Raw genomic sequence first — 230,686 nt, 5'->3', positions numbered from 1 at the left:
AAAATTTTTCAGAATTTGCAGATACCATCAAAGAAGGTAAACCTGAAATGCAATTGAGGGAAATGATTAAATATATCGTTTCTCAGCTTTTCAAGTATAATTATTTTCATGGTTTCGTGACTCAGGAACTTCGTCATACAGAGAACCTGAAAGATGAACTGCTGGATTTCTATCAGCTATTTGTGAAAAAACTGGATGAAGTCATTAAGAAAGGGGTTGCATCAGGCGTTTTTACTTTTACTCCTAAACCTGAAGATATTCTTACCATGATCATTGGATCCACTTTATTTGTCATCAGAAATAAAAATTTCTATGAGCTCTATGTTCCGAGCAAAAATGAGGAAACCTATGCAAAAGAAGCGGAGAAAAAGGTGAGAATGAATCTTTTATTAAGTGTTTTTGCAATTTTGGGATACGCTGCAGACTAAAATTACGTTAAATATTCATAAAAAAAAATCTATTGGCAAAAAAGTTATATTTTTGCAAATTAGTAAATCGGCTGTATAATCCGAAAACTGTTGAATTTTATATATGAAAAAATATATTTTAGGTCTTTTTGCTGTAGCGGTGGTTACATCTTGCGTAAGCCAGCAGGAAAGAGCAATGAGAAGTGCTGATAAAGAATTTATCTTGAAAGCAGCTAATGAAAATTTTGCTAAGAAAAAGTGGAAAAATGCATTGGCTCTTTACGACAGGCTTGCCAATCTTGTGGCGGGAACAGATGATTTTCCTAACGTAGGTTTCAACACAGCTTATGCCAACTATTATGACAAAAGCTATAAGCTGGCAGGTCACCAGTTTAAAAATTTCGCAGTAAGTTTTCCTAAAGATCCTAGAGCAGAAGAAGCAGCATATATGTCTGCATTATGTTACTATGAAGGATCTATGGATTATAACCTGGATCAGTCAAGTACAGAATTGGCCATCAATGAGCTTCAGGAGTTCCTGAACAATTATCCTAACTCTGAAAGATCTAAAAATATCAGCCAGTTAATTGATGAATTGTCTTATAAGCTAGAATTTAAAGCTTATGAAAACGGAAGACAATACTACAAAATGGGCGAGTATAAAGCAGCCAATGTAGCATTTGAAAATGTTTTGGAAGATTTTCCAAGTACAAAACTTCGTTCAAAAATCTATGACTATATCATGAAATCACGTTATGAATTGGCGATGAAATCTATATATGGTCTGAAAGATGAGCGTATTGAAAGTGCCCTTACTTATACAAAACTGGTAGAAAAAGAGCTTCCTAACACAGAATACTCTAAAACGGCAACCGATCTTAGAGAAAAACTGGAAAAAGAAAAACAGAATTTCGTAGGAGTTAAAAAAATAACTGAGGCCAGAATTGCGGCTTTAACTGCGAAACAGAAAAAAGAAGCTGAAAAACTGGCAGATAAAGATAAAACAGAACAGCAAATCAAGGATCAAATTAGTAATGAAAAGAAAGCAATGCAGTTACAGAGGGACAGTGCAGCACTTAAGACACCTCCTCCTGCGGCGACTTTCAAAATTCAAAGATAATTCGTAAATTTGCCATCTTAAAATAAAAATAATTTTCTCAAAATGAGTGTAAAAGATACAAAAGCAGAAGTAAATACAATTACTTACGACAAAGATAAGATTGAAGATAAAGTAGGTTCAATCTATGAAGCTATTGTTATCATGGGAAAGAGAGCAGAGCAGATCAATGCGGAGATCCGTACGGAACTTCACAACAAATTGGATGAATTTGCCGTTCACAATTCTACATTAGAAGAGGTTTTCGAAAACAGAGAGCAAATTGAGATCTCTAAACATTACGAAAAGCTTCCAAAGCCAACTTCAATTGCTATTGAAGAATGGTTAAACGAAGATGTTTATTTCAGAAAAACAGAAGAAAGAAAGTAATCTTCTGTATTTTAATAAATCAAGGTCATAAAGGAATTCACTTCTTTTATGACCTTTGTTGTTTTAAAGCCTCATTGTGTGGGAAAAAATAAGTACTTTAGTATTTCAAAAAATTAGAACTAAATGAGTGTTTCCGGTAAAAAGATACTTATCGCTGTCTCTGGAGGAATCGCGGCTTACAAAATCCACTTTCTGATCAGAGACTTTGTGAAGAAAGGTGCCGAAGTACAGGTTGTTATGACTCCTGATGCAGAAAACTTTGTAACGAAACTAAGTCTGTCTACATTATCCAAAAAACCAGTGTATTCGGATTTTTATAGTGATAACGGAACATGGAACAGTCATGTAGAAATGGCTCTGTGGGCGGATGTTATGATCGTTGCTCCATGTACAGCCAATACACTGTCTAAAATGGTTCACGGAATGTGTGATAACCTTGTTATTGCCACTTATATGTCTGCAAAATGCCCCGTATTCATAGCTCCTGCAATGGACCTTGATATGTATGCGCACCCTTCTACAAAAAAGAATCTGGAGCTGGCAGAAAGTTTTGGACATATTATTATTCCTGCGGAAAACGGAGAGTTGGCCAGCGGACTGATCGGACAGGGGAGAATGGCAGAACCGGCAACAATTTTTAATACTGTTGAACATTATTTTAATTCAAAAATCCATTCACGAAGCCTCGAAGGAAAAACGGTTTTAATTACTGCCGGGCCTACCTATGAAGCTATAGATCCGGTAAGATTCATCGGAAATCATTCATCTGGAAAGATGGGATTCTCTCTTGCAGAAGAAGCTTCAAAAAGAGGGGCAAAAGTAATTCTGATTTCAGGACCGAGTTTTCAAACTATTAATGATCCGAATGTTGAACTTCATAAAGTGACTTCAGCCAAAGAAATGCTGGCTAAGGTATTTGAATTTTACGACAGCATAGACATAGGAATTGCCAGTGCAGCAGTAGCAGATTATGCACCAAAAGACGTTGCCAAGGAAAAAATCAAAAAAAACGATGAAAACCTGACGATTGAATTGGTTAAAAATCCGGACATCCTAAAAACAATGGGCGAAAAGAAGACCCACCAGTTTTTGGTAGGATTTGCGCTGGAAACTCAAAATGAAGAGGAAAATGCAAAAGGAAAGCTGGAAAAGAAAAATCTGGATATGATTGTTCTCAATTCTCTTCGTGATGAAGGAGCCGGTTTTAAAAATGATACCAATAAAATCAAGATATTTACCAAAACAGAGAAGAAGGAATTCAATCTGAAATCCAAGGATGATGTAGCAAAAGATATTCTCGATTTTGTTGAGTCTCAACTTTTAAAATAATTTTAATAAATTTCCGTTCTCAATTTTTAATAGACAATGAAAAAAATTATAAGTTTATTTTTTCTGTTTTTTCTATATACTCAAAGTTTTTCTCAGGAGCTGCTGTCTACGGTACAGGTAAACTCCCAACAGCTGGGAGGAAGTAATCAGCAGGCCTATAAAGCATTGGAGAAAAGTCTCAGGGACTTTATCAATAATACCAGCTGGACAGGTAAGAAACTTCAGAATTTTGAAAAAATAAAATGTGCTTTTTCTATTGTTATTGCAGAAAGAGATGTTAACAAATTCAAAGGATCTATTGTTATTCAGGCGGTAAGACCTGTGTACAATACGACCTATGAATCTCCATTAATTAATCTTCAGGATCAGAGATTTGCTTTTGAATATATTGAAAATGAGAGTCTTATTTTTAATGAAAGACAATTCTCCGGGAAGAATCTTACTGATGTAATCAGTTTTTATATTTATGTTATTTTAGGTCTGGATGCAGATAGTTTCCAGTCTATGGGAGGATCACAATGGTATGCAAAAGCACAGCAGATTGCACAGAATTCCCAAAACAGAAACTATGAGGGCTGGAATACCATCAACGAGCCGAGAAGCCGTTCTATTTTGATTAACGAAATTATGAATCCTAACTGGAGTCAGTTACGTTCTACCATTTATACTTATCATAGAGCTGGGTTAGACAATCTTTTCAACCAGGATCAGACTGCCGGGAAAAAAGTGATTTTTGATGCCCTGATGCAATTAAAAATGTACGAAAATAATTTCCAGCAGGCGTTTTTCTTTAACCAGTTCATGGATACTAAAAGCGATGAAATTTTCAATATTTTCAATTCCGGAAATAATGGAGGATTGATTCTTAATGATCTTAAACAGACAATGATCATCCTTTCACCGAAGAATATAGAGAATAAGTGGAATAAATGGAAAGTCTAAAAATTGGTGGATAAGTTGAGAGATCGCCGGCTGATTATTAAAGGGTCATCAAAAAACATTTTCTTGCTTCAATAAGAAACATTATTGTCCGATAAAAAGGATTCATACATTTGAAAATATCAATGTTTGCAACATGAATTAGCAGTTAGTTCCCACAGGAGCTGGATTTGATCCCATCGGGATCTGCTGTTAGAAAAGAAAAATGAAATCCCCGAAAAAATAAAGCTCCGTAGGAGCGATCTGTTAATTATGCTTTAATTTAATCGGACAAGAATGAAAAAAAACTTATTTTTACAGTTCAAACTCAAATTGGATTATAACACGGATTATCAATGCTTTCGAGAATTTACATTAAAAACTTTGCCCTGATTGATACCCTTGAAGTATCATTGAAAAATGGTTTACAGGTGATTACCGGTGAAACGGGGGCAGGGAAATCTATTATCCTAGGTGCTCTTCGACTTATTTTGGGCGAAAGAGCAGATGTAAAATCAATCGCCAAAGCTGAAGAGAAAAGTGTGGTGGAAACCGAGTTTTCTCTCAACAATCAGTTTAAGAAATTCTTTATTGAAAACGATCTGGACTACGAACTTCAGACGATTATCCGAAGAGAAATACTTCCCTCAGGGAAATCCCGGGCATTTATCAATGATGTACCGGTAACCTTAGATATTCTTAGAGAGCTTTCTTCACAGCTGATTGATATCCATTCCCAATTTGAAACGTCCAATCTTTTTACCTCAGAATATCAGTTTAAAATTATCGACGGGCTTTCTGAGAATAAAAAAATCATTGAAGATTATCAACAGGAGTTTTCTGAATTTCAAACGCTGAAATTGTTGTTGAAAAAACTGAAAACCCAACTTTCAGAATCCAATAAAGAAAGCGATTATAAAGAATTTTTACTCAACGAATTGGAAGAGCTGAAGCTTGACGATGTTGATTATGAGGATATTCAGAATCAGCTTTCTATCCAGGAAAATGCAGGAATGATCTCTGAAAATGTAGGCCAGATTCTGTCAAGGTTTCATCAGGAGGAAATTGGAATTCTGTCATTCTTTAATGAAGCAACCAACAAGCTTTCAAAAATTTCCGAAATTTCTACCAGTTTTGCTGAACTTGATTCAAGGCTGGAAACCTCTTTTGTAGAGCTTAAAGACATTATCTCTGAATTGGAACATGAAGCGGAAAGAGTAGAAATCAATCCTGAAAATCTGATATATCTTACCGATCTTAATAATAAAATCAACGCTTTATTCCTTAAACATAATGTTTCAGATCTTAATGAATTGATTGAGATCAGAAATCAGCTGGCTGGAGATCAGAAAGGAGCCTCAGATCTTGAATTACAGATTGAAGAAACAGAAGAAAATATCTCTCAAAAAGAAAAAACACTTCTGAGCCTTGCTTCAAAACTTTCAAAGAACAGACATAAGAATATACCTGTTTTCATCAAAAAAGCAGAAAGTCTTCTCAAGAAATTAGGACTGGAAAAAGCAAAGGTGGATATAGAATTACAGGATGCTGATGAATTTAACCAGTTTGGAAAAGAAAATATTCAGCTGTTGTTTCAGGCTAACTCAGGCTTTCCTTTAAAACCGATTCAGACTGCTATTTCCGGCGGTGAAAGATCAAGAGTAATGCTTGCTGTAAAGAAAATTATTGCAGAAAGTGATGAGTTGCCAACCCTTATTCTGGACGAAATTGACACTGGTGTTTCAGGAAAAGTAGCTGAAGAAATCGGTAACCTGATGAGAGAAATGTCCGAAGACATGCAGTTGATTGTTATTTCCCACCTTGCACAGGTTGCTGCTAAAGGAAACGACAATTATAAGGTAGTAAAACAAGATATTTCCGGCAGAACACAATCTACCATTATTCCATTAAGCAGTGAGGAAAAACTGAACGAAATTGCTCAGTTACTTTCCGGAAGTAAAATTACGGAAGCAGCCTTAGCACAGGCAAAAGAGCTTATAGGATAATTAAATAAATCCACTTTTTTCTTAAAAAGTTGTAACATATTTTACATTATATTTACTAATGTATAAAAACTAAAATATGTTTCTAAAGTTCCTTAGGCTTGAAATCAAAAGCTTTTTTCGTGGTACATCTTTAGGGATCAATCTGACCATGAAAATTCTCCGTTTTATAGGAATTCTTTACTTTATAGGATCCCTTTTAGGAGGAGCATTTATTGCCTTTTTCTACATTCAGGAGGAAATGCACCAGGATCCTTTAAAGGTGGTTTCAAAATTCATGATTGTTGCCTGGATTATTGATCTTGTTCTTAAATATCTCTGGCAGGAAATCCCTACACAGAATATTAAGCCGTTTCTCACTCTGAATATCAGGAAGAATACATTGGTCAATTATATGCTGGCTAAGACGTTTCTTTCAGCATTCAGTTGGCTGAGTTCCTTATTCTTTATTACATTTTCACTTATTGCGTTATTCAATGGATATAGTATTCCAGGAGTATTATTATGGCTTATAGGGGCGGTTTCATTACTCTACATGAATAATTTTATCAATATCTTCTTCAATGGTAAAGAAACGCTGGCAGTTATCGTAGGAGTATGCTTTCTGGGTATAGGAGCGCTGGGGTATTATAATATTGTTCCGGTTTTGTCCTATTCTGAATTGGTTTTCTTCAGCTTGTATGAAAAACCTTACTTTGCATTGATTCCTGTTCTATTGTTTGTGATATTTTGGTGGGTATGTTTCCGCTATCTTCGCAATGAATTTTATTTGGATCAGGGGCTTGAAGCCAAGAAAACAGTCGGGAAAACAGAAAATATTGCCTTCCTTAATAAATACGGTGTTATAGGAGCATTTATCAATAATGATATCAGAATGCTGAGACGCAATAAAGTTACCAAAGGAATTCTTTTTGGAAGCTTTATGTTTCTGTTCTATGGATTGCTGATGTTTAGCTCTGCACTCTACAAAACCCCTGCAATGATGATGGTTATGGGACTTTTTGTAACAGGAGGTTTTCAGTTTCTGTTTGGGCAGCGAGTACCTGCTTTTGACAGCTCATATTTTCCATTGATGATGACCCTGAACGTTCCCTACAAAGAATATCTGAAAGCAAAATGGTGGCTGATGAATATTATAACAGCTGCTTCTGTGATCATTGCTCTCTGTTATGCCTACTTTGGCTGGGAGATCTACGTTACATTCTTCGCAGCAGGATTATACAATATAGGTGTTAACTCTCAATTTACGCTTTGGTCCGGAGCTTTCAATAAAAATCAGATCGATCTAAATTCAAAAGAGAAAAGAATGGGACAAAAAGGAAGTTTTAGTTTAATGACAATGCTTCTGCTGATTCCTAAAATGCTTCTCCCAATGGGAGTATTTGCCCTGACAAAATATCTATGGGGAATTACTGGTGGAGTAATAAGTATTGCAATTATAGGAATTATCGGCTTTTTTCTGAGAGAGAAAATCTTCGATATCATTGTAAAACAATATAAAAGAGAGAAATACAGCACATTGGAGGCATTTAAAAATATAAATTAAGCCATGATCAATATACATAATCTATCAAAAACATACGGGACAGCAACGGTTCTTAATATCGAAAATCTTGACATTCCTAAAGGAGAAACATTTGGCCTTGTAGGAAATAACGGAGCAGGAAAAACAACCCTTTTCAGCCTGATGCTGGATTTGATTCAGGCAACAACAGGGTTTGTAAGCATTGATGGCATTAAAGTCAACGAATCTGAAGCCTGGAAAAATAAAGTATCAGCATTTGTAGATGATACGTTTCTCATTGGGTATCTTACTCCGGAGGAATATTTTTATTTTCTCGGGGAGTTGAGAGGTCAGAATAAAGCATCTGTAGATGAATTCCTGAAACCTTTTCATGATTTTTTCAATGGTGAAATCCTGAAATCCGGGAAGTATGTCCGTGATCTTTCAAAAGGAAATCAGAAAAAAGTAGGAATTGTAGGAGCTATTATCGGGAATCCTGAAATTATTATTCTTGATGAGCCTTTTGCCAACCTTGATCCGTCCACCCAAATCAAACTTAAAAATCTGATTAAAGAATTATCAAAACAGGATGGCGTTACTTTTCTTATTTCCAGCCATGATCTTTCCCATACCACAGAAGTCTGCAACAGAATTGTGGTGGTGAACAAAGGTCTCATGGTAAAAGATATTCAGACTAATCCGGAAACATTGAAAGATTTGGAACAATATTTTGCAGATCAGGTTTCAGTTTCGGATATTTAATACCACAAAAATAGAGGTATGAATACAACAGAATCGCAGAATGTAACAGATTATCCCAACAGCAATACTATTTTCATGGTGTGGAAACTTAATGACAGTCCACAGCTGAAAGATGTTTTTCAGGAATTATGCGCGTTGGTGTTAAATCTTAACAATTCGGTGTTTAACCGTTTTCCGGACAGCAGAGCAAGTTGTGTCATGGGAATTGGTGCAGATGCATGGAGTAAACTGGAACTACCAAAGCCTCTGCCAAAAGAATTAGTCAATTTTAAAGAAATAAAAGGAACAAAACATACTGCTGTTTCTACTCCCGGAGATCTTCATTTTCATCTGAGAGCAGACAACAAGAGCCTTATTTTCGATATGGCGGTTGAAATATCCGGATTGTTAAGTTCTGTAGCTGAAAGTATTCTGGAGATTCATGGATTCAAATATTGGGATGCACGTTCTATTCTTGGTTTTGTAGACGGAACGGAAAACCCTCACGGGGACGATCGTGATTATTTTGGGAAAATAGGCGATGAAGATTCTCAGTATAAAGGAGGAAGTTACCTTTTTGTTCAGAAATATCTTCACAATATGGATGCCTGGAAGAGTTTGTCAACAGAAGATCAGGAGAAAGTAATTGGAAGGTCAAAGGAAAATGATATTGAAATGTCTGATGATGTAAAACCTTCGAATTCACACATTGCTTTAGCCAATATAGAAGGCGAGAATGGTGAAGAATTGAAAATCGTCAGAGATAATATGCCTTTTGGGAATCCTTCTACCAATGAGTTTGGAACTTACTTTATTGCCTATTCAAGTACATTTGAAACAACAAAAAAAATGTTGACGAATATGTTTATAGGCGATCCTCCGGGAAATTATGACAGAATTTTAGATTTCAGCACAGCAGTTACCGGAACACTTTTCTTTGTTCCTACCAGAAATATGCTTGATGAATTCTCAGGATAAAATAAAAGGCTGTCTTATTCAAGGCAGCCTTTTTTATCAGTTCTTTTTAGAGGAATTATGTCAGATTATCAGGATTGTATGAATCACACATTCCGTTTTCCACCAGGCATTCCCTTTTTTTCAGTTCACAGGGATTGGTAGTAGGTACACTGCAACACGCATAATATCCGTTGTAATGTACCAGATACATGTCGCATAGTGGTGTGTTTCCTCCCTTAATTGTTTTCAGGTTCTCTCTTTTTAACTTTTTTAGTTGTTTCATGGTACTGTCTTAATTGAGCTTAGAATTAAGCTGGACCGCCAGTATCACACATACCCACAGGAGTCAGACAAAATGCAGAAGAGTTGCAAGGATCTACATCGGGTTTTGTACAGCATGCAGAATAGCCGTTAACCTCTATTAAGTAAAGGTTACCAAGGCATGTAAAGCCACCTCCTAATACTGCTTTTAGATTTTCTCTGTCTAATTTTTTTAGATTTTTCATGGATTTAGTTTTAAATTAATTATATCCCTAATATAGGAAAAAAATGAATACAGAATATCTTTAATTAAAATATTGCTATTCAGTTTTTTATTTAAAGGTTTTTCTTTTGTTTCTCGAAATAAAAAAGTGTGGGAATTTGTAACTCTGGACAAAAAAGATCAACTTATTGTAGTAAATAATAAAATATTTTTTTTCAAGTTGTAACCTTTTTTTGTTTTGATTGTCTTTAGTATAGAAACAGCATAAGCATGAAACTTTTGTTCGGAAATAAAAAGAATGATTTGTTAAGCCTCCTGAAGAAACAGGATCCGGCTGCACAGAAGATTTTCTATGAACAGAATGTAAAGAGATTCCTGAGTGTAAGCAAAAGCTATGTAAGCGATTTGTATCAGGCCGAAGATTGTCTCATTAAAGCATTCTGTAAAATTTTTAAGCACATAGAAAGCTTCAGAGGAGAGTCGAACCTGGAAAGCTGGGCAAGAAGAATTGTCGTAAATGAATGCCTGAATTTTATCAAGAGTCATAAAACTGTTTTCTATCTGGACGAGATTAATCAATCTTTTCATGAAGATATCCATGAAGCAGAGATTGATTGTGATTTTAATGCACAAGAGCTTTTGGATCAGCTTCCCGATGCCTACAGAATGGTTTTTAACCTGTATGTGCTGGAAGAATATTCTCATCAGGAAATTGCTGATAGTTTGCAGATTTCAGTGGCTGTCAGCAAAACACAGCTGTTCAGAGCAAAAGAAAAATTAAGAAAGATCTACTTTCAACAACAAAAAAAAGTGAAAAATGAAAATGTCTAAAGATAATATTGAATTTCAGATCAAAAAGCAGATTGAGGAAAGAGAAATTGCTCCATCAAGAGATCTGTGGTCCGAAATTGAGCTTCAGAATAACAATAATAACCGTTCCAAATCAAAAATGAACTGGTTTTTAGTAGCAGCATGTTTGATTTTGACATTCAGCTTGGGAAGCGTTCTTTTTTTCCTGAATCAACCTTCCGAAACTCAGCCGGAAATTGTAACGCAAACCGGAAAAAATACTACAGAAGAAATGGTAAAAGATCCGGTTCAGAATCATGTCCCGCTGGCAGTTGAAAATAACGATAAAAAGGAGGTGAAAAAAACTCTTTCTCAGGATAAGCAAGAAGCGATTTCTCCTATGGCAATGGACCAGAATAAACTTATCCCTAAAGAAACTCTTCCTTTGAAGAAGCTGGATATCACTCAGATTTCTAATCCTAAACTCATGGCAAAAGCCGATTCTATAAAAACTCCGGTTAAAAAGAAAAAATATGTAGACCCATCCACACTTCTTTTCTCAGTAGAGCATAAAGATGTTATCGAAAAAACAAAGGATGGAAGTAACGTGGCTACTATTGATTTGAATGCCAGATAATGTATCCGTAAAAATTTAAAAATTAATAATATGATCAAGAAATTAATCGTAATGGGATTGCTGTGCTCTTTTTCAGCATCATTCTATGCACAAAAGACATTCAATATTAACCTGTCTTCTAAAAAAGATACAGAGGTAAGCCCTATTGTAAAAGAAAAAGTAGAAGAATATGCTGCAAAGATCAATAACATCATTCAGGAAGAAAAAAAGCTGATGGAAGATGAACTGGTTGTTTTGCAGGCAAGAAATCTTGATAAAGCAGATTTCGACAGAGAAAAAGCTCAGATTGCAGACCGTTATTCTGAGAAAATGGATAAAAGAATTGAGGAACTTGGATTTGATCTGGATGATGTTATTCAAAAGCAGGTAAGATATTCCCTCTTGAATACCGATGTTACCTCTAAAGAAGAGCTTAAAGAAAAATTATTGAAAAAATTCCGTCCCAGCAGAAGCTTTACAGGATATTTCTCTTATGGAATCATGACACTTACAAACAGTGAACCTGATAATGTTCTGGATAAAAACATTGGATACGCCAATAACCTGGAGTTTGGTCTGAAACTGAACTATCAGCTCAGCAGAACAAGCCCGTGGGCGGTAATTTCCGGGTTAGGATTTTCCTGGAGAACGGTAAGAGCAGATAATAATATGCTGTTTACAAGAAGTGCAGATCAGGGAGTCGCTTTGGCGCAATACAACGGAAACCTAGATAAAAGCAAATTGAGAACCGGATATATCATGGTTCCCCTTGGGATGCAGTATAATTTCTCAAAACTTAAAAATGCCGGAATGGATATCCAGTACAGAAGCTATTATACTGGTTTTAAAATTGGAGCCAATGTTTATGGAGGGGTAAAAATGTCTACGAACAATATTGTAAAAGGAAATGACGGTGAAACCAGAGACCGCGGAAACTATCAGGTGAATCCTTTTGTGTATGGAGCGCAGATAACTTTCTCATACAACAGTTTCAGCGTGTTTGTGAAAAAAGATTTCAGCAACTTCTTTAAAGACAGTTATTTCAAAAATGATAAAGCACTGATATTTGGCTTGGCCATTGGATTAGATTAAATATATTTTGACAGTAAAATGAAAAACTCCGGAAATAGTTCCCGGAGTTTTTGCTTTGTATCAGTTATAGAATCATTATTTTAAACTTCCCACCATGTCTTCAGGTTTCACCCATTCGTCAAACTGTTCAGCAGTTAACAAGCCAAGATTAATGGCTTCTTCTTTTAATGTTGTCCCATTTTTATGGGCTGTTTTTGCAATCTTAGCTGCATTTTCATATCCGATATGAGTATTTAAAGCGGTTACAAGCATTAAAGATTTGTCTACCAGTTCTTTAATTCTTTCATGGTTTGGCTCAATACCTACCGCACAGTGATCATTGAAGGAAATACATGCATCAGCAATCAGTTGGGCAGACTGTAAGAAATTATAAGCCATTACCGGTTTGAAGACATTCAGCTCGTAATTCCCCTGAGTTCCGGCAAATGAAATGGTCGTATCGTTTCCTAAAACCTGTGCGCAAACCATGGTCATCGCTTCATTCTGAGTAGGATTTACTTTCCCCGGCATAATAGAAGATCCCGGTTCATTCTCAGGAATATGAATTTCCCCGATTCCGGAACGTGGACCAGAGGCCAGTAATCTCACATCCTGAGCAATTTTATATAAAGAAACAGCCAGTTGCTTTAATGCTCCGTGAGATTCCACAATCGCATCATGCGCAGCAAGGGCTTCAAATTTATTTTCTGCGGTAACGAAAGGATGATTGGTAAATTGGGCGATATATTCAGCTACTTTTACATCATAACCGTTAGGCGTATTTAATCCTGTACCTACAGCAGTTCCTCCTAATGCAAGCTCAGAAAGGTGAGGTAATGTATTTTTTAAAGCTCTCAATCCGAATTCCAACTGAGCTACATATCCTGAAAATTCCTGTCCAAGAGTAAGTGGAGTGGCATCCATCAGGTGAGTTCTACCAATCTTTACAACATCTTTGAAAGCTTTTGACTTTTCAGCCAACGTATTTTTTAATTTTTCCACGGCTGGAATAGTTACTTCCACCACTTTTGTATACGCAGCGATATGCATCGCAGTAGGATAAGTATCATTGGAAGATTGGGATTTATTCACATCATCATTCGGGTGAATTTCAGATTTTTCACCTAATGTACCTCCGTTATTCACATGAGCTCTGTTGGAAACAACTTCATTCACATTCATGTTCGACTGAGTTCCGGAACCTGTCTGCCAGATTACCAAAGGAAACTGATCGTTAAGTTTTCCTTCCAGAATTTCATCACATACCTTAGCGATCATATCTCTTTTTTCTGCAGAAAGTACTCCCAGATCAGTGTTGGTATAAGCAGCAGCCTTTTTCAGATAAGCAAAAGCTTCGATAATTTCATGTGGCATTGAACCTTCAGGTCCTATTTTAAAATTGTTTCTGGAACGTTCCGTCTGTGCACCCCAAAGTTTATCTGCAGGTACCTGCACTTCTCCCATGGTGTCTTTTTCAATTCTGTAATTCATAGTGGTTGAAATTTGTATGATCTTTTTATTTTAAGCCATAAAAATTGTAAACATTATTTATGTTTGATGAAAAAAATAATGTTTTGGCTTTGTTTATTTAGCTTCTATAAAGGTACTTATAAACTCAGAAACCTCCAATTTATAATCATTATAAATATCATTATAAATGACTGATTTTACTCATATTTTTTTAAAGGAGGCGTACTTTTGTACAAACAAAAATTGAATGGATTTTAGATATCAGGATCCGTATCCTATTCAGAAAGATGATACGGTGTACAAGAAGCTTACATCAGACTATGTAAAGGTTGAAAAACTAGGTGAGAGAGAAATTTTAACAGTAGACCCGAAAGGATTGGAACTGTTAGCTGAAGAAGCGATGGCAGATGTTTCTTTCATGCTTCGTTCTTCGCACTTAGAAAGCCTTAGAAGAATTATTGATGATCCTGAAGCTACAGATAACGACAGATTTGTTGCTTACAACCTTTTACAAAATGCTGCAGTAGCTGTAGAGGGAGCGCTTCCTTCGTGTCAGGATACGGGAACAGCTATCGTAATGGGAAAGAAAGGAGAAAATGTATACACAGGAGTGGATGATGGAGAATACCTGAGCAAGGGAATCTTCAATACGTATCAGAAAAGAAACCTAAGATATTCTCAGGTAGTTCCTTTGACGATGTTTGATGAGAAGAATTCGGGATCTAACCTTCCTGCACAGATCGATATCTATGCTAAAAAAGGAGATTATTACGAATTCTTATTCTTGACAAAAGGAGGAGGTTCTGCGAATAAGACATTCTTATATCAGAAAACGAAATCCTTATTAAACGAAAAATCTCTTGAAGCATTTGTTAAAGAAAGAATTTCAGACCTTGGAACAGCTGCATGTCCACCATATCACTTAGCATTGGTAATCGGAGGTACTTCAGCAGAAGCCAACCTTGCAGCAGTGAAAAAAGCATCTGCAAAATATTACGATAATCTTCCGACAGAAGGAAATGAGGCCGGACAGGCATTCAGAGACCTTGAATGGGAAGCTAAAGTTCAGAAAATCTGTCAGGAAAGTGCTATCGGAGCTCAGTTTGGAGGAAAATATCTTACACACGACGTAAGAGTGATCAGACTTCCAAGGCATGCTGCATCTTGTCCGGTAGGAATGGGTGTTTCCTGTTCCGCAGACAGAAATATCAAAGGAAAAATTACAAAAGAAGGAATCTTCCTTGAACAATTAGAGCAGGATCCAAAAAGATTCTTACCAGATACTCCTCCACATTTAGAAGAAGCTGTTGAGGTTAACCTGAACAAGCCAATGCCTGAAATTCTTGCTGAACTTTCCAAATATCCGATCAAAACAAGATTAAAACTGAACGGAACACTGATCGTAGCGAGAGATATTGCTCACGCAAAAATCAAAGAAATTATCGACAGCGGGAAACCAATGCCTGAATATTTCAAAAATCACCCAATCTATTACGCTGGACCTGCAAAAACTCCGGAGGGAATGGCTTCAGGAAGTTTCGGACCTACTACTGCCGGAAGGATGGACGTTTACGTAGACGAGTTCCAGAGCCATGGTGGAAGTATGATTATGCTGGCAAAAGGAAACAGAAGTAAAGATGTTACCAATGCATGTCACAAATACGGAGGTTTCTATCTTGGATCAATCGGAGGACCGGCTGCTATTCTTGCGAAAGACAATATTGTGTCTGTAGATGTAGTAGACTTCCCGGAATTAGGAATGGAAGCGGTAAGAAAAATTGAAGTAAAAGACTTCCCTGCATTCATCATTTCCGATGATAAAGGCAATGATTTCTTCGCAAATCTGGCCCACTAATTAGTTTAAAATTAAAATAAATAAGAAAATAGAGCGCTGATCTTTTGTGTAAAAAGGAAAAAAGTTCTATTTTTGCCTAAAATCTTTAAGAGAATGATAACGATATTATCAGCATTTTGGCCGTTCTACCAGTTCCTTTGGACTATATTCTTCATTACTATGTTCTTAGTAGGATTCTGGTGTATTTTTATGTTCTTCGGATTAGTAATCCCAATGTGGCTAACTGAAGGTTTGAAAGAGTATTTCGGAAAAGTAAAGCCTTTCGATCCTGAAGATATCAGAAGAAAGCTTATTTCTGAGCAGGAAGGTGTAGAAGTTATCTATAGCGAGCCTAAAGGAAACGGACCTTTCCTTCACGATCACGGACATCATCATTAATTGATTGTCATTGCTTTTTCACCTGAATTCTGAAAAAGTAATATCAAAGCAAAACAACATATATAAACCGCTTAAGCAATTAAGCGGTTTTTCTATTTATTATTCCTCAGACTTTCAGGAGATACCCCAAATTTCTTTTTGAAAGCGCGTGTAAAGTTCTGGAGGTACTCATAACCGCATTCAATAGCAATCTCTTTGATCATAATTTCTTTATTAGTGATCAGTTTCTTTGCTTTCAACATTCTGAGCTCCGAAATATAATGAGCAATCGTTGTATGGTACTGAGTTTTAAATTCCTTTCTGATGATATTCTGGTTCAGACCAAAATATTTTCCTATTTCTTCCGCTTTTATATTCCTGTGATAATTCTCATCAATGAATTTCCTGATCATTTCGGGAGTCTTTGGAGTATCCTCGAGAATGTTTTTCTCATTAAATTGCTCAAAGATCAGGATAAGAAGTTTGATAATCTTTGCTTCTATAAATAACTTCTGCATGATTCCTTTCTTATTATAATCCAGAATCTCTTTTACAATCATATGCATCTCAACCGTCATATCCGGCGGAGTTTCTTTATGAAGGAATATAAAATTATTATGGATCATGTTTTCCAGAATCTCAGCATTCTCACGATTTAGTTCCGGATTGATGAGGTTAAAAATATATTGATAATTAATCTGAATCTGGAGATACCTCAGAATTTCCTGATTTTCTGTCCATAGTTCAGCAATACTTTCTTTAGGAGAATAATGGAGGATATATTGATTTTTCTTGAATAAAAACTGGGTGCCGCAATCATGGCCTTCTAAATTAATGCCATCACTCAACAGGAAAATAAGATTAAAACTTGACTTCCCCTCCAGCATATGAGACTTGAAGGATTGATCAGGACACAGGTCTTCCTGCATGATGATTTTGATGTCCTCGGATATGAACAAATGTCCACTTTTTGATTGACTCCTCATACAACACATTTTTACAGCCATGGTACAACTTCTTAAGATAAAAGTCCTTCGCAGGATAACCAAAAGTTCGAAAATGATAACTCGGGGTTAATAATGTGAGGTACTTTTGCGCAAAATTAAATTAAATTTAGAATAATTAAAAATAATATTTCATATGTTTAAAGATTTACATTTTGCAATTCAGAAAATCAGAACGGGATTAGTGCTGCTAACCGTTGCTGGAAGCTATATGTATGCCCAGCAATGGGAAAATGTAGGAGGCATTCAGGATGTATCTGCAGGAGGAAGCAGTTTTAACAATCTTGTTATTGATAACTCAGGAAACTATTATCTGTCATATTATGATGTTTCAGTAGCTAAAGGCTCCGTTCAGAAATTTAACGGGAACTCATGGTCTTACTTAGGGGGAACACCCGGAGTTACTACAGGAACTGCCACTTACAACTCCTTGTCTATAAGTCCAAACGGAAACAGTATTTATTATACCAATCAGCTTGGTTATCCAGGCTCCGGGATGGAAGTACGTTTATTTACAGGCTCTTTATGGTCTCAGCTTCCTAATGCTACAGACAGCTCGGTAAATTATCAGGCTTCTGCAGTATCCTCAGATAATATTATATTCACTTATGGATCTTACGGTTCCGGAACAGTAAAAAAATATTCCGGAGGTGCATGGGAACAGGTAGGAAATGCAGGTTTTTCAGGAGGTGCTGAATTTGCTGAAATGGTAATAGGAACCAATAATACAGTGTATACCTGCAATGTTTCCGGAGGGATAAAAGTATATCAGAACAGTACGGATGCAAGTTCAACACAAAACTGGAGTTTGGTAGGAGGAGCGGCAGCTGATGCTTCTTCGTCAGGGGAACAGTACAATGCTGATATTGCTTTGGATGGGGCGAACAGAATCTATGTAGCGTATGTATCCAACTCTGGGGGAGGAAAAAAAGTGAATGTCAAGAAATTTGACGGAAACTCCTGGGTACAGGTTGGAAATGCCAACTTCTCAGAGGGAAGAGTACAGCATGTTGCGTTAGCCGTAACAGAATCCGGAAAACCTTATGTAGTGGCCAGCCGTTTTGAAAATGATAACTTCCTGAGAAATACGGTTTATAAACTAGATGACACTCAGAATTGGGCTCCATTTGGAGGAGATTTTGTTTCAGATGGCGAAGCAAAATACAATGATTTGGCAATAGATAAGGCACAAAATTATCTTGTTTTGGCTTATTCTGACAATACAACAAAGGTGAAAAGAATTTCTCTGAACCTTAATCCACAAACATGCAGCAATACAGATCCAGGAGCCAATGTAGGTGATATTGGTTGTGTAAGTTTTATGTATCGCGGACAGCAGGTTGCTTATACTACGGTAAGAGGAGCAGACGGAAAAATCTGGCTTCAGCAGAACCTTGGAAGTACGCAGGTGGCTTCATCAGTAGCGGATGCGAATTCTTATGGAGACCTTTTCCAATGGGGAAGATGGGATGACGGGCATCAACTTAGAAGTTCTCAGATCGTGCAGGCACCATCACCTAACACTCCGGAAGGAACAAGTACCACCGTGGGTGGCTATGTTGCAGGATCTCCGGCATGGTGGGCAAATTTTGCAAGTGGAGATACATGGAATGGGACATCACTTGCAGATGTAAATGCTTCTGCAGGTATAGATCCTTGTAAAGCAATAGGTGCAGACTGGAAAATGCCTTCTCAGGCAGACTGGACAACTTTAATAGGAGCAGAAAGTATTTCTAACCCTACAGCTGCTTATAACAGTCATCTTAAATTACCTGCAGGAGGTTATAGAAGCTCCAGTGATGGGAACTTTACTTTTGTAGGGCAAAGAGGGTATTTCTGGAGCTCTGATACATCAAGTTTAGGAGGGAAATATCTGTATATCGGATCCACGATTGCCAATCCATCTGCTGGTGCTATGAGAGGGCAGGGTGCTTCAGTAAGATGTATCAAGCCTACCTCTTCTTTGAGTACTTCAGAAACCAAACTGAATCAACCTGTAATTGGAATGTATCCTAACCCTACAAAAGGAATTCTTATGGTTAAAGCTGATTCAGGAATTGAAAAAGTAAATGTTGTCAACGCAGTAGGACAAAGAATGAATGTACAGTTCTCAGATAATCAGATCAACATGACTGAACTTCCTTCAGGATTGTATATTGTAGAATTAAAATTAAAGAATGGACAATCCATTTCTAAAAAGATTATAAAAAATTAAGCGAAATTCAATACCAAAGATTTTTGCCAAAAGGAATTAGTTCATTACAATTACTTTTATTGGAAGGCTCATGAAATTTCATGAGTCTTTTTTTATTTTGTTTTTCCCGAAAAATGGAAATATTTAACAAAAACTGGCTCAAAATAAAGGTTATGAATAAAAAATAACACTATATTCGATAAAAAATAAGACATGAGAAAATTTTATTCCGTTGTTTTTCTGCTGATTACAATGTACGTTTTTGGGCAGATTAACTATACAATTTCTCCTAATCCATTCAATGAAACAGATGCCATTACGCTTACGGTTCCTGGGGATCAGATTGATGAATCTGCATGGGGAGTTTCCAATAATGCCATTTATATGTGGACCTGGTCGTTTGATACCAATTATCAGAATAGTCAGAATTGTCCTACTAATGGCAGCTGGAATAATTCCAATGATTTGAATAAGCTGAATTATAATGCTGCAACAGACAGCTATTCACTTACTTTTACTCCAACAACATTCTTCGGAAGAACAGGAATCGGAAGATTTGGATTTTTATTAAAAGATAAAACAGGTTCCCATCAGACTTCACCTGACATTTTTGTAAACGTAGGGACTTTAAGTTTAAGCCTTACCAATCCACTGGCCAATAGCCTTACTACTGTTCCTGTTGGGAATTCTATCAATATTACAGCTACAGCCAATAACAATGCTATATTTCAGTTAAAAGCCAACGGAGCTGTTGTTAATTCTACAACAACTCCTTCACAATCTTATTCTTATAATTATACGGTCACTCAGGATGCCAGCATGGAGCTTGTAGCAACACAGGGAACCAATTCTAAAACGGCAACATTTATCTTACAGGTTCCTAGAAATGTGGTTTCTGAAGCAATACCAAACTGGATCAGACAGGGAATCAATTATCACCCCACAGATCCTACCAAAGTGGGATTAGCACTATATGCTCCGGGCAAAAGCTTTGTGCATGTCATCGGAAGTTTCAATAACTGGGCGGTGAATGATACTTATTTAATGAAAAAAGATACCACAAATCCTGATCTGTACTGGATTGAGCTCAATGGAATTACTCCTCAGCAGCTTTATACCTTCCAATACAGAACCAATGATTTGAGGAAAGTAGCAGATCCTTATTCTCCACAAATTCTATCTTCTTACGATGATCAGTGGATTTCAGCTTCTACTTATCCGAACTTACCAGCATTTCCTGCCGGACAGGGTTTTGAAGTCTCAACATTTAAAACCGGACAGACCGCTTATAACTGGCAGGTAACCAATTTTCAGAGACCTGCAAAACAAGATCTGGTAGTCTATGAATTATTATTGAGAGACTTTACACAGGAAAAGAACTGGCAGTCACTGATTGATAAAATCCTGTATTTAAAGAACTTAAAAATCAATGCTATAGAATTGCTTCCCATCATGGAATTTGATGGAAATCTTTCATGGGGATACAATACTTCTTTCCATTATGCCTTAGATAAAGCGTATGGAACTCCGGAAAAATTCAAAGAATTTGTAGATCTATGCCATCAGAACGGAATTGCAGTGATTCTGGATGTGGCTTTTAACCACGCTACAGGACGTTCTCCTTTAGTAAGACTTTGGAATGTAGATCCGGATGGTGATGGCTATGGCGATGTTGCACCGAACAATCCTTACTTTAATCAGGTTCCGAAACATTCTTACAATGTCTTCAATGATTTTAACCACACAAGCCCTTCAACGCAATATTACGTTGAAAGATGCCTTCAACAATGGCTGACAGAATACCACATAGACGGCTTCCGTTGGGATTTAACCAAAGGGTTTACGCAAAGCTGTTCTGAAAACGATGAGGCCTGTACCAATGCCTATCAGCAGGACAGAGTGGATATCATGAAAAATTATGCTGACAAACAATGGGCCATTGACCCCAATTCTTATATGATCTTCGAACATCTGGGAACAGATGCAGAAGAGCAGCAATGGGCCAACTACAGAATTGCAGAAGGAAAAGGAGTTATGCTTTGGAATAAACAGACAGACCCTTACAATCAGAATACAATGGGATATCAGGAAAATAGCAATTATGACCGCATGAATCACAGTCTTCACGGCTTCACCAATATGAGTGCTGTAGGCTATGGAGAAAGCCATGACGAAGAAAGATTGATGTTTAAAAACCTTGCCTATGGCGCAATCAATGGAAGTTATAATGTGAAAGATCTGAATACCGCTCTTGAAAGAATGAAAACTTTCGGTGCAACCTTCTTTACCATTCCTGGTCCGAAAATGATCTGGCAGTTTGGAGAATTAGGATATGAATTCAGTATCAACAGATGTGCGAATGGTACTATAGACAATGGATGTAGAACCGATGAGAAACCTGTTGCATTCACTTTAGGATATGATACCAATGCAAACAGAAAGGCAGTATATGATACATGGGCAAAAATCATCAATATCAGAAATACCCATCAGGTTTTTAAATCTAAAACCTACAGTATAGAATCCAATAACCTTACGAACGATCCTACCGGCCTGATCACAAGAATTTATGTGTATGATGCCGCTATTACAACAGGAATAAAGAATGTGGTAGTGTTGGCCAATTATACTACTTCCGCGCAGAATGTTGTGCCTTATTTTCCTTACACAGGTCAATGGCAGAATCTGATGGACAACAGTATTTCGAATATAGCTTCCACAACAACTCCGATCACTTTACAGCCAGGAGAATTCAGGATCTTTGGAAATTATGCTGGCGCTCTATCAACAGTAGATACCACTGCAACCAACAAATTATCCCTTCAGATTGCAGATAATCCGGTTCGAAACGGAATCGCTAAACTGGTTTTCAGTAAAGCAAAAAATGGTGAGATTTCAATTTTTGATATGACCGGTAAAAGAATGGATTCTTTTAAACTGGATAAAGAGAACGGAGCTTATAATATGAAAGTTAGTTATCCGGCAGGAACCTATCTGGTACAGCTGAAATCAGACACAGGAATAGCGATTCAAAAGATGATGATTCAATAAAAAAAAATTATAAAGTTGTTGATTTATAGTATATTGATCCATTAAGAGCTATTTGAGAAATAAAGTATCGTTAAGATGGATCATTCTGATTTTTAAGCTTAAAGCGAAGCTTATCTTAATACTCTTAAACTCTTATTAAATCTTAATGGTTCAAAAATAAAAGTGTAAACAAGTTCTATAAAATAATAAAAGGCAAATTTGCAGCAGAGCAGATTTGCCTTTTTTTGTACATTTAAAAAAATAGTCTACTTTTGCAGTAGATTTATCAAGAAAGGTGGAGGGATTTGGCCCGGTGAAACCTTAGCAACCTACACGTTTCCAGAAGTGTAAAGGTGCTAATTCCAACCCTTAGGGGGAGATAAGTGAAGTCAATACTCTATATGAATTCCATTTCTTGATGTCTTGTGTATCTGCGGAAAGATCCGTCAGATTCGTATTATTAATTGGCAAGAACAAAATGAAAAAATTAAGCACAGCTGTATTATTGCTTGGAGCAATTCTGGTCGCTGCTCAGGAAAGTGAGGAAAAAGGAAAAGAGATCGAAGATATTATCATCGTCGGAAACCGTAATGTCAAAAGAACAAAACTGGAGACACCAGTTCCTGTAGATGTAATCAACATCGATAAAATCCAGAGAAGTTCTCCGCAAATGACTGCTCAGGATCTTCTGAATTATGTGATTCCATCGTTTAATGCAGTGAGACAGTCTGCTTCAGATGGTACAGAACATATTGATCCCGTAACTTTAAGAGGAATGGGACCCGATCAGGTTTTGGTTTTGCTTAACGGAAAAAGAAGGCATTCTACGTCTTTGGTAAATTATCAGAATACGGTAGGAAATGGCTCTGTAGGAACAGATCTGAGCACTATTCCCGTAATTGCAATTGATAGGATAGAAGTGTTAAGAGACGGAGCTGCTGCACAATATGGTTCTGATGCCATTGCAGGAGTAATCAATATAATTCTTAAGAAAAATACGGGAGCTTCGGCAAGCCTTACCTATGGATTAACCGGAAGAAATGATGGTGATACTTACCAGGCAGGAGTTAATTATGGAGCCTCATTAGGAAAGAAAGAAGGCTATATTAATCTTTCATTACAGCTAAGTCACAGAGGAAAAACCACTAGAACGCAAAATCACGACCTGGATATTTTCGGAGATAATTTTGCCTATGAATTTGCAGGGGACGCAGAAGCCATAAAAGCTGCCAGAGCCGCAGATGATGCAGAACTTGCAAAAAGAGGATTAACGCGTGATGATTTTAATTTTCAGATCGGAGATGCCCAGATCAGACAGGGACAGCTGTTTTTCAATTCAGAATATCCTTTTAATGACAATTTTAAAGTGTATTCTTTTGGAGGATTCAGCATCAAAGAAGGAAATGGTTTTGGTTTCAGAAGACTTCCGAGCGAAAAATCTAATGTAGTTTCGTCCATTTACCCGAACGGATTTCAGGCTACTCTGGCCTCTCAGGTATACGATGTTTCTTATGCTGTAGGAGCAAAATATAATGTTAACGACTGGTTTTTTGACCTTAGTAATACCTTTGGAAGCAATACCTTCAATTATAATGTAAACAATACGAATAATGCTTCTTTGGGAGCAAAATCTCCAACCCGTTTTTATGCCGGAGCGCATAGCTTTCTTCAAAATACCATTAATCTTGATGTTTCCAAAAATATAAACCGTTTCAATATTGCATTTGGAGGAGAATTCAGATTTGAACAATACCAGATCAAGGCAGGTGATGAAGCTTCTTATACCCAATATGACATCAATGGAAACGTTGCCACTGAAGGATCAACAGTGCTTGGTGCGGGAGGATCTCAATCTTTTATCGGATTTTCTCCCAATAATGCATTGAAGAAAGACAGGCATTCCACCGCAGTATATGCAGATGTTTCCTATGATTTAGATAAAAAATTAAATATTGATGCGGCGGCAAGATTTGAAAATTATTCAGATTTTGGAAATACACTGAACGGAAAACTTGCGGTACGATATGAATTTGTAAAAAACTATGCGGTAAGAGCTGCGGTAGGAACAGGATTCAGAGCACCATCATTGCAACAGCAGTATTTTAATAACTCTTATGCTGATATTTCTACTTCAGGCGAGAAGATTGTCACAAAGGGAATCTTTAGCAATGACAGCAAAGCTGCTGAAATTCTCGGATTTGATAAACTTAAACAGGAAACCTCTGTAAACGGAAGTGCCGGATTTACTTTAAAACCTGTAAAAGGACTGTTGATAACCGTAGATGGATATATCATTAAAGTAAAAGACAGAATCGTTATTACCGGAAATATAACAGATCCAAGATTGTCAGATCCAGCGATAGTAGGACAGGGAAATGAGGTAGAGAGCGGAAGATTTTTTGCCAATGCTATCGATACCGAAACAAAAGGAGTTGATGTCGTAGTAACCTATGACTGGATTCTTGGCAATGGAAAATTAAATATCAATCTTGCTGGAAACTATACTGAAACCAAAATCACAGATTTCCATTTTCCGGAAAACTTAGGAACGCCTCAGGAACAGTTTTTTGGTCCGGATCAGATCAACATCATTGAAACCCTTTCACCCAAAATAAAAGCTTCATTAGGATTAAATTATGGAATCGGGAAGTTCAATTTTCTCGTAAGAAATACCTATTTTGGTAAAGTAATAAGAGATGGCTATCCGTTTGGAGACGTGCAGGAATTCTCACCAAAGATAGTTACTGACATTAGTGTTGGGTATGATTTCACAAAAAACATCAATTTTACGGTAGGAGCTAACAATGTATTTGATGTCTTCCCGGACCGCCAGATTTATGAAAATTCATATTATGGAGTATTCAAATATGCACCGGTCCAGATGGGAACACTGGGGAATTATTTCTTCGGAAGGCTTAATTTTAATTTTTAATCAGTAAATGAGTACTACCTCACATCAGATTGGCTGGAAAACAGCAGCAGCCATCGTCGTTTCCAATATGATCGGAACAGGGATTTTTACCACCCTGGGATTTCAGTTATCCGATATCACCAATACCTACAGCATATTCCTGCTATGGAGTATAGGAGGAGTTCTCGCTTTATTTGGAGCATTTTGCTACGCAGAATTGGGCTCCCATTTTAAAGGAAACGGAGGCGATTTTATTTATCTCACAGAAACCTATCATCCCATATTCGGATATCTGATAAGCTGGGTTTCACTCATCATCGGGTTTTCCTCTCCGGTAGCGCTGGCTGCATTGGCCATGTCGAAATACCTTTCCGTATTTGAGTATTCTTTTGGAAACGGATTTGCAATTGCAGCGATTTTCCTGGTTGCCATTGCGTTATCGTTCAGCCTGAAAACATCCAGCAGATTTCATAACTTTTTTACATTCATTAAGATAGCCTTTATTATTGTACTGGTTATTCTTGGGGTAGGAATTTCAGATTCACCACAGATAGGCAACAGTATCAATTTCAGTGACTGCTGGCAGAATGAGATCATGCTTCCCGCATTTGCTACGTCTCTGGTATTTGTAACCTATTCCTACACAGGCTGGAATTCGGCATCTTATATCGCTGGAGAAATAAAAGATGTTCAGAAAAATCTTCCCAAATCACTCATCATCGGAACTGTTTTCGTAACGGTAAGCTATATTCTGGTGAATTATATTATGCTGAAACATGCACCTGTAAGTCAACTGGCAGGAAAAGAAGATGTGATGGGAGAAGCGGCTGTCAATATGCTGGGACCGGCTTTTGGAAAGATCGTCAATATTTTTATTGCGCTGCAGCTCATTGCAACCATCAGTGGTTATCTGTGGGTAGGATCAAGATTAACACAGGCTTTTGCAAAGCATACCTCCATTTGGAGACCATTATCCGCCGGAAATGCAAAAGGAATTCCGGTAAGAGCTATTTTCGCTCATGCTGTCATTGCAGCTGTTATTATTCTAACCGGAAGTTTTAAAGAAATTTTTGTCTATACAGCCTTTATTTTGCAGCTTTTTGCAAGTCTGGCGATTTCAACTGTATTCTTCCTGAAGAAAAAAGACAGGAAAATCTTTAAGTCGAATGCATTCCATATTTTTCCGGCAGTTTTTCTATTGTTCAGTTTTTATATTCTCTATTTTACATTCATTCATAACCCTAAAGAAAGCTTGATAGGATTGGGAATTATTGCGGTAGGAATTGCTTTATATTTAATAGACAGAAGACTTTCTAAAGGATCTCAAACTTAATTTTGATGATTCAGAAAGGGGAATAAACAGATTGGCAAATCTGTCTTTTTGTGGTTTTGCATCCTTTATCCCTAATGCTCAAAAATTTATGATGATTCGGAATTTTAATTTTGAATTAATAATCCTTATCTTTGCACCCACAAAATTTCTACAATGTCTAAATCATTAATTCCAAAATTAGAAGCTATAAAACAAAGATATAATGAGGTTGCAGACCTTATTATACAGCCTGATGTCATTTCAGACCAAAAAAGATATTCTTCTTTGAACAAAGAATATAGTGATTTGGGGAAAATTGTAAGAGTTTACGATCAGTACAAAGGCGCTTTGGATAGTATCGCAGAATCTGAAGAAATCATTGCAGATGGTTCAGACAGAGACCTGGTAGATCTGGCTAAAGAAGAAAAACTGGAAGCTCAGGCTAAAATTCCTGGTTTGGAAGAAGAGCTGAAAGTATTACTGATCCCTAAAGATCCTGCAGATGACAAAAACGTTATCGTGGAATTACGTGCCGGTACAGGTGGTGATGAAGCAGCTATCTTTGTGGAAGATGTGTACAGAATGTATACCATGTATTTCAAAACAAAAGGATGGAGACATGAAGTAACAGATTCTAACGAAGCCGCAAAAGGGTACAAGGAACTGATCATGAAAGTGGAAGGAGAAGGTGTTTACGGAATTATGAAGTTCGAATCCGGAGTTCACCGTGTACAACGTGTACCTGAAACTGAATCTCAGGGAAGAGTGCATACTTCCGCTATCACTATTGCTGTTCTTCCGGAAGCTGAAGAAGTAGATTTTGAACTGAATCCTGCAGATATTGAAATGCAGACTTCCCGTTCAGGAGGTGCCGGTGGTCAGAACGTAAACAAGGTTGAAACTAAAGTTCAGCTTACCCACAAACCTTCAGGACTTGTTGTAGTTTGTCAACAGGCTCGTTCTCAGCTTGCTAACCGTGAATTGGCAATGGAAATGCTAAGAACAAAACTATATGATATTGAATTACAGAAAGTACAGGGAGATATCGCTGCACAACGTAAATCTATGGTATCTACAGGAGACCGTTCTGCAAAAATTAAAACGTACAACTATCCACAAGGTAGAGTTACAGATCACAGAATCAATAAGTCTATGTACAACCTTGATGCTTATATGAATGGTGATATTTCTGAAATGATTGACGCTGTAATCATGGCAGAAAATGCAGAGAAGATGAAAGGGGAAGAAGAGAATTATTAAAATTAAGATAAATAAAAACAAAGCCTCTGACTTTTCAGGGGCTTTGTTTTTCCCAATAACAAAACAAAATATCAACTATGAAAAACTACAAAATTATTTTCCTGCTGTTGCTTACCATGATGGGACAGCAACTGATGGCTCAGACAGAAGTAAAGAAACCTAAAGAAGCCTTTGAACTCTTTTTTGGTACGTTTGTGAGCAATGATGATGCAGCATTGAATAAACTCAATGATTATTTAAAACCTACAGTAGACGGACAGATTGCTTATCAGGTAGATTTTAAAGAAACGTCACAGGAAATGATCAATGGCAGTGTAGAGAATTTTCTTGCTGCTTTCCCTAAAGCTACGGCAGCAGCATGTAAAAAAGAAGCTGAAGATTATTTCAGAGCTATGTTTGGAAACTTTAAAACGGGAAAACTTACCGTTAAAGATGTAAAAGTAGTGCCGAATGAGCATGTGGAAGGACAAAAAATTGCTGAAATAAGCTATTCTGTAAGCTTCCTTGTTCCATCAAAACTGACTTCCGGACCAAAAGGAGATCTGAACAAAATTAAAACGGAAGACCTTAAAAAATATTTAATTCAGGCCGTTCAGGATTTTAAAAATGCCAATAAGACTGTAACAACAGATCAAAACTTTAGTTTATATGAACTTAAAGAAGGAGATAAAATATACTATTGGAATGGAAGCCCTGATGAGATTGTTTCCAATCTTACCGATTTCTATTTTGAAAGCTTCGGAGCTAATGAATAATTGAAAAATATCTTCATAAAGAATAAAAAAGTCCCAATATAACGGGACTTTTTTTATTTCATATACTTTGCGTATTTTTGAGAAAAACCGATCAGTATGAATTTTAAACCTATATTGTTAACCGCTGGAGTATTATTTTCAGCATCTTTTTACTCTCAGAAAATGATTTATCCTAAAGCATTAAAAGGAAGCCAGACAGATACCTATTTCGGAAACGCTGTTTCTGATCCTTTCAGAGATCTGGAAAACGATTCTGAACCTACAAAAAAATGGGTAGATGAAGAAGTCGCTTACAGCCAGAATTATCTTTCAAAAATTCCGTTCAGGGATAAAATCAAAAGCCAGCTGAAAGATATCTGGAATTATGAAAAAATTTCAGCACCTTTCAAAGAAGGAGATTATACCTATTATTATAAAAATGATGGTCTACAGGCGCAATCTGTTTTGTACAGAACCAACAATAAGACCAATGCTACAGAAGTATTTTTAGATCCTAATAAATTTTCAGAGAAAGGAACGACCTCTCTTTCCAATCTTTCATTCAATAAAAAAGGAAACCTTGCTGCTTACTCTATTTCTGAAGGAGGAAGCGACTGGAATAAGATCATCATCATTGATGCTGTTACCAAAAAACAGATTGATGAAACGATACTGGATGTAAAATTCAGCGGAATTTCATTGCAGGGAGATGAAGGGTTTTATTATTCAAGCTACGACAAACCTAAAGAGGGAACAGTACTTTCCGGAATGACGGATAAGCACAAAGTATATTTTCACAAGTTGGGAACAAAACAGTCTGAAGATAAATTGATTTTCGGAGGAGATAAAACCCCAAGAAGATATCTTAGTGCCGGAGTTTCTGAAGATCAGAGATACCTTATCATTTCTGCTGCTAATGCTACCAATGGTAATGAATTGTATATAAAAGACCTTAAAAAAGGAGGAGACTTTGTACAAATTATGAGCGGATTTGATATCAATGCCAACATTGTAGATACACAAGGTGATGATCTTTTCATTTTTACAGATAAAGATGCTCCCAATATGCGTCTAGTAAAAACAACAATTGCCAATCCGTCTCCATCAACATGGAAAGACGTGATTCCACAAACTGAAAACGTATTAGGGATCTCTTCAGGGGGAGGATATTTCTTTGCAACCTATATGATTGATGCCATAGATCAGGTAAAACAGTTTGATAAAACCGGAAAACTGGTGAGAGAAATTACTCTTCCTGGTAAAGGAAATATCTCAGGATTCGGAGGAAAAGAAAAAGAGAAAGATGTTTACTTCTCTTTCAGCAATTATATTACACCGGGAACGACCTATAAATTCAATGTAGACTCAGGAAAATCTGAAGTCTATCAAAAACCTAAAGTGAAGTTTAATCCGGATGATTATGTTTCGGAACAGGTATTCTATACTTCAAAAGACGGCACAAAAGTTCCTATGATGATCAACTATAAGAAAGGAACTAAACTGGACGGTAAAAATCCTACTATTCTTTACTCTTATGGAGGTTTTAATATCAGTCTGCAGCCGTCATTCTCTGTAGTAAACGCTATCTGGATGGAAAATGGTGGTATTTACGCTGTTCCAAACATCCGTGGTGGTGGAGAATATGGTAAAAAATGGCATGATGCAGGAACAAAGCAGCAGAAGAAAAATGTTTTTGAAGACTTTATTGCTGCCGGAGAATACCTTCAAAGTAAAGGCTATACTTCAAAAGAATATATGGCGCTGTCAGGAAGATCAAACGGAGGATTATTAGTAGGAGCAACAATGACAATGAGGCCGGATCTTGCGAGAGTAGCCTTCCCTGGAGTTGGAGTTTTGGACATGTTGAGGTATAATAAATTTACTGCCGGAGCAGGATGGTCTTACGACTATGGTACTGCCGAGGACAGCAAAGAAATGTTTGAATATCTGAAATCCTATTCTCCTGTACATAATGTAAAAGCAGGAACTTGCTATCCATCTACAATGATCATTACCAGTGATCATGATGACAGAGTGGTTCCGGCACACTCATTCAAATTTGGAGCAGAACTTCAGGAAAAACAGGGATGTAAAAACCCTATTCTTTTAAGAATTGAGAAGAATGCAGGCCACGGAGCAGGAAGATCTACAGATCAGGTGATTAGTGAGAATGCAGATCTTATATCATTTGCTTTATTTGAGATGGGAATAAAGAAATAATTTAAATTGATACCAATAAGAAAGGTCGGGCATTTGCCCGGCCTTTTTCTTTTGCTAAAACCTAGAAAAACAGAACGTTAACATAAGTTTCATGTTTCGCTCAAAAAAATTAACTTTACGGGGACAAAAATAATTGGAATGCGAAAGACAATTTCTGTGAAAAAACCGGATTTTAGTGTATCATCTCAGGAAAGAGAGATTTACAATTTTGAAAAAGACGGCCTTGAACTCAAATCATCCTATGAAAAAAAAGATGTAAAAGATGAATCATTAACGCAGACTTCTCCAGGAATTGCTCCCTATCTGAGAGGACCGTATTCCACCATGTATGTTCAGAAGCCATGGACAATCCGTCAGTATGCCGGATTTTCTACCGCTGAAGAATCCAATGCTTTCTACAGAAGAAACCTTGCAGCAGGTCAGAAAGGACTTTCCGTAGCATTTGACCTTGCGACGCATAGAGGATATGATTCTGACCACTCAAGAGTGGTGGGAGATGTAGGAAAAGCAGGAGTTGCCATAGACTCTGTGGAAGACATGAAAATCCTTTTCAATGAAATTCCATTAGATCAGATTTCAGTTTCCATGACCATGAACGGAGCTGTACTTCCTATTTTGTCTTTCTATATTGTAGCGGCAGAAGAGCAGGGAGTAAAGCAGGAATTGCTTTCCGGAACCATTCAGAATGATATTTTGAAAGAATTCATGGTAAGAAATACTTATATCTATCCGCCGGCACCTTCCATGAAGATCATTGCAGATATTTTTGAATACACTTCGCAAAATATTCCCAAATTCAATTCCATTTCCATTTCCGGATACCATATGCAGGAAGCTGGTGCAACGCCTGTGCTTGAAATGGCTTACACATTGGCAGATGGTCTTGAATATGTAAGAACAGGGATAAAAGCAGGAATGAACGTAGACGATTTCGCTCCAAGACTTTCTTTCTTCTGGGCAATCGGAATGAATCATTTCATGGAAATTGCGAAAATGCGTGCTGCAAGATATATCTGGGCAACCCTTTTAAAACAATTTAATCCTCAGAATCCAAAATCTCTGGCGTTAAGAACCCATTCTCAAACTTCAGGATGGTCTTTAACAGAGCAGGAACCTTTCAATAATATCACAAGAACAGCAATAGAAGCGCTGTCTTCAGCATTAGGAGGAACACAGTCTCTTCACACCAACGCACTGGATGAAGCCATTGCCCTTCCTACAGATTACTCTGCAAAAATTGCAAGAAATACACAAATCATTCTTCAGCAGGAAAGCGGAATATGCGATGTAGTAGATCCAATGGGAGGAAGTAACCTTGTAGAAAGCCTTACTCAGCAAATGATCGAGGAAGCAATGAGGTATATTGATGAGGTAGAACAGGAAGGCGGAATGACGAAGGCGATCGAAGCCGGAATTCCAAAAATGAGAATTGAAGAAGCCGCAGCAAAAAAACAGGCTAAGATCGACAGTGGTGAGGAATTCATTATTGGAGTCAATTCATTTAAATCCTCATTGAAACAGGATCAAATAGAAATCCTGGACATTGACAATACAGAAGTTCGTAGAAAACAGATTGAAAGGTTAAATACGATCAAAGCAGAAAGAAATACAGAAGCTGTCGAGCAAATCCTGAATGACATCCGCGAAAGCGCCAAAACAGGAAAAGGAAACCTTCTGGCTCTATGTATTGAAGCCGCAAGAAGAAGAGTTACCCTTGGTGAAATGAGTGATGCCATGGAAGAAACCTTTGGAAGATATAAAGCAAACATTAAAACAATCTCTGGTGTATACGCAATGAATGCCGGTAAAAACGAATACTTTGAAAAAGCCCTTAATCTGACTCAGAAATTTGAAGAAGAAGAAGGACGCCGCCCAAGACTAATGGTCGCTAAAATGGGGCAGGATGGGCACGACAGAGGTGCGAAAGTAGTAGCAACAGCATTTGCTGATATGGGATTTGACGTAGACGTTGCTCCATTGTTTCAGACACCGGAAGAAGTAGCTAAGCAAGCGGTAGAAAATGATATTCACATTTTAGGTGTTTCTTCATTGGCCGCAGGACACAAAACATTAGTTCCTCAGGTAGTGGAAGAACTGTCCAAACTGGGTGCAGACGATATTACCATCGTTGTAGGAGGAGTAATTCCACAACAGGATTATGAGTTCCTTTATGCCAATGGTGCTGACTTTATTTTCGGACCTGGGACCAACCTTCCGAAATGCGCAGTGGAAATTCTGGAAAGATTTTTAGAAAAATAAATAAAAAAGTTTTAATTTCAGGACAGAGATTAAAAATATATCCGTGAATTTTAAAAATATAAAGCCTACGAGGAAAAAACTGTTTCTTTTCGTAGGCTTATTTGTTATTACAGGAGTTTTTTTGCTAGGTTCAATAAAGAAAAACAGATCAGTACCCAGTTCCACAATAATTGCGGATACCAGTCTTGTTAAAAAACATTTGACGGCACTTACCCAAACTCCACAGTTTAGAAATCATAAAAATATTGATCAGCTAAATGCTGTTGCAGATTATATTCATCAGACGTTTGCTACTTATGGAGACAGTACCACTTTTCAGGAATATAAAGTTGACGGTAAAGTATATAAAAATGTAATTACTTCTTTTGGTCCGGAAAATGCCAAACGGATTATTATAGGTGCTCATTATGATGTTTGTGGCGATCAGCAGGGAGCAGACGACAACGCAACCGGAGTTACTGCTCTTCTGGAGCTTGCAAGAATGCTCAAAGGACAGAAGCTGAAGTACAGAGTAGATTTAGTTGCTTATACGCTGGAAGAGCCACCTTATTTCAGAACCGAAAATATGGGAAGCTATATCCATGCAAAATATTTAAAAGACAACAAAATTGATGTCTATGGAATGGCAAGCGTAGAAATGATAGGTTATTTCCGTGATGAAAAAGGTTCTCAGAGTTTTCCTATAAGTATTCTTTCCTGGATATATGGTGATCAGGGAAATTTTATTACTCTGGTTAAAAAAATAACTGGCGCAGGACCTTTTGTAAGAAACTTTATAGGAAACTTCAAAGATTCCCAACAGATCAAAACTGAAACGTTCTCAGCTCCCAAATTCGTAGCAGGAATAGACTATTCTGACCATCTGAATTATTGGAATTTCGACTTTCCTGCACTCATGATCACCGATACATCCTTCTTCAGAAACAAAAACTATCATGAACCTACCGATACTTTGGAAACGCTGGATACAAAACGAATGACGAAGGTAATTGATGCCATTTTTCTCAGCATTATTCACCTTAAGTGAAAAAAAATATTTTGATTATCAGAAAAATGTATATATTTGCACCTGAAAATCAAGTTTAACCAATAAAAAACGACGAAGCAATGTTCAGAACAAAACAGAATTCTACAGTTGGATTGCCACTTATGGTGGTAAGGCTTCGCGGTTTGGTACATTCTTAGAATAACAGTACAATGAAATATCAGAACCCGAAGTCGTAGAGATTTCGGGTTTTTTATTGCGCAATATTTCAAACTTCAAGTTTCCCCGAAATCTTTTTTAGTGTCATTAAAGGCAAAATAGGATGAGGTTCATTCCTCAGAACTATTCCGTCTATTATTAATCCATTCAACTAATATTTTAGTTGATTAAAAGTTGTGTGAGAAAAAAAGAACCTGGTTTCTACGATCTCACATCAGACTTCTGTTCACAATGGAAAATGATAACCTTCTGCATTTCCGCCTGAGAAGCGTAAGAAGCAGAAAAAGAACAATTAGAAAAGATGTAGAAAAGCAGATAAGAAAAAAATACAAACGTAGTAGAGAACTCTGGAAAATGAGAAGAAATCTTCCGTTGATACCATTGGATAAACCCTATCAAAAAGGATTTGTAAGATTCTTTGTTGTAAGAGAGGATGTAAAACAATCCAAAGACGGAGATTTTTTCGAAGGTATTTTAAAGAAGATAAATACCTATATGTATTCTGATAACCGAAGATTTCTGAAAAAGAAAAGAAAGTTCGGAAGAAAGATATATGTAGAAAGAGAGCAGAAGCTCAGGTATATTACTTCATTTTCCTGGAATTATCCAAAATTAGAGTTTACCGACAGAGAAAGACAATATTTTGAAAAGAAAGAAGATTATTGTCCTGTCAATAAGATATTCGGAATCTACTACAAATTTACTGAACCATGGAGGTTTACTTTGAGGGTAAAACCCAATATGATTACCCATTACAAACCCTTGGATTTGGAGCTGGAAAAAGAATATGCAGCGCTGGATTCCTATTTGGGACAGTATAAGGTGATAGGGATTATGCACAAGACTATTCTAGGTAAGTCGAATCCATGGAAAGAAAAGTATCAAAGAAAACTTATCAAAAGCAGGAAATATGCAACCTGCACAATGTCTGCAACAGAAATTGCAGAAAGCTTACAGGACGAATAAGTCCAACTGTTATTTAAAACAAAAACAATGGGAAATTTAAAACTAAAAGGAAAAGATATATTAAAACTGGGCTATCCCAATAACCAAAGCGTAAACGTAGCATTGGAAGTCATGAAAAGAAATTTTGCAACGAAAAATATTCACCACGTAAAATCTCTTTTAAAGGAAATTCTGCTGAATCCGGAAGAATTTGAAAAAGATCTGACTTTCGGACAAATCGCAGAAACCCTGCTTTCATCCAAAAAAACAGAAAAAAGAATGCTGAATTCACAGCGTGCTTCCTTTCAGATTTTTGGAAACAATATTTCAGAAGAGGCAAAAAATCAGTTATACACAGCTTTGAAACTGCCTATCTCTACTCAGGGAGCATTAATGCCGGATGCCCACAGTGGGTATGGGCTTCCCATAGGAGGAGTTCTTGCCGTAGAAAATGCCGTAATCCCTTATGGAGTAGGAATGGATATTGGCTGCAGAATGAGCCTCAGTATTTTGGATACACCAGTTTCATATCTTGAAGGAGCAAGAGATAAATATGAAAAAGCGCTTGCTGAACATACAAAATTTGGAATGTATGAAACGCATAAATCTCACATAGATCATGAGATTTTCGACAGAGATACATTCGATATGATCCCGATCCTAAGAAGATTAAAGGGAAAAGCCATCAAACAGATGGGATCCTCAGGTGGAGGAAATCACTTTGTAGAATTCGGGGAAGTGGAAATCACTGAAGAAGACGAACAAATTGGCCTTCCAAAAGGAAAATATCTGGGAATACTTTCTCACAGTGGCTCGAGAGGGCTGGGAGCAGAAATCGCACAGTATTATTCAAGAATGGCAACGGAACAATGTCCTTTACCGAAAGAAGCTCAAAACTTCGCATGGCTGGACCTTAGTACCCATCTTGGACTGGAATACTGGACGGCAATGAATCTTGCCGGAGATTATGCTTCAGCCTGTCATGATGATATTCACAGAAGGCTTGTAAAAGCAGTCGGTGGAAGAGTAAAAGCGAGAATTGAGAACCATCACAATTTTGCGTGGAAAGAAATTCATAACGGAAAAGAAGTGATTGTTCATCGAAAAGGAGCTACTCCTGCTAATGAAAACGAATTGGGAATGATTCCAGGATCGATGACTGCAAAAGGATTTATCGTTCGCGGAAAAGGAAATCCTGAATCTTTGAATTCAGCATCACATGGTGCAGGAAGAGCCCATTCAAGAGGAGAATGCAGAAGTCTTTTCACTCAGCATGATATCAAAAAAGAACTGAAACTGAAAAATGTCACATTGATGGGCGGAAATGCAGAAGAAGCACCAATGGCCTACAAAGACATTAATGAGGTGATGAATGCGCAGAGTGAGCTGGTAGATATTCTGGGAACATTCCAGCCGAGAATTGTGAGAATGGATAAGTAATTAGCCTTATACTTTACAACCTTATAGGTTTCAAAAACCTATAAGGTTTAACAAAGAAATATTTTAAAGTCTATAAGGTTTTGAATATTCAATCTAAAAAACAAAAAAATGGGAGCACCACATAACATAAAACGATACGGTGAAGTCTGGCCGGAATTCAGAATCCGGTTAGGGCTCGAAATTTTAAATATATTAAAAGATAAAGTCATTATATCAGGTGGCTGGGCTTGGCATTTCATGTCAGAAAAAGAACATACAGAATACAAACATGCCCATGACCACAAGGATATTGATGTTTTTGTAAAAAAAGAAAATGTTGCAGAAGTAGTGATCGTTCTTCAGCAGGAAGGATTCCAGAAAGTCTGGACCCGATATGACCATCTGCCGAGTGAAGAAAACTTTCGCAGATATGAAAAGACTGTTGAGCTGGAAAATGAAAAATTCCACAGAATTACCATAGACTTCTTTGAAAGAGATGATCTAAAGACAATTGAAGCCAATGGTTTTACCGTTGTGAGGCCTGATATTTTACTTTCTTTTTACAGAAATATCCACTCCAGTGATAAGTGCTGGGCAGTGATGGCCGCAAAAGAACTATTAGAAAAGGGAATAAATCCGGTAGGAAGCCCTTTATTAAGCAAAATGCCAATATAAAAAATGGAAAAATTAATACAGATCACTTCAGGAAGAGGTCCTTTAGAATGCCAGTGGGTAGTAGCCAAGGTTCTGAAGACCTTTCTTGAAGAGGCAAAACACAATACAATAGAATACGAAATCATTCATCGGGAAAACGGGGATGAAAATCTGACACTAAAATCAGTTACCCTTCTTTTAAAAGGAAAAGACTTGACCTCGTTTTTAAAAAGCTGGCTGGGAAGCGTTTGCTGGATAGGAAAAAGTACATTCAGGAAGCTCCATAAAAGAAGCAATTGGTTCATTGGAATTTTTGAATTGGAAAATGTAAAAATGATTGATTTCAATGAAAAAGATATCAGATTTCAGACTGCAAGAAGCCAGGGAAGCGGAGGACAAAACGTAAATAAGGTGAATACTGCTGTGCGTGCCACTTATATCCCTACCAACGAAACTGTTTTTGTACAGGATTCCCGTTCACAGCTGGAAAATAAAAAACTATCCATTATCAGGCTCAAAGAAAAGGTAATGGCAGTTTACATCCAGCAACTGGAAAGAAAATTGAAAGAAACCTGGTCTCTCCAGATGCAGGTAGAGCGTGGAAATCCGGTTCGTACATTCTCAGGGACAGATTTTAAAAAGAATTACGAAGACAAGACATTCAAAAAGCAAAGGAGTGCCTTGAAAAATGAATTAAAAAACTATAGAAATGACCTTAACTAAAAGTAAATATTATTTTGAAGCATTAGACTACTTTCCATTCAATCTTTCTGAATGTATGGATGCGCTGAATTATGCTTTATCCTACGAACCGGAAGATGCGGACAGCCTTTGTCTCATGGGAAGAGTATATTCAGAAGAATTGAAAGATTATGAAACGGCAAAAAAATACTTTGATGAAGCCATGCAGAGTAATATCGGAAATATCAATACACCCAAATATTATATTGAATGTCTTTTGAGTAATGAAGATTACAAAGAAGCAGAAAAACTGATTGAATTTGCTTTGAAACTAAAAGGAATTGATAAATCTGAAATTCTGAACTGTCTTTCTCTTCTTCAGGAGAGAAACTTTGAGTACAAACAGGCTTTGGCAACGCTTAAAGAAGCTAAAAAATTTGCTTACAACCGTGCAGCACTCGAAATTATTGAAGACAGAGAAAAACTGGTTAAAGGAAAAGTAACCAGAATAAGAACCGTAAAAAAGGCAGAATAATCTTTTTTTGACTTATAATAAAAATAGTATGACTGCCTCAAAAGTCAAATTTTTTTTGACTTCTGTCATTGACTACGTCGAATCTTCGATTTCTGACGAAGGAAGAATCTCATTGATAAACATAAGAGTGAGATTCTTCACTCCATTTATGAACTTCGTTCGCAGACTTTCAGCCTGTGTTCAGAATGACAATTTTGAGGTAGTCTTATTTTTTATTTACAGAGATCAGATAATCATACACCATTTGATGTTGGTCATCAGTAAGCTTGGCCTTTGGAGCCATTCTGCTTAAGGTATTGATCCATCCCTGGTTATCATGCTTGGTGGGTTCCGGCAGTTTGTGACATTTTGCACAGGAATTTTCAAAAATTGTTTTTCCTTGCGCCAACTGCTCAGATGAGGTATACTTTGGCCCTGTAACGGCCACACTTTTCGGCCCGCAGGATACCAGAAATGCTGATGCTGCAATACCCGTTAAAATGAATTTTTTCATATCCTATTTTTGTTTGATGATTACTTCTTCACAGAAACAATATAATCATAAACCCATTGGTGCTGTTCATCCGTCAGTTTTGCTTTTGGAGCCATAGAATTCATAATTCCTACCCATTGTACAGGATTGTGTGAAGCAGGATCTGGTAGTTTATGACATCTTCCGCAAGAGTTTTCAAAAATAGTTTTCCCTTGAGCAATCTGTTCTGCAGTAGAGGTAGAGGTTCCTGTAGTAGCAGCGGATGTAGAAGCTTTCGGCGTACAGGAAACCAGCAAAATAGCAGTAAACGAAGCCGCAGCGATGAGTTTTTTCATGTTTCTTCTTTTGATATATAACAAATGTAATAAATTCCTTAAGCCCTTGATACAGGGTGTTCTAGTTTTAATTTAGAAGAAATAAAAACTAAATTCATGAAAAATTGATAATTTCAAATAAAGCCAATTTGGGTCTTTTGTGTGATCATTATGATCCAGGTATTGACCATTCCCATTTTAATTATTAATTTTGAATTAATGAAATTTTCTACAGAAGAGCTAATAGAGGGAATACAGTCAGGAAACAAACGCCTGATTGCAAAAGCTATTACATTGGTTGAAAGTAAGAAAGCAGAGCACAGAGTACAGGCAGAAGAACTTTTGAAGAAAATTATGCCTCTTACCGGAAACTCTGTGAGGGTAGGAGTAACGGGTGTTCCCGGAGCAGGAAAGTCTACTTTTATAGAAAACTTTGGTCGCCTGGTTATTGCTCAGGGGAAAAAAGTTGCTGTTTTGGCTATTGATCCCAGTTCAGCCATTAACAAAGGAAGTATTTTGGGGGATAAAACCAGAATGGAGGAATTGGCCAAAGAAGAAAATGCATTCATTCGCCCTTCTCCCAGTTCAGGATTTCTGGGAGGAGTAGCCAATACTACTTTTGAAACCATGATGATCTGCGAAGCTGCAGGCTATGACTATATTTTAATTGAAACTGTAGGAGTAGGGCAATCAGAAGTTCTGGTAGCCGATATTACCGATGTTTTTTTGTTCCTTAAAATCATTGGAGGAGGAGATGAACTTCAGGGAATAAAACGAGGGATCATGGAAATGGTAGATCTTATATTCATCAATAAAGTAGACCAGGACAATCTTCAGAAAGCAAAAAATACAAGACTTGAATTAAAAAGAGCCCTAGACTTTATTCCGCCTAAAGAAAAAGGATGGAAGATTCCTGTTTTACTAGGTTCTGCACTTCATAATCAAGGATTACAGGAAGTCTATGATACAATATTCGAATTTATTGATCTGAAAAAGAAAAGCGGCCGTTTTGAAGAAATTCGTGTTCAGCAGGCTGAAAAACGATTTGAATATTGGGTTCAGGAATATATTTTATCCCTGATGAAAAAGAGCAATGCTATAGAAGAAGCTTATCACATGCACAAAAAAAATGCTTCAGCCATGGTTTCTAATCCAAGTACTGAAGCAAAATTATTTGTTGAAAAATTTTTATCGAACGAAAACAGGGATTAAAGTTTCTCTTTTTCCTTTTTTACCTCAGTTTTAGAAATGTATCCGTCATAAGTAATCGGCTGTCTGTCATTACTCCTCATAGAAACGAAAGCTTTTCCGTTTTTAAATACTTCAATATTAACTTCGTCTACGTTTCTTACATCTTTAGGTTTGAACTTAAAAGTCCAGGTTCCTTTTTTATTCTGAGTTTTAGTTACCGTAAAATCTTTTGAAGTAAATCGGTAGCTGTTATCACTGGCACTTCCAAAAGTTGGATTGAACATCCTTCCAAAATAAGGCAACACTACATCCAGTGTATTTTTACTGACATCAATGGTATAATCTCCATTCAGATTAAGTACCCTCGTTGCAGTAGAATTAGGCATTGAGTTTAAAACATTAATGACATCATAATTTGTAGGATTGGCTCTTTGTGCATAAAAAGTAAACTCCTGAGAATCTACCAAAGTGTCCACTGTTTTCGGATCTAATGAACCTTGTGAAGCACAGCTCTGAAAGAAGAACAGGAATCCAAACATCATCAGTAAAGAAATATACTTTTTCATAATGAGATAATTATTAAATTTAGATAGCAAAATGTATGCAAATATATTCTTTCCGAAATATTTTGGAATAAAAATTGTTAAGGTTGAATTATTAACACTCAAACTATGAAAGTTACACATCTATTTGGAATGGGAGCTATTGCTCTGTCGGCTGTTGCCTGTACTACAAACCCGATTACGGGGAGGTCTTCTTTACAGCTGGCCAACAATTCGGAAATTTTAACAATGTCTTCACAGGAATATAGAACGACATTGTCTAAAGGTAAAGTGATTACCGGTACAGCAGATGCAAAGAGAGTGGTAAATGTAGGAAACAGAATTAAAAATGCAGCAGAAAGATATTATCAGAGTATTGGAAGATCAGCAGATCTTGCAAGCTACAGCTGGGAATTTAATCTTTTGCAGAGCAACGAGCTAAACGCCTGGTGTATGCCTGGTGGAAAAGTAGCAGTCTATACCGGAATATTACCGGTAACAAAAGACGATAACGGACTTGCAGTAGTAATGGGACATGAAGTTTCTCACGCACTGGCAGGCCACGGAAATGAAAGAATTTCTCAGGCAATGGTAGCTCAGTATGGAGGGGCAATCCTGGGAGGAACAATCTCAAATTCACAATGGGCAAGTGTTTTCCAGAAGGTTTACCCTATCGGTTCACAGGTTGCTTTATTGAAATACGGAAGAGGCCAGGAATCTGAGGCAGATGAAATGGGACTTTACCTGATGTCTATGGCTGGATATGATCCAAGAGCAGCAATTCCTTTCTGGAACAGAATGGAAGCAGCATCTACAGGATCAAGACAACCTGAATTCTTATCTACCCACCCGAATCCGGAAACAAGAATTTCAGATATCAATAAAGATCTTCCGAAAGCTTTGGAATATTATAAGGCTGCGGGAGGAAAAATATAATTAGAATTTTAATCTTGAATATAGCCTTATTAAATTTTTAGTAAATTTGGTAAGGCTTTTTTTATGTAACTACCTAAACACAATATTATGAAGAGTTTATCAATTACCGGACTTATACTTTTGGCTGTTTCTGCATTACTTTTCTATTTGACAACTGATTTTGCCGTAGAGCAGATAAAAATTTCTCATATTATGGGAATCATGGCGGGAGTTGGAATAGGGCTTATCATTGGAGGAATGGTAGGCTATGTAAGTAAAGGAAGCGCTATAAAAGAAGAGCAGAAGAAAAAAGAATTCAAGCAGTTACAAAAAGACAAAGAAGATCTTGAAAAACAGGCTGCAGAAATTGCAAAACGTCAGGCTGAACTTGAAAATCAAAATAAAAACCCTCAAATTTAAATTTGAGGGTTTAAAGTTGTTATTTTCGATAATTTATTAGAATTTATATCCTAAACCTACCATAAACAGGTTAGGTCTGTTATCATATCTGATTTCTGAACCAGAAACTTTGTTGATGAAGTTTCTTTCGTCTTTACTGAAAGCACCTTCATATCTTGCATTTACAATAAGCTTTTTAATTTCAAGCTGTGCCCCAAACTGGTATCCTACTGTAAAGTCATTTTTAGCATTTTCTTTGAAATCGTTGTAAGTATTGTCTTTGTTTAAGTTAAAACTTCCTACAGGTCCTACAAAAACTCCAAGCATATTCCCTAAAAGATTATATCCTAAAAGAACCGGAACATCAATACGGTTGCTTTTTACGTCAAAAGTAGTGTTCTCTGTCGTAAACTCATTTTTGAAATGAGTATAATAGATTTCCGGCATTACAAACAATGAAGTAGGAAGACCTACTTTTAAGGAAAGCCCAACATTGAAACCTACATTATTTTTACCTGTTCCTGCAATAGCATCATTCACTGTTCCTTTAATATTGGACCATGAAGGTGAGCCTGTTGGAAAAATTAAGTTGGCTTTACCTGCCAGTGAAATCTGTGCAGAAGCCCACATTGAAAACCCTAATAACGCTATACTAAGTACCTTTTTCATTATCGTCTATTTTTGTATTTGTCGTTTCAATCGTTTTATTATTCTCAAGTAAATATTCTCTCAGCTCTTTAAACAGTTCTGAAGAATAAACGAAATCAATCAGATTTTTATTGCCTGCTGTAATCAGAATGTCTTTGTTACCTTCCCATTCTTTAATTCCCAGTCTTAGGTATACAATTTTCTCGCCAATCGTCATTACAGAGTTCATATCATGGGTATTGATGATGGTGGTAGTATTATATTCTTTTGTGATTTCGTAAAGAAGATCATCAATAATCTTAGAGGTATAGGGATCCAGCCCGGAATTGGGCTCATCACAAAACAGATACTTAGGATTGTTGACAATAGCTCTTGCAATAGCCACCCTTTTCTGCATACCTCCTGAAATTTCGGAAGGATATTTTTTTTCTGCTTTATCAAGATGTACTCTTCCTATTACTTCAAAAACTCTTTTCTTTTTTTCTCTGTAGGTAAGATTGGTAAACATGTCAAGAGGGAACATGATATTTTCTTCCACTGTTAGAGAGTCAAATAAGGCACTTCCCTGGAAAACGGTTCCGATTTCTGAACGGAGATGTTGTTTTTCATCTCTGGTCATGGTATTGATATCTTTTCCGTCAAACAGAATTTCTCCTGATGAAGGCATATAAACATTCAATAAACTTTTTAGAAAAACGGTTTTCCCGGAACCACTCTGCCCAATGATTAAGTTTACTTTTCCTTTATCAAATGAAGTTGAAATTCCCTTAAGCACTTCAACATCATCAAAACTTTTCTTAAGATCTTTTACCTCAATCATCAGCTTAATATTAATTGGGTTAAAATTAATTCAGAGATAATAATGAACACCATTGTCCATACTACGGCCTGTGTACTGGCTCTACCTACTTCCAAAGATCCTCCTTTTACATTGTATCCGAAATAAGAAGGTACGGTTGCAATGATAAAAGCAAAAACGATTGTTTTGGTAAATGCATAGTAAATGAATAAATTCGGCATATACATTTGAATACCAATAATATAATCGTTCTCTGTCCAGTTTCCTGTTAGAATCCCGGCAATATAGCCTCCACCAATACCAAATACAATACTGATGGCAATAAGGAGAGGATTAAACAGCATACAGGCAATGATTTTAGGAAATATCAGGAAATTGGGTGAGTTTACTCCCATAATATCCAAGGCATCAATCTGTTCTGAAACCCTCATTGTTCCGATACTGGAAGCAATATATGATCCTACTTTACCCGCCAGAATAAGGCTGATAATAGTAGGTGCAAATTCCAACACCAATACCGCTTTTGTAGCATATCCTACAAATGATGGCGGAATAGGAAAGGAAGAAGCATCAAAGTTATTGAACATCTGAATAGCAACTACAGCTCCCACGAAGATGGATGTGAAGATGACAAGCCCGAAAGAATTTACTCCCAAATCATTAATTTCTCTCATGAACAGCTTCCAGAACACTCTCATTTTCTGAGGTTTCTGCAGGGATTTTCCCAAGAGGATAATGTATTCCCCTATCGCTGTGAAAAACTTTTTTAACATACTGCTAAATTAGACTTTTTTATTTAATTGGACTACAGTCAAGAATAAGACCGAAGCTTGGTTTTGTGTTAAAATTATTTCAATATTTATCTTATTCCGCTCTTTATTTTGCGTTTTTATCTCCTCCAATCACCAATAAAACGGTTTTTAAAATAATAACCACATCAAGTACGAAACTCCAGTTTCTTACATAGAAAGCATCTGCCAGAACTCTTTTTTTCATTTCTACTTCCACATCTCCGAAGTCACCACGCAGTCCATTCACCTGTGCCAGTCCGGTAATACCCGGATTAACCATACTTCTCAGACTGTATCTTCCGATTTTGGGTTTGTAATAATTGTCAACAGCCAGCATATGTGGACGCGGACCTACTACAGACATTTCACCTCTCAACACATTAAGGAATTGAGGAAGTTCATCAAGACTGGTTTTTCTTAAAAATTTACCCACTCTGGTAATTCTGGAATCATTTACAGAGGTGGTTTTGGTTGTAGATTCATCATTAACAACCATTGTTCTGAATTTAATACAATTAAAAACCTCTTCATGAAAACCGTATCTCTTCTGAATGAAAAATACCGGACCTTTAGAAGTTGTTTTGATTAAAATGGCAATAATTGGAAATACCCATGAGCAAATGAAAACCAATATAATAGCAGAGAAGAAAATGTCTAATGTCCTTTTCATCAGGAAATTAGAATAATAATCTAACGGATATCTGGCCTGATTAAGTACCGGCTGGGTTTGTATATATCCAAGATCATAAAGGAAAAAATCACTTTGTGTAATGCTTGGAATCAATGAAATATGAATCTTATTATCCTCAGCCAATCTGAAAATTTCAGTTTCCATGGTTTCATCATAAGAGTTTTCCGTAGATAAAAACAAGGTATGAATTCCGTTCTTTTTCCAGAATGCAACCAGTTCATTAATCTTAACCTCAGAATAATCGTATTCAAATATTCTGTACCCATAATCTTTACGTTCTGTAAAGATATTCTTAAGAATCTCTGTAGAGTGGCTGTCTCCCAAAAACATTACGTTTCTGTAGTTGGCTCCAAGAGATCGCAGGTACTTGATTGCGAAATAGACTAATGATTTCGCCAGGAAAATGGCAATAAAAAGATAAAGTGAAAGCCAGTAAATATCCGAATTGAAAAATACATTATTACTTACCTTTCCTATAAGCAGTACTCCCAGTATAAAAAAGAGGAAATGGATTAAGAGGCGTTCAAGAAACAGGGTATAAGTAAGGTTCCTCGGAATATTGTATATTTTTGTCCTACCACTTAATAGTACCCAGAACAAAAACAACAGAACCAGAGAAAAACTATTCTGATACCAGGTTTCTTTATTGTATTTTAAACTTTCGTTTCTGCTTATAAAAAAGAATATGAAGATAGATGCAATAACCATGAGGTCAAGCAACATAATGATTGATTTCAGGTATCTAGAGTATCGAATTCTCTGCATCTATCGGTATTATAGCGGATAAGCCCGGCTAATTTACACTTTTTTACGGGATATTCAGATATTTGTGCGTCTGAACAGAAGCCTGCCATTCAGGGTTTTCCAGGATGAAATCTGTAATTTTAGGATACATATCATCTCTTTTGCTCCATTCACTCTGAAGATAAAGCTTACAGTTTTCAGAAACTTTTGCAGCCTGTTCCTGAGCAAATGTAAAATCATGCTGGTTGAAAATAATGACTTTAAGCTCATTGGCCTTTTGATAAATCTCTTCTTTAGGAAGCCCTGTTTTCTTTGGTGAAAGGGTAATCCAGTCCAGTTGACCGCTCATCGGATAAGCTCCGGAAGTTTCGATATGTACTGTACACCCTAGTTCTTTTAGTTTGGATGTCAGGATATCTAAATTCCACATTAAAGGCTCACCACCAGTCAACACAATTGTTTTACAGTGTTTAGCTGCAGTTTCTGCAATTTCTTCTGCATTCATCAGGGGATGAAGTTCCGGATCCCAGCTTTCTTTTACATCACACCAGTGACATCCTACATCGCACCCTCCCAGCCTGATAAAGTATGCGGCTTTTCCGGTGTGTGCTCCTTCTCCCTGTAAAGTGTAAAAATGCTCCATTACAGGGAGCATTTTACCTTCTTTTAATAAAATATCTTCTTCTTTATTCATTTTAAAATTAGTCGTTATAGACCGAAGTTTTATAAGCAATGATGGTGTTTTTCATCAACATCGCTCTTGTCATTGGGCCTACTCCTCCTGGTACCGGAGTAATCCAGCTTGCTTTTGCAGCACAGCTGTCAAAATCTACATCACCTGCAAGGTAATATCCTTTTGGAGAGTCATTATCTACTCTTGTAATACCCACGTCCACAATTACGGCTCCTTCCTTGATCATATCTCCTTTTAAGAAATGAGGATCTCCCAAAGCGGTAATAACGATGTCTGCTTTTCTTGTGTATTCTTCGATGTCTTTTGTGTATGAGTGTGTAAGGGTAACGGTAGAGTTTCCAGGGAAATCTTTTCTTCCCATCAAAATACTCATTGGTCTTCCTACAATTTTACTTCTTCCGATAATTACACAGTCTTTTCCTTTCGTTTCAATATTATATCTTTCCAATAATGTTAAAATTCCGAAAGGAGTTGCCGGTAAGAAAGTATCCATTTCAAGAGCCATTTTTCCGAAGTTTTCAGGGTGGAAACCATCCACATCTTTTCTAGGGTCAATAGCATTGATGATTTTTTCCTGATCAATCTGATCTGGTAAAGGCAGCTGAACTATAAATCCGTCTACTGCTTTAGACTTATTAAGCTCGTCAATTTTTTCCAATAGTTCAGATTCAGAAACAGTGCTTGGAAACTTGATTAAGCTGGATTGAAATCCTACTTCCTCACAGTCTTTCACTTTAGAGTTTACATAGGCCTTGCTAGCTCCATTATTTCCTACAAGAATAGCCACCAAATGTGGAGCTCTTCTTTTGCTTGCGAGAATCTTTTCTACTTCAACCTTGATCTCTGCTTTAATTTCCTTGGATACTTTAAGTCCGTCAAGAATTTCTGCCATTTTTACTTTTTTACTTTATAGATTTACTTTTACTTTCTTTTTACTTACTATTTGTTTTCCTTATAGTAATTGATCAATCCATTGGTAGAGCTGTCATGAGAGCTTATTGCCTCATTGTTTTCAAGCTCCGGAAGGATTTTATTGGCTAATACTTTTCCTAATTCCACTCCAAACTGGTCAAAACTGAAAATATTCCAGATTACTCCCTGAACGAAAATTTTGTGTTCATATAAAGCAATGAGCTGACCTAGTGAGAAAGGAGTTAATTCCTTGAATAATATAGAGTTAGTTGGTGTATTTCCATGGAAGACTTTGAAATTGATCAGTCTGTCTATTTCTTCATCAGATTTTCCGGAATTTCTAAGCTCTTCTTCCACTTCTTCTTCCAGTTTTCCGAAGGCAAGTGCTTCAGTCTGAGCGAAAAAGTTAGCTAATAGCTTGTCCTGATGATCAGAAACATGGTTCGGGCTTTTTGCATAGGCAATAAAATCTGCCGGAATCAATTCTGTTCCCTGGTGGATTAACTGATAAAATGCGTGCTGGCCGTTTGTTCCAGGTTCTCCCCAGATGATCGGTCCCGTTTCATATTCTACGAATTCACCGTTTCTGTCTACACATTTTCCGTTACTTTCCATATCTCCCTGCTGAAGATAGGCTGCAAATCTGTCCAGATATTGAGAGTAAGGTAAGATAGCATAAGTAGTTGCTGCATAGAAATTACGATACCAGATTCCCAAAAGTCCCATTAGTACAGGAACGTTTTCAGAGAATTCTGCTGTCTGGAAGTGCTGATCTGTATCAAAAGCACCTCTTAAAAGCTGTTCGAAGTTTTCATATCCTACAGAAAGTACAATACTTAATCCGATTGCGCTCCAAAGAGAATATCTTCCGCCTACCCAGTCCCAGAACTCAAAAATATTTTCTTCTGCGATTCCGAACTTCTTAACTTCTTCAATATTAGTAGATAAAGCAACAAAATGCTTGGCTACATCTTCCTGTTTTCCTGCTTTCAGGAACCAGTCTTTAGCTGAATTGGCATTCGTCATTGTTTCCTGAGTCGTAAATGTTTTGGAAGCAATGATGAATAAAGTAGTTTCAGGATTTAAGTCTTTCACTACTTCTGCAATATGATTTCCGTCCACATTGGAAACAAAGTGAGCGTTTAATCTTGTTTTAAAATGCTTTAAAGCTGAACAAACCATCACAGGACCTAAGTCTGATCCTCCAATCCCGATGTTGACTACATCTGTAATCTCTTTTCCGCTGAAACCTTTATGTTCTCCTGAAATAATCTTTTCAGAAAAAGATTTCATATGCTCAAGAACTCTTTTAATCTGTGGTTTGATGTTTTCTCCATCTACGATAATTTCACGGTCAGAAAAATCTCTTAAAGCTGTATGAAGAACTGCTCTTCCTTCAGTTTCATTGATTTTATCTCCCGAGAACATTCTGGAAATAGCATCTTTTAACTGGCTTTCTTCTGCCAATTGTAATAAAAGATCCTTTGTTCTTGAATCAATCAGGTTTTTAGAATAATCAAAAAGATAGTTGTCCTTTTGTAGAGAAAACTCATTAAAACGGTTCGGGTTGTACTGGAAAAGAGTTCTAAGATCAAAGTCATTTCCACCGAAGTGTTCGTCAAGTGCTTTCCAGCTGCTAGTTTGTGTTGGATTTATTTTTGATAGCATATTACAGAATTTTTATCGCTCAGAAGATCATGTATCGGATGAGAAGAGCTCATAATCCATAATGATTTATTTCTGATTTGCAAATTTACGGAAAAATAAAACCTCAGATAAATTTGAAGATAATAAATAACGATTTTTTAAAAAACAAAACCTCAGAGTTTATCTGAGGTTGTATGAAAAATGTTTTGTGACAAGAGTTTTCAAGGTTATTCTTCCATTTCGTTCAAAATTGTTTCCAGTTGTTTGGCACTCCTTCCATAGACGTATTTTGTCCATAGAACGATGCTTGTTATCAGTCCTAAAGTTCCGATAAGAACTGCAATGATTAAACCTTGTTGATGAGCAGTGGTAAGTTCTGTTAAAGATTTTCCATGTTCTTTCATCGTATTATAAATCACCATACCTATCGTTACAAGGAAATGAGGAAGTAACAGAAATCCGAAAGACTGGTATCTTTCCATATTCAGCCGAAGCTCATGGTATATTTTCCAAAGGCTGTTTTTGGTGTTTCCGGTATAAAGTTCCGTCTGTTTGTAGAATTTATAAAATCCTAGCAGATAGTACGAAGATATAACGACCATCATCGTATAGGATACATAATAAATAATATATTGTGAATGAGGAAATTTAAACTGAAGAGGGAAAAAAGCGATCAGAATGATGGCCAGAACCTGCATAGGAAATTCTTTCTTCATGTTTTTCTGGATTTTTTCTATAGGGTGTTTGCTTTCCTTTAATTGTTCTATCGTATCAGGAATATGGACGTCGCTGTCTTCCTTATTCCACTGTTCTTTTAATTGATCAAAATTCATAACCTGATTTTTTTATGATTTGCTGTATTTTTTCTTTTGTTCTGTTGAGTTTTACACGAGCATTACCTTCACTGAGGCCTAAATTATTTCCAATTTCTTTATGTGACATTCCTTCCATGAAATAAAATATGACGGCTTTTTCTAAAGAATTAAGCTCCTGAACGGCACTGTAGAAAATTTCCAGCTGCCTGTCTTTTGTGGGATTATAATCTTCCTGCTGTACTTCAAAATGCGAAGGAGCATCTGTATGATTATTGGATCTTTGCTTTTCCTTTTTTAAATATGTAATTGCAGTATTGATCGCAACCCGATACATCCACGTGGAAAACTCACTGTTTCCTTTGAAATTCTGGTAGGACTTCCAAAGCTGGATAAGAATTTCCTGCTGAAGGTCTTCCCGATCTTCTACGGAATCGGCATAGATCCGTGAGGCTTTGTATAAGATACCTTTGTGCTGGTTGACGAGCTTTAAAAAAGCAGTTTCAGTTGGATTGCTCACAATCGTTTCATGGTTTGGTTATTATTATAAGCTTGATACAGGTTTTACCGTGTAGCCTTTTGCCTGTAGAAGAGGAATAATTCCGTTTTCACCCATAAGATGAGAGCCTCCAACAGCAAAGAATGAACCTTCTTTTTTCATCATGTCTGGCATTACTTTTACCCAGTTTTGATTTCTATTGGTAAGCATAGCCTTTTCCTGTTGGGCATTCATGAATCTTTCATCCTTAAAAAGACTGTAAAGAGATTGTACATTTTCATTTTTAAAGGCTTCAATCATCTGTCTGAACAATATTTGATATTCCTTGTCCATTTTCAATTGAGCAATGGTACTCTTCAGATTATAAGCTTCATTAATCGATTTCATCTGATCTTCTACTTTTTCGAGTCCTTTGATGCTTTTTTTATCTTTCATTGCTTTCTGAAGAAGTTCCATTTCGTAAAGTTTTACTTCGGTCTGAGGACATGGGATTGCTTTGGTAGAAAGCAGTGCATACAGAGCCTGAGGGCTTGAAGAATCTATACTTTTCAGATCTGTTCCGTAATTGGCAAGAACCGTATTCAGTTCTTTAGCTTCTTCGGGAGAAAGCTGATCCGATATTTTTTTATCTGCTTTAAACATTTTCTGTAATGACATCATTTCAGCGGGATCTGTATAATTGATTTCCATAACAAAGTTGTCAGATTTCTCAAGTGCTTTTAATACCTTCGGTTTGATCTCAAAATCTTTACTGCATAAGATATGAAAAGTTCCGGTAATATAAGAAGGCTTAGACAGCCCGTTTCCGGAGACTTCCCAAAGCAGACTGTTTTCCTTGTTGTTACTTTTACTTTGTGCGTTGGTAGTTATGGAGTTCAGTGATAATAATGCTGCGAATCCAAGTTTTATTAAATTTTTCATAGTATTGATTTTTTTGATTTTCTGTTCTTTTAAACAGTAGGTAAAGCAGGCATTACAATCGTTACAGTTTTTTTTCAAAAAAAATAAAAACCTCCTGAAAACAGGAGGCTGTAAAATCTAAAATTATGATGATAACCAATTGGTTAGGATGGTTTTTTTATTCCTGATTTTTTGAATACTCAGGTTTTGTGATTTTTCTTTTTCTTAAAAAATAGATGATTGCAGCAGCAATTAATACAAGAGGCCATACATTGATAAGGCCAACGATAATTCTCTGAATCAGGTAGAATCCGTATACAAACCCGTCTTTTGCATCATAGATGAAATTGTATTTGTACTTATTATCAATATTTGTAGTGTTGGTAACAGCAATTTCAGCAATGCGCAACTGAGGCTCTTTGATGTAAATGTCAATCGTGCTGTATTTTAAATCATCTGTCATGTTCATGCTGGACAGCTTTTGAAGATTTCCTTCAGACATATTCTCATCGTCCAGCGTTACTTTATCTTTATTGGTTTTCAGCTTGCTGATATTTTCAGAAGTCTTTTGATTTCTTTTTCCTTCAAGCTCAGAATATTTGATATTGGCCGTCACATCTTCCGCATTGATAGATCTTGAATTAAGAAATAATTTATTTGTATTGATTGCGGTTAAAAGCTCACCCAGTTTTTCAGTAGGAATACGCGCCTGCATTCTATTCTCCGACTGGTATTTTTTGACCAGCATTGCTTCTTCATTGGAAGTGTTGTAAGTGCTTTCAGAAACCACATTACTTTGAAGATTGCTGTTCGTGACAAAACCTCCGAGCTCCTGAACCGATTTTTCAATAGCAATCGTTGCATTATACACATCTTTTACTTCCATATTCACATCAGCAGTCTTAATAAACTGCTTGTCTTTTACTTTCATATCTGCAACCGATGAAATACTGTCCGAAACCACCACAGCGGCTGAATCTGTAGTAGCATACGCTTCAAGATCATTAGAGGAAACTTCTCCCTTTTTACATGAATAAATTCCTAATAAAAGAACAGCTGATAGAGATAATTTAATGTAAGTCGTTTTCATAGCATTGATTTTTGTTGTTTTCCTTGAGTCAAAGTTCAGCCAGGATCTTTTGTAACGCTTGAAAATCAGAAGTAAAAAGCTTGTAAACGGAATATTCTGTTTTAATTGATTGAAATTAAGGGGTTTGTAAAACAGGGAGGATCCTGGTACTTTGCTTTCGGAGCAATTTTTGCTTATCTTTTACAAACCAACACTACAATCTATCACTATGTCAAATACCTTTTCCAAAATCAGAAACGCAATAGGACTATTCACATCCATAGATTTTGATCAGTTGAGTGCCATTTCTAAAAAAGTGGATCTGCCAAAACTGATGCAAAATTTCTCAAAACTGGATGATAAACAGCTTTCCGGGCTTATGAAAATGCTTGATCCGGAAAAGAAAAAGAAAGAACTTCCGCCCATTGACGGAGATTTTTATGATATCTACCATACTCTTACTCCGGAACAGCGCGAAATTCAGCTGAAAGTAAGAGCATTCATGGAAAAAGAAGTCAAACCTCTGGTCAATCATTACTGGCTCAGAGATGAATTTCCTTTTGAGCTGATTCCAAAATTTCAAAAACTGGATATTTGTGGTGTTACTTATGAAGGCTATGGCTGTCCGGGAATGTCTTTCCTGATGGAAGGTGTTATTGCTATGGAAATGGCAAGAGTAGATGCTTCTATTGCTACTTTTTTCGGAGTACAATCCGGACTGGCAATGGGTTCTATTTATATCTGCGGATCTGAAGAACAGAAGCAAAAATGGCTTCCGCAGATGCAGAAATTTGAAAAAATTGGTGCCTTTGGGCTTACTGAACCGGAAGTTGGATCCGGAGCAGCAGGCGGACTTACAGTAACCTGTAAAAAAACACCGGAAGGCTGGGTCCTGAATGGCCAGAAAAAATGGATTGGAAATGCTACTTTCGCTGATCTGATTATTATCTGGGCCAGAGATCTTGATAGCGGAGAAGTGAAAGGATTTATTGTAGAAAAAGACAATCCTGGATATTCCGTAGAAAAAATTAAAGGGAAAATGGCGTTAAGAATTGTCCAGAACGGATTGATTACCTTAAAAGATTGTCTCGTTACCGAAGAAAACCGTTTGCAGAATGCTAATTCCTTTAAAGATACAGGAAAAGTGCTGAGAATGACAAGAGCTGGAGTAGCATGGATGGCTACAGGCTGTGCACGCGGAGCTTATGAAAGCGCGTTAGATTATACCCGAAAAAGAGAACAATTTGGAAGACCTATCGCCTCATTCCAAATGATTCAGGGACATCTGGTGGAAATGTTGTCTAACCTTACTGCCATGCAGACGATGGTTTTCAGACTGTCTGAAATGCAGGATGAAGGAATTTTAAAAGATGAACATGCTTCTTTAGCCAAAGTTTTCTGTACCCTCAGAACAAGAGATATTGTTTCCAGAGCAAGAGAAGTAATGGGAGGAAACGGAATTCTGCTCGAGTATGATGTGGCCAGATTTGTTGCCGATGCAGAAGCCATTTATTCTTACGAAGGAACAAAAGAAATCAACTCGCTCATCGTAGGACGATCGATTACAGGTTTCAGTGCTTTTGTATAGGAAATAGGTGGCAGGTAGCAGATAATAGGTTATGGGTAGTAAAAAGCAGAACTAGACTACTGCAACCTGCAATCTATTGCCTGCTACCTTACGAAACTAAATTTTTATATTTTTCCTTGTTGTCAATAATCATCCAAAGGTTGATCAGAAACATCACGCCGGCGATACCCATTCCCATAGGAGATTTATCCATTGTGAAAACATGGGTAACAATTCCTACCATGACAGGTAAAATAACAATGGCGCCCAACGCTCTTGTTTTTGGGAAAATAAATAATAATCCGCCAATGACTTCTACAATCCCCACTAAAGGCATCAGCCAGCTGATTTCTCCAAAAGCAGCGAAAAGTTTCATTTGTTCAGGAGTAGGTTTTTCCATGGGCATATAGTTAAAAAATTTGTTTAACCCGGCATTAATAAACATAAGCCCGAAAAGTAAACATAAAATGAATTTTACTATTTTCATGATTGATGATTTTATATCAAATGTAAAATAAAAATAGGATTCGTTGATTGTGTTTTTATAAAAAATATATAATTAATGTTAATGATAGGTTAATGTTGTGTTTTGAATAATTTCATTGTTTATATTTGAAATTCAAACTAAACTAATAATATTATGTTGAAAAATCTTAAAAAATTAAACCGTACAAATTTGAGAGAAATCCAGGGAGGAATTGAAAAATGTGATATTGGACCCATAGATTGTCCATGTAAAATTCCTGCAGGTCATCCTTGTATTGGAGGTGGAGGAGGAACTCCGGAGCCGGATAAAGGATACTGTCCGGATAGCCAAACTTATATCCTGTGCACAGATACCTGTCCAAATGGAATGAGTCCTTGGTGCGCTGCGTCATAACAATAAAAAAAGACTGTCTCTAAAAAGGCAGTCTTTTTATTTAAAGTTTAATATGTAAGCATTCAAAGTTAGGATTAGGTCAATTATTACCCATTACCCATTGCTTATTACTCATTACTCATATTCTAGTCCATTTCCTTCAAAGTGATATTCTTGGAAATTTTGTAGCTTTTTTTCTTCTTATGAGGTTTGGGCTCTTCTCCCAGCAATCTTCCCCAAGGTTTGAGATCATCCACTCTTTCACAGATAATTTTTATAATCGCAATGGCCGGAATACACAGGAACATTCCTGCAATTCCCCAAAGATGTTCTCCTAAAAGGATTCCAATAAAAGAAAATAAAGCGTTGATTTTAACTTTAGAACCCACCACAAATGGTAGAACAATATTTCCATCTACAGCATGAATGGCAATATACCCTAAGGCAACATAAATACAGGTTGAAGGTGTAGAAGTAGCAAATGCTATAAAACAGGAAATGAGAAGAGAAATAAAGATTCCCAGATACGGAATAACATTTAATAATCCTGTCAGAACTCCCAGAAGAATAGCATATTTCACTCCAAGAATGGTAAGGAGAGTGGATGTTAAAACAGAAACAATAATCACCTGAAGGAAAAGCCCAAAGATGTATTTCTTAGTCATGATCCGAATCTCGTTCACAGCTTCCTGTACACTGGCTTTATGTCTTTCGTTGAAAACAGTAACGATAAAATTATTTAAAAGTCTTCTGTAATTTAAAATAAAGATAAAAAACAGGGTGAAAAATATAATGAAGCCGAATCCCGTTGAAAAAATTCCAAAAGTAAATCCTAAAATTACTCCCGAAGAAGACAGAAGTTTAGTTAATCCTTGGTTAATGTAATCCACCTGTTCATCCACTTTCACATTAAATGTTTTGGAAACCCAATGCTGAAGGCTGTTAAAAACAGTGGTAAACTGTTCCTTGAGATGCGGAAGATCCTTACTGAAATCAGATAGCTGATTGGTAAAGAAATAAATAATACCGCTTAAAATCATCAGCATAATAAATACTGAAGTCATGGTAGACATAGATCTTGGAAATCTTAGCTTTCTTTCCATAAAAGTGGCTGCAGGCAAAAACAGCATCGCCATCAGGAATGCCAGGAAAAACGGAGCTAAAATACTCTGTCCTAATGCCAGAAGGTAGCCAAGTCCAATGATGGAAACTACCACGAGGGTAAGCTTGACAAGGAAAGGAAGTCTAAGGAAATTCATAATCTAAAAATATGCAGTGTGGAATAAAAATAAGAAAACCCTTCTGAATTGAAAAATTTTTTATTCAATCCTTCAGGATTTTCTTGGATTGTATCAAATTTTATTCCACCCAGCCAGGTTGATTGTGATTTTTTTACCTAAAACAGAAACACGCCCTGAATATCAGAACGTGTTTCTTTATTGAGAAGTTAATATGTTATAAATTGTTTTATTCTTCAATGGCGATGTCAATGACTTCTTCCATTCTGTTAACGTAATGTACTCTCAGATTTTTCAGATAATCTTTTTTGATTTCCTCCACATCTTTTCTGTTAGCCTCACAAAGAATAACATCTTTGATCCCTGCTCTTGTTGCGGCAAGAAGCTTTTCTTTGATTCCCCCTACAGGTAGTACTTTTCCTCTTAATGTAATCTCTCCGGTCATTGCCAGGTGAGGTTTTATTTTCTTGTTTTTAAACGAAGAAACCATTGATGTCAGCATAGCAATACCAGCAGACGGTCCGTCTTTAGGCGTTGCTCCTTCAGGAACGTGTACGTGAATGTTTTTCTTATCCAGGTCTTCTTGTGGTATTCCCAGCTCATCATGTTTCGCTTTTATATATTCCAGCGCAATAGTAGCCGATTCTTTCATTACTGTTCCCAGGTTTCCAGTCATCGTTAATGCCCCTTTACCATTGCTTAAAATACTTTCAATATAAAGGATATCTCCTCCTACGCTTGTCCATGCAAGACCGGTTACCACACCCGGAACTCCAGTGATTTCAGATAAGCTTTTAGGTCTTGGAACTCCAAGGATTTCATCTACTTTTTCCACTGAAATTTTTGGGTCATATTCTTTTACCAAAGCTGTCTGTAGTGCTACCCATCTTCCAATGGCTGCAATTCTTTTTTCCAAAGTTCTTACACCACTTTCAGAAGTATGTGCTTCTACAATATGCTTAAGTTCTGCATTTCCAAGTTTGAATGATTTTGCATCCAGACCATTTTCTTCCTGTTGCTTTTTGATTAAATGTCTTTTGGCAATCTCAATCTTTTCCTCCAAAGTATAACCGGCAATCTGAATGATTTCCGTTCTGTCTAAAAGAGGAGTCTGTATCGTTGAAAGTGAATTGGCTGTAGCAATGAACATTACTTTTGAAAGGTCATAGCCCATCTCCAGGAAATTGTCATAAAAAGACTTATTTTGTTCAGGATCAAGAACTTCTAAAAGCGCTGAGCTTGGATCCCCATGAAGACCTTGTCCGATTTTATCAATCTCATCAAGAACAATTACCGGATTTGAAGTGCCGGATTTTTTGATAGATTGTAAAATTCTTCCCGCCATAGCACCGATATACGTTTTTCTATGTCCGCGGATTTCACTCTCGTCATGAAGTCCTCCCAATGATAATCTTACATATTTTCTCCCTAAAGCATCAGCAATAGATTTTCCTAAAGAGGTCTTACCCACACCCGGAGGCCCTACCAATAATAAGATAGGAGACTTCATGTTGTTTTTTAATTTTAAAACAGCCATGTGCTCAAGAATTCTTTTCTTGATATCTTCCAGACCGAAGTGTGCTTTGTCAAGTACTTTTTCAGCCTTAGCAATATCAAAAATATCTTTTGTATAAGTTTCCCAAGGTAGATCTGTAAAGAAATCCAGGTAGTTTCTCTGTACGTTATAGTCCGGAGAATTAGGATTCTGACGCTGAAGTCTGCTGATTTCTTTCTGGAAATGGTCTTCTACCTCCTGACTCCATTTTTTTGTTTTAGCCTTAGCAATAAGATCTTCCACATCACTTTCAGGTCCACCGCCCAGTTCTTCCTGGATTGTTCTGATTTGTTGATTCAGGAAGTATTCTCTCTGCTGTTTATCAAGATCCTTTGAGGTTTTCTGATGAATCTGATTTCTCAGCTCCAGCTTTCTGAAATCCTCATGCATCATCTCATAGCACTGATTGGCTCTGATCATCAGGCTTTTCTCTTCAAGAAGTTTTTGTTTTGCAATGGAAGAGAAATTAGCATTCGTGCAGATGAAATTCAGAAGATCATCATTATTGTTAATATTTTTGATCGCGAAATTTGCAGCATTAGGAATATTGGGATCAAGTTCAATGATCTTTAAAGCGAGATCTTTGATGTTCTCCAATAATGCTTCATACTCTTCCTGATCTTTAGGTCGGCTGTCTTTTAATTTTGATATTTCTGCTTTGAAGTAAGGTTTATTATCTATGATTTTTTTAATCTTAAATCTGTGGAAACCTTTAGTGATAGCAGTAATATTACCTTCTGGCAGTTTAATAATCTTAATGATTTTTGCCAAGGTACCGGTAGAATAAATATCTTTTTCGGAAGGTTGTTCCAGATCCGAATTTTTCTGGCTTACAATTCCAATAAAATCTCCGTTCTTCTGTGCTTCTTCAAGAAGCTGTATAGAGGTTTTTCTCCCTGCAGTAATAGGAATTACTACATTGGGGAACATAACCATATTTCTTACGGGAAGTATAGGGAATATTTTCTGTTCGGAATTTTTATCAGTCTCTGCGAAGTCGGAAAGATTGATTTCTTCAGTTACGATATCAAATCCGTCACTGATCATTTCTTCTAAACTAATATCTTCAAATTCTGTCATAGTCAATCGAATGACAAATTGTCATTTTCGTTTTTTATCGTTAAAGGGATTTTTATATAATATACTCTGAAAACGTGCGGCATATTATAATGTTTTAAAAATGCACAATACTTATGCCATTTGTTTTTTACTTAAAAATACGGTCAAAATTTCCTTTTTTAGATAATCTTTGCATTAAAAATCAAAATTAAGCAGTTCTGTTTCTGTAATTTCTTAAAAATGTGTATTTTCGCAAACTGATAAAAAACTATAATTTATAAAATGGCAATTTTAGGACAGATTAGGAGTAAGCCTTGGCTTTTAATGGGAGTAATAGCCTTAGCGCTTTTGGCGTTCCTGGTGAACCCAGATAGTATCGACAAGGTTTTTGGTAAGAATCCTGACGTTTTAGGAAAAGTAAACGGTGAGAAAATCACCCGCGAAGAGTTCAATGATCAGCTTTTCGTGTTGCAGCAGCAGGCTGAACAGCAAGGTCGTCCGAAAAACGGTCTTGAAGAGCAGGCTTGGCAGTTACTTGTACAATCTAAACTTATCAAACAACAGTTTGAGAAATTGGGCTTTGAAATGACTGATGATTATTTCTGGAATCAAATCCAGTACGATCAGATGTTTGCTCAGAATCAACAGTTCTTTGATGAGAAAGGTAACTTTAAAACTCAAGAGCTTAAAAAAGAAATTGAAACATTACAAAACACCAATCCTCAAGGATATACTCAATGGTTGAAAACGAGAAAGACTATCGAGTACAGACTGATGGCAAGACAGGTGTTTACTAATCTTTCAGCAGGTATCACTACAGGTAAGAAAGAAGCTGAAGAATTGATGAAGCAGAGAGATCAGCTTGCAGACATCGACTTTGTAAAAGTAGATTACGCAGCTTATCTTCAAAAAACGAAGATCAATGTGACAACACAGGATCTTGCTGATTACATCAAGAAGCACCCTGTAATGTTCAAAGCTGAGCCTAGCAGAAATATCGGTATTGTATTTTTCCCATCTAAACCAAGTGCAGCAGATGATGCAGCAGCCTTGAAAGAAATTACAAAATTATATTCAGGAGGTACAGATGCAAGTGGAGGAACTGAAAACTTCCAGAATACTAAAAACGATTCTATGTTTGTAGCGGCAAATTCTGATGCACCATTCAATCCTCAGTATTTGAATCCTGCTCAATTGCCTCCAACAATCAAAGATCAGATCACTGCAGCAGCAGTAGGTCAGACTTTTGGTCCTTATAAAGAACAAGATGTATATGTAGTTTCTAAATTGGTAGGTAAAAGACCTTCAGATTCTACTTTATCCAGACATATCCTAATTGCATTCAAAGGAAGCCCTGCAGGTGAAGGGGTAACAAGAACTAAAGAGCAGGCTAAGAAATTGGCAGACTCAATTGGTGCAATTGTAAAAGCAACTCCTGCTAAATTTACAGAATTCCTTAAGCTTTCAAGCGATCCAAATTCTGCAGCTCAGGGAGGTAGCCTTGGTTGGACAACACCAGAGACGCCTTTCGTTCCGGAATTCCTTGCTTATCTTGCAAGCAATCCTAAAGGAGCTACAGGAGTCGTAGAAACACAGTTCGGTTACCATATCATCAATATTGAAGATAAAAAATCAGGATCAATGGGGTATAAAGTTGCTAACCTTGTGAAAGCAATCAAACCTTCAGATGCTACTGAGGCTGAAACAGACAAAAACTCAAGGAAATTCATTCAGCAGGTTCAAGGAAAATCTTTCAACGATTTCGTGAACATTGCTAAAAAAGGAAACTATCAGTTCTCCAATCCAAAAGCAGCGAAAAGATTTGAAGGTCAGCTTCAGGGCTTAGGTACTGAAAAAGATGCTGATATCCTTACATGGGCTTTTGATAAGAAAAGAGAAAAAGGAGATACTGAATTATTTACAGTAGACGGAACTGGTGATAAAATTGTAGTGTATCTGAACGGAAAACAGGAAGCAGGTCTTGCTGATCCGGAATCAGTGAGAGATCAGATCGAAGTTATCGTTAAAAATAAATTGGCAGCAAAACAAATTTCTGATAAAATTGCAGCAGCAAAAGCTTCCAGCTTAGATCAGATTGCTAAATTGTTTGCCGCTCCAAAACAATCTGCTCAGGTGAACCTATTGAATCCTTCAGTAGCAGGTGCTATGGAACCTAAAGTTGCCGGTGCAGCATTCGGTGTTGCAAAAGGTAAACTTTCTAACCCGGTTGAAGGTGGAACAGGAGTTTATGTTTTGATCAAAAAATCAGAAACTGTAAACAAACAGCCTGGAGATCTTAAGCAGTTTACAGAATCTCTTACTCAGAGAAGTGCTGGAATGTTCGGACAGGCTTGGATGAAGAGTCTTCAGGACAACGCAGATATCGAAGATTACAGAATCGAGATCTGGAACAAGCTGGGAAATCAGCAACAATAAGAAAATCATTTCAATGATATAAAAAGCGACAAATTTTTTTGTCGCTTTTTTTGTATTTAACGCAGAACAATAAAGGAAAAGATTTATTTAAAATGTATTATATTTGCTTATTAGAAAAAAATTAGCAAGTGAAGTTCAGTAAAGAATTAAAAGCTGGTGTGATTGCACTTCTAGCTATCGTAGGCTTTGTGGTGTTGTTTCAGTTTATGAAAGGGAAAAGCCTTTTTACTACCGACAATATATTTTACGCAAAATATGACAATGTGGAAGGTCTGGCGCAGTCTGCGGCAGTCTCTATTAATGGATTGAAAGTAGGGCAGGTAGATAAAATTATTCCTATCACCTCAAAAGATGGAAAAATTAATTTCGTCGTAAAAATTACCGTTGATAACAAATTCGAATTTTCAAAAAACTCATCACTGGAGATCTTTGAACCGGGATTAATGTCCGGTAAAGAAATGAGAGTAAACCTTATGTATGGAGGACCGACTGCAAAAGACGGTGATACCTTAAAAGGAGCTTTTAAACTGGGAACATTGGGAAGTCTTTCTTCTCAGGTTGGTCCGGTAAAAGATCAGCTACAGGTGGTTTTACATAGAGTAGACTCTTTAATGGCCAATGCCAACCAGGTTTTTGATGCTCAGAACAGAGCGGAAATAAAAGCTTTATTAGCGAACCTTAATAAAACAGTTGGAGCATTACAGACTACAGCAGGAAGTGTAAATACACTGGTAGGGCACAATGATCCAAAACTGCAAAAGGTGCTGGACGATGCAAGTCTTACCATGCAGAGTGGAAAAGTTACTCTGGATAAATATGGAAATCTGGCTCAGAGCATTGATACGAAACAGTTGAATGCTACGATTGCCAATTTGGATGCTACCGTAGGAAAATTAAATCAGGTGATTGGTGGTATAGATAAAGGAGAAGGAAGTTTAGGTAAACTGATGAAGGATGAACAACTTTACAACAACCTGAATTCAGCATCTTCCAATTTGAATTCATTGATTGAAGATATGAAAGCGAATCCGAAGAGATATATCAACTTCTCGGTTTTCGGTAAAAATAACAAAGACTAATACGCCTTATGCAGTACATCGATAACATTATTTTCCTGATTTTATTAGTGGCGGGATTTGGGCTGTTTGCCAAAAGTCTCCAGAAGATCTATAGAAATATCAGGTTAGGTCACGAAATCAATAGAAACGACAGAAAAGGAGAACGCTGGGAAACGATGGCTCGTGTGGCCATGGGACAGAGTAAAATGACAGCACGTCCTGTTGCAGGAGTTTTACACCTTTTTGTATATGTAGGTTTTGTGATTATTAATATTGAATTAATAGAAATTGTTGTTGATGGAATATTTGGTACACACCGTTTTTTATCAATCATTTTCGGGCATACATTTTATAATTTCTTTACAGCAACATTAGAAGTTTTAGCACTTCTAGTAGTGGTTGGGGTTGTCATTTTCTTTATTCGTAGAAATTTTTACGGAGTGAAGAGATTGACGATGAAAGAACTTTTCGGTTGGCCAAAAAATGATGCCAACTGGATTTTGATTATTGAGTTCGCCTTAATGATGGCTTTCTTTATGATGAATGCTTCAGATTTTGTTTTACAGTCAAGAGGAGTTTTACCAGAGCATGGAAGCTTCCCGATCAGTGAGATGACATTTGTTCCGTTCTTGGAAATCTTCAGCTTTGATAGCGGATTTTTGATGTTCACAGAGAAAGCTGCTTGGTGGTTCCACTTTGTAGGGATTCTTTTCTTCATGAACTATCTTTATTACTCAAAGCATTTACATATTATCCTTGCATTTCCAAGTACATGGTATGCCAATCTTGATAAAAAAGGAAAATTCAATAACCTTGAGTCTGTAACAAAGGAAATCAAATTAATGATGGACCCTAATGCAGATCCATATGCTGCACCAGCTGAAGGAGCTGAGGCTGATGTACCGTCTAAATTTGGAGCAGAAGATATCTTCGATCTGAATCAGGTACAATTGCTGAATGCTTATTCATGTACAGAATGCGGACGCTGTACTTCTGTTTGCCCGGCTAATATTACCGGTAAAAAACTTTCTCCGAGATTGATTCTGATGAAAACCAGAGACCGATTGGAAGAAGTAGGAAGAAATATTGATCAAAACGGAAAATTCGTTGATGATGGTAAAAAACTGTTGAACGATTATATCACGAAAGAAGAACTTTGGGCTTGTACCACTTGTAATGCGTGTACAGATGCTTGTCCGGTATTGCTTGACCCGCTTTCCATTATCTTTGAAATGAGAAGATTCCTGGTGATGGAACAGTCTGCTGCTCCACAGGAACTGAACCTGATGATGACCAATGTGGAAAACAACGCAGCCCCTTGGCAGTATAATCAGGCTGACCGTCTGAACTGGGCATCGGAAAACTAGATAATTAATCAATTTGAAAATTTGAAATTGATTACAGTCTACATCACTTTCAAATTTCCAAATTCTCACATTTTCAAATTGAAAAAGAAATGGATTTCACTATAAAAACAATGGCAGAGTATGCTGCCGAAGGAAAAGCTCCGGAAGTTTTATTCTGGGTTGGATGTGCGGGAAGTTTTGATGACCGTGCCAAAAAAATTACAAAAGCATTTTGCAAGATATTAAATAAAATAGGGGTTGAATTTGCAGTTCTGGGACAGGAAGAAAGCTGTACCGGAGATCCTGCGAAAAGAGCAGGAAACGAATTTGTATTCCAGATGATGGCTCTTACCAATATTGAAGTATTGAATGCTTACGAAGTAAAGAAAATCGTAACGGCTTGTCCACACTGTTTTAATACGCTTAAAAATGAATATCCAAGCCTTGGCGGGCACTTTGATGTAGTACACCATACTCAGTTCCTTAAAACCTTAATGGAAGAAGGAAGACTGAAGATTGAAGGAGGTGCATTCAGAGGGAAAAAAATTACTTTCCATGATCCATGTTATCTGGGACGTGCCAATGACGAATATGAAGCGCCAAGAATGCTTCTTGAAAAGCTGGATGCCGAACTTGTAGAAATGAAACGTTGCAAAACCAATGGTCTTTGCTGTGGAGCAGGTGGTGCACAGATGTTTAAAGAACCAGAAAAAGGAAAGAAAGACATCAATATTGAAAGAACAGAAGAAGCTTTATCTTTTGAACCTAAGGTAATTGCTACAGGATGCCCTTTCTGTAATACCATGATGACGGATGGCGTAAAACACTTTAACAAAAATACAGAAGTTGCCGTAAAAGATATCGTTGAACTTCTTGCTGAAGCAGAAGACTTATAATTGACATCTTATACAGGTTTATGAAGCTGAAATGGAGACTCTCCTTTTTGTTTATCATTTCGATACTTGCTCTTCTTACATTCTGGAATTATCAAAACAGAGTATATGATTGGGACATGCCAGGGTATCTGGGATGTATGTATACTTCGGAATTTCCAGATTCTCCGGATAAAGTTCGAATCCTTACCTATGAGGAAATAAAAAAAGAGGCTCCTGCAGAACATTATACAGACATTATCGGAATAAAGCAGTGGGACATTCCCAGGCAGTATTTCGTAAAAAATACACAATCTTTTACAGAACAATTACCCTATTTTCAGATCAAAGTAGGGTATATTCTTGTGATCACTCTCTTTTATAAGCTTGGATTATCATCGCCAATGGCTGTACTGTTTACCAGTCTTATTTCTTACTTTTTTTCTGGAGTATTATTATTTTATATTCTGAAACTCCTGTTTCCAAAGAAATACTGGCTTGCCATACTATTAACGATTGCCGCCATGCTTTTGCCACCAATGACCTACATGTCCAGGGTTTCTACGCCGGATATGTTCATCTTTCAGTTTATGCTGATCTTTATGATTGGCTTAATTAAAAAATGGAGCAAATGGGCCATGTTTGTACTTCTGTTTGGAATTACCTTTATAAGGCCGGATTATATTACATTCACCCTGACTTATATTATCGCTGTTTTCTTTTTCCGTTATTTCCAGGAAAAGAAAATTGATGTTTCTTTTATTGCGCAGGGAACAGTTCTTCTGGTCATGTATCTGGCCATTATTAAGTTTTATCATTATCCGGGATGGAAAGATCTCTTCTATGATACTTTTATCGATAGAAGACCTATTATTTCCACACATCCGATAGACGTTAGTTTAATGGACTATCTGAGTATCATTTACATTAAGATTATTTATTTCAAAAAGGTCACTTTATCGGTAGCCATTATGATTGGAGTAATTTTCTGGCGTTCCAAAGATGTATGGGTAAGAATGATTTCCGTTCTTTTCGTGGTGAATCTTTATATCAAATTCTTTTTCTTCCCGCAGTCGGCAGCATTAAGGTTTTTCTTCCCTTTTATCTTCCCGCTTTTCATTATGATGCTCTATGTGCTGAGCAAAAAATACAATGATCTTAAACTCGAGAAAATTGCGTAATTTTGTATTCAAGATGATAAGGATATTCAATCACCGTTAAATTAATATTCTGGTCAGTGATCAGAATTTATTTTGTTTGATAAATCCTTGAAAAATAAATATTTACATTATGAAAATCGAAGAATCTAATATTGTAGAAACCAACGACTACAGAGTCATTATATACCCGGCTTCAAGACCTTTTGAAACAAAAGAAGCAAAAGCTATTACCGAGAAACTATTTGATTTCCTTGCAACATGGGCAGCTCATGGAAAACCGCTTTCTTCTTCATTTAAAATTGAGAAGAATCAGTTTATCATCGTGTGTGTAGATGAAGAAAAAGAAATGGCTTCAGGATGCAGCATTGATGCTTTAGGAAAGGTAATGAGAGAAATTGATGAAGAATATCAATTAGGCCTTTTTGATAGAATGAAGGCAAGCTTTGTTGAGAACGGTGAAGTGAAAACTTTAAAATTAATTGATTTTAAAATGAAGTTGAGAAACGGAGAACTTGCAGAAGATATCCAGGTTTTTGACTTCTCTAAAAATACGTATCTGGACTTTTTAAGCCACTTCCTTCTTCCTTTGGAGAAAAGTTGGGCGGCTTCTATAAAATAATCGCTGTTAAGCTGATACAAAAGAATAATCATAAAGTGGAAAATATATTTCCACTTTTTTGTTTTAATGTATATTTGTATAGATTCGAGCAGTGACTAATGCCTAAAGTACTTTTTTTAACGACTTCCCACAGCTATAATGATGACCGCATTTTTTATCATCAGGCGAAAGCTCTTAGAGATAATGGGTATGAAGTGAAAATATGCAGTTTATATGCAGAGTATAAAGGTTGTATTGATGGGATTGAAATAGAATCTTTTGCCGTTCTTGAAGAAAGTATAGAAATGAAAATGGAAACTTTCAGTAAAGTTTGCAATACTTTTCATCCCGAATGTATCATTTGTTCTGAACCATTGGCCGTTGTAGCAGTAAAGAAATTTGTAAAAGAGCATAAGATAAGTTGTATCTATGACGTTACAGAATGGTATCCTTCCATGTCAATGCTTCAAAAGTATAGATTTCCGGCTACCATTTTTCAGGCTATAAAGTTTTCTCTTATCCAGCTGTATACTGGATTTTTAAGTACTCATTTCATTTTTGGTGAAACCACTAAGAAGTTTCCTTTAGCTTATTTTTTTGGATTTAAAAAACAGATCGTTGTTCCTTATTATCCAGATTCTCTTTACATCAGGGAAAGTATAAAACAGCTCGATCCGAACGTTATCAAGGTATGCTATACAGGTCAGATTTCTAAAGATAAAGGAATTGAAAACTTTTTCAATGCAATAGATAGGCTTCGTCAAAAACTGCCTGCACTCCATATCAGGATTCTGATTATTGGTTCAACGGTACAGGAAAGCGATGAATTCTACTTTTCATCATTATTGAAGAAATATTCTTTTGATGATATTGAGATCAGAAAACCAACAAGTTTTGAAACATTTACAGAAGCATTTGCAGATGCAGATTTATGTTTTGATCTCAGGGAAATTAACTTTGAAAACAACCATTCTTTGCCGATAAAGCTGTTCTATTTTATGGGAGCGGGAAAACCTGTTATTTACTCAAATTTAAAAGGTATCCGAAAACATATGAAGGAACTTTCATTTGGAAGTCTGGTAGATCCTCAGAATGCTGAAGCAGTCTCGGATGTGATCATTAACTATATTAGAAATCCTGAATTGTATCGTTCTCATGCGCTCAGTGCCAGAAAAGAATTTAAAGAAAAATATAATTGGGAACTTATAAAAGATTCCTTTGTTGATTTTGTAAAAAAATCTATTGATAAATAATCACCATGCAGCTTACTATCATTAAAACATTTGTCTCACGCTTTCTTATTCTGATCCTGAGTTTCGGCCTGGTGATCTATTCTACGAATATGTGGGGAAGTGAAGGTAAGGGAACCATTTCTATTGTGGTTGCCAATGCAGCAGCAGTAAGTTTTTTCAGTAGTATCTTTTCCGGAAGCAGTGCTTCTTATTTCGCCTCGAGATTTAAAATAGAAAAGGTTTTGTTATATGCCTATCTGTGGTCTCTCTTAACAGGGCTTTTAATCCCTTTTTTATTCAGTATAGCTTCTATCCAGAGTGAATATCTATTGTATCTGATCGGGATATCTGTTTTTTCTTCACTTTTATCAACCAATATCAGCTTGTTTATTGGAACACAGAATATTAAGAAGTTTAATGTTTATACTGTTTTACAGCAGCTGGTTCATATTATCTTTATAGGAATATTGGTGTATCTGTTCAGAAAGAAAGATGTTTCAGTGTATTTTCTTGCCCAGATTGGATGTCTGGCACTTCTTTTCCTTACCAGCTTTTTTCAGATTATCAAAAAATGTAATCTTTCCGAAATATCATTCTGTAAAGAGGTGGGCAGAAATATGTTTGAATATGGCTGGAAAACTCAATTGAGTGCTTTTGTACAGTTTCTCAATTACAGGCTTTCATTTTATTTCTTAGAATATTTTGAAGGCATTGCCAGTGTAGGAATATTCTCCATCGGAGTTACTTTCTCGGAAGCTATATGGACTATTACCCGCAGCATTGCTGTTATTTTATATTCAGATGTGGTGAATAGTAAAAGCAGGGAAGAATCCATAGGGAAAACCAAAGAATCTTTAAAGCTGACTTTTTTTCTGATGATAGGTTTTGTGCTGGGAATCATTATTATACCTGCTCAGGTTTATGAGATGATCTTCGGAAAAGAGTTCAGAGATACCAAAGAAATCATGCTCCTTTTATCACCGGGAATTTTTGCCATTGCAGTAAGTGATATGGTGGGACATTACTTTTCGGGAATGAGAGATTTAAAAATTCTCAATATAAAATCTATTGTTGGATTGGTGGTCACAGTTGTATTTTCTTTTATTGCCATACCTAGATGGGGAATTTTAGGAGCTTGTATTGCCACTACATCATCCTATTTTGTTTCATCTTTCCTGTTATTCAGAAAATTTTACGCTTCTACTCCCTTTAGTTTGAAAGACTATATGGTTACAAAAGAAGAAATCCAGGTTTTCAGGCAAAAATTTTTAAAGAAATAATTGTTTCGGACACATACAGAAAACAAAGTCATTTTCCTATTTTTACAAATCTATTAAGTCTTTACTATGTGCGGAATCAGCGGTTATTATTCATTCCATAAAAGTATTTCCTCTACAAATATTCTGGAAATGAATCAGGCAATCAAACATCGCGGTCCGGATGATGAAGGGTTCTGGTTATACAATGCCGGCGAAGGAGTTTCTTTTTCAGGGGACGATTCCACCCAAAAAATTAAAGACCAGTTTCCGGTTTTAAAAGATGGAAATTCTAATATTGCTTTAGGTTTCCGCAGATTATCCATTATAGATTTGTCTGAAAAAGGGCACCAGCCTATGCTCTCAGAAAATGAACAAATTATTATCACGTTTAACGGAGAGATTTATAATTTTAAAAAATTAAGGAAAGAACTTGAATCTTTAGGGTACTCTTTCCACAGTACTTCGGATACAGAAGTTATTCTCAAAGCGTATCAGGAGTGGGGAAACTCTGCTTTTGCAAAACTGGATGGGATGTTTGCGATCTGTATTGTAGATCTTATCTCTCAAAAACTGATACTGGCAAGAGACAGAGTAGGGATGAAGCCTCTTTTCTACCATCAAAATGAAGAAGGGTTGGTTTGGGCTTCAGAAATAAAAGCATTATTGAAAAATGAACTGGTAAAACCTGAAATCAACTGGGATGGAGTGTATACCAATTTTCTTTTTCAGACAACATTAGCACCTCAAACCTGTTTTCAGCATATTTTTTCCCTAGAACCTGCTTCCTTTATGACCATTGATTTAAAAGATCAGAAAATCACCACAAAAAAATTCTGGAAACTTCCTTCACAGCCTGCAAAAAGTATTTCTGAAGAAGAAGCAGTAAAAAAAATAGATGAACTTCTTTCTGAAAGTATTTCAGAACAATTATTTGCCGATGTTCCTGTTGCTATTATGATGAGCGGTGGAATTGATTCGACGTTAATTGCTTCAAAATCAAAACTTTTTAACGCTGATATTAATGCATACACTATCTCTTATCCGTTTTCTGAAGAAGAAGTTACAAATGCCGCTATAGCCGCCAGACATTTTGATGTTTTGCATGAGATAAAAGAGGTGAGTGATGAAGAAGCACTGGAACACCTTACAGAAAATATCCAGCATTTTGAAGAACCTTACAGCAGCTTTGAAGTCTTAATCAATGCAGCAAAATACGCTCATGATAAAAACTTTAAAGTCGTATTAAGCGGAAATGGAGCTGATGAACTTTTTGCCGGCTATTCCCATACGCTGAAGCTGAATAAATGGCTTCTGATGAGGAATTTCAATTTTGTAAATCCTTTTATTTTTACCAAAGATAAATTTTCACAGCGAGTTAAAAACTACTTTTCTCAGGATCATATGTTTGATTTTTTCAGACAAAGCCAGATCAGTATGAGACCGCTGGAAGTTAAAAGTCTTATAAACCCAGATATTTACAGTAAAATTGATTCGGACCTTTCAAATTATCATCTTTCAGAAGGAAAAAATTATAGCGGGTATTTTGAATATGATATGAAATATTCACTCTCTTCCCATCACGTTTTCCGGGATGATCTGAGTGCGATGAAGTATAGTGTGGAATTTCGTTATCCTTATCTGAGTAACAGCCTGATAGATTATGTATCAGCACTTCCGCAGAATATTAGATTTAATGGAGTTCAGAATAAACCTTTATTACGTAAAACAGCTGAAAAATATCTTCCTCAGGAAGTTTTGAATATGCCCAAGAAAGGATTTTCATTTCCGGTTAATTATTTCATTAAAAATGAGCAAAAAGTAAGAGACTTTATTACTGAAAATCTTGAACGTTTGAAAAAGAGAAATTTCTTTAATCCAGCCGTAATTGATGAGTGGTGGAATCATCAGGAGTATGAGTATGATTGGGTGAAAATATGGCAGCTGGTTACCTTTGAGCTCTGGTATCAGAAATATTTTGAAAAATAAAGAAGCAGTCTAAAGATTAATATTTTACCTTTGTATTTATGATGAAATATTTTTGGGGCATTTTTGTAGCGGTTTTTGCACTCATCAGTTGTAAAAGTGATGATGATTCTTTGCAGAGAATAGATCAGGTACTTAATATCTATATGAAAAACAGTGCTGGTCAGGATCTTCTGAACAGTAAACTTACAGGATCTTATACAGGGTATTCCGTGAATGATATTTTTGGAACGAAAGATATTGCTCCGGTAAGTATTTCGTTAAAAACATCACCCGAGTCATTATACTATATGGAATATCTTGCAGGAGCAAAAAGAAGAAGACTGGATTCTATCAGCCCGGATCAACCAGGAACAGGAACTTCTTTCCATTCCAAAATGTTGATTACCTTTACAAAAAGTACCAATGTTAGTGATAATGTTACCGGGACATTGGAAGTTCAATATCGTAATACACCTACTGCATTTCAGGTTTCAAAGGTATTGTATGACGGAAATGAAGTGTTTTCAAAAGATGCTGATGCACCTACTTCAATAAATACCGTTACGATCACAAAATAATTTTTAAATTTGTACAATTGTTAGCTTATTATGAGCTAAACATCTAATATTTAACATCTAAATAAAATGTTACAAGTCAATTTTTTGCGCGACAATAAAGAACGCGTTTTAGAAGGTCTTAAGAAAAGACAATTCAAAAATCTTGAGTTGGTAGACGAGGCTATCGCTGCCGACGAAGAAAGAAAAAGAATCCAGTTTGAACTAGATTCCCAACTTTCCGAAATCAACAAAATTTCGAAAGAAATCGGACTTTTGATGAAAGAAGGGAAAAAAGAAGAAGCGGAATCAGCAAAATCTAAAACAGCACAATACAAAGAGTCGAGCTCAGAATTGAAATCCCAGCTAGAAGTTAAAGAAAATGATTTACTGAATATTCTGTATCAGCTACCCAACATTCCAAATGAATTGGTAAAGAGTGGTGCTTCTGCCGATGATAACGAAATCATTTTCCAGTCTCATCCTGTAGAAGGCCTTGGTGAAGGTGCAATCCCTCACTGGGAACTGGCAAAAAAATACAACCTGATTGATTTTGAATTAGGGGTGAAAATTGCCGGAGCAGGTTTTCCTGTTTATTTAGGAAAAGGAGCGAGATTACAGAGAGCTTTGGTTCAGTATTTCTTAGATAAAAACGTAGAAAAAGGATATACAGAAGTGAATCCTCCTCACGTTGTGAATGAGGCTTCAGGTTTTGGTACCGGGCAGCTGCCAGATAAAGAAGGACAGATGTATTATATCAACGAAGATAGATTATATCTTATTCCTACAGCAGAGGTTCCTGTAACGAACCTTTACCGTGATGTATTGCTTGAGGAAAAAGACCTTCCGATTAAAAATACAGCATTCTCTCAGTGTTACAGAAGAGAAGCGGGAAGCTACGGAGCTCACGTAAGAGGATTGAACCGTCTTCACCAGTTTGAAAAAGTAGAAATCGTAAGAATTGAAAAACCGGAAAATTCTTATGCTGTTCTGGAAGAAATGGTAGAGCACATCAAAGAAATCCTTACCGATCTTGAGCTTCCGTTCAGAGTATTAAGACTTTGTGGAGGTGATACAGGTTTTGCATCTGCAATGACGTATGACTTTGAAGTATGGAGTGCTGCTCAGGAAATGTGGTTAGAAGTAAGCTCTGTATCTAACTTTGAAACCTTCCAGGCTAACAGATTGAAATGCCGTTACAAAGGAGATGGTAAATCTCAGTTGGTTCATACCTTAAACGGATCAGCAATGGCATTACCAAGAATTATGGCTGCATTGCTGGAGAACAACCAGACAGCAGAAGGAATTAAGCTTCCTAAAAAGGTTGCAGAATATGCGAGATTTGATGTTATCAACTAAGCGAATCTTTTGATTTAATATATAAAAAAACCACCGATCTTCGGTGGTTTTTACTTTTATTCCGTAACGATGATAATCTTTTTATCTGCGTTTTTGAGTTTTGTATCCTGGTCATAAATGGCTTTCAGATCATAATCTATTCTTATGGAATGGTCGTCAATCTGTTTTACCCAATCATGTTTACCTGAAATTGATTTTATTTTATTTTCAAATTTTAAGGTTGTACCAATCTTTTTAAAAAACATTACCATCATACCAGCTACTTTCTCAGCTTCTTCCTTTGAACTTTTGGTTTTGACAGCCTCTTCAATACTTTTAAGATTAAAATTTTCTGTATCGATAGTGAGGGTTTTTCCATCCCAGCTATTGTATATATTTTGATCTAAAGGGATTTTTTCAGTCTTTGTAAAACTTTTCAAAACCAAATAATCTTCTGGAGTAAAATGGTCCATTTTAAAAGAAAATCCTGCCAGCTTGTTGTCTTCTTTTGTGGATTTCATGAAAACCTTTTTCATGATTCTGATGGAGTCCGGATTTTCAGTTTTTAATTTTCCTTCTTTTTTAGAAAGATCATACATACTTGTCCAGGTAGTCGGAAGTCTGTCCATTTCTCCAAATTCTTTCTGCTTTAAGGAATCTGGTGTCATAGCCATCATCTCAGCCATAAACTCCCTTGTATCGATATCTGTGATAGAAGAGGAGGCAGCATCTTTATGATAGACAATTTCAGAATTGATACTGCAGGATTGCAGGATAAAAAGACTTATCAGAAATAAGATGATGGTTTTATTCATAGTAGATTTAAATACAAATTAATGGCAGTTAACGGCTCCGTTCGGGTCTTTAATAATTGTCATGGCTTCTGCCTTAGGAGAAACATACGGTATTCCAAGTTCAAGACCTCTCAGAATGAATAATCCTCCTAAAATAATCATGATTACCGGAACAGCTTTTAAGACTTTTACTCTAAAGGCTTGATTCATGAGATTTCCGGCCAGAACTATGGCAAACATGAACGGAAGGGTTCCAAGACCAAATAAAGCCATATATAAAGCTCCCTGCCATATTCCTCCTCCTGCAAGGCTGGCGGTAAGTGCCATATATACCATTCCACACGGTAAAAAGCCATTTAATAGACCTGTTGTAAATCTTGAACGGTAATCTGCTTTCTGAAGTAATTTTCCTAAATTCATTTTTACGCTGTACAGAAACTTGGATAGGAAAGGAATTTTTGAAGCAAAATCTTTTCCGCCAAATGAAAATACAGCCATAATGATCAGAAGAACCCCAGCAGTAATGGTAAGATATTTTTGAAAGCCTGCCATTTCAAATCCCTGCCCGATAATTCCGAGAAGTGCACCCAATAAGGAATAGGTGAAAATTCTTCCGAATTGATAAGTAAGGTTCTGAAGATAGAAATTGGCTGCCTGTTTTTTGGTTAATCCCATCGATAAAGCAATAGGTCCGCACATTCCGATACAGTGAAAACCGGAAGCAAAGCCTAAAGCAATAGCCGATACAATAAGTCCTATTTCCATATCACATCATAATCCATTCGGTAGTCTGTTTTATCTTTTGTCCAACTTAATCTTAACGTGTAGTTTCCTACTTTTAATACCTGTGCTGGTATTGTGAAAGACTGGCTGGCATCAAGCTGTACAGATTTTTTAATGTCTAAATTCTGGTCGTCGGTTCTGTTTAAAACAAATTTTACCGTAGTATTTGAGTTATTATATTCTTTTGGAAAAGTAATTTTTATTCCTTGAGTATCCTGGCTGTATACAGGTTTTTCCTGAAGATCATCTGCTTTTTTCTTAGCATCAATCACATCCTGGTACTTCAACTCTTCTTCGTAATAATTATCGGTTACCATTTCAGAGTTCTTCTGCCCGTTCGGGAAAAGAAACATCATGGATAATATAAAAACTATGAATGCTAATAGTGCAATTACAACACCATGTCCCCAACTAAAGTTCTTCATCTTTTTCTAATTAAAATTGCAGTTTAAATGGTCCTTCAAAATAGGTCTGATATGAGTCTACCAATTTACCCTTCATATCGTAAACACCAATGGTAATATTCTGTTTAGAGAGTTTCATATCATTTTCCGGGAAGCTGATATTAATTGTCCCTTTTGAAATTTTATCTCTGTCTACCTGAATCTTACTTGATGCACTGTAAGTAATTTCACCATGTGCCGGATCTATTACTTTGATGGTAACGATTTTTTTCTCGTTCGTTTTATTAAGGAAAGTATAATTATAAGTATTGGTAATTTTACCGTCTCTTACAAAGAATGTGCTACCTGCCGGTTTGATGAATTTAGCCTCCATCTCACCACGGCTGTAAAGAAGATATCCCAGGAATCCTACAAGAAGGAACAGGAATATTGAGAAACCTTTCATTCTTCCTGTAAACTTGAATTGAGTTTCTTTTTCAATTTCGTTTTCAGAAGCATAGCGGATCAATCCTTTTGGAAGACCTACTTTTTCCATCACTTCATCACAGGCATCAATACATGCAGTACAGTTGATACATTCCAGCTGTTGTCCGTCTCTGATATCAATTCCCGTTGGGCAAACTACTACACATTGATGACAGTCGATACAATCTCCCTTGCCAGCAGCTTTTCTGTCTTCACCTTTTCTCCATTTTGATCTTCCTTCCCCTCTTTTGAAATCATAAAATACATTGATGGTATCTTTATCAATCAATACACCCTGAAGTCTTCCGTATGGACAAACCAATGTACAAACCTGTTCTCTGAACCACGCAAATACAAAGTAAAATGCTGCGGTAAGAAGAATCATCACAATAAAATTGGTAGGATGTGCAAATGGTCCTTCGCCAACGATCTTAAATACCTCTTCATATCCTACGATATACATGAACATAAAGTGGGTGATGACCAATGAAATGATAATATAAACAGTCCATTTTAAACTTCTTTTCCAGATCTTCTCACTGTTCCACTCCTGTCTGTCCAGCTTCATCTGCTTGTTTCGGTCACCTTCAATCAGATATTCGATTTTACGGAAGATAGATTCCATAAAAATTGTCTGAGGGCAAATCCACCCGCAGAAAATTCTTCCGAATGCAATCGTAAAAACAATAATAAAGATTAAAGAGGCGATAGCACCTAAAGTAAGGATAAAGAAGTCCTGTGGATAGAAAGGCTGTCCAAAGATGAAAAACTCCCTGTCTATTACATTAAACATCAACAATGGGTTGCCATTGATTTTGATGAATGGTAATGCAAAATAAATAATTAATAAAAGGTAACTTACAATGTTTCTGTAGTTGGTATATTTCCCTTTTGGTTTCCTAGGAAATACCCATCTTCTTTTTCCGGATTGCTCCATTGTCCCTATAGAATCTCTGTAAGTCTCAGGGTCCAGAACCTGTCCCTGTCCGCCGCGTACTTCTATTTCTTCTATGTCTGACATATGTAATAGGTTTTAAAAAAGAAAAAACATAATTCGTTACTATTTTAATCTAATAACAAATTATGTTTTTTTCATATGTTTTCTAATTTTTTAAATTATTCTTTTTCCCAATGTGCTTCAGTTCCTTGAGGAGCTGCTCCTCCCTGAGCCTGAGTCACTGGTGGTTGTTCCTGATTGATGTGATATACATACGCGGCAATCTTCTCAATCTCTGCACCTGAAACTTCTCCGTTTTTACCGAATGCTCTCATGGCAGGGTTAGTAGGAGAACCATTCCAGTCCATATGGAATACGTTTTTGAATAACGTTTTCTCAGGCTGGTTGATCCAGTAGTTATCAGTAAGGTTTGGTCCGATACCTCCACTACCGTCTTCTTTGTGACAAGATGCACAGTTTGTTTTGAATAATTCTTTACCTTCTGCAATGTTATCAGCTGAATATTTAGCTGTTTCAATCGTTACAGGAGGCTGAGTTTTTTGGTATTCTTCAATACTTGCTAACTGTTCTTTATATTCTTTTTCATATTCGCTTAACGGGTGAGCGAAGTCTGTGAAAGAGTATGCTGCAATATATACAATACAAAAAGCGGTCCCAAAATAGAATAAACCTACCCACCATTTCGGTAATTGGTTATCCAACTCCATGATTCCGTCGAAACCGTGGTCGATAAGGATATCCTTTTCTTCAGAAGCAGATTGCTTTTTGAATGCACTTTGGTACAATCTTTTGAAATAAGGAACTTTCTTTTCAGCTAAATAAGCTGCCTTTTCTTCAGGAGATAATTTCTTGAATTTGTTGTTCTCGATAAGGTCTCCGATTGCTCCATGAATGTAAGCAAGGATCCCAGCGATAACAACAGTTCCCCAGAAGTAAGGTGAAGAAAGGAACGCGTAGCTCTGTACAAATAAATAATAAAAAACTATTAAAAGTCCGATTATTATTAAGATGTTTATAACAACAGGTGTTCTTTGTTTCATAAAAAATAGTTTAATTTTTTAAATTAAAATCGTCATCTTCATCATCCCCAAGAGGTGCCTCTTCTTCTTCTTTGTAATATTTTTTAGGTCTGCTAAAAACATAGATTACCAAAGCGATGAAGAACAGCATAAAGAAAATCAGAGCCAGCGTCTGGTAGAAACCAGCATTTTCTGTATTGGATAATATATCTTTAAAATTCTGAGGAATCATAGTATGAACCTTTTAATGTTTTTAGTTATTACTTGCTGTTTTGATTTCAGTTGTTTTGATATCAGTTCCTAATCTCTGAAGATAAGAAATAAGAGCTACAATTTCTTTTTTCTCTAATTCTCCCTGAGGTCTCTTCGCATAAGCCTGCTTAAGGTCATTTGCTTCAGAGAAGATATCTTTCACAATTTTTGCCGATTGGTTGTTTGCCCATGTATCTGCAGAATCGATTTCAGCCTTAGTATAAGGTACATCGAATACATTCTTCATCAGCTTCATCTTGTCTACCATCTTAGTTCTGTCTAAGTCAGTAGCAATTAACCAAGGGTAACGAGGCATGATAGAACCTGCAGAAGTTGATCTTGGGTTATACATGTGTTTGTAGTGCCAAGAACTTGGGTTTTTACCACCTTCTCTATGTAAATCCGGTCCTGTTCTCTTAGAACCCCATAGGAATGGTCTGTCGTATACGAATTCTCCAGCTTTGGAGTATTGTCCGTTTTTACCGTTGAATCTTGTAATCTCATCTCTGAACGGTCTGATCATCTGAGAGTGACAAGCGTTACATCCTTCACGGATATAGATATCTCTACCTTCAAGTTCAAGTGGTGAATAAGGCTTCACTGCAGAAATTGTAGGTACACTTTTCTTAAGAGATAGTGTAGGGATAATTTCAATTGAACTACCGATAGATATTGTAAAGAAAGAAAGAATACCTAATAATACCGGAGTTCTTTCAAGCCAAAGGTGAGTACCTTCTCCTTCTTTTCTGTTTTTACTGATGTTTGCCAACGCTGGAGCTTCAGCAGGAACTTCTTTCTGGAATGATCCTTTTCTTACTGTAGCGATTACGTTTACAATCATTAGGATAGATCCTGAGATATAGAATAAACCTCCTACGAATCTCATTTTGAAGTAAGGAATAATTGCCGTTACCGTATCCAACCAGTTTTTCCATAATAATGTTCCATCCGGGTTGAATTGCTTCCACATTAATCCTTGTGTAAATCCTGAAATATACATTGGAACTGCATAGAAAATAATTCCTAAAGTACCTAACCAGAAATGCCAGTTAGCTAATTTTACAGACCAAAGTTTTGTTCTCCACATGATTGGTACCAAATAATAGATAACCCCGAATGCCATGAAACCATTCCATCCAAGAGCTCCTAAGTGTACGTGACCGATAACCCAGTCTGTAAAGTGACCAATTTTGTTGATGTTTTTAGTTGCCAAAAGCGGTCCTTCAAACGTTGCCATACCATAACAGGTAACAGCTACTACGAAGAACTTAAGGATAGGATTTTCTCTTACTTTATCCCAAGCTCCTCTTAGTGTAAGAAGACCATTTAACATACCTCCCCAAGATGGTGCAATAAGCATGATAGAGAACCCTGTTCCTACCGCCTGAGCCCAAGCTGGAAGAGCTGTATACTGAAGGTGGTGAGGACCAGCCCAGATATATACGAAAATTAATGACCAGAAGTGAATAATAGACAGCTTATAAGAGAATACCGGTCTGTCTGCAGCCTTCGGAAGGAAGTAATACATTAAACCTAGAACCGGAGTTGTCAATACGAATGCAACCGCATTGTGTCCATACCACCACTGTACAATAGCATCTTTTACCCCTGCATATGCTGAATAAGATTTCCAGCCTGTGAAAGATAAAGGTACTTCAAGGTTGTTGAAGATGTGAAGCATTGCTACTGCAATCCAAGTACCAATGTAGAACCAGATGGCTACATAAAGGTGTCTCACTCTTCTCTTAGAAATAGTCAGGAACATATTGATACCAAAAATGATCCATGAGAATGCGATCAATATGTCGATCGGCCACTCGTGTTCAGCATATTCCTTAGAGGTATTGATCCCCATAAAGAAGGTAACGAACGTAGCAACGATCATAAACTGCCAAGTCCAGAAATGTAACCAAGACAATGTGTCACTGTACATTCTTGTTTTTAATAATCTCTGTAATGAGTAATAAATACCCGTGTAAACGATGTTACAAACGAATGCAAAGATTACGGTATTGGTGTGCAACATTCTGATTCTACCAAAACCAAATGCACCATGAGTGTTTATTAACCCTTCAATATTACCAGATGCCAAACTTTTAATGGTTGTGTCATCCGTCCCGAAAAAGAATTCAGGTAATTCCGGGTAGAAAAGCATTAATGCCGCCGTAAGCCCGAACGTAAATCCAATGAGACCGAAAACTAAGGTCGCATAAAGGAACGCACGGACAATACTATTGTCATAACTAAACTTCTGTGTTTCCATATCAACTATTCACTATTTTTCTCAATTTTTATTATTTTCTCCTATTTCTTTCTCGTCTTTATTTTTGTCGCCAGTTTCATCATTTTCTTTGACCTTTTCGTCATCGAAAAGAATTCTGACAGCAGGAGATTCATCATCTTCAAACTGTCCTTTTCGGGCATACACTATAAATACGACCAAGAAAATCGCAGCTAAAGAAACACTGCAGAGGATCATTAAATATAGAATATCCATTGGACAACAAAATTAACCTATTTTCGGGGTTCAAATTTAGTGAAAAATAATGACATTCATCACGAAATGCCGATTTCAGCTAATTTAAAATCAGTCTAAATAAGGGCTTCTACGCCTGTTTTTTGAAATGTTTACGACCTAAAATCCAGGTTGAAAGTGTAGTAAAGGTAACCACCGTGATGGAACTGATTGGCATAATGATTGCAGCAAAGAGCGGATGCATATGCCCTGTAACAGCGTAACTTAAACCAACAATATTGTACAGAAAACTGATTATAAATGTCATTTTCACAATGGTAATAGAACCCTTACAAACGTTCAGGTAATTGTCCAGAGTAACTACTTTATCTCCATTCATAATCACATCAGAAGATGGGGTAAAACTGTTTGTATCGTCAGCAATAGCAATTCCTACATTACTTTGTTTTAAAGCACCTGCATCATTAAGACCGTCTCCAAGCATTGCAACTTTTAAGTGTTGATCCTGAAGGGATTTTATGTAGTTTAACTTGTCTTCCGGGCTTTGATTAAAGGCCATTCCTTTGTAATTAGGGATAAGCTCTTTAAGCTGATTTTCTTCTGAGGAATTGTCTCCGCTCAGGATAAATATTTTGTAGTGGGTAAGTTTTGTAAAAAGTTCTTTCAGCTTCGGACGGTATTCGTTTTTAAAGATGAATTTTCCTAAGTATTCTCCGTTTTTGCTGATGTGAACTGCTGTTTCAAGGTTTTTAGGCTCCTGGTTATTGTAGCGTGCAGAACCAATTTTATACAGATTTCCTCTTACACTGGCCTCATATCCTTTTCCTGAGATTTCAACAAATTTCTCTACAGGGAAATACTCATCGTTCATTTCAATGAATTCGTACAATGATTTTGAAAGCGGGTGGTTGGAATTTTTTAATAAAGTCTTAATATTCAGAGAATCAAATTCATTGATCTCGGAACCTTCGTATTTTATATTTGATTTCTTTCTGTGAGTAATGGTTCCTGTTTTATCAAAAACAATCGTGTCCAGCTTAGCAATTTTTTCAATCGTTAAAGTATCTTTTACATAAAACTTATTTCGGCCTAAAATCCTCATAATGTGACCGAAAGTAAACGGTGCAGACAAGGCAAGCGCACAAGGACATGCAATAATCAGAATGGCTGAAATAACCTGGAACATAATTTTTAAATCAATAAAATACCAATACGTTCCTGCGACTAAAGCGATACCTAAAATAATGAATGTGAAATATTTGCTGACATTATTTGTAAGAGTGTCAAGACCCGTTTCGTGTTTTTTAAATGCTTCCTTATTCCAAAGCTGAGTTAAGTAACTTTGGTCCACATTTTTAATCACTTCAAGCTCTAAAGAAGATCCTACCTGTTTCCCTCCTGCGAAAATTTTATCTCCAGGCTGTTTGCTGATACTTTCACTTTCTCCCGTGATGAAACTGTTGTCTATATTTCCTTCTCCGTTGATCAGGATAGCGTCTACCGGAATGATTTCCTGGTTTCTAACCAGAATTCTATCACCCACTTTTATTTCAGACAGTAAAATATTATCCTGTTTTCCTTCGAAATCAACTTTCGTTACGGCAATCGGGTAGAAGGATTTATAATCTCTGTCATAGGACAGAGCGCTGTATGTTCTTTTCTGGAAAATTTTCCCGAGAAGCATGAAGAATAAAAGTCCACAAAGAGTGTCGAAATATCCTGGTCCATAATCTGTTACTACTTCATAGATACTTCTTCCGTATAGAACAAAAATTCCTAAGACAATCGGAACATCAATATTGACAATCTTATTTTTTAAACCGTACCATGCAGATTTATAATAATCTGAAGCTGAATAAAATACAACAGGTGTTGCCAGAAGGAAAATCAGAGTTCTGAATAAACCTCTGTAATGTTCCATCCAATAATCTTCTCCTCCAATATATTCAGGAAAAGCAAGGAACATTCCGTTACCAAAAGCAAAGGCAGCAATAGCAAATTTAACCAATAAAGATTTGTCAAGGTGATCTTCATTTTTATCAGCAGTTTCAAGGCTGATGACCGGTTTATATCCTAGATTGGTTAAGAATTTAGCGAGTTCGCTTAATTTCAGATCGTTATGGTTGAAGGAGATCTGTAAGGTCTTTCTTGTGAAGTTAACCTGCGAATATTTAATGTGCTTATTTAATGTATGAAGGCTTTCCAATAGCCAGATACAGGAAGAACAGTGAATGACAGGGATTTTGAAAGTAACAAGACTGGTGCTTCCTTCAGAGAAATCAGTGACTTTCTCAAAGATTTCCGGTGTGTCTAAGTAATCAAACTGAGAAGAATTTTCATCATTCGGACGAATTCCGGCACCTTTATTAAGCTCATAGAAATTGCCTAAATGATTTAAATTTAGAATCTCGTAAACAGACTTACATCCATTACAACAGAAAGTCTTTTCATCAAATAAAATTCTCTCTTTTTCTATCCCTTGACCACAATGAAAACAGTTCTCGCTCACCCCATAAAATATTGAACTACAAAATTATAACAAATTTTTTTGTTTATCGTGTTAAAAAGTTCTATTTTTGTGATAAATATCATATAAAATGCCGCAGGAACAACAGATAGCAATTGAAGAGAGGTTCGCCAGAGTTTTTAATGATAAATCATTTAAAGAAAGACTTTCTAGCGCAGATTTTGAAAAATACATTAATGGCAAAAAGAAACTGAGTTTTCAGAAACATGATACCATTTTCGAGGATGGCGAAACTCCAAAAGGAGTGTTTGTTCTGGAAAAAGGTGCTGCCAAACTTTCGAAATCAGGAGCGTTCGGTAAAGATCAAATTTTAAGATTTATCAAAGAAGGAGATATCATCGGCTATCGTTCTTTGCTTTGCGGGGAAAATTTCCAGGCCAAAGCAGAAGCAATGACAGATATTGAATGTGTGTTCTTACCCGCAGATATTTTCATGTATCTTTTGGAGGTAGATCCACAGCTGTCTTTCGTAATGCTTCAGAAAATCTCATACGAATTAGGAGAATCTTCCAACACCATTACTTTCCTTGCACAGAAAACAGTAAGAGAAAGACTGGCAGAAATTCTTTTGCTGCTGGAACAGAAACTGGGAGTAGATCCTGAAGGATTTATCAAGATCTCATTAACGAGAGAAGAAATTGCCAATATTATCGGTACCGCTACAGAAAGTGCCATCCGTCTGATCTCAGAATTCAAACAGGATAGTCTGATTGAAGTCGACGGAAGAAATATCAAGATTTTAAATCACGACAAACTCATGAAACTCGGTCACGTAGTTTTATAAATCATACAAAAACTTAAGTCGGCTCAAGGCCGACTTTTTAACTTTTAAAAATAGATAAATTATGTCTGTTCACTCTGAAATTAAAAAAGTTACAACTGAAACCTTGCGTAAAATGAAATTCGACAAGGAGAAAATAACAATGCTTACAGCCTATGATTTTACCACGGCGAAAATGGTAGATGCAGGTGGAGTAGATGCTATTTTGATTGGAGACTCTGCAGCGAATGTAATGGCTGGTTTTGAAACTACATTACCCATTACGCTGGATCAAATGATCTATCATGCTCAAAGTGTGGTAAGAGGAACCGACAGAGCTTTGGTGGTAGCAGATTTACCTTTCGGAACTTATCAGAGTAATCCTGAAAAAGCATTGGAGTCTGCGGTAAGAATGATGAAGGAAGGTGGGGCACATGCTGTGAAAATTGAAGGTGGAAAAGAAATTTCCAAGTCTATCAAAAAAATCATCAATGCCGGAATTCCGGTAATGGGACATTTGGGTTTAACACCACAGTCTATCTATAAATTCGGAACGTATAAAGTAAGAGCTAAAGAAGAGGCAGAAGCTGAAAAATTAATTGCTGATGCACAACTTTTAGAAGAATTAGGGTGTTTTTCAATCGTATTGGAAAAAATTCCAGCAGAATTAGCTAAAAAAGTAACGGAAAGTATTTCTATTCCTACCATCGGAATCGGTGCTGGTGCAGATTGTGACGGACAGGTTTTGGTGTATCATGATATGGTAGGAATGAACAAAGGTTTCAGCCCAAAATTCTTAAGAAGATACCTTGATCTTTACACAGAAATTACAGGAGCTGTCGCTCAATATGTAAAAGATGTGAAAAGTGTAGAGTTTCCTAACGAAAACGAAAGCTATTAATCTATGCAGAATCAGCAATCTACTCAGGGAATATTATCTATAGCAGCATTGATCTGTCTTGCTGTAGGATGGTTTAATCTGTTCTCTCCGGAAATCAATCATTTACTTTCTAGAAAAGTATTTTATGTGCTGATAGGAGCGAGCTTCTTTATTCAGGCGCCGTTACTTACCAATAAAAACTTTGTGTATGCAATGTATGCTGCTGCTGCGATCTGTGTATTCGGAGCATTTATTCCGGAAGGTTCAAAGCTTTCAGCTGTAAAAACAGTAGGGCTTCTGGCAGGGATTATCCTGTCTTTATCCAATAGAAGAAGATAGACGGAAGAAGTATGAAGGAGCAGATTATATATGAAGACAACCATCTTCTGGTGATTAATAAAAAGGTGGGTCAACTTGTACAGGGTGACAAAACCGGAGATGAATCACTATTAGAATCCATCAAGAATTTTATAAAAATAAGAGATGCTAAGCCGGGAAATGTTTTTCTCGGCTTGGTTCATCGTATAGACCGTCCTACATCAGGGCTGGTGATCTATGCAAAAACTTCCAAAGCACTTTCCCGTTTGACGCAGATGGTGAAAAACCGTGAAGTGAAGAAAACATATTGGGCGGTTGTAGGAAAAGAAATGATCCCGCAAAGTCAAAGACTGGTTCATTATTTAAAGAAAAACGAAAAAAACAATAAAGCCATTGTCTTTCCGAAAGCTACAGAAGGAGCAAAAGAAGCCATTCTTACCTATCATGTGATTAAAACACTGGATAATTATCTTCTTCTTGAGATTGATCTCGAAACCGGAAGACATCATCAGATCAGAGCACAGTTATCCAAAACTGGAGTTCCGATTAAGGGTGACCTGAAATATGGAGCACCACGTTCCAATCCTGATGGCGGAATAAATCTTCATGCAAGGAAACTGGAATTTATTCATCCGGTAACCAAAGAAAAAATTGAAATCATAGCTCCTGTTCCGCAGAATGATGCGATCTGGAGGGCTTGTGAAGAATAAAACTAAAAACTAAATACTATGAAACTTAAATTAATTTTTGTGATGACCATGTTATTGGTCATTACGTCTTGTTCTAAAGATGATGATATCTTGGAAATTGATACTCCTCAGCAAGTTATAACAGATAGACCCGCTAAAATTTCAGCTTCTTTCCCTAAGTTGAACTCAGTTACTCTGGCGGGAATAGATAAAAATTATACCTTTGAATATGACTCAGAGGGAAGGGTGCTTAAACGAAATGGATATATTTCAATTGGAAACGAGATGTATCCTGATTCTTTTTTTAATGATCCATATACCAGAATATCCTACACAGGTAATACTGCTACAATGAAAAATTATAAAACTAGTATAATTGATGAAAGAAACTTTGAATTTGATAATCAGGGAAGAATTATTAAATTAAATATTCCTTCTGTTACTAATGCTGCGAAGGATAAGCGTATTACATACAGTTATAATACTGTTGGAAAACTTACAGAAGCTTTGACTGAATTTCCTAATGCAGCTTATAATCCAGCTAATCCCAATGATTATATTTTAACATATGTAGAAAAAATTACTTATGATAATGTGGGTAATGTTGAGAAGGCAATTACCACAGAAAAACATAATAATGTAGATATTTATATTACAAAAGTAGTTGAGTTTTCTCAGTATGATACTGCCCCGAATCCATTTCGTAAGTTAGGTGTTTTTGCAGAATATTTTTATTTTACCCTACCTACTAATAATTTTAACAGGATGGTTACTAAGATGTATAATTCAGGAAACTTAGGTACTACATACATAGGAGCATGGAATAATTCTTATAATTTAGATGGAACTGTGAAGCTTTTTCAATAAATTTTTTTTGATTTAAATATCAATAAAGCCCGTCTCAATTTCAGAGACGGGCTTTTTATTTAAAATCATTTCAGATTTTGCCCATTCTGAAAAAATGTCTAACTTCGTCCCAAACTTTAGGGGTGTCTGTTACCAACAGACTGAGACTTTACCCTTTGAACCTGATCTGGATCATACCAGCGTAGGGAAAAGTAGATGACTTTTGCTGTACATTCTATTGTACAATAATGGCCATTCCTAAAGTATATATAAAATATTAGGAATGGAACTTATAATCAACCACACCCGAAAAACATTTGATGTACTTCCTGAAAATCTGGAAGCATTACTGGCTATTGAACTGCCTGGTAAGAAAAAAGGCATTGCTGTAGCGCTCAACAATCGCATTATTCCCCTGTCAATCTGGGCGGAAACAATCCTTAACAACAACGATTCTATTTTAATCATTACTGCCACTCAAGGCGGTTAATTCTCATATTTAATACCAATACTTATGGCTCACTCCATTACATGTTCGCCATTTCCGAACTCAAAGAAAATCTATGTTGAAGGAACATTACACCCTATCAATGTAGCAATGCGTGAAATACAGCTTAGCCCGACCAAATTAACCAATGGCGGCTTTGAACATAATGCTCCGGTAACGATTTATGACACTTCAGGTCCTTATACCGATGAAAATGCAGTCATTGATATTCAGAAAGGGCTTCCAAGAATCAGAGAACAATGGATTCTGGATAGAAATGATGTGAATATCCTTGACGGAATTACTTCTGAATACGGAAAAGCCCGTTTAGCAGATCCACGTCTGGATGAACTGAGATTCTCTTATGATCATAAACCTAAAGTTGCACAGGAAGGAAAAGAAGTTACACAGCTTTACTATGCCAGACAGGGCATCATTACTCCGGAAATGGAATATGTGGCTATCAGGGAAAACCAGAGAATAGAACAGCTTGATTCTGTATCTAAAGAAATGGCTTTTCAACATCCGGGACACAGCTTTGGTGCCAATACTCCCAAAAGCAAGATCACTCCGGAATTTGTAAGAGACGAAATTGCTGCCGGAAGAGCGATCATTCCCAATAATATCAATCACCCGGAAAGTGAACCGATGATCATTGGAAGAAATTTCCTGGTGAAAATCAATGCCAATATCGGAAACAGTGCCGTTTCATCCAGTATTGAAGAAGAAGTAGAAAAAGCAGTATGGGCTTGCCGATGGGGAGGCGATACCATTATGGATCTTTCCACAGGGAAAAATATTCACGAAACAAGAGAATGGATCATCAGAAACAGCCCGGTTCCTATCGGTACTGTTCCCATCTATCAGGCATTGGAAAAAGTAAAAGGAGTTCCTGAAGATCTGACATGGGAAATTTTCAGAGATACGCTGATTGAACAGGCAGAGCAGGGAGTTTCCTATTTCACTATTCACGCAGGAGTTTTACTAAGATACATTCATTTAACAGCGAAAAGAGTAACCGGAATTGTTTCCAGAGGAGGATCCATCATGGCAAAATGGTGTTTATTCCATCATAAAGAAAGCTTTTTGTACACTCATTTTGAGGAGATCTGTGAGATCATGAAAAAATATGATGTTGCTTTCTCTCTGGGAGATGGTCTTCGTCCGGGATCTATTGCAGATGCCAATGATGCCGCTCAGTTTGCAGAACTGGAAACTTTAGGTGAACTGACTAAAATTGCCTGGAAACACAATGTACAGGTGATGATTGAAGGACCTGGACACGTTCCGATGCATATGATTAAAGAAAACATGGAAAAGCAACTGGAAGAATGCCATGAAGCTCCGTTTTACACCTTAGGTCCTTTAACTACAGATATTGCACCAGGGTATGATCACATTACTTCGGGAATCGGTGCAGCAATGATCGGATGGTTTGGTTGTGCAATGCTTTGCTATGTAACACCAAAGGAACACTTAGGACTTCCGAATAAAGATGATGTAAAAGTTGGGGTAATTACTTATAAACTGGCAGCTCACGCAGCAGACCTGGCAAAAGGACATCCGGGAGCGCAGTATAGAGATAATGCATTAAGTAAGGCAAGATTTGAATTCAGATGGGAAGACCAGTTCAATCTTTCATTAGATCCAGAGACAGCAAGAGCTTATCACGATGAAACACTTCCTGCAGAAGGAGCCAAAATTGCTCATTTCTGTTCCATGTGCGGACCGAAATTCTGTTCCATGAAAATCACACAGGAAATTCGTGAATCTGCAGAACAGGGAATGCTGGATAAATCACAGGAGTTTATCGAAAAAGGAAAAGAAATCTATATATGATTCTAGTCATAACTCCTGAATGGATTGCTCCGAATGAAACAGATACTATTCATCAGATGTTTCAGGAAGGTCTTGATCTGCTTCATATCCGTAAACCGTGGCTCAGCCGGAATGAAATGATTGAATTTATCACTCAGATTGATGAATCTTTCTATTCACAGCTGGTATTGCATACGCATTACGATCTTGGGAAGGAATTTACTATTTCAAGGTTTCATTTCAGGGAGATTGATAGAAAGGAAGAAATATATAAATCGTTTGTGAAAGAAAATACCATTTCAACTTCGGTACATGATATTAAAACATACAATACTTTGGAAAAAGAATGGGAATATGCTTTCATAGGCCCATTCTTTCCAAGTATCTCCAAAAAAGGATATGGACTGGATTCTACCATTAAGGAAGAAATAAAACATCGGGACAATCCTGATGTCAAATTGATTGCCCTTGGAGGAATTGATCAGGATAATATTCATGAAGTTTTCGAATCAGAAGCAAATGGAGCAGCTTTATTAGGTGCCATCTGGGAAAGTGAAGAACCCTTAAAAGTATTCAAAAAATGCAGGAACGTCCTTATGTCATAAGCATCGCAGGTTTCGATCCCAGTGGCGGCGCTGGCTTATTATCAGATAGTAAAACCTTTGAACAATCAAAAGTAATGGGGCTTGGAGTATGTACAGCATTAACATTGCAAACTGCTTCAAAATGTCTGAGTTTAGAATGGCGTCCTATAGACGAAGTAACTGAAGCCATTCAGGTGATGATGGAAAGTTATCCTGTTTCAGCCGTGAAAATCGGAATAGTGAAGGATGCCGAATTTATGGGTAAGATTGTGGAAACAGTTCAAAAAGGAAATCCTGATGTGAAAATCGTATGGGATCCCGTTCTGAAAAGCACTTCCGAATTCACATTTTTTGATCTTGAAACACTTCCTCAATTAAAAAATACGGTTAATAAACTTAGTTTAATAACTCCTAATGATAATGAATACAGTGTTTTAAAAGAAAATCATCTTTTGCCGGATACGAATCAATGCTCTTTACTGATTAAAGGAGGACATCGGAAAGATCATCTGGGAACGGATATTTTAGTTGAAAGTGAAAAAGAAACGCTTTTAGTTCCAGCCGAAGGTAGTACAACCTATTTTCCCAAACACGGTTCCGGCTGTGTTTTATCCTCAGCCATTACAGCAGAGCTTGCAAAAGGAGAAAATATGGAGAATGCCTGCCGAACCGGAAAACGATACATCGAAAAATTTTTAAAAAGTAATCCCTCTTTATTGGGAACACATTCATAGAAAACATGGAAAAATTACAATATATATCACAGGGAAATACCCGACAAGAACAGGAACTTTACATCCGTAAAGCACTGGATAACGGCATCAAATGGGTACAGGTTCGATGGAAAAATGCTCCTGAAAACGAATTAATCCAACTCTGTGAAATTTCAAAACAACTTTGTTCAGAATATCAGGCGGTTTGTATCATCAATGACCATGTACAAATAGCTAAAGAAGTAGATGCTGATGGCGTTCATCTGGGATTAAACGATAGCGCTATTGAAGAAGCAAGAATGATCTTAGGCGAAAATAAGATTATTGGAGGAACGGCTAATACCCTTTCAGATGTTCTTCAGAGAATCAAAGAATCTTGTGATTATATCGGTCTAGGACCATTGAGATTTACCACAACCAAAGAAAAACTAAGCCCGATTCTTGGGTTTGAAGGATATCAGTCTATCATTGATGGATTAAGAGAGAAATCAATAGACATTCCTAAAATATTTGCCATCGGAAGTGTTACGCTTGAAGATATTTTACCGTTACAGGAGATCGGGATTTACGGTGTTGCTGTATCCGGGCTTATTACAAAGCAGCCGACCCTAATTAATGAATTAAAAAAAGTAATGATATGAACAATCAGAAATTAGAAATAGCAGGAAGAACTTTTGAATCAAGATTGTTCCTAGGAACAGGAAAATTCGGAAGCATGAGTGATATGGTACAATCTGTTATCGCATCCGAAACGAATATGGTGACTATGGCTCTCAAAAGAATTGACGCCCAATCCAGTGAAGATGGTCTGCTTGATTCATTAAAAGAAACCCATGTTCATCTTCTTCCGAATACTTCCGGAGCGCGGACTGCTAAAGAAGCTGTACTGGCAGCACAGTTAGCAAGAGAAGCACTGGAAACCAACTGGGTCAAACTGGAAATTCATCCGGACCCGAAATATTTATTGCCAGATCCTATTGAAACCTTGTATGCTACGGAAGAATTGGCCAAACTGGGATTTATTGTAATGCCTTACATTCATGCTGATCCTGTTTTATGTAAACGTCTTGAAGATGCCGGAACTGCTGTAGTAATGCCTTTGGGGGCACCTATCGGAACGAATAAAGGATTAAGAACACAGGATTTTCTGGAAATAATCATCAGTCAGAGTAATGTTCCTGTAGTGGTAGATGCCGGAATCGGGGCACCGTCAGATGCTGCAAAAGCAATGGAAATGGGAGCAGATGCTGTTTTGGTGAATACTGCCATTGCTGTTGCCGGAAATCCACTGAATATGGCTTTGGCTTTTAAAGAAGGTGTGATTGCCGGAAGAAGAGCCTTTGAATCAGGATTGGGAGCTATTGCCAACCATGCCGAAGCGTCAAGCCCGCTTACTTCGTTTTTATTTGAATAAATCAGACTCATGAAAAGCTTTAAAGATGTTTTTGAAAACTACCAGTGGGATGAGGTAAAGAATAAGCTTGAAAAAGTAAGTCTGGCCGATGTAAGATGCAGTCTTCAGAAAAAGAATAAAACCCTGGACGATTTTTTGAATCTCCTGTCGCCAGCCGCTTCTCAGGAACTGGAACTGATGGCAAGAATGACACAAATGCTCACCCAAAAACGATTTGGAAAAACCATTCAGTTGTATGCACCGCTGTATCTCAGCAATGAATGTCAGAATATCTGCACCTATTGCGGATTCAGCCTTGATAATAATCTGAAAAGGAAAACGCTTTCCGATATGGAACTGATGATTGAAGCCTCAGTACTGAAATCTATGGGAGTGAATCATGTATTACTTGTAAGCGGTGAAGCCAATAAAATAGTAGGAGTACCTTACTTTCAGAATGCTGTCCGTAAGTTAAAACCTCATTTTTCTAATATTTCCATTGAAGTTCAGCCACTATTGGAAGAAGAATACAAACTGCTTCATGAAGAAGGAGTGCATTCCGTTTTAGTGTATCAGGAAACCTATCATCAGGATGTATACAGAGAATATCACCCGAAGGGTAAAAAATCTAACTTCCATTTCCGTCTCGAAACTCCCGACAGGATAGGAAGAGCAGGCATTCATAAAATTGGACTTGGAGTTCTCCTTGGGCTTGAAGATTGGAGAGTTGACAGTTTTTTCAATGCATTACACATCGATTATCTTCAGAAGCAGTACTGGAAAAGTAAATTTTCTGTTTCCTTTCCAAGACTCAGACCTGCTGAAGGAATCATCGAACCTAATTTTATCATGGAAGATAAAGACCTTCTTCAATTGATCTGTGCCTACAGAATCTGGAATGAAGACCTTGAAATCTCCATTTCTACCAGAGAAAATGAAGTGTTCAGAAATAATATTGTCTCTCTGGGAGCAACTGCCATGAGTGCAGGTTCAAAAACAAATCCCGGAGGATATGCAGTGGATAAAGAATCTCTGGAACAGTTTGAAACCAGTGACGAAAGAAGTATGGATGAAATCCGAGTTATGATTAAAAAAGCAGGCTATGATCCTGTAATGAAAGACTGGGATTCCGTTTATAGTGGATTTTAAATTTTTAAATCATTAAGGATTTTGAAGAGGTGAAGGTTATTTAAGAAAAATCGAAGATTTTTAAGATACTCTCTTTTTTGAAGCGAAGCTCATCTTAACTTTCCTTACAAACTTAAAAAACCTTAATGGTTCAATGATAATTATGAAAGAAGATCATTTTTCACGGTACAGCCGTCAGATATTTATTGAAGAAATAGGATTGGAAGGACAAAAGAAAATAAGGTCTTCCAAAGTTCTTGTCATTGGAGCAGGAGGTTTGGGAAGTCCTGTTATTCAATATCTGGCTGCAGCAGGAGTAGGAACTTTAGGTATTATCGATTTTGATCATGTAGAACTTCATAATCTGAACCGGCAGATCATTCATACTGAAAACAGAGTAGGATTTTCCAAAGTAAAGAGTGCAGAAATATTTGTAGAAGAGCTCAATCATCAGGTTAAATTGACAGGAATTGAAGAGAAAATCAATGAAGAAAATATTGAAGAAATTCTTTCTCAGTATGATATTATTGTTGACGGATCTGACAATTTTTCCACAAGATATCTGGTGAATGATACCTGCGTAAAACTGAATAAAACTTTGGTTTACGGGAGTATTTTAGGGTTTTCAGGACAGGTTGCTGTGTTTAATCATAATGGAAGCAAAAACTTACGGGATATTTTCCCTGAACCGCCTTTCGATGAGGATGTACCGGATTGTGACAGTCTTGGCGTATTGGGAGCCCTTCCCGGAATGATAGGCAGCATGATGGCTCTTCAGGCATTAAAAATAATCACAGATCTTCCGGTGATTGTGAATCAACTGACATTGGTAGACACACTGAACTGGAGATTTCAGACGATAGATTTCTGATGTAGATGTAAACACTAATGTCACTAATATTTTCACAAATAACACAAATCCAATATCAATAGGAACGGGTTCTGATCCTGAGCGTAGACGAAGGAAACCCGTTTTACTTTTATAAAACCATCCATTGGCTTTAGCCAAAAATTATCCGACAAATAAAAAATAGGCGCAAATCATTTTACGCCTATTTTTATTTTATTGTCAAGAAGAATTACTGTGCCTGCTGCATTACGCCTCCGTTATCTTCTTTTTTAGTCTGGTTCAGGATATTCGGATCCTCTTTTGCCAGTTTATTTCTTGTCGGAATTTTATAATTGATAGAAAATCCGAAATTTCTCGTGTCATACTTGCTACTGATCAAGACCGGCGTTCCTGATGGTGGATTAGAACGTACCTGCATCATCTGTCCGTTGAAAATATCATTCGCAAAAACAGAAAGCGTCAGACGGTTGTTCATAAACTTTTTCGTCAACGTAATATCAAGAGAGTTGTTGAATGGTTTTTCTGCCGTAAAGTAGAAATATCCCGCCTTTGGAGTCAGATAGCTGTAGTTGGCTGTCAGTTTGATGTCCTTAGGTAAAATAACCTGGGTCATGATATTGAAAATCCAGAAGCCTTTATTATTCAGGTTATCGATTTCATGTTTCTGATATCCTGCATATAAATACATGAAATTAATTTTATCCGGATTGAAATTAAATTTCATGATTTCACTAAATGGCTTACTGAAAATCATAAAAGGAACCGGTAATCCCACATTGAAATTGTGAATTTTCATATTCGAAATATTCACCTGCTCGTTGTAAAGTTTTCTTCCGTCCTTTCGGATGATCTGTGCCACCTGGTTGCTTGCCGAACTTACACTATATCCGATAAATGCATAATCAAAAGCTGAAATTTTCAATTCATAATTATCAAAAATAGTAGGCTGTAGGTTAGGATTACCATTTACTTCGGTACTTGGTCCGGAGAAAGTTACGTTATTCGGGTTCAAAGCAGAAATACTCGGTAAGCTGATTTTTCTGTTGTAATTGGCGGCAATATTAACCTGATTCATCATGTTATATTGTACGCTTGCATTCGGGAAAAATTTAAACTTATTGAAAGGAATCAAATTAGCCTCCACCAGTTTCGCATCTTTATCAAAATATCTTGTTACCCCGGAAATATCATAGTTTTCCGCACGGGAACCCAATGTGAAGTCAAACTTTTTCAGTTTAGCCTGAAACTCCAAATAGGTAGAAGCAGTTTGTCTTTGATATTCTAAGTTAGTCAGCCCAAAACTTTCCGTATCATAATCCTGTCTTTCATATAATCCTCCAAAACTTACCTTTCCGCCATCAAGAAGTTTGATAGGTTGGGCATAATCTACTTTGAAGTTGGCAATATTCATTACAGATTTATTGTTCAGAATATCTTTTAAACCATTGGTAGGGCTATTGATAGGAAGATAGGGTGCTGCTGCAAAATTACCATCCTGAAAGAAATTGTCCTGAGAAAATTTACTGTCTGATCTTGTATAGCCAAACTGGAAGTCTAATTTTTGAGATTTATCTGCAAAACGTTTCTGATACGTTACCACAGCTTCCTGTCTGAGACTATTGGTATGGGCAACATCCGAAGATGTATAAAAAGCTTCCCTTAAATCTTTTGGATTATTCTGGAAAGGCAAATCACCATGACCGTTACTTAAAGTATAGTTGTCATTATTATTGTGATAAATATCGTAGTTCAATAATAATCTGTCCTGACCCAAATCAAAAGTTAACCCTGATTTTGCAAAATATCCACGTGCGTATCTATCGGTATGGCTGCTCAAAAGTTCGTCTTGTTGACCATTTAGCATACTTTCACGATAGTTTTGACCTACGTTCAGCTGCCATCCGAAATATTTATTCCTTGCATTTAAATTAACAGAATTGGTCGTCCTGTTTCTGTATTTATCATAATTCGTGAAAGAATAATTTCCTGAATACGTAGCAGTTAAATATTTGTTGGCATTTTTATTAGTAATGATATTCATGATGGCACCTCCGGAAGTAGCCGGAAACTCAGCACCGGGCTGTGTGATTACTTCTATTCTTTCTACAGAGTTGGCAGGCATTCCTTCAAGGAAAGAGTTCAATTCATTGGACGTAATATTCAGAGGTCTTCCGTTAAGATATACTTCCAGCATTTTTCCCTGATACATCATTCCTGCAATATCGGTAGATACAAGTCCCGGAAGTTTTTTAATTCCTTCCAGAACGTTTCCGTTATTCAGCTGAGGTTGTTCAGAAAAGTCAAAAATGGTACGGTCGGCCTTTTGTTCAACGGCTTTTTTAGTTTTGGTGATAACTACACCTTCTATTTGTTTTTCTTTAGCACCCGTAGTATTCTTTTCTTGTGAGAAAACAAAAACAGAACTTACCAGTGATAAAGCGAAAATCGTTTTTTTCATAATGTTTTACTGATATCCGGTTAGACGCTGAAAAACAAAATTTGTTACGATAAAATTGTGAAAATCGAAAAATTAAGCTGAAATTTTTTTTATTTCCGAAATAATTATATCTTTGCCAGGTAATTATCAAGAATCTCTAGATGGGATAGCAACCTGCAAAAACAAGCAAGGTGCTGCAATCGATAAGCCGGATTTTCCGGAAAAAATGTTTATCATTCTATCATTATCCCCATCTTGAATTTTTGTTTTAAAGTTAAAATCAATGTTTAAAGACAAGGGAAATCACATTCCATCAGTAATTTTTTATTCTTCAGATCATGAAGTGAGTCTTCATTATTCTGATATGTTTTCATGCCATTTCTATATGCGCATGTGTTGTTGCTGCTAGCACTTTCTATTTCTAAAAAATAATACAAACATTCCGAACATCAATGGTAACCTTACATTTTAGGGTTACAGGATTTGTATTGCTTAAAAACAATTTTTAACAACAAAAAGTAACAACAAACAATATGCATAATTTCAAAACAAAAATATTTGTTCCTTCTATCGCGCTTATCTCTACATTTTATTACGCCCAGACGGACACTTTACAATCTAAAAAAATAGATGATGTAGTCATCCTCGGTTCAAGAGGCTCAGGAAGATCACTGACAGATACGCCCGTTCCGGTAGATATTATTAACATATCGAAAATTTTAAAACAAAGCCCCACTAACAATATCAGTCAGGCTTTAAATTATATTGTCCCTTCATTTTCATCCACCTCACACACGGTGAACGATGGAACTGACTTTGTAGACCCTGCACTTTTAAGAGGGTTGGGGCCGGATCAGGTTTTGGTTTTACTCAATGGAAAAAGAAGATACCAGTCTTCATTGATTAATGTTACCCTTACGCCGGGAAGAGGCTCTGTGGGAACTGACCTTAACGCTATTCCAGCCTTTGCTTTAGAAAAAATTGAGGTTTAAGAGACGGAGCTTCTGCTCAATATGGTTCTGATGCCATTGCAGGAGTTGTCAATCTCGGCCTGAAAAAAAGATTAGGACTTTCCGGACAAGTATTTCTGGGAGGATACGCATCGCCTGTTGCCAATAATTTCTCCGGAGGAGTAGATGGACAGACTATTTCCGTAGATCTTAATTATGGAGCTAAAATAGGAAAAACGGGATTTATTAATATTACAGGTTCTGCACAATATCGTGATCCTTATTCCAGAGCCGGAGTAAGAGAAGGTGATATTTTCAATGCTTATAATGCAATTAATTACAGAGCATTGCAGGATGGAGTGAATATTGATGGTTTGTATAAAAATATTTCGAATACTTCCAATACTCAGCAGATTATCAATACAATAAAACAATATGCAGCTAAGGTGGGTTATTTTGGAACTGATTTTCAATCTCAAATTTCAGGAGCCAACAGCATTTCCGATCTTCAAAAATTATTAGGTAAAGATTTTACATCTCAGGAGCTTAATTACAGAGGACTGGAGAGAAAAGATTTCAGCCTAAGAGCGGGACAGTCTAAGCTGCAGTCGGGCCAGCTCTTCTTCAACTCTGAAATTCCTGTGAATGATGACTGGAAGGTGTACTCATTTGGAGGCTATAGCTACCGCCTTGGAAATGCCGGAGGATTTTACAGACTTCCAAATACGGAGAGAAACATCAATGCAGTGACTCCCAATGGATATCTTCCTCAGATTGAAGCAGCCGTGAATGATTATTCTCTTGCTGCCGGAATTAAAGGAAAATGGAATGGCTGGAATGTGGATTTCAGTAATACTTTCGGGAAAAATACCTTTGGTTTTGGGGTTGTCAATACATTTAATGCTTCTTTGACAGACAATTCTCCAAGAACCTTTGATGCCGGAGGATCTGAGTTTTCACAAAATACCGTCAATCTTGACTTCTCAAAAAAATATGATATATTGAAAGGATTGAATATTGCATTCGGAGCAGAATACCGACATGAAAATTATAAAGTGAATGCCGGAAAAGAAAATTCTTATGCTTCTTATGATATCTATGGACGTGTGGTAACTGCTAAAACTCCTGAAAATGAGAAGGTAACCGACTTCTTCGGAAATGTAAGGCCAGCGGGAGCACAGGTTTTTCCAGGCTTTAGTCCGGAAAATGCCGTTTCAGGAAATAGGAACAGTATTGCTGCTTATGCTGATGCAGAGCTGGAAGTTACTGATGGCTGGCTGTTGGAAGGAGCTTTGCGATATGAGAATTATTCAGACTTCGGATCTACATTCAATTATAAAGTGGCAACCAACGTGAAGCTGGCTCCTAACCTGAACTGGAGAGGTGCTGTTTCTACAGGATTCAGAGCGCCTTCTTTAGCTCAAATCTATTATAGCTCCACATCTACGTTGATTCAGCAGGGAAAAACTACGCAGGTTGGTACTTTTAGGAATAATTCTGAAGCCGCACAGGCATTGGGTATTCCGAAATTAAAACAGGAAACTTCACAATCCTACAGCACAGGAATTACATGGAAGATTCCAACATTAAACCTGACTTTCACCGCAGATGCTTATTTAATAAAGATTAAAGACAGAGTAGTACTTACGGATCTGTTTTTCCGTCCGGATAAAATCAACAATGCTGATGATCAGGTATTGCAAAGTGCCTTTGATCTGGCAAGAGCCAGCGCTGCCAACTTTTTTGCCAATGCTGTAGACTCTCAGACAAAAGGGTTGGATATTACGATTTCTCAGAACTCAAAAATCTCATCGGGGATTTCTTTGGAGAATAATTTGGGAATCAACTTTAATCAGACCAAAAGAATCGGAGATATTCATGCGTCACCTAAATTGGTAAGCCAGATTGATAATTATTTCTCAGAACCCAACAGAGTGTATTTTGAAGAAGCTGTTCCTCGTGTAAAAGCTACTTTATCGAATACTTTAAGAGTTTCCGGATTTACCTTTGTACTGCGTAATTCTTTCTTTGGTAAAGTAACTGATGCAGATGTTCTGGATGCTAATTTTGACGGAGTAACAGGAAGTACAGAGCATTTTGTTCTTAATAACCGCTTTGTGACGGATTTATCTGTAGGGTATGATTTTAATAAAAATATTTCAGCAACGATCGGGAGCAATAACATCCTGAATATTCTGCCTTCTAAAAGCCCGAATATAAGTTCATTAACTGCTGATAACCAGTTTGTGTATTCCAGACAGGTTTCCCAGTACGGTATAGGGGGAAGGTTCTTGTTTGCAAGAATTGAATTCAGATTCTAAATATTGACATGATTTATAAATTATTTAAACAAAAAAATGAAGCGTCTCAAAAGTCAAACAATTTGGCTTTTGTCATTCTGACGAAGGAAGAATCTTGTTGATAACCAAACATATGAGATTCTTCACTACATTTATGAACTTCGTTCGCAGACTTTCAGTCTGTGTTCAGAATGACACTTTTGAGAATGCTTCGTTTTTTATATATGATGATGGTTATCTCAGGGAAAAATCCCTAAGCTTAGCTTTTTGCAGTTATTGGGCACGGTTTTTTTCTTCAAAATTGACTGACCTGTTATTCGATTTTACTTTCTGATTTCCAAAATTATAGGTGATGCTGAGGTTCATTCTTCTGGCATCCCAATAGTTGTTGAAAGATTGTGTATTATCAGTAAAATACATATCAGCTCTCAATCCGGACTGTCTGAAAATATCGCTCACCGAAAGATTGACCTGAAGGGCTTTTTCCGCAAAACTCATTTTGATTCCTGCATCCAGACTTGCTGTGTTTTTCATAGAAAAATATCCGTCTCTGGAAGGAAGGTTATTCCAGTAATTGACAAATAGCATGAATGTCTTCGCTTTATTCAGCTGGAAAGTATTGTTCAAAGAAAAATAAAATGACTGTCCGTTTTTAGCAACCAGATTGAACTTTGTAATCTGAGTTTCATTATAGCTGAAGGAGGTAGAAATATTACTTTCCCAGATTTTGAAATAGGTGTCCGTATAATTGAGATTGAGCCCGTAAATATTTTGATTGTAATAATTTTCATAAGTACTGGTAAGGTCAATTCCGTTCAGGAATGAGAGTTGATCAAAATTATTTGTGGTTCTCTGATAGTAAAGATTGGCAGAAAATTTACTTTTAAAAATATAATTGAATTCAATATTGTGATTGAAAGAAGGTTGCAGACTTGGGTTTCCGGTATAATATGTATTAGGATTAGAATACCATCGGAACGGGTCTAAAGCCCGGAAGTAAGGACGGTTAATTCTTCGGGAATAATTAATGCTGAACTGATTGTTTTCATTGGCTTTATAAGATATATAGGCTGTTGGAAAGAATTTTCCATAATTGTTCTCCGATTTTGATTGGGTAGTAGGAGAAAAACCGCTGGTTTGTGAATATTCATAACGAAGCCCTGCCTTTACAGACCATTTTTCGCTGAGGTCTTTACTGGCACTGATATAGGCTGCATAATTTTTTTCATGATAATCAAAAAGATTACTCTTTGCCGGATCTATGATATAATTTCCATTGTTAAAATTAAAATATGCGATGTCTGAATTATTAGAAAACTGACTGTATTTCGCTCCTGTTTCTACTTGAATTTTTTTGAAATTTAAAGTTAAGTCTGCCTGCCCGGAATAGATTTTATAATCTACCGAAGATAGATTTCTAACAATCTGAGTTGTATTACTGACAATATTTCTTGTTGTGAAATTAACCTCATTATCAGGCAAATTTCCATAATAATTGGCTCCGAAACTAAGTTTATGCTCACCCAATTTCTGATCAAAATAAAGATTAAGCATTTGGGTGGTAAAAGGAGAGCGATGCTTTGAATCTGTGTCTGTCTGTAAAGTAGGAGTGCTTCCTGTGAGGTAATTCTGTGTTGAATTGATATCCATATTGGTATGTCCCTTTGTAATATCGTATACCAATCCGATATTGGAATTTTTAGAAAGAGAATAGTCAAAATTGGCATTCAGTCCAAGTCCGTCATTCATATCCTTTCTGTCGTCTTTGCTGATAGAAGAGTTTTGCCCGATGATATTATTTTTTTCTACAGACCTTTTATCTCCATCATATCCCATCACCTTTACAGAAGCTTTTATCTTTTCGTTTTGATAATTTATTCCGGCCACACTACTGAAACCAGCATAGGTTCTCTGGGTGTAGTTAGTATTCAGATAGCCGCTCCATCCCAGATTCTGATTCTTTTTAAGGACGATATTGATAATTCCGGTGTTTCCCTGAGCTTCATATTTAGCAGGTGGAGTTGTGATCACTTCAATTTTCAAGATATTTTCAGAACGAAGGTTTCTCAGATAATTCATGAGTTCGGTTCCGGAAAGATTCAGCATTCGGTCATTTACCATTACAGACACTCCATTTTTTCCGGCAATGGAAAGAAGTCCTTTATTTTCATCTACCTGCAATAAAGGAGTTCCTGCCAGAACTTCAGTCCCGGAGCTTCCCTGTGAAAGCATGGAGTTTTGAACGTTGTAAACAAGACGATCCACTTTACGCTCTACAAGAACTTTTTTACCATTCACCGTCACTGCTTCAATTTTGTTAACATTGATAGTGTCTTTAGTTTGTGCTACTGCAAAAGAAAAAGCAAGGGTTGTTATAAATAAAATATGTTTTTTCATGGGATATTAATGACAGATTAAATAATGATTGTGTTAAATTTCTCTCACAAAAGTATTGGAAGGGCTCTTGAATGGAAATAGCATTTAGATGAAGGGGAACATTATGCATGTCAAAAAAGTTTCGTCGGAAAAAAACAGGTTTTTATCGAAAAGGATTGATGAGTTGTGCCTGCAGAGATTTATATTTGAGTATGAATAAAAAGCAAATTATCTGGCTTCAGATTTTGTATTGGAGTTTCAACTTTATAGGAAACAACATTACACCTTACTTCTTTTTTCCTGAGCGAAGAGGATTTGAAACGTATGTGCTGAACTTTACCTATTTTATTTCTGAAATTTCTACTTTTTATCTTTTGTATCTGGTTATTATTCCGAAAGTATTAAACCTGGAGAAACTTTATTCTGCCGTTTTAGTTTTTTTGATCTCTATATTAAGCTTTGGTGTCATTCGGTATGGAATAGAAGAAGTGCTGCTTCCTATTACTCTTGGATTCAGAAATTATAATAAAGATACCGGACTTTTATATTATTTGACAGATAATATCTACAATGCTTCACTGACGGTTTTCATTGCCGGAATTTTGTGGATCGTGGAGAAATACGGAGTCGCAGAAAATGATAAAAAACAACTTCTGATCGAAAAGAAACAGGCAGAGCTACAGGCTTTGAAAACACAGATCAATCCTCATTTTATTTTTAATTCATTAAATAATATTTATTCTCTTGTCTATCAAAAATCAGATAAAGCGCTTCCTGCCATTGAAGAGCTGGGACAGCTGCTGAGATACAGCACCAAAGATCTCGAAAAAGACTCCATTTCTTTGGATAAGGAAATTGGTTACATAGACAGTCTGATTGCGCTGGAAAAGCTTAGAATCAGAAATCCTGAACTTTTGTTGATAGAAAAAGATATTCAATATCCTCAACTGAAGATCTCACCCATGCTGTTGGTTCCTTTTGTTGAGAATGCCTTCAAGCATGGTGATTTCCGTGATAAAGGTTTTGAAATGAAAATTTCAGATCAGAATAAAATTCTGCATTTTTATCTTTTGAATTTTAAAACACAGAAAATGAAAGATACCGTTTCAGGAATAGGTATTCAGAATGTGAAAAAAAGACTGGAAATATTGTATCCTAAACATCAGCTGGAGATCAGGGATTCGGAAACAGAATTTATGGTGGATTTAAAAATAGATTTAAGGGATGAATAAGATAAAATGCATTATTGTGGATGATGAGCCTTTGGCAATCTCTCTTCTTGAACATTATGTAGAGAAGATTCCCTTTCTTGAATTGGTGTTTTCCACAGAGAATCCAATCCTGGCTTTGGAATATCTTCAAAAAAACGATTCAGACCTCATCTTTCTGGACATTCAGATGCCGGAACTTACAGGAATCAATTTTATGAAAATTGTAGGACCTGATCAAAAGTATATTCTGACAACAGCTTATTCAGAGTATGCTCTGGAAGGATATGAGCATAATGTAGTGGATTATTTATTGAAGCCTATTTCATTTGAAAGATTTCAAAAGAGTATATCAAAGGCTCAGGAGCGGTTTCCTTTTCCACAGGAGGAAAATACCCATTTCTTTGTAAAATCTTCAGGGCAGAGACATCGTATCGGCTTTAATGAGATTCTTTATATTGAAAGTATCAAAGACTATGTTAATATCCGGACGGAAGCCAATGAGTTTATCGTTCTGGATACTCTTAAATCAATGGAAAACCAACTTCCTGAAAGATTTGTGCGGATTCATAAATCTTTCATTGTCAATCTGGATAAAATCAAAAGTATAGGTGCTAAAAAAGTGATTCTTCCCGAGTATGAAATTCCGATTGGGGAAAGCTATAGAGCAAATCTTCTGGATAGATTAAAGTGAAAATGTTTTAAGATTAATATTAAACCTTATAGGTTTTTAAAACCTATAAGGTTTGGAAGATTTACCAAAGTTCTTCAATATAACTAAAACAAAAAAGACGACTTCTAATGAAGCCGCCTTTCTATTAATTAATCTAACAATTAATTTTATTTTTCCTGTTGTTTGATCAGGTTTAGCGCTGAACCAGCCTTAAACCAATCAATTTGTTGATCGTTGTAAGTATGGTTGGCCATAATGATGTCTTTAGTTCCGTCAGCATGAACGAATTCTAAAGTCAATTGTTTTCCCGGAGCAAATTGGTCAAGATCTAAGAAGTTAACCGTGTCATCTTCCAGAATTTTATCATAGTCTGCTTCATTAGCGAAAGTAATTCCAAGCATTCCTTGTTTCTTAAGGTTGGTTTCGTGGATTCTCGCGAATGATTTTACCAATACTGCTTTCACACCAAGGTGTCTAGGCTCCATGGCAGCATGCTCTCTTGAAGAACCTTCACCATAGTTCTGATCTCCTACCACAATGGTTGGAACACCTGCAGCTTTGTAAGCTCTTTGTACAGCCGGAACTTCACCGTATTCACCGGTTAATTCGTTTTTAACTTTATTGGTTTCCATGTTGTAAGCATTTACCGCTCCAATCAACATGTTGTTTGAAATATTATCAAGGTGACCTCTGTATTTCAACCAAGGTCCAGCCATAGAAATGTGGTCAGTAGTACATTTTCCGAAAGCTTTGATCAATACTTTAGCTCCTTGAATGTTTTTACCATCCCAAGCCGGGAATTCTTCCAATAACTGAAGTCTGTCTGAAGTAGGACTTACATTCACAACTACTTTAGAACCATCATGTGATGGAGCCTGGTATCCGTTGTCATCTACCGCAAATCCTTTTGCTGGAAGTTCGAAACCTTTAGGCTCGTTAAGTTTTACCTGTTCACCTGATTCGTTAGTTAAGGTATCCGTAATTGGGTTGAAGTCCAGTCTACCAGAGATTGCTACAGCAGCTACCATTTCCGGAGAAGCTACGAATGCGTGGGTATTCGGGTTACCGTCAGCTCTTTTCGCAAAGTTTCTGTTGAAAGAGTGGATAATAGAGTTTTTCTCTCCTTTTTCCGCACCTTCTCTGTCCCATTGTCCGATACATGGTCCACAAGCATTGGTAAAGATTCTTGCATTCTCAAATTTTCTGAAAGAATCTAAGAAACCGTCTCTTTCTGCTGTGAACTTCACTTGCTCAGAACCAGGGTTGATTCCAAGGATTGCTTTAGGTTTTACCCCTTTTGATACTGCATCCTCTACAATGGAAGCTGCTCTTGATAAATCTTCATAAGAAGAGTTGGTACAAGAACCGATAAGTGCCCATTCTACTTCTAAAGGCCATCCGTTAGCTTCAGCTTTAGCTCTGAATTCAGCAACTGGAGTCGCTAAATCTGGTGTGAAAGGTCCGTTTAAGTGAGGAGTCAGTTCAGAAAGGTTGATTTCTATTAATTGATCAAAATATTGTTCAGGGTTAGCATATACCTCAGCATCACCTGTTAAGTGTTCTGCAATTGTATCAGCAGCATCTACTACATCCTGTCTTCCAGTAGCGGAAAGATATCTTCTCATTGAATCATCATACCCGAAAGTAGAAGTTGTAGCTCCGATTTCAGCACCCATGTTACAGATAGTCCCTTTACCTGTTGCAGAAAGAGATTCAGCACCTTCACCGAAATATTCTACGATGCATCCTGTACCTCCTTTTACAGTCAGGATTCCTGCTACTTTTAAGATAACATCTTTTGCAGAGGTCCATCCATTCATTTTACCGGTTAATTTTACCCCGATAAGTTTAGGCATTTTAAGTTCCCAGGCCATTCCTGCCATTACGTCTACTGCATCAGCACCACCTACACCAATTGCTACCATTCCTAATCCTCCTGCATTTACTGTGTGAGAATCGGTACCGATCATCATTCCTCCAGGGAAGGCATAATTTTCCAGTACAACCTGGTGAATGATACCAGCTCCCGGTTTCCAGAATCCGATTCCGTATTTATCACATACAGAACTCAGGAAGTTGAATACCTCAGAGTTTTTGTTGATCCCTTCCTGTAAATCTTTGTCTGCACCTACTTTCGCCTGGATCAGGTGATCTGCATGAGCAGTAGAAGGAACCGCTACTTTAACTTTTCCTGCCTGCATGAATTGTAAAAGAGCCATCTGTGCTGTGGCATCCTGCATTGCTACTCTGTCTGGTGCAAAGTCTACATAAGAGTTTCCTCGTTCATATGCTTGTGTAGCATTTCCTTCCCAAAGGTGGGTGTAAAGAATTTTTTCTGAAAGGGTAAGGGGTTTTCCCACGATTTGTCTTGCCGCAGCAATTCTTTCCGGGTAGCGCTCATACACCTTTTTGATCATATCAATATCAAAAGTCATATCGTATTTTAGTTTTGTTCTTTTTCCGTTAAAGCTTCTTTTTCTATGGGATGAAAAAGAAAAATCACTCTTTTGTACATCAAAAAACGTTCCTATAATCCATAAATAGGGTGTTTTTGACTTTAAAATCAATAGATTTTATAACTTTCAATTTAAGAAAAATTAGAATTTATTTTCCTGATTTTATCGAAAAAAAAACGTAACTATCTTAAAATAGAAACGTTCTAAACAAAAAATTGGAAGATTTTAAATCCAAAAGGACCAAAATCTTCCAATGATATAGTTTTTAATAGGTCTTTCGACGTATTATTAATCTCTTAGTGAGCGCTTGTACTTGTCAGTTCTTTAATAGAAGGAACAAAAGTAGTAAGGTCAATTCCCTCAACGGCAGCTTTATACTCATCAATGCTAGGAATTCTTCCGATAATCGCAGAAAGAACAACAACCGGCGTTGAAGCCAATAGAGATTCTCCTTTTTTACGTTCAGAATCTTCCACTACTCTTCCCTGGAAAAGACGGGTAGATGTAGCTAAAACAGTATCTCCTTTCGCTGCTTTTTCCTGGTTACCCATACAAAGGTTACATCCAGGACGCTCAAGGTACATTACGTTTTTGTATTCCACACGAGCTTCTCCTTTTGGAGCGTTATCATCAAATTCAAAAGCTGAGTATTTTTCTAATAATTCCCAGTCTCCTTCTGCCTTTAACTCATCAATGATGTTGTAAGTAGGAGCTGCTACTACAAGAGGAGCACTGAATTCTACTTTACCTTGTTGTTTTTCAATGTTTCTAAGCATTTGAGAAACGATCTTAAGGTCACCTTTGTGAACCATACAAGATCCTACGAAACCAAGATCTACTTTTTTCTCACCACCATAGTAAGAAAGATCTCTGATGGTATCGTGTGTATATCTCTTGGAAACATCGTCATTGTTTACATCCGGGTCAGCAATCATTGGCTCAACAATTACGTCAAGATCTACAACTACTTCAGCGTAATATTTAGCGTTTGAATCCGGAGTCAAAGCAGGTTTTTCTCCTGATCTGATTTCTTCGATTCTCTTGTTTGCTTTGTCAATTAGTCCCTGAAGAACCTTATTGTGGTTATCCATACCCTTGTCGATCATGATCTGGATTCTGCCTTTTGCAATTTCCAGTGATTCGATCAAAGTATTATCTTCAGAAATGTTGATAGAAGCTTTTGCCTTCATCTCAGCAGTCCAGTCTGTAAATGTAAATGCCTGGTCAGCAGGAAGTGTTCCGATGTGAACCTCAATGATTCTACCCTGGAATACGTTTTCTCCTCCAAACTGCTTCAACATCTGAGCCTGTGTAGCATGAACCACATCACGGAAATCCATGTGTTCTTTCATGTTTCCTTTGAAGGTTACTTTTACAGATTCAGGAATTGGCATAGAGGCTTCACCGGTAGCTAATGCAAGAGCCACAGTTCCTGAGTCAGCTCCGAAAGCTACCCCTTTTGACATTCTTGTGTGAGAGTCACCTCCGATGATGATGGCCCACTCGTCTACAGTGATGTCGTTAAGAACTTTGTGGATAACGTCAGTCATCGCGTGGTATTCACCTTTAGGGTCACGGGCTGTAATCAAACCAAATTCGTTCATGAACTTCATTAGCTTCGGAATGTTAGCCTGAGCTTTTTTATCCCAAACAGAAGCAGTGTGACATCCTGACTGGTAAGCACCATCAACAATTGGAGAAATCACAGTTGCTGCCATAGATTCAAGCTCCTGAGAAGTCATAAGACCTGTTGTATCCTGGGATCCAACGATATTTACCTGTACACGAACGTCTGAACCAGCGTGTAAAACTTTTCCTGGTGTAGTTCCAACTGCATTTCTGTTGAAAATCTTTTCTACAGCAGTAAGTCCTTGTCCTTCGTGAGAAATTTCTTTTGATGGAGCAAAAACAACTGGAGCTTCAACTCCTAAAAGCTGAGCTGCAAATGTTTGTAACTTCTTACCAAATACAATAGCGTAAGATCCACCAGCTTTGATGAATTCCATCTTTTGCGGAGTGAAAGATTTGGTAAGGTCGATCAATTCCTGATCTCCGTTATATAATTTCTTTTCTTTTGTATTGATTGTTAAAACAGTTCCTGTTGCTACTGAATACGCTTCTTCAAGAACGATGTCTCCATTTTCGTTACGAACAGGGTTTCCGTTTTCGTCTACTTTCTTCACCCAGTTTTTAAGGTCGATACCAATACCTCCGGTAACGTCTACTGTGGTAAGGAAGATAGGAGAAATTCCGTTTGTTCCTCCTACAATAGGAGCAATGTTTACGAATGGTACATATGGGCTTGCCTGTTTTCCTGTCCAAAGAGCAACGTTGTTTACTCCGGACATTCTTGATGAACCTACACCCATTGTTCCTTTTTCAGCAATAAGCATCACGCTTGCATCAGGATGTTGTGCCTGTAAAGCTTTGATTTCTTCCTGAGCTTCAGGAGTGATCATACATTTACCGTGAAGCTCACGGTCTGATCTTGAGTGAGCCTGGTTACCCGGAGAAAGTAAGTCTGTAGAGATATCTCCTTCACCGGCGATAAATGTTACTACTTTGATTTCTTCTGCAACTTCAGGAAGTTTAGTGAAGAATTCAGCTTTTGCGTAGCTTTCAAGAATTTCTTTTGCAATTTCGTTTCCGCTGTTGAATGCTTCTTTCAGACGGGTAGTATCTGCTTCATAAAGGAAAACCTGAGTTTTAAGAACGTTAGCCGCTTCTTTAGCAGTAGCAGGATCGTTACCTAGAGCAAGATCCAGCAATACTTCAATAGAAGGTCCGCCTTTCATGTGAGATAACAATTCAAAGGCATATGCAGGGGAAATTTCTTCTACTACGGATTCACCTAGAATAATTTCTTTTAAAAATTTTGCTTTCACTCCCGCTGCACTTGTAGTTCCGGGTAGTGTGTTATAAATGAAAAATTTAAGAGAATCTGATCGGTCAGCATTACCTGAATCTTTAATTTGTGTAATGATTTCGCTTAGTAATTCAGCCCCATCAATTGGCTTTGGATGAAGCCCTTGGGTTTTTCTTTCTTCAATCTCTTTGATGTAATCCTTATAAATACTCATAATAGAAGGTCTTTCAAAATTAAAGGTAGGCCTGCTTTTTCTTTACCGGTGTGTATAAATACAATTAATGACATTTTGAGTTCTCGCATTTTGATGCAACATTAACCGAATAAAGTCAGCATAATCTACACTTTTTCAAAAGTTTTTTAAAATTATCAAACAATTCAAAATGTTCCCAAAATTACGAAATTTTACTATTTTATAAGAATGAAATTATTTAGATTCTTTATAAATATGAATTTTATAATATCTATTTTTGGTCGTATTTTTGTAAACAAATGGAGAATATGAAAAATATCCTGAATGTTTTGTGTGTTTTTATTTCGATTTTCGTTTTCTCACAGACCCAATCTGTGAAGAAAGTTCCCTTGAAGAAAGGATCAAAAACCACGACTAAAAAAGCAGCTGCAGCTAACAAACCTAATGCTGATCTGGTGGTGATCAATAAAGATCTTCCAGTTTTGATTCCTAAGAAAAAGGGTGATCAGTTCGGGTATGTCAATCAGAATGGGAAATTTATTATCCAGCCGGAATATCATATCGCGGTATTTTTTTATGAAGACTGCAATCTTCTGAATTCTCCTAATGAAAAAGTCAGAAAATTTGGAACAAGAGACTATGCTACGGTAGAAAAAAATATGATTTCATATCGTGTAGATCAGTCTGGAAAGAGAGTGTATCAGTTCAAAGAAGCAGATTTTGGAAAATGTAAATTTGAAGAATATAAACAACAGTTATTTCAGGCCTATATTCTGAATGGTTTTTACGGAATCATTGAAAAATCAAAATTTGTAAATGCCGCCGATTACAGACAATATCAGATCTATCCTCAATATCAGTATCTGTTCATTCTTGAAGGAGATGATGTGGCTAATCCGATGATTGTGGCTTCCAATAATGATAAATTTGGAATCATCGATGTTAATAATAAGATTATCATTCCGTTTGAATATTCCAATATTAAGCGAAACTTCAGCTGGAAACTGGGTAAGATGTTTGAAGTAACAAAAGATGGCTCGAATTACTACTATATCGACGCCAATAACAAAACTTACTAGAGAGTTATAAGTGATGAATGATTCATCTGATAACTCCTATTTTTCGTAGTATTTTTTCCATTGCGTAACCCTCAACCTAACACCCTGAGTCTCGCACTTCGTAACCCACTATCCTGCATCTCGAAACCCGAATTCCAATTCATATATTTTTTGTAATTTTGCAGCTGAAATAAAGGGGTGCTTTAACAGGCTGAGATTATACCCAATGAACCTGGAACAGGTAATGCTGTTTAGGGAACCATTTAAATAATTGATAGATGATTAGCGATAAATGATCGGTAAACATCACGTATCATTTACTATTTATCAATTATCTCATAATCACCCCTTTTATTCATTAAATGTTAAAGATTTATAGAATGAAAGGATTATTTTTTTTAGGGCTTAGTGTAGGCTCTGTAGCTTTTATACAGGCCCAGAATAAAGATTCCCTAAAGGTCAGGGAAATTGAGGCAGTCAACTTTACCAAAAGACTGCCGGTAGCAAAGGAAATCATCAATGTACAGAAAGATCTGGACAGTAAGAATCTGGGACAGGATCTTCCTATTCTTTTGAAAAATCAAACCTCCATTATTTCTACTTCCGATGCCGGAAATGGAGTAGGATATACCGGCTTCAGAATCCGTGGAGTTTCAGGAAGTGCTATCAATGTCATGATGAATGGTGTTCCATACAACGATTCTGAAAGCCAGGGGATATTTTTTGTCAACGTTCCGGATTTAACAAGTTCAGCATCACAGATTGTCATTCAGAGAGGGGTGGGAACTTCCAATAATGGTGTTTCCGCTTTCGGAGCAAGTATTAATGTACTTTCTAAAGATCCGGAAGAGAAGTTTTATTTTAAAACAGACGACAGCTACGGATCATTTAATACCTATAAATATTCAGCTGAAATAGGCTCCGGAAAATTCTGGAAAAACCGTCTTTCCGTGATGGGAAGATACACTCATATTCATTCTGACGGATATATAGACAGAGCTTCATCCAACTTACATTCTTATAATTTCACTGCTTTATTTGAAGAAGGAAACACGAAATTACGTTTAATGGCTTTTGGTGGAAAAGAGAAAACGTATCAGGCCTGGAATGGAATTGACCGTAAAACCTGGGAAACTGATCCTAAATTCAATATTTCAGGAGCGATTTATGATGCCAATTGGGAGAATATTGTAAGTTTCTATGATAATGAAACGGATAATTACAGACAGAATCATTATCAGTTGCTTTGGGAGCAGAAATTCAGTGACCGCTGGAATCTGGAAACCACGTTCCACTATACAAAAGGAAAAGGATATTACGAAAACTATAAACAGGGAAATCCTTTCTCAAGGTACAATCTGCCTAATATCATTGAAGGTGGACAAACTATAAAATACTCAGATTTTATCAGAAAAAAATGGCTGAATAACGATTTCTACGGAATGGTTTCTACATTGTACGGGAAGTTTGAAAATCTGGATCTGAACTTTGGTGCCGTTGTGAATCAGTATTACGGAAGACACTATGGAAATGTGACGGGAGTATTTTTCCCTCAGATTGATGAAAGCGAATATTACAGAAACCGCTCTGTGAAGAATGAAGTGTCTGGTTTTGCAAAAGCTTTATTAAGAGTGAATAATTTTGAATTCTTTGGTGATTTACAGCTTAGAAAAATTAATTACAATACTAAGATCCTGATGGCAGGGGACGGTGAAGGTGCAGATTTAAGTAAAAACTGGCTGTTCTTTAATCCTAAAGCCGGAGTGAATTACAGGATTGACGGAGGTAAAATTTTCCTTTCATACGCTCATGCTCATCGTGAACCCAACAGAGATGATCTGATGGCCAATAACGATGTGAAAGCAGAAAAACTTCATGATATTGAAGCAGGTTTTGAAAAACAGTTCGGGATTGTTTCATTGACGGCCAATGTTTACTATATGTATTATGTGAACCAGTTGGTGTTGAACGGAGAACTGAATAACGTAGGAGCATTTATCAGAACAAATTCAGGGAAGAGCTACAGAAGAGGGGTTGAAGTAGGTGCTTTGGCAAAACTATCTAAACAATGGGAGGTTTCAGGAAACGTAACGTTAAGTCAGAACAGAAATCAGGATTTCAATATTCAAAATGGAGATTTGCCTAAAAGCCTTGGAAATACTCAGATTTCATTCTCTCCGAATGTAATTGCCAATATAAGCCTGAAATTCAATCCTACAAAGAATTTCCAGTTTGCTTTAATGAATCAGTATGTTGGAAAACAATATCTGGACAATACCGAAGATGCGAATCTTCAGCTTAAAGATTATTTCCTGACAGATTTCAATGCGCAGTATCAGTTTAAAATTGCTAATAATGAAATTGCATTAAAGCTATTGGTGAATAACCTGTTCAACAAGAAATATGTGAACAACGGATCTGTATATGAAGGCCAACCGTATTATTTTTCACAGGCAGGAACGAACTTTATGTTTGGAATAAGCTGGAAGATTCAGTAATCAGGAAAAAAGTTTAGGGAATAGATCTATGGAACCACAAATCTGTTCCTTTATTTTTCAGCTTTTTTCTCTTAAAACCATAATAGTAAAGCTTTTAAAAAAGGATTTGAATAATGGTATTCCTTTTTTAATACAGAATAATTAAAAGGCTGCTCCGGCAGTCTTTTTTATATCCATTAAATATTACAAAAAGTCCCGAAAAAGTTATAAATTTGCTGCCAAATGAATATTTCAGCATATATTTTAGAATACTTAAAACAATTTGGAACTGCCACAGTTCCAGGCTTTGGGGTGTTTTCACTGAAAAATTCTAAGGCAATTATTAATTCTGAAAACGGAAGCATTCTGCCTCCGGCCAGTCAGATTGAATTTACAATAGATTACGAAGTACAGGCTGAAGATCTTGCTGCTTTTATTGCAGAACAAAAACAGATGTCTCTGGAAGCTTCAAAAAGTGATCTTAAAATTCAGACTGATTTTTGGAAGAAAAAACTTCAGGCCGAACAGGTTCTTGAAATTCAAAACCTTGGAACAGTCTTCATTGAAGAAGGGCACACTCATTTCAAGGGAAAAAGAATAGAATCCGGACGTCCGGATTTTTACGGATTGGAGGAAATCAGATTCTCAGATATCAATAACGGGGAAAAAGTGAATACCACAGTGAATCGCGAAAAGGATTTTAAATTCAAAAAAACAATTCTTTGGATTTTCCTTCTGGTTATTCCGGTTCTTGGAATTTTATACCTTGCGTTTACCCAACAGGAACTTCTTTTTGGAAAAAAATCTTTCAATAATGTTTCCGTACAGACCTCTACCCATAGAATTGTAAAAGATACGGTAAAAGTGATGGTACATACCCCGGAAACACCTGTTTCAGATTCTTTGAAAAAAGATTCATTAGTAAAACCTGTCGGAAAAGGAATGAAACCTGCTCCGGCTGTCCCAAACAACACTAAGACTAGATGGCAAAAATAAAAAAAGCGTCAGAATCTCTGACTATTATGACCAATATCGTTCTTCCGAACGAAACCAACTCTTTAAGAAACCTTTTCGGTGGTGAACTTCTGGCAAAAATGGACCGTTGTGCGTCTATTTCTGCAGCAAGACACTGTGAAAGAAGAGTAGTAACAGCTTCTGTAAACCACGTATCTTTCAACCATCCGATTCCGGAAGGAGGTGTAGTGGTATTGGAATCTAAAGTTTCCAGAGCATTCTCTACTTCCATGGAAGTGTATGTAGATGTATGGTTGGATGATCCGATTAACCAGAAGAAAATTCATACAAATGCAGGGATTTATACGTTTGTTGCAGTGGATGAATTCAATCGTCCGATTCCTATTCCGGAAATGATTCCTGAAACAGAGGAAGAAAAAGAAAGATTTGCAGCAGCATTCCGTAGAAAAGAACTTTCATTAATCCTTTCCGGAAGAATGAAACCTTTGGAATCTGTAGAACTTAAAAAGTTATTCCAGGAACCGCAGGAGTCTAAAAAAGACAAGAAATAAAACACAAAAAACGCAAATGGTTGGCACAAATTTTCACAAATGGTTTGTGCTCAGTCAGATGAAAAAATAATCAAAATGGATATTTCAGAAAATGATATATCAAAAATTGTTTATGAAGCAGGGTATATAGTTCATAAATCTCTTGGACCAGGACTTTTGGAAAGTGCTTATGAAGAATGCCTGTTTTATGAATTAAGTAAACATGATATTCTTGTAGAAAGACAAAAACCGATGCCATTAATTTATGATGAAGTTAAAATGGATGTTGGCTATAGACTTGACTTTTTGATTGAGAAAAAATTTGTGCTGAAAATAAAATCTATAGAATCATTACAGGATATTCATTTAGCGCAAATACTTACCTACCTTCACCTAAGTAATTGTAAACTTGGGATATTGATCAACTTCAATACACTTCAGTTTAAAAATGGGGTTAAGAGAGTAATTAACGGTACTTTATAATTTGTGTTATTTGTGAAATAAATTAGTGTCATTCGTGTTTAAACTATGAAAATACTTCTTTTAGATAAAAATCATCCTCTTATTACTGAACAGCTTTTGGCTCAGAATTTTATTTTGGAAGAGGATTTTACGTCGTCTTATGATGAGGTTTGTGATAAAATTGAGAATTACGACGGAATTATTATCAGAAGCCGTATCCCACTTAACAAAAACTTTCTGGAAAAAGGAAAGAACCTGAAATTCATCGCAAGAGTAGGTGCCGGAATGGAAAATATTGATATTCCTGTTGCCGAAAAACTGGGAATTCAGCTGATTAATTCTCCGGAGGGAAATAGAGATTCTGTGGCGGAGCATGTAGTGGGAATGCTGCTTGTTATTATGAACAGACTTTTTATTGCTTCTCAGGAAGTGAAAAACGGGATCTGGAAACGTGAAGAAAACAGAGGTGACGAGTTGTTAGGGAAAACAGTAGGATTAATTGGATATGGAAACATGGGAAAAGCTACTGCAAAAAGACTTTCAGGATTCGGATGTAAGGTGATTTTCCATGATATTCTTCCTGACCTTTCTGATGAATATGCCACACAGGTTTCATTAGAAGAATTAAAACAATCTGCAGAGGTTGTAAGTTTACATATTCCTCTAACGTCAGAAACGCATTATCTTATTGATCAAACATTCATTCAGGAAATGAAAAACGACTTTTATTTCGTGAATACAGCAAGAGGAAAGAATGTTGAAACTAAAAGTTTAGTAGAAGGGTTGAAATCAGGAAAGGTAAAAGGGACTTGTCTGGATGTATTGGAGTATGAAAAGTCTTCTTTCGAGAACATAGAATCTGAAAATGAAGATTTAAAATACCTTCTGGAATCAGAAAAAGCAATTGTCACACCCCATATTGCAGGCTGGACGCATCAGAGTAAAGAAAAACTGGCTCAGTTTATTGTAGATAAAATAGTAGCTTCACATTGTTAAACTAAGCAATATAAAAAAGATAAAAAGACGAATTTACAAAAAGTGAATTCGTCTTTTTTTTATTAATTTCGAATTATTAACTTTTATATAATCATGACCTGGACTCCAATATCCATTGAAGAAATTTTTGAAAAGATTTTCTTGACAGAAAAAGATTTAAATGGCCATCTTTTAAACTTCTGGGATTTAATCAAAATATACCCTGAAAAATGGTACGAAGAAGAGTATGGACAGGAAGGAGGAGGTTTTTGGGTCGTAGGATTAATAGGTAGAAGAGTAATTTACTATAATGACATTGAAGAAGGATTTAATATTTGAGAGTATTCAGTATATGGGACCATTGATAACTATTATTGTAACCAGGATGATTTGAGTACTGCAATTTTAAATATGTATAGTCTTATTACATTTGGCGGAAGAATAATAGGACAAGCAGGCCCTCCTATTTGATAAGGTTTAGATTCTAAGGAAGAGAATTTATTTTCTCTGCTTTTTACCTCCTCATTTTCCGGATTTTGCCTTTTCGCATTTTTAATTCTCTATTCATTTATGTTAAATAATTCATAATATCCACCTCATATTTATTATTTATTTTGAGTTTTATTAAATTGCCGCTCATTTTTGAATCTCATGAAGACGCGTAATTTTGTACTTATCCTAACTGTTTTATTATCGATATTTTCCTGTAAAAAAAAGTCTGAAGCCAAAGAAGCTTCGGCTGAAAATACAACCAATCTGCCCAACTATGGAAATGTAGATCTGGGTGATATTTTTACAAAAGGGGACGGACAACTTCTGAACAGACAGACTACTGTAAGTTATATCGATCAGTATTACAAAAAGGTATGGGAAGGAGGAGACCTTAGTGGTGGAATTCTTGTTGCCAAAGGTGATGAAATCCTGTATGAAAATTACAGAGGCTTCGGAAGAGAAGGAAACCAGATGCCGATCGACAAAAATACACCTTTACACGTTGCTTCAGTTTCGAAAACTTTAACGGCAATGGCCATGATGAAATTGATAGAGGCAGGAAAAATAAAATTTACAGATCACCTTACTCAGTTTTTCCCAGGATTTCCCTATCCGAATGTTACCGTTCAGACTTTATTGGATCAAAGAAGTGGTCTTCCAAAATATGAATATTTTATTACCAAGATACAGCCGGCTCCGGCAGAACTTTCCAAGCAATTTATTACGAATCAAGATGTATTGAACATGATCATTAAATATAAACCTGATCTGGCAAGAGATACGGATACAGGATTTATGTATTGCAATACGAATTTTGCTTTATTGGCTTTATTAATTGAAAAAGTGACCAAAACTCCTTTTCCTCAGGCGATGAAAGAAATGGTTTTCACACCATTGAAAATGAATAACACTTACATCTTTCAGGAAAAAGATATTCCAACAGCAGCACAGTCTTTTTATTATGGAGGAAATAAGCTGTATCCTTTAGACAGACTTGATCTGATTTATGGAGATAAAAATGTGTACACTACGCCAAGAGATCTGTACAATTTCTCAAAAGCCATGTTTTCGAAAAATTTCCTGAAGCCTGAACTGATGCAGATGGTATTCACTCCTTACAGCAATGAAAAAGCAGGAATGAATAATTATGGCTTAGGATTCAGGATGAAAATATTTGATAACGGTGAAAAGCTTACTTATCACAATGGATGGTGGCATGGTACGAACTCCGTATTTGCCCATCTTTTAAAATCTAAGGTTACCATCGTAGCTATCGGAAACAAATATTCAAACAAAGTATATACAGCTCTTGCATTATCCGGATTATTCGAGGATTTCCCTTTGCAGAAGGATAAGCTTCATTCGGTGATGCATGACAATAAAGATACTTTGAATTCCGGACAGGAAGTTTTTGGAGAATAATGTTTACTTTTGCCTAAACATTTTCATGAAAAGGTTTCTTTTATTATTCGTTATCTGTTTTCTTGTACATTCATGTGCAAGAGTAGGATCTCCTGTTGGAGGACCTAAAGATACTCTGGCGCCGAAGTTTTTAAGTTCAAACATTGATACAACAAGAATTAATGTCAAAAGAGATATTCACCAGCTCCGTCTGGACTTTGATGAATATGTGACGTTGAAGGATATCAATAAAAACCTGATTATTTCACCTCCTATTAAAGGAATAACGAGAATTCTCCCGTCCAATATTGCCAACAAATTTGTTCTGATTCAATGGTCAGATACTCTTCAGGCTAATACTACTTATAACTTCAATTTTGGAAACTCAATTGTTGATAATAACGAATCCAATATACTAAGGTATTTCAATTTTGCTTTTTCTACAGGCGATAAATTGGATGACCTTTATATCAGTGGTGAAATAAAAGATGCCCTGGATACTAAAAAGAAAACAGGAACTACAACAGCTGAAAATAAACTTGTGGTAGGATTGTATCAGGTAAAAGATACGATGGATTACAAGAAAAAGCCTTACTATATCACTAAGGTAGATGAAGACGGATATTACGAACTAAACTATCTGACTCCTGGAAAATATAAAATTATTGCTTTTGAAGATGAGAACGGAAATTCTATGTATGACCCGGGGAAAGAAAAAGTAGGATTCCAGAAAGATCCAATCAATTTTGAGAAATCTATATCAGGATTAAACTTAAAAGTATATCCTTCCAAAAAGGCTGTAAAGTATGTAGAAATGAAAGAAATCTCAGGAGGTGTTCTGATGACTTTTGAAGGAAATCCTGATGAAGTAAAAGTTCAGTCGCTGAATGAGAAGCTGAAAGATGTAAAAATAACCCATACTCCGAAATCGGACTCTGTAAGAATCTGGTTTGATGCGGCAAAAGATAATGTAGGGCAGGATGCCAATGAAAAACTGATATTCACTCATAATAAAGGTCCGAAAAAAGACAGTGCCTACAGTGTATCTTTATTTTACAGATACAATAAAAAGAATGTCATGGATCTCAACAGTGATAATGGAGGTGAATCATTAGCTCCAAAGTCAGATTTTAAGATATCTTCCAATTATATAGTTGATAAAATAGATCCTTCAAAATGGACATTGAGAGTAAAAGGAGACAGTTTAACAACGTTACCATTTACTGCGAAAATTTCAGAAACCAATCCATACCAAATTCAGGTTCAGTCAGATTTTGTGATGGGAAAAAGCTATGAGCTTACTGTGCCTAAAGAAACTGTATCCTCATTCTATGCAAAAAATACTCAGTCTAAGCGTTTCGATTTTGATGTTGACAAAATAGACCAGTTTGGAAGCGTTGAATTCTCCATTTCTAATGCACCTACGACAAATTATTGGATTCAACTGCTGGATTCTTCAGATAAAATAGCCTATCAGAGGTATACAAAAGGAGATAAAGTGAAATTTGATATCCTGAAACCTGGAGAATATGTAGTGAGAATTCTGGTAGATAATAACGGGAATAAATATTGGGATGAAGCAGATTTTGCTAATGATATTTTTGCTGAAGATGCTTATATTTTCTATAAAAAAGTGATCATTAGAGGTCTATGGGAAACAAGAGAAGAGTGGGATCTTAAGGATACCAAAACACTTGATAATCCTAAAGGAGCTACACCCGCTGTAGCAACTCCTGCAGTGGAAACACCATCAGCTACCACTGAAGTGAAACAAGAAGCTAAAAAAGAATTGAAATCTCAAAATGCTGTTTTAACGCCAGTAAAGTAAGTTGATGAAGATTGCTAAGAAAATAATATTCTGGACATTGGTGGCATTTGCTCTGATTCAGTTCTTTCCTATCGACAGAACCAATCAGCCTGTGGATACGAAGGTAAACTTTGTTGATGCAAGGAAATCACCGGAAAAGATCAGAACACTGCTTAAAAATGCCTGTTACGACTGTCATTCTAATGAAACAGTATACCCAAAATATGCTTTTATTGCGCCCGTTTCCTGGTCTGTAAAAAGCCATGTGAATGAAGGTAGGGAACATCTTAATTTTTCTGCCTGGCAAACTTATAATAAGGATTTGAAGGAGAACATGCTTACTAAATCTATTCAGACTATTCAGAATAAAACAATGCCGATGCCTGGCTATATCGTGTACCATAAAGAGGCTAATCTTTCAGAAGCAGAAAGAGCATTGCTGATTCAGTATTTTGAAGAAATGCTGAAGACTAAAACTTATTAATCTCTACCATAAAAAAACTCCCGCAGATTTTACAGACCGGACAGATATTTGTTTTAAACAATCTGCTCAGTTTGTAAAATCTGCGGGAGAATATTTTACAAAAATTATTTCTTTAAATAGCTCTCAAAAAATCTCTTCTGAGAATCAAAAGCAAGATCTTCAAGATCCAGATTCTGTAAAGGAATCCAGACTGCTTCCGAAATCTCAGAGAGCTCAAGATTTACCTCAAACTTTTCCGAAACATTGTATTCATAAAAGAGATCGATCGTATTATAATCAATTTCCTTGTATTGATAGATGTTGGGAAGGCTGGTAAGGTATTTCAGGTTAGAAATATTGATATCAAGCTGAAGTTCTTCAAAAAGTTCTCTCTTACAGGTTTCCTCTGCACTTTCTTTAGGGTCAACAAATCCTCCGGCAAGATCAAGTTTCCCTTTTTTAGGATCTCTGTTTCTTCTCGTAAGATAAATTTCGTCTCCACATCTGATGACAACCGCTACAGCACCTGCCACATTATTATACAAAGTAAAACCACATTCCGGGCAGCTCCATTTTTTTTCACCATCCCAGTGTAAGGACTCCTTGCCACAGCTTGGGCAATATTTCAATAGTTTCATTGAGCAATATTAATATTTCTCGGGTGATAACTTAAAATAACATCCCTTAATTCTTCCGTTTTCAGGTGCGTATAGATCTCCGTTGTTGTAATACTGGAGTGTCCCAGCATTTCCTGGATATAACGCAAATCTGCTCCATTCTGTAATAAATGGGTCGCAAATGAATGTCTGAATGTGTGTGGAGATATTTTTTTGTTAACCCCTGCTTTATCTGTAAGTTCTTTGATTATAAGAAATACGATTACTCTGGACATAGAGGTCCCTCGGCTGTTTAAAAACAGAGTATCTTCATATTTCTTATTCACTTTTCCTTTAGAACGTACCTCTTTGATATAACTTTCAAGCAAATCAGCGGTATAGTCGGCTAAAGGAACAAAACGGGTTTTATTTCCTTTTCCGTGTACCTTGATGTACTGTTCTTTGAAGTTGATATTGGAGATCTTCAGATCGATCAGTTCAGAAACACGAAGTCCGCATCCATATAGTACCTCTATGATGCAGTGGTTTCTTTTTCCTAGATCTGTATTGACCTCAATAGCAGCAATAATTTTGTTGATATCAGGCAGGCTTAAAGTATCAGGTAGATATAATCCCAGTTTAGGGCCTTCAAGTAACGCCGCAGGATTGTCTTCACGATATTCATCCTCCAGCAGAAATTTAAAGAAAGCTTTGATGGAAGATATCCATCTTGCTTGTGATCTCTCACTGAATTTCTGTTTGGAAAGATTGAAAATGTATTCCTGCAGGTTTTCGTAACCGATGGAGTCTGGACCGACGTTTTCCAGATCCTCTTCTGCGTAATCTTTTAATTTCTTAATGTCCCGAACGTAAGCGTCGAGCGTGTTTTCTGAAAAATTTCTTTCGAAACGAAGAAATATTTCAAAATCTTTGATCTTTTCATCCCAAGTCATTTGTGCTTATTTTTTTAGTTCACAGTCCGATATTTGTTCTATTTCAATGTTATGGTTCCTCAGGAACGATATTCCATCGTCATCCGAATACTCATTAATGTACACCAGTCTCGTAATCCCGGCCTGCAGAATCAGTTTACTACATTCTTTACATGGAGACAGCGTTAAATATAACGTTGCTCCTTTCGCAGATTGGGTAGAGGCAGCCAGCTTTAATATAGCGTTAGCTTCCGCATGCAATACGTACCAGTGTGTTTTTCCTTCTCCATCTTCACAGCAGTTTTCGAATCCCGAAGGAGTCCCGTTGTAACCATCTGAAATAATCATCCTATCTTTTACGATAAGAGCTCCCACCTGTTTTCTCTTACAGTAGGAGAGTTTTGCCCATTCCTGAGCCATTTTTAGATAAGCTTTATCAAACTTATTCATACCGCAGCATTGTTTTTTTTCGAAATAATTTGGATTAAAATCTTTTAGAAAGATTTAGAAGTTAGGCTTTCTCTTCTCTAGAAACGCAGTAACTCCTTCTTTCTTATCTTCCATTTCAAAAAGTTCTCCGAAATATTTAATTTCAGTTTCAAAACCTTTCTCCGTATCAGATAAATTCACGGCATTTATAGCCTTCGATATTGCCATTGGCGAATTGTAGGCAATCGTGTTTGCTAATTCTTTCGTTTTGGTTAATAATTCTTCAATAGGATATACTTCATTCACCAATCCGATCTCTTTTGCTTTTTGAGCAGGGATCATTTTGGCAGAGAAGATCATTTCATTGGCAATACCTTTTCCTACAAGCTTTGGAAGCCTCTGAGTTCCTCCATATCCTGGAATTAATCCAAGAGTTACTTCAGGAAGTCCTAATCTGGCGTTTTCCGATGCGTATCTGATGTGGCATGCCATGGCAAGCTCCAAACCTCCTCCTAATGCAAAACCGTTTACGGCTGCAATGACAGGTTTAGACATATTTTCAATTTTGTTGAACAATGTATTTTGTCCGTTTCTTGCAAGTTCTTCAGCTTTTTCCTGTCCGAAGTCGCTGAATTCCTTGATATCAGCTCCCGCTACAAAAGATTTTTCTCCACTTCCGGTAAGGATAATTACTCTACATGAAGTGTCAGCGTTAAGCTCATCCAGTGCGGTACTGATTTCCTGAATTGTTTTAGCATTTAAAGCATTTAAACTCTCAGGTCTGTTTATGGTAATAATAGATAATTTATCTTCTTTTTTTAATAATATGTTCTCGTAACTCATTTTTCCACTTTAAAATATCATCCTTTGCAAATTATGAATTTTTTACAAAAAAAAGGAAAAAATATTATTTTTTTTTCCTTTTTTTTAATTTATCATTCAATATGATTATTTGGAATGATTCATCATATTTGCATCAATATTAACATTTAGCTGAGAAGCCACTTTCATGCCAAGCTCAATGTTAGCACGGAAAAAGTGACATAGTTGTCGGTTGATAATCTCATCTTTTTTCGGTCCTGTAATGCCATTCATGCTGCCTACAATATTTTTGATCAAATGATCTCTGTCTTCTGCATTCATTGCTTTTGAATACAAAAGTCCTGGTTGGGTATAGTGATCACTGTCGTTGTCATTTCTGTTGTAGCTGGCAACATGAGCACTGTCTAACTCATATTCATAGTTTTTATAAGATGAATCTGCTTTGATGTCATCAAAACTGTTCGGATGATAATTAGGTTTGTCCTGATACTGGCTTGAATCTGCCATATAACCATCTCTTTGATAATTGTTGACTTCAAATGGACATCTGTTCACTTCCAGCTGATGAGAGTTGACCCCTACTCTGTAACGGTGAGCATCAGGATATGAGAATAATCTTCCCTGAAGCATTTTGTCCGGAGAGAAGCTGATTCCGTTAATCAGATTGCTCGGAGAAAAAGTAGACTGTTCTACATGCGCAAAATAATTAACAGGAACTTCATTAAGTTCCATTTCTCCAACCTCGATCAAAGGAAAATCGTCATGGAACCATACTTTGGTTACATCAAACGGATTCCATCTGAAATCTTTTGCCTGTTCCTCAGTCATTACCTGTATAAATAAGGTCCATTTCGGGAAATCTCCATTTTCAATAGCATTGCAAAGATCTTCCTGTGCAAAGTCCGGGTTTTCTCCGGCCATTTTTACCGCTTCTTCATCCGTGAAGTTTTTTACACCCTGTTTAGTCTTGAAGTGGAACTTTACCCATACTCTTTCATTTTTATCATTAATCATGGAGAAAGTATGAGATCCGAAACCATGCATATGTCTGTAACCATGTGGAGTTCCTCTGTCTGACATTAATATAAGAACCTGATGAAGTGATTCCGGGTTTAGGCTCCAGAAATCCCACATCATGGTGGCACTTTTTAAATTGGTTTTTGGTACTCTTTTCTGAGTATGAATAAAATCCGGGAATTTTTTGGCATCCTTAATAAAGAATACAGGAGTATTATTTCCTACAAGATCCCAGTTTCCGTCTTCAGTATAAAATTTTAATGCAAATCCTCTTGGGTCTCTTGCCGTATCTGCACTTCCTTTTTCACCTCCCACAGTAGAAAATCTTGCAAACATTCTGCATGAGTTTCCTACTTTTGAAAACAGTTTTGCTTTTGTGTACTGGCTGATATCATGCGTTACGGTGAAAGTTCCGTAAGCTCCGCTTCCTTTGGCATGCACAATCCTTTCAGGAATCCTTTCCCTAACGAAATGTGCAAGATTTTCCTGAAGAATAAAGTCCTGCAGCAATACCGGGCCTCTTGGTCCTACCGTCTGTGAATCCTGATGTTCAAAATAAGGTGCGCCGCTACTTAACGTTAATTTTTTAGAATCCATATCATTAATGATTTGTATAAATGTTTTTTGTTTTTCTAAATCCAAGTGTAAAGGTAATGAATATCAAATTTACTTGAATTTTTAATTGGTAATAGCAAAAACGTTATATCTTTGTAATAGATAATATTAATCAAATGAACATTCAGCAACTGGAGTATCTTATCGCTGTAGATAAGTATAAACATTTTGGTAAGGCCGCTCAGGCGTGTTTTATTACCCAACCTACGTTAAGTGCCATGATACAGAAATTTGAGGATGAACTGGATGTAAAGGTGTTTGACAGAACTACCCACCCGATTCGTACCACGGATGTAGGTCTTCAGATTATTGATCAGGCAAAGGTAATTATCGAGTCTGTGAATGAGCTGAAAAACAAAGCCAATCTTTTGAATAATATTTTAGGAGGAACCATCAATCTGGGGATCATTCCTACAGTGTCTTCTTTCATTCTGCCAACAGAGATTTTCAAATTCCTGGAGGAAAATCCGAAGATTCAGATGAATGTGAAAGAAATGACAACAGATAATATTATTAAAGCTTTAAAAGCAGGAGAACTGGATGCGGGAATTATCTCTACTCCTTATGATACTGCTGATGAGTTTTATCAGGATTTCCTATTCAATGAGGAGCTGATGATTTACAGTTCCAATACAGAAGCTAACAAAAAGAATTCTTATATCATTCCGGAAGATCTGAATGTAGAGAAAGTATGGCTGCTTGAAGAAGGAAACTGTCTGAGAAATCAGTTTGAAAATATCTGTCATCTGAAAGAAAATACCCTGAAGCCTAAAAATTTAGACTTCCTGGCTTCCAATATTCAGACTTTGGTGCATATGGTAGATAAAGTAGGAGGAATCAGTATTCTGCCGGAATTGGCTCTGAGCCAGCTTTCAGAAGAGCAGAAGAAAAATGTTTTCAGATTCAAAAAACCTTTCCCTTATCGAGAAATCAGTATTATTTATTATAAACCAACCTTTAAGCAAAAAATTATTGATGAATTATCACATTCTATCAAAACTTCTTTAGAACTTAAGTTGAATTACCACGAAAGTCCGAAAGAATTTGTAAGCATTAAGCCTCAGTAATGGAAATGCTTTAAAGTGATAGAAATCATCAATTTAAATAAAATTATAATTAATAAACAAAATTTTTGAGTATTACGAAAATAGTACTTAAATTTGCTGACGTTTATTACGAGGAAAAATTTGACCTGATTGCAACCTCTATAAAAAAATGCTAAAACAGTATTCTTTTTTCTGGGCAATTTCATTCATATTTTTCGCAAATACAATTTTTTAAATCTTTAAAAACAAAAGAATTATATGTCTTATTTATTTACATCTGAATCAGTTTCAGAAGGACATCCGGATAAAATTGCCGATCAAATTTCCGATGCATTAATCGACCATTTCTTAGCATATGATAAAGATTCAAAAGTAGCATGTGAAACTCTTGTAACTACCGGACAGGTGGTGTTGGCAGGAGAAGTAAAATCAGATGCTTACCTTGATGTACAGACCATTGCCAGAGAAGTAATCAATGGAATCGGATATACGAAAGGAGAGTATATGTTCAATGGAGATTCTTGTGGAGTAATCTCTGCAATCCATGAGCAGTCACCTGATATCAACCAGGGAGTTGACAGAGCGGTAAATGATGAGTCTTTCGAAGCTAAAGCAAATGCACAGGGAGCTGGAGACCAGGGAATGATGTTCGGGTATGCTACCAATGAAACGGCCAACTATATGCCTCTTGCATTGGATCTTGCTCACACAATTCTGAAAGAACTTTCTGCCATCAGAAGAGAAAATAAAGAAATCGCTTATCTTCGTCCTGATGCAAAAAGCCAGGTAACCATTGAGTATTCTGATGATCATAAACCAATCAGAATAGATTCTATCGTAGTTTCTACTCAGCATGATGACTTTGGAAGTGAAGAAGAAATGTTGAACAAAATCCGTGAGGATATCAAAAATATTCTGGTTCCAAGAGTTGTTGCACAGCAGACTGAAGAAATCAAAGCTTTATTTAACGATCAGATTAAATATCACATCAATCCTACAGGGAAATTCGTAATCGGAGGACCTCACGGAGATACAGGTCTTACAGGTAGAAAAATCATCGTTGATACTTACGGAGGTAAAGGAGCTCACGGTGGTGGTGCTTTCTCTGGAAAAGATCCTTCTAAAGTAGATAGAAGTGCTGCATATGCTACAAGACATATTGCTAAGAACTTAGTGGCTGCAGGCGTAGCGGATGAAGTTTTGGTACAGGTTTCTTATGCAATTGGAGTAGCTGAACCTTGTGGTTTATACATCAACACTTATGGAACTGCGAAAGTAGACCTTCATGATGGAGATATCGCGAAAAAAGTTTCTGCTATTTTTGATTTAAGACCTTATGCTATCGAGCAGAACTTAAAATTAAGAAACCCTATTTATCAGGAAACGGCTTCTTACGGACACATGGGTAAAGAGCATTATGTGGCTGATAAAACTTTCAATAAAGGACATAAAAATGAGCTTACATTGAAAGGGCTTGAGTTCTTTACTTGGGAGAAACTAGACAAAGTTGAGGAAATTAAAGCCGCTTTTGGAATTTAATTTCTTTTAAAGAATAATAAATGAACTGCTTTATCTTTGGATAAGGCAGTTTTTTTTAATTTTACACCTTAATAATATAGAAAGATGATGAATTTTCGAACTGTAGTTGCTGTCCTGTCCCTGTTTTTGCTAAGTACATTAGTAAAAGCTCAATATACCATGCATAAAATGATCAGTGTAGGGTATACTTACCAGAATCAAAGTTTTGGTGAAGTAGGAGGTAAATTGCTTTTCCTTAAAAATGATGATGTTATTTACAGATTGGGAGGATCTGCAATGATGGGATCTGTGGATTCTAAATTTGCTATTATGCCGAAACTACAGGCTGATGTACTTCTTAATTTTGAAAAAAATGTAGACTTCTATCACTCGTATTACTTTTTAGCAGGAGTAGAAGGTACCAATAAATACATTGCCCCTAAGATAGGAGTTACCTTATTTGGAATGCTCGATCTTACAGGAGGCTATGCTTTTCCTATCGGAGATACCCGATTGAACGGTAAAGAGATGAAAGGACTGAATGTTAATTTAACATTAAATATCCCCACAGTCTTTATTCATGACATGTTTAAATGATTTTTTTTAAATTTTTCTCTATAAAATTTAATAATAGGTTAACAGTTATTAAAAAATTATTATATTTACATCATAATAATTGTACTACCGCCTATAGAAGATACTCTACTCTAGAACTGTTTTGTTTATACAGCAAAGGCCAGAAGAAATATCTGGTAGAATGCCTGTCTGCAAATATTTATATTGAGAAGAGTTATGAAATCAAAATCGGATAGTTTACTAATTTCCCTTTACCAGAAAGGTGATGAGAGCGCATTATCAACCCTCATTCACCGTCATCAGAGAGAACTTTTTACATTCATTTTTTACAAAATTAATGATGAAGATTTAGCCAACGATATCTTTCAGGATACATTCATGAAGATTATTGTAATGCTGAAAGAAGGACGCTATAACGAAGAAGGCAAATTTATTCTTTGGGCGAAAAGAATTTCCCACAATTTAATCATCGATCATTTCAGGTCAAAAGCCAAGAATATCAAAGTTTCAGAAACTACTTTTGAAACAGATGAATATTCTATCTTTGATTTGATCAGAGAGCCTTCGGAAAATATTGAGGATCAGCTAGTGACCAATCAGATCCAGGAGGATTTATTAAGGATGTTACAGTTTTTACCACAAAACCAGCAGGAGGTAATCAAGCTGAGATTTTTTGATGGTTTGAGTTTCAAAGAAATTGCAGATCATACAGAGATGAGCATTAATACTACTTTAGGAAGAGTAAGATATGCACTCATCAACCTGAGAAAAATCATGGATGAAAACAATATAATATTAACCAGATAAATAATATTTTGTGAAATTTTACGTTTTAAGGAAAACATACTTCGCTTATGAAAAAAAATGACTCCTTAAAAGTGAAAACTTTGAAACCTAAGAAACAAACAATTGATTTTTTGCTGAATTTTTCCAAAAGCCTTGAGATTGTGAAGAGCAAGAGCAAAAATTATCCTATTACAAAAAATTAAAATTATTAACTTTGTGCTGTATGAAAATGCAGCATGTTTTTTTTGACCTGGATAATACACTCTGGGATCACCGCAGAAATGCTTATCTTACCATCAAAGATCTTTTTGAAAAACAGGAAATTACTTCGAAGTACTCTATTGACTTTGAAGAGTTTCACTCTGTATATCACGATATCAACGAAGAATTGTGGGAAAAGATCAGAGACGGAATTATTGGCAAAGAGTACTTGAGAGAACACCGTTTTTATGATTCATTTAAACATTTTGGAGTAGATAATAAAGAGCTTGCCCTTTATTTTGAAGAAAACTTCCTTGATAATATTGTGAGCCATAATGAACTGGTAGAAGGCGCTGAAGATGTTTTGGAATATCTGAAAGCTAAGAATTATACACTACACATTATCTCCAATGGTTTTCAGGAGGTCACAGAAAGGAAGTGTACCCTGTCCGGAATTGCACCTTATTTTAAAACAATTACCAGTGCAGATGCAGTAGGAGTAAGAAAGCCCAATCCAAGAATTTTTGAATATTCATTAGGACTTTCTGAAGCCAGAAAAGAAGAAAGTATCCTGATTGGCGATGACTGGATTGCAGATGCTATGGGAGCTACGGATTTCGGAATGGATGCAATCTTCTTCGATGTTTATAAAGAAGACAAACAGAAGGAAGGTTTAAAAGCCATTACCCATCTTCAGCAGATTAAAGAATATTTATAGAGTATAAGATCATAGAATCTGATAAAAAGCCACTAAGAACACCTTAGTGGCTTTTCTGTTTTCAATACACTTCAGAACAAACATTTGTGATCATCTGTGTCAATCTTTGGTTAAATTAAATATTCTCCACCAAAATCATTTTTCCCAATTCTTTCCCAAATTGATTAGGAACTTTGCTCCATAATAATAACAGAAAAATGTAATAGTATGAAAAATGTAAAGAAAATCACAGGAGTATTAATGGTCTTATTTTTATTGATCGGAGGCTTTGTTTCTGCACAGGACAGAGCAATCAATGCTAATCAGTTACCGAAAACAGCTAAAAACTTTCTTGCGGCTCATTTTAAAGGAATACCAGTAAATTCAGCAATAGAAGACAGAGAAATCTATGGTGTAGATGAGTACAAAGTATATCTGACTAATGGAATGAGAATGGAGTTCGATAGCAATGGAAACTGGAAAGAAGTAGATGGAAAACATCAGAAAATCCCATATGGTTTTATTCCTGCTTCAATCAGGAATTACAGCACGAAAAATTTCCCTAACACTTACATTATTAAGATTGAAAAGAAAAGATGGTCTTATAAAGCAGAACTTTCCAATGGATTGGAGCTTGAATTCGACAGAAACGGGAATTTTAAAAGAATTGATGATTAGCACGTAACCGAATACAAACACTAAATATTAATACTATGGTCAACTGGAATTTAATAAACAGCAACGGAAGAAAGGTTTCTTCTGCGATGATTAGAAAAAGTATTGTGTCTTTTATGACAAAGCACCATCCCGGTAGCGTGATTGATTCTATTGAGAAAAAATATAATGCCTATAAAATCAATCTAATGAATGGTATCAGTCTCGTTTTTGATGCAGACGGCCGATATGTCAAATCGAATTAATGGTAAGACTGGAAGTTGGAGGCCGGAAGAAGAAAGTTAAATGAAACTGCATAGATTGATGGAGTCTGAATAACTTCCAGCTTCCCTCTTCAATCTTCCAGCTTTTAATTTCATATATTTGATATACATTAATGAAGTAGCAGAATATACAGATCCAGAAATATGAAGATTTTAATAGTAGAAGATGAACCCGAACTGAAAGATACCGTACAGAAGTTTCTGGAAGCAGAGCATTTCATTGTTGAATATGCGGAAAATTACAGTGGTGGGCTGGAGAAAATTATTTCTTACGAATACGACTGCATTTTGCTCGATATTATGCTGCCTGACGGAAACGGAATAGATCTTCTGAAAGAGATCAAAAAAATGCACAAGAAAGATCCTGTGATCATTCTTTCTGCCAAAGACTCTGTGGACGATAAGGTGGCCGGACTGGAAATAGGAGCAGATGATTATCTAGCAAAACCTTTCCACCTTGCAGAATTGATGGCCAGAATCAAGTCTGTGATCAGAAGAAAAAATCAGGATGGTGAAAATATCATCCGATACAAAAATATCAGCATTGATCCGGAGAACAGAACGGTAAAAGTAGGGGATGAAGAGCTTATTCTTAACCGAAAAGAATATGACCTTTTGTATTATTTTGTAATTCATCCGGAGAAAACCTTACAGAAAACAACATTAGCCGAAGCAATCTGGGGAGATTATATCGATCAGGCAGACAGTCTGGATTTTATTTATTCCCAGATTAAAAACCTTCGAAAAAAACTGAAAACTCTCAATGCAGAAGCTGATTTTCAGGCTGTATACGGAATAGGATATAAATTCATCTGATGAAGACTTCATTAAAATATTACACGATAAAATATCTGATCATGATCCTGCTGCTGATTATAGCAGTGTGGGCCGGTCTTTTTTATGCCTATATCCTGGATGAAGTACATGATAATGTGGATGATGGATTGAGGGACAGAAAGATACAGATCATTAAAGCGGTTTATCTTAATCCTCAGCTTTTGAAGAACAATGAATTTGGATTCAATGAATTTAAAATCAATCCGATCAAAGCTGGAGATTATCAAAATAAAAGCAGGCTGTACAACAAGATGTACTATATGGAGTATGATGACAAAGACCAGCCTTACAGAGTTCTTGAGGCCGACTTTATTGATCAGTTCAAAGGTCATCAGCGGCTTGTCATCAGAACATCTACGGTAGAAGAGGATGAATTGATATACGACCTTACGACAGCCTTAATTGTGCTTTATATCCTTTTGGTGGTAAGTATCGTAGCTGTCAATGGATATCTGCTGAATAAAGCCATGAGGCCGTTCTATCTGATTTTGGATAAACTAAAAAAATATCAGTTTGGAATTCCTTTTTCTCAGGAAAAACAGAACTATAAGATCACTGAGTTTGAAGAATTAAATGTGGAAATCAATGAAATGATTGAACGTAATGAATTGGTTTTCTATCAGCAGAAACAGTTTATTGAAAATGCTTCCCATGAGCTTCAAACTCCTTTGGCTATCGTGATTAATAAAATTGATCTGATGATCCAGAATGATGATCTTGACAAAAAGAATCTGACTTTTCTTACGGAAGTGAAGAATGACCTGAGAAGAATGGTAGGTTTAAACAAATCTTTATTAATGCTTTCCAAGATTGAAAACAGCCAGTTTAATAAAACTTCAGATGTTGATTTTAATGCAATGATCGCTCAATTAGTTCAGAATTATGAAGACTTTATTGCCTTTAAAAAAGTAGAAGTCAGTATCATTGAGAAAGGAAAATTTGTCGCAGATTTCAATCAGGATCTTGCCGATATTCTTTTGTCTAACCTTCTTAAAAATGCAGTAAAATATAACAACGAAGAAGGAACTCTAAACATTATCATTGAAAATAACAGAATAGCATTTCAAAACAGTGGAAACCCTGTGTCTTTAGATCAGTCAAGGATCTTTAACCGCTTTTACAAACAAGGTTCAGATCATACGTCCACCGGACTGGGATTGTCTATCATTAAGACTATTATCAAACAATATCCGGGCTGGGATATTAATTACGAATATGGAGATCAGATGCATTACTTTATCCTGACCAAGAATAATGCTCGATAATAATTTATATCAAAAGAAAAAGCCTTTCAAACGAAAGGCTTTCTTATGTTTAAAACTCAGAATTAAAATCCTAAGCTTGTTCTTACTCTTTTCAGCGTTTCCAGTGCAATAGGTCTGGTTTTCTCAGCTCCTTGCTGAAGTTTTGCTTCAAGTTCATCAAGATTGTTCATATAATAAGCGAACGTTTCTCTTTCTTTCTCAAAACGTACCAGGATAAGATCTAAAAGTTCTTTCTTAGCATGTCCGTATCCGAAGTTTCCGGCAAGATATTTTGCTCTTAATTCTTCAGTCTGTTCAGATGTAGCAATAAGCTGATAAATCTGGAATGTTTTATCCGTTTCAGGATCCTTAGGTTCTTCTAAAGATTTCGAATCTGATTCAATGCTCATCACCTGTTTTTTCAATTCCTTTTCAGGTAAGAAAATATTGATGATATTTCCTCTTGATTTAGACATTTTCTGACCGTCTGTTCCAGGAACATATTTAGTATCTTCCTGAAGTTCAGATTGTGGAAGAACAAGAATTTCACCCATCTGGTTATTGAACCTTGAAGCGACATCTCTTGCAAATTCCAGGTGCTGAAGCTGGTCTTTTCCTACAGGTACAATTTCCGCATCATACAATAAAATATCTGCAGCCATCAGAATAGGGTAAGTAAACAAACCAGCATTCACATCCTGTAGTCTGTCTGCTTTATCCTTAAATGAATGGGCCAATGTTAATCTTTGATAAGGGAAAAAACATGATAAATGCCAAGAAAGTTCACAGGTTTCAGCGATATCACTTTGTCTGTAGAAATATGTTTTTTCAGTATCTAATCCACAAGCAAGCCAAGCCGCAGCAATCTCGTAGGTATTTTGTCTTAAAGTCTGCGCATCCTTAATCTGTGTAAGCGTGTGAAGATTCGCAATAAATAAAAATGATTCATTTCCTTCCTGCTTGGATAGTTCGATAGCAGGAATAATAGCTCCCAATAAGTTTCCAAGATGGGGCGTTCCGGTGGCTTGTATGCCGGTAAGAATTCTTGACATTTGTTTAAAATTTATATTTAAAAATTAATGAATAGCAAATTTACGAGGTTTGCCGGGAATAACGAAAGATAAAAGATAAAAGATGTTGTCATTAAAATTCAATAGGGGTGGGCTTCAGCCCAGCCAGCTTAAAATTGAACATTCACCCATTGGCTTCAGCCAAAACCTATCAATCGGTAAAATCTTAATATCCTTCTACACAATCATCCGTGAAAATCCGTGCAACCCGTGGGAAAAATATTAAGGAATCACAATCTTCTCTCCTCCAAATTTCGGTTCCACCCCAAAAAGAAGATCCCAATATGCTTTGGCTTTCGCAAAATATTCTCTCAAATTGGTTTTTAACCCTGCATATTTATTCACATCCGCTGCATTATATCCAAAGGCTTCCATTCCATTTTTTCTGGCCAGAAAAACAGCTCTTTCATTGTGAAACTTCTGAGAAATAATAACCAGTTTTGTCTGACTGAAAATATCTTTTGCTCTTACCACAGAATCCAGTGTCCTGAATCCGGCGTGATCCATAATGATTTTATCCTGCGGAATTCCCTCCTGCATCAGTGCAAGCTGCATATCTTCAGGTTCGTTATAATCCTTGGTACTGTTATCACCACTAACGATGATGTATTGTATTTTTCCACTTTTGTATAAATCACTTGCGGCCTTAATTCTGTTATAGAAATAAGCATTTGGGGTTCCGTTGCTCAGAAGTTTTCCGGTTCCCAGTAATAATGCGGTTTTTGTTTGCGGTACATCAGCAGTATTATAGGAAACGAATGGTTCGCTGTCTTTTTGAATGCTGTAATTCGCCCAGGCAATAAAAATAATTCCTGCAACGAGAAGAAGCAGGAAAAATTTAAAAATATTTTTGATTATTTTTTTCATCCGAAAATATATCTTTTAAAACTCCAGACCGTTCGGGAAAGCTTTTTTTCTGAATATTAATAAGAATGCTGCTCCTACTGTAATGGCAGAATCTGCAACGTTGAAAATATATTTGAAGAACTCAATATGTTTTCCTCCTATCAAAGGCCAGCTTTCAGGAACGTACCAGTCTACTACAGGAAAATGAAGCATATCCACTACACATCCTTTCATAAATGTAGAATATCCGTGTCCGAAAGGAACAAGCTTAGAAATTCCGCCATAGCCAATCCATCGGTCTGTGCTGGCGTCATAAACAGTTCCGCTGTCGAAGATCATTCCATAGAACATTCCGTCAATAAGATTTCCGATTGCACCTGCAAAAATGATCGCCATTGGAACTAAAAGATAATTAGAAGCTCCTTCTTTTAACCATTTTTTGAACATGTAGATCATCCCTCCAATCAGGAAAACTCTTAGGATAACCAGAAAATATTTTCCAATGATTCCTCCGAAGTGAAATCCATACGCCATTCCCGGATTTTCAACAAAAGTTTTATTAAAAAAGCCATTGATGACAGGAATACTCTCATTCAGTTCAAAATGAGTTTTGATATAAATTTTTGAAGCCTGGTCAATGAACAACACTAAAAGTGTTATCGCTAAGATCTTTTTCATTACTGTCCTTTAGGTTTTGAGGGCTTTGAAGCCGGCTTTACATTTTTGTTATCGCTTGCTTTCTTGACCACTTTCTGTCCATTGAAAGAGCTCTTAACATGAGCCTTTTCAAATTTAATATTCATTTCCTTCAGGACACTTTTCAGTGCACTCAGCTCCATAGAATTTTTAGGATGTACTATGATAGATTCCATTTCTTATATTTGTTTTTTACATTTTGGACAGCTCATCAAGTCTTTTCCTGTCTTTCTCAGACAGATCATTGACTCCATTTTTGCCCATCTTACTCAAAAGTCTGTCGATTTCTTTCTCCCGCTCCCGTTTATCAGAATTGAATTGATCATCAATGGTATAGTTCTTCTGCGGTTCAGGAAAGAATCTGTTTTTGATCCATTCTCTGTTGAAAAACAGCAGCACTAGTGTGACAATCAATCCCAAAATTAATAATTCGCTCATGGGTATACATTAAAAATTAGGTTTATAAAGTATCCGTGAATACGATATAAACCCAATATTATTTTTCAAACCTTACGGTTATTTTTGCATGTTTTTCGCTTCGATGCTCAGCGTAGCGTGAGGAACAGCTAAAAGTCTTTCCTTAGGAATCAGTTTTCCTGTTACTCTGCAAACACCATACGTTTTATTTTCGATTCTGATCAAAGCATTTTTAAGGTCACGCACGAATTTTTCCTGTCTTCCTGCCAAAATAGAATTCTGTTCTTTGCTTAACGTTTCTGCTCCTTCTTCAAAAGCTTTGAAAGTAGGAGACGTATCATCAGTACCATTATTCTGGTCATTGATGAAACTTTCTCTGATAAGCTGAAGATCCTTTTCTGCTTTTTCTATTTTTTCTTTAATGATCGCTTTAAATTCCTGTAAATCAGCATCGCTGTATCTAACTCTTTCGTCTGACATATTCTTTCTCTTTTTTAATAAAATTATGAAATGGAATTTGAAATATAATAACTACATGTTAATTTTTTTCAACATTTATCTTAAAATTAACCTCATCTATTTCGATTTCGTTAAAATTTGAAAGTGAAGATACAATTTCTATTTTATTTGACAAGACTTCGGAAGAAATATATTCCTCATTTTTCTTAATCTCATTCAAGAAAGGAGAACTTTCTTCTAATGTGATTGAAATTCTGTCTGTCAGATCAAAGTCTTTATCTTTTCGCAGGTTTTGAATTCTGTTGATGAATTCTCTTGCGATACCTTCAGATTTTAGCTCATCGGTTAACGTCAAATCTAATGCCACAGTTGTTTTTCCATCAGAAGTAACCGTCCATCCAGGGATATCTTTTGTAGAGATTTCCACATCATCAAGAGTGATCTCGTATCCTTGAACGTCTATTCTTCCTTCTTTTTCAAGACCGGCAATCTGTTCTGTAGTAAGATTTGCAATCTCTGCACCTACCACTTTCATGTCTTTTCCTAATTTAGGACCAAGAGCTTTGAAGTTAGGTTTTATCTGTTTTACAATTAAGTGAGATGCTTCTTCAGCATTAATTAACTGTAATTCTTTCACATTTACTTCCTGCTTGATCAGATCTGCTACAGCAAGAATCTGCTCTTCTGCTTTAGAATCCAATACAGGAACCAATACTTTTTGTAACGGCTGACGAACTTTTACATTTTCTTTCTTTCTCAGAGAGAAAACCATACTTGTAATGTTCTGTGCTAAATGCGTTTTTTCAACCAGGTCCTGATCAATTAAGCTTTCATCAGCTACCGGGAAGCCTGTAAGGTGTACAGATTCGCAGTTTTCTTTACCTGTTACTTTATTCAGGTCCTGATATAACTGATCCATAAAGAACGGAGCAATTGGAGCAGATAGCTTGGCAACTACTTCAAGACATGTGTATAAAGTCTGGTAAGCAGAGATCTTGTCATCAGAATAATCTCCTTTCCAGAAACGTCTTCTGCACAATCTTACATACCAGTTACTTAAGTTATCATTCACGAAATTACTGATCGCTCTTGCAACTCTTGTTGGCTCATAGTCTTCATAGAAAGCTTTCACTTCCTTGATCAGAAGATTCAGTTCAGAAAGGATCCATCTGTCGATTTCCGGACGGTTTTCCACTTCTTTTTCTGAATAGTTGAAGCCATCCACATTCGCATATAAAGCAAAGAATGAATAGGTATTGTAAAGTGTTCCGAAGAATTTTCTTCTTACCTCGTCAATTCCTTCAATGTCAAACTTCAGGTTTTCCCATGGGTTTGCATTCGAGATCATATACCAACGCGTTGCATCCGGACCGTACACTGCAAGTGTTTCAAACGGATCTACAGCATTTCCTAAACGTTTTGACATTTTTTGTCCGTTCTTATCCAGAACAAGACCGTTACTCATTACATTTTTATAAGCAACTGAATCAAATACCGCGGTTCCGATTGCGTGAAGTGTATAGAACCATCCACGGGTCTGGTCAACACCTTCTGCGATGAAATCAGCAGGGAATGCTTTATTGTTGTCTATTAATTCTTTGTTTTCAAAAGGATAATGCAGTTGCGCATAAGGCATAGAACCTGAATCGAACCAAACATCGATCAAATCACTTTCACGCTTCATTGCTTTTCCGGAATCTGAAACCAATACCACTTTGTCTACTACATTTTTGTGAAGATCCACAAGTTCATAGTTAGACTCAGACATATTTCCAATGATGAAACCTTTGAACGGGTTTTCAGTCATCAGTCCGGCTGCAATTGATTTTTCGATTTCGTTGTATAATTCCTCTACAGAACCTATGATCTTTTCTTCTTTCAAATCATCTGTTCTCCAGATTGGCAACGGAATACCCCAATATCTTGAACGGGAAAGATTCCAGTCGTTTACATTTTCCAACCAGTTGGCAAAACGTCCTTCTCCGGTAGCTTTTGGCTTCCAGTTGATGTCTTTGTTCAAATTAACCAGTCTGTCTTTTACAGCAGTCATTTTCACAAACCATGAATCAAGCGGATAGTACAATACCGGCTTATCTGTTCTCCAGCAATGTGGATAGGAGTGGACATATTTTTCTACTTTGAAGGCCTTGTTTTCCGTTTTCAATAAGATGGCAAGTTCTACATCCCATGATTTCTCAGGAGCAGTTCCTTCATCGTAGTACTCATTTTTGATATAAGTTCCGGAGAATACCTCAGGCACATTGTCTCCTTTGATGAATTTCCCTTGTAAATCTACCAATGGTACAAGATTGTCATTTTCATCTTTTACCAACATCGGTGGAATTTCTGGTTGAGCCATTTTAGCTACTCTCGCATCATCAGCACCAAAAGTAGGAGCCGTGTGAACGATACCTGTACCGTCCTCAGTCGTTACGAAATCTCCTAAGATTACTCTGAATGCATTCTCAGGATTGTCATTTGGCGTAAACCAAGGAACTAATTGCTCATATCTTGTATCAACAAGTTTTTCTCCAGTAAATTCTTTTAGTATTCTGAAAGGAATTACTTTCGTTTCCGGAGTATAGTTGGCAAAATCTTCATCTGAACCTTCTGCATATTTTTTACCGAAAACCTTAGGTAAAAGAACACTTGATAAAACTACTGTTACAGGTTCAAATGTATATTGATTGAAGGTTTTAACTACAACATATTCAATATCTCTACCAACGGTAAGAGCAGTATTGGATGGAAGCGTCCATGGAGTCGTCGTCCATGCAAGGATATGTACATCTCCATCAACATCATTAAACAATGTTGAAGAGTTTTTCTTCACTTTAAACTGAGCCACAACCGTTGTGTCTGAAACATCACGGTATGTCCCGGGCTGATTCAGCTCGTGAGAAGAAAGTCCTGTCCCTGCTTTTGGAGAGTAAGGCTGGATCGTGTAGCCTTTGTACAACAAATCTTTGCTGTACAACTGCTTCAATAACCACCAAACAGTTTCCATATATTTTGACTTGTACGTGATGTACGGATCATCAAGGTCTACCCAATATCCGATTTTCTCCGTAAGGTTATTCCATACATCGGTATAACGCATTACTGCTTCACGGCAAGCTTTGTTATAGTCTTCAATAGAGATTTTTTTGCCAATATCTTCTTTCGTGATTCCTAACTCTTTTTCTACACCCAGTTCCACAGGAAGACCATGCGTATCCCAGCCTGCTTTACGGAAAACCTGCTTTCCGTTTTGAGTCTGGTAACGGCAGAAAATATCTTTCAATGCTCTTGCCATTACGTGGTGAATTCCAGGCATACCGTTTGCTGAAGGCGGACCTTCATAAAAAACAAACTCAGGATTTCCCTGACGAATCTCAACACTCTTATTGAAAGTTTTATTTTGTTTCCAAAATTCCGCTACATTGTCTGCTACGTCAATAAGGTTGAGGTTTTTGTATTCTTTAAATTGGCTCATTGTAAATATCTCAATATCGTTGATTAATTAAGTCTGCAAATTTACTAAAATTTGTCGGTTTATAATATATGTTTTATTTTGATATCTTCTATTAAAAAGTTCAATTTCAGAAATATAAATAAAGAAAGTGAGAAAAAGGGAATGGTAAGTGGTTTATAAGTGAATTTTTCTGGGTGTTTTTTATATAAAATTTAATGCAATTTATTCAATAGGAGTGGGCGATTATCTTGAGCATAGTCGAAGGAAGCCCGATTAAATAATAAAAAACATATCCAATGGCTTTAGCCAAAACTTAATGATTACGCAAAGTTCACAAAGATCTTATGAATGGGTTAAAATTGCTCGCAAAGGCGTTTCACTCAGCGGAGGAAATCTATGGGTAAGAAAACAAAAGTGATTCTAAAAATGAATATCTCAACAACCGTTTATTGGCCGGAATTTTGTACATTTAAATAGACCTATAAACCCAAATGCTGTATGAAAATCTTTTATTACCTGATGCTTTTTGTTTGTTTTATCAACACAGGCATTGTACAAGCTCAAAATAATTATCCACAAAATTATTTCAGAAATCCGCTCAACATTCCCATGCAGCTGGCTGCCAATTTCGGAGCTGTCAGAACCAATCACTTTCATATGGGGCTGGATCTGAGAACCAATAGCCAGGAAAATCTTCCTGTTCTTGCAGCTGCTGATGGCTATGTGAGCAGGATAAAAGTAGAGCGCTACGGGTTTGGAAATGCAATCTACATCACTCATCCCAATGGATATACAACGGTATATGCTCACCTGAACAAATATTTTAATGCACTTGATGGATATGTAAAAGAAAGGCAGTATAAAGATGAGAAGTGGGAACAGGATATTACCTTTCAACCCGGACAGTTTCCTGTGGAAAAGGGACAACAGATTGCCTTGAGTGGAAATACAGGAGGATCTGCAGGCCCACATCTCCATTTTGAAATAAGAGATACCAAAACAGAGGAATGTTTAAATCCGTTACTTTTTGGCTTTGCCATTCCTGATAATATAGCACCCATTATAAGCGGGTTGTATTGGTATGACCGTCGTTTCAGTACTTATGAACCAGGAGCGAATAGCATTTCAGTAAAAAAAGCTGGGAATATTTATACTGCTGGTCTCATTCAGGTAAACTCTCCTGAGATAAGTTTTGCCGTTAAAGCCGTTGATAAAGCTAATCAGGGTTTTAATCTAGGTATTTATAATGCGGAACTATTAATGGATGGTAAGCTGATTTACAGTTTTAAAATTGATAAGATCCACTATGATGATACTCGTTACCTCAACGGCTGTATAGATTATACCAAATTCATCAGAGATAAAATGGGAATTCAGCACTTATCTGATTTACCGGGAATGAAATTGCAGAACTACAGCCTTCCGAATGAAAATGGGATTATTAAGCTTCAGGATGAAAATGTTCATACTATTGAAATTGTTCTGAAAGACGTCAAAGGAAATACAAGCCGTCTGACAACCAAACTTCAGTTAAGCAAAGTCTCAGACAAAATACCTTCTACGGCAAAAACAATAATGGCTAATCAAGGGAAAACCATTACCACAGAAAATACGGAGATTACCTTCAGTAAAAATGCTATGTATGATGCGGTAAATTTCAATACTTATGAAAAACCGGATACAGATCCGAATGCGGTTTCAAACAGTATTGTTTTACAAAGTCCTTACATTCCAGTTCAGGATGAATATACTTTAAAAATAAAACCCAACAGAAAATTAACCAATACAGAAAAAGACAAAGCCGTTATTGTTCTTGACTATGGCAGTGACAAAAATGTTGTTAAGGTAAAATGGAATGGTGATTGGGCGGAAGGAAAATTCAACAGATTGGGTACTGCAAAATTGTTGATTGACAATAATCTTCCATCCGTTTCATCAGGCTGGGCAGAAGGAGCGTTGGTTAATAGCAGCTCTTTACTCTTAAAAGGAACAACGAAAGTGGGAGATATTATTTCATTCCGAGCCGAACTGGATGGCAAATGGTTGAGGTTTGCCCGTGTAAAAGATAATTTTGTCTACACTTTTGATGAAAAATGTCCTAAAGGAAGCGGTTCTCATACTTTAAAAGTAACAACCATCAATACTGCAGGGAATACCAATACACAAACTTTTACGTTTAAGAGATAATTCATCTTTTAATACTTGAATCTTTAAATCTTTTAATTTTAATTAGATAAATTTGCTTTTTAAAAATTAAAATCATTGGAATTTCATCCGTTAATCGAGAAAGCAGGGATTCAGGAAATCAAAATATTTCAGGAAGAAAAACTTCATGAGCTTTTGACTTATCTTGAAGCTCATTCCCCTTTTTACCAGAAACTGTTTAAAGATAATAATATCAATATTGCAGATATCCGTACGTTGGAGGATCTTCAGAAGATTCCTACCACTACAAAGAATGATCTTCAGCAGTATAACCATGATTTTTTCTGTATAACACCAGATAAAATTGTGGATTACAGTACCACTTCCGGAACATTGGGAGACCCGGTGACTTTCGGATTATCCGACAGTGATCTTGAAAGGCTTGCGTACAATGAAGCGATATCATTTGCCTGTGCAGGAATTCAGAAAGGAGATGTTGTTCAGATGATTACCACCATAGATAAAAGATTTATGGCTGGGCTTGCTTATTTTCTTGGTTTAAGAAAAATGGGAGCAAGCGTGGTAAGAATGGGACCCGGAATTCCGGAACTGCAGTGGGATTCTATTTTCAGATACAAACCAAAATATTTGATTACCGTACCTTCTTTTCTACTGAAAATGATTGATTACGCCGAAAAACACGGGTTAGATTATAAAAACTCCAGTGTGTATGGGGCTGTATGTATTGGCGAAAGCATCAAAAATCAGGATTTTACAGATAATATTCTTTCACAGAAAATCAAAGAGAAATGGGATATCAAACTTTTTTCTACCTATGCGTCTACCGAAATGAGTACCGCTTTTACAGAGTGTGAATATCAGATGGGAGGACATCACCATCCGGAATTGATTATTACTGAAATCCTGGATGATGAAGGAAATCCTGTAAAAGAAGGAGAAAGTGGTGAACTTACGATTACAACATTGGGTGTTGAAGCCATTCCTTTATTGAGATTTAAAACCGGAGATCTTGTAAAAGCGCATGGTGAGCCATGTCAATGTGGAAGAAATACGATGAGATTAGGGCCTGTAGTAGGAAGAAAGCAGCAGATGATCAAATACAAAGGAACGACATTGTATCCACCTGCCATGAATGATATTTTGAATGATTTCAACAATATCTTATGCTATCAGATTGTTATTCAGGCTAACGAAATCGGACTTGATGAGATTATCATTAAACTAAGTACAGAAGCAGATCATGAAGGGTTTGTCAATGAAGTAAGAGATCACTTCCGTGCTAAATTAAGAGTGAGCCCAAAAATTGAAATTATTGATTTTGATGTTCTTTCTAAAACCGTTTTTAATCCAAACAGCAGAAAGCCAATCACTTTTATTGACTTAAGATAAAATTAAAATAAAGAGTCATATAAATACTTCCTTTTATAATATCTTTGGGCTCTTAATTTAAAAAAACTAATAGCATATGAGAAAATTATTATTGCTGGTGTTCATGGTGACAATGACAATCGCTTTCGGTCAGGAAAAAATGAAAATTGTTGCAGGAAATCTGAATGTCTTAAAAGATCAGACCGAATTAAATGTTGAGGTTAAATTTGAGAACGTTCTGTTTATGAAAGAAAATATTACAGAAACTCAATACCTTGAAAACAGAAAAAAACAGGTTCTTGACAATCCTAAAAGAGGACAAGCGGCATGGAATGAATGGATCGGAGAGTGGGAAAAATATAAAACTGAGTATGCAGATTATTTTGCAAAAGGGCTTAATAAGACGTATAAAAATATTTCATTTAAAAAAGATCCTTCCGCAAAATATACCCTGCTGGTGGAAACAAACTGGATTTTCCCGGGCTGGCATGCCGGATTGACTGCCATGACTGCTGAGATAACAGGTAAAATAAAGCTGGTAGAAACCAATAATCCTTCTACAGTCTTAGCTGAAGTAGAGCTTAAAAAGTTTGACAAATTTGTGCAGAATGAAGAATTTGTAATGGAGTACGGAAGAATAGCTGCAGCCTATGAATCTACCGGAAGGTATCTGGGAAGAGAAATTAAAAAATCTTTAAAATAAAACAAAAAACGGTCTGAATTTTCAGACCGTTTTTTTATGCTTGATTTTGCTGTTCCTGCTTTTCCAGCTTAATCAGGTTCGCAAGGTTTTTAATAACTGTATCGTGCTTTCTCACAAAAGGATTGTCTTTATTCCAGACATAGCCTGCTAAAACAGCACAGATCTTTTTCTTTACGTCCGGATTTTCCGGTTGATGGAAGAATAATTCCTGAAGATTTCCGGTATACCACTCTTTTACATACGTTGTGAAAACATCTACTCCGTATAAAATATAATCTGTGTATTCTTTCTGCCAGTCAATTTTTTCTCCGTTTAATTGTCTTAACGCCAGTTTGGCGGCCAGCATTCCGGATTCTGTGGCAAAAGCCATTCCTGAAGAGAAGACTGGATCAAGGAATTCTGAAGCATTTCCTGTTAAAGCAAATCCGTCTCCGAATAAACTTTTTACAGAACAGGAATAATCTTTCAGATGTTTAGGTTCAAAAAGAAAATCTACATTTCCAAAACGTTTTACATAATAATCAGAAAGAGAAATGGCTTTTCTCAAAGCTTCTGTTGTATCTCCGTTTTCAGATAGTCTATCAATATATTCAGTAGGGCCTACAATTCCTAAACTTGTGTTTCCGTTGGAAAAAGGAATTACCCAAAGCCATACTTCTGTTTCAATAATGTCAAAAGAAATCAAAGTTCCTTCCTCTCCCGGTTCTCTGTTGATATCGTTTACATGAGAGAAAATAGCAGAGTGAGGTGATAATTTTGAAGGTTTCTCCAAATCAAGAAGACGAGGCAGCACTCTTCCGTAGCCACTGGAATCGATAACAAACTTAGCATGAATCTCTTTTGTTTCTCCATCCTTGTTTCTTACCGTAGTTATAGAATCTGTTCCGTCAAATTTGATGTCTATAACCTCAGTTTCAAATTCAAGATCAATTCCCTTATTCATTACTTCCTGAGCAAGAGTATTATCAAAATCAGCTCTCGGAACCTGCCAGGTCCAGTCCCAGCCTTCCCCGAATTTGTTGCTGAAATCAAAAATGCAGACTTCGTCACCACGAAGAAAACGAGCTCCAAGCTTTTTTTCAAAGCCCATTTTGTCTAATGCAGGGAAAAGTCCGGCCTCCTCAAAGTGGTCCATTACCCTTGGAATTAAGCTTTCTCCAACTACGAGTCTGGGGAATTTTGTCTTTTCGACTACTTTTACGCTGACGTTATTGTTCTTCAGGTACGAAGAAGACACGCATCCGGAGGGTCCGGCTCCGATTACAAGAACGTCAACAGATTCTTTGCTCATCTTTGATTTTTTATTTTAATAATAACTTTTATCTTTGCCGCAAAATTAGTGACAAATAATTAATATTTTACAAAATTATCAACTATTACTTTTAATTGATGAAAATAAATAACTTTTTAGAACTGAAAGACTTTCAAAAAATTATCATTGAGAATGAAAAAATAGAACTGGATGAATCCCTTTTATCAAGAGTGGATAAAAGTTTTCAGTTTTTAAAAGAATTTTCAAAAAATAAAGTAATATATGGTGTGAACACCGGTTTTGGGCCCATGGCTCAGTTTAAAATCAGTGACGAAGATACACACCAGCTTCAGTATAACCTGATCAGAAGCCACTCTTCAGGAATCGGGAATCCTTTGCCTGCAGAAGAAGTAAAAGCATGTATGCTGGCAAGACTGAATACCTTATCATTAGGGAATTCAGGAGTGCATCAGTCTGTTATTTATCTTCTTCAGGAGCTTATCAACAGAGATATTACTCCACTGATTTTTGAACATGGAGGAGTAGGAGCAAGTGGTGATCTTGTTCAACTGGCTCACCTGGCTTTGGTATTAATTGGAGAAGGAGAAGTATTTTATAATGGAGAAAGAAGACTTACCAAAGAGGTTTTTGAAACAGAAGGATTAGAACCAATAAAAGTAGAGATCCGTGAAGGGCTTGCTTTGATGAACGGAACTTCCGTGATGTCAGGAATCGGTATTGTAAATGCCTATAAAGCGAATCAGCTTACAGATATTTCTCTAAGACTTTCTTGTGCCATCAATGAAATTGTACAGGCTTATGATGACCATTTATCTGAAGCGTTGAACGGAACTAAGAAACATTACGGTCAGCAGAAAGTGGCAGAAAGAATGCGTGCTCATCTTGCTGATAGCAAACTGATCAGAAAAAGAGAAGATCACCTTTATACTCACTTTGAAGAGCAGGAGAAAGTATTCAAGGAAAAAGTTCAGGAATACTATTCATTAAGATGTGTTCCTCAGATTTTAGGTCCTGTACTGGATACGTTGGAATATACAGAGAAAGTTCTTGAAAATGAGATCAACTCTGCCAATGATAACCCGATTATCAATGTTGAAGACCAGCATGTATATCACGGAGGAAACTTCCATGGAGATTATATCTCTCTTGAAATGGACAAGCTTAAAATTGTGGTAACAAAACTTACCATGCTTGCAGAAAGACAGCTAAACTATCTTCTGAATGCTAAAATCAACGAAATTTTGCCTCCTTTTGTGAATTTAGGTAAATTAGGTTTCAATTTCGGAATGCAGGGTGTACAGTTTACAGCAACTTCTACCACAGCAGAAAGCCAGATGTTGTCAAACTCTATGTATGTTCACAGTATTCCAAACAATAATGATAATCAGGATATCGTTAGTATGGGAACAAACGCTGCCGTAATTTGCAGAAAAGTAATTGAAAATGCCTTTGAAGTATTAGCCATTGAAGCTATTACCATTATTCAGGCGGTTGAATATCTTGGATTCCAGGATAAGGTTTCATCATCTACAAAAGAACTGTATGACGAAATCAGAAAAATAATTCCTGCTTTCTCAGATGATATGGTGATGTATTCGTATCTGGAGGAAGTAAAGAAATATCTTAAAGGAATGTAACTATTAGCTGTCATAGATTGTCTATTCAGTTAAAGACACTCTCTCAACTTAAAAAAACTAAAAACGATATAAACACTAACGCATGAAATGTGCAATTGTAACAGGAGGCTCCAGAGGAATCGGGAGGGCAATCTGTATAAAACTGGCTGAAGAGAAAAACTATCACATCCTTATCAACTACGCTTCAAACGAAACGGCAGCAAACGAGACGTTGGCCAAAGTAGAAGAATTGGGCGCTACCGGAGAAATCCTTAAATTTGATGTAGGAAATACAGAAGAGACAAAGACTGTTTTGACGGAATGGCAGGATAAAAATCCTGATGCCGTGGTAGAAGTGATTGTCAATAACGCCGGAATCACAAGAGATGGTCTTTTTATGTGGATGCAGAAAGAAGACTGGAACAGTGTGATCAATACAAGTTTGGATGGATTTTTCAATGTAACCAACTTCTTCATTCAAAAGCTGCTTCGTAATAAGTACGGAAGAATCATCAATATGGTTTCTGTATCGGGAGTAAAAGGAACAGCTGGTCAAACGAATTATTCTGCAGCAAAAGGTGCTGTGGTAGGGGCTACAAAAGCTCTTGCTCAGGAAGTTGCCAAAAGAAATGTTACCGTAAATGCCGTAGCACCTGGTTTCATCAAAACAGATATGACCCAGGAGTTCAATGAAGAAGAATTGAAAGCCATGATTCCAGCCAATAGATTTGGAGAAGCGGAAGAAGTGGCAGATCTTGTTGCATTTTTAGCATCTAAAAAATCTTCCTACATTACAGGAGAAGTGATTAATATTAACGGAGGAATTTATTCATAACATGGAAAATAGGGTTGTAATTACCGGAATGGGAATTTATTCCTGCATCGGGACGTCTTTAGAAGAGGTCAGGGAATCCCTATATCAAGGAAAATCCGGTATTGTTTTAGATCAGGACAGAAAAGAATTTGGTTTCAGGTCTGGCCTTACAGGAGTAGTTCCGAAACCTGATCTGAAAAATCTTTTAAACAGACGCCAGCGTGTCAGCATGGGAGAGGAAAGCGAATATGCTTATCTTGCTACTATGGATGCTTTAAAACAGGCGAATCTGGACGAAGAATTCTTAGATGCTCATGAAGTGGGAATCTTATACGGAAACGACAGTGTTTCCCAGGCAGTCGTAGAATCTATCGATATTGCAAGGGAAAAGAAAGATACAACATTGATGGGCTCGGGAGCGATCTTTAAATCAATGAACTCAACGGTAACGATGAACCTTTCAACCATTTTTAAACTGAAAGGAATCAATCTTACCATCAGTGCAGCATGTGCAAGCGGTTCCCATTCTTTGGGACTGGCTTATATGATGATCAAAAATGGGTTTCAGGATATGATTATCTGCGGCGGAGCTCAGGAAACCAACAAATATTCCATGGCGAGCTTTGACGGATTGGGAGTATTCTCAGCCAGAGAAGATGAGCCTACAAAAGCATCCAGACCTTTCGATGCAGAAAGAGACGGATTGATTCCAAGTGGTGGAGCAGCCAGTCTGATCGTTGAAAGCTTAGAATCTGCCCAAAGAAGAGGTGTTCCGATTATTGCTGAAATTATCGGGTATGGTTTTTCTTCAAACGGAGGTCATATTTCAACCCCTAATGTAGACGGGCCGGCTTTGGCAATGGACAGAGCCTTAAAACAGTCAGGATTAAAAGCTTCAGACATCGATTATATCAATGCTCATGCAACTTCTACTCCAATTGGTGATGCCAACGAGGCGAAAGCCATCTATGAGATCTTCGGGAGTGAAGTTCCGGTAAGTTCTACCAAATCGATGACCGGACACGAGTGCTGGATGGCAGGTGCAAGTGAAGTTATCTACTCTATTCTGATGATGCAGAATGATTTTGTTGCTCCTAATATTAATCTGGAAAACCCTGATAATGAGGCGAAAAAGATAAATTTAGTCGCAAAAACAAAAAATCAAAAAATTGATGTATTTTTGTCGAATTCTTTTGGGTTTGGGGGAACCAATTCTGCACTAATAGTTAAAAAATTTGATTAAAAACATGGAAAGGGAAAAAATTGTTGCTATTGTTAATGATTTTCTTGTAAACGAATTCGAGGTAGACGGAGACGAAATCAGTAACGATGCCAACCTTAAAAATACACTGGGCTTAGACAGCTTAGATTATATCGACATGGTAGTCGTGATTGAATCCAATTTCGGGGTGAAATTAGGAGAAGCAGATTTCAAAAAAATGGTAACATTTGATGATTTCTATACAACGATTGAAAATAAGATTGCTGAAAAAAACGCGTAGTTATTGAGTAAATCTTTATTCTATAAAATGTGCCAATGTAACAATATCACAGTGATCCGGTAACGGACACTTCAAAAAGGTATTATTACATTGGCTCTCTGTTATATTAAATTCTAGATATGAACAAGTGGAAAGGTAAATCTAAAGGAACAGTACTCGGATACAGAATATTCGTCTGGTGTATTAGAAATATCGGGATCAGAAGTTCATATGGTGTGCTGTACTTTGTAGCCGCCTATTATTCACTGTTTCAGAAGAAAAGCAACCAATACATTCTTTATTATTTCCAGAAAAGACTGAACTACGGATACTGGAAATCCAAAGCTTCTATCTTTAAAAGCTATTTTACCTTCGGAAAAGTTCTGATTGATAAAACCGCGATTTCTGCCGGGCTCAGAGAAAAATATACTTATGAGTTTGACGGTATTGAAAATCTCAGAAATCTTTTAGCCGCTAAAAAAGGAGGAGTGCTGATCAGTGCCCATATCGGTAATTTTGAAATTGCAGAGCATTTTTTTGCTGATATTGATTTTGACTGTCAGATCAATCTGGTGACTACAGATCAGGAAGTTACCGTCATCAAGGAATATCTTGAAAGTGTTGCCGTAAAAGAGAGTAATATCAAGTTCATTTACGTAAAAGAAGACATGTCTCATATCTTTGAGATCAATCAGGCTTTGTCCAATAATGAGCTTATCTGCTTTACCGGAGACCGTTATTTCGAAGGATCCAAATATCTGGAGGCAGAACTGCTGGGAAAAAGTGCAAAATTTCCGGCCGGCCCATTTTTGATTGCCTCAAGATTAGGAGTTCCAGTAGTCTATGTCTATGTGATGAAGGAAAACAATCTTCATTACCATCTGTATGCAAGAGTGGCTCAAAACATCAAAAACCGTGATTCACAAGGGCTTTTACAGTCGTATGTGAACAATCTTGAAACTATGGTGAAAAAATACCCGCTTCAATGGTTTAATTATTTTGATTTTTGGGATGATGTTGATTAATTTTTCTATTTTTATCCCACAAAACGAATAAAAAACTAAAACCATTAAGATGTACTGAGATTTAAGATGACTAATAAAATTTCTATGCTTACTTTACGAAAGTAATCTTTAAATATCTTAAATTCCCTGTTTCTTAATTATTAAAAGCACATTCTCTTTTGAAGAAAGAATACGACATACTTGTAATCGGCAGCGGATTGGGAGGTCTTGTTTCAGCTCTTATTTTGGCGAAAGAAGGTCTGAAAGTATGCGTTCTGGAGAAAAATAACCAATATGGAGGAAATCTGCAGACCTTTTCAAGAGATAAACTTATTTTTGATACCGGAGTCCATTATCTTGGGGGCTTATCCAAAGGGCAGAATCTGAACCAGTTCTTTTCCTATCTTGAAATCATGGATGATCTTGAACTTCAGTTGATGGATGAAGATGGCTATGACAGAATCAGTTTCGGAGATGATGAAATAGAATATCCCCATGCACAGGGTTATCAGAATTTTGTAGAACAGCTTTCAAAATATTTTCCCGAAGAAAAAGAAAATCTTGAAAACTATTGTGAAGAAATTCAGTATGTATGCAGTCAGTTTCCCAGATATCATGTGGTGGGAAAAGATAGCTACAACGAAGAAATCCTGCACCTTAATACCAAAAGATTCATTGAATCTGTTACCCAGAATAAAAAACTTCAGTCGGTTTTATTAGGTTCCAACTTTTTATATGCCGGAGACTCGGAGAATGTTCCCTTTTATGTACATGCTTTGACGGTAAATTCTTATATCCAAAGTGCGTACAAATGTGTGAAAGGAGGAAGCCAGATCTCTAAACTTCTGATCAGAAAACTCCGGGAATATGGAGCCGAAGTACACAAGCACTCGGAAGTTTCAGAATTTGTTTTTAATGAAAATAATACACTGACCTCTGTCAAAACAAAAACAGGAAAAGAATACGCTGCCAAACAATTTATTTCAAATATAGAAATCCGTTCCACTATTAAGCTTATTGGAGAAGAAAGACTTAAGAAATCCTTTCTGAACAGGGTTTTAAGCTGGAAGCCAGTTTCATCGTGCTTTAGTATTTACCTTGTTTTAAAACCTCATTATCTTCCGAATTTTAATTATAACAGATATCACTACTCATCCGAAGAACAGGTTTGGAATGCGTTCCAATACAGGAAAGAATCATGGCCGGAAACGTATATGCTTTCTTCCACACCTTCGAAACGTCATCCTGAATTCGCAGAAAGTCTGACGGCGATATCTTATATGGATTTTGATGAGGTTAAAGAATGGGAAAATACCTTCAATACCGTTGCCGATGAGCATGAAAGAGGAAATGCCTATGAAAGATTTAAGCTTGAAAAAACAGAAAAAATGCTTGACGCTCTGGAAAAGAAAATTCCGAATGTAAGGCATGCCATTGAAACACTCTATACTTCCTCTCCTTTGTCTTATCGGGACTATATCGGGAATTGTGAAGGAAATATGTATGGATACATGAAAAGCTCAGAGAATCCTCTTAAAACGATGGTTTCTCCCCGTACCAAAATTGACAACCTTTTCCTGACCGGACAATCCGTGAATATGCATGGGATCTTAGGCGTTACGATCGGAGCTTTTAATACCTGTGCTGAAATTATCGGAAAAGAAACGATAGACATGCGGCTGACACAAATGATTAATAAAAACTAAAGTGAAAAAAACTAAAACCATTTATTCATCTTACAAAAGAATTTTTCTTTACCTCACTTTTTGTGTTTTCCTCACGTCATGCGGAATATCAAAATCTATCAAACATATTCCTGAAGTAAAACAATATGCGCTGGAAGTTCCTGAAGTGAACCAGATCAATGACAGTACATTCAGCTACAATCAGAATTATCTTACCAAAAATAAACAGCAGCTCTGGGAATTATATATCAAAGGAAATCCTTTGCAGCTGGGCTATAATAACGGAGCATTAACCCAAAGCTTAATGCAGAAACAGGAAGGTATTTTCTTTTCAAAAGTGGAAGGGTTTGTGCCCTCAAAATTCAGACAAAGGCTGTTAAGAGGCTTTTTAAAATGGTATAACAGAAAGATGTACCTCAATGTAAGAGAAGATTATCAGGCAGAATTATTTGGCTTGTCACACTATTCATCCAATCAGTATGATTTTATTGCTCCCAAATATTTAAGAAATCTTTACCTGCACGGAGCGCATGATATAGGACATGCTATGCAGGATCTTGCCATGGTAGGCTGTACATCTCTTGCTGTTTGGAATGAAAATACTGAAGATGGAGACTTGTTGATTGGAAGAAATTTCGATTTTTATGTGGGAGATGATTTTGCTAAAAATAAATTGGTAGAATTTGTGCAACCCGAAGAAGGAATTCCCTACATGTCGGTAAGCTGGCCGGGAATGATTGGTGTGGTTTCCGGAATGAATAAAGAAGGAATTACAGTGACCATTAATGCCGGAAAATCAAAAATTCCTTTAACGGCAAAAACTCCTATTTCCCTTGTTACGAGAGAGATTCTACAATATGCAAAAAATATAGAAGAGGCTATTGCCATTGCCCAAAAAAGAAAAGTTTTCGTTTCAGAGTCTATTCTTGTGGGAAGTGCGGCTGATAAAAATGCAGTCATTATTGAAGTTTCACCTAAGAATTTCGGAGTGTACAGCGTGCAGAATACCAGCAGAGTTCTTTGCACCAATCATTTCCAGTCTGAAGCTTACAAAGATGATAAAAGAAATCAGAAACAGATTGAAGAAAGCCATTCCGAATATCGTTATGAAAAACTTCAGGAGCTTTTACAGGAAGAAAAAAAGATCACTCCCGAAAAGATGGCTTCTATTTTAAGAAATAGATCCGGATTGAAAGATAAAAACATTGGCTATGGAAATGAAAAAGCACTCAATCAGCTATTGGCTCACCATGCCGTTATATTTTCGCCTCAGAAAAAACTGGTTTGGGTTTCTTCTAATCCTTATCAGCTGGGAGAATTTGTTTGTTATGACCTGAATGAGATTTTTTCCGGGAAGCAGCTGTCGCAAAGTTTACAGGCAAAAACAGGATTGAATATTGCGAGAGATCCGTTTGCTGATTCGGAAGAATTCCAAAACTATGAGCTGTCTAAAATGTACGGTAAAGAAATCAATGAGGCCGCTGATGATAAAAACACATTGTTGACAGATGATGTAATTCCTTCCTACCAGAATATGAATCCTGAATTTTGGCAGGTTTATTATCAGTCAGGAAAGTATTATTTTAGCAAAAAAGAATATTCAAAGGCAAAAATGGAGTTTGAGAAAGCTTTGACGAAAGAAATTACAACAGTTCCGGACAGAAAAAATGTTGAAAAATACCTGAAGAAAACTTTAAAGAAACTGAAATGATCCCTAAATATATAAAACTGCTGTTCTGCATTCCTTTTGTCATTATCATCTGTTATTCTGTGTATTTGTGTACCGTTTACAGTTCAATACCAGACACCATCACTATTCACGGTTACGGAAGTATGAAGGACAATTATGGAAGCAAAATCTTTCTTGTGTTTCCTGTATTGATGAATCTCGCTGTTCTCGTGTTTATTTGGCTGATCATCAGAAGGCCTGATAAAATAAAATTTACTTTTGACATCAATGAGGAGGAAAGAGAAAAAATATACCATATCACACAGTTAGCCCTGGTTATTATTGCGATATTTGTCACCATAATGATGACTCCATTATCATTTGCTGATGTGGTCTTTAAATAATTGATTATGAAAAAACTTTTAACCCTATTCTTTACCGCATCTGCTCTTTTATTCTTTTCTCAGGATAGAAAAGAGATCGGAAATACTTTCATTAAAGCTTTGCTGGTAGATAAAAATGCGGAAAAAGCACACTCTTATTTTGATCCTTCCGTAGCGGGCCAGATTCCGGTGGATCAGCTTAAAGCCATTCCGGACCAGCTTCAGAGCCAGGTTGGAGGATTGAAAAATATCCTTGAAGTAAATAATGAAGGAAGCACCTATTATTACTATTCCGAATTTGAAAAAACAAAACTTGACATTCAAATTACTTTTGGAGAAAATAATAAAATGCTGGGCTTCTTTTTAGTTCCGCATAAAACATTTGAGAAACCAGATGAGAAGACCACACTAAAAATAAAAAGTGATGGAATTGAACTGAATGGAACGCTGTTGCTTCCTCCCTCCAACAATAAAAAGAAACTGGTGATTTTCGTTCATGGCTCAGGAGCACATGACAGAGATGAAACCATTGGGGAAAATAAGCCGTTTAAAGATATTGCAGAATACCTTTTAGCCAACGGAATTGCTTCCTACCGATATGATAAAAGAACCTATTCCTATCCTGAGACATTTAATGAAAAATCTACTGTAGAAGAGGAAACGGTCAATGATGCCGTAAACGCAGCTCTTTATTTTAAAAATAATGCTGATTACAAAGGATACCAGATTATCATTCTCGGGCATAGCCAGGGAGCGTATATGATGCCAAAAATTGCAGAAAAAGCTCAGGTTTCAAAATATGTTTTTATGGCTGGAAATGCGAGATCATTACAGGATTTATTAGTGGAACAGTATGATTATCTTCATGCTATAGATCCAACTAAAGTTCCTGCTGAGGCGGTTCAGGAAGTGAAAAAGCAGGTAGCATTTTTAAATTCATCTAAATTTAATGTAAGTTCACCTTCATCAGAACTTCCTTTGGGACAATCTGCACCGTATTGGAAATATTTAAAAGATTACAATCAGCTTAATGAGGTTAAAAAAGTAAAAGCTCCCATGTTTTTTGCACAAGGGGGAAGAGATTATCAGGTGACTGAAAAAGATTTCAACCTTTGGAAAGAAACATTGAAAAATGATAAGACAGCCGTATTTAAGTTTTATCCTACATTAAGTCACTTATTTATTTCCGGCACTGGAAAACCATCTCCAAAAGATTATGAAACAAAAGGAAAAGTAGATGAACAGTTTTTAAAAGATTTAGTTCAGTTTATTTTCCGATAAGTTTTGATGGTTTAGCTTATTGGTATTATTCTATTTATCTTTCAAAATAATTTAAGTGAAAGTTTAAATTTCAATAAATAAACCACTGTGTATAGAATTAATTTGTTTTTCATATTATTAAAATTACTGAAATTATTTTTTTTGATTGTTTTTTTTAATCTATTTGTGTGGAAATAGTCTTTTTTTTTGATAGTGTATGTTTAGTTTGATACTTTATTGTTTTTGTGTGTAATATTAATTTTTTTTGCACTCGAAAAATAATAAATAATGAAAAAAATAAAATTTTCTCTTCAAATTTTGGTGTTGAGTTGTTTTTCAGGATCTGGAATACTCTCAGCACAAAAATACGATCAGATTATTAAAACCTATCTCAACTCTGAAAAAGGACCATTTCAAAGAATACATGAAGAGTTGAAAACATTTACAGTAATCAATGTTGATCATTCAAAAAGTTTAAAAGGTGATGTTGTGGGAATACAACAAACAATTAATGGTATTCCCATATTTGGTAGTTCTGCTAATGTTTTAATCCGAGATAATAAAGTTTTAAGTTTTGCAAATACTTTTATCAATACTTATCCATCTAGTATAAAAGGAAAACAAACATCATCAAAGGACGCGTTGATATCAGAAACAGTTAAAAAATTCAATGGACTTACAATATCCCGAAGCAGTGAAGGAAAAGAAATTCCCATAAAGACTAATCTTATTTATTTCGCAAATGCAGGTGAACTTACACTGGGATATCAGTTCAATATTGAAGAGAAAGAAACAAGGAATCTATTGACGGTAATTATCAGTACAATTGATGGGACAGTTTTATACCGTGAAAATCTCAACCTTTCCTGTAATTTTCATAATGATGCTTATGAGCATATTCAGCGAGAGCTTCCTATTGAGGGACAGAATGCCCAGGCTGTCGTCTTTCCGGAATATTTAAATAATGAAGTAAATCAATTTAATAAGAATTCTGTTTTAGCTCCGGATAACGCATCCTATAATGTATTGCCACTCCCGGTAGAAGCTCCCTCTTTCGGAAGCAGAATACTACTGAATAATCCATGGGATATTACTGCTTCTCCTGATGGATGGCATTTTGATGGAATAACTCATTACACGAATACAAGAGGGAATAATGTATTTGCATATACAGACGAAAATGCGACCAATACGCCACAGTTCTCTCCTGATGGAGGAGCCAACAGAGCATTTGATTTCCCAATGGATGTAACTCTTCCACCGCATAATTATACTTCTGCGGCTGTAACTAATTTATTCTATGTGAATAACAAAATACATGATGTGTTTTATAAATTCGGATTCACAGAAACGTCCAGAAATTTCCAAACAAATAATTTTGCGGCAGGAGGAGCAGGAAATGATGCCGTACTAGCCGAAGCTAGAGATGGAGCAGGTTATAATAATGCAAATTTTCAATCACCTGCTGATGGGTATGTACCAAGAATGCAGATGTACCTGTATGAACCTGCCCAAATTCAGAACCTTTTCTATAACTCACCTTCTGTATTTACCATAAGAAAACCTTCCAGTAAAAAAGCGACGTTTGGCCCTACACTTGAAGGGAATCCTCCTATAACCGGAGATTTGGCTCTGACTACTCCGCAAAACGGATGTTCTGATATTTCTGAGAACCTGATGGGAAAAATTGCTTTAATACAAAGAGGAGGTTGTAGCTATACCGTTAAAGTTAAAAATGCACAGTTAAAAGGAGCAGTAGGAGTAGTAGTTTATAACGCACCTGCTTCTGTAGGTTTTGCACCTATAGGAGGGACAGATGCCAGTATAACAATACCTTCGATATTAATCGAAAATTCTGAAGGCTCTTTTCTCGTAAATGAAATTATGAAAGGGACTTTAGTAAATGTTACTTTAAAAGATGATAAAGCTACTTATATATACAATGATGCAAGCTTAGATAATGGAATTATTATACATGAGTATGGGCATGGGATTAGTAATCGTATGACAGGTATAGGAAGTGATTGTTTAAATTCCTATTCTTCCAATGAACAAATGGGAGAAGGATGGTCTGATTTCTTTGCTCTGATGCTAACGAATAAACCTGGGGATAATGCATCTGTAGCTAGAGGGGTAGGAACATTTGCTTTGGGACAAAACACTAATGGAGGAGGGCTTAGATCTACTAAATATTCACCTGATTTTACAATAAATAACTATACTTATGGAAAAACTAATGGAATGGTAATAAATGAAAATGTATTAGGGTCTACTCTTACTTCACCAGATGCTCATAGTATTGGATTTGTTTGGGCATCTATGCTTTGGGATCTTAATTGGAAGTATGTAGAAAAATATGGGTACAACAGCAATGTTCTGGCAGATCCAAACAGCGGAAGCGCAAGAGTTCTTCAGGTGGTAGTAGATGCATTAAAATTACAACAGTGTAATCCTAGCTTTGTACAGGGAAGAGATGCTATTTTAGCTGCTGATCAGGCATCAACAGGAGGGGATAATAAATGTTTGATTTGGAATGTTTTTGCTAAAAGAGGGTTAGGGATGAATGCTTCGCCTGGTGGGCTTAATGGCTATGCCTCATTTAATAATTTACCTGAAATGAGTGATCAGGTAGAAGATTTTACTGTTCCTGCTGAATGTGCTACATTGGCTGTAAAAGAAATTAATGATTCTAAAGGACTTTCTATCTATCCAAATCCTGTAAGAAATGAATTCACGATAAAAACACCTTCTGATATCAAGTTGTCAGGAATCACTACAGTTTCTATCTTTGATTTTACAGGAAAACTGATTTCCAAAGAAAGTATCAACCTTAATAAGCAAAACACCATTAGTGCAGAAAAACTAATCAATGGAGCTTATATTGTAAAAGTGAGTAATGATTCACTTGATTATTCTCAAAAGATTATTGTTTCCAAATAGGAATTTATAATAACTAATTGTGATAGGCCTGTAACTTTGTTCCAGGCTTTTTTAATTGCTTTCCGGGCTTACTTTATTCAGAAACAAAAAAGACGCTACTCCTGCAAGAGCAGAAAGGGTGGTACTTAAAATAAAACTACCGATAATATATTGCAGAAGATTATTCTTAATCAGTTCAAAGTTTAAATCCTGACTTAGAATATCGCTGTCTCCACTTACAAATGGTGCACCCAAAAACAGAGAAGCCGCTATAATAAAGGGAATAAAAGGAGGAAGGCTCACATTGGAAGCTACAAATGCAAGTACTTTATTAAGTTTAAAAAGTACAGATAAGCTGATCACCAGAAGCGTTTGAAATCCCCAGAAAGGTGAAAGTCCTATAAAAACCCCCAATGCTATAGAAAAGGCCTTAGTACGGTTGCTTCCGTCACTTTCTAAGACATCTTCCTGTATGAATCTTTTAAAACTTTTTTTTTTGAAATTATTCACGAAGTTTCTCGGAATAATATAAAGTAGTGTAATCGTTACCAGAATTGTATTCAGAATACTGATTCTTGTAAAATCTTTGAAAGGTCTGAAATGAGAAACCCGCTCTGCAGGATCATACAGAACCTTGATCGGCACATTCTTTACCGGAACATGCCTCCATGCAGTTCTTACAATGATTTCGATCTCAAATTCAAACTTTGGGGTAAAATATTTCTTGGGAATTTTATGCAAAGGATAAAGCCTGTAACCGGACTGTGTATCTTCCAGTTTGATACCCGTTTCAAACCAGAACCAGAAATTGGAAAAACGGTTTCCGAAGCTGCTTTTCTTAGGAATACCATCCTGAGACATATTTCTGTTCCCGATCAGGAGAACATCTTCTTTTTCGTGAAGAAGAGCTTCTACAAATACCGGAATATCATCCGGATAATGCTGCCCATCAGAATCAATCGTGATGGCGTAATCATATCCTGACTTCTTTGCTGCTCTGAAACCTGTTTTAAGACCATTTCCTTTTCCTTTGTTCTCTGGAAGGGAAATAACCATAATCTGAGGATATTGAGAAAGAATCTGTACCGTAGAATCGGTAGAACCATCATTCACCACAATAATACTTTCGGTGTAGTCGAGAACGCCGTCAATAACCCTCTTCAGGGTTTTTTCATTATTGTAGGTAGGTATTAAAACGCATATCTTCTTTTCAGAAATGGCGTTTTGTACTTCAGCAAGCAACATTTTTTTATTTTAAAGTGGCTCTTTCAGCCTCTGTAATGGTTTTAGATTGCATTGCAAACCTTTTGATATAGCCTTTTAATGCTGTATTCTGTTTGCTGTAATTGTTCAACAGGAACGCTTTATCATCCTTCAAACTTCCACGGTATCCTACAATCTTTGGAATATTTTCCTGAACGCTCATTCTGATCAGACGTAATTCTGCATTATTAGGATTACTTTTGATAACGCTTTCAAGACTTGTTGCTCCTGTTTTTACCAGTGATTTTCTGTTGCTTTTAGCAATTTTTGCCTCCATAATCTTTGCTGCTGCCTTGTATCCTACAGTTACTGCATCAGAACCGGATTGTTTGTCCGCTGTTTCAATGAAGTTTTGTGTATTAGTATTAGATTCATTGGCTTTAGCATAGCTGTTTCTCAATGTTTCAAGATCAGACTGAAAGAAAAAAACAAATGCTGCAAAGAATGATAAGATTAGTTTCATGATGGTAATTTTTTATAGCTTACAGACAATTTCAATGCAATAGTCTCGCCAAAAGAAGTAGAGTTTTTTACTTTAACATCTTCTTCATTTTCAGCAATATCCAGTTGAAGTACCAAATCAGGTGTTTCAAAAGGATTGATAATCGCCATGAACTTTACATTGGAAGCTGTTTTCAGAAATAACTTTGAACCTGTAAATTCCTCAGTCAGTTCCTTAATAATCTGCATCATACAAACACCTGGAGTTACCGGATTTCCTGGGAAATGACCTTTGAAAATATCGTGGTCTTTATTAAGATGAATATGAGCAGTAAACTTTCCGTCTTCTGTCTTATCGTATGATGTTAAAGTATAAAAGTCTGTAAGAATGGTCTGCATGATCTTATTTTTTAAGATTAAATGTGTAATACATTCCCGCCTGGAATGTCACGTTGGTATTGTCATTATTAATATGTACAAAACCTTTTTTAATTCTGGCTTCAACGCCTATATTTTTTGTAATATCATAACCGGCTCCAAATAACAGCCCCAAATCTCCCTCAATAGGAGAATCGATATTTTTATGATCTGTCAGAAGTTCCAAAGTCGGGCCAAAATGGATATTAAATTTCTCAAAATAGAATTTATTCACTACCGCTCCTCCCACATAAGAAAGAGTAACTGTTTTAGAAGAAACACCTGGATTTTGGCTTTCAAACTTTGCTCCCTGGCGGGTATAATAAATTTCCGGCTGAAGAGCATAGAATTTTGCAAATCGGATATTGGCCTGAAAACCTATGTAAAAATCTACTTTTGATTTGATATCATAAGCATTGGTTCCGTAGTGATATCCTTGATTATCATTATAATAAAAGGACTCATGGGCAGGTCCGTCAGAGATATGTGAAATATTGGCACCCACTCTGATTCCCGGGTTGAAAGTTACCTGTGCAAAAGATAAACTGGTGAAAAGTGCAAAAAGTAAGAAATATATTTTTTTCATGGGAAATTTATTCCGTTTCGGTTATTTGAAATAGTTTTATATTGATCTTAAAGTCCTTGTGCTGCAGGTTTAAGCTGTCTGCGAAGATAGGTCTTTTTGCATCAAAAGTGAAATCGATTTTTTCCTTGCCGTTTTTCGTATAGATAATTTGTTTCAGCAAATTATTTTCTTTGTTGAAAAACAGATAATAGCTTTTATTTTCGATTTTTGAAAGATAGATGTTAGCATGATCATTTTCAAAGCTTTCACTGACAGGATATTTTCTTTTCAGAAGCTGCTGGAAGTCATTTTTCAGAAAGTTGATCACGATTTTTTTATCCAGGTCAGGAAGTACATAATTCAGTTTGAAATCATCATCGGAAACCTCAAAATCAATCAGTTTATTTCCAAAATCTGAGGTTAATGCGACGCGATGTGTCGATTCATTCAGTTTTTTGATGATCAGAATTCCGCTCACATGGTTTTTATAAATGTCCATCTGGCATTTGTATACATAATCTTCACCTGAAGAAAAGTATAAATTTTCAACCATCTTTTCAGAAGAGGAGACAGGTTTTACATCTGTTAACTGATACGTTTTACAGGAAACAGCCAGGATCAGAATCAGGCTATAAAGAAAACTCTGACGCAGGAATGGAAGCATTGATCTTTGTATTTTTGAAAACAATATTCGTAGTATCTCCGGAAGCCTCCGTCATATTCACCTGGGAAACTGTCGACTGGTTCTTTGGGAAATACAGCTCAATCTGCTTGATGTATTTCAACAGCTGCGAAGTCTTAGGAATAAACTTAGCTACATTGTAATTTCCGTTCTTAAAATACGTCACAGTGAACTCCGGATCATTGAACATCGTTCCGTTTGAGCTTCCTACAATCAGTTTATTGATTTTTTCAAATGTTTTACTCTTCGCATCTACAGAAGACTTTTTACCCTGATCATTGATGAAGATTTTATTGCTTTTAAAAACAATGCTGTACTGATAAGGCTTGGTATATTTCCAGCTTAGCATATTGGGCGTCTGCAAAGACATTTTCCCATAAGTAACGATGCTTTTATCCAGGAAATCCATTTTTTTGGTCTGGGTAAAATCACTCTGTAACGTTTTAATTTCTTTCGTGTCTGAAGAAACCTTCGACACAAATGCTTTGGCTTCAGCTCCAGACATTGCGGTATTTTGTGCAAAAAAGAAACCGGAAACCAGTAAGAATGCTCCGAAAGCAATATTTTTAATCATTTCTATTTGAATTTATCACTGTATCAACAGTAAAAGTTGAATATTTTTTATCCTCCAAAAATACTAATAAATTGGTCAGCACCCGAAAGGTCTTTTCCGAGGTATCATGAAGAAGGATAATACTCCCATTTTTAAGGCTTTTGGTTACTCTGTTGTAAATTTTATTTTCGTCATCAATGATAGTGTCCAGTGATCGAACATTCCAACCGATGCTGTCTTTATTCGTTTTTTTAATCGCTTTTGCAATATTGGGATTCGTCACTCCGAACGGTGGTCTGTAGAGATTAGTCTGGATATTTCCCACATTTTTCATGACTTCATCACATCTTTCAATTTCCTCAATCATTTTTGAAGTCGATAAAAAGCCTGTAGAATTGGAATGTGATAAGGTATGATTACCAATTGTATGGCCTTCTGCAATGATTCTCTGAAACGTCTCAGGATATTTTTCAATCTGTTTTCCGATACAGAAAAAAGTTGCTTTTATCTGATGTTCTTTAAGCAGGTCTAAAAACTTTGGTGTAAATTCAGTAGGTCCGTCATCAAACGTAAGGGCGACTTCTTTGAGTCTGGTGCGCTTGTGGGTAATACTGTTCACAAAATATCCCAGTTCAATATCAAATGAACCCCAGACAACCACGGCAGAAAAAGCAAGAAAACAAAACAGATACACCCAAAAGCTTCCGTGGAACGCATAAATAAAAACGTTACAGAAAAGATAGAACAGGATGAAAGGATAATGTTTCATTGCTGATTATTTTTTATTGTTAAACTTCCTGAATGTATACCCATTTTGTCATTCTGAGTGTAGCGAAGCGAAATGAAGAATCTATAATAAAAGCAGAGATTCTTCCTTCGTCAGAATGACAGCAGCACTGTTTTTATTACTTCTCTTTAATTAAGCCTTTTCCAGTAATACCAAACTGTGATCATCACCTCCCAGATGGTTGTAAAGAAGTATATTCTTCACGTTTTCTTTTTTCATAGAATTGATCATCATGATGTCCGGAATCTGCTGTTCCTTCAAAATATGGCAGGCTATAAATGTTGAAAAACCACTTGCCGTATTGAATTCACCACTCAAATGTTTGTAATACAGCTGTGCTGAATCCGGAAACATATTCATGGCTTCTGTATAATACATATCTGACTTTGCATCTCCGCTGAATCCTAAAATAACAGCATCAATATCCTTGCTGGAAAGATTGTTTTGAGTTAAGAAATTCTGGATAAAATCCTTTACCTCATTTAATTCAACCTTATTACTGATTTGGATATTCTTAAGCTTAGCGTAAGAGTTTTCAGTCTTATCTTTTCCTACCACAAAAAAGCTGGCACCTTCACCCCAAATCACTCCATTAGTCGTAGAGTTTAAATAATCAGTGGGAAGATCTGTTTCTTTTTTGATCGTATTATTTAAGCAGTAAAGCTCCATTGTTCTGTCTGTCTGTTCATCCGTGGAACCTACCAGAACATTTTCTGCTTCTCCGTCATTGATCTGGAGCTGGGCATCCAGTAATGAAAACTCCAGTGAAGAAGAAGTATTTACATACGTGAAGTTATACGCATGGCACTGTAATCCTAGCGCAATCTGTCCTGCTACTGTGTTGTGGGTAGACTGGATAAAAAAGGTCGGTGTAAGAAACTCTTCATGATTATCAATCACGTTTTTCAGGAATTTTTCAGAATCCTGGGAGCAACCCATTCCGGTTCCTACAATGATGGCATCCGGCTTTTCAATTCCAGCTTCCTTCAATGCGTAATGAGATGCTACGGAGCTCATTTTCACTGTTTTAGACATTCTTCTGATCATTGCAGGTGGAATGAACTCTTTGTAATTAGGTTCTATCGCTTTAATGATGTTTGAAGAACTCTCAGACGTAAGGTTTTGAAGAATATTTTCGTTTAAAGTGTCCTGAACTGAGATACAGGATGCACTGTTGATGTATACTGTACTCATGATTTTGAGAAAATTAAGGTTGAACAGTTTCCTCCGAATCCAAATGAGTTAGAAAGTACATTATCAATGTTTTTCTCTTTCAGTTCGGTCACAGGAGTAAGGTCGAACTCTTCCATTTTTGTTTTAAAATTCAGGTTCGGGAAGATCACGCTGTGTTGCATGGCTAAAATTGAAAATACAGCTTCAATTCCTGCCGCAGCTGCTAAAGTATGTCCTGTAAACGCTTTCGTAGAGCTGAATTCAGGAACTTTGTTTTCTCCGAAGATTCTTATCATGGCAATTCCCTCAGATAAATCATTGTTGGGAGTAGCCGTTCCGTGAACGTTGATATAATCTATATTTTCTTTTTCCAATCCGGAAATTTTCAGGGCTTGCTGCATGGCTAGAAATGCACCCTGTCCGTTTTCTGAAGAAGCAGTCTGATGGTGTGCATCATTGGCATTTCCATATCCGGAAAGATAAGCCAGAACTTTTTTATTTTCTTTTTTGACCATTTCTTCAGATTCAAGGACTAAGAAAGCGGCAGCTTCCCCAAGATTAAGTCCTTTTCTGTCGTTGTCAAAAGGAGTGTTGTAAGAATCCGTAAGAATCATCAGCGTATTGAAACCATTCAAAGTAAATTTTGAAAGAGAATCTGTTCCTCCGACAATCACACGATCCAAAACTCCGTTTTTAATCAGTTTAGCGCCCATCATAATGGCATTGGCTGCAGATGAACAGGCTGTGCTGATGGTAGAAACCATACCCTTTAATCCCAGATAATCGGCAATAGCCAATGAGGAATTTCCGGCATCGTGGGCGTCAATATATTTTTGCTTTTCAGGAAAGTCTTCGTAAGAGTAGAAGTATTTTTCAGTGATATCCATTCCTCCTACACTTGTAGAAGAGATCAGTCCGGTTCTGTAACCATTGATATCTGAAATTCCTGCACTTTCTACAGCTTCTTTCGCAGCGATCATTCCCAGTAAAGACGTTCTTGTCACATTATTGTCTTCATCAAGCTGAAGCTGCTGTACAAGTTCTTCATTAGATAATTTTATTTCACCTGTTTTAATGGCTCCGGCATGACGGGTTTCAAACATTTCGATATCTGAAATTCCATGTTTTCCGGATTGCAATGAAATAAAATTTTCCTCCACATTGTTTCCGATGGAGGAAATGATGCCCATTCCCGTTATGGCAATTTTTTGACTCATGGTATTCAATAATGTAACAATGTAGCAATCGAATAATTTACCAATAATTGCTACATTGTTACACTGTTAGATTGTTATATTAATTTATTTTGTTCTGTTGTCCTCGATGAATTTTGCCATTGTATCGATAGACTGGAAAATTTCCTTTCCTTTCTTAGGATCAGCTAATTTTATTCCGTAGTCTTTATCAAGAAGAACGATCAGTTCCAAAGCGTCGATAGAATCTAATCCTAATCCTCCTCCGAATAACGGATCCGTATCTTTGATTTCTTCTACAGATACATCTTCAAGGTTAAGAACTTCAATAATTTTGTGTTTCAATTCTGTTTTTAAGTTTTCCATAATTAAGTTGGTTTATCAGTGTTTCAGCATATCATGAAGATCATTACATCATTGCACTGTTATATTGTTACATTTTTATAAGGTTAGCAAATATACAAAAGCTTTGTAATTTTCCTGATACAATTCCACCCAGCCACACAATACTTTGTCGGCTTTTCCGGATAGAAGAATCTGTTCAGAATAGTCATTCAAAAATTTTTCATCAAAATCATCCAGCACGAAAAAAGCATTTTCTGTCTGCATTTTGTGCTTAATGCTTATTTCGCCTACACAGATATTGGGTAGAGTATAGACAAAAACGGCAGGACTTGGATAGAAGTTATTCTGATCATTGATGCTTTCCTGGTATTTGAAATCGGTATCCAGACTGGAAGATCTGTTGGCAAAAACAATGGCTGTTCTGCTGTGATCTTCGTCTTTCAAGATGGTTTCAGCGGAAAGAAAAGCCAGTTTACTCAGGTTATCCATTTTATGAAACTTTGGATAGCTGAGTTCTAAATTTTTATAAGCTTCTTTGGCAAATTCCTGAAAGGTTTCGCTTTGACTCTCAAAAATTATATTCCCGTCAACGGTTATTTTTGAATGTTCTATGGTACAACTGTTTATTTTCTTCATCACGTTCAGTTTAACATTTTTCCAGCACAACAGCTGCATTACATCCACCAAAACCGGAAGCGGTCTTTAGAATATATTTAATTTCTGCAGATTTGTTTTCTCTGATGATATTCAAAGGCTGGGTTACTCCTGTTTCCTCAAAATTCTTTGAAGGAAGCAAAGTGCTGTTAAGAGCTCCTTCCATAGAAATAATACTTTCCAGAAGTCCGGATGCACCAAGGCAATGGCCGTAATATCCTTTCATACTGTTGAGCGGAATATTCTGAAGATCCATTCTATTGAAGGCAATGGCTTCCATTTCGTCGTTATATAAAGTAGCTGTTCCGTGGGCAGAAATAAAATCGATTTGTTCCGGAGAAACATTCGCTTCAGTCATTGCATTTCTGATACTGGCATATAAACCGTCACCTGTTCTTGAAGGCCCGGAAATATGATTGGCATCATTGACTGCAGAATCTCCCAGTACTTTAAATTTAAATTTTTCGGTTTTTGGGATTCTTCCTTCGTCAGAATGACAGCTGGTTATATAGACTGCGGCTGCTGCTTCACCGATATTGATACCGTCCCTGGTTTTATCATAAGGTTTGCAAGGTCCGGAGCCAATGGCCTGAAATGAGTTAAATCCTGAAATAACAAATTCAGAAAGCTCATCCCCGGCAATGACAAAGGCATCTTTATATTTTCCGGCCTGAATCATGTTTTTGGCAACAGAAATTGCCATTACCCCTGAAACGCAGGCATTGGAAACGATAATCGGTTTCGTTTTAAATCCAAAGTAGTTAGCAATTTTTTCTGCTAATTTTGATAAATAAACGCCTTCCGGTAATTCGGACTGGTTTTTTAACAGGCTGATATTTCCTTTTGTTGTGGAAAGGATAAAAGCCGTGTCTTCTGATATAGAATGTTTCCCAACAAGAGGCTGTAAGCTTAAAAGAAGCATCTTCTCCAGTCTTGTAAAATTAGGAATGTCATTCTGAGCGGAGTCGAAGTATCTATCGAATTCTTCATTCAGTTTATCAGAATCAATCATAGAAGCATAAAAAGCATCCTGATTGTCTATAATTTTATGTAAAGCAACTCCCGACTGTCCTTTTAACAGGGCATTCCAGTTGGAATCAATAGTGAAACCTAAAGGAGTTACACAATTGTAGTCTGTGATATAAATTTCCTTGCTCATGATAAACCCATTTTATCTTTCCAGGTTTGAAAAAACTCCGGATTGTACAGGCATAAGCTGCCGTTACTGTCAAGAAAAACCTGAATGGTTTCACCGCTGCATACCAGTTGATCTTCCTGATTGAAAAGCTCATATCTGTAAATAAGCTTAGCAGAAACAGAATTGATAAAAGTAGTCACAATTTTGAATGTTTCTCCATATTTTAAAGGAAGAAAATGTTCGCAGGTACTTTTTACGATAGGTGTTACAAATCCTGCATTCTGAATATCAAGATAAGTAAGACCGTGCAGACGACCGAAAGCTTCTCTTCCGTCTTCAAAATACACGATATAATGTCCATGCCAGACAATTCCCAGAGGATCTGTTTCATTGAAGCGTACTCTTACTTCTTCGGTACAGGTTAATATGTTTTCTTTAGACTGCATTTTGTTTTTTTTCGTAAAAAATGGAAATAGCTACAGTAGCAATATAAAATAAGAAAAGGAAAAACAGTTCTTTGGCAATTCCGCCAATTCCGCTGTTTCTTAAAATAATATCGTAATAGGCATTCAGTCCCCAGTTCATAGGAGAGAATTTGGCTACGGTCTGCATGAATTCCGGCATTAAAAATACAGGAACCCAGATTCCGCCAATGGCTGCCAAAACAACTACAGACGTCGCTCCAAATGGAGCAGACTGTTCCTGTGTATCGGCTATAGTTCCTAATAAAACTCCAAATCCAATAGCTGCCAATCCTGCAAACAGGGTAACTGTCACAAGCTGGAACATTTTTCCTGATACATCAAAAGCCGGAAGATCCATATAAGGGAAAAGATAAATTCCTACGGCAACCATCAGTAAAAACTGAATAAGACAGATGATAAGGTAGGTAAAGGTTTTTCCTAAAATATGGACAAAATAAGGAGTAGGGCTTATTCTTGCTCTTACACTCGTTCCCTGGCTTTTTTCTTTTACCAGATTGATGGATAAAGGGACTACAATAAAGAAGATGGCAAAAAGAGTCCATGCAGGAACGTTATGCTGAACAGAATTCGGCATTACATCCATCTCTCCTTTCTTGGGTGTGATTTCTTTAAAGCTGATCAGGTTTTTATTTTCGTCAAGATTCTCCGTAGTTCCCAGCTGATCCTGAAATGCTTTGTAGATCTTTTTATTTTCAATCTCAAAAACCATTTTATTCACAGAATTCATCACAGAATTTTTGAATCCGGCATTGGTAGCAGGATCAAAATATAAGTGAATTTCTTTTGCTTTAGGAGCTGCTGTTTTTACTTTTGCAGAATCACCTTCCAGTCCGAATGAACTTACTATGGTCTGAACTTTAGAATCAATATTGGAATTTAAATCTTTCGTTAAGTTTTCGGGGATGACAATCGCCATCTGATAATCTCCAGAAAAAACAGCATCCTGAGCCGATTTTTCGTTGAAGTTGGTCAGCAGCTGGAATGTTTTGCTGTTTTCCAGTTCTGCTTTTATATTTTTTGAAACTTCAGATTTGTCCTGATCAATAAAAATAATTGGGATTTTTGAGCCTTCAAGGTTTTTAAAGGTAGAATCCTGAATAAGGGTAATAGTTACAATCAAAAGCAAAGGCATCACAAAGATGATGACAATTCCTCCGATATCTCTTTTCAGTAGAAGAATTTCCTTAATAAAACTTCTCCACAGTTTATACAACAACATCTCTTAATTCTTTTCCGGTTAATGAAATGAAAACGTCTTCCAGGTTTTCGGCATTGGCAATCTGTGAAACAAGTTCTTCAGGCGTTCCTACAGCATGAATTTTTCCATGATCGATGATGGCAATTTTTGTACAGAACTCTTCTGCCTCAGAAAGGTGATGGGAAGTATAAATAATGCAGGTTCCCTGTTTATTTAAATCCAGAAGATAATCAATAATTGCTTTTTTAGACTGAACATCCACACCTACAGTCGGTTCATCCAGAAAGAGAACTTTAGGGTTGTGAAGGGTTCCTGCGATGAGGTTGCAGCGTCGTTTCATCCCTCCTGAAAATTGTCCTACCTGCTTGTTGGCAAATTTTGAAAGTCCCATGATTTCCAGAGATTCATCAATGGCTTTTTGAAGCTGATTATGTTTCAAACCATAAAGGCTTCCGAAGAACATAAGATTTTCTTTTGCAGTAAGCGTTGGATATAAGGCATATTCCTGAGGAACAATTCCGATAATCTGCCTGATTTTAAAACCATCTTTCTGTGGAGATAAACCATTGATGGTAAATTGTCCGGAAGTAGGTTTTATCAATCCTGAAAGCATTGAAATCAATGTAGTTTTCCCAGCTCCGTTGGGGCCGAGAATTCCATAGATTTCATTTTTGCTGATGCTCAAAGAAATATCATTTACAGAAAACTCATCAGAATTTTTGTATTTCTTGTATAAGTTTTTGATCTCAATCATATTTTCTGCCATATCAGATCGCTTTTCTTAGTTTTTTATAGAAAGCTTCTTCCAGATCTGCAATGTGCAGCATCGTTTTTGAAAGTTCGTTATAGATATTGCTTTTGGAGTTTCTGTTTTTATAAACACGGGCAATATCCACGGCAAAGTCTCTCCAAAGGTCACCAATAGAAGTGATTTCTTTTGATAATTCCTTAAGTTCATCATTTTTAAGAATAACTGCTGCTTCCTGAAGAAATGCACCATAGATAAATCTGAAGCCTCCGCCTCCGGTTCCAATTTCTTCCTGCATTCTGATCAATTGTCCCAAATAATGGTTGGTCACTTTTGTACCTTTTTTATCTGCCCATTTCGGGATGCTTCTGGCTACCCATCTCATGGCTTTTACTCCGATAAGTGGTACAGGCGCCAGCATATTTTTGCAGGTATCCTTGATTCCTTTTTTTATGGCCTCTTCAAGATTCACATTTTCCGGGACATAAATAGGGTAGTACATATGTCCTTTTGGAGGAAGTGCTCCTTTTGCATATCGCACTTTTTCCAGTTCTGCTTCGGAAAGGGAAGTGGTATAATCCATTACCGGATCACTGATCAGGAAATTTCCGTCTTCTTTTCCGTATACCACAAGGTTATGGGCATTGAAGTGGAATTTGTATTCTTCAGGGAAATAGGTAAGGTTGAAAACGCCCACCTGAAGTCCTGTAGGAATATTTTGTTCCAGATTTCTTTCAAGAGCTTTTTGGGCATCTTGAGGATTTGAGAATTTTTCTCTTTTGATTTTAATTCCTAATCTTTTGGCTGCTTTACTGAAAATAGCACCCGGCATTGGGCGATAGCTGAAGCCCGGAGCAAAATTCACCTTTAAAAAAGGAAGATAGACGAAAAACAGTCCGGAACCAATCCCGAAGATCATAGGTTCGCTTAGTTTCAGTCCTTTATTAAGCAGTAGATTAGAAGCAACACCGTTTTCGCAATGCGCAGTCTGATGGTGTTCAAAGTTTAATTTCATTTGCTGATTGTATCTTTTCATTGGTCAAATGGAAAGTGCATTGTTTCTTGCCCATTTCATTTATTTTCCGTTGAAGTTTTTTAATTCATCCACTGAAATACCGAATGCATCGGCATATTTTTTCAGTGCATTTTCACTTAGTGTTTTGAATATTTTGGGTTTAAAATGTCTTTTCACCCTCCATTGCCACATTCCTACATAAGAAGCAAGGACTCCCAGATCCATTTTATTCAGTTCCATATAATAAGCAATAGGGCTTGCTATATTGTTGGCTACATTTTGCTTTGCTTCCTCAATTCTCTCATAAATAAGTTCCATAGATTCATCCAGAGCAGCTTTCTTGGCATCCCAGCCTGTACTGTTTGCTGTCGTGTAGTTGTCGTTCTCATCCGTCACATACAGAACTTCAGTCATGTTGGCGGATTTCAGGTTACTTTCGTCTTGAGGCAGGTCTTGTTTTTTCATCTAAATAATGTTCATTTTTTTAGATTTCAGGTGAAATAGAGTTCACCTGTTTCTGATTCTTTTAATCAGGTGGCTAAAATAGTGAAAATACATTATATGTAAATCATATTAAATCTGAGGGAGTTATTACAGTGAAATAGAGACAGTATCATCAATAAATCTCCCAAATAGTAATATAAACCATTTTTTATTTTTCCCTGTTGGGAAGGTTCCTTTTAACTAATCTTCTATAAAAGAATCTTAAAAGAATCCTTTAAAGCTTATTGTTTCTGCTTGTAACAGTTCTTTTGTAACAAGTGTTTATATAAATAAGACTAATGGGTGGAAATTTGGATTGAAAAATAATATTAAATAACTACTATGAAAAAGATTTTTATTTCGGTTTCGCTTTTCTGTATGATCAGCGCAATGGCACAAAAATTTGAGACTCAAAAGCAGACGGATGCTCAAGGGTATTCTTATGAAACGGTAAAGAATGACCAGGCCGGAGTGCGTGTGTATACACTGAAAAACGGATTGAAGGTTTATCTGGCAAAAAATGAGGATGCTCCAAGAATTCAGACTTATATTCCGGTAAGAACAGGATCAAATAATGACCCGAGTGATAACACCGGATTAGCTCACTATCTGGAGCATATGGTTTTCAAGGGAACTTCACATCTTGGAACTCAGGACTGGGCAAAGGAAAAAGTTTTGCTACAGCAGATCTCCGATCTTTATGAACAGCATAAAGCAGAGAAAGATCCTGAAAAAAAGAAAGAACTTTATAAAAAAATTGACGAAGTTTCTCAGGAAGCCTCCAAATATGCCATCGCTAATGAATATGATAAAGCAATTTCTTCATTAGGAGCTACAGGAACGAATGCTCATACATCTTTGGATGAAACGGTGTATAAAAACAATATTCCTTCTAATGAATTGGAAAAGTGGTTAAAGGTGGAGAAAGAGCGTTTTTCAGAGTTGGTACTACGTCTTTTCCACACCGAGCTTGAAGCGGTATATGAGGAATATAACAGAGCTCAGGATAACGACAGCCGTCTTGTATTCTATTCATTGATGCAGGCTCTTTTCCCAAAACACCCGAACGGACAGCAGACAACAATAGGAACTTCAGAACATTTGAAGAGTCCTTCTATGGAAGCGATTCACAAGTATTTTGACACGTATTATGTGCCTAATAACATGGCTGTAGTATTGGTTGGAGATCTGGATTATGACAAAACTATAAAATTAGTTGACCAATATTTCGGAGCATTCAAATACAAAGAGCTTCCGATGAAAAAGATGGTTACGGAAGAACCAATGACCAGCATTGTTACCAGAACGGTAAAAAGTCCTACTACACCGAGAATGACCATTGCATGGAGAACAGATTCTTATGGAACTCAGGAAGCAAGACTGGCAGATGTAGTATCTGAAATTTTAAGTAACAGAGGAGATGCTGGATTAATTGACCTTAATATTAATCAAAAGCAAAAAACGCTTGGAGCGGGAGCGTATGAATCTCCTTACAAAATGTACGGTACATTTGGACTGGTAGTAACACCTAAAGAGGGACAAAGCTTTGATGAAGCTAAAAAATTGCTGATGGATCAGTTGGATCTTGTTAAAAAAGGACAGTTCCCGGACTGGATACTGAAAGCTATCGTAAATGATAAAAAAGTTCAGCGTATGAAAAGCTGGGAAACAGCTGACGGATTAGCGACTGAATTGTATGATTCTTATATCAATGTAAGAACATGGGAACAGGAGCTTGATGAGATCAATCAGTATGATAAGATCACAAAAGCTGACGTAGTGAAGTTTGCTAACGAATTCTTTAAGGATAATTATGTTGTTATTTATAAAGAAAAAGGAGTGAATGATAAACTTGTACGTGTACAGAACCCTGGAATTACCCCAATTAAACTGAACAGAGAAGCTCAGTCTCCTTTCCTTAAAGATATTCTGAATACAAAAGTGCCGGAAAGTAAGCCTGAATTTATTGATTTTAAAACAGCCATTCAGACTTCAAAGATCAAAGATAAGACGATAAGCTTTGTGAAGAATAAATATAATGAGGTTGCTCAAATCAGTTATATCTTCCCTTTCGGAACAGATAATGATAAAGAACTTTCTATTGCAGGAACTCTTTTTGAATATCTTGGAACCGATAAATACACTCCGGAACAGCTGAAAGAAGAATTTTTTAAACTGGGAATCAGCTATAGCCTGAGAACTTCCAATGACCAGATGATTATTACATTAAGCGGTCTTGAAAGTAATATGAAGAAAGCTACAGAGCTGATGAACCACTGGATGACGAATGTAAAAGCTGATAAGGCGGTTTATGCTCAAACGGTAAAAACCATTCTTGAATCCAGAGCTGCTGCGAAGAAAGATAAAGTGAGAATTATGGCGGCTCTTTCAAACTATGCTAAATATGGTAAAAACTCAAGAATGACCGACATCGTTTCCAAAGATCGTCTTGAGAGTATTGACGCTGTAGAATTGATGAAGAAAGTGAAAACACTGAACCAGTATCCTTATCAGGTGCTTCTTTACGGACAGGATCAGTCAGGTTTGGAAAAAGCAGTGAAGCCATTTATTACCAATACAAGCCTTCAGCCGGCACAAGCCAAAGAATATGCTGAACCAGCTACAGAAGGAAAGGTATACTTCACAAATTATGACATGGTACAGATGGAAATGTCTAAAGTAGCAAAAGCAAGTACAGTAAACCTTGGTAATTTCGGGAAAGCAAATGTTTTCAATGAATATTTCGGAAGAGGATTATCTTCTATCGTTTTCCAGGAGATCAGAGAAAGTAAGTCATTGGCTTATACGGCCTATGTTTCTTATGGAAATGCTTCGGAAAAAGGGAAAGCAAACTATGTGACAAATTATATCGGAACACAATCCAACAAGCTTCCTTTAGCTGTAAATGCAATGAATGAATTAATGGTATCTTTACCACAAATCCCTGCCCAGTTTGAGAATGCCAGAGGTTCTGCCTTAAAACAGATTGCTTCCAACAGAATCAACAGAACAAATATTTTCTTCAATCAGTTAGCATTGAAAAAATTAGGGGTTGACTATGATATCAGAAAAGATATTTACGCTGAAATTCAAGGATTGACATTGCCACAGCTTACAGGATTCTACAACACTGAAGTAAAACCTGTAAAATACAATACAGCTATCATCGGTAAGAAAGAAAATCTGAATATGGAATCTATCAACAAAATGGGAGAATTCCAGGAAGTATCTCTTGAAGAGATCTTCGGATACTAATTATTTTGTTTAAAATAATGATAAAAGCGGGACAGAAATGTTCCGCTTTTTTGTCGTTTAAAACTGTTTCTCCCTGACCATCAGAGTTTCACGGATTTATAAAATGTTTCACGTGAAATAATTCATCTGATGATGAGGTTTTTGAGTCTATAATGTGTTGTTTATCAGTTGTTTTGAAAGGTTGTGATGAATGTGGAAATAAACGAAAAATGAACCTTTTTCCGTAAAGTCATTGTAATCAATTCAATAGGAGTGGGCTTTAACCAAAACCTATTTTTTAAACACAAATAGCACAAATGGATTGCACAAATTTTCACAAATTCATTTAGTAAGGTTGAGAATAAAAAAGCTGTACGTTTTGTACAGCTTTTCTATTCTATGTTGAATTGATCTTTACGATTTTACTTCCTGAATAAACAGGTTAATTTCTGCTCTGATCAATAATTCATCATTATTGAATGTTTCACAGAAAATATGGCAAATGTTCTCAAACTGTGAAATAAGTGAAGCTTTGGAAATGATTTTGTCATTCACTTTTGGAAGAGCAAAAATCTCAATCTTCTTGATATTGGTAATGAATCCAATCACTTTAGTATCGGCTTCAGGATTTTCAAAGAAGCTTTGTCCAAGGATAGAAGAGCAGGTTTGAGCCATATTTTCAATAAGGCCGGCTTCTGCAAATTCATTGTTGTGAACAAATATATTATCTTCTTTGATTTCAAAGGAAGTCACTACTTTTTCTTTGGTCAGCTCCAGAATGTAGTCTGCCATCAACATCGGTTCGCGATGCGGTAAAAAGTTGTGTATATTGATGATATTCTCTTCCTTTATTTCCATTTCCAGTTTATTTTACAGCGGTTTTCATTTGAGATTTTGCAATCACCTCACCGTTCAGTTTGGTAACGATATCCACGAGGGTTACTCCCATTACTTCATTAAGGATGGTAACTTCAGATTTGAGATGGTCTCCCACTTTAGGTAGTATTTCGGCTTCAAAAGACTTGATAGCTCCGATATATCCCGTAGGTGCATCTTTTCCCAGCAGATAATATTTATATCCTGTATGCAGAGCAACGCTCTGTGCCTGGTGCTCAATCAAACCTGAAGCCTGAAAAAATCCGTCCTGGATGAAGAGATTATCCTCTTTTATTTCAAAGCCAGACAGAAGATGGTTCTCAGAATACTCTGACAATTCATGCACCATCACAAAAGGGAACCTTTGCGGAATAAGACTTTCTACAAAATCTTTATCAGATGTGGGCAGTCTGTGTTCCATTAGCAAACGGTTAATAGAGCACATGAATAAGCGAATCTTCCACTTTCAGGAACGCAAAGAAGTACTTTTTCTCCCTTTTTTAGTTTTCCTGAATTCATCAGTTCTTCAAGGGCAATAAATATAGATCCTGCACCGATGTTTCCAACCTCAGAAAGGTTATAGAACCATTTTTCTGCAGGGAAATCCATTCCTTTTTTAGCAAATTCTTCTTTCAGTCCGTCTTTAAAGTATCCTGAAGAAATGTGAGCCAATACGTGGTCAATTTTTTCCGGATCCAGATTATGTTTATCAAAAGATGATCTTAAACTTTCTGCTCCTTTTACAAGGATGTATTTATCAAGGATTTTAGTATCCTGTTTGATGGCAAAAATAGATTCCTTTAACCATTCGTCAGAAGGATAGTCTGCCCATGATTTAAGGCTTCCGTCTTCCTGTTTGTCGCATCCTGCATACATACATGCCTCAATTTCGTGAGCATAAGAATAGAAATCAATGAATTCTACTTTTAAGGAAGTACTGTTTTCTCTCGGTTTATTTTCCAAAAGGAAAGCTCCGGCTCCATCAGAAAGCATCCATCTCAGGAATTCTCTTTTGAAAGCAATGATGGGTCTTTCTTCCAGTAATTTTAAATTTTCAGCCTCGTGGTTGAATTTGTCAGCAGTCATCCATGCAGACATTCTTTCGGAACCTGCACATACGGCGTTGTCCTGTACACCGGCCTTTACAGAAAGGAATCCATAGTTTAACGCATTCATTCCTGAATTGCAAAGCCCTGTTGAAGTATTAATTTCAATAGATTTTCCGATGTTCAGTTCACCATGTACCATAGAAGCGTGAGAAGGCTGGATCTGATCCGGTGAAGTAGTTCCTACAGATAATAATTTCATATCTTCCTTTTTGAAGTTTTCGTCAAAAAGTCCTTCGATTGCTTTTGCAGTAAGCTGCGCATTAGAGTGGGTAGGGTTCCCTTCTTTGTCTAAAGCGTAGTATCTTGTCGTGATTTTATTATTTCTTAGGATAAGTGATTTTGCTTTAGATGGCGCATCATTGATAAGCCCAAGATAAGTCTCCATTTCATCATTCGCTACCGGCTCATTGGGTAAGTATTTTGATGCTTTTGTTATAAATACGTCGTACATTCTATTTTAAATTAATTCCTTGTAAATATCTTTTTTGTTTTTGTCTTTTAAACCAAAATATAGGGGTTGTAAGCAAGTGTAAAACCAAAACGACAGGTGAGATAATCCATATCGCTGCCATCAAATATACCTTAAAGAATTTTATCAGCAATGGACGTTTCTCTTTTTTCTTGATAATCAGGTTAGACCATACTGTAAAAATTTTGTTTCCTACCTTTTCTACGCGTACTAAAAACGCACGGATTTCAATCGCTCCGTTTTTCACAAGATCTGGTTGTAAACTGTTAAGGTCGTTATTATTAAAATGTCTTTCAATAATCTCGCCATACTTTACAGAACCTGTGATTTCTTCATCGGAAACTCCTGCAGCAGGAAGCATTCCTGATTTTTCTTTCTGACCTGTGGTAAGCCATCGGAGAATCGTTAATACGCTGGTGTAATTGTCGTGTCTGTCTACCAAAGCAATATTTCCTACGAGTTTAGCCTGTAAATCTCTTAAGTAAACCTTTAATTTTTCCTGGGAAAGCATCCACATATTTCTGGTTCCTGAGATCGTAACCACAGGAGTATCTTTAAGGATTTGTTTTGCATAATCACTCTTTAAGAAAGAAATAATAGGAATGGATGGTGTGAGATACCATACCTGATACCCAAACAGGATAAGGTCATACTTTTTGTTCAGAATTTCTTCTGAAGGAGGAAGTATTTCTTTTGGAATCTGCAGATAAGATTCAGGAAAAGTGTTGAAAAAGACATCGCCTGGCCAGGGAAAAGGAAAATCTTCTTTTAGCTGAATGTTGTAATACGTAACATCATAAGCCTCCTTTTTAGCTTCAAAAGGTTGGGCTATATTTCTCACGATATCTTCGAGTTGTCCGGTTTGTGAATAATATATGACAAGTATATTTTTCTTCATTAGTTTTCTTTAGCGTTTACAAAAATATGTTTTTCATATTTATTATTTGGTTTTAAATACTTTTAATGATTCAGAACTAAATTTTAGTGCATAATTATCACTTTCAAAAGAATCACTTTTTGTATTTACAAAAATGATCGTTTCCGGCAGCTCCTGAATATCATTCCATGTAAAACGATCATGGGAGACCAGGAGTACATCAATCTTTTTGTTTACCTCAGAAAGGTCTTTTATATACTGTATCTTTCTTCTTTTTACCAGATAGCTGTGTGCTGCTGTTGCTCTTTTTTCATCATTCTGAATCAGAGAAAAAACTCTTCGGCTGGCCTGGTATAAAGTTAATAATGCATCCTTCTGCCCGAAATCATCAGCCAAATGAAGAATATTGGCATCATTTGAAATATGCTTGTTCAGTTCGAAATATACTGATTTATTGGCATTAAAATCTTCTTTTACTGCTTTTACCATTTCACTGTCTTTATACAGATAGCTCAGGAATAATTTCTTTTTAAAGTAATTCTCATCCTCAATCTCTTCACGCAGTTTGGCAAATTCTTCTCTGAAATAGGCGTTGATCCTCTTTGTTCTCTCAGAATAGTTTTTACCAAAACTCATGTCGTCTTTGCTGATTCTGTTGCCCACTTTTACCGTAATGCTTCCGTTATAGATAATGAAGTCTCCTTTCGGTAATACTTCAGAGTTTCCGTGGATGTAAAGTGGAAGAATATCCAATCCGAATTGCTCAGCAAGATAAAATGCTCCTTTATGAAACCTTTTCACATCATTGGTGTAAGAACGTTCTGCTTCCGGAAAAACAACCAGTGAATATCCTTGCTCAACTTTTTCTTTCAGTTTGTCCATTCCATTCTCGATTCCCTGTGAAACAGGATAAAAGCCTAACGCTCTTACCAGTTTTCCAAAAACAGGAGACTCGTATACCCAGTCATTCACCAGATAAATAATTTTGTGGGTAGCCATTGCAATAGCCAGTGTATCCAGAAAAGACGTATGGTTGGCAATAATGACAGCAGGTTTGCTGAAATCTTCGGACAGATTTTTAATCACTCTTTTCTTTACAAAAGGAGTAATATAGAGTACAGATGTTAAAAACTTAGCAAGAATTAATTTGATAATATCTAATGTTCTTCCCTTTGAATTCTTAATAAATAAGCTTCCGACAGCAGAAAATACCAATCCGCCTAATCCATAATATAAAAACGAGAACACTGCCCGCAGAAATAACCTGAAAGTAATCGGAGAAAGTCCTTTTTTGGCCCGGTTGGTAATCAATAATCTGAACCAGAAAGGATATAGAGTAGAAGTGATAATAATGACTGAGAACATTCCGATCAGGGCAACTAACGCTAAGGAGTGTAATGCAGGATGCTTAGCGAAGATTAATGATCCAATGGAAAGTATTGTGGTGAAAACGGCAAGAATAATAGATGTTCTATACGTTGGTAATTCATTCTTTCCTGTGGTGTGTTCTTTCTGCATCGCCTGCGTCAGGAAAATACTGAAATCATCTCCGACTCCAAATACCAGGGTACACACTACAGTACTGAAAATATTTAATTCCAATCCTAAGAAATAAAGAATTCCGGCTGTCACCACTCCCGTTAAAACAATCGGAAACATGGTGAGAATTGTTAATTCAAAATTTCTGAAGAATACGATAATCGTCAGGACAATAGCTAAAAGTGAATAATTGATGAGCGTATTAAAATCTCTCTTCAGCAGGCCCAGAAAATTTTCGTTCATCTGCTGGCGGTCAATGGCAATGGCATCATGCTTCTTCTCAATATCCCTGATGAAAGTATCCCGTTTTTTTTCATCTACTTTTACCACATTGGAAACCGTGTAGAAACCATTTTCGTTGCTCATGAATTCTGATATCTGAAGCGCTTTTACTTTTTGATAATCTTTCAGACTCAATGCGGAATAATTTTTATGCAAAACTTCATTGAAGCCATCAAAAGCGGAACTGTTGAAACCGAATTTATTCCCGTTGCTGACCAGCTCGGAAATGGTCTGACTCTTCTTCTGGTCATTCCAGAATCGATTCCATTCCTCAATTTTTTTCTGTTGGTCTTTTTCTGAAAGCACAACGCTTCCTATAGAATTATAGCTTAAAATCTTGCCCTCTTTTTTCTCTTTTTCAAGGAAGCTGCTCAGTTCAGAATTTCTGCTTAAAGCCTGTTCTTCAGAATCCCCATAAGAGATCGTGTAGATTGATTTTGAAGTAATGTCAGAAAGTTTCTGCAGTTTTGCTTCACTGATTTTTAATTCTTTGGGAATATAATTCAGATCGCCAATATCTTCATTGAAACCTACATGCCTGAATCCAAACAGACAGGCAAGAATAATAATAGAACATCCGATAATCAGAGGTTTGTTTTTCTCGTACGGATAAGATCCGATTTTGTCAATAAAGTTGGTATTGGGCTGTTCACTCTTCTCTTTTGGTTTGTAAAGCTGAGGAACGATAATTAAAGCTGTGATTGAAGACAGGATCACGGTAATGGCTGCAAAAAGTCCTAAGTCTTTCAGTGCTTCAGAACGAACAAAAACCAAGCATAAGAATGAAACGGCTGTTGTTGCACTACTCAATATAATAGGCTGCGTAATTTCTTTGTAAAGCTCCTCAATATTATTATTGTGCTTATAATGGGTAAGAATATGCAGGGCATAATCAATGGTAATTCCAATCAGAATAGCTCCCACACTTAGTGAAATTGCCGAAATCTTATCTTTAATAAAATAAAGAACCAATAAAGCAAGCAGTACAGAAAATACTGTCGGTAAAAAAACAATGATGGGAGTAAAAATATTTCTGAAATAATAGATCAGTAGAACCAGAAGAACCGTCATGGAAATAACCACTGTGTTCTGAATATCTTTTTTGATCTGCTTCGCATTGGCCACAGCAATCACCGGAGAACCGAAATAGCTGATCTCTGTTTTTCCTTTGAACTGTTTGTTGATGCCGTCTTTGATGGAATTAAGCTGATCTACAAATGCCTCATTAGCCTTCGTATCGTTGCTTTTGTTTTTAGGATCAATGAAAAGCAAGAGGTTCTTACCATCTTTAGTTACAATATAGCTGTCTTCAAGTTTAAAGTCTTTACTGATGTTTAAAGCATTTAATTTTTTGATCCCCAAAAAAGTAAGCCCCAAAGGATCTTTTTTTATAAACTCTTTAGTGACAAGGCTTGTGGGAGAAACCAGAGAGATGTAATTATTCTCTACCTGTTTAGCAATACTGTCTTTCTGGAGCTTTTGATCAATTTCCTTATAATCATTTTCATTCAGGAATAAAGGTAAATTCTGATTGACAAAATCAAAGGTTTCGGAGATTTCATTATCATTCACTTTGCCCTGAACAGAGCCGATGTATTTCTGTAAAGGCTCAATTTTTTTCAGAAAAGTATCTGCTGTTTCAGAAAGCTGGAAGCTGTCTTCACTGGATTTATTTTCTATAATAACAATAATCTTATCCGAAAAATTAAGCTGCTTAAGAACCTTTGCTGTAAGATCAGATTTTTCATTTTTAGGAATAATCTGGTTGATATCTTCCTCAAAATTGATCTTTGATGCAAAGAACATGCATAAGGCGGCAATTCCTAAAGCTGTAAACACAGACAGGATTTTATTTTTGGAAATCAGATAATATAAAAATATAAAAAAGCGATGCATTGCATTTAAATCAAGTCTGCAAATTTAATTTTTTAAGCATTAGTTCAAAATAGTTAGTGATAAGTTTTAACTGAAAATCAATAAAATATTCTAGGAAGAATGAAAAAATATTCTACTTTTGCAAAAGTTCCCTTTTGAAAAAATGTATTTTAAACCACCATTATTATTAAAAAAATAAGAATCTGTTTTAGATATGTTGAAAAGAAATGATGAAAAAATAAACGGATTTCTATTTGTAATAGTACTTCCGCTTCTGTTGTTTGCCATGTCTTATTATGGATTTGAATCTTCCTATACAAGACTGAAAACATCAGAGACAACCCCTGATTTTTTATTTTCCTCAGTATATGCTTACAGAGTGATTCCCAATTATCTGAGTGTACAGATGACAGATTTGATGTACAATCTGATCAACGGACCTCTTTCTTTCTTCAAAGATTTTTTGTCAAAAAACGGAACCCCTTTTTATCATGGGCTTTTCCTGATGAACAGTGTGTTCTTTGTTTTGTGTTCTTTGATTTTGAATGCTATTTTCCGGATGAAATCAATAGGACTTCTTCTGAATCTTAAGGCAAGGAGGATTATTCATCTCTTATCTGTGTTTTTTATTGTAATCACACAGTATGCACCTACAAATTGTGACACCATTGCACTCTTCTGTTATTTGGCAGGTGTGTTTTTAACCCTGAAATATTTAGATACTCAAAAAAATATTTTCTTTTTTATTCTCATTGGTCTTATTGGAATCTCTACTTTGGTAAGAGAAACGGCTTGTCTGAATATTGCCTTTTTTGCAGCAGTATTTTTCAATATAGCTGAGTTGAAAAAAGGAAATTATAAGGTAATCTGGAAAATTATACCGTTGGTTGTTGCTTTTCTGATTCCCTATCTGGGATTGAGAGCTCTGCTTGTTCAGGATGAAACTACTTTTGTGGAAGGGTTTTATATTAACAGGAACTTTTCCAGTCCTTTCAATCTTGCAGGATTGGTCTTTGCACTAATTGTGATTTATTTTATATATGGTCTTTGTACAGAAGAAGAAAACAGAAGTGTTTTTGGAAAGTATTTTTTCTTTTCCATTCCTTATCTTCTTATGATTACTTTGGTAGGACTTTTCTGGGAAGTGAGGCTTTTTTTACCTTTAATTCTCACTGGAATAATCACAGCATATCATCAGTTTAAAAAAACATCAGAGATCTAGCATGAGTTTACTACATCCATATTATATAATTGCAATCGTCTATATGCTGTTCTTCAGTGTTCAGGAAGTATATGGAAAGAAGGTCGATAAAAAGTGGTTCTGGTTCCTTGCGGTTTATTTTATTATTATTGTTGGTTTTAGAGACAGTGTAGGTCCGGATTACGGAAGTTACAAAGGAATTTATATTTACTCTGATACCAAAAGCTATTACAGTATCTTTATGAAGATGCTCCATATGGAAGGGACGGAAACTCTGGATGTGGAATGGCTGTATACTTTGATTAATAAAGTTCTTCTCAACTTTTTTGATGCACCTTTTTATATGGTAACATTCGTCATTGCTGTTTTTGCAATGATCTTTAAAGTAGAATATACAGAAGACAATACTTTTTATCCTTTTACTTTTACTCTTTTCATGTTTATTCCCAACTTCTTTATCGGGGAAAGTGGACAGATCAGACAAAACCTGGGAACTTTTATCGTTTATTTTGCAATACGGTATATTAAAGAACGAAAACTCTGGCATTACCTGTTTTTTATATTCATAGGATCTGGTATACACAGTGTTTGTTATTTATTTCTGCCGATGTATTGGCTGGCTCGCATTCCGTTGAATAGAACGGTGATGTTGATTATGATTGTAGGTTCTGTCTTTTTATCTCCGTTTGAAATCTATAGGAGTTTTGGAGGTTTCCTAGACGGTATGGCCTCTAACAGTACGCTTGTAGAGGGTTTTAATGGATATATGGATGAAACTGTGCAGCGACTTAACGGGGGAATTGGAATCCCGGAGGTCATGATGGCTATCCTTACCTTCTTCCTTTTTGTTTTTGATAACAAGATGAAAGAACTCTATCCCTACTATGAATACCATAGAAGCTATGCTGTAATCGGGATATGTCTTTATTTTATTTTTAGAAATAACCCAATCTTCTCATCCAGACTTGCAGGAGCATTTATTGGGTTCTCCTATATCATTATTCCGAATGCAATGTATGTTGTTTCCGGAAGGGTTAAAAATATGATTTACGCCTTTATCATTGCACTGGTCGTCTTCAATTTTGTTATCTTCTCTATGTTTAATAATATCAAAGCCGGACGATTCTCGATTGATCGTTATCAAAATCATATTCTTCCATAGAATATTGAAAGTTAAAATATAATGAAGGCAGCTTAAGGCTGTCTTTTTTTTATGTGGAAATTTATTAGAGTTTGTTTTGTTTATTGGGTTTTATGTTAAATTATTAATAATGTAATTTAAATATAATGTTGTTATTTATAAAATAAATCACTTTTTATTGAAGTGGGCTTAAAAATTGCATTCCGCTAATGACACTAAAACCTAAGGTATGAAAAGATTAGCTGGAAAATTAGCGGCAGTCATCTGCCTGATATTATTTGGAGTCAGTTCCAAAGGTAATATCAACAGAAATCTATGGCTCAAGGAGAGTAAGGACTCATTGAAAAGGCCACTGAATGAATTGACACAATTACTTCTTCCCGACTGGAAAAAAGCACCCAACAGTTACCTCTTTGATCCCAATCAGAACAGTGAAGGATTGTTGGTTCCTGTAAAAAAAGCTTATGCGATGTGGGAGGGAGGCGGATATCTTAACGGAAGCGGTGTTCCTGCAGGAACGGTAACAGCAGATGTTTTGTGGGAAGATGTTCATGGGCTTATAAAATCCGGAGTAAATTATGCCCTTGAAATAATAGGAACCGGTCAGGATGCTAAGATAAAAGTCCCTGTCAATAAGACAAAAAAAGGGAATGCTGTGGTAGCTCTCAAAGTAAATGGAGAGATTTATTGGAGCTGGCATATCTGGGTAACAGATGATCCTACCAATGGCGTTGCCTATAAAAGTTTCAACAATGTCAAAAGAATGAAATCGGATGGGACAACAGAAGTTATCCCGGATTCCGATTGGAAATGGATGGATAGAAATCTTGGAGCCCTCACAAGTTCTATCACAGCATCAGACTGGAATAAGAGTATCGGGCTTCTTTATCAGTGGGGAAGAAAAGATCCTATACCACCTTTAGTAACGAGGGGAAATGATTTCTATGAAGCTTCAGGATCTATAGGCAGAGTGAGGCATAGAGGAGCTAAAAATATGACCAATGCTGTAAGTATTGATGATCTCAGAAAGTTTGTTCTGCTTTCCGCTGCAGAGGTTACCAATAATATAAGACTTTCTGTAAAAAATCCTTTGAGTCTTATTTATGTGAATAAAGATGATAACTCAGGTCAGGCTTACTACAACAATAATCTCAATCTTCCCGTCAATTGGTTTGGTAAATCAACGACCTTACCTAATAACAGGCTTTCAGAACTCAATCTGTGGTCTGATAATGCACAGGGGAAAATTGAAACCGTCTACAATACTGATGATAAAACGAAACCTTATAGAGATAAATCTCCTTATGATCCGTGTCCTAACGGATGGCGTATCCCCTCAATGCTGGTTGCCAACCTGGCTTCTCCCTCTTATGTAGATGATATCAGAATAGACTTTTCGCCTTTTGGAGTCAAAACCAATATGGCAAAAAATGTTTTTGAATCCAATAAATATCATATCATAAAGCCTACTGATGCAGGAGTTCCGGCCTTCATGACGGGATTTAGAATTTATCCTAATCTTGGCTTTGATCTATCGGCTATCGGTGGATATAATATGGGAATTTTTCCTGGAAACGGACAGCTTATCAGAGGAGCTCATTTAGGACAATATAGTGATCAGCATCACATTGCATTGTGGACAGCAACTTTAACCCGATTGTTCGATACTTCTCCTGCTGTTACAGTAAGAGGACTTTCCATGATTCCGGATAAAGGACAGCCAGATATTCCGGATGCTAATTATCCTAATATTAAAGGACGTTATTACTATTTTCCTATGTCCGGAATGTATACTTCGGATGCCAATGGCTGCAGATGTATAAAAGATCCATTATATATAATTAATGATTATGATTTTCCAACAGAATATCTGCCTGCAGCTACAGAATACAAAGAAGGTTTCAATAATCCGAATACTTACCAGGTTGTTAAAAACGCAACGGTTACTACCATTGACATTCCAGTCAGTAAAGCATTCTCTGTGCAAAGTCAATTATTGGATAATACTGAGATATTAAATACTTCCAGTTTTAATAATTTAAAAGCGAATGTTCTCTGGACAACTAATACAGCTCTTATCAGTAGAATTTCAATAGTAAATCCTTCACCTTCGTCATTGCAGGAGATCAGTAACTCTAAAATATCTGTAGAAATTGTACCCAATGAAAGTGGAAATGCTGTTGTAACATTACATAATGGAAGTATATCTTCGCCGGTATATTGGAGCTGGCATATCTGGGTTACGGATTCTCCGGTAGGATCTTCTACTTATACTACAGAAACTCCGGTAGCTGTTACAAATTACGTGAACTATGTTAATAAAGCTGATGCTGTATTGCAGACCACTTTCATGGATCGTAATCTTGGAGCAACAGATGCTTTTCCCAATGTTGCCAATCCTCAGGCACCTACAACTGATGAGCTGCTGAAAATACGTGCTTCTACAGGATTGCATTATCAATGGGGAAGGAAAGATCCTATTCCAGCATTCCAGTATGCGGATAACAGAAGTTTTTATAATGTGTTTTTGGGAACAGTGGCTGCTAATGGAACAGTGGCTTACAGTACACTTAATCAGTCGGATTATAATAATCTTTCAGGAAACTATATTGTGCCTTATGACACATATGCGGGAACATCAAATCTACAGGTAACGGATAAACCGGCAGACAGAATCTCCAAAATAGTATCCTATTCTGTGAAGAACCCTCTGGTATATATGATTCCAAGTACTTTTGCTCCTTACAACAGTACAACTCCCAATTATACCAATGGTACAGACTGGTTGGCGCAGGAACCTAATCTGGCTTCTGACAGATGGGGAAGAGGAGGGAAGAAATCCCCTTTTGATCCTTGCCCTGAAGGATGGAGAGTACCGGATCTTACAAGTGTAGCCCTGGTTTCAGGAGCAGATTTTGGACAGACTCCCTGGTACAAAAAAGATAAAAATGTAGCCACATCATACAGTATTGCTACAGATTATTCCGGAACGAGAGTGAGAAACTCTGCCAATGCTACAGTGGGGTATATTTTTAATAATTCAGCATATTCTCTAGGGAATTATCCTGATTCCGGTTCAAGAGGATTCAGAAGTGTAACAGCCAATCAGACTGCACAGGGAACATTTAATGTGCTCAACTTTCAGTATCCGGCAGTATGGACCGCAGCTTTAAATTCAAATTACATTGGAAGATCTATTAATGTGTTATTTGATGCAGCCTCTACAACTAATAGAATAATGGTTTTTCATGACAATAATGATCCGTATTTCGGAACAGGATGCCGATGTGTAAAAATAAAGTATGATGCCAATGGTAATGAAGAAGGTCCCGCATCAGGACTTTCGGTTATATCTAATAGACCTGCATTGATGAAAGAAAATGCGAAATCTAAGGTGGTCAACAATATGATATCTCTCTACCCGAGCCCTTTTTCGAGTATTCTTTACATCAGAGCCACGGAAAATAAAGAATATAATTTTCAGATTTTTAATGTTCTGGGTCAACTTGTAAGATCCGGACAGTTTATCAACAATCAGACAGATCTTTCGTCTTTAAGTGCAGGGGTTTATGTCATAAGAATTAACAACTCTGAAGCGGTTGTGAAAATTATAAAACAATAAATCTTAAAATAAGAGATTAAAAGCAGAATGAGGCTTCTTGTTCTGCTTTTTTATAAGACAGCATATTTCTTACATCTATTATGGCTGATGAAAAATTCTATATCAATGAATGTTGATAATTGTATATCAGTCTAAAACCTATACTACAAAGGGTTTGTTTCTCCAAAAAATGAGTGTTGAAAGATGCTGTAAAGCGGATTGATTATTAAATTAAACCCGTTTAACAAAAAGTATATAATAAAAAAGCTTTACTTTTGCAAAAATTTTTAGTTAGAATGTCGAAAAATTTAGTAATCGTAGAGTCCCCGGCAAAAGCAAAAACTATTCAGAAATATCTAGGAAAGGATTTTGAAGTGAAATCCAGTTTCGGACATATCCGTGACCTTCCTAAAAAAGGAATGGGGATAGACCTTGCCACATTCAGTCCTGATTACGAAGTTTCAGCAGACAAAAAGAAATTGGTAACCGAATTGAAGGCTGCCGTAAAGAAAGCTGATATGGTATGGCTTGCTTCCGATGAGGACCGCGAAGGAGAAGCTATTGCATGGCATCTTGCGGATGAATTGAAACTGAAGCCTGAAAACAGAAAAAGAATTGTTTTCCACGAGATTACCAAAAATGCCATTCTAAAAGCAATCGACAATCCAAGAGATATTGATCAGAACTTAGTGAATGCACAGCAGGCGAGAAGAGTGCTGGACAGAATTGTAGGTTTTGAAATGTCTCCCGTTTTATGGAAAAAAGTAAAACCGGGACTGTCTGCAGGTAGAGTACAGTCTGTAGCAGTTAGGTTAATCGTTGAGAGAGAAAAAGAGATCCGTGAGTTTAAACCAAAAGCAAGCTTTAAACTGGATGGAATCTTCTTAAATAAAACAGAGCAGGAAATTGCTGCCAAGCTGAAAAAAGACTTTGAAAAGGAAGAAGAGGCAGAGAAATTCCTGGAGCAGGCAAAAACTACAGAATTTAAAGTTCTGAATGTTGAAACCAAGCCAGGTACCCGTTCAGCTTCAGCACCATTTACAACCTCTACATTGCAGCAGGAAGCTTCCTCAAGACTTGGTTATAATGTAACCAATACGATGCGTCTCGCACAGAGGTTATACGAAGAAGGGTTTATTACTTATATGAGAACAGACTCTGTAAACCTTTCCCAGGAAGCTATTGAAGGAGCCAAAAAACAAATTATATCAGAATATGGAGCAGAATATTCTTCTCCAAGAAACTATACTACAAAATCAGCTTCAGCACAGGAAGCTCACGAAGCGATCCGACCTACAGATTTTGGAGTGAAAACTGTAGCTGATGCACAATTAAACAGACTATATCAATTAATCTATAAAAGAACACTGGCTTCTCAGATGGCTAATGCCAAAATTGAAAAGACAGTGATTGAAATAGGAAATGCATCATTGCCGCATCATTTTGAAGCACAGGGAGAAGTTATTATATTTGATGGTTTCCTGAAAGCTTACGGAATTGTAAAGGCAGAAGAGGATGATGAGGAAAACAACGATAAGTTGTTGCCGAAAGTAAGTGTAGGTGAAGTTTTAAACTATAAAACCATTACAGCTACTGAAAAGTTCACAAGGCCAAGTGCAAGATATACGGAAGCCGGATTGGTAAGAAAACTTGAAGAATTAGGGATTGGTAGACCATCTACTTACGCTCCAACAATTCAGACGATTCAGAACAGAGAGTATGTAGATAAAAGAGAAATTGAACCACATACCCGTGAAGTGATCAAAATGTCTTTAGCAAAAGATAAGATCAAAAAAGTAGTTCTTGAAGAGAAATTCGGTGGGGATAAAAATAAATTCATTCCTACAGACATCGGTGAAGTAGTCAATGATTTCTTAACGGATAATTTCAGAGAAATCCTTGATTACGGTTTCACAGCAAGAGTAGAAGAAAGTTTTGACGAAATTGCGAGCGGTGATCAGAAATGGAAAGAAATGATGACGAATTTCTACTCAAAATTCCACCCGAGAATTGAAGATGTAGAAGAAAATGCAGACCGTGCAACAGGAGACAGGCTATTAGGAGTAGATCCAAAGACTGGTAAAAATGTTCATGCAAGAATTGGAAGATTTGGAGCGATGATCCAGATTGGAGAAACGGATGATGAAGAGAAACCAATCTTTGCTTCCTTAATGACAGGACAGAATATTGCAACCATTACTTTCGAAGAAGCACTGGAACTGTTTAAGTTGCCTTTCGACTTAAGTGAAGTTGACGGACAGCCAGTTTCTGTGGGAGTGGGAAGATTTGGGCCTTATGTGAAATGGGGAGAAACCTATATCAGTATTCCAAAAGGGGAAGATCCGCTTTCTGTAGATCAGAAACGTGCTGAGGAGATTATCAATGAAAAGAAGATTGCTGATGCTCCAATTGCTACCTATAAAGGAGAGCCGGTAACCAAAGGATCAGGAAGATTCGGACCGTTTATCAAGTACAAAGATATTTTCGTGAATGTTCCAAAGAGATATGATTTTGAAAATCTTTCACAAAGCGATATTAACGAACTGATTGATGCTAAGCTTGAAAAAGAAGCCAACCGATATATCCAGCAGTGGGAAAAAGAAAAAATCTCCATTGAAAACGGAAGATGGGGACCTTTCATCAAGTTTGGAAAAGCAATGTTCAAAATTCCTAAGAAAGCAGACGATACCAAATATGAAGCAGAGGAGTTAAAAGAACTTTCTTTAGATGAGGTTAAAAAATGGATTACAGATCAGGATCCTAAAGCTTTTGCAGAAAAGAAAAAACCTGCAGCTAAAAAAGTTGCCACAACTAAAAAGGCAGCTACAACAGTGAAAAAAACTGTAGCTAAGAAACCAGCAGCAAAAAAATAAATTATATTTAGAATAATAGAAAAGCACAGATTTTAGTCTGTGTTTTTTTCATTGATAATCAGTTGAAAAAATATAAAACTGCACATGATAAACGTTAAATAAATTTCCCTATTTAGGGAGTTACCTTTGTGGATGATGATGGTTACTAAGCTCTAAGTATAAATACGGAAATTGAAATTTCAGTACTAAAGCTATGATACACAGTATTTTAATTCTCTAGCTTTACACCGTAATATTACAAAAGGTGGAGCTCAGAAACCACTTTAAAAACGAGGCGGATTCTGAAAAGCCAAACGAGTAAGAAAACTAAAACTATCAAATCATGGCAGAATTTAATTTTAGCGAAGAAGCTATCTCAAATGCATTAGAAGCAGCAAAAAGATCAAACGAAGACAGCCAGGCAAATCTTCGTTCATCAGGAAAAGATTCAGATCTAAGCCTTGCGAGAGCAAGCGCAGGTTATCTACTTGTAACAGCAGAGTGTATCTCCATTACTGTTGAAAACAACAAAGTTTGCATCAATTTACCCCTAGGTTTTGGGAAATATTGTTTCAGCATACCATTAAGTATTCCTAACGGAACAGCTGGTCAGGCTTGTTTGGCTATATGTACAACTTGGGGAATTCCAACAGGAGTTAGAGTTACTATTAATATAGCTGGAATAACAGTTATCAGTCAATCATTCGGAAAGTGCTAATTATTTAGTACACGAATTAGAATAAAAAGTCCGTCTCACATAGCTTGTGAGACGGATTTTTTATTTTATAAATAATCTCAGTGAAAATTGACTATAAACGACAAGATACAATGTTGACAAGATTTTGAACATAAAAGGACAGCTTAATAATGGGTAATCTTTTTGTTTTCTATGAAAATACTTATTTCAAATTTTTCTTTCACAGGAATTCCATAAATGCTTGCAGATTCCCATGTATTTAATTCTTTTAATTTGAACGCTGTTTTAATAGATTTTTTAGTCTCCTGATCAGTGTATTTAAGTATTTCAATATTTTCTAATTTATTTTCTGTTCCAATGGTGACGAGAATACGGTTTTCACCAGTTGTAGTATTTTTTGGGAGTTTTAAATTATTAAACAAAACCACTCTGAAATTAGAAATTCCTTTTGGGAATTTTGCATACATTGTCATTATATCCCTGTCATCTATACATTCCTTATTTTTTTCTTGTTTACATTTTTCTAAGCTTTTCTCAATTGCTGAATTTATTTCCCGAATTTTTGCTGAATCCTTTTCATTTGTTGGAAACACTTCTATGTTTTCTATTCCTGGTGAAAGAAAATAAGTAATTGAATGATTGTTTGAAATACAACTTACAAGAAAAAGAGTAGATATAAGCAGGTATATATTTTTCATAGTTTGTATTTAGAAAATAAAACCTCCAAACTTGGAGGCTTTATATTATTGTTTTGGCAGTATTCAATTATTGAGGTCCTCCATTTTTATTTGTTAAACCATTTGTATCCCAAAACGTGATATTTTTTATAATTAAACTTTTGTAAAAATTTTCAGCAGTTGTATTCCAAAACCAATGATATTGATTAATAATTGCTGTTGCTTGTTGGAAGTCAAATGTTTGAGTGAAATAAATATCTATATAAGGGTTAGCATAATCTTTTTTGCGAATTTCAGACCTTGTTTCTGCATCGCCAACAAACATTAATCTTAGATATCCACTATCCGGATAATAAGACTGTATCGACAGGTTATTTTGAGATAAGTTTTGTAAAAAAACTGAAAGAGGTTGATTATAATAATTTGTTTTATTGGGAATGATATTGTTTAAGTTACTTATCGTTTGGTTATAAAAATTAGGATAATCTACCATTGTAATTGGCTGACTTGTTTGTGATTTAAAAAAAGTAAAAGAAATAATTGTAATTAGGAGTATAAATATTTTTTTTGTTTTCATAATGATAATATTTGATAGTTAAATATTATGGGCATGGTTGTGCCTTATAGCCTGTTATCTTTTTTCCACCAGATGCGGGAATTATATATTCAAAAGGTGTGGACGAAAGTGCTTTTAAGTTTCCGTTTCCATCAGTTTTAGCTAAACTAATACCACTATTATACTTTTCAAGAATATATGCATAGCCTGATTCTAAACCATCAGTTTGGCTATTCCCAGAATATGCAGGTAATCTTCCTGTCATATAGTTGTCTAATATTTCAAGAAAATCTTTACCCACTTCTGATTTATCATTAAAAATTCTCCCTTCGTTTGTAGTATTACTTGAAAATGGATATGTAGCCAAAAATTCTATTGCTTTATCTCTATCTGTAATTACAAATGCATATATTGTTCCATTACTGCTGAATACAAATGATGACTGAAATGTAAGGTATTGTTGACTACTTTGAAGAGTGTTGTATAGGTCTCTTACAGAAGGAGGTGGAGCGCCATGACTAGGGTGTGAGTGTGCAGAGGCGAGATAATCTCCTATGGAGGGAATAATTATTGAAACATGACCGGGATCATTAGGGTCATTGCTTGAATATGGATCTTGTGCTATAATACTTGTACCTGTACTTATAATTGCCGTTCCGTATTCATAATGATCATTTGTTGCATGTTGTTTTAAAGCACCTAACTCAGAAGATATTGTAGATGTATGTAAAAGGGTATTAACATTATTTGTAGGTGTTTTTGCTTTTTTACAAGGGTCTTTACTATCAAGTGGTAGATTAGGTATTGTAGGAGTACCATTATTGTTTCCTCCTGACCCTCCAAAAGGTCCACCACCGCCGCCAGTTCCATCATCTCCCAATGCTGTAGAAGCTGGGAGAGCTTTACATCGATGGATTACTACGGTCACTTTCGTTGAAGGTTGATCTGCTTTGCAAGGACCTCCTTGCGTTTTTGGAAGTTCCCCATTAAAATGCTGACCTTCACTACAGGCAGTATAATAAGATTCTTCAATCCATTCACAAGATATATCAGACTTTCCTACTAATCCATTATATGTTCCTGGGTTGAGTTCTTCTACAGCCAGTTTACCTTTCGTGTCAACGGAACCTCCATTTGCCAGAACTTCTTTTTCCTGTGGTGTAAAATGATAGGTAATTAAAAGTTCTTTGTAAGTTCCATCAGGTAATAGGCTTAATACAAGGTTTTCCAAAGGAGCATTCACAGAAGCATTGTCCCTTGTCAGTTGAAATGTATAGCTGTGTACATTCGTTCCGCGCTCTATGTAGATCACATCATCTGTATTCACAGATACTCCGTTATTGTATTTTACAGATTTTCCTAAATTAAAGGTTTCCAGAGTTTTAAGCTTTTCATTAATCTTTTGCAATTCAGGAACAAGGTTTATTTTGTGCTTACTTTCCTCTAAAGAAATCCTTTTATAGGTATACCGGAAAGCATTATTGATAGTAGAAGCTTCCTGCTGGTCGGGGAAATAATCATTTCTGCAGGATTGCAGGGTAAGACTCAAGGTTGTTACCAGTAACAACCACGAAAATACTTTTTTCATCATGATTTTGTTTTTTTAAGTAGTTAAATATAATATTTCTTGTCACGCTGGCGTGATAATTTTTGCAATGTTATTTAAAATTTTGATTCTGTACAACAACCAATGTTTTAAAATCCAAAACAAAAGTTTTAAATTTAGATAACAAAAAATAGTAAATTAGCTGAAAATTATTAGAATATGTCTTTAGGAACTAAACTTCGTGAATTGAGAACCAATAGAAATCTTTCTCAGATGCAGGTAGTGGTAGAGTTTGATGTTTCGCAAACAGCATATGGGAAATGGGAAAGTGATCAGACTGAACCAGGGATAGATAATCTTTTAAAAATTTCAGAATTTTATGAAACGGATATTTATAACTTAATGAAAGAGGAAACTGGGGATAGTATTTCTAATAACACCTTGGGTGATGCTAGTGCAATTAGTAAGGTTACTACAATAAATAATTATATTTCAGATAAACTAGTAGAACAATATGAAGCCCGTATCAAAGATCTTCAGGATAGAAATCAGGAACTGAAAAACCTTGCAGAATATTGGAAGAATAAAGCAGAAGCAAACAAGTAGGAATTTTCTATGTTTCAGAAATTAACAGGAAAAGGATTGAGTTCTTTAAAAATACCAGCCGTTAACAATTTGTTGACGGCTTTTTTATGAACAAAATATACCACATTCTACTCAGTTCCTATGTTTTTTGTATGTTTGTTACATCAAGCGATTAATCAATTATTACATTTTAAATTAAAATATGGATTTCGAAGACTTTATCATTTCACCAAGAAATTTCAAAACAGAAAGCTGGCAGATAGGAAATCGGATTACAAAAGATATCAGAGAAGACAGTATTGTTCTTTTGTTTGTGTCAGATTATAGAGGAGCAGGCGGAGATGCGGAAGTACAGGATTTTACGGCAGTAAGAAAAGAATTTTATAAGCTTTCGCAGATGGACTTCGAAATTCCTGTTGTAGATCTTGGAGATTTGGTATCCGGAAAATCTGTTCAGGATACTCATTATATCTTACAGGAAGTATTGTCGGCATGTCATTATAAAAGAGCTATTCCGGTGATTATCGGTGGTTCCAATGATTTTGCTTTTTCATTATTTTCAGCATTGAATTTCCATAAGAAAAGCATTAATTATACCCAGATCAGTAATATTATTTCCCTTCAACAAGGGGAGACAATCAATGAGCATACTTTTTTAAGCAAGATTTTCGGAGCCAAGAATTTCTCCATTAAAAATTATCACCATCTGGGTTACCAGAAACATTTGAATGAAATGGATTCTGTAAGGCTGATCAAAGAAGTAGAGTTTGATATTATCCGACTGGCTGAAATGATGAATTCTACAGAAAAAACAGAGCCTTTCTTCAGAAAAGCAGATCTGGTAACTGTAAATTGTGATGCTATTGAAAGCTTTAGTGAACCTTTTTCAATGAATCCTCAAGTAAATGGTTTGAACAGAAGAGAAATCTGTGCCTATATGAAAGAAATCGGATTGAGTGAAAATCTGAAATCTGTTGGGATTTTTAATTATAATATTTATTCAGAGAACCAGCTGAACCATCAGCTTTTAGCACAAATGCTGTGGTATCTGATTGAAGGAATCAATATCCAGCATTCTCACCCGAAAGAAAGACATTATGAGCTGTTCTATGTTTTGGTAGATGACAGACAATATGCATTCAGGCGTGATACTTTCAGTAATTTGTGGTATTTTGGTGATGATGAAAATATAGAAAACTGCATTCCCTGCTCCAGAAAGGATTTTGATGAAGCTAAAAAAGGCTGGCTGAATGCAAGACTGACGAAAATTTAATGTATGACAAATGTTCCCTCAAGAGTATCCATTATTGTTCCCGTTTATAATGTCGAAAATTATTTGACAAAATGCCTTGATTCCCTGGTGAAGCAAAGTCTTCCTGATATTGAGATTCTTGTAGTGAATGACGGAAGTAAAGATAACTCTGAACAAATAATTAAAGAATTTGTACAAAAATATCCGGATAAAATAAAAGCTTTTACCAAAGAAAACGGAGGTCTAAGTGATGCCCGTAATTTTGGAATTGATAAGGCTACCGGTGATTACATCGGTTTTGTAGACAGTGATGATTATGTCACCGAAACCATGTTTGAAGAAATGCTTCTTTTAGCAGAAAAACACCGAGCGAAGATGGTGATCTGTAATATTCAGAAAGTAGATGAAAATGGGAAAATTATCCAAAAACTGACTCAGCTTCCCAATATGCCTGAGAAAATAGTACTTGGAGATTATTTTTCTGTTTTTTCGGATATCAGCTATTTCGCATGTAATAAGCTGTTTAAAAAAGAACTTTTTAATCAGAAAAGATTTAAAAAAGGAGTTCATTTTGAGGATATTCAGCTTATTCCACAGCTTTTGTTGGAATGTGAAATCATCGCGCAGACTCAGAATTTCCATTACCAGTACCTTGAACGTACTGATTCTATTACAAAAACCCACACAGAAAAGGGGCTTGATATGTTAAAAGCCGTGTCTGATGTGGAAAAAATATTCAGTAAATCCCCATATTCCTACAAAAAAGAAGAGTTGAAAAATTTTCAGATTTTTGAAGGGGTTTACTCATTTTTGGCCTATCTGGCCTTTGTTAAAAAAGAAGAAATATTTTATAGTATGTCGGATCAATTAGTTCTTTTTATGAAGGAAAGACAAATAAAAATTCAAGATATATTGAAGTATAGTCGTTTTGGTAAGAATTATCTTTTATCTTTGCCCTTGAAGAAAAAGATTTTTTATCTGTTGTTTTTTGCGGGGCAGAAAAGATTGATAAGAAAATTGATTTAGTAAACACAAATGTAAGTACTATTGTTTCGGTCAATAGAAAATGATAATGACGTGCTTGTAAGTTCTGTATTATGATTTTTTATTTAGGAGATACAAGTGCTGAATAAGAAAAGAATGAAAAATTTTGAATTGTTCTTAGGCGGATCGGGAATACCTATTTTCTATATAAAAATAGGGCTAGGCTTCGTGTTCTCCTTTTTAATTACATTTTTCTCTATTCCTACCATTGTCAAGATTTCAAGAAGAAAGAATCTGATGGATGAGCCTGGGATAAGAAGCTCGCATCTTAGAGAAATTCCCAACCTGGGAGGTATTGCCATCTTTTATTCCATAGGAATCTGTGCCTCTATTTTTGCCTATGAGTTATTTGATCTCTACAAATTTTTATTTGCTTCATTAATTATCCTGCTCTATGTGGGCGTAATGGATGATATTGTTGTAATGAGGGCTTACAAAAAACTTGTTGCCCAAATTGTTGTGTCTTCCCTGATTGTTATTGGCTCGGATATCAGAATCAGAAGTTTATTCGGAATCTTCGGAGTATACGAGCTGGAGTATTTCGTAAGTATAATATTCAGTATTGTAACATTTATTATTCTGATTAATGCATTCAACCTGATTGACGGGATAGACGGGCTGGCAGGTGGTTATTCTGTGATCTGCAGTGCTTTATTTGGAATCAGTTATTATCGCTTAGGAGAGTATAACTATCCACTGGTAGTGTTATCCGTTGTTATTATAGGAACTGTACTGGCATTTTTGTATTATAATTTGTCAAATTACCGTACCCACAAAATATTTATGGGAGATACAGGATCTATGCTCCTTGGCTTTTTGTTAGCTTTTACATCCATTTGTTTTATAGATATTTTTATAGATAAGAAACTCATTGATGTTCCAAGATATCACCTTCAGTCTGCTCCTGTAGTAGCGGTAGCTATCTTGATTCTTCCGATCGTGGATACTTTAAATGTAATCATGATCAGGCTTTACAATAAAAAATCCCCATTTGATGCCGATAAAAACCATATTCATCATAAACTGTTGAAATTGAACCTTACCCATAGGAGATCAACTTTTTATATTATCCTTTACTATTTGATGATTGTTGGAATAGCTTATTATTTAAGACATATTAATGTCAATCTTTTATTATTGGTGATTCTTTCAATAGGTTTTTTTGGTGCTTATCTGCCAGATTTGCTATATCGATTAAGAAATAACAAAAATTAACAATTAAATATTACTTTTGTAAACAATATTATATATGATGAAAAACTTTAAATATTTATTTTTAATATTCCCTCTTTTAGTTACCTCATGTATTACAACAAAGGATGTAAGATACTTACAGCCAAGTGAGAGTCTTGTAATTAATGAAGAAGGGCTCGTTCCCTACAATATTCCTGTATACAGGATTACCAAAAATGATATCCTTAATCTTAACATTGTAACAACTCCCAAAGGAGATGCTGCACAGTTTTATTCCTCTTACAATTCCTCCGGAGGAATAGGAACTGGAGCTGGAACAGCAACAAGCCCTGCTATATCAGGTGGAGGTTCTGTGGGAGGAGGAATTGGTACTACCTCTGGAGCAAGCAGAGGAGGAAACATGAATTTTTATTTTAATGGGCTCAAGGTTGACTCCAACGGAGATGTCAATGTTTTTGGAATTGGCTATGTAAAAGCCGAAGGGAGAACATTAGAGGATATTAGAAAAGAAATTCAGGAAAAAGTAAATGAAAACTTCCAGGAAGGTAAGTCTGAAGTACGTTTAAATACAGATGGTATTACTTATTATATTCTTGGTGACGTAGAAACTACGGGCCTTTCAGGAGAGAAAGTAGCTCATAAAAATACCCTTACCATTACTGAGGCTTTGGCTATTAATGGCGGACTGAACAGAACGATCGATAAGAAAGAGATCGTTATCCACAGAAAGCTTCCTGAAGGAATCAAAATTGCCAAAATAGATCTTACCCGCGAAGATCTTATGAATTCACCTTTCTACTATGTACAGAATGGAGATGAAATCTATTTGAACACCAGAGCAAAGAGCTTAAATGGATTCGGAAAAGATCCTATTCAGACTTTAACAACAGGAGTTTCGGTGATTACTACAGCATTGTCTATTTATTTACTTCTTAAAAATCTTTAGTCATGATTCCAGAAAGAGTAAACGCTGCAGAGAAGAATAATTCTCAGAAAGAAAAGTATGGATCATTTGCATTATTTGATTTAGAGCACTTTTTAAGAAGGATTCTTAAGAACTGGTATTGGTTTGTATTCATGTTTTTTATCGGCTATGGGCTTGCATGGGGATACACTCATTACTATGCGCAAAATATTTATGCATCAGACTTGTCATTAAGTACTTCCAGCAAAGGGTCTGAGTTTTTACCAACACAGAATAATCAATCGATCAATTTCATTTGGGGTGATACCGGAAATCAGGATGGGCTTTATCTGAAGAAAATGCTTTTATCCAGATCACATAACGAGTTTTTGGTAAAAGAACTGGATCTTTTTGTTAATTATTCTACCAAAGGACTGATAAAATCTACTTACCTGGATAAAGATGATTCACCTGTTTTTCTTCAGATTGATAAAAAACATCTTCAACAGATTAATTATCCTATTACCCTGATGCCAAAAGGAGATGGAGCATATCAAGTAGTTTTACCCGAAGAAGGCGAATCTACAAACTTATACAATTATGAAGTTGAAGGCTTTCAGAGCATCAACTCATATGGCAGACCCGCTGATAAAATCATTAAAATCAATGAGTGGTACAATTCTCCTAACCTGAGATTCAGGCTTATTAGAAATCCAGTACCTACTAAAATCAAACTGGATAATATCATTGTAAACCTGAGTTCTGTAAATGAGAGTGTGAATGAAATTGTTTCGACTACAGGTGTTGATTTTGATAAAGAAATCAGATCTATTATGATTATTACCAAAAAAGGATATAATCTTAATAGTACAGTTAATTTCCTTAATAAATCTGTTGCAGAATTACAGAAAAAGAGATTGGCTGATAAAAATGTGGTTAATAAGAACACAGACATCTTTTTAAAAGACAATCTGGATAATATCCGCAAAAAGCTTGATTCAAGTGCTAATGTGCTGAATTATTTAAAAACCTCGGAAAAACTTTATAACATTAAAGACAGAGATGAAAAATCTCTTGAAAAAATAAAAGAACTGGAGGCTAGAAAAGCAGATATCATAAGCAAAATCAATTCACTTAACAATATAAAAAACACGCTGCAGTCCCAGAATTTTGATAAAATGATTGGAACCAATGCCGCAGGTTTTGAAGATGGAGTATTCTCAGCAACAGTCTCTGAACTTAAAGCTTTATATACCAAAAGAGCAGAAATGGCTTCCATCTATAAGCCTTCATCAGAGCCAATGAGAGAAATCAACAGACTTATTGATGAAGCAAGAACGGGATCATCAAACAGCTTAAGAGGATATTATAGCAGATATTATGACGAGATCAACAAAATTGATCGTGATATTTCAGGTGCCAACTCAGATTTAGCTTCTTATCCTGAAAAAGAAAGAAGATATTTGGATGCAGAGAGAGGATATAATATGATTGAGGCTACTTATAATAGTCTCTTGGGAAGACAGAGTGATACGAAGATGAGAATGGCTACCAACCAATCTGATATTACTGTGATTGACCCTGCTAAAAACCTGGGACAAAGGGCTATCGGACCTAATGTAAAGCTAGCAAAGACTGCTATTATCTCTGGGTTACTGCTACTTCCATTACTGTTTATCTTTGTGGGTGAAGTATTAGACAGTAAAATCAGAAATATCAAAGAGCTGTTAAGTGCTACGAAAATTCCACTTCTTGGAGTAATAGGAAATAACAGCAATGAAAATATGCTTACCGTTCTGGAACAGCCAAAATCATCTGTATCTGAGGCTTTCAGAGGAATAAGAGCAAATATGAGATTCTTAATGGATAATGAAAGTGAAAAAGGTAAAGTTATTTTGATCACATCATCCATTGGAGGAGAAGGGAAAACTTATATTTCTATCAATTTGGCATCTGTAATAGGATTGAGTGATAAAAAAACAATTTTATTAGGAATGGATCTTAGAAAACCAAAAATCTTTGGAGACTTTAAGATTGATAATAAATATGGGATCTCAAATTATCTTACAGGAGAAGTAGATATTGACCAGATTATTAACAAAACCAAGATTCCTAATCTTGATGTTGCTACTTCAGGTCCTATCCCACCAAACCCATCTGAGCTTTTAATGAGCCAGAAAAATATCAGATTTATAGAAGAACTTAAAGAAAAATATGATTTCATTATTATAGATTCACCACCTGTAGGTCTTGTGGCTGACTCATATGAGCTGATGAAATATTCTGATACTAATATTTATGTAGTACGCCATGAATATACAGAAAAGTATATGCTGAAAATGATTACTGAAAAGTATCATAATGATGAAGTTAGTAATTTAGGACTTGTTTATAATGACTATAACACCAAACAAGGCTACGGATATGGCTACGGTTACGGCTACGGATATGGTTATGGTTACGGATATTTTGATGAAGATAAAAATTATAAAGAGCCTTTATTAATAAGGATCAGAAATAAAGTACAGGTATTATTCAATAAAAAATAAAGCATTAAACCCTCATTTAATGGGGGTTTTTTCATATTTAAAGTATTTTCATTCTATGAAAAAAAGAATATTTTTGCCACTTTGCCGTTTACTTTATAACAAATTATGTTTTTTTGTTTATTTTTAACTAAACATTAAGATTATCATTAATATAAAAATGTTTTATATTTGCAAAAATTAAATTTTAAAATAACCATAAATCCATATTCTTTTATGAATAAAAAATTATTGTTTAGCTTCCTTGCCTTCCTTGGAGTGGTAAGTGTTAAAGCACAAAGAAACGAATTGGGAGTTCGTCTAGGTATGAGTAACCTAGTGGGAGATGTAGGAAGGACAAATTATATTTTACAGAAGCCGTTGGATTTAAGCAGAGCGTCAGATTGGGGCATCCCATTTTATGGTGGTTTATTATACAGATTTAATTTTAACCCGCATCAGACCGTTAGATTGGATTTGGGATACAATCAGATTCAGTTTAGTGATAAAGCGGCGAAAGAGGATTATAGAAGAAATAGAAACTCATACGGAAAAAACAATGTGTATGAGGCGAGTTTAATGTTTGAATATAACTTTTTCCCTGTAAATAACGAGCAGATCAGCATGCTGAGCCCTTACATCTTCGGAGGTATCGGTGCTTTGATGTTTGATGCTCCTAAAGCTACTCTTGTGAATGATTTCAGGAGAGATGCTGATGGTGTGGCACTGGCTCCGATCAATGAATTGGATTTTACAACCACCACAGATTATTCATTAGGGAAAAAAGTAACAATGCATATTCCTTTTGGGGTGGGTCTGAAGTATAAATTCAACCATTCTTGGGCTATATTTGCAGAAGCTACATTCAGATATACATTGACGGATCAGTTGGATCATAGTAAGATCCTTTCCAAAGATGTAAAAACTTCTTTTAATGCTGATATTTTGGATCCCGCTACAGGTGGTTCATTATTACAGTCAGGAAATTATTATGCGGTTTCTAAAGAAAGAGAAGCAGAGTTTATTAAAAAGAGAAATATTGGAGATGGAAGATCCAACGACTGGATAAATACTTTCAGTTTAGGACTTACATATTCGTTCGGAAGACCTCCATGTTATTGTGAATAATATGTCGTTGATTAAAGAAAAAATAAATTCTGAGAATTTACCAAAACACGTAGCCATCATTATGGATGGTAATGGAAGATGGGCAAAATCTCGTGGCGAAGAAAGAACTTTCGGTCACAAAAATGCCATTAATGCAGTAAGAAATGCTATTAATGCATGTAATGAGATTAATATCCCTTATTTAACACTGTATACATTCTCTTCAGAAAATTGGAATCGTCCAAGTGAAGAAGTGAATACCCTTATGAACCTGTTGGTAGAGACCTTACTGCTGGAAGCAGAAGAGATCTTCAGCAAAGGATTGAGAATGCATGTTATAGGGAATCTTGAGAAACTACCTACATTAGTAAAAGAGCAGTTGGAACGTGTGGTAGAGCTTACAAAAGAAAACACAAAAGGAAACCTTGTATTGGCTATTAGCTATGGCTCACAAAATGAAATACTGGAAGCCGTAAAAAATATAAGTTCTGATGTAAAAGAAGGAAAAGTAGAGATAGAAAATATAAACGAAAGTTTATTCGAAAACTATCTATATACAAAAGATTTTCCTCCTGTAGATTTACTGATCAGAACCAGCGGCGAAATAAGGATAAGCAACTTCCTGCTTTGGCAGATTGCTTATGCAGAATTACAGTTTTTAAATGTGCTGTGGCCGGATTTCACCAAAGATATTTTCTTCCAATGTATTGTTGATTATCAAAACAAGGAAAGAAGATATGGTTTAACCGGCGAACAGGTGAAAGGCCAATAAAATTTTAAGAAAAGAAAGACTCGATAAAATGAAGTTTAGACTATTACCCATCATTATGTTTGCTGCTTCTGCACATTTTTATGGACAAGTAACTCCACAAGACAGCACAAAAGTAAATAATGCTGTACATGCAGAAAATGAGGCAGGAACTTATACACTTAAAGACATCGTTGTAGATGGGGTAAAAAAATATACACCAGCTCAGATCTTAAGATTTACGGGCCTTACAAAAGGAGAAAGTGTAGACATTCCGGGACAGAAAATCAGCAATGCTGTAAAAAAGCTTTGGGATACCCAATCTTTTTCTGAAGTGGAAGTTTACGTTCAAAGTATTGAAGGACAAACGATTGTTCTGAAATTTCATCTACAGGATCTGAAAGAACTTGGAGAAGTGAAATTTGCAGGAAAAGGAATCGGTAAATCTAAAAGTGAAAAACTGGCAAAGGATAACAACCTTAAACCAGGAACTAAGATTACTCAGAACTTAGTTTCAAGCCTTAAAACCCATGTCCCTAAAGACTATATCAAAAAAGGTTTTGCAGATGCTAAAATCACTATTCAGGATAAGGTAAATGCAGGAGATCCTGCGTTGGTAGACTGGACAATTAATGTTGATAAGGGTAAAAGAATCAAAATTGATCATATTGAATTTGAAGGAAACGAGAATGTAACCGATAGAAAACTTAGAAATAAAGCTTTCAAAGAAACTAAGCAAAAACGTTTCGGTATTGGTGGTATTTTGAAGTCCTCAAAATTCATTGAAGATAAATATCAGGAAGACAAGCAAAGTCTTATCAGTTATTACAACTCCCTTGGATACAGAGACGCTAAAATTGTTTCAGATTCAGTATGGAGAAACAAAAGAAATAATTACGAAATCAATGTAAAACTTAGCGAGGGTAAAAAATATTATATCGGGGATGTTACATTCACGGGTAATACTGTATACTCTACAGAATACTTACAGAGATTATTAGGATATAAGAAAGGTGATATTTACGATGCTGTAGGTTTCAACAAAAAAGTTGGTGAAGACGGTGGTAAAGAGGATGATTCGGATATTAAATCTGTTTACATGAACAATGGTTACCTTTTCTCAAACGTAACACCTGTTGAAAAATCAGTAGCAGGAGATGCCGTAAACCTTGAAGTAAGAATTAATGAAGGAGAGCAGGCTACCTGGAATAAAGTAACATGGCAGGGGAATACAACAACCCATGACCATGTAATTCTTAGAGCACTAAGAACAAAACCAGGAGAGCTATTCAAGAAAACAGAAATTAAGAGAACCTATTTCGATTTAGCAGGGATGTCATTCTTTGACCCTCAGCAAATCGGACAGGATATCCAGCCAAATCAGGTGGATAATACCGTAGATATCAATTGGAAACTTGTAGAAAAAGGATCTTCTCAGGTTCAGCTACAGGCAGGTTACGGTGGTAACAGTTTCATCGGTACTTTAGGATTGACATTTAATAACTTCTCATTAAAGAATTTTCTTAAGTTTAAAGATTTCAAACCAGTACCTCAGGGAGACGGACAAACGTTCTCAGTTCAGGTGCAAGCAGGACAGTACTTCCAGAACTATGGAGTATCATTCACAGAACCTTGGCTATTTGGTACAAGACCAACAGCTCTTTCTGTAAGTTTGAATAACTCAAGAGTAAGATATACAGATCAATATGGAGACGCTCAGAAATTGAACATCTTCTCTGCTTCAGTAGGTCTGAACAGACTATTGAACTGGCCGGATGACTATTTCTCTCTTTATACTGGGCTACAGTTCCAGAAGTATGACTTCAAAAACTATCCATTCCAGTTTGGAGATTCCACTGAAAATAATGGTACTGCCAATAACTTCAGTGTCAACTTAGGACTGAGCAGAAACTCTGCAGGTATTGACCCGATTTTCCCAACAACTGGATCCAATATCGAGCTTTCAGCAAAACTGACTCCTCCATACTCATTGTTTAAGAAAAAAGATTACTCTACAATGTCAGCTATTGACAAATATAAGTGGATGGAATTCTATAAAATCAAGTTTAAAGCTGATGTTTACAATGAAATCATTGGAAAACTGGTCTTGAGATCTTCTGCAGAAATGGGATTCATGGACGGATATAACAGCCAATTGGGTGCTCCGCCATTCGAAAGATTCTATATGGGAGGAACAGGTCTTTTCGGAGGTCGATATGACGGTAGAGAATTGATTCCTTTAAGAGGTTATGAAAATGCCACTACAGAAGGAGGTCAGGGAGAAGATATTACACAGAAAGGAGGAGGTACAATCTATAACAGATTTACTTTAGAATTAAGATACCCGATCTCAATGAGCCAGACTGCAAAAATCTATGCTTTGACATTCGCTGAAGGAGGTAACGTATGGAATTCATGGAGTTCTTACAGCCCGTTCCAGTTGAAAAGATCTGTCGGAATTGGGGTAAGAGTTTATATGGGAGCATTTGGATTGATCGGATTTGACTTTGCACTAGGTCTTGATAAAACTATTTCTGGTGAAAAGTCTGGATGGAGAAACCACTTCTTGATGAACCAAACATTATAATTATAATTATGAAGCACTTTAAAATAATTTTCACGTTCGCATTACTCTTGCTTTTCGGGTTGAACAGTGCCCAGAAAATCGGAGTAGTGGATACTAATGAAATTTTGAATAAATTACCTCAGTATAAAGAAGCTGAAGCAAGGTTGAATTCTCAGATCGATACCTGGGAGTCTGAACTTCAAAGCCTTCAGTCTGAATATGAAAGAAAAAAAGCTGCTTTTGAAAGTGAAAAAGTTTTATTGATAGGTGACCAGCTTAAACTTAGAGAAAAAGAAGTTACCGATCTTGATAAAAATATTAAAACAACAACAAGCTTACGTTTTGGAGCTAACGGTGAAATTACAAAACTGAGAACAAATCTTGTTCAGCCTTTTCAGGATCAGATTTGGGGAGCTATCAAAACAATGTCCGAAAAAAATGGCTTGGGCATAGTTCTTGATAAAAGCAATAACATTAGTGTTATTTTCCTTCAGTCAAAATATGATTACACCGAAAAAGTATTGTCTATTCTATTAAAAGGGACAGACAAGAAGGAAAAAACAAATAGCAAAGGCAAAAAATAATCAAAGAATTAACTTTTGCTATATTTTAAAATCTAAAAACAAATTAAATTATTTATTTACCAGTTATGAAAAAATTAAGTGTATTATTTGCAGCAGTAATGATGGTTGTATCTGTAGGTATGGCAAAAGCTCAAAAAATTGCTACTTTAGATGTAATGGGAGTTCTTAACGCAATGCCGGAGAAAAAGAAAGCAGATGCTGATCTTAAAACATTCTTAGATACTAAACAAGCTGAGATTAAGAAAAAAGCTGACGCAGCTCAAACTAAATATCAGCAATATCAAACTGAAGCTCCTAAGAAAACAGCTGACGAAAACAACGCGAGAGAAGCAGAAATGAAAAAATTAGCTGAAGAAATCCAGCAAATGCAGGAAAAAGCTCAAAAAGATCTTCAGTCTAAGCAAGACTTAGCTTTCGCTCCTATTGAGAAAAAGCTAAACGATGCAGTAGAAAAAGTAGCTAAAGCTAGCGGATACGATTATATTATGGATGCAAACTCAACAGCATTCCTTTATAAAGCAGGACCAGACGCAACTGCAGCTGTGAAGAAAGAACTAGGAATTCAATAATTTCAGCAAATTAACAAAGATTTATAAAACTAACCACCTCTTTTAGAGGTGGTTTTTTTATTTTTGCGGAATGGAAAAAGAAGTATCAACTACGGTCAAAGTTAGGTTTAGTGACTGTGATCCAATCGGACATCTGAATAATGTAAAATATCTTGAGTATATGTTCAATGCCAGAGAAGATCATGTAGAAACATTTTATGGATTTACCTATGAAGAATATACCAAACAAACCGGCTGTACCTGGATTGCTATTCAAAATGAAATAGCCTATCTGAAAGAAGTAAGATATAATACACAGGTAGTGATCAGCAGCAAGACCATCGATGTACAGGATAGAACGGCAAAAGTCGAAATTCTGATGAAAAGCCTTGATGAAAAGACAATTCATGCTGTACTTTGGGTGACCGTTATTTATTTTAATGTTAAAACAAGAAAATCTGAAGTTCATCCCGAAGATATCAAAGAGGTTTTTGATAAATTTTATGTGGATCTTATCCAAAAAGACTTCCAGTCAAGAGTGAAGTTTTTAAGATCTCAGAATGCCAAGAACTCTTAATCTCATTTCTTATTGAAGGTTCCAATTTAAAAATTAATAATAAACAAATGAAAAAAATAGCAGTAATAGGGAGTAACGGACAATTAGGAAACTGCATAAAAAAGATTGCCCCGGATTTTGAACATCTATATGAATTCTTATTTACAGACTCGTCCACTTTAAACGTTACCAATGAAGAGCAGGTGAATGATTTCTTTTATGATAACAAACCTGATTATTGCATCAATGCCTCCGCTTACACCGCAGTTGATCTGGCGGAAAAGGAAAAAGATAAAGCCTTTGCCGTAAATGCTGATGGAGTAGCTCATCTTGCTCAGGCATGCGCAGATCATAAATCTGTTCTGATCCATGTTTCTACAGATTATGTTTTTGATGGTACCACAAACCTTCCTTACTCTGAAGATGACTTTACAAACCCGATTGGAGTATATGGAGCTTCAAAAAGAGAAGGAGAAGAACTTGCTCTGGAAATCAATCCAAAGACAATCATTCTGAGAACTTCATGGCTGTATTCTGAATTTAATAAGAACTTTGTGAAAACAATGTTAAACCTTTTCTCTCAAAAAGAAGAGTTGGGAATCGTTGCGGATCAGTTTGGACAGCCTACTAACGCAAACGATTTGGCAGAAGCTATTATGAGGATTATTGAAGCACCGCAGAAAACCTATGGAATTTTCCATTTCTCAAACTATCCGGAGACAACCTGGTTTGAATTTGCAAAAAAAATTGCAGAATTTTCAAAGTCATCAATACAATTAAATCCATTAACAACCGAACAGTATCCAACTCCCGCCAAAAGACCTGTAAGAAGTACCATGTCTTTGGATAAAATAGAGGAAGTTTACAAAATAGAACCCAAACATTGGGAAAACAGCCTTGAAGAATGTGTTGAGATCCTTTCACACTAATACTATATATATGAAGAATATTGCAATCCTCTTTTCAGTGTTATGTATCCAGCTGTGGAATGCACAGAATGTTTATATGACCAGAGTTGAAAAAACAAATGACAACTCAGATAAATTCTTATTAAGAAAAGAAGCTGCTGCTACAGATGCTATTTATTTAGGAGAAGTAGAAGTACAGGGTTTTTCAAAAGATGATGCACTCGTATTTTCCTTGGTATATAAAAAAGCAAAAGAAATTGGTGCCAATACATTTGAATTAAAACCTTTCGAAAATGTTGATGGTACACCTCAGGCATTCAATGCTGCCAATTATAAAATAGCTTTATATTATACACCCAAAGAAAAATTAACGGCTACACATGGTGACATGTATATATTTGCCTCTTCTGAAAAAGACCAAAAGATTAGCATCAACCGTAAAGACTATAAAATCTCTCCCAGATCATTTTTGAAATTAAAAGTTGTTCCGGGAGAAATCTATACCATCTCAACCAAAAAGCTTTTAGGTTCTACAGTGAAAGTTCAACCAAAAGCCAATGATGACAACCTCTATTTTCAGGTTTCTTCTCTAAAAGTAAAACCAGATAACTCAGGAGTAGGAGGTTTGAATCTGAAATCCGGAGATATTATTGGTCTGGAGAAGTCCTATGCTGAATTTTTGAGCGTAATATATAAAGAAAGCAGACCTTAGAAGCTGTCTATACTAAACAATTATAGGTTTACCTATATAAACCATCAATACGAAGAGGCTGTCAAAAGGTAAACCAACGCTCGGAGAATTCCTTAAATAGGAGTCCGAGAGAGGGAGACTTTTGACAGCCTCTTCTTTTATATGATCTTTGTCTTGGGCTTTAATCCAAACGTATGACCAGTCGGACTTTTTACAGGCTTTGTTGGAAACCCTCCTTATCTTATTATATATCAATAGTAGCCTGTTCTCATGAAAATTTTCCGATCCTCAGGCTTCAGCCCAACCCTACATCTATCCTTATTATTATATATCCCTTATTTTGATCCTTCCACACCCCAAAACCCCGCCTCCCGCCCTTCGAATCATCCCCTCTCATCCTCTCAAACCCTCCAACTCTCCAACCCTCTCACCCGATCCTCCAAACAAATGTTTAAAATTTTTCTCCCTGCCTTCCAGTAGATTAGGATAAAATCTCGTTTCAATATGAAATTTAAGTTAAATAAAGTTGCGTAGTGTATGGTAAGTTTCTATCTTTGCCCCACTGAAAAACGAAAGACATTCAGTAGCGCAGAAGAGCCTTTAGATGGGCAGAAACAAAGAAATACTTCATAAGATAAGGACGAAAAAAAAACTTTAATTTTTTTATAAAAAAAGTTGTCAGTTAAAAAATAGTTATTATCTTTGCAGTCCCAATTAGAGGGAGCGCAGGAGTAGAGAGATTGAAGGTTTAGGAAGAATTAAGGTTACTTAAAAAAAACTTTAAAATTTTCTTCAAAAACATTTGGTCAATTCAAAATAAAGTTTTACTTTTGCACTCGCAAATACGGAGCAACACTGACAGAAAGATTGTTACGTTAAAAAGCGAAAGATATAAAGATCATTGACATACAATATAACAACCAAGTAAGGAAAAACTAAAGCGTTAAAAACTTTGAGTGAGTCAGACAAACATACAATGGAGAGTTTGATCCTGGCTCAGGATGAACGCTAGCGGGAGGCCTAACACATGCAAGCCGAGCGGTAGAGATTCTTCGGGATCTTGAGAGCGGCGTACGGGTGCGGAACACGTGTGCAACCTGCCTTTATCAGGGGGATAGCCTTTCGAAAGGAAGATTAATACCCCATAATATATTGAATGGCATCATTTAATATTGAAAACTCCGGTGGATAGAGATGGGCACGCGCAAGATTAGATAGTTGGTGAGGTAACGGCTCACCAAGTCTACGATCTTTAGGGGGCCTGAGAGGGTGATCCCCCACACTGGTACTGAGACACGGACCAGACTCCTACGGGAGGCAGCAGTGAGGAATATTGGACAATGGGTGCGAGCCTGATCCAGCCATCCCGCGTGAAGGACGACGGCCCTATGGGTTGTAAACTTCTTTTGTATAGGGATAAACCTAGATACGTGTATCTAGCTGAAGGTACTATACGAATAAGCACCGGCTAACTCCGTGCCAGCAGCCGCGGTAATACGGAGGGTGCAAGCGTTATCCGGATTTATTGGGTTTAAAGGGTCCGTAGGCGGATTTGTAAGTCAGTGGTGAAATCTCACAGCTTAACTGTGAAACTGCCATTGATACTGCAAGTCTTGAGTGTTGTTGAAGTAGCTGGAATAAGTAGTGTAGCGGTGAAATGCATAGATATTACTTAGAACACCAATTGCGAAGGCAGGTTACTAAGCAACAACTGACGCTGATGGACGAAAGCGTGGGGAGCGAACAGGATTAGATACCCTGGTAGTCCACGCCGTAAACGATGCTAACTCGTTTTTGGAGCGCAAGCTTCAGAGACTAAGCGAAAGTGATAAGTTAGCCACCTGGGGAGTACGAACGCAAGTTTGAAACTCAAAGGAATTGACGGGGGCCCGCACAAGCGGTGGATTATGTGGTTTAATTCGATGATACGCGAGGAACCTTACCAAGGCTTAAATGGGAAATGACAGGTTTAGAAATAGACTTTTCTTCGGACATTTTTCAAGGTGCTGCATGGTTGTCGTCAGCTCGTGCCGTGAGGTGTTAGGTTAAGTCCTGCAACGAGCGCAACCCCTGTCACTAGTTGCCATCATTAAGTTGGGGACTCTAGTGAGACTGCCTACGCAAGTAGAGAGGAAGGTGGGGATGACGTCAAATCATCACGGCCCTTACGCCTTGGGCCACACACGTAATACAATGGCCGGTACAGAGGGTAGCTACACTGCGAAGTGATGCAAATCTCGAAAGCCGGTCTCAGTTCGGATTGGAGTCTGCAACTCGACTCTATGAAGCTGGAATCGCTAGTAATCGCGCATCAGCCATGGCGCGGTGAATACGTTCCCGGGCCTTGTACACACCGCCCGTCAAGCCATGGAAGTCTGGGGTACCTGAAGTCGGTGACCGTAACAGGAGCTGCCTAGGGTAAAACAGGTAACTAGGGCTAAGTCGTAACAAGGTAGCCGTACCGGAAGGTGCGGCTGGAACATCTCATTTTAGAGCGTCTTAAGACGTTAAACAAAATCAGTATCGTAAGATACAATATACTTACTTAAAGCAATAGCTTTAGTTTTTTGTTTGGTTGCTATATAAAAATACAAAACCCACTAGAAATTAGTATAGGGAAAGAGATTTAGAAAAGAAGTTAGAAATTAGAAGTTAGAGATTAGTCTAACATCTAGTATCTAAAATCTAACATCTAAAACAAAGTCTCGTAGCTCAGCTGGTTAGAGCGCTACACTGATAATGTAGAGGTCGGCAGTTCGAGCCTGCCCGAGACTACTAATTAAAATAGAGGTTAGAATCTAGAAATTAGAAGTTAGTTTTTACTAATCTCTAACTTCTAACTACTAACATCTAAACTAGCGGGGAATTAGCTCAGCTGGCTAGAGCGCCTGCCTTGCACGCAGGAGGTCAAGGGTTCGACTCCCTTATTCTCCACAGTTTTGGAAGACTGATTTAAAAGTTACGAATGGAGCCAAAAACAACATTTGTTCATCAGTTTGAAAGAAAGAAATTAAGATCATTGACATTAACGGTAAAGACATCACAAAGAGAAAACCGAGCGCATAAAGCGCTTGAGTAACCAATAGGAAAGAAATCGTTAAGGGCGTATGGCGGATGCCTAGGCTTTCAGAGGCGACGAAGGACGTGGTAAGCTGCGAAAAGCTGCGGGGATTGGCACACACGAATTGATCCGCAGATATCCGAATGGGGCAACCCGGCATATTGAAGATATGTCACCTCGTAAGAGGAGCAAACCCGGAGAACTGAAACATCTAAGTACCCGGAGGAAAAGAAATCGAAGAGATTCCGTAAGTAGTGGCGAGCGAAAGCGGATTAGCCCAAAAGTCTTTTTATGTTTAGAGGAATGTTCTGGAAAGAACAATCGTAGAAGGTGATAATCCTGTACTCGAAAGGCATATTAAGATGATAAATGAGTAGGGCGGGACACGTGAAATCCTGTCTGAATATGGGGGGACCATCCTCCAAGGCTAAATACTCCTGAAAGACCGATAGTGAACAAGTACTGTGAAGGAAAGGTGAAAAGCACTTCGAATAGAAGGGTGAAATAGAACCTGAAACCGTACGCCTACAAGCGGTCGGAGCAGCATAAAGCTGTGACGGCGTGCCTTTTGCATAATGAGCCTACGAGTTAATTTTACTAGCGAGGTTAAGGTATTAAGTACCGGAGCCGGAGCGAAAGCGAGTCTGAATAGGGCGCATAGTTAGTAGGATTAGACGCGAAACCTTGTGATCTACCCATGGGCAGGTTGAAGCTCTGGTAACACAGAGTGGAGGACCGAACCGGTTGACGTTGAAAAGTCTTCGGATGACCTGTGGGTAGGGGTGAAAGGCCAATCAAACTGGGAGATAGCTCGTACTCTCCGAAATGCATTTAGGTGCAGCGTCGTATATAAGTTTATTAGAGGTAGAGCTACTGATTGGATGCGGGGGTTTCATCGCCTACCAATTCCTGACAAACTCCGAATGCTAATAAATGTTCTACGGCAGTGAGGGCATGGGTGCTAAGGTCCATGTCCGAGAGGGAAAGAACCCAGACCAACAGCTAAGGTCCCAAAATATATGTTAAGTTGAAACAACGCGGTTGGACTGCATTGACAGCTAGGATGTTGGCTTGGAAGCAGCCATTCATTTAAAGAGTGCGTAACAGCTCACTAGTCGAGCGGTCCGGCATGGATAATAATCGGGCATAAACATATTACCGAAGCTATGGATTTATATTTTAGATATATCTGGTAGGAGAGCATTCTATTTGCGCCGAAGCAGTACTGTGAGGTATTGTGGAGCGGATAGAAAAGAAAATGTAGGCATAAGTAACGATAAAGCAGGCGAGAAACCTGCTCACCGAAAGACCAAGGCTTCCTCAGCCATGCTAATCAGCTGAGGGTTAGTCGGGACCTAACGCGAACCCGAAAGGGGTAGTGGATGGACAATGGGTTAATATTCCCATACTTGCTCACAATAAAAGGGGACGGTTGGATGTAGCTGCTGGAGACTGACGGAATAGTCAAGGCCTAGCCTTCGGGCGAAGCTGCTGTAGTGTAATCTGATCCAAGAAAAGCCGAAGTGAAGCAACCCGTACCAAAACCGACACAGGTGGTCGAGGAGAGAATCCTAAGGTGCTCGAGTGAGTCGTGGCTAAGGAACTAGGCAAAATAGTCTCGTAACTTCGGAAGAAGAGACGCCAACAGCAATGTTGGCCGCAGTGAAGAGGCCCAGGCGACTGTTTATCAAAAACACAGGACTCTGCTAAATCGAAAGATGCTGTATAGGGTCTGACACCTGCCCGGTGCTGGAAGGTTAAGGAAGGTGCTTAGAGTTAAATCGAAGGCATTAACTGAAGCCCCAGTAAACGGCGGCCGTAACTATAACGGTCCTAAGGTAGCGAAATTCCTTGTCGGGTAAGTTCCGACCTGCACGAATGGTGTAACGATCTGGGCACTGTCTCAGCCACGAGCTCGGTGAAATTGTAGTATCGGTGAAGATGCCGATTACCCGCAATGGGACGAAAAGACCCTGTGAACCTTTACTATAACTTCGTATTGACTTTGAGTAAGTAATGTGTAGGATAGGTGGGAGGCTTTGAAGCAGGCACGCTAGTGTTTGTGGAGCCAACGTTGAAATACCACCCTTTACTTACTTGGAGCCTAACTTCTTTCAGAAGGACATTGCGTGGTGGGTAGTTTGACTGGGGTGGTCGCCTCCAAAAGAGTAACGGAGGCTTTCAAAGGTACCCTCAGCACGCTTGGTAACCGTGCGTAGAGTGTAATGGCATAAGGGTGCTTGACTGTGAGACCTACAAGTCGATCAGGTGCGAAAGCAGGACATAGTGATCCGGTGGTTCCGTATGGAAGGGCCATCGCTCATAGGATAAAAGGTACTCCGGGGATAACAGGCTAGTCTCCCCCAAGAGCTCACATCGACGGGGAGGTTCGGCACCTCGATGTCGGCTCGTCACATCCTGGGGCTGGAGAAGGTCCCAAGGGTTGGGCTGTTCGCCCATTAAAGTGGCACGCGAGCTGGGTTCAGAACGTCGTGAGACAGTTCGGTCTCTATCTATTGCGGGCGTTAGATGTTTGAGAGGGCTTGATTCTAGTACGAGAGGACCGAATTGAACAAACCTCTGGTGTATCAGTTGTACCGCCAGGTGCACCGCTGAGTAGCTACGTTTGGAAGAGATAAGCACTGAAAGCATATAAGTGCGAAACTCGCCTCAAGATGAGACATCTTTTAAGGGTCGTTGTAGATGACGACGTTGATAGGCTATAGGTGTAAAGACAGTAATGTCATAGCCAAGTAGTACTAATTACCCGTAGATTTATAGTCTATGGTTACTAATAAACCAAGTGCTTTATGCGCAGTGAAGGTTTTGTCTTTGTGAAAGTTTTTATCGCTTAAAACAGGTAGCAGATGGTAGCTATCAGGAAGCAGGTACAACCTGCAACCTATTACCTACATCCAGCAACCTTATATACAACCTTTAGGGTGGTTTTAGCGGTGGGGCTCACCTGTTCCCATTCCGAACACAGAAGTTAAGCCCACCAGCGCCGATGGTACTGCTAACGCGGGAGAGTAGGCCGCCGCCAGTTTTTATTTTATTTTTAAAAAACCTTTATCATTACGATAAAGGTTTTTTTGTTATATACATACACCAACAAACCAACCCCCAAACCCAACAGAGACATAAGTAATGAGCAATGAGTAATAGGCAATGAGTAATTAGTAATAGATGCGACGTAATAAACTAACCAGCTCATATCTCCTTTATCTTCCTTCCTCCAGCTTCAAGCTTCCTGCTTCCAGCCCTCTGTTTTTCCATTCTTTATCCCACAATGGGTCTTTACCTTCAATACTATCTTTATTCCAACCCAGTCTGTCACTCCGTAGGAGTCTAAATAAAGCTCTTTCGTGGAATTAAAATAACAGAAATATAATTTCTTCTTATTAAAATGCTTCGACTCCGCTCAGCATGACACTTCTAATACTAATTGCTAAAAAACTTAGACATTCTCTTGTCATCTTAAATTCTTTAAACCTCTCATACATAAACCTTGATTCTTAGGGAATGGTTCAATGGGAATAGAAGTGATGCTTACACTTGCAACTCTGACGTCTAATCTCTGTAACTCGAACCCCGTACCCCGGAAATTATGCCCTCTATCATTTTAAGCTCATAATTGGCTTATCATATATAAAACTTATACTTTGTTTATTAAAAGTATTTAAGCTCCGGAATCCATGTTATTTTAAGTCAAAAGAAATAAAAAAACCGCTTCTCTAAAGAAACGGTTCTTATATTGATCACATCGCAAGTTTTCTTAATTAAATATTTAGTTTGCTGCTATCGTAAAAACTATTTGTGTGCTGTAAGATGCTGCGGGAATTGTGACAGACACTCCACCTATTTCAAGTTGTACATTGATGCCGGAATAATTTACACTGTTATTGACTCCTAAAACTCCACTAAAGGTTATTGTTGATAATGTTACAGCATTTGCTTGTGGTATTTCTATAAAATTTGCGGTACCTCCATTGATCGAAGAGGTACAAAGGACACAAAGACCATTGATTGTTGCTGTTCCCCCACTTCTTTTTGCATATAGTTTTAGGGAGCTGTTCCATGAAGTTGGGGAAAGTTGCATGGTGATTTTTGCTCCGGAGGCTGAGAGAAGATTAAGAAAAGACCCAGGCAAAAGACCGGATAATGTTAATTGTGCAGGGTTATCATAAGTTCCGGTATAGTTACTTCCTGCCTCTGTAATGGTAGGGACACTCACAGTCCAGTTAGTGCCGGCAATACTTATGGTTTGCCCTTCGAGATAACTTCCCATTATTAAAGCAATAATGTAAAGATATCTTTTTAAGAACTGTTCTTTGAGAAGGGGACTTTTCATTTTCATTTTATTCTGTGATGGTATAGGTGATGATGATTGCTGTATTGGCCTGAGCCTGTAAATTGGCATAAGTATTAGTGGCAAGTGAAATAGTGAGGGCATGGCCGTTATTCGCTCCATTTCCTGTATATGCTCCGCCAATACCACTAATGATGGTAGTAGGAGTAGTGGTAAGAATTACCTGCCCTGAGGATGTTCCCAATGTTCCACCGCCAGCTCCTGAGGCTGAGGCTGCCTGAACTCTTATATTAACACCTGCGATAACTTTATTTACTGAGGCCGTAATTCTTCTGGTAAGTCCACCGGTAGCAATAGCTGAAGTATAGTTGATCCATTTCGACGTATTGGGAGTTGGTGCTCCAAGAGCATTTCCTGCTTCTGTAGGAGGCGTAAAATTTAAAACAATACTTCCTGTTGGCTCAATATCCATTAAAGTTACCACAGGCAGTGTAAGACTGACAGTAGTATTTGCGGTCTGGGAATAGATTGAACCGGATACAACACAAAATGCAATTAATAATATGGTACGGATCAGAATCATCTCTTCTTTTTTATTTCATTATATCCTACTTTCAAGGATTCCTGTTGATATTTGATCTCTATCTGTTGTTTGACAACATTGATGCTTATTTTTTTTGTTTCCGAAGGTTGTAAAGTAAACAGAAATTTGTCTGTTGAAATTTTATACCGTTTATCAAGCCCGTTACGATAGACTTTAATAGTCCAGTCTCCAGGCCTAAGATAAGTGAAGTCAAAGTTTTCTCCAATGAAACAGATCTTGCGGAAAGTCTGATCATTATTGGTCGCTTCCACAACAATACTTTCCTTTTTCTTCTTTCCTTTTTCAGATTGTACCTGGCCAAAATCCGATTGATCTTTTTCTCCGGTTTCTAAAATTTTAACATGTCCCTGAACATTTGCTGCTGTTGTTAATCCAAAATTAAAGGTATTTTCTTTATTCATCAGTGAAAGAGCAGCAGGTAAAGTTTGAGTTGGAATGTCATTGAGTTCTGTAGTGGAGCGGTCCATTTCAATAAAATAATTACCTGGAATAATATTTTTAAATATATAATTTCCATCCTTATCCGTAACAGATAAATAACTTCCGAGCATTAATCTAATTCCTTCCGTCTTTTTTATACCCAGGTTACTTACATTTCCTGAAAGCGAAACATATTCCGCCGTTTTCTGTACGGGAATATTGGGACGCCATGTATAGCGCATGGAGAATATAAAATCTTTATCTCCGATTTCTCCTCTTTGCAATGAATATCTTCCGGAAAGGTCAAGTTCATTTCCGGGAAATAACTGCTGGTGAAATAGAAGTTCAAACAGATTTCTGTCTTTAAAATATTCCTCAGGCATATAATTGTTCTGATAAAAGATACTTAAGCTGGTCTTATCAGAAAACTGACTAAAGATTCTGGCTCCGTAATAAAGGTTTTTCTGATTTTGAAGCTGATATCTTGAGCTGATAGCATAACTTCCGAAAATGTTAAATGACGTTTTGAACTTTTGAAATGAAAGATTCGCAGAATAAAAACTTGAATTGCCACTAAATCCTGTCAGATAATTATCTGTTTTCCCAAATTGTCCATCCAGGTTTACCTGAAACACGCCTATCTGCTGATTAATACTCACTTTGAAGTAACGCTCATAATAATCAAATTGCTTAGGTTCTAAACGGTCTTTATAGGTTTGATATCCATTATTAAGGATAATGAAACCACTCGGTATATATTTGTACTGTATACCATATTGAAAAGACTTTCTATAGGGTGCAGCCAGTAACAGGGTATCTCTTTGGAAATTTTTGGCATCCTGCATATAATTGGCAAAGACACTTATTTTCTTTGTGAGATTGTAGAAAATATTACCATTAAAGGTATTGGTATTGGTAAAATATCCGGCGAAATCAGGGCTGGCTCTCATATACATTAAATTTCCATTCCACTTTTTAAAAACGGCCTCAGCTTGTAATAAATAAGCTGTTCCATCTGTTTTTTGTGTAGTACTGTACGCCAATTCTCCGGAAAGAGTTATATTGTTTGAAACCTTGAATTTTCCTTTGGCATAAGGCAAATGAGCATCTGAATCAAGTCTTACTTCGCTATATCTGATTTCTTCTTTTCTTGGAGTTTTGTAGAGATAGCCTACAGAAATTTCGGACTCTTTTCGGATTTTAAAGGCGGAATAAAAATTAAATTCATCTTTAATATCTCTGAAAAACCTCGGATGGTTATAAAATCCACCGAAGCTTACTTTATTGAGATCATATCGGATTTCTGCCCCGCGGCCATATCTTGCAAATTCTGTAAGATAGGAAGAAGAGTAAGTTTTATCACCCAGATGAATAGAGAAATTGTTCCGTTTATAATTCACAAAATATTCTTCATATTGAGTAAATGTATTGATTTCTATAGGATTGTGAGTAACCGCTCTGAACTCAATCTGATTTTTATTGTCTTTATCAAGTGTTCCCTTACCATATATTTCTCCCTGAAAACCATCATTATATACTCCCATATTCTGCATACCAATGAAAGATAATGAGAAAGCAACAGGAAGCCTGTGATAAATGTCTTTTTCAGAAGGTTTTGCTGATATCACCTGAGTACTCACATAGACATCCTGATTTTCTTTTGGATTACCTTTTGGATGTACCGAAAGGTTTAGGTTTTGAAATTCATTTTGAGCGAGTTCTGGATTTGTTACTTTATGAATAGTAATTGTTTTTGACTCATTAGGTTCCAGGACTAATGATGTTTCATTATCAACAATAGCATTTTTACTTTCTAGAACAATACTTTCTGTTATATTACCATTATTTTTTAAAAGAAAAGACGCACGGATTGTTTCCCCAGCTCTTACAAATTCAGGAGTATTCAAGGCAGTAACTAAAAGATTGCTGTTCCCTGAAACGATGATTTTTGTATTTTTTGTAAAAGCTATTCCGTTATTGCGATCGGTAATATTCAGTATTACAGTATAGATACCCTGTCCTGTTTCTGTGCCGATACGCAGGGGAACGAGATAAACTGATGTTTCATGAGGAAGAATTTGAAATTCTCCTTTTGCTAAAATAGGATTGATTGAAGGACTTGATGTGGAAACTGAGATATCGTATATTTTGGTTTCTGCCGAATTGTTTTCTAAAGTGAAGGGAATAGAAGTAGACATTCCCGGCATTAAACTATCTTTTTTACTGATCAATCTATTGGATTGCTCTTGAGAAAAAATAAATACCGGGAATAATGATATGATAATAAATAAAGTCCAAGTTCTAATCATTTTTTACTTCTAATTCCACATTGAGTGCAAAAGCATTCTCTTCTTCATCGGTAGCTATGATAGCTGCTTTGTATTTATCGGGGGGTACTTTACTGATGTCAATGTAAAATGTTTTGGAGGTGTTGGGTAACAGCCCCATTGTTAAACTTGAATAAGTTCCCACTTTTTCACCCGTTTTGCGGTTATAGATTTCAATAGATGTTATGGCTTTACAGTAAAGATTACCATTATTGGCTATTGCTATCTTTGCCGTTTGTTTTCCTTCCTGTTTTTCCACCTTGATACTTTCAAACTTAAGATCCGGTTTGGCTTTTTCTGTTTCCAAATCTGTAATGACCTGAATGGCGTATCGTATAATAGAAGTGATGCTCACTCCAGGTTTACCATCACTTGGTTTTATATCTTCTACCGGTTCTACAATGATCACACTCCAATAGCTTCCCGGATCCATTGCCTGATTGGGAACTGTTATTTCATAGAATATCTCAGTCTTTTCTTTACCTTTAAGAGTAACAAGATTGGTGTTGAGTTTCAACCACTCTCCGTTACTTCGTGTATTGGTACGTAATGCTGTATAATTGATCGTTCCGTCCGCATGGTAGGTATAATCCTGTAAAAATATTTTTACACTTTGAGGATTGCTGCCCGTGTTTTCAATGGCAACTTTTCCTTTATAAACCTTTCCGTTTTCTATTTTGTAAGAATGCGTAAGCCCGTTGAGAATCACAATACCGGCATGTAAAAAGCTGAACTGCAAAATCAGGGTGATCAAAAGAAGGATACGCTTTATCATTGTGTAAAGTTTGGAGTTAAATCATGAATAATACAAAGCCAGGAAGAAACTGATTAACAGCTTCTTCTTATTTTTGAAAGGCGAAATTGAATTTTAATTAAATTCTAATCGTCTGATATTGTATAAGTAACGGTAGCAGCAACAGTAGCAGTAGCCTGTAAGTCAGCGTAAGCTGCTACCCCTCCAGGACCACTTCCTGCAGCGAGTGCATAGGTAAGATTGTGACCGTTATTAGCTCCATTTCCTGTGTAAGCACTTCCGATACCTGAAATAATCGTCTGGCCGGCAGCATTTAAAGTCAATAGACCTGCGGATAGCCCTAATGTACCAGCTCCGGCTCCGGTGGCAGCAGCAGCAGTTACATGAAGATCTACTCCAGGAATGAGAGCGTTCATTTTTACGCTTATATTACGGGTAGGATCTGCCACAGATTTAATAGAAGAGTAATTAAGCCACAACGTAGTGTTGGCCGCAGATGGAAGAATAGGATTTCCGGCTTCAGTAGGCGCTGTAAATCCAAGGGTAATGTTTTTGGTTGCTGCTGGTTCAATATCTACCAATGCAACTTCGGGAATAGAAATGGTAACCGTATGGTTATCTGTAGCGAGGTCTTGGGCGCTTAGATTCCCGGATAGAGCCAATGCAAATAAAGACGCTGCAATTGTCAAATTTAGTTTTTTCATGATGCTGATAATTAGTATAGTGAATATAATAAAATTCGGAATAGTTTGAGAAAAATATATCATAATTTTTATATTAATAATTATTTACTGTATGTAATGCATTATATTCAATAGATACTTTAACAGAATAAGTCAAAAAAAGCCTGTACAAATTTGTACAGGCTTTTATCCCTATTGATCAACATTTTTTATGCCCAGTGCGGATCAGAAACTGAGACTTTTCCAGTCTCTATTCTCCCTGAAAAGTGCCACAGATGCTCATTTAGTGTTATTTTCAAATCATACCAACCTTTAAATTTATCAAGATCAATAATTATTTTTTCTTCTGGTTTTTGTACAGAAATTGTTTTTTTATTTTTTGTGTACAGATCTTCCAGATTGATGGAAAAATTTTTCTTTTTGTTGCTTCTTATAGTCAGTTTAACCTGATTTTTTGCTGTTATATTCTCAAAAATTATCTCTATTTCTGGTGAAATACTTCCCTGGAATTTCCTGAAAAAGCCATTGGGACCAAAAATTTCATAATCATAAGCTCCGGAATGTACAGGATGGGATAAATTTTGTCTGGAATATAAGGCATATGAAAAATGATAATTATTGCTGTCAAATTGAGTCCTGTCATAAACAAGTAAAGGAACTCCATTTTCTTTCAGGTTAGTCATTTTTATATGATCTCCTTCCAGGTTTACATGAAAATGATAAGGCAATGGGTTGGAGGGTTTCAGTCCTCTTTCCTGAATGTCAAGCAAATTGTCTTTAAGTTCATCTTCAGAATACCATTTCAGATTGGGAACAGGTTTATTTTTAGCTGCATTGATGGTAGTAGCATAATCCTTTTGATTCAGATAATCCATTTTCGGAACTTTCACGCTGGAAGAATTGAAAGCAGAGGTAAGATCTCCGCATACCGCTCTTCTCCAGTCGCTGATATTGTCAACATGAACATCCTTTTTAAACTTTTTCATGATGAATTTTTCCAGAAACTGCAGTACAGACGTGTGATCCGATACTTCAGAATTTACGAAGCCTCCTTTCGTCCATGGTGATACGATGATCATAGGTACTCTATAGCCTAATCCCACTGTTCCTTCTACTTTTTCATAGCTTTTCAAAGAAGGATTGCTCATATACTCCTGAGATTGATCCACATATTCCACCCCTTCTTTTCCGTTCATATCTACGGGCTGGCTTGGGTTCACCGGTGGTGCAAAAGGTAGTACGTGGTCAAAATATCCGTCATTCTCATCATAATTGATGATAAATATGGTTTTTTTCCATGTTTCAGGATCTTTGGTCAGAATATTCAGAACTTCAGAAATATACCATGCTCCATACCAAGGTGATCCAGGATGATCTGAGAAGTGTTCCGGTGCTACCAGCCAGGAAACCAACGGAAGTTTTTTCTCTTCCACATCTTTACGGAACTGGAATAATACATCACCTTCCGGAACAACAAGCCTTTCTCCGTTTTCATCCTTTCCGATTTCCAGTTTCCAGTAATCCGGATTATTGGAATTGGTTGTAAATGCTTTTTCGTGAAGATTTTTTTCTTCTTTTGAAAGTTTGGAATAATTATCAGGATGGTATTTCACCTGATCTTCCTGTACTTCCGCCAACATGGCTTCAAGTCTTTCTTTCTGATTAGGATTTTTTTCAATCTCCTTCTTCAGATAGGCAATGATATTGGGAATATTCTGATAATACCCTTTTGAAAACTTAACGTTAAATTTTGAAAACCACTCAATCGGGTTATCTGTAAAATTACTCAGCCAGGCTTCCTGCTCTCCGGACATTCCTTTTGGAAGACTGATTTCATTCTGATAAATTTTCCAGGAAACATTTTGTTGTTCTAATATTTCCGGGAAACTTTTCCATTTTGCCTGCGTTGCTTTGTCATAATCAATATTTTCATTGACAACATTGGCCTTTACTTTTCCGTTTTGCTGTTCTCTCAATGTTCCGGACCAAAGAAACAGCCTGTTGGGAGTAGTTCCGGTAAGCGATGAGCAGAAATACTGATCGAATATAGTGAAGGCGTCTGCCAGCTGATAATAAAACGGAAGGTCTTCGCGGTTGTAATACCCTAAGGTAAGCGGAATATTTTTATACTCTTTATTTCCCGAGGCTTTTGCCTGAAGCCATTGGTCAAATTTTCCTTTGTTCAAAGCTTTCTGCTGATCTGCCCATGAGTGAGGCAATGAGCTCATCCAGGTAGATTTTGTATTTCTTAAATCCAGACGGGCGGGAGATGCATATTTTCCTTCATCATTTTTTTGAAAGAAAACAGAATGGCCGTCCTGTTTTATAAAAGCTCTTTTATCCAAAAAACCTCTTACTCCTTTGAGAGCACCAAAAGCATGATCAAATGAACGGTTTTCCTGCATCAGGATGACAACATGCTCTGCATCATAAAATGTAGACTGGGCAGCCGGATCAATGGCTAAAGCTTTTAAAATAGAAGGATGCAGAACCCCTGAAGTTCCTAATCCCGCTAATAAAATACTTGATTTCTCTAAAAATTCTCTTCTGTTCATGTTCAATCGTAATAAGAAAGAAACCGCAAGTTAATAGGATTTTCCTGCGGTTTCTTTGTTTGATATAAAGTTAATCAGATTTTTATTGTAACCACCAAGGTTTGGAATTGATATTATCATTTCCTCCATATTGAGCCGTTAAAGCAGCTTTTAAATTATTGCTGTTGTAATTATACTCAGACTGCGGATATCTGAACCTGAAAGGAGCTGCAACTCCTGCTTTTAAAGGATAATTTGGAAAGCCTGTTCTTAAATAATCAAAGTAAGAAGTCCACTGTGCCTGATGGAACATCGTCATGTATTTTTGAGTCATGATCTTCTCCAGTTGTGTTTGCAATGGATCAGTATTATTATAAACGACTAAAGGAGTTGTCAGATATTGGTTCACATCAAAGCCTGAGAAATATTGTCCCGGATTTTTTACATACGTCTGATAAAAATTGAAACTTGCTTTGATAGCATTGTCATAATGTGTTTTTGCAGATCCGGAAATCCAGCCTCTTGCTGTGGCTTCAGCCAGAATAAACTCAAGTTCTGAATAACTTAATACAGACGCAGGTTCATTGGTAGGATCTTTATAGAAACGATCGTTTACTTTAGAAATGTTTTTTGCCGTGATCAGCGCTGCATTATCAGAGTAGGGGGAAGTAGGATTTCCACCGTTATATCCTGTATAATCTGTGATGGCTTTTCCTGCTTCTTTTGCTCCGGTAGTCTGTGCTGCAAATGTGAACAAACGTGGATCATGCCTGTCTTTGAACATATTAATAAAATAATCTGCCATATACAAACTCGAACCATATCCACTATTATTAAACATCGTGTATCTGCTGTCAGCAGCATCTGCAAACTTAAGTTCACCATTATCTGCAATGGAAGTCATGAGAGATTGGCTTCCTGCAATTGAAGCAAATTCTGTAGCGATATTATAATTTCCTACTGTCGCTTTTTTAGATAAAGTGATCAGGATTTTCAGACGGAATGAATTGATTAGTTTTTTCCACTTTAAAGCATCTCCGTTGTATACAATGTCACCTTCAATTTTTTCGTTGGTATTAATAAGATCATTGGCTTCTTTTAATTCTGATAAAATTCCGGACATGATGGCTTCCTGTGTATCATATTTAGGCTGGGTAATTCCAGATTCACCCTTTGCTGCCTCAGAATAAGGAGCACTTCCTACTTTTAAACTGATATTGAAGAAATGATAGGCTCTCAAAAACTTTCCGATAGCCAGATAATTTTTATTTCCTCTTTTTTCAGCTTCCTGCATCATTTTTCCGGTGTTCAGAAGTCCTTTGGTATAAACTTCAAAAGAAGTATCATTCCATTTCATATACTGATAAGAATTTTCGCCATCAGTACCAATCATCATTCTGGAGGCATACATATTATCTCCATTTACCTGGAAAGTGTATTTTTCAACATAAGTCAAAAGATATTTAGGATCTATACTGGCCTGGTCATTAGGGTTTTCATTGATGGTATCAAGGTTGGATTCACATGAAGCCAATGTCAGAAGCCCGGCTGCAAATAGAGATTTCATCAGCCATTTTGCCGTTTTACCATTTTGACCTTTCACTTTGTTTATATTATTTTTCATTGTCTTGACGTACTTTTTAGTTAAAACTTAAGATTAAAACCGATTCCAAACCATCTGCTGGATGGATCCTGAATATCATTTTCCGTTTTTGTCTGGAAATCCGGATCAGAATAAAGGTTCTTTGATTTTTTCCACATCGCCAGGTTGTAGGCAGAAATATTGGCGGTGAAACCTTTTACCATTCCTCTTGGATTGAGTAATGAAGAGAAATCATATTCAAGAACTACAGATCTAAGCTTGATGAAAGTTCTGTCGAAAACGTTAGCAAATTCTTCACTTTCATCTTGTGTTACTCTTGCTCGGTATGGATAATTCTGTGCCCAGTCCTGGTAGCTGATTGCTTTGGTGTGTGGAGTATAGGTCCCGGTTGCCGGATTGTAGTTAACCCCATCCGGTACAAAATAGTACGTTCCCGGATTCGCATACTCAAGATCTCTGTACGCTACAGAATTAGGATGTTTTCCTCCCCACCACATTTTTTCCACTACCTGGGATCTCATGACACCTCCGATGCTTCCGTCAATTCCAATGTTTAAAGTGAATTTTTTATATTTGAATGTGTTATTGAAACCGAAAGTCCAGTCCGGATTGAAATGTCCTAAGTTACTTGGAGCATTGGCTCTTGTCGGCATTCCTGTATTCGCATCAAGAATTACTTTTCCATCCGGAGACTTTTGCCATGTATAGTCATAATAGCTATCCATTCTTTCGCCTAACTTAATATTTTTGTAGTTCGGCATATTATCGTAGATAGAAGTTAGCTTTTGTTCGTAAGTACTCCAGTTAATTAATGTTTTCCAGCTGAAATCAGAAGTTTTTACCGGAACTAAACCAAGGGAAACTTCAAATCCTTTTGTGGTATATTCGTTTCCGTTTACATATTGTGAAGTGAAACCAGATGATTCAGCAGCAGGGAACTGAAGAATATTATTATAATCCAATGTTCTGAAATAAGTAGCATCGAAAGTAATTCTGTTATTCAGGAAACCTGCGCTTAAACCTAATTCATAAGATTTTGTCTGCTCCGGCTTCAAAGAGTTTTCTACGTTCAAAGTCATTGGATAATAATAAGTAGGATTTCCATTGAATGTGATTCCCTCATTGTTCAGATAATAATTTCTGATGGAATAAGGCTGGAAATCATACGCTACTTTCGCCCATGAAGCAGAAAGTTTCAACATATTAATAGACTCAGGCATTTTTACCAGGTTGGAAATAACGGCACTGATGGAAGCAGAAGGGTAGAAGTACGATCTGTTGGCTTTTGGTAGTGTGGAAGACCAGTCGTTACGTCCAGAAACATTGATGAAAAAAGCATTATACAATCCGATATCAATTGTTGAATAAGCACTGTAAATTAATTTTTCCTTCAAATAGGTATAATTTTTAAGTGCTCCGATAGAGTTTTCGAAGGTGTACACTTCAGGAATTTTTAATCCATCCGTAGACCTTTCATTATTGTTATTTTTATAATAGAAAGCAGAACCTCCTGCATTGATTGTAAAATCAAAGTTTTCAGATATTTTTTTCTTATAAGTCGCCAGAACATCGTAGTTGAGATTCCATGTTTTATTATCTTTCAAAATATAACCGCCACTTCTTGGAGCATCATAATTGAAATAGGAATAAGGACTCAGAATTTCCGTTTTGCTATGGTTTTCTACAAGAGATATTTTCCCTTTTACCGATAGATCCTGTGTAGCTTTATACTCTAGACCTGTCTGAGCATTGATAATATTGGTTCTGTTCTGATTCTTGTAATATTCTGCTCCAAACCATGGATTGTTGTACCATGCATAGTTCCAGTTGGCTTGTGCTCTTCCTTCTTTTCCAGGAATCCACATATGATTTTTCAATGCTTTTCCATCTACATCGCCTCCCATCCAGATCAGAATGGTGTACATGTGTCCACTTGGATTATAATCGTAGTTGGGGATATTAGGAGTAAACGCCTGGTTGAAGTTGAATTTTGTATCGAAGGTTAATTTATCTCCTAGATGGTTTTCAGAAGAGAAGTTGATCCCGTATTTCTGAAGATAAGAATTGGGAACCCTGTCATCATAATTCATGAAGTTTCCGGAGAACCTGTATACATCTTTGTTATTTCTATAGCTGATCGCAAAGTTATTATTGTTGATAACCGCAGGTTTTAAAAAAGTACTTAAGTTATCATGGTATTTCCAGTCAATCGGCACTCTTTCATATCTTGATTTATCATCATACTGAGTTCCTGTCACGGCTCCATACCACGGAACTACCTGACCTGTTACTTTATCTCTGATCGGGCTATTCCATTGGGCAATCTGTAAACCGGGAACAAATTTTGGTCCCCAGATCATATCTCCATCATTCACTCCGCCGTCAGCTCCGTCCCAGAATTCATATTTTCCGTGTGAACCATTTCCATATTCAGTCTGGGTTTTGGGAAGGTTGGTAAACCCTGCTGTAATCATGGTATTCTGAGAAAATTCTACTGAGAATCCTTTCTTCTTAGCATTTTTTGTGGTGATTAAGACAGCTCCGTAACGACCTCTTGAACCATATAGAGCAGAAGCGGTAGCTCCCTTCAACACGTTGATGTTTTCAATATTGTTGGGATCTAAATTCTGGAAAACCTCTTTTTCCACAATCACACCATCAATAACAAAAACCAGATTGGAGTTTCCTCTCAGCGTAAACTGTGGAGCCTGTTGCATCCCCGTCGGATTGGATACATTCAATCCGGCTACCTGTCCGGAGAATAAATTTCCAATACTTGGAGTAGTAATGGTTTCAAATTGTTTTGTTCCCACTTCCTGAGTAGAATAACCAATCTTTTCTTTTTTCTTGGCAATACCTAAAGCGGTAATTACAACGCCTTCAATCTGCTTTTCGTTTGGCTTTTTTAAAACAACAGAATACTGTTTTTTGGAAGAAACCTCAACGGTATAAACAGAAAAATCAGGAGCAAAAAATTCAAGAATGTCTTTGGGGTTTGCAGAAATAGTGAAATTACCATTTTCATCTGTAGTAGCAGTCTTTCCTGTGTTTTTGTCGGTGATGTTCACACCGGAAACACTAGAACCGTTTTCTGATTTTACATTTCCTGAAATATTGATTTCCTGAGCAGAAAAATAAAGAGGAAGTAAAAAAACGGCAAAAGTGGCTAGAGTTTTCTTCATTTTTTTGAAGGCAAATTTAGCAGTGCACTGTTACCAGTACTTTAATGATGTATTAAAATAAAAATACGATTTAATATTTTTTAACAATAAGAATTAATAAATAAGTAAAATGAAAAATGTCCTTTGTATAGGGACTTTTGCTTTATTATATAAATATAGATAGGAAGCTGGGAGAGGGATGTTGGAGGTTATTGTGGTGGTGTCTACTTCTTGAAATCCTCAGTAATAAATTTTTGAAAAAAACTTCCGTCTTATGAAAGTAACAGATTGTGAAGCCAGGACTTCGATAACTTCCAGCCTCCAGCTTAGCACTTCCTTCTTTTCTTTCTAAAACCTACTCAGAATTCCCCAGTGGATTTTAATATCATTAAACTTAAACGGATTTCCAAACTCATTACCATTAGACAGCTGGAAACTCATCAGACCGATAGGAATGAAGAAGTTGAAACCGAGCCCGACACTGTAGAGTTTGGGCTTTACATTTAAAGATTTATTATTAAGCTGTCCGTATTGTCCAAAGACGTCAAAGAAGGCCTGGTTGCCGATCAGATACCGATATTCCAGACTTCCATAATAATAAAAGTCAGCGGCGAGAGAATTTTCATTGAATCCCCGCATAGAATTCCAACCTCCGAAACGGTATAATTCATTGGCAGAAAACTCTATTTTAGAATCCATCATGGCACCCTCTGCTTTGATGTTCAGGAAATGGTTTCCGGAAATGTGGTAATTGTGCTCTCCAAAGAAATAAAACTGATTTTGATTGGCTTTAATATTATCTTTAGAATAGGTAGTTGTTAAGAAATCATATCCGGCATTGATCCTTGTTTTGTAAAGAAAAAGATCAATATCAGTGGGTTCTGTCATTTCATACCATATCCCGATCCCTTTTTTGTTATAATCTTTTCCCTGAACGTATAACGTATCAATAATAGTAGAGGTTTCCAGAGTCGCTCTCAAACCGATTTTATTTCGGTTATTGATATGGTAATAAAAGGCAGGAAGGAATTTTACATTGGCAAACGTTGAGTCTTGTCTGTAGATATTTACTTTCGTATCCATCCCGATATTCGATTTGAACAGGTACGGAATGTCCACCCGAAGATCGAAATTCTGTCCCTTATCCGGGTTTCTCTGCCAGTACAAATTGACCGTTTCAAAACCATTGAACATATTCCTGAAATTGACATTCATGGTTCCGTTTAACGTAAACTTTGAGCTTTTGTCATTTCCAAAACCAATGACCCCATCGAAAGTATTTGTCTTTTTCTTTTCCAGAAACAGGTAAATACTGGTAGAATCTTTCGTAAATAAAGTTTGTGGCTGCCGTTCAAGGGTTAGAAAAGGATGACTCTGAAAGTTTTTGTTGATGGCTAAAAGGTTTTTGTCATCATAGTTTTTGCCTTTGAACTCCTTTTCCAGGTTTTTGATGAATCTTTTGGGAACTTTTTCGTATCCTTTTACCACAAACCCATTGATCGTTCTTTTATCATTCTTGTTGATGTCAAGTTCTACAATCGGATAGCCATTTTTCTGCCCTTTGTATTTAGATTTGATTCTACTGAAAGAATACCCTTCATCAATATAGGTTTTGTTGATACTTTTCTTGGTGGAGTCTAAATTTTTAGTAAAAAAATCTTTCTGAATTTTTAATTTTTGAACCAAAGAATCTGTAAGGTTTACATAAGTTTCATTGAAATTTTTTCCTTTATCATAGAAAATTTCTGTGCTGTCACCTTTTACTTTTACGTCTTTCAGTTTCGTGAAGAAATAATTACTTTGAGCTAAAGAATCCAGAAATTTTACGGCAGAAGTAGAATCTTTTACTTTTTTTCTGACTTTAGTTTCTGTGTCAATAAGCCAATACTGCTTTTTCTGCGCTTGTGTGAAAACGCAGAACAGTACAAAAAATATTTTCAGAAACAGTTTCAATCCCAAATGTATCTACACCAGACAAGTGATAAAATTAAGCGTAATTATGATAAAACTTAAAGCGAAGCTTATCTTAATAATCCTTTACAACTTAATTCTTCTTAATGGTTTAAAATTTTATTATCAAATAGCTTTTTATACAACTGAAACTAATCCAGTTTATTATATTTTTTCATCAAATTCTCATAAGTTCCCTGTGGAAGAATCCATTTCAAAGGAACTCCTATTTTCTGCCCGAATTTACCAAAATAATAATGAGCTTTCCATTTATTTTTTGCTAAAAGTTTTTCAATATATTCTGCTACTTCCAAAGGCTCTGTTCCGTCATTTACGTGAGAATTCATCAGCGCATACACTTTGTCAAAAACATTTTTATAAGGTTGAGAAACCTGTGCAATCACTCTGTTGTCTGCAATATTGGTTTTAATATCTCCCAGGTGAAGAGAACAAACGTCAATATTCCATGGGTATACTTCATACCTCATCGCTTCGGTTACTTTATCCAATGCAGATTTGGAAGCCGAATAAAATCCACGGAAAGGCAGCCCCATTTCACTTCCGATGCTAGAAACATTGATGATCTTTCCGAATTTATGTTCACGCATGTTGGGAAGAACGGCACTCATCATCTGTACAGGTCCGGCAAGATTCAGACTGAAAAGTTTCAGAATATCTTCTTTGGTAGAATCTTCTACGGCACCTACCATTCCCATTCCGGCATTATTGATCAGAACATCAATTTTAGTTTCTGTTTTTAAAACCTCAGCTACAGCATTTTGAACTGCTGTATTGTCTGTCACATCAGTGGGGATAGATTTGAAGTATTGGCTTTCTGTATGCTTTCTGCTTAATCCGTATACTTTATGTCCTTTTTTACCAAAATATTCGGCTAATGCAAACCCTATTCCTGATGAGGTTCCTGTAATAATGATGGTCATTGAATTCGTATGATTTTTAATGTTTTTATTTTTCTTCTGATGGCAATGAGACGTTTTTAAAGGTCTGTGTTCAAAAGTAAAATCTATTTTCAGCAAATGTAAAAAAAGAAAAATGAACTCAGTTATTTATTATTCCTGAAATAATTTTTAATGATTTCTTCATCTATTGTCCCGATTTGATGATAAACTTAAAATAAAGTTAATCTCAATCATGCATGGATTATTTGAGGAATGATTACTTTTAATTATGTAAATAATTGAAAAACAGTTGTTTAATTTTATTTGTAGTGGATAGCATCTTAAAAAAGCTAAAATTTCTTAATAAAAACATAAGAAAACCTTAATGAGGTGTGGGAGCAGGCTGTTCTAATTTTGCACCTAATCAAAAAGGAGATCATGAATGTATTTAAAATCCCTGTATCCGTAACGTATTTAACGGGAAGGGTATTACTTATTGGTGCAATATCAGCTTCACCGATGTTCCTCGCTCAGAAAAAAGACAGCTTAAAAGAAAAATCCATCGACGAGATTGTTGTGGTTGGATATGGAACACAGAAAAAAAGTAAAGTTTCCGGAGCTGTTTCGGAGGCTTCACTGGATAAGCTTACTTCCAGATCTTTGTCCGGAGTAGGAGAAGTTCTTCAGGGTAAAGCTCCCGGAGTAACTGTAGTGAACGAGGGTGGAGATCCTAACGGAGCACCTAAGGTAAATATTCGTGGTTTGGGAGGAATCAATGGAGAAACTCCTCTGTATGTAGTGGATGGAGTAGTTTTCAACGGAACTCCTTCTATTAATCCCAACGATATTCAGGATATTTCTGTACTTAAAGATGCTTCTGCAGCTATTTACGGAGCAAGATCTTCCGGAGGGGTTATTCTTATTACCACTAAAAAAGGGAAAAAAGGAAATCTAACGGTAGATTTTGATGTGAAATACGGAGTAAACCAGGCATGGAGACTGAAAGAATCTCTGAATGCAGCGGAATTTCAGGACGTGATGTACAAGGCCTACGAAAATGCCGGGAAACTGGGAAGCTTACCTATGGCTTTTAATCCTAATCAATATCCGGACGGAAGAATTACCAGAACAGACTGGATGAAAGAAATTTTCAGAACAGGAACTATTCAGGAATACAATGTAAATCTGAGTGGAGGAAGTGAAAAATCCAGATATTTTGTGGGAATGAATCAC

The 230,686-nt window shown here is 36.6% G+C and carries 196 protein-coding genes, 2 tRNA genes, 3 rRNA genes and 4 riboswitches (2 of these 205 running past the window's edge); of the genes, 119 read left to right on the top strand and 82 right to left on the bottom strand.

Translation table 11 applies throughout. The features are described from left to right. From ACKTTZ_RS06685 to ACKTTZ_RS06645, 9 genes are all read left to right on the top strand, one after another. A protein-coding gene (locus ACKTTZ_RS06685; protein WP_034692722.1) for a TetR/AcrR family transcriptional regulator crosses the window boundary here: on the top strand, window positions 1-428 show its 3' portion. The gene continues 202 nt to the left of window position 1, outside the view; the window shows 428 of its 630 coding nt (coding positions 203-630); the start codon falls outside the window, past its left edge; its stop codon occupies window positions 426-428. A gap of 103 nt (window positions 429-531) precedes the next feature. Next, window positions 532-1,527: an outer membrane protein assembly factor BamD gene (locus tag ACKTTZ_RS06680; RefSeq protein ID WP_034692721.1), complete on the top strand. Its 996-nt coding sequence runs from the start codon at window positions 532-534 to the stop codon at window positions 1,525-1,527. A gap of 42 nt (window positions 1,528-1,569) precedes the next feature. Continuing rightward, entirely contained in the window at window positions 1,570-1,893 is a 324-nt protein-coding gene (locus ACKTTZ_RS06675) for a DNA-directed RNA polymerase subunit omega (RefSeq protein WP_034681463.1), read from the top strand. A gap of 123 nt (window positions 1,894-2,016) precedes the next feature. Then, window positions 2,017-3,222 carry a bifunctional phosphopantothenoylcysteine decarboxylase/phosphopantothenate--cysteine ligase CoaBC gene (gene coaBC, locus ACKTTZ_RS06670; RefSeq protein WP_034692720.1) on the top strand — a complete coding sequence of 402 codons (1,206 nt, stop codon included), beginning with the start codon at window positions 2,017-2,019 and terminating at the stop codon, window positions 3,220-3,222. Between the two features lie 36 nt (window positions 3,223-3,258). Next, the gene (locus ACKTTZ_RS06665; protein WP_034692718.1) at window positions 3,259-4,164 is read left to right on the top strand and encodes a DUF4835 family protein; all 906 of its coding nucleotides are present in this window, start codon (window positions 3,259-3,261) and stop codon (window positions 4,162-4,164) included. A 332-nt stretch (window positions 4,165-4,496) separates the two neighbouring features. Next, on the top strand, window positions 4,497-6,146 hold the full coding sequence (locus tag ACKTTZ_RS06660) for a DNA repair protein RecN (RefSeq protein WP_034692716.1): 1,650 nt from the start codon (window positions 4,497-4,499) through the stop codon (window positions 6,144-6,146). A gap of 76 nt (window positions 6,147-6,222) precedes the next feature. After that, complete coding sequence (locus tag ACKTTZ_RS06655; protein WP_407847922.1) at window positions 6,223-7,689, top strand: DUF5687 family protein; 1,467 nt, start codon at window positions 6,223-6,225, stop codon at window positions 7,687-7,689. A 3-nt stretch (window positions 7,690-7,692) separates the two neighbouring features. Then, on the top strand, window positions 7,693-8,409 hold the full coding sequence (locus ACKTTZ_RS06650; protein WP_034692713.1) for an ABC transporter ATP-binding protein: 717 nt from the start codon (window positions 7,693-7,695) through the stop codon (window positions 8,407-8,409). 18 nt (window positions 8,410-8,427) lie between these two features. Beyond that, a complete protein-coding gene (locus ACKTTZ_RS06645) occupies window positions 8,428-9,366 on the top strand; it encodes a Dyp-type peroxidase (RefSeq protein WP_253316609.1) in 939 nt (312 codons plus the stop codon). Between the two features lie 55 nt (window positions 9,367-9,421). Here the strand turns inward: ACKTTZ_RS06645 and ACKTTZ_RS06640 are convergent, their stop codons facing one another. Together ACKTTZ_RS06640 and ACKTTZ_RS06635 are read right to left on the bottom strand one after the other, a co-directional pair. Beyond that, complete coding sequence (locus ACKTTZ_RS06640; RefSeq protein WP_081906386.1) at window positions 9,422-9,628, bottom strand: hypothetical protein; 207 nt, start codon at window positions 9,626-9,628, stop codon at window positions 9,422-9,424. Between the two features lie 25 nt (window positions 9,629-9,653). Beyond that, window positions 9,654-9,851 carry a bacteriocin-like protein gene (locus tag ACKTTZ_RS06635; RefSeq protein WP_034692710.1) on the bottom strand — a complete coding sequence of 66 codons (198 nt, stop codon included), beginning with the start codon at window positions 9,849-9,851 and terminating at the stop codon, window positions 9,654-9,656. A 248-nt stretch (window positions 9,852-10,099) separates the two neighbouring features. Here ACKTTZ_RS06635 and ACKTTZ_RS06630 point away from each other — a divergent pair, with 248 nt between their 5' ends. From ACKTTZ_RS06630 to ACKTTZ_RS06620, 3 genes are read left to right on the top strand one after another with little or no spacing between them, the layout of a single operon-like run. Further along, a complete protein-coding gene (locus tag ACKTTZ_RS06630) occupies window positions 10,100-10,660 on the top strand; it encodes an RNA polymerase sigma factor (RefSeq protein ID WP_034692708.1) in 561 nt (186 codons plus the stop codon). Next, entirely contained in the window at window positions 10,647-11,255 is a 609-nt protein-coding gene (locus ACKTTZ_RS06625) for a hypothetical protein (protein ID WP_253316608.1), read from the top strand. Before ACKTTZ_RS06630 ends, ACKTTZ_RS06625 begins: the two co-directional genes overlap by 14 nt. Window positions 11,256-11,285: 30 nt before the next feature. Then, window positions 11,286-12,326: a porin family protein gene (locus tag ACKTTZ_RS06620; RefSeq protein WP_407847919.1), complete on the top strand. Its 1,041-nt coding sequence runs from the start codon at window positions 11,286-11,288 to the stop codon at window positions 12,324-12,326. 75 nt (window positions 12,327-12,401) lie between these two features. Here ACKTTZ_RS06620 and fumC read toward each other — a convergent pair whose 3' ends face one another. After that, window positions 12,402-13,796, bottom strand: coding sequence for a class II fumarate hydratase (gene fumC, locus ACKTTZ_RS06615; RefSeq protein ID WP_253316607.1), 1,395 nt, complete (start codon window positions 13,794-13,796; stop codon window positions 12,402-12,404). A gap of 226 nt (window positions 13,797-14,022) precedes the next feature. Between fumC and ACKTTZ_RS06610 the strand changes: the two genes are divergently transcribed. After that, window positions 14,023-15,630, top strand: a complete 1,608-nt coding sequence (locus tag ACKTTZ_RS06610; protein WP_034692704.1) for a fumarate hydratase — start codon at window positions 14,023-14,025, stop codon at window positions 15,628-15,630. 93 nt (window positions 15,631-15,723) lie between these two features. Continuing rightward, window positions 15,724-16,008, top strand: a complete 285-nt coding sequence (locus ACKTTZ_RS06605) for a hypothetical protein (protein WP_170872059.1) — start codon at window positions 15,724-15,726, stop codon at window positions 16,006-16,008. Between the two features lie 92 nt (window positions 16,009-16,100). Here ACKTTZ_RS06605 and ACKTTZ_RS06600 read toward each other — a convergent pair whose 3' ends face one another. Next, the gene (locus tag ACKTTZ_RS06600) at window positions 16,101-16,973 is read right to left on the bottom strand and encodes a helix-turn-helix transcriptional regulator (protein WP_185103630.1); all 873 of its coding nucleotides are present in this window, start codon (window positions 16,971-16,973) and stop codon (window positions 16,101-16,103) included. A gap of 154 nt (window positions 16,974-17,127) precedes the next feature. Here ACKTTZ_RS06600 and ACKTTZ_RS06595 point away from each other — a divergent pair, with 154 nt between their 5' ends. The 14 genes from ACKTTZ_RS06595 (at window position 17,128) to ACKTTZ_RS06530 (ending at window position 38,349) form a co-directional block, all read left to right on the top strand. Then, a complete protein-coding gene (locus tag ACKTTZ_RS06595; RefSeq protein ID WP_407847915.1) occupies window positions 17,128-19,206 on the top strand; it encodes a T9SS type A sorting domain-containing protein in 2,079 nt (692 codons plus the stop codon). A gap of 192 nt (window positions 19,207-19,398) precedes the next feature. Then, entirely contained in the window at window positions 19,399-22,236 is a 2,838-nt protein-coding gene (locus tag ACKTTZ_RS06590) for an alpha-amylase family glycosyl hydrolase (protein ID WP_407847913.1), read from the top strand. A gap of 259 nt (window positions 22,237-22,495) precedes the next feature. Continuing rightward, window positions 22,496-22,601: riboswitch (SAM riboswitch) on the top strand. A 92-nt stretch (window positions 22,602-22,693) separates the two neighbouring features. Then, window positions 22,694-25,147, top strand: a complete 2,454-nt coding sequence (locus ACKTTZ_RS06585; protein WP_407847911.1) for a TonB-dependent receptor plug domain-containing protein — start codon at window positions 22,694-22,696, stop codon at window positions 25,145-25,147. A 7-nt stretch (window positions 25,148-25,154) separates the two neighbouring features. After that, the gene (locus tag ACKTTZ_RS06580) at window positions 25,155-26,459 is read left to right on the top strand and encodes an APC family permease (protein WP_407847909.1); all 1,305 of its coding nucleotides are present in this window, start codon (window positions 25,155-25,157) and stop codon (window positions 26,457-26,459) included. Window positions 26,460-26,612: 153 nt separating this feature from the next. Beyond that, a complete protein-coding gene (prfA, locus tag ACKTTZ_RS06575; protein ID WP_034692695.1) occupies window positions 26,613-27,698 on the top strand; it encodes a peptide chain release factor 1 in 1,086 nt (361 codons plus the stop codon). Window positions 27,699-27,775: 77 nt separating this feature from the next. Then, window positions 27,776-28,453 carry a hypothetical protein gene (locus tag ACKTTZ_RS06570; RefSeq protein ID WP_034692694.1) on the top strand — a complete coding sequence of 226 codons (678 nt, stop codon included), beginning with the start codon at window positions 27,776-27,778 and terminating at the stop codon, window positions 28,451-28,453. A 96-nt stretch (window positions 28,454-28,549) separates the two neighbouring features. Beyond that, complete coding sequence (locus ACKTTZ_RS06565; RefSeq protein WP_407847907.1) at window positions 28,550-30,652, top strand: prolyl oligopeptidase family serine peptidase; 2,103 nt, start codon at window positions 28,550-28,552, stop codon at window positions 30,650-30,652. 138 nt (window positions 30,653-30,790) lie between these two features. After that, on the top strand, window positions 30,791-32,911 hold the full coding sequence (gene scpA, locus ACKTTZ_RS06560) for a methylmalonyl-CoA mutase (protein ID WP_034692691.1): 2,121 nt from the start codon (window positions 30,791-30,793) through the stop codon (window positions 32,909-32,911). Between the two features lie 43 nt (window positions 32,912-32,954). Beyond that, window positions 32,955-33,938, top strand: a complete 984-nt coding sequence (locus ACKTTZ_RS06555; protein ID WP_253316602.1) for a M28 family peptidase — start codon at window positions 32,955-32,957, stop codon at window positions 33,936-33,938. Between the two features lie 408 nt (window positions 33,939-34,346). Beyond that, the gene (locus ACKTTZ_RS06550; protein ID WP_034692690.1) at window positions 34,347-35,081 is read left to right on the top strand and encodes a hypothetical protein; all 735 of its coding nucleotides are present in this window, start codon (window positions 34,347-34,349) and stop codon (window positions 35,079-35,081) included. 27 nt (window positions 35,082-35,108) lie between these two features. Then, on the top strand, window positions 35,109-36,500 hold the full coding sequence (locus tag ACKTTZ_RS06545) for an RtcB family protein (RefSeq protein WP_034692689.1): 1,392 nt from the start codon (window positions 35,109-35,111) through the stop codon (window positions 36,498-36,500). Between the two features lie 108 nt (window positions 36,501-36,608). Continuing rightward, window positions 36,609-37,154, top strand: a complete 546-nt coding sequence (locus ACKTTZ_RS06540; protein ID WP_034692687.1) for a hypothetical protein — start codon at window positions 36,609-36,611, stop codon at window positions 37,152-37,154. Window positions 37,155-37,157: 3 nt separating this feature from the next. Further along, window positions 37,158-37,856, top strand: coding sequence for a peptide chain release factor H (prfH, locus tag ACKTTZ_RS06535; RefSeq protein WP_407847903.1), 699 nt, complete (start codon window positions 37,158-37,160; stop codon window positions 37,854-37,856). Next, the gene (locus ACKTTZ_RS06530; RefSeq protein WP_407847901.1) at window positions 37,843-38,349 is read left to right on the top strand and encodes a tetratricopeptide repeat protein; all 507 of its coding nucleotides are present in this window, start codon (window positions 37,843-37,845) and stop codon (window positions 38,347-38,349) included. Before prfH ends, ACKTTZ_RS06530 begins: the two co-directional genes overlap by 14 nt. Before the next feature lie 205 nt (window positions 38,350-38,554). Here the strand turns inward: ACKTTZ_RS06530 and ACKTTZ_RS06525 are convergent, their stop codons facing one another. Next, a complete protein-coding gene (locus ACKTTZ_RS06525; RefSeq protein WP_034692685.1) occupies window positions 38,555-38,842 on the bottom strand; it encodes a c-type cytochrome in 288 nt (95 codons plus the stop codon). A gap of 20 nt (window positions 38,843-38,862) precedes the next feature. Then, complete coding sequence (locus ACKTTZ_RS06520) at window positions 38,863-39,156, bottom strand: cytochrome c (protein ID WP_034692684.1); 294 nt, start codon at window positions 39,154-39,156, stop codon at window positions 38,863-38,865. Between the two features lie 198 nt (window positions 39,157-39,354). Here ACKTTZ_RS06520 and meaB point away from each other — a divergent pair, with 198 nt between their 5' ends. Then, complete coding sequence (gene meaB / locus ACKTTZ_RS06515; protein ID WP_034692834.1) at window positions 39,355-40,347, top strand: methylmalonyl Co-A mutase-associated GTPase MeaB; 993 nt, start codon at window positions 39,355-39,357, stop codon at window positions 40,345-40,347. On the opposite strand, the gene ACKTTZ_RS06510 is transcribed toward meaB, so the two are convergent. Further along, window positions 40,344-40,892: a DUF4251 domain-containing protein gene (locus ACKTTZ_RS06510; protein ID WP_034692683.1), complete on the bottom strand. Its 549-nt coding sequence runs from the start codon at window positions 40,890-40,892 to the stop codon at window positions 40,344-40,346. The genes meaB and ACKTTZ_RS06510 overlap by 4 nt on opposite strands. A gap of 105 nt (window positions 40,893-40,997) precedes the next feature. Here ACKTTZ_RS06510 and ACKTTZ_RS06505 point away from each other — a divergent pair, with 105 nt between their 5' ends. Together ACKTTZ_RS06505 and ACKTTZ_RS06500 are read left to right on the top strand one after the other, a co-directional pair. After that, on the top strand, window positions 40,998-41,804 hold the full coding sequence (locus ACKTTZ_RS06505) for a M48 family metallopeptidase (protein WP_034692682.1): 807 nt from the start codon (window positions 40,998-41,000) through the stop codon (window positions 41,802-41,804). A gap of 87 nt (window positions 41,805-41,891) precedes the next feature. Next, window positions 41,892-42,203 (top strand): hypothetical protein, encoded by a 312-nt coding sequence (locus ACKTTZ_RS06500; RefSeq protein WP_253316594.1) that lies wholly within the window; start codon window positions 41,892-41,894, stop codon window positions 42,201-42,203. Window positions 42,204-42,239: 36 nt separating this feature from the next. Here the strand turns inward: ACKTTZ_RS06500 and ACKTTZ_RS06495 are convergent, their stop codons facing one another. From ACKTTZ_RS06495 to ACKTTZ_RS06445, 11 genes are all read right to left on the bottom strand, one after another. Further along, window positions 42,240-42,851: an outer membrane beta-barrel protein gene (locus tag ACKTTZ_RS06495; protein WP_034692679.1), complete on the bottom strand. Its 612-nt coding sequence runs from the start codon at window positions 42,849-42,851 to the stop codon at window positions 42,240-42,242. After that, on the bottom strand, window positions 42,835-43,650 hold the full coding sequence (locus tag ACKTTZ_RS06490; protein WP_034692677.1) for an ABC transporter ATP-binding protein: 816 nt from the start codon (window positions 43,648-43,650) through the stop codon (window positions 42,835-42,837). The genes ACKTTZ_RS06495 and ACKTTZ_RS06490 overlap by 17 nt, the downstream gene beginning before the upstream one ends. Continuing rightward, a complete protein-coding gene (locus tag ACKTTZ_RS06485) occupies window positions 43,650-44,402 on the bottom strand; it encodes an MlaE family ABC transporter permease (RefSeq protein ID WP_407847897.1) in 753 nt (250 codons plus the stop codon). Before ACKTTZ_RS06485 ends, ACKTTZ_RS06490 begins: the two co-directional genes overlap by 1 nt. Before the next feature lie 103 nt (window positions 44,403-44,505). Beyond that, window positions 44,506-45,876: an exopolysaccharide biosynthesis polyprenyl glycosylphosphotransferase gene (locus tag ACKTTZ_RS06480; RefSeq protein WP_034692673.1), complete on the bottom strand. Its 1,371-nt coding sequence runs from the start codon at window positions 45,874-45,876 to the stop codon at window positions 44,506-44,508. A gap of 43 nt (window positions 45,877-45,919) precedes the next feature. Next, the gene (locus ACKTTZ_RS06475; RefSeq protein ID WP_034692670.1) at window positions 45,920-46,549 is read right to left on the bottom strand and encodes a 7-carboxy-7-deazaguanine synthase QueE; all 630 of its coding nucleotides are present in this window, start codon (window positions 46,547-46,549) and stop codon (window positions 45,920-45,922) included. Between the two features lie 7 nt (window positions 46,550-46,556). Then, window positions 46,557-47,441, bottom strand: coding sequence for a bifunctional 5,10-methylenetetrahydrofolate dehydrogenase/5,10-methenyltetrahydrofolate cyclohydrolase (locus tag ACKTTZ_RS06470; RefSeq protein ID WP_034692667.1), 885 nt, complete (start codon window positions 47,439-47,441; stop codon window positions 46,557-46,559). A 47-nt stretch (window positions 47,442-47,488) separates the two neighbouring features. Further along, the gene (pgi, locus tag ACKTTZ_RS06465; RefSeq protein ID WP_306596678.1) at window positions 47,489-49,129 is read right to left on the bottom strand and encodes a glucose-6-phosphate isomerase; all 1,641 of its coding nucleotides are present in this window, start codon (window positions 49,127-49,129) and stop codon (window positions 47,489-47,491) included. Window positions 49,130-49,335: 206 nt separating this feature from the next. Beyond that, complete coding sequence (locus ACKTTZ_RS06460; RefSeq protein ID WP_034692661.1) at window positions 49,336-49,941, bottom strand: hypothetical protein; 606 nt, start codon at window positions 49,939-49,941, stop codon at window positions 49,336-49,338. Further along, window positions 49,931-50,440, bottom strand: coding sequence for an RNA polymerase sigma factor (locus ACKTTZ_RS06455; RefSeq protein ID WP_253316592.1), 510 nt, complete (start codon window positions 50,438-50,440; stop codon window positions 49,931-49,933). Before ACKTTZ_RS06455 ends, ACKTTZ_RS06460 begins: the two co-directional genes overlap by 11 nt. A 24-nt stretch (window positions 50,441-50,464) precedes the next feature. Then, complete coding sequence (locus ACKTTZ_RS06450) at window positions 50,465-51,340, bottom strand: TraB/GumN family protein (protein ID WP_407847893.1); 876 nt, start codon at window positions 51,338-51,340, stop codon at window positions 50,465-50,467. 157 nt (window positions 51,341-51,497) lie between these two features. Next, entirely contained in the window at window positions 51,498-52,409 is a 912-nt protein-coding gene (locus ACKTTZ_RS06445; RefSeq protein ID WP_407847892.1) for a DUF4349 domain-containing protein, read from the bottom strand. Window positions 52,410-52,617: 208 nt separating this feature from the next. Here ACKTTZ_RS06445 and ACKTTZ_RS06440 point away from each other — a divergent pair, with 208 nt between their 5' ends. Beyond that, window positions 52,618-53,976: an acyl-CoA dehydrogenase family protein gene (locus ACKTTZ_RS06440; RefSeq protein ID WP_407847890.1), complete on the top strand. Its 1,359-nt coding sequence runs from the start codon at window positions 52,618-52,620 to the stop codon at window positions 53,974-53,976. An 88-nt stretch (window positions 53,977-54,064) separates the two neighbouring features. Here ACKTTZ_RS06440 and ACKTTZ_RS06435 read toward each other — a convergent pair whose 3' ends face one another. Beyond that, window positions 54,065-54,442 carry a DoxX family protein gene (locus ACKTTZ_RS06435; protein ID WP_407847888.1) on the bottom strand — a complete coding sequence of 126 codons (378 nt, stop codon included), beginning with the start codon at window positions 54,440-54,442 and terminating at the stop codon, window positions 54,065-54,067. A gap of 153 nt (window positions 54,443-54,595) precedes the next feature. On the opposite strand from ACKTTZ_RS06435, the gene ACKTTZ_RS06430 reads away from it, so the two are divergent. Further along, window positions 54,596-54,835, top strand: a complete 240-nt coding sequence (locus ACKTTZ_RS06430) for a bacteriocin-like protein (protein WP_034692648.1) — start codon at window positions 54,596-54,598, stop codon at window positions 54,833-54,835. 125 nt (window positions 54,836-54,960) lie between these two features. Here ACKTTZ_RS06430 and ACKTTZ_RS06425 read toward each other — a convergent pair whose 3' ends face one another. After that, window positions 54,961-56,073, bottom strand: coding sequence for an AI-2E family transporter (locus ACKTTZ_RS06425; protein ID WP_034692644.1), 1,113 nt, complete (start codon window positions 56,071-56,073; stop codon window positions 54,961-54,963). A 208-nt stretch (window positions 56,074-56,281) separates the two neighbouring features. Then, window positions 56,282-58,687, bottom strand: coding sequence for an endopeptidase La (gene lon / locus ACKTTZ_RS06420; protein WP_253316588.1), 2,406 nt, complete (start codon window positions 58,685-58,687; stop codon window positions 56,282-56,284). 261 nt (window positions 58,688-58,948) lie between these two features. Between lon and ACKTTZ_RS06415 the strand changes: the two genes are divergently transcribed. From ACKTTZ_RS06415 to serS, 11 genes are all read left to right on the top strand, one after another. Then, window positions 58,949-61,102 (top strand): SurA N-terminal domain-containing protein, encoded by a 2,154-nt coding sequence (locus tag ACKTTZ_RS06415; RefSeq protein WP_034692638.1) that lies wholly within the window; start codon window positions 58,949-58,951, stop codon window positions 61,100-61,102. A gap of 128 nt (window positions 61,103-61,230) precedes the next feature. After that, window positions 61,231-62,181: an MlaD family protein gene (locus ACKTTZ_RS06410; RefSeq protein ID WP_034692635.1), complete on the top strand. Its 951-nt coding sequence runs from the start codon at window positions 61,231-61,233 to the stop codon at window positions 62,179-62,181. An 8-nt stretch (window positions 62,182-62,189) separates the two neighbouring features. Beyond that, the gene (locus tag ACKTTZ_RS06405) at window positions 62,190-63,527 is read left to right on the top strand and encodes a 4Fe-4S dicluster domain-containing protein (RefSeq protein WP_407847885.1); all 1,338 of its coding nucleotides are present in this window, start codon (window positions 62,190-62,192) and stop codon (window positions 63,525-63,527) included. Window positions 63,528-63,616: 89 nt separating this feature from the next. Continuing rightward, window positions 63,617-64,402, top strand: coding sequence for a (Fe-S)-binding protein (locus tag ACKTTZ_RS06400; RefSeq protein ID WP_034692631.1), 786 nt, complete (start codon window positions 63,617-63,619; stop codon window positions 64,400-64,402). A gap of 20 nt (window positions 64,403-64,422) precedes the next feature. Further along, window positions 64,423-65,559, top strand: coding sequence for a hypothetical protein (locus ACKTTZ_RS06395; protein ID WP_407847883.1), 1,137 nt, complete (start codon window positions 64,423-64,425; stop codon window positions 65,557-65,559). A 109-nt stretch (window positions 65,560-65,668) separates the two neighbouring features. Next, on the top strand, window positions 65,669-66,157 hold the full coding sequence (locus ACKTTZ_RS06390; RefSeq protein WP_407847881.1) for a hypothetical protein: 489 nt from the start codon (window positions 65,669-65,671) through the stop codon (window positions 66,155-66,157). 98 nt (window positions 66,158-66,255) lie between these two features. Continuing rightward, a complete protein-coding gene (locus ACKTTZ_RS06385; RefSeq protein ID WP_407847879.1) occupies window positions 66,256-67,389 on the top strand; it encodes a glycosyltransferase in 1,134 nt (377 codons plus the stop codon). 5 nt (window positions 67,390-67,394) lie between these two features. After that, window positions 67,395-68,648 (top strand): lipopolysaccharide biosynthesis protein, encoded by a 1,254-nt coding sequence (locus ACKTTZ_RS06380; RefSeq protein WP_407847877.1) that lies wholly within the window; start codon window positions 67,395-67,397, stop codon window positions 68,646-68,648. Window positions 68,649-68,777: 129 nt separating this feature from the next. Continuing rightward, complete coding sequence (gene asnB, locus ACKTTZ_RS06375) at window positions 68,778-70,613, top strand: asparagine synthase (glutamine-hydrolyzing) (protein WP_407847875.1); 1,836 nt, start codon at window positions 68,778-68,780, stop codon at window positions 70,611-70,613. Window positions 70,614-70,651: 38 nt separating this feature from the next. Further along, window positions 70,652-71,170: a hypothetical protein gene (locus ACKTTZ_RS06370; protein ID WP_034692619.1), complete on the top strand. Its 519-nt coding sequence runs from the start codon at window positions 70,652-70,654 to the stop codon at window positions 71,168-71,170. A gap of 66 nt (window positions 71,171-71,236) precedes the next feature. Then, a complete protein-coding gene (gene serS, locus ACKTTZ_RS06365) occupies window positions 71,237-72,505 on the top strand; it encodes a serine--tRNA ligase (protein WP_034692616.1) in 1,269 nt (422 codons plus the stop codon). A gap of 56 nt (window positions 72,506-72,561) precedes the next feature. Here serS and ACKTTZ_RS06360 read toward each other — a convergent pair whose 3' ends face one another. From ACKTTZ_RS06360 to ACKTTZ_RS06320, 9 genes are all read right to left on the bottom strand, one after another. Then, window positions 72,562-73,299: a hypothetical protein gene (locus tag ACKTTZ_RS06360; RefSeq protein WP_034692615.1), complete on the bottom strand. Its 738-nt coding sequence runs from the start codon at window positions 73,297-73,299 to the stop codon at window positions 72,562-72,564. Window positions 73,300-73,317: 18 nt separating this feature from the next. Then, window positions 73,318-74,043, bottom strand: coding sequence for a sulfite exporter TauE/SafE family protein (locus ACKTTZ_RS06355; protein WP_034692613.1), 726 nt, complete (start codon window positions 74,041-74,043; stop codon window positions 73,318-73,320). Continuing rightward, on the bottom strand, window positions 74,034-74,486 hold the full coding sequence (locus tag ACKTTZ_RS06350) for a FixH family protein (RefSeq protein ID WP_034692611.1): 453 nt from the start codon (window positions 74,484-74,486) through the stop codon (window positions 74,034-74,036). Before ACKTTZ_RS06350 ends, ACKTTZ_RS06355 begins: the two co-directional genes overlap by 10 nt. Window positions 74,487-74,496: 10 nt before the next feature. Further along, window positions 74,497-75,951 carry a cytochrome c oxidase accessory protein CcoG gene (gene ccoG, locus ACKTTZ_RS06345; RefSeq protein WP_034692608.1) on the bottom strand — a complete coding sequence of 485 codons (1,455 nt, stop codon included), beginning with the start codon at window positions 75,949-75,951 and terminating at the stop codon, window positions 74,497-74,499. A gap of 95 nt (window positions 75,952-76,046) precedes the next feature. Next, window positions 76,047-76,928: a cbb3-type cytochrome c oxidase N-terminal domain-containing protein gene (locus ACKTTZ_RS06340; RefSeq protein ID WP_079243485.1), complete on the bottom strand. Its 882-nt coding sequence runs from the start codon at window positions 76,926-76,928 to the stop codon at window positions 76,047-76,049. Window positions 76,929-76,938: 10 nt separating this feature from the next. Beyond that, entirely contained in the window at window positions 76,939-77,139 is a 201-nt protein-coding gene (locus tag ACKTTZ_RS06335) for a cbb3-type cytochrome c oxidase subunit 3 (RefSeq protein WP_002983870.1), read from the bottom strand. 21 nt (window positions 77,140-77,160) lie between these two features. Then, window positions 77,161-79,422 carry a cytochrome-c oxidase, cbb3-type subunit I gene (gene ccoN / locus ACKTTZ_RS06330; RefSeq protein WP_034692602.1) on the bottom strand — a complete coding sequence of 754 codons (2,262 nt, stop codon included), beginning with the start codon at window positions 79,420-79,422 and terminating at the stop codon, window positions 77,161-77,163. Window positions 79,423-79,443: 21 nt separating this feature from the next. Next, window positions 79,444-79,656: a cbb3-type cytochrome oxidase assembly protein CcoS gene (gene ccoS, locus ACKTTZ_RS06325; RefSeq protein WP_034692599.1), complete on the bottom strand. Its 213-nt coding sequence runs from the start codon at window positions 79,654-79,656 to the stop codon at window positions 79,444-79,446. Between the two features lie 109 nt (window positions 79,657-79,765). Beyond that, window positions 79,766-82,144, bottom strand: a complete 2,379-nt coding sequence (locus tag ACKTTZ_RS06320; RefSeq protein ID WP_034692597.1) for a heavy metal translocating P-type ATPase metal-binding domain-containing protein — start codon at window positions 82,142-82,144, stop codon at window positions 79,766-79,768. Window positions 82,145-82,232: 88 nt separating this feature from the next. On the opposite strand from ACKTTZ_RS06320, the gene ACKTTZ_RS06315 reads away from it, so the two are divergent. The 13 genes from ACKTTZ_RS06315 (at window position 82,233) to ACKTTZ_RS06255 (ending at window position 92,649) form a co-directional block, all read left to right on the top strand. Then, the gene (locus tag ACKTTZ_RS06315; RefSeq protein ID WP_034692595.1) at window positions 82,233-82,946 is read left to right on the top strand and encodes a Crp/Fnr family transcriptional regulator; all 714 of its coding nucleotides are present in this window, start codon (window positions 82,233-82,235) and stop codon (window positions 82,944-82,946) included. Window positions 82,947-83,007: 61 nt separating this feature from the next. Continuing rightward, window positions 83,008-83,823, top strand: coding sequence for a 3-methyl-2-oxobutanoate hydroxymethyltransferase (panB, locus tag ACKTTZ_RS06310; protein ID WP_034692593.1), 816 nt, complete (start codon window positions 83,008-83,010; stop codon window positions 83,821-83,823). A gap of 3 nt (window positions 83,824-83,826) precedes the next feature. Beyond that, on the top strand, window positions 83,827-84,141 hold the full coding sequence (locus ACKTTZ_RS06305) for a hypothetical protein (protein ID WP_407847870.1): 315 nt from the start codon (window positions 83,827-83,829) through the stop codon (window positions 84,139-84,141). A gap of 11 nt (window positions 84,142-84,152) precedes the next feature. After that, window positions 84,153-84,830 carry an RluA family pseudouridine synthase gene (locus ACKTTZ_RS06300; RefSeq protein WP_034692590.1) on the top strand — a complete coding sequence of 226 codons (678 nt, stop codon included), beginning with the start codon at window positions 84,153-84,155 and terminating at the stop codon, window positions 84,828-84,830. Between the two features lie 18 nt (window positions 84,831-84,848). Next, a complete protein-coding gene (locus ACKTTZ_RS06295) occupies window positions 84,849-85,676 on the top strand; it encodes a hypothetical protein (RefSeq protein WP_407847868.1) in 828 nt (275 codons plus the stop codon). 108 nt (window positions 85,677-85,784) lie between these two features. Then, a riboswitch (TPP riboswitch) is annotated at window positions 85,785-85,881 on the top strand. Window positions 85,882-85,938: 57 nt separating this feature from the next. Next, complete coding sequence (thiS, locus tag ACKTTZ_RS06290) at window positions 85,939-86,145, top strand: sulfur carrier protein ThiS (RefSeq protein ID WP_253317511.1); 207 nt, start codon at window positions 85,939-85,941, stop codon at window positions 86,143-86,145. Between the two features lie 24 nt (window positions 86,146-86,169). Further along, entirely contained in the window at window positions 86,170-87,981 is a 1,812-nt protein-coding gene (thiC, locus tag ACKTTZ_RS06285) for a phosphomethylpyrimidine synthase ThiC (protein ID WP_407847866.1), read from the top strand. Beyond that, a complete protein-coding gene (locus ACKTTZ_RS06280; protein WP_407847864.1) occupies window positions 87,978-88,565 on the top strand; it encodes a thiamine phosphate synthase in 588 nt (195 codons plus the stop codon). Before thiC ends, ACKTTZ_RS06280 begins: the two co-directional genes overlap by 4 nt. Beyond that, window positions 88,541-89,278, top strand: coding sequence for a hydroxymethylpyrimidine/phosphomethylpyrimidine kinase (locus ACKTTZ_RS06275; RefSeq protein ID WP_407847862.1), 738 nt, complete (start codon window positions 88,541-88,543; stop codon window positions 89,276-89,278). Before ACKTTZ_RS06280 ends, ACKTTZ_RS06275 begins: the two co-directional genes overlap by 25 nt. A 5-nt stretch (window positions 89,279-89,283) precedes the next feature. Further along, entirely contained in the window at window positions 89,284-89,898 is a 615-nt protein-coding gene (locus tag ACKTTZ_RS06270) for a thiamine phosphate synthase (RefSeq protein WP_034692572.1), read from the top strand. Further along, on the top strand, window positions 89,895-90,671 hold the full coding sequence (locus ACKTTZ_RS06265; RefSeq protein ID WP_034692569.1) for a thiazole synthase: 777 nt from the start codon (window positions 89,895-89,897) through the stop codon (window positions 90,669-90,671). Before ACKTTZ_RS06270 ends, ACKTTZ_RS06265 begins: the two co-directional genes overlap by 4 nt. Before the next feature lie 9 nt (window positions 90,672-90,680). After that, on the top strand, window positions 90,681-91,799 hold the full coding sequence (gene thiH / locus ACKTTZ_RS06260; protein ID WP_034692567.1) for a 2-iminoacetate synthase ThiH: 1,119 nt from the start codon (window positions 90,681-90,683) through the stop codon (window positions 91,797-91,799). A gap of 133 nt (window positions 91,800-91,932) precedes the next feature. Next, window positions 91,933-92,649, top strand: a complete 717-nt coding sequence (locus tag ACKTTZ_RS06255; protein WP_407847859.1) for a HesA/MoeB/ThiF family protein — start codon at window positions 91,933-91,935, stop codon at window positions 92,647-92,649. Window positions 92,650-92,857: 208 nt separating this feature from the next. Here ACKTTZ_RS06255 and ACKTTZ_RS06250 read toward each other — a convergent pair whose 3' ends face one another. Then, entirely contained in the window at window positions 92,858-95,086 is a 2,229-nt protein-coding gene (locus ACKTTZ_RS06250; protein ID WP_407847857.1) for a TonB-dependent receptor domain-containing protein, read from the bottom strand. Between the two features lie 118 nt (window positions 95,087-95,204). Beyond that, window positions 95,205-95,302, top strand: a riboswitch (SAM-I-IV-variant riboswitch). A gap of 296 nt (window positions 95,303-95,598) precedes the next feature. On the opposite strand from ACKTTZ_RS06250, the gene ACKTTZ_RS06245 reads away from it, so the two are divergent. Both ACKTTZ_RS06245 and ACKTTZ_RS06240 read left to right on the top strand, forming a co-directional pair. Next, window positions 95,599-96,057 carry a TonB-dependent receptor plug domain-containing protein gene (locus tag ACKTTZ_RS06245; RefSeq protein ID WP_407847855.1) on the top strand — a complete coding sequence of 153 codons (459 nt, stop codon included), beginning with the start codon at window positions 95,599-95,601 and terminating at the stop codon, window positions 96,055-96,057. Window positions 96,058-96,362: 305 nt separating this feature from the next. After that, complete coding sequence (locus tag ACKTTZ_RS06240; RefSeq protein ID WP_407847853.1) at window positions 96,363-98,336, top strand: TonB-dependent receptor plug domain-containing protein; 1,974 nt, start codon at window positions 96,363-96,365, stop codon at window positions 98,334-98,336. Window positions 98,337-98,588: 252 nt separating this feature from the next. On the opposite strand, the gene ACKTTZ_RS06235 is transcribed toward ACKTTZ_RS06240, so the two are convergent. Further along, window positions 98,589-100,712 carry a TonB-dependent receptor domain-containing protein gene (locus tag ACKTTZ_RS06235; RefSeq protein WP_407847851.1) on the bottom strand — a complete coding sequence of 708 codons (2,124 nt, stop codon included), beginning with the start codon at window positions 100,710-100,712 and terminating at the stop codon, window positions 98,589-98,591. 191 nt (window positions 100,713-100,903) lie between these two features. Between ACKTTZ_RS06235 and ACKTTZ_RS06230 the strand changes: the two genes are divergently transcribed. Continuing rightward, a complete protein-coding gene (locus ACKTTZ_RS06230) occupies window positions 100,904-101,923 on the top strand; it encodes a sensor histidine kinase (protein ID WP_034692551.1) in 1,020 nt (339 codons plus the stop codon). After that, complete coding sequence (locus tag ACKTTZ_RS06225) at window positions 101,916-102,593, top strand: LytTR family DNA-binding domain-containing protein (RefSeq protein WP_034692549.1); 678 nt, start codon at window positions 101,916-101,918, stop codon at window positions 102,591-102,593. The genes ACKTTZ_RS06230 and ACKTTZ_RS06225 overlap by 8 nt, the downstream gene beginning before the upstream one ends. A gap of 146 nt (window positions 102,594-102,739) precedes the next feature. On the opposite strand, the gene ACKTTZ_RS06220 is transcribed toward ACKTTZ_RS06225, so the two are convergent. Continuing rightward, entirely contained in the window at window positions 102,740-105,007 is a 2,268-nt protein-coding gene (locus tag ACKTTZ_RS06220) for an aconitate hydratase (RefSeq protein ID WP_407847848.1), read from the bottom strand. A gap of 317 nt (window positions 105,008-105,324) precedes the next feature. Then, entirely contained in the window at window positions 105,325-108,108 is a 2,784-nt protein-coding gene (locus ACKTTZ_RS06215) for a bifunctional aconitate hydratase 2/2-methylisocitrate dehydratase (RefSeq protein ID WP_034692547.1), read from the bottom strand. Between the two features lie 287 nt (window positions 108,109-108,395). On the opposite strand from ACKTTZ_RS06215, the gene ACKTTZ_RS06210 reads away from it, so the two are divergent. From ACKTTZ_RS06210 to ACKTTZ_RS06165, 10 genes are all read left to right on the top strand, one after another. Continuing rightward, on the top strand, window positions 108,396-109,166 hold the full coding sequence (locus tag ACKTTZ_RS06210) for a WG repeat-containing protein (RefSeq protein ID WP_253317502.1): 771 nt from the start codon (window positions 108,396-108,398) through the stop codon (window positions 109,164-109,166). 163 nt (window positions 109,167-109,329) lie between these two features. Next, a riboswitch (TPP riboswitch) is annotated at window positions 109,330-109,421 on the top strand. A gap of 104 nt (window positions 109,422-109,525) precedes the next feature. Next, the gene (locus ACKTTZ_RS06205; RefSeq protein ID WP_407847846.1) at window positions 109,526-111,643 is read left to right on the top strand and encodes a TonB-dependent receptor; all 2,118 of its coding nucleotides are present in this window, start codon (window positions 109,526-109,528) and stop codon (window positions 111,641-111,643) included. A 222-nt stretch (window positions 111,644-111,865) separates the two neighbouring features. Then, the gene (locus ACKTTZ_RS06200; RefSeq protein ID WP_034692540.1) at window positions 111,866-112,618 is read left to right on the top strand and encodes a hypothetical protein; all 753 of its coding nucleotides are present in this window, start codon (window positions 111,866-111,868) and stop codon (window positions 112,616-112,618) included. After that, window positions 112,606-113,148 carry an acyl-CoA thioesterase gene (locus ACKTTZ_RS06195; protein WP_034692538.1) on the top strand — a complete coding sequence of 181 codons (543 nt, stop codon included), beginning with the start codon at window positions 112,606-112,608 and terminating at the stop codon, window positions 113,146-113,148. Before ACKTTZ_RS06200 ends, ACKTTZ_RS06195 begins: the two co-directional genes overlap by 13 nt. A 75-nt stretch (window positions 113,149-113,223) precedes the next feature. Then, window positions 113,224-113,610 (top strand): GxxExxY protein, encoded by a 387-nt coding sequence (locus ACKTTZ_RS06190; RefSeq protein ID WP_407847844.1) that lies wholly within the window; start codon window positions 113,224-113,226, stop codon window positions 113,608-113,610. A gap of 45 nt (window positions 113,611-113,655) precedes the next feature. Further along, window positions 113,656-114,585, top strand: coding sequence for a 2-hydroxyacid dehydrogenase (locus ACKTTZ_RS06185; RefSeq protein WP_034692535.1), 930 nt, complete (start codon window positions 113,656-113,658; stop codon window positions 114,583-114,585). A gap of 93 nt (window positions 114,586-114,678) precedes the next feature. Then, window positions 114,679-114,903, top strand: coding sequence for a hypothetical protein (locus ACKTTZ_RS06180; protein ID WP_407847842.1), 225 nt, complete (start codon window positions 114,679-114,681; stop codon window positions 114,901-114,903). 312 nt (window positions 114,904-115,215) lie between these two features. Further along, on the top strand, window positions 115,216-116,478 hold the full coding sequence (locus tag ACKTTZ_RS06175) for a serine hydrolase domain-containing protein (protein ID WP_407847840.1): 1,263 nt from the start codon (window positions 115,216-115,218) through the stop codon (window positions 116,476-116,478). 25 nt (window positions 116,479-116,503) lie between these two features. Continuing rightward, window positions 116,504-118,285 (top strand): Ig-like domain-containing protein, encoded by a 1,782-nt coding sequence (locus tag ACKTTZ_RS06170; protein ID WP_034692528.1) that lies wholly within the window; start codon window positions 116,504-116,506, stop codon window positions 118,283-118,285. A 4-nt stretch (window positions 118,286-118,289) separates the two neighbouring features. Then, window positions 118,290-118,748: a heme-binding domain-containing protein gene (locus ACKTTZ_RS06165; protein WP_253317500.1), complete on the top strand. Its 459-nt coding sequence runs from the start codon at window positions 118,290-118,292 to the stop codon at window positions 118,746-118,748. A 104-nt stretch (window positions 118,749-118,852) separates the two neighbouring features. Here ACKTTZ_RS06165 and ACKTTZ_RS06160 read toward each other — a convergent pair whose 3' ends face one another. The 5 genes from ACKTTZ_RS06160 to ACKTTZ_RS06140 all read right to left on the bottom strand — a co-directional run bounded on the left by ACKTTZ_RS06160 (window position 118,853) and on the right by ACKTTZ_RS06140 (window position 123,120). After that, a complete protein-coding gene (locus ACKTTZ_RS06160) occupies window positions 118,853-119,365 on the bottom strand; it encodes an NUDIX domain-containing protein (protein ID WP_034692525.1) in 513 nt (170 codons plus the stop codon). After that, window positions 119,362-120,276 carry a site-specific tyrosine recombinase XerD gene (gene xerD, locus ACKTTZ_RS06155; protein ID WP_034692523.1) on the bottom strand — a complete coding sequence of 305 codons (915 nt, stop codon included), beginning with the start codon at window positions 120,274-120,276 and terminating at the stop codon, window positions 119,362-119,364. The genes ACKTTZ_RS06160 and xerD overlap by 4 nt, the downstream gene beginning before the upstream one ends. Before the next feature lie 6 nt (window positions 120,277-120,282). Continuing rightward, window positions 120,283-120,705 (bottom strand): dCMP deaminase family protein, encoded by a 423-nt coding sequence (locus ACKTTZ_RS06150; RefSeq protein ID WP_034692520.1) that lies wholly within the window; start codon window positions 120,703-120,705, stop codon window positions 120,283-120,285. Between the two features lie 54 nt (window positions 120,706-120,759). After that, the gene (locus tag ACKTTZ_RS06145; RefSeq protein ID WP_034692518.1) at window positions 120,760-121,527 is read right to left on the bottom strand and encodes an enoyl-CoA hydratase/isomerase family protein; all 768 of its coding nucleotides are present in this window, start codon (window positions 121,525-121,527) and stop codon (window positions 120,760-120,762) included. A gap of 105 nt (window positions 121,528-121,632) precedes the next feature. Further along, entirely contained in the window at window positions 121,633-123,120 is a 1,488-nt protein-coding gene (locus tag ACKTTZ_RS06140; RefSeq protein ID WP_407847836.1) for a catalase, read from the bottom strand. Between the two features lie 134 nt (window positions 123,121-123,254). Here ACKTTZ_RS06140 and ACKTTZ_RS06135 point away from each other — a divergent pair, with 134 nt between their 5' ends. The 9 genes from ACKTTZ_RS06135 (at window position 123,255) to ACKTTZ_RS06095 (ending at window position 131,002) form a co-directional block, all read left to right on the top strand. Next, window positions 123,255-124,205 (top strand): LysR substrate-binding domain-containing protein, encoded by a 951-nt coding sequence (locus ACKTTZ_RS06135; RefSeq protein WP_034692517.1) that lies wholly within the window; start codon window positions 123,255-123,257, stop codon window positions 124,203-124,205. Window positions 124,206-124,442: 237 nt separating this feature from the next. Further along, entirely contained in the window at window positions 124,443-125,723 is a 1,281-nt protein-coding gene (gene metK, locus ACKTTZ_RS06130) for a methionine adenosyltransferase (protein ID WP_253317496.1), read from the top strand. An 84-nt stretch (window positions 125,724-125,807) separates the two neighbouring features. Then, window positions 125,808-126,299, top strand: a complete 492-nt coding sequence (locus ACKTTZ_RS06125; protein WP_407847834.1) for a hypothetical protein — start codon at window positions 125,808-125,810, stop codon at window positions 126,297-126,299. Window positions 126,300-126,494: 195 nt separating this feature from the next. Further along, window positions 126,495-127,085: an RNA polymerase sigma factor gene (locus ACKTTZ_RS06120; RefSeq protein ID WP_034692511.1), complete on the top strand. Its 591-nt coding sequence runs from the start codon at window positions 126,495-126,497 to the stop codon at window positions 127,083-127,085. Between the two features lie 202 nt (window positions 127,086-127,287). Then, the gene (locus tag ACKTTZ_RS06115) at window positions 127,288-127,983 is read left to right on the top strand and encodes a YjjG family noncanonical pyrimidine nucleotidase (RefSeq protein WP_034692509.1); all 696 of its coding nucleotides are present in this window, start codon (window positions 127,288-127,290) and stop codon (window positions 127,981-127,983) included. Between the two features lie 207 nt (window positions 127,984-128,190). Beyond that, the gene (locus tag ACKTTZ_RS06110; protein WP_034692507.1) at window positions 128,191-128,640 is read left to right on the top strand and encodes a PepSY-like domain-containing protein; all 450 of its coding nucleotides are present in this window, start codon (window positions 128,191-128,193) and stop codon (window positions 128,638-128,640) included. A gap of 35 nt (window positions 128,641-128,675) precedes the next feature. After that, window positions 128,676-128,882: a PepSY-like domain-containing protein gene (locus ACKTTZ_RS06105; RefSeq protein WP_034692505.1), complete on the top strand. Its 207-nt coding sequence runs from the start codon at window positions 128,676-128,678 to the stop codon at window positions 128,880-128,882. 162 nt (window positions 128,883-129,044) lie between these two features. Further along, window positions 129,045-129,716 (top strand): response regulator transcription factor, encoded by a 672-nt coding sequence (locus ACKTTZ_RS06100; protein ID WP_034692504.1) that lies wholly within the window; start codon window positions 129,045-129,047, stop codon window positions 129,714-129,716. Then, on the top strand, window positions 129,716-131,002 hold the full coding sequence (locus ACKTTZ_RS06095) for a sensor histidine kinase (RefSeq protein ID WP_407847830.1): 1,287 nt from the start codon (window positions 129,716-129,718) through the stop codon (window positions 131,000-131,002). Before ACKTTZ_RS06100 ends, ACKTTZ_RS06095 begins: the two co-directional genes overlap by 1 nt. A 62-nt stretch (window positions 131,003-131,064) precedes the next feature. Here ACKTTZ_RS06095 and trpS read toward each other — a convergent pair whose 3' ends face one another. From trpS to ileS, 7 genes are all read right to left on the bottom strand, one after another. Next, the gene (trpS, locus tag ACKTTZ_RS06090) at window positions 131,065-132,033 is read right to left on the bottom strand and encodes a tryptophan--tRNA ligase (protein ID WP_407847828.1); all 969 of its coding nucleotides are present in this window, start codon (window positions 132,031-132,033) and stop codon (window positions 131,065-131,067) included. A 240-nt stretch (window positions 132,034-132,273) separates the two neighbouring features. Next, window positions 132,274-132,918: a vancomycin high temperature exclusion protein gene (locus ACKTTZ_RS06085; RefSeq protein WP_407847826.1), complete on the bottom strand. Its 645-nt coding sequence runs from the start codon at window positions 132,916-132,918 to the stop codon at window positions 132,274-132,276. Between the two features lie 15 nt (window positions 132,919-132,933). After that, window positions 132,934-133,575: a lipoprotein signal peptidase gene (locus ACKTTZ_RS06080; RefSeq protein ID WP_034692496.1), complete on the bottom strand. Its 642-nt coding sequence runs from the start codon at window positions 133,573-133,575 to the stop codon at window positions 132,934-132,936. Next, window positions 133,575-133,769: a DUF2683 family protein gene (locus ACKTTZ_RS06075; RefSeq protein WP_034692495.1), complete on the bottom strand. Its 195-nt coding sequence runs from the start codon at window positions 133,767-133,769 to the stop codon at window positions 133,575-133,577. The genes ACKTTZ_RS06080 and ACKTTZ_RS06075 overlap by 1 nt, the downstream gene beginning before the upstream one ends. Before the next feature lie 16 nt (window positions 133,770-133,785). Then, window positions 133,786-134,031, bottom strand: a complete 246-nt coding sequence (locus tag ACKTTZ_RS06070; protein ID WP_034692492.1) for a DUF6576 domain-containing protein — start codon at window positions 134,029-134,031, stop codon at window positions 133,786-133,788. A gap of 78 nt (window positions 134,032-134,109) precedes the next feature. Continuing rightward, window positions 134,110-134,490: a TraR/DksA C4-type zinc finger protein gene (locus ACKTTZ_RS06065; protein WP_002983772.1), complete on the bottom strand. Its 381-nt coding sequence runs from the start codon at window positions 134,488-134,490 to the stop codon at window positions 134,110-134,112. A 58-nt stretch (window positions 134,491-134,548) separates the two neighbouring features. Beyond that, window positions 134,549-137,944, bottom strand: a complete 3,396-nt coding sequence (gene ileS, locus ACKTTZ_RS06060) for an isoleucine--tRNA ligase (RefSeq protein WP_407847823.1) — start codon at window positions 137,942-137,944, stop codon at window positions 134,549-134,551. Window positions 137,945-138,421: 477 nt separating this feature from the next. Here ileS and ACKTTZ_RS06055 point away from each other — a divergent pair, with 477 nt between their 5' ends. From ACKTTZ_RS06055 to ACKTTZ_RS06045, 3 genes are all read left to right on the top strand, one after another. Further along, entirely contained in the window at window positions 138,422-140,110 is a 1,689-nt protein-coding gene (locus ACKTTZ_RS06055) for a M23 family metallopeptidase (protein WP_407847821.1), read from the top strand. 75 nt (window positions 140,111-140,185) lie between these two features. Then, window positions 140,186-141,478: a phenylacetate--CoA ligase family protein gene (locus ACKTTZ_RS06050; protein ID WP_407847819.1), complete on the top strand. Its 1,293-nt coding sequence runs from the start codon at window positions 140,186-140,188 to the stop codon at window positions 141,476-141,478. Between the two features lie 76 nt (window positions 141,479-141,554). Then, window positions 141,555-142,160, top strand: coding sequence for a hypothetical protein (locus ACKTTZ_RS06045; protein WP_051934217.1), 606 nt, complete (start codon window positions 141,555-141,557; stop codon window positions 142,158-142,160). Between the two features lie 34 nt (window positions 142,161-142,194). Here ACKTTZ_RS06045 and ACKTTZ_RS06040 read toward each other — a convergent pair whose 3' ends face one another. Beyond that, window positions 142,195-143,451 (bottom strand): NAD(P)/FAD-dependent oxidoreductase, encoded by a 1,257-nt coding sequence (locus tag ACKTTZ_RS06040; protein ID WP_407847816.1) that lies wholly within the window; start codon window positions 143,449-143,451, stop codon window positions 142,195-142,197. Window positions 143,452-143,549: 98 nt separating this feature from the next. Here ACKTTZ_RS06040 and hutH point away from each other — a divergent pair, with 98 nt between their 5' ends. The 10 genes from hutH to ACKTTZ_RS05990 all read left to right on the top strand — a co-directional run bounded on the left by hutH (window position 143,550) and on the right by ACKTTZ_RS05990 (window position 156,285). Next, the gene (gene hutH, locus ACKTTZ_RS06035; protein WP_407847814.1) at window positions 143,550-145,070 is read left to right on the top strand and encodes a histidine ammonia-lyase; all 1,521 of its coding nucleotides are present in this window, start codon (window positions 143,550-143,552) and stop codon (window positions 145,068-145,070) included. 82 nt (window positions 145,071-145,152) lie between these two features. Continuing rightward, window positions 145,153-145,884: a 3-oxoacyl-ACP reductase FabG gene (fabG, locus tag ACKTTZ_RS06030; RefSeq protein WP_407847812.1), complete on the top strand. Its 732-nt coding sequence runs from the start codon at window positions 145,153-145,155 to the stop codon at window positions 145,882-145,884. 1 nt (window position 145,885) lies between these two features. Continuing rightward, complete coding sequence (locus tag ACKTTZ_RS06025; RefSeq protein ID WP_407847810.1) at window positions 145,886-147,106, top strand: beta-ketoacyl-[acyl-carrier-protein] synthase family protein; 1,221 nt, start codon at window positions 145,886-145,888, stop codon at window positions 147,104-147,106. Between the two features lie 4 nt (window positions 147,107-147,110). After that, on the top strand, window positions 147,111-147,365 hold the full coding sequence (locus ACKTTZ_RS06020) for an acyl carrier protein (protein ID WP_047377388.1): 255 nt from the start codon (window positions 147,111-147,113) through the stop codon (window positions 147,363-147,365). Between the two features lie 119 nt (window positions 147,366-147,484). After that, window positions 147,485-148,369, top strand: a complete 885-nt coding sequence (locus ACKTTZ_RS06015; RefSeq protein WP_034692466.1) for a lipid A biosynthesis acyltransferase — start codon at window positions 147,485-147,487, stop codon at window positions 148,367-148,369. Window positions 148,370-148,527: 158 nt separating this feature from the next. Further along, entirely contained in the window at window positions 148,528-150,054 is a 1,527-nt protein-coding gene (locus ACKTTZ_RS06010) for an NAD(P)/FAD-dependent oxidoreductase (protein ID WP_253317190.1), read from the top strand. A gap of 1 nt (window position 150,055) precedes the next feature. Continuing rightward, window positions 150,056-151,744: a C45 family autoproteolytic acyltransferase/hydolase gene (locus ACKTTZ_RS06005; protein WP_407847807.1), complete on the top strand. Its 1,689-nt coding sequence runs from the start codon at window positions 150,056-150,058 to the stop codon at window positions 151,742-151,744. Continuing rightward, on the top strand, window positions 151,741-152,106 hold the full coding sequence (locus ACKTTZ_RS06000) for a hypothetical protein (RefSeq protein ID WP_253317189.1): 366 nt from the start codon (window positions 151,741-151,743) through the stop codon (window positions 152,104-152,106). Before ACKTTZ_RS06005 ends, ACKTTZ_RS06000 begins: the two co-directional genes overlap by 4 nt. Before the next feature lie 6 nt (window positions 152,107-152,112). Continuing rightward, entirely contained in the window at window positions 152,113-153,366 is a 1,254-nt protein-coding gene (locus ACKTTZ_RS05995) for a DUF3887 domain-containing protein (protein WP_407847805.1), read from the top strand. A gap of 267 nt (window positions 153,367-153,633) precedes the next feature. After that, window positions 153,634-156,285, top strand: coding sequence for a T9SS-dependent M36 family metallopeptidase (locus ACKTTZ_RS05990; RefSeq protein WP_407847803.1), 2,652 nt, complete (start codon window positions 153,634-153,636; stop codon window positions 156,283-156,285). Window positions 156,286-156,336: 51 nt separating this feature from the next. On the opposite strand, the gene ACKTTZ_RS05985 is transcribed toward ACKTTZ_RS05990, so the two are convergent. The 17 genes from ACKTTZ_RS05985 to ACKTTZ_RS05905 form a co-directional block, all read right to left on the bottom strand. Further along, window positions 156,337-157,509 carry a DUF2062 domain-containing protein gene (locus ACKTTZ_RS05985; RefSeq protein ID WP_253317186.1) on the bottom strand — a complete coding sequence of 391 codons (1,173 nt, stop codon included), beginning with the start codon at window positions 157,507-157,509 and terminating at the stop codon, window positions 156,337-156,339. Window positions 157,510-157,513: 4 nt separating this feature from the next. After that, window positions 157,514-157,990 (bottom strand): hypothetical protein, encoded by a 477-nt coding sequence (locus ACKTTZ_RS05980; protein WP_034692452.1) that lies wholly within the window; start codon window positions 157,988-157,990, stop codon window positions 157,514-157,516. Beyond that, complete coding sequence (locus ACKTTZ_RS05975; RefSeq protein WP_081906382.1) at window positions 157,987-158,367, bottom strand: 3-hydroxyacyl-ACP dehydratase; 381 nt, start codon at window positions 158,365-158,367, stop codon at window positions 157,987-157,989. Before ACKTTZ_RS05975 ends, ACKTTZ_RS05980 begins: the two co-directional genes overlap by 4 nt. Before the next feature lie 4 nt (window positions 158,368-158,371). Next, a complete protein-coding gene (locus tag ACKTTZ_RS05970) occupies window positions 158,372-158,971 on the bottom strand; it encodes an outer membrane beta-barrel protein (protein WP_051934216.1) in 600 nt (199 codons plus the stop codon). A 7-nt stretch (window positions 158,972-158,978) separates the two neighbouring features. Further along, window positions 158,979-159,614, bottom strand: coding sequence for a hypothetical protein (locus ACKTTZ_RS05965; protein ID WP_407847800.1), 636 nt, complete (start codon window positions 159,612-159,614; stop codon window positions 158,979-158,981). Beyond that, the gene (locus ACKTTZ_RS05960; RefSeq protein ID WP_034692447.1) at window positions 159,580-160,206 is read right to left on the bottom strand and encodes an outer membrane lipoprotein carrier protein LolA; all 627 of its coding nucleotides are present in this window, start codon (window positions 160,204-160,206) and stop codon (window positions 159,580-159,582) included. The genes ACKTTZ_RS05965 and ACKTTZ_RS05960 overlap by 35 nt, the downstream gene beginning before the upstream one ends. Continuing rightward, window positions 160,199-160,954 carry a polysaccharide deacetylase family protein gene (locus ACKTTZ_RS05955; protein WP_407847798.1) on the bottom strand — a complete coding sequence of 252 codons (756 nt, stop codon included), beginning with the start codon at window positions 160,952-160,954 and terminating at the stop codon, window positions 160,199-160,201. The genes ACKTTZ_RS05960 and ACKTTZ_RS05955 overlap by 8 nt, the downstream gene beginning before the upstream one ends. Before the next feature lie 150 nt (window positions 160,955-161,104). Next, on the bottom strand, window positions 161,105-162,166 hold the full coding sequence (locus ACKTTZ_RS05950) for a beta-ketoacyl synthase N-terminal-like domain-containing protein (protein WP_407847795.1): 1,062 nt from the start codon (window positions 162,164-162,166) through the stop codon (window positions 161,105-161,107). Further along, window positions 162,163-163,362, bottom strand: coding sequence for a beta-ketoacyl-[acyl-carrier-protein] synthase family protein (locus ACKTTZ_RS05945; protein ID WP_034692441.1), 1,200 nt, complete (start codon window positions 163,360-163,362; stop codon window positions 162,163-162,165). Before ACKTTZ_RS05945 ends, ACKTTZ_RS05950 begins: the two co-directional genes overlap by 4 nt. An 84-nt stretch (window positions 163,363-163,446) precedes the next feature. Beyond that, entirely contained in the window at window positions 163,447-163,704 is a 258-nt protein-coding gene (locus ACKTTZ_RS05940; protein WP_034692439.1) for a phosphopantetheine-binding protein, read from the bottom strand. 75 nt (window positions 163,705-163,779) lie between these two features. After that, entirely contained in the window at window positions 163,780-164,319 is a 540-nt protein-coding gene (locus ACKTTZ_RS05935) for a 3-oxoacyl-ACP synthase (RefSeq protein ID WP_081906387.1), read from the bottom strand. A 10-nt stretch (window positions 164,320-164,329) separates the two neighbouring features. Beyond that, a complete protein-coding gene (locus ACKTTZ_RS05930) occupies window positions 164,330-165,496 on the bottom strand; it encodes a beta-ketoacyl synthase N-terminal-like domain-containing protein (protein ID WP_407847792.1) in 1,167 nt (388 codons plus the stop codon). Then, window positions 165,493-165,921: an acyl-CoA thioesterase gene (locus ACKTTZ_RS05925; RefSeq protein ID WP_034692436.1), complete on the bottom strand. Its 429-nt coding sequence runs from the start codon at window positions 165,919-165,921 to the stop codon at window positions 165,493-165,495. The genes ACKTTZ_RS05930 and ACKTTZ_RS05925 overlap by 4 nt, the downstream gene beginning before the upstream one ends. After that, on the bottom strand, window positions 165,911-167,179 hold the full coding sequence (locus ACKTTZ_RS05920; protein ID WP_034692435.1) for an ABC transporter permease: 1,269 nt from the start codon (window positions 167,177-167,179) through the stop codon (window positions 165,911-165,913). Before ACKTTZ_RS05920 ends, ACKTTZ_RS05925 begins: the two co-directional genes overlap by 11 nt. Further along, a complete protein-coding gene (locus ACKTTZ_RS05915) occupies window positions 167,166-167,924 on the bottom strand; it encodes an ABC transporter ATP-binding protein (protein ID WP_034692433.1) in 759 nt (252 codons plus the stop codon). Before ACKTTZ_RS05915 ends, ACKTTZ_RS05920 begins: the two co-directional genes overlap by 14 nt. Before the next feature lies 1 nt (window position 167,925). Beyond that, complete coding sequence (locus ACKTTZ_RS05910; protein WP_034692802.1) at window positions 167,926-168,921, bottom strand: BtrH N-terminal domain-containing protein; 996 nt, start codon at window positions 168,919-168,921, stop codon at window positions 167,926-167,928. A 60-nt stretch (window positions 168,922-168,981) separates the two neighbouring features. Further along, on the bottom strand, window positions 168,982-169,386 hold the full coding sequence (locus tag ACKTTZ_RS05905; protein ID WP_034692431.1) for a hypothetical protein: 405 nt from the start codon (window positions 169,384-169,386) through the stop codon (window positions 168,982-168,984). Window positions 169,387-169,746: 360 nt separating this feature from the next. Between ACKTTZ_RS05905 and ACKTTZ_RS05900 the strand changes: the two genes are divergently transcribed. Then, complete coding sequence (locus ACKTTZ_RS05900; protein WP_253317179.1) at window positions 169,747-172,659, top strand: pitrilysin family protein; 2,913 nt, start codon at window positions 169,747-169,749, stop codon at window positions 172,657-172,659. A gap of 393 nt (window positions 172,660-173,052) precedes the next feature. Here ACKTTZ_RS05900 and ACKTTZ_RS05895 read toward each other — a convergent pair whose 3' ends face one another. Genes ACKTTZ_RS05895 through ACKTTZ_RS05875 form a run of 5 tightly spaced genes read right to left on the bottom strand, consistent with a single transcriptional unit; the run spans window position 173,053 to window position 179,629 of the window. Beyond that, complete coding sequence (locus ACKTTZ_RS05895) at window positions 173,053-173,496, bottom strand: ABC transporter permease (RefSeq protein WP_034692429.1); 444 nt, start codon at window positions 173,494-173,496, stop codon at window positions 173,053-173,055. A gap of 7 nt (window positions 173,497-173,503) precedes the next feature. Continuing rightward, window positions 173,504-173,935, bottom strand: coding sequence for a hypothetical protein (locus ACKTTZ_RS05890; RefSeq protein ID WP_129040644.1), 432 nt, complete (start codon window positions 173,933-173,935; stop codon window positions 173,504-173,506). Then, window positions 173,935-175,074 (bottom strand): beta-ketoacyl-ACP synthase III, encoded by a 1,140-nt coding sequence (locus ACKTTZ_RS05885; protein ID WP_034692426.1) that lies wholly within the window; start codon window positions 175,072-175,074, stop codon window positions 173,935-173,937. The genes ACKTTZ_RS05890 and ACKTTZ_RS05885 overlap by 1 nt, the downstream gene beginning before the upstream one ends. A gap of 1 nt (window position 175,075) precedes the next feature. After that, entirely contained in the window at window positions 175,076-175,990 is a 915-nt protein-coding gene (locus tag ACKTTZ_RS05880) for a hypothetical protein (RefSeq protein WP_034692424.1), read from the bottom strand. Window positions 175,991-176,032: 42 nt separating this feature from the next. Continuing rightward, entirely contained in the window at window positions 176,033-179,629 is a 3,597-nt protein-coding gene (locus ACKTTZ_RS05875; protein WP_407847786.1) for an MMPL family transporter, read from the bottom strand. Window positions 179,630-179,879: 250 nt separating this feature from the next. Between ACKTTZ_RS05875 and ACKTTZ_RS05870 the strand changes: the two genes are divergently transcribed. From ACKTTZ_RS05870 to ACKTTZ_RS05850, 5 genes are all read left to right on the top strand, one after another. Then, window positions 179,880-180,887, top strand: coding sequence for a hypothetical protein (locus ACKTTZ_RS05870; protein WP_253317176.1), 1,008 nt, complete (start codon window positions 179,880-179,882; stop codon window positions 180,885-180,887). A 1-nt stretch (window position 180,888) separates the two neighbouring features. Beyond that, window positions 180,889-182,028, top strand: coding sequence for an EpsG family protein (locus ACKTTZ_RS05865; RefSeq protein ID WP_253317175.1), 1,140 nt, complete (start codon window positions 180,889-180,891; stop codon window positions 182,026-182,028). Window positions 182,029-182,236: 208 nt separating this feature from the next. Beyond that, entirely contained in the window at window positions 182,237-185,629 is a 3,393-nt protein-coding gene (locus ACKTTZ_RS05860) for a T9SS type A sorting domain-containing protein (protein ID WP_407847784.1), read from the top strand. Between the two features lie 275 nt (window positions 185,630-185,904). Further along, window positions 185,905-188,481: a type I DNA topoisomerase gene (gene topA / locus ACKTTZ_RS05855; protein ID WP_253317173.1), complete on the top strand. Its 2,577-nt coding sequence runs from the start codon at window positions 185,905-185,907 to the stop codon at window positions 188,479-188,481. A gap of 322 nt (window positions 188,482-188,803) precedes the next feature. Further along, window positions 188,804-189,178: a hypothetical protein gene (locus ACKTTZ_RS05850; RefSeq protein WP_105702415.1), complete on the top strand. Its 375-nt coding sequence runs from the start codon at window positions 188,804-188,806 to the stop codon at window positions 189,176-189,178. 143 nt (window positions 189,179-189,321) lie between these two features. On the opposite strand, the gene ACKTTZ_RS05845 is transcribed toward ACKTTZ_RS05850, so the two are convergent. The 3 genes from ACKTTZ_RS05845 to ACKTTZ_RS05835 all read right to left on the bottom strand — a co-directional run bounded on the left by ACKTTZ_RS05845 (window position 189,322) and on the right by ACKTTZ_RS05835 (window position 191,981). Beyond that, on the bottom strand, window positions 189,322-189,855 hold the full coding sequence (locus ACKTTZ_RS05845; RefSeq protein ID WP_253317172.1) for a hypothetical protein: 534 nt from the start codon (window positions 189,853-189,855) through the stop codon (window positions 189,322-189,324). Between the two features lie 67 nt (window positions 189,856-189,922). After that, window positions 189,923-190,411, bottom strand: a complete 489-nt coding sequence (locus ACKTTZ_RS05840; RefSeq protein WP_253317171.1) for a hypothetical protein — start codon at window positions 190,409-190,411, stop codon at window positions 189,923-189,925. Window positions 190,412-190,436: 25 nt separating this feature from the next. Continuing rightward, the gene (locus tag ACKTTZ_RS05835; RefSeq protein WP_407847781.1) at window positions 190,437-191,981 is read right to left on the bottom strand and encodes a hypothetical protein; all 1,545 of its coding nucleotides are present in this window, start codon (window positions 191,979-191,981) and stop codon (window positions 190,437-190,439) included. A 174-nt stretch (window positions 191,982-192,155) separates the two neighbouring features. On the opposite strand from ACKTTZ_RS05835, the gene ACKTTZ_RS05830 reads away from it, so the two are divergent. The 19 genes from ACKTTZ_RS05830 to rrf all read left to right on the top strand — a co-directional run bounded on the left by ACKTTZ_RS05830 (window position 192,156) and on the right by rrf (window position 213,255). After that, window positions 192,156-192,542: a helix-turn-helix domain-containing protein gene (locus ACKTTZ_RS05830; RefSeq protein ID WP_407847779.1), complete on the top strand. Its 387-nt coding sequence runs from the start codon at window positions 192,156-192,158 to the stop codon at window positions 192,540-192,542. A 181-nt stretch (window positions 192,543-192,723) separates the two neighbouring features. Further along, a complete protein-coding gene (locus tag ACKTTZ_RS05825) occupies window positions 192,724-193,794 on the top strand; it encodes a formimidoylglutamase (protein WP_253317168.1) in 1,071 nt (356 codons plus the stop codon). Window positions 193,795-193,797: 3 nt separating this feature from the next. After that, on the top strand, window positions 193,798-194,799 hold the full coding sequence (locus ACKTTZ_RS05820; protein WP_034692415.1) for a glycosyltransferase family 2 protein: 1,002 nt from the start codon (window positions 193,798-193,800) through the stop codon (window positions 194,797-194,799). A 114-nt stretch (window positions 194,800-194,913) separates the two neighbouring features. Further along, a complete protein-coding gene (locus ACKTTZ_RS05815) occupies window positions 194,914-196,032 on the top strand; it encodes a glycosyltransferase family 4 protein (RefSeq protein ID WP_034692413.1) in 1,119 nt (372 codons plus the stop codon). A 34-nt stretch (window positions 196,033-196,066) separates the two neighbouring features. Beyond that, on the top strand, window positions 196,067-196,957 hold the full coding sequence (locus ACKTTZ_RS05810; RefSeq protein ID WP_034692411.1) for a polysaccharide biosynthesis/export family protein: 891 nt from the start codon (window positions 196,067-196,069) through the stop codon (window positions 196,955-196,957). Between the two features lie 2 nt (window positions 196,958-196,959). Next, window positions 196,960-199,464 (top strand): polysaccharide biosynthesis tyrosine autokinase, encoded by a 2,505-nt coding sequence (locus ACKTTZ_RS05805; protein WP_253317167.1) that lies wholly within the window; start codon window positions 196,960-196,962, stop codon window positions 199,462-199,464. 213 nt (window positions 199,465-199,677) lie between these two features. Further along, a complete protein-coding gene (locus ACKTTZ_RS05800; RefSeq protein WP_034692408.1) occupies window positions 199,678-200,568 on the top strand; it encodes a DUF6089 family protein in 891 nt (296 codons plus the stop codon). A gap of 1 nt (window position 200,569) precedes the next feature. Further along, complete coding sequence (locus tag ACKTTZ_RS05795; RefSeq protein WP_034692407.1) at window positions 200,570-201,319, top strand: isoprenyl transferase; 750 nt, start codon at window positions 200,570-200,572, stop codon at window positions 201,317-201,319. A gap of 28 nt (window positions 201,320-201,347) precedes the next feature. Further along, window positions 201,348-203,882, top strand: coding sequence for an outer membrane protein assembly factor BamA (bamA, locus tag ACKTTZ_RS05790; protein ID WP_034692405.1), 2,535 nt, complete (start codon window positions 201,348-201,350; stop codon window positions 203,880-203,882). Window positions 203,883-203,890: 8 nt separating this feature from the next. After that, the gene (locus ACKTTZ_RS05785; RefSeq protein ID WP_034692795.1) at window positions 203,891-204,445 is read left to right on the top strand and encodes an OmpH family outer membrane protein; all 555 of its coding nucleotides are present in this window, start codon (window positions 203,891-203,893) and stop codon (window positions 204,443-204,445) included. A gap of 65 nt (window positions 204,446-204,510) precedes the next feature. Next, on the top strand, window positions 204,511-205,014 hold the full coding sequence (locus ACKTTZ_RS05780; protein ID WP_034692403.1) for an OmpH family outer membrane protein: 504 nt from the start codon (window positions 204,511-204,513) through the stop codon (window positions 205,012-205,014). Window positions 205,015-205,084: 70 nt separating this feature from the next. Beyond that, a complete protein-coding gene (locus ACKTTZ_RS05775; protein WP_253317165.1) occupies window positions 205,085-205,570 on the top strand; it encodes a thioesterase family protein in 486 nt (161 codons plus the stop codon). A gap of 47 nt (window positions 205,571-205,617) precedes the next feature. Continuing rightward, window positions 205,618-206,478: a dTDP-4-dehydrorhamnose reductase gene (gene rfbD / locus ACKTTZ_RS05770; protein WP_034692400.1), complete on the top strand. Its 861-nt coding sequence runs from the start codon at window positions 205,618-205,620 to the stop codon at window positions 206,476-206,478. Window positions 206,479-206,488: 10 nt separating this feature from the next. Beyond that, complete coding sequence (locus ACKTTZ_RS05765) at window positions 206,489-207,169, top strand: hypothetical protein (RefSeq protein WP_253317164.1); 681 nt, start codon at window positions 206,489-206,491, stop codon at window positions 207,167-207,169. Window positions 207,170-208,121: 952 nt separating this feature from the next. Next, window positions 208,122-209,638 (top strand): 16S ribosomal RNA (locus tag ACKTTZ_RS05760). A 211-nt stretch (window positions 209,639-209,849) separates the two neighbouring features. Next, window positions 209,850-209,923: transfer RNA gene (locus ACKTTZ_RS05755), tRNA-Ile, on the top strand. Window positions 209,924-210,008: 85 nt separating this feature from the next. Beyond that, a tRNA-Ala gene (locus ACKTTZ_RS05750) sits at window positions 210,009-210,082 on the top strand. Window positions 210,083-210,235: 153 nt separating this feature from the next. Continuing rightward, window positions 210,236-212,992 (top strand): 23S ribosomal RNA (locus ACKTTZ_RS05745). Window positions 212,993-213,147: 155 nt separating this feature from the next. Further along, window positions 213,148-213,255 (top strand): 5S ribosomal RNA (gene rrf / locus ACKTTZ_RS05740). The 16S, 23S and 5S rRNA genes sit together here with 2 tRNA genes alongside, the layout of an rRNA operon. A gap of 741 nt (window positions 213,256-213,996) precedes the next feature. Here the strand turns inward: rrf and ACKTTZ_RS05735 are convergent. From ACKTTZ_RS05735 to ACKTTZ_RS05690, 10 genes are all read right to left on the bottom strand, one after another. After that, the gene (locus tag ACKTTZ_RS05735; RefSeq protein WP_156106383.1) at window positions 213,997-214,560 is read right to left on the bottom strand and encodes a hypothetical protein; all 564 of its coding nucleotides are present in this window, start codon (window positions 214,558-214,560) and stop codon (window positions 213,997-213,999) included. Between the two features lie 7 nt (window positions 214,561-214,567). Beyond that, window positions 214,568-215,101: a hypothetical protein gene (locus tag ACKTTZ_RS05730; protein ID WP_407847772.1), complete on the bottom strand. Its 534-nt coding sequence runs from the start codon at window positions 215,099-215,101 to the stop codon at window positions 214,568-214,570. After that, window positions 215,098-217,851, bottom strand: a complete 2,754-nt coding sequence (locus ACKTTZ_RS05725; protein WP_407847770.1) for a hypothetical protein — start codon at window positions 217,849-217,851, stop codon at window positions 215,098-215,100. Before ACKTTZ_RS05725 ends, ACKTTZ_RS05730 begins: the two co-directional genes overlap by 4 nt. Continuing rightward, the gene (locus ACKTTZ_RS05720) at window positions 217,844-218,644 is read right to left on the bottom strand and encodes a WxL protein host-binding domain-containing protein (RefSeq protein WP_034692866.1); all 801 of its coding nucleotides are present in this window, start codon (window positions 218,642-218,644) and stop codon (window positions 217,844-217,846) included. The genes ACKTTZ_RS05725 and ACKTTZ_RS05720 overlap by 8 nt, the downstream gene beginning before the upstream one ends. Window positions 218,645-218,748: 104 nt before the next feature. Continuing rightward, window positions 218,749-219,327, bottom strand: coding sequence for a hypothetical protein (locus tag ACKTTZ_RS05715; RefSeq protein ID WP_034692867.1), 579 nt, complete (start codon window positions 219,325-219,327; stop codon window positions 218,749-218,751). A 188-nt stretch (window positions 219,328-219,515) separates the two neighbouring features. Beyond that, the gene (locus ACKTTZ_RS05710; protein ID WP_407847768.1) at window positions 219,516-221,861 is read right to left on the bottom strand and encodes a phosphocholine-specific phospholipase C; all 2,346 of its coding nucleotides are present in this window, start codon (window positions 221,859-221,861) and stop codon (window positions 219,516-219,518) included. Between the two features lie 82 nt (window positions 221,862-221,943). Next, a complete protein-coding gene (locus tag ACKTTZ_RS05705; protein ID WP_253318060.1) occupies window positions 221,944-223,464 on the bottom strand; it encodes a SusD/RagB family nutrient-binding outer membrane lipoprotein in 1,521 nt (506 codons plus the stop codon). A 20-nt stretch (window positions 223,465-223,484) separates the two neighbouring features. After that, entirely contained in the window at window positions 223,485-226,625 is a 3,141-nt protein-coding gene (locus ACKTTZ_RS05700; RefSeq protein ID WP_407847766.1) for a SusC/RagA family TonB-linked outer membrane protein, read from the bottom strand. 327 nt (window positions 226,626-226,952) lie between these two features. Then, window positions 226,953-228,557 (bottom strand): autotransporter assembly complex protein TamA, encoded by a 1,605-nt coding sequence (locus tag ACKTTZ_RS05695; protein ID WP_407847764.1) that lies wholly within the window; start codon window positions 228,555-228,557, stop codon window positions 226,953-226,955. A gap of 149 nt (window positions 228,558-228,706) precedes the next feature. Continuing rightward, window positions 228,707-229,495, bottom strand: coding sequence for an SDR family oxidoreductase (locus tag ACKTTZ_RS05690; protein WP_407847762.1), 789 nt, complete (start codon window positions 229,493-229,495; stop codon window positions 228,707-228,709). A 396-nt stretch (window positions 229,496-229,891) separates the two neighbouring features. Here ACKTTZ_RS05690 and ACKTTZ_RS05685 point away from each other — a divergent pair, with 396 nt between their 5' ends. Beyond that, on the top strand, window positions 229,892-230,686 hold the start of the coding sequence (locus ACKTTZ_RS05685; RefSeq protein WP_407847760.1) for a SusC/RagA family TonB-linked outer membrane protein. Its footprint extends 2,094 nt past the window's final position; 795 of the gene's 2,889 nt are visible here — the first part of the coding sequence; the start codon lies at window positions 229,892-229,894; the stop codon falls past the right edge of the window.

Origin of the sequence: Chryseobacterium sp. KCF3-3 (genome assembly GCF_045865955.1) — a bacterium.
In the GTDB taxonomy this organism is placed as follows: domain Bacteria; phylum Bacteroidota; class Bacteroidia; order Flavobacteriales; family Weeksellaceae; genus Chryseobacterium.
This window is presented reverse-complemented; position numbering and strand designations above follow the sequence as displayed.

What these genes read in the sequence shown, in the direction of transcription:
- ACKTTZ_RS06680 (WP_034692721.1), top strand. Translation starts at nt 532, where the DNA reads ATGAAAAAATATATTTTAGGTCTTTTTGCTGTAGCGGTGGTTACATCT.
- ACKTTZ_RS06675 (WP_034681463.1), top strand. Translation starts at nt 1,570, where the DNA reads ATGAGTGTAAAAGATACAAAAGCAGAAGTAAATACAATTACTTACGAC.
- coaBC (WP_034692720.1), top strand. Translation starts at nt 2,017, where the DNA reads ATGAGTGTTTCCGGTAAAAAGATACTTATCGCTGTCTCTGGAGGAATC.
- ACKTTZ_RS06665 (WP_034692718.1), top strand. Translation starts at nt 3,259, where the DNA reads ATGAAAAAAATTATAAGTTTATTTTTTCTGTTTTTTCTATATACTCAA.
- ACKTTZ_RS06660 (WP_034692716.1), top strand. Translation starts at nt 4,497, where the DNA reads ATGCTTTCGAGAATTTACATTAAAAACTTTGCCCTGATTGATACCCTT.
- ACKTTZ_RS06655 (WP_407847922.1), top strand. Translation starts at nt 6,223, where the DNA reads ATGTTTCTAAAGTTCCTTAGGCTTGAAATCAAAAGCTTTTTTCGTGGT.
- ACKTTZ_RS06650 (WP_034692713.1), top strand. Translation starts at nt 7,693, where the DNA reads ATGATCAATATACATAATCTATCAAAAACATACGGGACAGCAACGGTT.
- ACKTTZ_RS06645 (WP_253316609.1), top strand. Translation starts at nt 8,428, where the DNA reads ATGAATACAACAGAATCGCAGAATGTAACAGATTATCCCAACAGCAAT.
- ACKTTZ_RS06640 (WP_081906386.1), bottom strand. Translation starts at nt 9,628, where the DNA reads ATGAAACAACTAAAAAAGTTAAAAAGAGAGAACCTGAAAACAATTAAG.
- ACKTTZ_RS06635 (WP_034692710.1), bottom strand. Translation starts at nt 9,851, where the DNA reads ATGAAAAATCTAAAAAAATTAGACAGAGAAAATCTAAAAGCAGTATTA.
- ACKTTZ_RS06630 (WP_034692708.1), top strand. Translation starts at nt 10,100, where the DNA reads ATGAAACTTTTGTTCGGAAATAAAAAGAATGATTTGTTAAGCCTCCTG.
- ACKTTZ_RS06625 (WP_253316608.1), top strand. Translation starts at nt 10,647, where the DNA reads ATGAAAATGTCTAAAGATAATATTGAATTTCAGATCAAAAAGCAGATT.
- ACKTTZ_RS06620 (WP_407847919.1), top strand. Translation starts at nt 11,286, where the DNA reads ATGATCAAGAAATTAATCGTAATGGGATTGCTGTGCTCTTTTTCAGCA.
- fumC (WP_253316607.1), bottom strand. Translation starts at nt 13,796, where the DNA reads ATGAATTACAGAATTGAAAAAGACACCATGGGAGAAGTGCAGGTACCT.
- ACKTTZ_RS06610 (WP_034692704.1), top strand. Translation starts at nt 14,023, where the DNA reads ATGGATTTTAGATATCAGGATCCGTATCCTATTCAGAAAGATGATACG.
- ACKTTZ_RS06605 (WP_170872059.1), top strand. Translation starts at nt 15,724, where the DNA reads ATGATAACGATATTATCAGCATTTTGGCCGTTCTACCAGTTCCTTTGG.
- ACKTTZ_RS06600 (WP_185103630.1), bottom strand. Translation starts at nt 16,973, where the DNA reads ATGAGGAGTCAATCAAAAAGTGGACATTTGTTCATATCCGAGGACATC.
- ACKTTZ_RS06595 (WP_407847915.1), top strand. Translation starts at nt 17,128, where the DNA reads ATGTTTAAAGATTTACATTTTGCAATTCAGAAAATCAGAACGGGATTA.
- ACKTTZ_RS06590 (WP_407847913.1), top strand. Translation starts at nt 19,399, where the DNA reads ATGAGAAAATTTTATTCCGTTGTTTTTCTGCTGATTACAATGTACGTT.
- ACKTTZ_RS06585 (WP_407847911.1), top strand. Translation starts at nt 22,694, where the DNA reads ATGAAAAAATTAAGCACAGCTGTATTATTGCTTGGAGCAATTCTGGTC.
- ACKTTZ_RS06580 (WP_407847909.1), top strand. Translation starts at nt 25,155, where the DNA reads ATGAGTACTACCTCACATCAGATTGGCTGGAAAACAGCAGCAGCCATC.
- prfA (WP_034692695.1), top strand. Translation starts at nt 26,613, where the DNA reads ATGTCTAAATCATTAATTCCAAAATTAGAAGCTATAAAACAAAGATAT.
- ACKTTZ_RS06570 (WP_034692694.1), top strand. Translation starts at nt 27,776, where the DNA reads ATGAAAAACTACAAAATTATTTTCCTGCTGTTGCTTACCATGATGGGA.
- ACKTTZ_RS06565 (WP_407847907.1), top strand. Translation starts at nt 28,550, where the DNA reads ATGAATTTTAAACCTATATTGTTAACCGCTGGAGTATTATTTTCAGCA.
- scpA (WP_034692691.1), top strand. Translation starts at nt 30,791, where the DNA reads ATGCGAAAGACAATTTCTGTGAAAAAACCGGATTTTAGTGTATCATCT.
- ACKTTZ_RS06550 (WP_034692690.1), top strand. Translation starts at nt 34,347, where the DNA reads ATGGAAAATGATAACCTTCTGCATTTCCGCCTGAGAAGCGTAAGAAGC.
- ACKTTZ_RS06545 (WP_034692689.1), top strand. Translation starts at nt 35,109, where the DNA reads ATGGGAAATTTAAAACTAAAAGGAAAAGATATATTAAAACTGGGCTAT.
- ACKTTZ_RS06540 (WP_034692687.1), top strand. Translation starts at nt 36,609, where the DNA reads ATGGGAGCACCACATAACATAAAACGATACGGTGAAGTCTGGCCGGAA.
- prfH (WP_407847903.1), top strand. Translation starts at nt 37,158, where the DNA reads ATGGAAAAATTAATACAGATCACTTCAGGAAGAGGTCCTTTAGAATGC.
- ACKTTZ_RS06530 (WP_407847901.1), top strand. Translation starts at nt 37,843, where the DNA reads ATGACCTTAACTAAAAGTAAATATTATTTTGAAGCATTAGACTACTTT.
- ACKTTZ_RS06525 (WP_034692685.1), bottom strand. Translation starts at nt 38,842, where the DNA reads ATGAAAAAATTCATTTTAACGGGTATTGCAGCATCAGCATTTCTGGTA.
- ACKTTZ_RS06520 (WP_034692684.1), bottom strand. Translation starts at nt 39,156, where the DNA reads ATGAAAAAACTCATCGCTGCGGCTTCGTTTACTGCTATTTTGCTGGTT.
- meaB (WP_034692834.1), top strand. Translation starts at nt 39,355, where the DNA reads ATGAAATTTTCTACAGAAGAGCTAATAGAGGGAATACAGTCAGGAAAC.
- ACKTTZ_RS06510 (WP_034692683.1), bottom strand. Translation starts at nt 40,892, where the DNA reads ATGAAAAAGTATATTTCTTTACTGATGATGTTTGGATTCCTGTTCTTC.
- ACKTTZ_RS06505 (WP_034692682.1), top strand. Translation starts at nt 40,998, where the DNA reads ATGAAAGTTACACATCTATTTGGAATGGGAGCTATTGCTCTGTCGGCT.
- ACKTTZ_RS06500 (WP_253316594.1), top strand. Translation starts at nt 41,892, where the DNA reads ATGAAGAGTTTATCAATTACCGGACTTATACTTTTGGCTGTTTCTGCA.
- ACKTTZ_RS06495 (WP_034692679.1), bottom strand. Translation starts at nt 42,851, where the DNA reads ATGAAAAAGGTACTTAGTATAGCGTTATTAGGGTTTTCAATGTGGGCT.
- ACKTTZ_RS06490 (WP_034692677.1), bottom strand. Translation starts at nt 43,650, where the DNA reads ATGATTGAGGTAAAAGATCTTAAGAAAAGTTTTGATGATGTTGAAGTG.
- ACKTTZ_RS06485 (WP_407847897.1), bottom strand. Translation starts at nt 44,402, where the DNA reads ATGTTAAAAAAGTTTTTCACAGCGATAGGGGAATACATTATCCTCTTG.
- ACKTTZ_RS06480 (WP_034692673.1), bottom strand. Translation starts at nt 45,876, where the DNA reads ATGCAGAGAATTCGATACTCTAGATACCTGAAATCAATCATTATGTTG.
- ACKTTZ_RS06475 (WP_034692670.1), bottom strand. Translation starts at nt 46,549, where the DNA reads ATGAATAAAGAAGAAGATATTTTATTAAAAGAAGGTAAAATGCTCCCT.
- ACKTTZ_RS06470 (WP_034692667.1), bottom strand. Translation starts at nt 47,441, where the DNA reads ATGGCAGAAATTCTTGACGGACTTAAAGTATCCAAGGAAATTAAAGCA.
- pgi (WP_306596678.1), bottom strand. Translation starts at nt 49,129, where the DNA reads ATGCTATCAAAAATAAATCCAACACAAACTAGCAGCTGGAAAGCACTT.
- ACKTTZ_RS06460 (WP_034692661.1), bottom strand. Translation starts at nt 49,941, where the DNA reads ATGAATTTTGATCAATTAAAAGAACAGTGGAATAAGGAAGACAGCGAC.
- ACKTTZ_RS06450 (WP_407847893.1), bottom strand. Translation starts at nt 51,340, where the DNA reads ATGAAAAATTTAATAAAACTTGGATTCGCAGCATTATTATCACTGAAC.
- ACKTTZ_RS06445 (WP_407847892.1), bottom strand. Translation starts at nt 52,409, where the DNA reads ATGAAAACGACTTACATTAAATTATCTCTATCAGCTGTTCTTTTATTA.
- ACKTTZ_RS06440 (WP_407847890.1), top strand. Translation starts at nt 52,618, where the DNA reads ATGTCAAATACCTTTTCCAAAATCAGAAACGCAATAGGACTATTCACA.
- ACKTTZ_RS06435 (WP_407847888.1), bottom strand. Translation starts at nt 54,442, where the DNA reads ATGAAAATAGTAAAATTCATTTTATGTTTACTTTTCGGGCTTATGTTT.
- ACKTTZ_RS06430 (WP_034692648.1), top strand. Translation starts at nt 54,596, where the DNA reads ATGTTGAAAAATCTTAAAAAATTAAACCGTACAAATTTGAGAGAAATC.
- ACKTTZ_RS06425 (WP_034692644.1), bottom strand. Translation starts at nt 56,073, where the DNA reads ATGAATTTCCTTAGACTTCCTTTCCTTGTCAAGCTTACCCTCGTGGTA.
- lon (WP_253316588.1), bottom strand. Translation starts at nt 58,687, where the DNA reads ATGACAGAATTTGAAGATATTAGTTTAGAAGAAATGATCAGTGACGGA.
- ACKTTZ_RS06415 (WP_034692638.1), top strand. Translation starts at nt 58,949, where the DNA reads ATGGCAATTTTAGGACAGATTAGGAGTAAGCCTTGGCTTTTAATGGGA.
- ACKTTZ_RS06405 (WP_407847885.1), top strand. Translation starts at nt 62,190, where the DNA reads ATGCAGTACATCGATAACATTATTTTCCTGATTTTATTAGTGGCGGGA.
- ACKTTZ_RS06400 (WP_034692631.1), top strand. Translation starts at nt 63,617, where the DNA reads ATGGATTTCACTATAAAAACAATGGCAGAGTATGCTGCCGAAGGAAAA.
- ACKTTZ_RS06395 (WP_407847883.1), top strand. Translation starts at nt 64,423, where the DNA reads ATGAAGCTGAAATGGAGACTCTCCTTTTTGTTTATCATTTCGATACTT.
- ACKTTZ_RS06390 (WP_407847881.1), top strand. Translation starts at nt 65,669, where the DNA reads ATGAAAATCGAAGAATCTAATATTGTAGAAACCAACGACTACAGAGTC.
- ACKTTZ_RS06385 (WP_407847879.1), top strand. Translation starts at nt 66,256, where the DNA reads ATGCCTAAAGTACTTTTTTTAACGACTTCCCACAGCTATAATGATGAC.
- ACKTTZ_RS06380 (WP_407847877.1), top strand. Translation starts at nt 67,395, where the DNA reads ATGCAGCTTACTATCATTAAAACATTTGTCTCACGCTTTCTTATTCTG.
- asnB (WP_407847875.1), top strand. Translation starts at nt 68,778, where the DNA reads ATGAATCAGGCAATCAAACATCGCGGTCCGGATGATGAAGGGTTCTGG.
- ACKTTZ_RS06370 (WP_034692619.1), top strand. Translation starts at nt 70,652, where the DNA reads ATGATGAAATATTTTTGGGGCATTTTTGTAGCGGTTTTTGCACTCATC.
- serS (WP_034692616.1), top strand. Translation starts at nt 71,237, where the DNA reads ATGTTACAAGTCAATTTTTTGCGCGACAATAAAGAACGCGTTTTAGAA.
- ACKTTZ_RS06360 (WP_034692615.1), bottom strand. Translation starts at nt 73,299, where the DNA reads ATGAATAAAACCATCATCTTATTTCTGATAAGTCTTTTTATCCTGCAA.
- ACKTTZ_RS06355 (WP_034692613.1), bottom strand. Translation starts at nt 74,043, where the DNA reads ATGGAAATAGGACTTATTGTATCGGCTATTGCTTTAGGCTTTGCTTCC.
- ACKTTZ_RS06350 (WP_034692611.1), bottom strand. Translation starts at nt 74,486, where the DNA reads ATGAAGAACTTTAGTTGGGGACATGGTGTTGTAATTGCACTATTAGCA.
- ccoG (WP_034692608.1), bottom strand. Translation starts at nt 75,951, where the DNA reads ATGTCAGACATAGAAGAAATAGAAGTACGCGGCGGACAGGGACAGGTT.
- ACKTTZ_RS06340 (WP_079243485.1), bottom strand. Translation starts at nt 76,928, where the DNA reads ATGAAACAAAGAACACCTGTTGTTATAAACATCTTAATAATAATCGGA.
- ACKTTZ_RS06335 (WP_002983870.1), bottom strand. Translation starts at nt 77,139, where the DNA reads ATGATTCCTCAGAATTTTAAAGATATATTATCCAATACAGAAAATGCT.
- ccoN (WP_034692602.1), bottom strand. Translation starts at nt 79,422, where the DNA reads ATGGAAACACAGAAGTTTAGTTATGACAATAGTATTGTCCGTGCGTTC.
- ccoS (WP_034692599.1), bottom strand. Translation starts at nt 79,656, where the DNA reads ATGGATATTCTATATTTAATGATCCTCTGCAGTGTTTCTTTAGCTGCG.
- ACKTTZ_RS06315 (WP_034692595.1), top strand. Translation starts at nt 82,233, where the DNA reads ATGCCGCAGGAACAACAGATAGCAATTGAAGAGAGGTTCGCCAGAGTT.
- panB (WP_034692593.1), top strand. Translation starts at nt 83,008, where the DNA reads ATGTCTGTTCACTCTGAAATTAAAAAAGTTACAACTGAAACCTTGCGT.
- ACKTTZ_RS06305 (WP_407847870.1), top strand. Translation starts at nt 83,827, where the DNA reads ATGCAGAATCAGCAATCTACTCAGGGAATATTATCTATAGCAGCATTG.
- ACKTTZ_RS06300 (WP_034692590.1), top strand. Translation starts at nt 84,153, where the DNA reads ATGAAGGAGCAGATTATATATGAAGACAACCATCTTCTGGTGATTAAT.
- ACKTTZ_RS06295 (WP_407847868.1), top strand. Translation starts at nt 84,849, where the DNA reads ATGAAACTTAAATTAATTTTTGTGATGACCATGTTATTGGTCATTACG.
- thiS (WP_253317511.1), top strand. Translation starts at nt 85,939, where the DNA reads ATGGAACTTATAATCAACCACACCCGAAAAACATTTGATGTACTTCCT.
- thiC (WP_407847866.1), top strand. Translation starts at nt 86,170, where the DNA reads ATGGCTCACTCCATTACATGTTCGCCATTTCCGAACTCAAAGAAAATC.
- ACKTTZ_RS06280 (WP_407847864.1), top strand. Translation starts at nt 87,978, where the DNA reads ATGATTCTAGTCATAACTCCTGAATGGATTGCTCCGAATGAAACAGAT.
- ACKTTZ_RS06275 (WP_407847862.1), top strand. Translation starts at nt 88,541, where the DNA reads ATGCAGGAACGTCCTTATGTCATAAGCATCGCAGGTTTCGATCCCAGT.
- ACKTTZ_RS06270 (WP_034692572.1), top strand. Translation starts at nt 89,284, where the DNA reads ATGGAAAAATTACAATATATATCACAGGGAAATACCCGACAAGAACAG.
- ACKTTZ_RS06265 (WP_034692569.1), top strand. Translation starts at nt 89,895, where the DNA reads ATGAACAATCAGAAATTAGAAATAGCAGGAAGAACTTTTGAATCAAGA.
- thiH (WP_034692567.1), top strand. Translation starts at nt 90,681, where the DNA reads ATGAAAAGCTTTAAAGATGTTTTTGAAAACTACCAGTGGGATGAGGTA.
- ACKTTZ_RS06255 (WP_407847859.1), top strand. Translation starts at nt 91,933, where the DNA reads ATGATAATTATGAAAGAAGATCATTTTTCACGGTACAGCCGTCAGATA.
- ACKTTZ_RS06250 (WP_407847857.1), bottom strand. Translation starts at nt 95,086, where the DNA reads ATGAAAAAAACGATTTTCGCTTTATCACTGGTAAGTTCTGTTTTTGTT.
- ACKTTZ_RS06245 (WP_407847855.1), top strand. Translation starts at nt 95,599, where the DNA reads ATGCATAATTTCAAAACAAAAATATTTGTTCCTTCTATCGCGCTTATC.
- ACKTTZ_RS06235 (WP_407847851.1), bottom strand. Translation starts at nt 100,712, where the DNA reads ATGAAAAAACATATTTTATTTATAACAACCCTTGCTTTTTCTTTTGCA.
- ACKTTZ_RS06230 (WP_034692551.1), top strand. Translation starts at nt 100,904, where the DNA reads ATGAATAAAAAGCAAATTATCTGGCTTCAGATTTTGTATTGGAGTTTC.
- ACKTTZ_RS06225 (WP_034692549.1), top strand. Translation starts at nt 101,916, where the DNA reads ATGAATAAGATAAAATGCATTATTGTGGATGATGAGCCTTTGGCAATC.
- ACKTTZ_RS06220 (WP_407847848.1), bottom strand. Translation starts at nt 105,007, where the DNA reads ATGACTTTTGATATTGATATGATCAAAAAGGTGTATGAGCGCTACCCG.
- ACKTTZ_RS06215 (WP_034692547.1), bottom strand. Translation starts at nt 108,108, where the DNA reads ATGAGTATTTATAAGGATTACATCAAAGAGATTGAAGAAAGAAAAACC.
- ACKTTZ_RS06210 (WP_253317502.1), top strand. Translation starts at nt 108,396, where the DNA reads ATGAAAAATATCCTGAATGTTTTGTGTGTTTTTATTTCGATTTTCGTT.
- ACKTTZ_RS06205 (WP_407847846.1), top strand. Translation starts at nt 109,526, where the DNA reads ATGAAAGGATTATTTTTTTTAGGGCTTAGTGTAGGCTCTGTAGCTTTT.
- ACKTTZ_RS06200 (WP_034692540.1), top strand. Translation starts at nt 111,866, where the DNA reads ATGAATATTTCAGCATATATTTTAGAATACTTAAAACAATTTGGAACT.
- ACKTTZ_RS06195 (WP_034692538.1), top strand. Translation starts at nt 112,606, where the DNA reads ATGGCAAAAATAAAAAAAGCGTCAGAATCTCTGACTATTATGACCAAT.
- ACKTTZ_RS06190 (WP_407847844.1), top strand. Translation starts at nt 113,224, where the DNA reads ATGGATATTTCAGAAAATGATATATCAAAAATTGTTTATGAAGCAGGG.
- ACKTTZ_RS06185 (WP_034692535.1), top strand. Translation starts at nt 113,656, where the DNA reads ATGAAAATACTTCTTTTAGATAAAAATCATCCTCTTATTACTGAACAG.
- ACKTTZ_RS06180 (WP_407847842.1), top strand. Translation starts at nt 114,679, where the DNA reads ATGACCTGGACTCCAATATCCATTGAAGAAATTTTTGAAAAGATTTTC.
- ACKTTZ_RS06175 (WP_407847840.1), top strand. Translation starts at nt 115,216, where the DNA reads ATGAAGACGCGTAATTTTGTACTTATCCTAACTGTTTTATTATCGATA.
- ACKTTZ_RS06170 (WP_034692528.1), top strand. Translation starts at nt 116,504, where the DNA reads ATGAAAAGGTTTCTTTTATTATTCGTTATCTGTTTTCTTGTACATTCA.
- ACKTTZ_RS06165 (WP_253317500.1), top strand. Translation starts at nt 118,290, where the DNA reads ATGAAGATTGCTAAGAAAATAATATTCTGGACATTGGTGGCATTTGCT.
- ACKTTZ_RS06160 (WP_034692525.1), bottom strand. Translation starts at nt 119,365, where the DNA reads ATGAAACTATTGAAATATTGCCCAAGCTGTGGCAAGGAGTCCTTACAC.
- xerD (WP_034692523.1), bottom strand. Translation starts at nt 120,276, where the DNA reads ATGACTTGGGATGAAAAGATCAAAGATTTTGAAATATTTCTTCGTTTC.
- ACKTTZ_RS06150 (WP_034692520.1), bottom strand. Translation starts at nt 120,705, where the DNA reads ATGAATAAGTTTGATAAAGCTTATCTAAAAATGGCTCAGGAATGGGCA.
- ACKTTZ_RS06145 (WP_034692518.1), bottom strand. Translation starts at nt 121,527, where the DNA reads ATGAGTTACGAGAACATATTATTAAAAAAAGAAGATAAATTATCTATT.
- ACKTTZ_RS06140 (WP_407847836.1), bottom strand. Translation starts at nt 123,120, where the DNA reads ATGGATTCTAAAAAATTAACGTTAAGTAGCGGCGCACCTTATTTTGAA.
- ACKTTZ_RS06135 (WP_034692517.1), top strand. Translation starts at nt 123,255, where the DNA reads ATGAACATTCAGCAACTGGAGTATCTTATCGCTGTAGATAAGTATAAA.
- metK (WP_253317496.1), top strand. Translation starts at nt 124,443, where the DNA reads ATGTCTTATTTATTTACATCTGAATCAGTTTCAGAAGGACATCCGGAT.
- ACKTTZ_RS06125 (WP_407847834.1), top strand. Translation starts at nt 125,808, where the DNA reads ATGATGAATTTTCGAACTGTAGTTGCTGTCCTGTCCCTGTTTTTGCTA.
- ACKTTZ_RS06120 (WP_034692511.1), top strand. Translation starts at nt 126,495, where the DNA reads ATGAAATCAAAATCGGATAGTTTACTAATTTCCCTTTACCAGAAAGGT.
- ACKTTZ_RS06115 (WP_034692509.1), top strand. Translation starts at nt 127,288, where the DNA reads ATGAAAATGCAGCATGTTTTTTTTGACCTGGATAATACACTCTGGGAT.
- ACKTTZ_RS06110 (WP_034692507.1), top strand. Translation starts at nt 128,191, where the DNA reads ATGAAAAATGTAAAGAAAATCACAGGAGTATTAATGGTCTTATTTTTA.
- ACKTTZ_RS06105 (WP_034692505.1), top strand. Translation starts at nt 128,676, where the DNA reads ATGGTCAACTGGAATTTAATAAACAGCAACGGAAGAAAGGTTTCTTCT.
- ACKTTZ_RS06100 (WP_034692504.1), top strand. Translation starts at nt 129,045, where the DNA reads ATGAAGATTTTAATAGTAGAAGATGAACCCGAACTGAAAGATACCGTA.
- ACKTTZ_RS06095 (WP_407847830.1), top strand. Translation starts at nt 129,716, where the DNA reads ATGAAGACTTCATTAAAATATTACACGATAAAATATCTGATCATGATC.
- trpS (WP_407847828.1), bottom strand. Translation starts at nt 132,033, where the DNA reads ATGTCAAGAATTCTTACCGGCATACAAGCCACCGGAACGCCCCATCTT.
- ACKTTZ_RS06085 (WP_407847826.1), bottom strand. Translation starts at nt 132,918, where the DNA reads ATGAAAAAAATAATCAAAAATATTTTTAAATTTTTCCTGCTTCTTCTC.
- ACKTTZ_RS06080 (WP_034692496.1), bottom strand. Translation starts at nt 133,575, where the DNA reads ATGAAAAAGATCTTAGCGATAACACTTTTAGTGTTGTTCATTGACCAG.
- ACKTTZ_RS06075 (WP_034692495.1), bottom strand. Translation starts at nt 133,769, where the DNA reads ATGGAATCTATCATAGTACATCCTAAAAATTCTATGGAGCTGAGTGCA.
- ACKTTZ_RS06070 (WP_034692492.1), bottom strand. Translation starts at nt 134,031, where the DNA reads ATGAGCGAATTATTAATTTTGGGATTGATTGTCACACTAGTGCTGCTG.
- ACKTTZ_RS06065 (WP_002983772.1), bottom strand. Translation starts at nt 134,490, where the DNA reads ATGTCAGACGAAAGAGTTAGATACAGCGATGCTGATTTACAGGAATTT.
- ileS (WP_407847823.1), bottom strand. Translation starts at nt 137,944, where the DNA reads ATGAGCCAATTTAAAGAATACAAAAACCTCAACCTTATTGACGTAGCA.
- ACKTTZ_RS06055 (WP_407847821.1), top strand. Translation starts at nt 138,422, where the DNA reads ATGAAAATCTTTTATTACCTGATGCTTTTTGTTTGTTTTATCAACACA.
- ACKTTZ_RS06045 (WP_051934217.1), top strand. Translation starts at nt 141,555, where the DNA reads ATGAGAAAATTATTATTGCTGGTGTTCATGGTGACAATGACAATCGCT.
- ACKTTZ_RS06040 (WP_407847816.1), bottom strand. Translation starts at nt 143,451, where the DNA reads ATGAGCAAAGAATCTGTTGACGTTCTTGTAATCGGAGCCGGACCCTCC.
- hutH (WP_407847814.1), top strand. Translation starts at nt 143,550, where the DNA reads ATGAAAATAAATAACTTTTTAGAACTGAAAGACTTTCAAAAAATTATC.
- fabG (WP_407847812.1), top strand. Translation starts at nt 145,153, where the DNA reads ATGAAATGTGCAATTGTAACAGGAGGCTCCAGAGGAATCGGGAGGGCA.
- ACKTTZ_RS06025 (WP_407847810.1), top strand. Translation starts at nt 145,886, where the DNA reads ATGGAAAATAGGGTTGTAATTACCGGAATGGGAATTTATTCCTGCATC.
- ACKTTZ_RS06020 (WP_047377388.1), top strand. Translation starts at nt 147,111, where the DNA reads ATGGAAAGGGAAAAAATTGTTGCTATTGTTAATGATTTTCTTGTAAAC.
- ACKTTZ_RS06015 (WP_034692466.1), top strand. Translation starts at nt 147,485, where the DNA reads ATGAACAAGTGGAAAGGTAAATCTAAAGGAACAGTACTCGGATACAGA.
- ACKTTZ_RS06000 (WP_253317189.1), top strand. Translation starts at nt 151,741, where the DNA reads ATGATCCCTAAATATATAAAACTGCTGTTCTGCATTCCTTTTGTCATT.
- ACKTTZ_RS05995 (WP_407847805.1), top strand. Translation starts at nt 152,113, where the DNA reads ATGAAAAAACTTTTAACCCTATTCTTTACCGCATCTGCTCTTTTATTC.
- ACKTTZ_RS05990 (WP_407847803.1), top strand. Translation starts at nt 153,634, where the DNA reads ATGAAAAAAATAAAATTTTCTCTTCAAATTTTGGTGTTGAGTTGTTTT.
- ACKTTZ_RS05985 (WP_253317186.1), bottom strand. Translation starts at nt 157,509, where the DNA reads ATGTTGCTTGCTGAAGTACAAAACGCCATTTCTGAAAAGAAGATATGC.
- ACKTTZ_RS05980 (WP_034692452.1), bottom strand. Translation starts at nt 157,990, where the DNA reads ATGAAACTAATCTTATCATTCTTTGCAGCATTTGTTTTTTTCTTTCAG.
- ACKTTZ_RS05975 (WP_081906382.1), bottom strand. Translation starts at nt 158,367, where the DNA reads ATGCAGACCATTCTTACAGACTTTTATACTTTAACATCATACGATAAG.
- ACKTTZ_RS05970 (WP_051934216.1), bottom strand. Translation starts at nt 158,971, where the DNA reads ATGAAAAAAATATATTTCTTACTTTTTGCACTTTTCACCAGTTTATCT.
- ACKTTZ_RS05965 (WP_407847800.1), bottom strand. Translation starts at nt 159,614, where the DNA reads ATGCTTCCATTCCTGCGTCAGAGTTTTCTTTATAGCCTGATTCTGATC.
- ACKTTZ_RS05960 (WP_034692447.1), bottom strand. Translation starts at nt 160,206, where the DNA reads ATGATTAAAAATATTGCTTTCGGAGCATTCTTACTGGTTTCCGGTTTC.
- ACKTTZ_RS05955 (WP_407847798.1), bottom strand. Translation starts at nt 160,954, where the DNA reads ATGAAACATTATCCTTTCATCCTGTTCTATCTTTTCTGTAACGTTTTT.
- ACKTTZ_RS05950 (WP_407847795.1), bottom strand. Translation starts at nt 162,166, where the DNA reads ATGAGTACAGTATACATCAACAGTGCATCCTGTATCTCAGTTCAGGAC.
- ACKTTZ_RS05945 (WP_034692441.1), bottom strand. Translation starts at nt 163,362, where the DNA reads ATGAGTCAAAAAATTGCCATAACGGGAATGGGCATCATTTCCTCCATC.
- ACKTTZ_RS05940 (WP_034692439.1), bottom strand. Translation starts at nt 163,704, where the DNA reads ATGGAAAACTTAAAAACAGAATTGAAACACAAAATTATTGAAGTTCTT.
- ACKTTZ_RS05935 (WP_081906387.1), bottom strand. Translation starts at nt 164,319, where the DNA reads ATGAAGAAAATAAACAGTTGTACCATAGAACATTCAAAAATAACCGTT.
- ACKTTZ_RS05930 (WP_407847792.1), bottom strand. Translation starts at nt 165,496, where the DNA reads ATGAGCAAGGAAATTTATATCACAGACTACAATTGTGTAACTCCTTTA.
- ACKTTZ_RS05925 (WP_034692436.1), bottom strand. Translation starts at nt 165,921, where the DNA reads ATGCAGTCTAAAGAAAACATATTAACCTGTACCGAAGAAGTAAGAGTA.
- ACKTTZ_RS05920 (WP_034692435.1), bottom strand. Translation starts at nt 167,179, where the DNA reads ATGTTGTTGTATAAACTGTGGAGAAGTTTTATTAAGGAAATTCTTCTA.
- ACKTTZ_RS05915 (WP_034692433.1), bottom strand. Translation starts at nt 167,924, where the DNA reads ATGGCAGAAAATATGATTGAGATCAAAAACTTATACAAGAAATACAAA.
- ACKTTZ_RS05910 (WP_034692802.1), bottom strand. Translation starts at nt 168,921, where the DNA reads ATGAAATTAAACTTTGAACACCATCAGACTGCGCATTGCGAAAACGGT.
- ACKTTZ_RS05905 (WP_034692431.1), bottom strand. Translation starts at nt 169,386, where the DNA reads ATGAAAAAACAAGACCTGCCTCAAGACGAAAGTAACCTGAAATCCGCC.
- ACKTTZ_RS05900 (WP_253317179.1), top strand. Translation starts at nt 169,747, where the DNA reads ATGAAAAAGATTTTTATTTCGGTTTCGCTTTTCTGTATGATCAGCGCA.
- ACKTTZ_RS05895 (WP_034692429.1), bottom strand. Translation starts at nt 173,496, where the DNA reads ATGGAAATAAAGGAAGAGAATATCATCAATATACACAACTTTTTACCG.
- ACKTTZ_RS05890 (WP_129040644.1), bottom strand. Translation starts at nt 173,935, where the DNA reads ATGGAACACAGACTGCCCACATCTGATAAAGATTTTGTAGAAAGTCTT.
- ACKTTZ_RS05885 (WP_034692426.1), bottom strand. Translation starts at nt 175,074, where the DNA reads ATGTACGACGTATTTATAACAAAAGCATCAAAATACTTACCCAATGAG.
- ACKTTZ_RS05880 (WP_034692424.1), bottom strand. Translation starts at nt 175,990, where the DNA reads ATGAAGAAAAATATACTTGTCATATATTATTCACAAACCGGACAACTC.
- ACKTTZ_RS05870 (WP_253317176.1), top strand. Translation starts at nt 179,880, where the DNA reads ATGTTGAAAAGAAATGATGAAAAAATAAACGGATTTCTATTTGTAATA.
- ACKTTZ_RS05865 (WP_253317175.1), top strand. Translation starts at nt 180,889, where the DNA reads ATGAGTTTACTACATCCATATTATATAATTGCAATCGTCTATATGCTG.
- ACKTTZ_RS05860 (WP_407847784.1), top strand. Translation starts at nt 182,237, where the DNA reads ATGAAAAGATTAGCTGGAAAATTAGCGGCAGTCATCTGCCTGATATTA.
- topA (WP_253317173.1), top strand. Translation starts at nt 185,905, where the DNA reads ATGTCGAAAAATTTAGTAATCGTAGAGTCCCCGGCAAAAGCAAAAACT.
- ACKTTZ_RS05850 (WP_105702415.1), top strand. Translation starts at nt 188,804, where the DNA reads ATGGCAGAATTTAATTTTAGCGAAGAAGCTATCTCAAATGCATTAGAA.
- ACKTTZ_RS05845 (WP_253317172.1), bottom strand. Translation starts at nt 189,855, where the DNA reads ATGAAAAATATATACCTGCTTATATCTACTCTTTTTCTTGTAAGTTGT.
- ACKTTZ_RS05840 (WP_253317171.1), bottom strand. Translation starts at nt 190,411, where the DNA reads ATGAAAACAAAAAAAATATTTATACTCCTAATTACAATTATTTCTTTT.
- ACKTTZ_RS05835 (WP_407847781.1), bottom strand. Translation starts at nt 191,981, where the DNA reads ATGATGAAAAAAGTATTTTCGTGGTTGTTACTGGTAACAACCTTGAGT.
- ACKTTZ_RS05830 (WP_407847779.1), top strand. Translation starts at nt 192,156, where the DNA reads ATGTCTTTAGGAACTAAACTTCGTGAATTGAGAACCAATAGAAATCTT.
- ACKTTZ_RS05825 (WP_253317168.1), top strand. Translation starts at nt 192,724, where the DNA reads ATGGATTTCGAAGACTTTATCATTTCACCAAGAAATTTCAAAACAGAA.
- ACKTTZ_RS05820 (WP_034692415.1), top strand. Translation starts at nt 193,798, where the DNA reads ATGACAAATGTTCCCTCAAGAGTATCCATTATTGTTCCCGTTTATAAT.
- ACKTTZ_RS05815 (WP_034692413.1), top strand. Translation starts at nt 194,914, where the DNA reads ATGAAAAATTTTGAATTGTTCTTAGGCGGATCGGGAATACCTATTTTC.
- ACKTTZ_RS05810 (WP_034692411.1), top strand. Translation starts at nt 196,067, where the DNA reads ATGATGAAAAACTTTAAATATTTATTTTTAATATTCCCTCTTTTAGTT.
- ACKTTZ_RS05805 (WP_253317167.1), top strand. Translation starts at nt 196,960, where the DNA reads ATGATTCCAGAAAGAGTAAACGCTGCAGAGAAGAATAATTCTCAGAAA.
- ACKTTZ_RS05800 (WP_034692408.1), top strand. Translation starts at nt 199,678, where the DNA reads ATGAATAAAAAATTATTGTTTAGCTTCCTTGCCTTCCTTGGAGTGGTA.
- ACKTTZ_RS05795 (WP_034692407.1), top strand. Translation starts at nt 200,570, where the DNA reads ATGTCGTTGATTAAAGAAAAAATAAATTCTGAGAATTTACCAAAACAC.
- bamA (WP_034692405.1), top strand. Translation starts at nt 201,348, where the DNA reads ATGAAGTTTAGACTATTACCCATCATTATGTTTGCTGCTTCTGCACAT.
- ACKTTZ_RS05785 (WP_034692795.1), top strand. Translation starts at nt 203,891, where the DNA reads ATGAAGCACTTTAAAATAATTTTCACGTTCGCATTACTCTTGCTTTTC.
- ACKTTZ_RS05780 (WP_034692403.1), top strand. Translation starts at nt 204,511, where the DNA reads ATGAAAAAATTAAGTGTATTATTTGCAGCAGTAATGATGGTTGTATCT.
- ACKTTZ_RS05775 (WP_253317165.1), top strand. Translation starts at nt 205,085, where the DNA reads ATGGAAAAAGAAGTATCAACTACGGTCAAAGTTAGGTTTAGTGACTGT.
- rfbD (WP_034692400.1), top strand. Translation starts at nt 205,618, where the DNA reads ATGAAAAAAATAGCAGTAATAGGGAGTAACGGACAATTAGGAAACTGC.
- ACKTTZ_RS05765 (WP_253317164.1), top strand. Translation starts at nt 206,489, where the DNA reads ATGAAGAATATTGCAATCCTCTTTTCAGTGTTATGTATCCAGCTGTGG.
- ACKTTZ_RS05735 (WP_156106383.1), bottom strand. Translation starts at nt 214,560, where the DNA reads ATGAAAAGTCCCCTTCTCAAAGAACAGTTCTTAAAAAGATATCTTTAC.
- ACKTTZ_RS05730 (WP_407847772.1), bottom strand. Translation starts at nt 215,101, where the DNA reads ATGATTCTGATCCGTACCATATTATTAATTGCATTTTGTGTTGTATCC.
- ACKTTZ_RS05725 (WP_407847770.1), bottom strand. Translation starts at nt 217,851, where the DNA reads ATGATTAGAACTTGGACTTTATTTATTATCATATCATTATTCCCGGTA.
- ACKTTZ_RS05720 (WP_034692866.1), bottom strand. Translation starts at nt 218,644, where the DNA reads ATGATAAAGCGTATCCTTCTTTTGATCACCCTGATTTTGCAGTTCAGC.
- ACKTTZ_RS05715 (WP_034692867.1), bottom strand. Translation starts at nt 219,327, where the DNA reads ATGAAAAAACTAAATTTGACAATTGCAGCGTCTTTATTTGCATTGGCT.
- ACKTTZ_RS05710 (WP_407847768.1), bottom strand. Translation starts at nt 221,861, where the DNA reads ATGAACAGAAGAGAATTTTTAGAGAAATCAAGTATTTTATTAGCGGGA.
- ACKTTZ_RS05705 (WP_253318060.1), bottom strand. Translation starts at nt 223,464, where the DNA reads ATGAAAAATAATATAAACAAAGTGAAAGGTCAAAATGGTAAAACGGCA.
- ACKTTZ_RS05700 (WP_407847766.1), bottom strand. Translation starts at nt 226,625, where the DNA reads ATGAAGAAAACTCTAGCCACTTTTGCCGTTTTTTTACTTCCTCTTTAT.
- ACKTTZ_RS05690 (WP_407847762.1), bottom strand. Translation starts at nt 229,495, where the DNA reads ATGACCATCATTATTACAGGAACCTCATCAGGAATAGGGTTTGCATTA.